The sequence below is a fragment of the Vibrio sp. SS-MA-C1-2 genome, assembly GCF_021513135.1.
Lineage (GTDB): Bacteria > Pseudomonadota > Gammaproteobacteria > Enterobacterales > Vibrionaceae.
This window is the reverse complement of the sequence record NZ_CP090981.1, coordinates 1,845,491-2,076,176: the sequence shown is the minus strand read 5'-3', so window position 1 is coordinate 2,076,176 and position 230,686 is coordinate 1,845,491. Positions and strand designations below refer to the sequence as shown.

Sequence of the window (230,686 nt, the reverse complement as noted above, 5' to 3'; positions counted from 1 at the left end):
GCTGGATTTATTCTTCTCATCGCTCTGGCTATTATGTTTCAACAAAAGCATTAAAAAGACATAACTCTGATGAAAATAGACCACTAAAAGAGTTTGATAATGACGATATTATTGTTAATATTTTACAAGCATCAAGAAATAAAAACATCACTTCATTAGGGTACTCTTACCCAGATCCTAGTTTATACCCAGTCCAACAATTAAATAAATCCCTAACCCACGCCATTAGATATATGCCTGCTAATAGTGATGCAGATAATTTACCTCCAGGTAACCTTGAATTAAGAAGGTTAATATCTCAACGTTATTCTGCTACTGGTTTAGATGTTTGCCCTAAAGATATTGTGATTACAACTGGTGCTTTAGAAGCATTAAAGTTAAGTTTACAAGCAGTGACGCAAGCTGAAGATTGGGTTATTTTAGAGAAACCAACCTATTACGGCGCATTACAAACGGTAAAAAGTTTGGGCTTGAAACCACTGTTCGTCAATGTCAGTAGTTTAACCGGACTTGATTTAGAAATGCTTAAAATGTATCTAAATCAATATCCAGTCAAAGCAGTTTGGCTTATGTCGAATATGCAAAATCCAACTGGCTTAACATTAAGTAATGACGTTAAGCAAGAGATTGCAAATTTACTCAACTTGCATCAAGTACCACTGATTGAGGATGATGTTTACTCTGAACTTTATTTTAATGATCAACCACCACTAACCATCAGCTATTTTTTAAATAATGAAAATCGATTGTTATGTTCATCATTTTCAAAAACCTTAGGTGCAGGCTACAGAATTGGCTGGGTTATAGCGGGAAAGCATAAATATAAAATTCAAAAATTAAAATTGTTAAGTAGTCTTACAACTAGTGTCCCCATTCAGTTGGCTTTAGCTCATTATTTACAGACCAAAGACTATGTGACTCATTTGCGCACACTCAGAAATACTTTAAATAATAGAAAGGCAATTTTATATTCTCTATTAAAAGAGTTAATGCCGAGCTCCATTCACATAAGTGATCATAAAGGTGGATATTTTATTTGGTTAACATTACCTCGTTCAGTCAGTTCTTTAGATCTCTATCATATGGCGTTTAAAAATAATATAACGATTGCACCTGACTGTATGTTTATCAATAATAGTTTTGAAGGTGGTAATGACGAGTTAAATAAAGATATAAATACCGCGATGAGTATTAGGATAAATAGTTCTTTTGCAATGACTCAAAGACAAAAAAATCCATTGAGTGGATAGCCCAATGGATAAAAAGTAGATTATGAATATATCTTATGATCTTTTTTATGTCACTTAATTGATTGATTGAAATTTATCTGCTTTTTTAACCTACGGGCAATATTTTTCTGAACGACAAAGTAATCAAATAAAGGTGCAAATAAATTAGCAAAAAGGATCGCAAGCATAATGCCTTCTGGATATGCTGGGTTCAATACTCGAATGAGTACACACATAAAACCGATCAGTAAGCCATATAGCCATTTACCATTATCAGTAAATGCTGCAGAAACCGGATCTGTGGCCATAAAAAACATTCCAAACGCAAATCCACCTAATGTTAAATGCCAATACCAAGGCATGCTAAACATTGCATTGCTGGTTGAACCTATCACATTAAAAATCAGACTAGTTATTACCATACCAATAAATACACCTAAAATAATTCTCCAAGATGCAATATTCATATAAACAATCATGGCTCCACCAATGAATATCGCAACTGTTGACACTTCACCAATTGAACCTGGTATATTTCCAAAAAAAGAATCTAGCCATGAAATATTTTTTTGAGATACATTATGCACCAGTTGACCTTCCCCACCTTGAGCCCATTGACTTAATGCTGTAGCACCGGAGTACCCATCGGCGGCGGTCCAAACTGAATCTCCTGATATTTGTGCAGGATAAGCGAAATACAAAAATGCTCGTCCTGCTAGTGCTGGGTTAAGGAAATTTCTACCCGTCCCACCAAATAGTTCTTTAGCAACAACAACACCAAAACTAATGCCCAAAGCTGCTTGCCACAGAGGAATTGTTGCTGGGAGTATGAGTGCAAAAAGGATGGAAGTAACAAAAAAACCTTCATTTATTTCATGTTTTCGAACAATACTAAAGAGTACTTCCCAAAATCCTCCGACAATAAAAACAGTCAGATAGATAGGTAAAAAATAACTGGCACCCAGTACTATTTTACTTAAAACACCAGAACTAGATTCAAGTGATAAACCTAAGGTCGATAACAACTCATAATGCCAATTACTAGAAACAATACGTTGTAATTCATTAGAGTCATAAGTGAAGTGTAACGCTTCAATGGATTGATGGCCAACATTATACATCCCCCAAAACATGGCAGGAAAGACTGCAAACCAAACCATGATCATGATTCGTTTAAGATCAATACTATCACGAACATGAGAACCTTTATTAGTTACTGTTCCTGGTGTATAAAGTAAAGTAGCGACAGCTTCATAGAGTGAAAACCATCTTTCATATTTTCCACCAGGTTCAAAGTTGTGCTCATGTTTTTCTAAATAATTTTTTAAGCTCATAATAGACCCCACTAAGTCGATAAAAGATTAATAACTATGTAAATTTAACTGAGTAAACGTAAAGCTTTATGGAGAAGATAAATTTGGTCGAAGAAAACTAACGAAGCAAATATCAAAATAAATCCAACAAAATTAGGCAATAATAAAATTCCAATGACTAGGAATGAAACTGCGGTCAACCAGCTCGTGGTAGTATCGTCAACATTGGTATTATTCTTAGAAATATTGCGCAATGCACGAGCAAAAAATATTTTATTACGTTCCTCACCGGCTACGGTGATTTCATCGTTTTCTTCTATTTCAGATTTGTCTTTTAGACTAACTTTGACTGTTGTATTTAATATTTTAAAAGTCGTGACAACAAAGCCATTTAAGTCTATTTGATGCGTTAATTTTTTTACTCTACCAGTTAAGCTTTTCATAATTTCCTCCGATAATATCTTATTATGAGGACATATCATTAGGAGTTAATAGTAAATGAGTGAAGATGAAAAACGAATATTGGATTACGTATGATGAATATATAAAAGTATTTTAATAAACTGATTAAAAAAAAACAGATACAGTTGATAACAAAAAACACATAACAGATTTATAAAAAAAGAGGTAAAAGAATTAGGACTTTTACCTCTTTTTTTAGTTTGTATAACGCTACGATTTAAAGTTCTTTTTTCTAATCTTTAATGCAAAAAGCAAGATGATAATTGCAAGCAAAGAACAGCCAGCAACCCAAAACTCTGTTTGATAGGTATGATAAAAGTTGATGATATGACCAATTTCACCGTAAAAATAAGCAGGTGCCCAACTAAAACAGAATAACCAAATTGAAACCGCCAATACATTTCCAATAAAAAAGTATCTGAATGGCATTTGTGCGACACCACAACCTAAACAAATAAACTGTTTAACACCTTCAATAAATCGGCTTAATATCAGAGCAAGTAAACCATATTTATCAATAAATGAATGAATTTTATTTAAAGTCTTTGGCTTTAACCATTTTTTACGAATAAAGAAGTGACCAAATTTTTTGCCTAAGAAATAACCACAGGTATTGCCAACGACACTACTTACCCCGCTCACTAACAAAACATTAGTTAATGACATTGTTCCTTGTGATGCTAAAAGGCTTGCAACAATTAATAAAGATTGTCCGGGTGCCGGTATCCCGATCCCTTCGATAGCAATAGCGAGTGCTAGAATGAAATATCCATATTGTTGTAGCAGTGGTGAAAGCTCATTGATTATATGTTGTATTGCTTCCATTAATTTTACCATTAAAGAGTTTTTTTTAATTATATATCAGTGTATACCTCTTTTCTAATGTAGCATTGTCAACCACCCTAGAAGTTATAGTGCATTAACTGAATTAAAAGAAGGCATAGTGTTGATAACTATGCCTTTATTAAGAATCTATTAAAATTAGATTTATTATTTAATTCGACGTCTAAAGCCAAATAAACCCATTAATGAGATCAAACCTAACCAACCCAATGAAGCACCAGAACGTTCAGTTGTCTGTGGTGATTTACCACGAGGTTCAATATCTCTGTTCCCTGAATCAGAAATAGGAATCAACTTAACTGCAACCACAGTTTCTGTTGTACTACAGGTTGAATCGCTATAAGTATCAGAGTAACCGCCTTCACACTTTAGTGCTGAAGCAGAAATGACACCGGCATCGTTGATATCCGTAGCTTGAGCAATTCGGAAATCATTTGCATCTGATTCAGCACCAGTACCATTGGTGAGATCATCTAACATATAGACTTTCTTATCACCGAATGCAGAACTATCACCATCATCAATATTATATAAGGAATCAGCTCTTAATATGTACCCTCGTTGACGACGTGACTTGCCATCAACTTCAGCATTGGTGTCAACATCAACCCAGCCCACTACTTGGTCACGATTATTTATCGCTTTTGCTACACTACTAGAACCATCAAAAAAGATCGAAGAATCTATATTATTAAAGTAAGTAACACTACTATCTTCTGCTTTATAAATATATGAAACCTCTGGAATCGCACGAGATTCTCTTAAATAATATTGTGCACTACCAACAATCACGTTATCTTCATTAATATCATTAGCGACAGAGAAGTTATATTTTAGATCACCATCAGATTCAACATCCATTGGAATTCGTGTTGAGCTCCAAGAGTCAGTACTTCCATCTCCAGAGTAAGTGTAATACGTTGCGAATGCACGGAAACGATCGCCATCGTCACCATCTAAGTCATCCCAGTCATAAGTGGAATAACCAACAAGATTTAAACTTGTATTTGCACCTAATATTGCAGCTTGTGGGGAAGCTTCATCTCTATTACCTGTAATAGAGCCATTCGTCCCCCAATTATCTGCAATAAAGAAAGGCGTTAAAGTATTAGATGAACCAGCAATTTTCCAACCCGCAGCTTGGTTCGCAAACCCTAAATATTGACAAGCTTGATAAGCATATACCGAACCAGTGGTTGCCCCTAAACAGTAAGATAAATTACTACCATCTTGGATATTTATACCTCGATCCGAATCATTACTATCTAACTTATCACCATCAGTAGTATCAAAAAGTGTAACTGATGCAGAGCCGAATACATAAGTGTCAGTACCATCATTTACGACTGTATTTGCGGTTGATTGACCAGTGATATTTGTTCCATCAGTTGCCGCTTGATCAGGTAACAATTCTGAAATAACAGCACCGTCAGAATCAGTCACAAAACCACGTTTAGCAAATGCTCTTGCATTAACGCTTCCAGAGTCAAAATAAGCCGAGCTACCTGTACCAACCGAATAGGTTCCATTTGTAGCATTCAAAATTGACTCATTAGAGTTAGTAATTGCTACACCAGTTGGATTATTGCCATCGACTGCACTACCATTTGCAAAAGGAGAAATTGATATATCACTATCTAATAAGGCATTACCAAGAGATTGGTACCCATTAACCCAAGCTTGATAATATTTAACATAACCACCAATGGTTGCTGTTCCATCATCAAAATCACCAGAGTCAGCTGCATTACCGTTATCTAAAACACCATAATATTTACGATTTGCCCAATCATCACAAAGGTCACTATCCCAATCATGTAAGGTATAACAAACGCTTCGGAAGTCAGATTCACTATTGATTGTGTAATCAAAATCATAAAGGAATGGGAAAGTATCTTGTAAATCCATTCCTGGGTCTGCGGATAGAGTTTGACCAACAACTGATGTATCATCAGCGTCGCCACAATTTGCACCATCGGCAAAACAGCTAGTAGAAATAGCAGAGGGACCAATTCCTTGACCATATGTATTGATACTCGTGTCACTCGAAGAAGGATTAACCTCCACAACTTTATAAAGTGCAGCCTGAGCAGGTAAAGCCCCAGCCACTAAAACTGTTAATGCAGAAAGTTTAAAAATATTTTTTTTCATCTGGCTTTTATCCATCCTTTTGCATCGCTTCTAGTTCTTCCCAACGTTCGAAGGCGATATCTAAATCATTTTCAGCCGTCGATAACTTTTGTAAAACATCTTCTGTTTCACTGCTTGGACGACCAAAGAAATCTGGGTCATTAATCTGTAGTTGTAACGTTTCGATTAACGTCTCTAACTCATCAATCGTTATAGGTAATGTTTCCAATTCACGTTGATGTTTATAGCTTAATTTTTTCTTAGTAACTGGCTTAGGATCTTTTTTAATCGGCTCTTCAATTTTGGGTTTAGTGTCTACTTTTGGTGCATAAGCCGCACGTGAAGCAATCACATTCGCGCGTTGATGTTGTGCATCATGATAACCACCCACGTATTTATCAATAACACCATTACCCTCAAAAATCCAACTGTTAGTCACTGTATTATCAACAAATTGACGGTCGTGACTCACCAATAGTAAAGTGCCCTTATAGTTGGCAAGTAATTCTTCCAAAAGTTCCAATGTCTCGATATCTAAATCATTGGTCGGTTCATCAAGAATTAATAAATTATTGGTTTTAAGAAAAAGTTTAGCTAAAAGTAGACGGTTTTTCTCACCACCTGACAATGCTTTTACTGGAACACGCGCACGCTTCGGGTGAAAAAGGAAATCTTGTAGGTACCCCATAACATGACGTTTTTTGCCCCCGACTTCAACCTCAGTTTTACCTTCCGCCAAGTTATCCATGACGGTTTTTTCTGGATCTAACTTTTCACGGTATTGGTCAAAATAAGCCACTTCCAGCTTGGTTCCACAATGGATGTTACCATCTTGTGGTTGTAATTGGTCAAGCATCAGTTTGAGCAATGTACTTTTGCCACACCCATTAGGGCCGATAAGTGCAATCCGATCACCACGCATGATAGTAAAATCAAAATTACTGATCAATTTTTTGTCTTCGATGTGATAAGTCACATTTTCAGCATCAAAGACAATTTTTCCTGAACGCGCGCCATCATCGACTTGCATATTAGCTTTACCGACAACATTTTGACGCTCAGAACGTTCAACTCGCAGTTTCTTCAGTGCGCGAACTCGCCCTTCATTACGCGTTCGACGAGCTTTTATTCCTTCGCGAATCCACGCTTCTTCTTGAGCTAGACGCTTATCAAACAGTGCGTTCTGCTCATCTTCAACACGTAAGGCTTCTTCTTTGCCTTCAAGATAAGCGGTATAAATACCTGGCCAAGATGTCAAGTTACCACGGTCAAGATCAATAATGCGTGTTGCCATCGATTGAATAAACGCACGGTCATGAGAAATAAAGACGATAGAACCAGAAAAATCGAGTAAGAATTTTTCTAACCATTCAATCGCAGCAACATCCAAGTGGTTGGTTGGCTCATCAAGTAATAAAATATCAGGGTTACAAGCAAGCGCACGAGCAAGAGCCGCTTTACGTTGCCAACCACCTGATAGTTCGGTTAGCTTTGTATCACCATCTAATTGAAGGCTACCTAAAACCTGTTCAATTCTCGTTTCAAGTTGCCAACCATCCGAGTGATCAAGCTTATCTTGTACTCGAGCTAAACGATTAAAGTTTTTGTCTGAAGGATCATTGGTAATTAACTCTAATAAATGGTGATACTCTTTTAGCGTTTCACCGACTTCTTGCAAACCTTGAGCGACAAAATCAAAAACAGTCCCTTCAGCATTTTTGGGTGGATCTTGTTCTAAACGAGAAACTTTAATATCTTGCTGGAATTGAATCGTTCCATCATCAAGTGTGACATCGCCAGAAATAACCTTCATTAAGGTTGATTTTCCAGCGCCATTTCGTCCAACTAAACAGACTCTTTCACCTGGCTGAAGGATAAATTCAGCTTTATCAAGTAAAGGATGGTCACCATACGCGAGTTGCGCGTTACTAATTGTTAATAATGCCATGAGAATTTAACCATTGTATAAGTTGCGGATAGTCAAAAGGCCACCCAAGTTCATTTTGTGAGTGAGTAAAAGATGTTTGCTGTTGATTATCAGGGAAGTAAGCCACCACAGGAATTGTGACGCCGTAACGAGAAAACAGTTCATCATCAAAAGCAATATCAATAACCTCAACGAGCGAAGCAATTCCTGCCTGCTCGATGAGTGAATATGCTTGCTCACAAAGGTGACAGCCATCCGTGCTGTATAAAGCAAGTTTCAAATTACATATCTCTATTTTTTATGAGTAATAATCCAACAGTTATGGATTTGTTTATTACGAGCAAAATCTTGTGGTAAGGTTTTAGCTGAAATATTCACAGCATGTAAACCTAATTCTTCAATCGCCTCTAAATCCATTTTAAAACCACGCTTATTATTCGAGAAAACGATAGTGCCATTTTCACGAAGAAGACGTTTTAGATTCTTCATTAAGTACTGGTGGTCGCGTTGGATATCAAAAGTCCCTTCCATTCTCTTTGAGTTAGAGAATGTCGGCGGATCGATAAATATTAAGTCGTATTGTTGTTTCGCTTCTTTTAGCCATTTCAAACAATCTGCTTGGATATACTGATGCTGACGCCCTACTTTCCCATTGAGCTTCATGTTTCTTTCAGCCCAAGATAGATACGTTTTTGACATATCAACCGTTGTTGTCGTTCGTGCGCCACCCACCGCAGCATGCACTGTTGCAGAACCGGTATAAGCAAATAAATTCAAGAAATCACGACTTGCCGCTAACTCGCCTATTTTTTTACGTGTTAAGCGGTGATCAAGAAATAAACCCGTATCAAGATAATCAAAAAGATTCACTTCTAGGTTAACGCCATATTCGCTAACTTCCATGTATCTTTCTGCATCACTCAGTTTGTTATACTGATTCGTGCCTTTTTGTTTTTCACGTACCTTCATAACAACATGGTTGCTATCAACACCGGTAACTTGCATCGTTGCACGCATCAGATCCATTAAACGACGACGCGCTTTATCTTCAGGCACAGACTTAGGTGCAGCATATTCTTGAATAATAATATAATCTTTGTAACGATCAACCGCCGCATTATAATTTGGTAAATCTGCATCATAAATACGGTAACAATCGATACCTTGCTGTTTTGCCCACTTATCTAACTTAGTTATGTTCTTTTTAAGGCGGTTTGCAAAATCAGGAGCAACATTTGCATCACCGGCTTCTGTTTTCTCTGCCGCGCCAGCACCTGTAATTTGGTAGTTCTTTAGCGTACAAGCTAAGGCACCATTATTAATTTTGTACTGTTTTTCTGCACGCATGCGTAAACAGCTTAATAATTCATCTGAACCTGAATAGATTGAAGCTTGGCAACCACTGAATTCAGTTTTAAGTCGATGACCAAACTCACTGTAAAGAGCAATAAGCGAAGGGGTTGTACCTAAGCGTTCACCGTAGGGCGGGTTTGATAAAATAACGCCGGCATCAAAGCCTTCAGGACGAGAAATACGCGCAGCATCTCCAACAGCAAAAGTAATTAAACTCTCAACACCAGCACGTTTGGCATTATCTTTAGCGGTTCTTAGAACACGGCTATCTGAATCAAAGCCCCAAAAACGCGTTTCACAACGAGCAATACCTTTACGAGCTTTAACTTTGGCGGCAGAAACGATTTCTAACCACTGCTCATTATCAAAGCCTTTGATTGCTTCAAAACCCCAACGGTGACGTTTCAAACCAGGTGCAACATCCGCCGCCATAAGCGCAGCTTCAATCAATAAGGTTCCTGAACCACACATTGGATCTAACATAGATTGAGGCTCTTTCCACCCACTACGCATAACCAGTGCTGCTGCTAAGTTTTCACGTAAAGGAGCAAGACCAGCATCAGTTCGGTAGCTACGTTGATGTAGACCACTGCCGACCATGTCTAAACCTAAAATACCTTTTTCACCAAATAAACGCATGTGAATACGAAGATCCGGAGAGTCTTTATCAATGTTTGGACGTTCTAAACCCGCTTTATTGAAACGATCAACAATGGCATCTTTTACTTTTAATGCGCCATATTGACTGTTACGGATTTCTTTATTGGTACCATTAAAATCAACCACGATTTTAGTGTCTGAATCAAAATAGTTAAACCAAGAGATCGCTGTTGCACCTAAATAAAGATCAAGGTCATCACGAACAGCAAATTCACCTAAAATATGGATAAAGCGAGAAGCCGTTCGACTCCAGAGACAACAACGCATTGCTGTTGCAGCATCAGCGGAGAATTTAACCCCAGCATGCATTAATTTTGGAGACTCAACACCAAGTTGAGTAAGTTCTTCGGCTAGAAGGTTTTCAAGACCGCGAGCACAGATAGCTAAATAATGATTCATGGCATTCTTTTTAAATGAAAATTGCCTCAATTATAACGCAAAAAGAGACGCATTCCTTTAATAAGAAGATAAAAATCTAAACTTTATCGAAACATTAAGAAAAGTACAATAATTACAGTAAGTTAACAAATACAACTAAGGCGGGGAATACTATTTTTGAAGGGGGTTAACCAACTAATGCGTAGTTATTGGCATGAGACTGTTGCTGATATTGAGACATACGATCATTCATTACTTTGATTGTCTCACAAAAATGTAATGTCTTACTTTCACTGAGCTCAAAAGAAGCTTCAATACAGATACATAAACTTGCTGCACCGCTGTTTTCTAAAATAAGAAAACGACCACAATTAAGATCATTACACATAGTAACAACTTCTCCCTGTTGAGGAGAAAAATCAACACCAGAGTCAGTGAAAAACCAACTTTTTGGCATTAAGGGCTTGTGGTATCGAACCGCTGCGATAGCATTTAACAAAACTTCGGGGCCACGATTATCTACAATATCTAGATCTTTTAAACTTTCATTAAATATTTGAAACGTCGCCGCATCATTGACAGAAAATGAGCTAGACTCTTTAGCAGTCGGCACCAAGTTTTTCATCGGGATCGAGACACGAAACACATACTCATTACCTAGATCTAGCAGTAATGAATTGCACTCTGACTCATAATACCATTCCCAATCATTATTTGGTTTTAACATTACCCACCCAATTAATATTAAATTTATTTTCAACTCTATATTAACTTTAGTACAAAAATTGAAATTATAAAATAAAAGAGCGAACCCGCTCCTCTATTTTTTTTAAATAATTGAAGTGAAGATTTTTAAAGTCTTTTACATTCAATAAATTAACCATAAACATCGTTTTAAAATAATAATCTATTTTAAATATTATTAACGATATTCTTAACTAACTTAGGTCCTTGATAGATAAAGCCAGAATAGACTTGTACCAACGATGCACCTGCTAACATTTTCTCTTTCGCTGAAACATAACTATCAATTCCGCCAACACCAATGATTGGAATCTCACCTTTCAGCTGTTCATGGAGTTTGCGAATAATAACGGTTGAACGGTTAACAAGTGGGTTTCCACTTAACCCACCAGCTTCAGTACCATATTGAAGTTGGTCAACCAAAGAACGATCTAGCGTGGTATTGGTCGCAATCACACCATCAATCTTATGGCGTAATAAGCTTTCAGCAATCTGACTTAACTCATTATCATCGAGATCAGGTGCAATTTTAAGTGCTAATGGCACGTATTTATTATGTTTTTCTGCTAGTTTTTCTTGACGTTCTTTTAGTGCTGATAATAACTCATCTAACGCTTCACCATATTGTAAAGAACGTAGTCCAGGTGTGTTTGGTGATGAGATATTTGCTGCGATATAACCGGCATAAGGATACACTTTATCCATACAAATAAGGTAATCGTCTTTACCTTGTTCAACGGGTGTGTCTTTATTTTTGCCGATATTAATGCCAAGAATGCCTTTATACTGACTCTTCTTCACATTTTCAACCAGGTTATCTACCCCTTTATTATTAAATCCCATTCGATTAATAATACCTTCCGCTTCAAGCACGCGAAATAGACGAGGTTTATCATTACCACTTTGTGGTTTAGGTGTGACGGTTCCAACTTCTACAAAACCAAACCCCATCGCTCCAAATGCATCAATACATTCAGCATCTTTATCCAATCCTGCCGCTAACCCCACCGGATTATCAAAATTCAATCCCATCACCGTAACAGGTTTAGAGGGTAAATTTTGACGATAAAACAGATCTAGGGGTGTCCCCGTAAATTTCGATAAGCTTTTGATAGTTAAATCATGTGCTTTTTCTGGATCTAATTGAAAAATCGCTTCTCTTGCAATACGGTAAAGCATTGAACCTCCTATAAAAAAACCCCGCATAAACGGGGCTGTATTATTCATGGAAACGTTTAAAACATCAACCGATTAATCGAACTATTAACCTGATAATTAAACATTTAATGCTTTATTGACTTTTTCAAACAGATCAGCAGCGAGATCCTGCATATTAGCTAATTTTTCAAGTTCATTACGCATCAATTGCTGACGGGCTTGATCATATCGACGATACTTCAATAGTGGATCAAGTAAACGTGACGCCAATTGTGGATTACTTTTATTCAAGATCTCCATAATTTCCACTAAGAATTGATAACCTGAGCCATCTTTAGCATGAAAATACACTGGATTATTAGAACAGAAGCTAGCCACCAAGTTACGTGTTCTATTTGGATTGGTAATATCAAATGCCGGATGAGACATCTGTTGACGAACGTTGGCTAAACTATCTGATGCAGGGTTTGTACCTTGTAAGATAAACCACTTATCCATCACCAAACCATCATGTTGCCACTTATCACTAAATTGGGTCATTAACGATTCACGACAAACTAAAGATGCACTATTTGCCGCAGACATTGCCGCCATCGTATCGGTCATATTAGTCGCTTGATTAAAATGCGCTTCAACAAGTTTGTTACCATTATCGGTTAATGATAGATAACTTAATGCTAAATTACGTAACGAACGGCTTGCCATCGCAGCATGATCAATATCATAACGTTCTTGAGCAAGACTGCGATAAAGTGCAGCAAACTCATCTGCCATTTCTGTTGCAAAGACTTGACGAATATAACCACGAGCAGTAGAAATCGCATCAACATCAACAGTATCAAACCAACCAGCAATCTCATTCTCACTTGGCAGAGAAAGGACTTCTGCAATTAATGCAGGATCTAAATCTTTATTTAATAGAACACCACGGAAAGCATCAACAACTGAATCTGGAAGTTGGCAGTCACTCCCTGCTTGAATTGCTGCAACATTTTGTTTGATATATTTAGCCAATAGCATTTGACCTGCATCCCAACGAGCAAACTCATTAGAAGCATGAACCATTAAGAAACTTAACTCCTCATCGCTATAAGGGTAATCGAAAGTCACTGGTGCAGAGAACTCTCTAAATAGAGAAATAACAGGTTTTGTCTCAACATTATCAAATACAAATGTTTGAGACTCTTCTGTTAAGTTCAAGACATGATGAACCGCTTCACCCTCAGACATCAGTTCAACAATCGAACCATCTTGATAATAAAGTTCAATATCTAGTGGAATATGTAAAGAATGCTTTTCAGCTTGATCCGCTGTAGCGGCTGTTTTTTGAGTTGCGGTTAAACTAAATTGCTTAGTCTCTGCATGATAATCACTGGTTAAAGAGACATTTGGTGTACCCGATTGACTATACCAACCACGGAATTTAGTTAAATCAATTCCTGACGCATCTTCCATTGCAGCAACAAAGTCATCGCAGGTTGCTGCTGTACCGTCATGACGCTCAAAGTATAACTTCATTCCTTTTTGGAAGTTCGTCTCTCCCAGAAGGGTATGCATCATACGAATCACTTCACTGCCTTTCTCATAGACCGTTAATGTGTAGAAATTATTCATCTGGATGACTTTTTCAGGACGAATAGGATGAGACATAGGACTCGCATCTTCGGCAAACTGCGCACCACGAACAATACGAACATTATTGATTCGATTAACGGCACGAGAACCTAAGTCTGAAGAGAACTCTTGATCACGGAAAACCGTTAAACCTTCTTTCAAACTCAATTGGAACCAATCACGACAAGTGACACGATTACCCGTCCAGTTATGGAAGTATTCATGACCGATTACCGCTTCAATCCCTAAATAATCGGTGTCTGTCGCCGTTTGAGAATTCGCTAACACATACTTAGAGTTAAAGACATTCAACCCTTTATTCTCCATCGCTCCCATATTAAAGAAATCTACCGCGACGATCATATAAATATCGAGATCGTACTCTAAGCCAAATCGCTCTTCATCCCACTTCATGGAGTTTTTCAGCGAGGTCATCGCATGTTCAGCACGATCTAAGTTTCCTTTGTCGACAAAGATTTCAAGTGCAACTTCACGCCCACTGACCGTTGTAAAACTATCTTTAAGTAGATCAAAATCGCCTGCAACTAGTGCAAATAGGTAGCTTGGCTTTGGATATGGGTCTTGCCATTGAACAAAGTGACGCCCACCAGCAACATCACCTTTTGCAATCGGGTTGCCATTACTTAATAAAAATGGATAAGCCGTTTTATCTGCCGTCACTTTAGTGGTAAATTTTGCGAGCACATCAGGTCTGTCTAAATAGAAAGTAATACGACGGAAGCCTTCTGCCTCACATTGAGTACAAAATGCATCACCCGATTTATATAAACCATCTAATGAGGTGTTATTTTTTGGATCAATAATTGTCTCTATTTTCAGCTCAAATTGAACAGGAACGGCATTAATCGTTAATTCATTACCCGCATAATGGTAATCTGTCCAAACTTGACCATCCACTTCCACTTTAACAATCTGTTGATCTTCACCAATCAAGACCAATGGCTTGCTATTATCACCCAAGCATTGAACTTTAGAAGTTGCAATCACCCTTGTGTCGTTATCGTAAAGATCAAAATCCAAATCGATATCGCTAATGGTATATACAGGTGGGAGGTAATCTTTACGGTATTTAGCTTGTGGAGCTGCAGTCGTTACGTCTGTCATTCTAAAGTCCTTCTTTACAATAGAGAGGTTCGATTAATCGCATTAATAGAATATTAATAAAGTCTTAATTCGCTTAATACTAAGCTTTTTTGATATTAAGTAAAGTGTATCTAACTTTTGATAAATAACATAATATCAAGTTATTTTAATCAAATCTGCAACTCTAGTTTTTACTTTTTATTCGATAATTTAATGCAAAATCTAACACCAAATGAATTTTTAAGGTAAAATAGATCAAATAAATAGACTTTTAAGAATCAAAACATATTCGTGAATAAGCAAATCTCTATAATCACCTCTCTACTTGATACCGATGCATACAAACTACATATGCAGCAAGCCGTGTTTCATCTTTATCCAAACACACAAGTAAAAGCCGAGTTTAAATCTCGAGGTACACAAAATTTAACTCACTTATATCATCAGCTGATCGAACAGATCGAATTTATGGCACATATACAGCTATCTGACGATGAGTTTAATTATTTATCGCAGTTAGACTACTTTAAAGCCGATTATCTTCTCTATCTCTCCACTTTTCGCTTTAATCCAGAACTTGTCAATGTATCAGTGCAAGGCCATCAGCTCTTTATTACCATCGAAGGGAGTTGGTTAGATGTTATTTTGTGGGAAGTCCCATTATTGGCCATTATCTCAGAATTATTTCATCAAACTGAAAACGATCATCTTGATAGTGCAAAACAACAACTGCAATCGAAGTTGACTCATCAACAAGAACAACACCTTAATTTGATTGAGTTTGGTACACGACGTCGTTATTCGAAAGCGGTGCAAAATACTATCGTAGAAGAGTTAGTCTCCCACTATCCAGGATTCTTAGGCACCTCGAATTACGCATTGGCAATGAAGCATCATTTGAAACCTTTTGGTACTCAAGCTCACGAGTGGTTCCAAGCGCACCAGCAGATATCAGAAAAACTGGTCGATTTTCAAGTTGAAGCATTAGAAGCATGGCTAAAAGAATACCCTGATTCTCTATTGGTCGCGCTGACTGACTGCATCAATATGGATAGTTTCTTACAGGATTTTTCAAAACCATTAGCGGAGAAATTTACCGGTTTACGTCATGACTCAGGCGATCCCTTTCAGTGGGGTGATAAAGCGTTAAGACATTATCAAACCTTAGGTATTGAGGCAAAAGATAAGATGCTGATGTTTTCTGATGGTTTAACACTAGCAAAAGCAGAAAAGCTTAATACCTACTTCACAGGAAAGATTCAAACTGCATTTGGTATAGGGACTCATCTTACTTGCGATATACCTGGGGTTTCACCATTAAATATTGTATTGAAGTTAACTGAGTGCGATGGTCAATCTGTTGCTAAAATTTCAGACGAGCCCGGTAAAATTCACTGTACAGATGCTCATTACATTAAACAGTTAAAGCAGGCTTTTGGTTTGCAGAGCTAGATAGTCAATAAAAGCTTTATCGATAAAAAAGAGAAAACAACTGATAATTGTTTTCTCTTTTATTGTTTTAAAGAAGCATTAATATTGATTTTATTGCTGACGTGTCATCACCACAGAGATATCTTTACTTAAGTTCGAAATATTTAGCTGATTATTTTCAATCGTAAAATGGTGTAATTGTTGTCCACCTTTATAGAGCATCACTAGCTGCTCATCCTCATAAAAATAGACACCTTCATGCATTACCTTTTTGCCATTTTCTCCAATAACTTCAACTGAAAATATAAAGTTATTGCCTAAATTTAGATTTATCTGCTCGTATTCTTGCTCTTCACTTTTAATTGTCGCCGAATACCATTGGCCACTGAGCTCTTTAGGTACCACTTTGGTGAATACTGCTTTGCCAAGTTGGATCTTGTTATGATTGATACGATATTGATATTGCTGTTTGTTATCTGATCCTTGGCGAATAAAGGTAATCATGTCATCATCAATACGATAAATACCCTGCCAACGCTCAACGATATTATTTGAAGTTAGTAATCGACCATAATAGTGATAGTCAGAATTAAACTTTAAACTTATCGCTTTATAATCTGTACCTTTATGATTGATGGATTTATCTTGAGGAGCAAACCAATACCAATCACCAATTAAGAAAGGGTAATCAAACTGAGTCAGATCGGGTTGTTTCTTGGTTTCCGATAAGAAAACCTCATGACTCACCGACTTACGTGTTTGATTAGTTTTCATCTCATTAGCTTGTATTAATGTTGAAAGCAATAATGCGACAACAACTAAGATTAACTTCACCGGTGTAAAGGTTAACCTTGAAAGACGTGAATTATCTAACTTTTTCATATCGACTACCTAATCTAATTTTCATACCGTCATATAATTAAATTTAGTCGACATTTAATAAAAAAATAGACATTGATCACACAAACAGGTTAAAAAATATCCTTATTACTCATTTAATCGGCAAATAAAAAAGCAATCAACATCACATTGATTGCTTTTGATAGGTTGTCACTCTGTGATTAACCTTAAATCAATCACCAAGACTATTTACAAAAAGAGATTACTCTTTATCTGCATCTACTAAATCTAAAGTTAACGCAGCAGCCTCATCCAATACAGGATCCGGTCCTTCATAGTCTTTAGGTACATCATCTAAAGAGGCAAAAGGTTTTTTTCCTTCCGCTTTTTGACGTTGATTAAGACGAGATAGTCGAAGCTCTTGCTCTTCTTCCTGCTCTTTTAATCTTGCATCTTCATTTAATGAAATAGCATTAATGTCTTTCTGTTCTTGGTAATGCTTGATATCTTCAAAGATAAAGCCATATTCCATATTTTTTGCTATGCGTTCTTGATGAGCAACAGTTAAAGGCTTAATCAATACACTAAAATCATCAAGCTTATTGTATTTCGCTGGGTTAATGCTATCCCAAGGCAGAGCATTATCTTCCACACTCTCCCCTGTTTCTGCAGGATCAACCGCAGAAGGGAAAGCAATATCAGGGACAACACCTAGGTTCTGCGTACTACCACCATTGATACGGTAAAACTTTTGAATTGTATATTGAATGTATCCTAAAGGCTCATCATAAAGATCATAGATGTGATTTAAAGAGCGATGCTGTTGAACCGTCCCTTTACCAAAGGATTGTTCACCAATAATGACACCACGACCATAATCTTGAATAGCTGCAGCATAAATTTCTGAAGCAGAAGCACTATAACGATTGATGAGAACCGTTAATGGTCCGTTGTAATAACTCAAGTTGTCATTATCGCCATTTACACGAACACGGTCATAACCATCACGAACCTGAACAACAGGGCCACTATCAATAAATAGTCCTGTTAACGCTGTCGCTTCTGTTAATGCACCGCCTCCGTTATTACGAAGATCGACAACAATGCCTTTCACGTCTTGCTTCTCTAGTTCAGCAATCTGCTTTTTGGTATCTTCTGAAAGACCAACATAAAAACTAGGTACTTCTAATACACCAATTTTTTCGCCCTTAACATCGATAACTTTCGACTTAACAGCACGATCTTCTAAACGAATTTTGTCGCGAATAAGAGTGACTGTATAGACTTTTGCATTTTTAGCTTCAGGAAGAATTTGAAGACGAACTTCACTCCCTTTAGGGCCTTTAATTAATTCAACGATATCATCTAAACGCCAACCGACAACGTCAACCATCTCGCCATCTTTTTGTGCAACGGCGACAATTTTATCCCCTTTTGCTAGTTGCTTAGATTTAGCCGCAGGGCCACCAGCAACCAAAGAACGAATCACCGTGTAGTCATCTTCAAGCTGTAAAACTGCACCAATCCCCTCTAAAGAGAGATTCATCTCAGTTTGAAATTGTTCAGCGTTACGAGGAGAAAGATAGCTAGTATGTGGGTCAACTTGACGAGCAAAGGCATTCATATAGACTTGAAATGCATCTTCATTCTTACTTTGTGTCAGGCGTTTAATTGCATTGTTGTAACGTTTGCCTAACGTCTCTTTAATTTCAGGCCAAGTTTTATCGGCTAACTTTAAGTTAAGTGCATCGTACTTCACTCTGCCATACCAAATTGCATCTAAAGCTGCAGTATCTTTAGGCCAAGGAAGTTCACTACGATCAAGAACAAACTCATCATCGCCATCAAACGTCATTGGGGTATCGAGAAGAGATAGCGCATAAGCATAACGCTCATATCGACGTTTCATCGTATAATTGAACATATCATAAGCAGCACTGGTTTCACCAGACACTAATTGATCATCAATTTTGTCGCGCCATTTATCTAATTTTTCGACATCAGAGATAGTTAACACACTGCGATTAAAATCAAGTGACTTTAGATAACGATCGAAGATCTGCTCTGAAAAGGCATCATCAAGTTGAAAATGCTTATAATGAGAACGGGTAAACTGAGATGTAACTCGTTTACTTGCGGTAGCATGTTGCTTATCTGATGTAAGAGTTGGGATATCACTCTCACTGTATTTGGCCTCTAGCGCAAACGCTGAAGATGCTACTAGCGCTAAGCTAGCAGCAATCATTGAGACGCGGAATTTGGATTTCATGCGTCAGGGTATCTCCTTTACAGACGCAGGTGCTCCTGTTTAACTAACATCACTAATCCATTAGCTAAACGTACACGCACCCCATCTTTCTGAATTTCGACAATCGTAGCTGGCATATCGCCTTTACCCATATTGACTTTAACTTCACGATCAAGAATCACTTCTTCTTTTTTAATCTCGCGAGTAACAATAGGAGCTGGCTTACTTGTTAGTTTAGCTGTCTTTTCTTTGATCTGCTTAGCTTTTTTTGCTTTAGCTTTAGCAGCATCAGATTTTTCTTTACGTACAGCACGTTCTGCAGCCGCTTTTTCCTTACGACGCTCTTGAACTTTAGCTTTGCTTTCTGCAAGGGCTTTTTGTGCATGCTCGATATGTTCAGCTTCTAGTTCACCACAATCATTGCCATCAAGGTCAATACGTTGTGCACCAGGCTTTACACCGTGAAGGTAGCGCCAAGAAGAAGTGTATTGGCGTAAAGCTGCTCGAAGCTGAGTTTTGCTTACTTTTTCATCATCTGCAAGACGTGTTGCAAGATCTTGAAAAATACCAATTTTCAATGGTTTTGCTTCACCTTCCATAATAAAACATTTAGGGAAGATCGTTGCGACATATGTGATTACAGCTTTGCTGTTAGTAAGCTTTTCAGTGTTTTCCATGAAATTTCCTGACTTGCTGTGGATTTTTCTCCACAAGAAGTGACAATTAATTAGTAATAAGTGATGCTATTATAGTTGTCTTAGAGTGAAAAACCACTGCTTAGTCCAACTTAAATGTATTTTCTACAATTTTTGTGAGATTTTCTAGCCCTTTTTGGTCTTCGATCTCAAATCTATTCAAAATTGGCGAATCTATATCCAATACTGCGATACATTGGTTACCATGATACACAGGAATAACGATTTCAGAATTACTTGCGGCATCACAGGCAATGTGGCCGGCAAACTGATGAACATCATCGACTCTTTGTGTTGTTTCAGTCGCAAACGCCGTACCACAAACCCCTTTACCTGGCTTGATACGAACACATGCTGGATTTCCTTGGAATGGGCCTAAAATTAGTTCATCTTCATTTTTGTCAAAAATATAGAATCCAACCCAGTTAATTTGTTCCATTTCCATGAATAGCAGCGCACTGGTATTTGCCATGTTGGCGATCATATTGCTTTCACCATCCAGCAAGCCTTCAAGTTGAATAGCTAAACGCGAATAGAGTTTCGTTTTATCCATTTTGTTGGTTAGTCCTTTAAATATCGAATAAAAACCGATGGAATAGACCATTAAGGTCATAAGTGGGACAGATTGTAGGTGATATAGATGTTGTAATGCAAGACAGAATATCAATCAGTTAATACCCTAGCATTATTGTTTTTCTAAATAATCCCATAATAATCGCAATTTATATCAAATAATTTTATCTCTAATTATTAAAATGTTAGATTAATCGACCATCTGTAAAAATAAAAGATCAGGTTGTATACTAACCTGTTAACGATAGGTCTTACTTTATGATCCATTTATACTCAGTGGAAAATTGATGTTAAATCATTTAATCAACAAATCGGTCCAATGCCATGGATGTGATCTTTTCATCTCGATTCAAGGAAAGATACGTCCGGGAAATAGTGGCTATTGTCCACGGTGTGACACCCGTCTTGCAAAAGGGACGACACTCACTTCATCGGGCGAATTGGCCGTAATTATTACCTGCTTATTACTTTATTTTCCAGCACAACTCTATCCAGTCATTAAAATTAACCTTCTGGGGGTCAATATATCTGCCTCCGTAAGTTCTGGTTCATTGATCCTGTTTGATTCTGGCTTTTACTTTTTATCAACATTGATCCTTGTTGCCAGTGTTATCGCTCCTTTGTTTGTTTTATTGGCACTTCTCTCTGCACATCTTTCTCTCTTTTATGGTTACTTTAAACCGTTTAAGTATGCACTTAAGCTGATAAAGCATGGGCAAGAGTGGGTGATGTTTGATGTATTTCTCGTCGGATTAGGTATTTCTTGGTTCAAGATTCAAGACTATGCAGATATTGAAGTCGGCATTGGTCTCTACCCTTTTGTGGTCTCCCAGATATTAATCTCTTTCTTATTAGTTAGAATTAGTGCAAATAAGTTTTGGCGTAAATGGCAAGAAAAATACCAACACCTCAATCATGATGCTCCTAGTGCCAATGCTTGTGATATCTACCATAAGTACCCCGAAGCTAACTTGCAAAACTCGATTGTCTGTTTAAATTGTCATTACCACCAAAAGCGTTCACCTGAAGGTCAAGTGACTATTTGTCGCCGTTGTGATTCAAAAATTGATAAACGTAAATCACAAAGCCTCCAAAAAACGTGGGCATTTGTTATTTCAGCCGCCGTCCTTTTTATACCTGCAAATGTCTATTCTATTTCAATATTGATTACTAATGGCCAGCTGCTGAAAGATACTATCTTTTCAGGTGTCGCATCTTTGATCAATGCCGATATGTGGGGCATTGCCATTATCATTTTTACGGCCAGTATTATAGTTCCATTAATGAAGATACTGGGTTTAATTTATATACTGATAACCATTCAACTTAAGAGTCGATCTCATTATCTATTTAGAATGAAAATTTATCGAACAATTCAAATAATCGGTAAATGGTCAATGATTGATCTCTTTGTTATCTCCTTGATGATGAAATTAATCGATAGAGGCCAAATTTTAGATTTCACACCGGGTATTGGAGCAGTGGCTTTTGGGTTAGTTGTTCTTTTCACTATGTTAGCAACAGAAAGTTTAGATTCTCGTTTAATTTGGGATAATTATGAGCAAAAAAATCAACAAAATAGCGATTCAGAGTCAACATCGGCACAAGAGCAGCCATTTGCTCAAGTGACTGTGAAACGTGACCGTGGCTTCTCACCTCTTTGGTTACTCCCTCTACTTGCCCTTTCACTTGCAGGTTGGTTACTTTACCAGTCCATGAGCGAAGCAGGGCAACGGATAAAAATTAACTTCACTTCAGCTGATGGTATTACTGCAGGTAGAACCACGATTCGTTATCAAGGTCTTGAAGTTGGAATGGTGAAGGATATCGTGCTCAGTAAAGATTTAAAGAGTATTTACGTTATTGCGGATATCTATCCTCAAGCAACCAGTATTTTGAAGAAAAATACAAAATTTTGGTTAACTAAGCCACAAGCCTCAATTACAGGTATATCAGGCTTAGATGCACTCGTTTCCGGGAACTATATCGGTATGGCACCCGGTAGTGGTGAAGCCGAAACCGAATTTACGGCATTAAGAGAACCTCTCCTCTCTCTCCCTAAAAATGAAGGATTAAATATACAGTTAACTGCTCCCGACCTTGGTTCATTAACGGTTGGCTCTCAAATATTTTATAAAAAAATTCCCGTCGGCAAAGTCTATGCTTACCGTTTAGCGGATAATATTAAAAGTGTGGTTATCGATGTTAATATCAAAGAGGATTACGCTCACCTAATCACCGAACAGAGTCGTTTTTGGAATGTTAGTGGTTTCCGTGCTGACATCGGGTTTAATGGGGTTGATATTCAATTTGCAGGTATTGCTGCATTAATTGGTGGTGCGATTGCTTTTGACTCTCCAGGCGCTGGGGAAAGTATAAAGAGCTACCACCGTTATCAACTCTACCCAGATCTCAACACCGCGGGTCGTGGTTTACCCATCACCATTGAGTTACCAGCAGGCAATAATATTTCGCCAAATGGTGCGCCAATCATGTACAAAGGGTTAGAGATTGGACAGATAAATCGTTTAGAGTTGAATAAGGAACGCTCAAAAGTTATTGCTCATGCCGCGATAGCCCCAAGCTTCAGTGACTACCTAAATAGTGGAAGTCGTTTTGTTTTAGAGGAACCTCAACTCTCCTTAACTGGAGTGAAAAACGTTAAAAACCTTATCGCAGGTAATTTCATATCACTTTATCCTGGCCAAGGAAACAAGCAACATCAATTTGTCGCAATTAGCCAACATGCACTCAGTGCGGAACAACCTGGTGCGTTGGAAGTGACATTAATGGCAAGCCAAAGTTATGGGCTTAACCAAGGTAATCCAATTACGCATAAGGGGATCACCGTTGGTAAAATCGGCAGTGTCAAACTAAAAGCTAATCTCATTGAGATTAAAGCATTGATTGATCCTGAGTATGCCAATTTAGTTAAAAGCCAAAGTAAGTTTTACATTAATAGTGGATTACACAGTAATATAAGTGCAAATGGCATTGATTTCACTCTACCCTCTATGGACCAGCTATTAAGAGGCGAAGTCAGCTTTACCTCTGAAGGCCGAAATGAAATCAAAGCGCTCTACCCGCTTTTTGCAAATCAGGATTTAGCGTCATTAGCCACCAGCAACGAACAAGGATTCAGTACCTTAAAATTGATCACCTCATCACTACCTTCAGTCAGTAAAGGCAGTCCATTACTATTTAAGAACCTGCCTGTGGGAGAAGTCTTAAGTTACAAGCTGCTTAAAGATGAAAATGATGATCATCAATTCGAAATTCTGGTTAAGGTTAACAGTAAATATCGTCATTTAGTGAATGACAGCACCGTTTTTTGGTTGCAATCAGGTATTGAGATTGATGCTAGTCTATCTGGGATAAAAGTGAGAACAGGTCCTTTAGCAACGTTAATTGAAGGCGGTATTGCATTTGATACGATTGATTATGTTGATAACAAGAAAGAGAATCATTGGATCCTTTACGACAACATGAATCAAGCACAGAATTTTGGTAAAGCGATAACTTTTATAGCGAATAAAAATCAGGGGCTCTCTGTTGGAAGTAAAATAAAATACCGTGGTATTAATGTGGGTGAAGTGACTCAATTAACACCACTTTTTAAACAGCAAAAAGTACAAATTAAAGCACAACTGTACGCTAAATCCAGTGATTTGCTGATACGCACTGATAGTCAATATTGGGTAGTGACGCCCCATATCTCGATCAAAGGAGCATCAAATTTAGATGCATTAATTAGCCGTTATATTGAGGTTGAGCCAGGGACGCAAAAAAGTCTGAAGCGTAACTTTGAATTACAAACCAATAAGATTGAACATGACCAAGGATTAACGCTTGTGCTAGAAACCGTTGATCGTGGAAGCTTATCAGTAGGAAGTCCTCTCTATTTTCGTGATATAGAAGTGGGCAAAGTTATCGACATTGAACTAGGAGAGTTAAGCGATCGCGTTTTACTGACTATCAATATTAAACAACAGTATCAACATTTAGCTCGCGCCAATTCAGTATTTTGGAATATTTCAGGGATTGATGTTTCTGTCGGTTTAACCAGTGTTGAACTCAAAACACCAACGATTGACCATTTAGTTCGCGGTGGTATTGCATTCGCGACACCAGATATTCAACCACTATTGCCGATTGCTAAAACAAATACCCACTTTATTCTCAATGAAGAACCTAAAATTGAATGGTTAAAGTGGAGAACTGCCATCCCTAAAGAGTGAATGATAACAACGTTTTCATAGCTACATCATTCAAAAACGATAATAGAAATAGGACAACTGAGTTCGCTCATTGTCCTTTTTTTATGTTTCACCTCCGACTCACTTTTATTCTTCATCATTATTTATTAAAATATTTTATTAACGCTATACAGCGGCTTTTGTTAAACTACCCCGCATCAAATGCATGACAAAAGAGCCCGCTAGTGCACAAAAATATCGAACTTCCAGCCAAATTTATCCAACAGATCAAAGAAATTATTCCCGAACATCTATCAATAGCTGAATTTGAAGCGGCCTGTAAACGACCATTGCGCACCAGCATCCGAGTCAATACCCTTAAGATAACGGTTGATGACTTTAAAACTAAGATGGAAGCACAACAGTGGCAATTAGAGCCAGTACCTTGGTGTGACACTGGGTTTTGGTTAACACGCCCTGAAACAGACGAAACACCATTAGGAAATACCTCTGAACATTTAGCCGGACTTTTCTATATTCAAGAAGCCAGTTCGATGATGCCTGTTTCTGCACTATTCAGTGACCCTGAACACAAATTTTCGACGATTCTCGATGTTGCTTCAGCGCCCGGTTCAAAAACGACGCAAATTGCTGCATTAATGGATAATAAAGGTGCACTCGTTGCTAATGAATATTCAGCAAGTCGAATCAAAGTGCTACATGCCAATATTTTACGTTGTGGAGTGAAAAATACAGCCCTAACTCACTTTGATGGTCGTGTTTTTGGTGGTTGGGCACCAGAGTCTTTCGATGCTATTTTATTAGATGCTCCGTGTTCTGGTGAAGGGATAGTTAGAAAAGATCCCCTTGCGATGCGTAACTGGAGTCTTGAAAGTGTGGATGAGATTGCAGAAACCCAACGAGAGTTAATTATCAGCGCTTTTCAATCATTAAAGCCTGGTGGAACCATGGTCTACTCGACTTGTACCCTTAACCTAACAGAAAATCATCAAGTACTAGAATATTTACAATCCACTTTTGGTGATGCGGTCACGTTTGAACCCCTCAATACCCTTTTTGATGGCGCTGAAAAAGCCATTACTGAACAAGGCTTCTTGCATATTTTCCCTCAAATATTTGATTGCGAAGGGTTCTTTGTAGCTAAAATCCAAAAAAATGGCTCCGTAGAAACACCGAAGGTCAAAAAACGCTTGCGTAAGTTTCCTTTCTCACCAGCGAAAACGAGAGAAGGTAGAGAAATTGCCGATGCATTAAGAGCAAGCTTACAGATTGAAATTCCCGTTGAGTCTGAAATTTGGTTACGCGATAGCGAGGTTTGGTTATTCCCTTCTGCCCTCGTTCCATTACTGAGTGAAATCAAGTTTGACCGTATTGGCGTTAAGTTAGCAGAAACCCACAAGAAAGGGTTTAAATGGCAACATGAAGCGGTTATCGCTTTAAGTAATCACCGCCAAGAAGAGATGGTAGAACTGACAACAGAACAAGCAATTGAATGGTATATGGGACGAGATGTTCGCCCAGAGTTAGTTGGCAAAGGGGAAGTGATTGTTAGCTACCAAAATTACCCAATTGGTTTAGGTAAATGGGTCGGTAATCGAGTTAAAAATGGTTATCCGAGAGATTTAGTTAGGGACAAAAATCTGTTTAAGGACAATAAGCCTCTTTAGGATAAAACCTAGATAAGAATAGTAACTTAAAGCATTCTCGTGTTTTAATTGGTTAGCAAAGAAGCGCGCCATATTTTAAATCGGCGCCCTTACTTTTTTGATGAGCTAAACCAAGTTTATTAAGTATATACCCAAAGCAATGGGAGTTACTAGTAGGCGGCAAGTGAATCAGACCCCATGAGTATAGGTTTTCTATATGATTGGGGCGAATGAGCGACGCCAACAACCGAGCACTTCAAGTATTAAAGGTATAAATATTATAGATTTAACATTCAATAAATAGATATTCTGTATTGAAACTAATATAATCATCATAATTCGCAATTAATTTTTTTGATGTAGGTATTTTAATTGTATTTATTCCGATACATCTTGCACCACTACGAATTCCAGCCTCCAAACCACTAAAAGAATCTTCAAAGATAATACACTTCTCAATCGGCACTTTAAGTCTTTTTGAACAAAGTTGAAAACCTTCAGGATCCGGTTTGCCTTTTTTCACATCTTCTCGGCTAATCACGCATTCAAAATAACCATGTAGATTATGATAATCGAAAATAAAATTAATTCGTTCTGGCCAACTTGCTGTAACTAATCCAACTTTAACATCATGCCTCTTTAAAAAATCCAATGTATGCTTTACTCCTGGAATTAATGTTACCGGACTATTTTCTTCTATTAAATCAACCTCTTTTTTCACCTTCCTCTGTTCAGCTTGGGTGAATTTGCCAAAAAAATAAGATAATGTATATTGACCATTTCGTCCGTGAACATGTTGTTCTAATTGATCTGAACTAATATTTAAACCATACCTGGTAGCGACTGTAGTCCACGCCAATTCAATCACAGGTTTAGAATCAATCAATGTCCCATCCATATCAAATAATACAGCATCACAATTATTTAACATGTAATGACTCCTTTGAAGTAATAACCATTAAGGAATCTAAATTTCCTACAATCTTATCTTTATATATATTTAAAGCCTGAGAACTATTCTCTGCTGAACATGTGATAGGAATAATCATTGCTTTTTGATCTAACATTTCCTATTCAATATAATGAATTAATTTCATATTTTGATGAGGTTCTGGAATGGATATAGACCAAATAAAAGCTTTTTGTAAACTAGCAGAGAAAGAGCATTATGGATTAGCCTCACAAGCATTATTTATGTCCCAATCAGCTCTTACTAAGAAAATTCAACGTTTAGAAGATAATATCGGATGCAAACTATTTGAAAGAGGCAGGAATGGCGCTAAATTGACAACAGCGGGAAAAACATTACTACCTGCTGCAAGACAATTAGATCTAAACTTTTCTTCTTTTGAAACTCTAAGTAAAAGTATTTCAAAAGGAAAATCTGGAGTATTAAAAATAGGTTATGGGATATCTTCTCATCAACTAGCACCAAAGTGTATCGCTAAATTTAAAAAACATTACCCAAAAGTGCATGTCAGTCTTGATGATATACCGTCTTGTAAACAAAATGAGATGCTGTTAGAGGGTGAACTTCAAGTCAGTTTTAATCGAGTGCCTGTCTCTTTTCCGTTAACTTCTATACCTATTGGAATTGATAGATTAGCGATAGCGATGCACCAATCAGTAAGCGTCAATGAAGATAATTTATTAGAGACAATTGATAAACTGGATTACATGAGGCTTACTCCACAAAGAGGCCCAGGGCTTACAACACAAATCGAACAATACTCATACGAAGTTAATTTGAACTTACCAATAGCACGAGAAGCAAAAGATATACTAACCTTACTTTCAATGGTTTCTGCTAACCTTGGCTATACCATTATACCTGTTAGTGCTAAGCAATTGGCATATGAACAAATCCAATATTTTGAGCTTCAACATGCTAAAGCAGAATGGAATATAGGCGTGGTATGGAATCAGTCTATAAATGATCCTATCAGGGATAATTTCATTAGATATATTAAACAATATTCTGTTGAGCTTTTTGAAAATGATTCAACTACCCCCTAAATAACACATGAAAAGTCGCTTCTTTATTGCTTGTTTATGCCCATCCTAAATAATTTCCGTTTAGTAAAAATTCCAGATTAACTTTCAACAACTTATAGGCATTTTTTGTTTCATTTTTAAAAAAATCTTACTTAAGTTAGATTTTTTACATTCTTGGTCTATTCTTAATTTATGAAGTTCATGTGTTACTCCATATTTATGCACTGGTTCTCCTGAACCTTTTTTAAACCTAGAACAGGATTAGTTCTAGGTTTTTTTTTGCTTTGGCGAAGACATTTAGCTCACTTAACGACTGATATCTTATTAGTTGATAAACCATAGGTATAAAAAAAGCCAACCTTTTCGCTTGTGATCATAACAAACAAAAGATTGACTCATTTCAATAACAGACTAGGTTTAGTGACTATTTAACTAACGTAATCCCATCTTTAGCAATAGTAATCTTACCCTGCTTATAAAGGCCACCAATCGTACGCTTAAAGGTCGCTTTACTGGTTCGGAACTCACTAAAGATAGCGTCAGGTGAACTCTTATCACTCAATGGTAAGAAGCCATCACAACGTGCTAAGGCATCTAAAATCTTAACACTTAAATCATCCACTTTGCCTTGACCTGGGCGTTGTAGAGTAATATCTAGCTTACCATCTGGACGGATATTTTTGATGTATCCTTTTAAACGTTTACCCGGGCTTAAATTACCAATGATTTCAGTTTTAAAAATCAAACCAAGGTGTTCATTATTGACGATCACTTTCATACCCATATCGGTACGTTCAGCTGCGATCAATTGAACTTCTTCACCTGCTTTATAATTTGCTGGGGTCTTATCTAAGAATTTATTGATCTTAGTACTGCCCACTAAACGGCCAGTGACTTTATCAATATAGATACGAGTAAGGTAAGTATTCCCTTCCTCTAAACGACCACGATGCTCGTTAAAAGGAATCAGAAGATCTTTCACTAATCCCATGTCAGCAAAAGCACCAACACCACAGATACCAACCACTTTTAGCATCGCGAAATCACCCACATAGGCAATCGGCTTTTCTGTCGTCGCTATCAGATCATCTTCAGTATCGAAATAGACAATAACTTCAACTTCATCACCCAGTTTCGCACCTTCAGGAAGATAACGTTTAGGTAATAATACATTACCGAATTCGCCTGCATCTAAAAAGACACCAAAAGGAACTTCTTTGATAATAGGAAGGGTATTAAGTTGGCCGATTTTGATCATGAAATTTCTCTGTTGCAATAGTAAAGGCGCTATTGTACGCGATGTTGCGTACTAATGCGCCTTTTTATTTAACTTAAAATATCGCCGTTATGACTGATAAAAATCAACGATAGTTAACTTATATCGTTGAAAGTGAAATGGTATCGATATTGTCATCTTCCAATTGATCAAACAGTTTACTTTCAGCCGTTAAATTTAATCCCATCAAAACAGAGGGTTTATTGGCTGATTTTGCTGCTTGAAGTGTTTTTTCAATAATATCAATGACCGCTTTATTGGCTGGATCGAATTGTGAAGAAAGCTCCGCAGAGGATAGATCAATCGCTAAGGTGAATTGAGTTAATAATGACGTATCAATAACGACACCATCAAAATATTTTAATAGCGCTGATGAAAGTAGAGCGGCACTTGGTGTTGCACAATGATAAGAAACCTTTAATCCATTAACGCCTCGATACAGACCGTTCTCTGCCAGTTTATCAATTATTTGAGCTGATTCAGTCGCAGTACGAACAAAAGGGACGACTAATTCAATATTAGTTAGACCGAGCTCATTACGGGTATACGCAATGGCTTTACATTCTAATTTAAATGCTTGTTGGTAGGTATCAGAAAGTAAATGTGACACACCACGGATCCCTAACCCACTATCGCTATTATTTAATGGTTGTCCACCTTCTAGATTAGCAATTTTGTTTGTCGTTAAATCAGGAAGAGAAATACGGACAGGCTTCTCTTTATCGACCGAAGCGATCAACTCTAATGCATCAACAATATAATCCATATAGCCTTGCGCTAAGTCATCTTCATTACCCAGGCGCTGTTTCGCCAATTCAACAATCTCTTCATGCCCCTCTTTATTTGACAGAAAAGTAGCAGGGTATAAATTTAGCTGCTGAATCAAACTATTGAGAGAAAAAATACCCACTCCTTGTTCAGGTAATTGTTGAATATCTAAAAGTTGGTCGCTGTTATCTACCGTAATTGCATATTGGTGAGAGTGTAGAGCCACGTTCATATCAATCCTTTTTTATTATCCGTCATCATTGACTTTATACTTATAAAAACACTAACAATAGTGTAAATGATAACATCTGTTATACCAAATGTTTACACTACTAAATTTATCTCCGACTCTCAAGCATAAAAATTCACTTTCATGAAATATATCCCCGAGGATTTTCCCAAAAAAGCGATTTATAATTCAATAAAGCAACATATTAATTCAATCCAAATCGAGATTATGATGTTACAAATGATCTGTTATTAAGCTGTTTTTTTTAATATTAAAAACTATTTTTAGGTTAAATTAATATCATGGTTTATTCCCACTCGAATTTCCGTTATCTTTACTATAATAATTAACAATACTCAAAGTAGTTGAAGTGACTAGTCGACTGGAAATGAATGAGATCCCATGAATATCAATGGGGACGAATCAGCACAGTCAACATCCTAGCAACCTCAAGTAGAAGAGTATTCATTTACGCTGAAAAAGAGTTCTTATGACCATTAAAACAGATGAATTACGTACCACTCCCCTTGGAGTAATGCCAACTCCAGCAGAACTCGAAGCGGCGTATCCAATCACGGAAGAGATTGCTAAGCACATTGCATCAGCAAGACTACAAATCGAGAAGATTTTATCAGGAGATGATAACCGTCTACTTGTTGTTGTCGGTCCCTGTTCGATCCATGATACCGATGCGGCTTTAGATTACGCAGCGGAGTTAATTAAATTACAAGAAAAGTATAAAGATCAATTACTGATTGTGATGCGTACTTATTTTGAAAAACCACGAACCGTTGTTGGCTGGAAAGGTCTGATTTCAGATCCAAACTTAGATAACAGTTGTGATCTAAGTAAAGGGCTTCATAAAGCAAGAGAATTATTGGTTAATGTCAATAAACTTGGCATGCCGACAGCAACTGAGTTCCTTGATATGATCATCGGACAATACATTGCTGATCTTATTAGTTGGGGCGCAATTGGTGCTCGTACCACTGAATCACAAATTCACCGCGAAATGGCCTCCGCCCTTTCTTGTCCTGTCGGTTTCAAAAATGGTACTGATGGGAACACCAAAATTGCTATTGATGCGATTCGTGCCACCAAAGAACCGCATATCTTCTTGTCACCAAATAAAAATGGGGAGATGACGATTTATAAAACGTCAGGCAACCCATACGGTCACATTATTTTGCGTGGTGGTAAAACACCAAACTACCGACGTGAAGATATTTGTGAAGCCGCTCATCAACTGGGTGACTTTGACCTTTCAAAACGTTTAGTGATCGATTTCTCTCACGGAAATTGTCAAAAACAACACCGTAAGCAATTAGATGTTGCAAAAGATATCTGTCAACAAATTACCGACGGTGACCAATTTATCGCAGGTATTATGGCAGAGAGCTTTATTGTCGAAGGTAATCAAAAAATTGATAACCCAGAATTAACTTACGGCCAATCTATTACCGATCCTTGTATTAATATTGAAGATACCAAAGTGATGCTGGAGATGTTAGCAACGGCAATAATAGAACGTAATCAATAATTTTAATCTAACATGATGATTCAATGAAAATTTGGTACAACATCTAAATGACCGTCATCAAAGCATCATGAACCAATAACAATTAACGATTAAATTTAATCTAAAAAGGGTTTTACCAGAACAACATCAAAAAATGATGTTTGTAGAGGTAAAACCCTTAATTTTATGCCTTTAGGCTGGTAAACTAACCACAATATTTACTCAAGTAAAAAAGGATTATAACCATGCCTTCATTTGATATTATTTCTGAAGTTGATAACGTAGAAGTACGCAATGCTATTGATAACTCTCGCCGTGAAGTCGATACTCGTTTTGATTTCCGTGGCGTTGTCGCTGAACTTGAATATAAAAATGATATCGTAAAACTGACTGCTGAATCTGATTTTCAACTTAACCAGTTAATGACAATTTTACGTGGTAACTTAGCCAAACGTAATGTTGATCCTAAATCATTAGACGTTAAGACCCTGACTCGCACTGGTAAAATGTTCCACCAAGATGTAGCATTTAAACAAGGCGTTGAAATGACAACGGCCAAAAAAGTGGTTAAAGAGATCAAAGAAGCGAAGCTAAAAGTTCAAGCATCAATTCAAGGTGATAAAGTTCGAGTAACGGGTAAAAAGCGTGATGATTTACAAGGTGCTATGGCACTATTGCGTGCTGGTGAATTTGATCAACCGTTTCAATTTGAAAACTTCCGCGATTAATTGCCTTATTTCTGAATAGAAATACAGTAGATAAAAATTGAACAATAACAATAAAAAGCCACAGAGATAATCAATATCTCTGTGGCTTTTTTATTTGCTAAGTATTAATAAATAAAAGAGTGTATTTAAAAGTTAGTCAGCTTTAATCGTCTCGACACGAGCTTTCAACTTCTGACCAGGTCTAAAAGTTACGACTCGACGTGCTGTAATTGGAATATCTTCACCAGTTTTAGGGTTACGACCTGGACGAGGGTTTTTATCTCTTAGATCAAAATTACCAAAACCAGAAAGTTTTACCTGCTCGCCATTTTCTAACGCCTGACGAATTTCTTCAAAAAATACTTCCACCAAGTCTTTGGCATCCCGTTTGCTAACTCCAAGTTGTTCAAACAGGTTCTCTGCCAATTCGGCTTTTGTGAGCGCCATAGAAAATCCTCTCAAGACAATGTTTAATTAAATATCACCATTAAACTCGCTAATTTCTGTTTAAAGGCAATTGTGTTATAAATGTTAAGTTACTTATATTCTTGACAATCTTTGAATGCCCTGCGTTACTTAACTTACATAAAGTTTAAGCCAACTTATTGATATTCTCTATTTTTTAAGCTGTTTTTTTCAAAAAAATATAAAAAAGTTTCTTACTTTTTATTCATTACCACTATTTATAGCAAATTTAAGACCTTAAATCAGCAACTTAAACAAAAAACATGGATAAAAGTTATTTATTGACCAGTATGCTCCAAATATCATAAAAATTGAGCGCATAATCTGTAAAAAGTATAAATTTAGCTTTTATATTCAAAATAATTGAGTTGTCAATCGGTGGTAAGAAGGGTTAGAAAACCATTAATGAAAGAAAATAAAAAAGCAGCCCAAAGACTGCTTTTTTATCTCAAAAGATTAACAAAAACTAGCTAGTATCACTAATTTCTGATCAATTAGTCACGAAGATGTGCGTTATGTTCAGCGGCTAACGTTGAAACAACCTGTTCAATAACTGCTGTCATATCTGCATCTTCTAATGTACGATCCGCTGCCTGTAAAGTTAATGCGATAGCTAGGCTCTTCTTGCCCTCTTCTACCCCTTTACCTTGGTAAACATCAAACAGTTTTGCCGCAGTCACTAACTCGCCACCAGCATCACAACATGCACGAACGATAACATCAGATTGAACAGACTCATCAACAATCATCGCTAAGTCACGGCGGTTTGCAGGGAATTTAGACAGTGCTACCGCTTCTGGGATCACTTTAGTATTAATTGCAGACCATTCGATCTCAAATACCACCGTGCGACCATTTAAGCCAAACTTGCGCTCTAGCTCAGGGTGAACCGTACCGATAACACCCACTTCGCGTTCTGTATCAAGACCCGCATCAACAACGATTGCTGCTGATTGTCCAGGGTGAAGCGCAGGGTTTTGAGCACGAACTTCAGCTGAAAGTGCAGCGAAAGAGTAATTCGCTTCATTTGCTGATAACTCAAGAACCGCTTCTAAATCACCTTTCAGATCAAAGAAGTCAACCGTATTAGTTTCGATGTCCCAATGTTCTTCGCTACGAGTACCCGCGATAACACCCGCAAGCATTGGCTCTTGACGCATGCCATTTTCAGCTGCATCACAAGGGATAAAGCGTAAACCATATTCAAATAAACGAACACGTGGTTGCTGACGCTTTTGATTATGAACAACGGTATTTAATAGACCTTGAACTAGACCTAAACGCATCGCTGACATATCCGCAGAGATTGGGTTCGGTAACACTAATGGCTCAAGATGTGGAACAACCAATTTCTGCTGTTCTGGTTCAACAAAGCTATAAGTAATCGCTTCTTGGAAACCACGGTCAACAAGCAGGTTTCGTACACGTTTAAGAGGAAGATCTGCCTCTACATGGTCGTTCATCTTCAGTGCAGCAACCGGATACTGATTAGGAATGTTGTTGTAACCGTAGATACGACCCACTTCTTCAATCAGATCTTGCTCAATTGCGATATCAAAACGCCAAGTTGGAGCAATCGCCGTCCAGCCTTCAGTTGTTGTTTCAACCGTTAGACCTAGACGCTCTAAAATCTCAACAACATCTGCATCTTCAATATGATGACCCAGTAAGTTATCAAGCTTAGTTCGACGTAGCGCAACAGAATTTGCTTTTGGTAGATCAGCTTCAGATTCAACCGCAACGACAGGTGCAACGTCACCATCACAAATTTCAACTAATAGCTGAGTTGCACGTTCCATTGCATTTGCTTGAAGTGCAAAATCCACACCACGCTCAAAACGCATTGAAGAGTCAGTATGTAGACCATAGTTACGTGCACGACCACGAATATGGTCAGGCGCGAAGAAGGCACACTCTAGCATCACATCTTTTGTTTCAGAGGTGACACCCGAACCTTCACCACCAAAGATACCGGCAATAGCTAGTGCTTGGTTATGATCCGCAACAACCAATGTATCTGAATTTAGTTCAGCTTCGTTGCCATCAAGAAGAGTCAGCTTTTCACCCTGCTCTGCCATGCGAACAACAATCCCACCTTCAATCTTAGCCAGATCAAATGCGTGCATTGGTTGGCCTTGCTCAAGAAGGACGTAGTTTGTGATATCAACAACAGGGTCGATTGAACGAATACCACAGCGACGCAATTTCTCTTGCATCCAAAGCGGTGTTGTCGCTTGAACATTAACGTTTTTGATCACACGACCAAGGTAACGTGGACACGCTTCTGTTGCTTTAACTTCGATAGAAACGGTATCTTCGATTGACGTTGCTGCCGCTTCAATAGAGGGCTCAGTCACATCGGCACGATTTAAAACACCCACTTCACGCGCTAAACCACGAATGCTGAAACAATCAGCACGGTTTGCCGTTAAGTCAACATCAACCGTCACGTCATTAAGACCTAAGAACTCACGGAAGTCAGTACCTAAAACCGCATCATCCGCTAATTCCATGATACCGTCAGACTCAACATCAATACCTAGTTCAGTGAATGAACAAAGCATGCCGTGAGAAGGTTGACCGCGTAATTTTGCTTTCTTGATCTTAAAGTTACCCGGTAACACAGCACCAACCGTTGCCACAGCAACTTTGATACCAAGACGACAGTTAGAAGCACCACAAACAATATCAAGTAGCGCTTCTGCACCCACATCCACTTTTGTTACACGTAATTTGTCAGCGTCTGGGTGTTGACCACACTCAACCACTTGACCCACTTTAACACCAGTAAACTCACCCCCGACAGGTAGAACATCATCTACCTCTAAGCCAGCCATTGTAATTTGGTGCGTCAACTCATCAGTCGTTACTGAAGGGTTCACCCACTCACGAAGCCATGATTCGCTAAATTTCATTGTGATTAATCCTCAGAATTACTTGAATTGTTTTAGGAAACGAAGATCGTTCTCGAAGAACGCACGTAGATCGTTTACGCCGTAACGAAGCATGGTTAGACGTTCAACGCCCATACCAAATGCAAAGCCAGAGTATTTCTCAGGATCGATACCCACACTGCGTAGAACATTAGGGTGAACCATGCCACAGCCTAATACTTCTAACCACTTGCCATTTTTCCCTTTAACATCCACTTCTGCTGAAGGCTCAGTGAATGGGAAGTAAGAAGGACGGAAACGAACTTCAACCTCTTCTTCAAAGAAGTTACAAAGGAACTCATGAAGAATACCTTTTAACTGGGCAAAGTTGACGTTTTCATCCACTAACATCCCTTCCACTTGGTGGAACATTGGCGTGTGAGTTTGGTCATAATCGTTACGATATACACGACCCGGTGCGATGAAGCGGAAAGGAGGTTTACCATTTTCCATCGTACGGATCTGAACACCAGAAGTGTGAGTACGTAGCATAAGATCAGGATTAAAGAAGAACGTATCGTGATCAGTACGCGCTGGGTGATCAGCGGCAATGTTTAACGCATCAAAGTTGTGGAATGCATCTTCGATTTCAGGGCCCGCTTCTGTATTGAAACCAAGCTCACCAAAAAATTGCTCAATACGCTCAACCGTGCGTGTCACTGGGTGTAAACCACCATTTTCAATACGGCGTCCCGGCAGTGTCACATCAATAGTTTCAGCGGCTAATTTAGCTTCAAGCTCGGCACGTTGTAGTGCATCTTTGCGAGCTGCAATTGTCTGTTGGACAACACCTTTTGCTTTATTGATCTCTTGACCAGCACTACGGCGCTCTTCTGGTGGTAATTTACCTAAGCTTTGTAACTGAGCCGTTAGCTCGCCTTTTTTACCTAGGTACTGAACGCGTACATCGTCCAGTGCTACGAGAGAGTCAGCACTCTCAATCGCAGTCGTTGCATTCGCAATGATTTGTTCTAAATGTTGCATCGATTCCTCATCCACCTATCAGTGGCCCTGTTGGGAAGAGTGATTACCTGCCGAACTTTCAACGATTATTCGAAATCTTCGACAGATAGGTAAACGTAACCAACATAGTAATAAAACTAAGGTTAAATGCCAACGCCTTGAGAGAGGAAATTAAACTAAATAGAGAAAAAAGCCAAATCCCAGATTAATTCGTCGCTTATTTCAGCAATAAGTAAATGAGTTGTAAATAAAAGTACAGCAAACAACATTGAATTCATTGATGATAACAGTGTGATGTGTTACTAATTGAAGCAATAAGGATCATAATAAAATAGCGTTAAAGGATTAAGTATGTCATCTAAAAATATCGAAACCCAACTTGTCAGTGCCGGACGTGGCAAAAAATTCACCGCAGGTTCTGTTAACCCTGTTATTCAACGCGCTTCATCTATCGTTTTTGATTCGGTTAAAACCAAAAAAGAAGCTGCAAAAAATCGTGCCCATGGTGAACTTTTTTATGGCCGCCGCGGAACGTTAACTCACTTTGCTCTCCAAGAAGCGATGACAGAACTTGAAGGTGGCGCGGGTTGTGCTCTATATCCTTGTGGTGCTGCGGCCATCTCCAATGCCATTCTCTCTTTCGTCAAAACCGGTGACCATCTATTAATGACTGGTGGCGCGTACGAACCTACCCAAGAGTTTTGTAATATCATCCTTAACGATATGGGTGTTTCCACCACCTATTATGATCCATTAATCGGTACTGAAATTGCCAATCTGGTACAGCCGAATACCAAGGTACTATTTTTAGAATCGCCAAGCTCAATCACCATGGAGATTCAAGATATTCCGTCGATAGTTAAGGCCGTCCGTGCCGTTGCGCCTGAAATTATCATTATGTTAGACAGCACATGGACAGCGGGCATTTTATTCCCAACCTTTGAACATGATATCGATATCTCTATTCAAGCAGGGACAAAATACATTATTGGCCACTCTGATGCGATGTTAGGCACTGCAGTTTCCAATGATCGTTGTTGGGATCAACTCCGTGAACGCTCTTACTTAATGGGTCAAATGTGTGATGCCGACACCGCATATGTTGCCTCTCGTGGTTTACGTACCATGGGCGTTCGTTTAAAACAGCATCAAGAATCGAGTATTAACATTGCCAACTGGTTATCTGCTCGCCCTGAAGTTGAACGCGTCAATCACCCTGCTCTTCCAGAATCGAAAGGGCATGAGTTTTATCAGCGTGACTTTAAAGGCTGTAACGGTCTATTCTCCTTTATATTAAAAGAGAAATTAACCGCTCAACAATTAGAGGATTTCTTAGATAATTTTGAACACTTTAGTATGGCTTACTCTTGGGGTGGATTTGAATCGTTAATCTTAGCCAGCCAACCTGAAGAGGTAAAAAGTATGCGGCCTGCTGGTGGCGTTGACTTTACAGGAACTTTAATCCGCATTCATGTTGGTTTAGAAAACTGTGACGACTTAATTGAAGATTTGGCTGCCGGATTTGAGCGCATCAGTCACTAATCCACTCAATTGATATTAATGGGTAAATAGAAAAAACGACGCGACGCTTTCTTATTGAAAACATCACGTCGTTTTTTAAGTTTTAAGTTATTTTATTGATAAGAAAAGCGCGATACGTCGCCAGCTCCCAACCTTTTTAGTCTGTTCACTGTATTCATTTTTCATCACTTGAACGATATTTTCAGGCGATTTCACTTTATCATTTAAACGTAACCCTTTCCTTTTGGCGACTTTTTGATAACAGCTATTTAACCACATTCTTGATGAGCCAAATAATAAAGTATATTGGGTATTCACCAATGATTTAATTATATGATAAAAATAACCGCGAACCTTATATACAACAGAGATAATAGCTAACAATAATAGTCCATAAGCAAGGTAGAGATAGTTAATTCCCCCGCGTTAAGTTCAACTTTTTTCGCCTGCCAAGTATGCTTTTCTTTGATAACCGGATTCCACCAGCTCACAGTTTCTCCACCTAAATGATAACGGCCACTCTTCTCAATACTATAGGTTATCCTCTGAGTGATTGAAGCGTAATGATTCCCTCGATGATAATGAGAACTCACAACGGGTTCGCTTAAAATAACCGCAATGCCTTTTTGAGATTTCGGTGTAAAATCAGGTAAAGTTAGAATAGACGTATTATCAGCAGTAATCGTAATATCTCGAGTAATCAGCTCACCTTGATGGTACTTTTTATTAAGTAATACTCTATTCTGGTTTAACCCTGCTTTTTGTCCTAAATCTAAATTTACGTTGGCATTCGAATTGCCGTTATTAGAATGACCTTGTGTACTCTGGCTTTTTTGTACTTTTTTACTGTCCTCTTGCCATTGATCGCTAATATTCACCCGCTGAGAAGTAATAAAATCTTTATTGCCTATCATTGCTTTAGGTGTCTTAACCAGCAGTGCCAATGGTTTAGTTGTCAGCGCCACTTTAACGCTCTTACCTGCTTTCCCAGCAATCGTTAGAGTGACCGGAATCTCAGGTAAGGTATAAATGCCATCTTGTGATGGATAAATTTGAGTTTTCCATCGTTGAACAGTAAATTTCTTTCCTTCTATAATCTTAAAACCTGAATGGGTTTGAGGATCCTCTTGCTTAACCAATGCGTGATTAATCATTGGCATATGAACTCTCGGGCTATCAACAAAATAGCTGTCGGTATACGCCTCAAAAGAGAGCGTTATCTGTTCATTGGGTGCAAAATCTCTCTGCTCAACTGTTAAATCAAGCCCATTGCGAGCAAAAACAGTGGATGAAAAGATCAGACACAATAAGGTGACCTTTATATTTAACTTAAACGTTAATCTGAAAGAAGAAAACAGTTTCATGATTCGTTATTCTCCCGATTATATTCAGCCAAAAACTTTTTACGAACAAACTCTTTAGGATCTTTACTAATATCACGTAACCATTTATTGGTTGCTTTATCACTGCTTAATATTTGGTTAGCACTCAGCTTCGATTTTGGCAGTAGACCGAATGACTTTCTCTTTGCGCCTTTAGAGATATCATTAACATCATCCGGCGGCGGTGGTGCATCTTGTGACGGTGGATGTTGATCATGCTGATTTTCGCTTAACTGCTTCATCTCTAATAAAATAGGTGCTAGGGCTTTTAAATTTGCCTTTGCTTGCGCGATCGCTTGTTTATCATCAGTCTCTAACGTCAAATAGGCTTGATAGAGATCTTTGGCTTTTTGATAACGGCCATTTTGTGCATACGCCGTTGCCATGTTAAAAAGCCCCTCTTTGGTCCCCAACTTTTTATACGCTTTAATGGCACATGTGTAGTTCTCATCATAGTAACAAGCCAACCCTTTCCACTCTGGCGAGGTATACAACTCACTGGCCTTTTTATAATTCCCTTGGGTCATATAATACGTCGCTTGTTGATTCGCCGTAACAAACCAATCCAATGGGCTAGCTTGTGCCTGTTGGCCTAAAGGTAAAAATAACAGAATTGAGAAAACCCACTGTAACGTGAATCCTTTACGGAACCACAAAGCAACAATCAGAGTTAACACAATGATCATGAAATGAGACTCATCTTGCCAACTGCCCGTTTCAGAACCATTGCCAAGTGCCATATAGTAACGAATGAGTGAATTATCATTGACGCTCATTGAGTTGGCATTAAATCCTGAAACATTGAGTTCAGTGGCTAAACTTTTACCCAATGCATTTAGGTATAACACATTGAGATCCATATGATGTTTTTTTGCAAAATAGCTTAACTGCTTTTGCCCTGAACTCATTCCATCCGTCACTAACAAGATCGCGGCATTATCGACAACAGCGCCATCAGTCAATTTAAATCGCTTCACTAAACGCGCTAGATCGCCGCCATCCTCGGGCATAACATCCGGAGATAGATAACTTAAATATAATGAAAGTAATGCCTCATCTTTTGTTGGAGGGATCAGTACATGAGATGAACCCGCCGTCGCAATAATTGAGATTGGTCGATTAATTCCAGCATTAATTAAGGTATTGATTAGCAATTTACTTTTTGTCGTTCGATCGGGTGCAACATCTCTCTTTTTCATCGACTGCGATTGATCTAACACAATATAAAGCGGTGAATGACTGCTCTGTTTATTATCAGCAATTCGCCACACGGGTTTTGCAATAATCAGCACTAAAAGAAACAACAAAATGGTGACAAAAATCAGCGGCTGCAATCCTTTACTTCTTTTCGGCTTTTTTATTAAATAACGTAATAAGTGGGGTGCAATTGCCCCCTTTAACATAGGAGACTGTTTCTCTCGGATTAATAATTGCCAAACAAGGAGCGCAATAATTGGGATTAATAACCAAAATAACGAGATATCTAAAAAATGAAAATGACTCATTACGCGCGCCTTCTTTTGTATTGAAGCGTAATTAACCCAACCCACATCAATAAGTAATAGAGTAATAGTGCCAATAGAATGTGTGGGTACAAAAATTGATAAGGTTGATGAGAAATCGAACTAAAGTTACTTGGTTCAATCTTATCTATCTGTTTAAAAACATCTGCAAGTGAATTTCTATCCAAGGCTAGATAACTTTTACCCCCCGTCATTTGAGCGACCTTCTTTAATGCCGTGACATCTACTTTTGTATTTGGATCTTCAGTTTTTGGATCACCAATCGCAATGGTATAAATTTTTATTCCTTTCGATTTAGCCACTTTTGCCGCTTCTACAGGAGGAAGACGGCTCATAGTATCATTACCATCTGTCACCAATATCAACATCTTATCTTTGGAGTTTGAACCATCAAAGGCTTTAATACTCAAACCGATAGCATCACCAATCGTCGTTGCTGGCCCTGCTACACCTGTTGATAAGTTCTTCACGATTTGTACCCAAGTTGAGGTCGAGTTAATAAAAGGGGCTTGAAGATAGGCGCCACTTCCAAAAACGATTAAGCCTAAACGATCACCTTTACGCTTCTCACCAAAGGATTGCACAATATTTTGTAATGCATGCCAGCGAGAGATTTTGCGATGATTCGGTGCCGTAAAATCGACTTTATCCATAGATTGTGACAAATCTAACGCCACCATTAAGTCTCTTGCCTGACTTTTTTCAACAATAGGTTTCCCTAATATCACGGGTTGTGCGGTACAAATCACTAATAATAGCCAAGTCATAATTAGGGACCAGGTTTGAATTTTTTGACGTTTTGGCACCGTACTCTGCTCAGACGCTTCTTTACTGGTTTCATCGACCACTTTATTAAAAAATGGCGCAAACACAGACACTTCCTGACGCTTATAAGAAGGAGCAAAAAAATAGATTAATGGCGCTAAAAAGATCAGTAGTAACCACCAAGGCGATAAAAATGTCATTATCTTTCTTCCTTATGCTGTTTCAACCAATTCACAGCGGCTGCTATCGCCAAATGATTCAAATTCGAATTGAAATGTTCATTAGGTCGATAATCAACTTTAATTAAATAATCACGGATCTGTTCACTAAACAGAGGTTGATCCACTTTACTGTCGAGAAAATCAAACCATTGATGGTGATATAAACCATTTGGAAAATCATAAGGGTAAACAAGAATTGCTGCTTTTTTTAATATTCGCATTAATGACTTAATGGCCAGATTCTCATCGACAGTTAATATTGCTTTTACTGCTTCTCTTCGATAAGCATTCTTTTTCCAACGTTTTATTTTTTTACTCCCCAGACAACAAGCAGTAAAAGAATACAGGCCATCAATAACTTCGTCGTTAAAGTGAGAGAGTAAATAGGCAAAGAGTTTGGCTGAAAAACCTGTTGGTTATTTTTTAGCAGATAGTTACCAAAACCCGCAGGAATATCAAAAATAGATTGACCAAAATGATTAAGCATATGCACCGCCCAACAGTTTAGATAACTGCAAATATGACGATTCTGTTGTATTAAATTCAATCACAGGAAATGCACTAAAATTTAGCTCTTTTTTAATATCAGCGAGACGCTTATCAATCGCTTGACGATATAAAATCAAATCATCTCTATTTTCATCAAGCATCACCTGTTTTTGACCATCAGTAATCGCCAGACCAACCGCTTGTTGATAATCAAGCTCTAAGGGATCATTAATCAAAAAGAGAATAATATTATGACGATGCGCATTCTGTTTTAATTTCGCTAACAACTCATCACTCAGATTTAAGCCATCCGTCACAAAAACAAACGTACCACTCATTCCTAACGTTTGAATGGCATCATCGATTAACTTAAGATGATCCTTTGTGCGACTTCCCGTTTTTTTGTCAACACCGAGAGCACTACTTGATAAGCTTTGATTTGATTTAACGAGTTCAGATAACCAAGCGTTAAAGCTACTTGAAGCGCGAGTTGATGGAAAAAAGGCATTTGAATCCGTTGCAAGGACACCGCCACCCACACGATCACCCTGCGCTTTAAAAAGATACCCCATCATGATCGCTAACTCAGCTGCAATCACCGACTTCATATATTGCTCACTACCAAAAAAAAGCTCAACTCGTTGATCACAAAGGATGATTGCAGGACGATCTGTCTCTTGGGTATAGACTTTGGAGATTAATTTTTGACTTCGTTGAGAACATTTCCAATCGATATTCTTTACCGAATCCCCTTGTTGATAAGGTTTTAACTCTTCAAAGCTTAATCCCGTCCCTCGTAAAAGAGAGCGATGTTGGCCTGAAAATAACCCACTAGGACGAAACTTGACATTCAGAGACAGAAAGCGTGAACACTGTTCTAAATAAGATAAACGAGAATAGTCGAGACAAACTCTGTGATCACTCATAACTGACACCTTAACCTAATAAGACTTTTTGGTTAATTTCATCAATAATATCTTTAACCGTAAGTCCTCGAGATAAAGCATCAAAACTTAATTTTATGCGATGACCTAACACTTGATGAAGTACCGCCTTAACATCTTCTGGGCTGACAAAATCACGACCTTCAATATAAGCATGAGCACGTGCAGCTTTATCTAACGCTAAGGTTGCACGTGGGCTTGCACCAAATGAGATAGATTTTGATAGGTTTTGGTGGTCATCAATAACCAGTGCTGGGGTTCGTGTCGCGATAATTAGATCAACAATATACTGCTCTATAGATTCTGAGGTATAAAGAGTTTTCACCTCTTCACGGGCATTTTTAATAAATTCAGGGGAGACCTTTTCTAGAATCTTTTTAGTGATCTGCTCGCCTTTTACTAACCGTAAAACTTTTAACTCTTGGTCACGATCTGGATAATCAACAGACACTTTCATTAAAAAGCGATCTAACTGAGCTTCAGGTAAAGGATAAGTGCCTTCTTGCTCAACCGGGTTCTGAGTAGCAAGCACCATAAAGATATCGGGCAAAGGGTACATTTTACCGCTCACCGTGACTTGGCGTTCTTCCATCGCTTCTAATAATGCAGATTGCACTTTTGGTGGCGCACGGTTAATTTCATCGGCAAGAAGAATATTGGTGAAAACAGGGCCTTGAACAAATGAAAGTGTCGAGCCTTCAGAAATAGACTCATAGCCAATCACATCGGTGGGCATCAAATCTGGGGTAAACTGAACACGATTAAGTTCAACATCTATGCTGCTTGCTAATGAACGAACAGAGCGTGTTTTAGCCGTACCAGGAAGGCCTTCTAATAAAATATGAGTGTCAGCAAGTAGCGCAATAAGCAGTGCATTAACAACATGCTCCTGACCTATCACTTCGCCTTCTAAACTATTTTTTAAAGATTGTAATGCAGTATGATTACCAATATCGTTCAACATAAATCACCTATGAAATTTTTCAATCATAGTAATTTAAATGTATAAAAGATAAAGATACGGTAACTTAAACGTCAATTAAACTGTATTTAATTAAAAAGAATAACTTTTGATTATATAGAGATAACAATCATCACTGTCTAAAAACATCGAGCATATTAACGATATTTCTCAGTTAGTTGACTTATCATCTCTCGACACCACTTATTCCCTTCTTCATCCGTTTGACTTTGATGCCACACTGCATAGATAGAAATCTTACTTGCTGCAAAAGGCAGAGGAATCACCTGAAGATTCAATGCATCAGCATACTCTTTAGCTAATATTTCTGGAACAACTGAGAATAAATCAGTAGAACTCACCATCATTAAACTACTTAAGCTGCTATCGCTACGATAAACAAAATTAGGCGCCTCAGGATGTTGTTCAATAATAGAGCTGAATAAAACCTTTTGAAATTCATCCGTCGACCATTGGATCTGTTTTTCTGAAAAAAACTGTGAAATCGTAATATTACCATTGATTCTTGGATGATCTTTTCTAGCGATAATACAACACCGTTGATTCATAATCATTTGACTAGAGAAGCTAGGCTCAGTCGGTCGTAACGTTGAAATGATTAAATCGACTTTTCTTAAACGTAAATCCTGCAATCTTGCGGTAACATCTAACTCAACAGGAACCGCACGTAACATAACATGAGGAAGGTTATCTTTTTTATATTCAAAGAAATCACGCATAATAAAGTAATCAATATCGGAATGACTTGAGATACGAAATACTCTGGTCGATGTTTGAGGATCGAAGCTCTCAAATTCATTTGCACTATCGAGGAGCGTTAAAAGAGAGGTTTCAATTTGTGCATGAAGCGTGACTGAAAAACTAGTAGGAATAATCCCCTTTCCTTTTCGAATGAAAAGAGGATCTTTATACTGTTCACGTAATCTATTCAAAGCATAACTTACCGCTGGTGCGGTTATATCAAGAATTTTAGCTGTTTCACTAATGCTCTTGGTTTTCATCACAAGATCGAAGGTTTTAAATAAATTAAGATCCATAATTAGCCAACATAGTTTTAAATATGTTTTTAGTATGGCTTATAATTCTTTAAAAACTAATCAATTTTTTCAAATAACATGAAAAAAATCATCGTCTACAGCTAGCTATAACATTAATAAATCAACGATATAAAAATATTAAAACTTAAACAGAATAAATATGGATATCATTTAGTGAATTTTTTGCATCATACAAGTCGGTAAATCCGTTTTTGTCTCCATACAGAATTTAAACCAACGAGTTGGCCAAAATATACGAGTGGATGTACCTAGTTGAACACACGTCATATCTAGGTTATTAACTTGATGACGCTTACCTAATACGACGGATTCAGTTTTAGACAGGTAGCACTCTTGCTTAAGTTGTCCTTTTCTTGATAAATCCATCACCCAATTGGCATCACCTTGTTGACTCAACGCATTATAGTACGCCGAATTAGCTTGATTAACCGCAGTTAACTCTGCCTCAGTTGCATGAATTTGTGGGACTTCTGGTTGTAATCCCTCTTGAAGCGGTGCTGCAATCACTTGAGTTGAACTTACAACCAATATTGAAAAAATGATGGTCGATAAAATTTTTGAAAGTCGGCTAAGACAAGATTTAAAATACAATCGATTAAAAGAAAACATTCTTATACCTTAAAAAAAAGCTTCTGATAGTGCTTAGTAAATCAGAAGCTAAAAAATGAATCCGTTTCCAGATATTATTTAATACCAACTTGCTTTAAAAGCGCATCACTGTGTTTACCATGTGCGACAGGTTTACCCAGACGTCTTAATATAAAAGCGAAACCAGCATCGGCGTGTTGATAAAATTTATTCCAACCCGCACAAAGATAGTTAAGCCCCTCTTCACCGTCTTTAGTTTTAATAAATCGATTTTTGGGACACTCACCAAAACAAGCGAATTTATAATCACATTTTTGACATTGAGTTGGCAGCGTTTTAGATTTAGCTAAACCAAACTTTTGTTGGGACACTGAATATGCCATCTCACTTAAATTACTGTCTTGAATATTACCGACTTTATATTCAGAGTAAACATAGTGGTCACAGGTATAAACATCACCATTTGGTTCCATTGCCAACCCTTTACCGCACATCTCCCCAAGCGTGCAAAGTGGGTTTTGATTCCCCATCCATGCTTCCAAAAAAGCTTCAAAGTATTGAACAAAGACGTTACCTAAATCGTTACAGATCCACTCATTAAAGATGGCAATCAGGAAGTTACCCCAAGCCTGATCTGAAACACAAAATGATTCAACAACAGAATCTTTTGAACTAGGTAATAATCGTTTATCCCCTTGAGTTAAGCGTTCATCAACAGACCAAGTATTAGGTGCTGTTTCACGAAAACTTTTAGTTTCAACGATTGGAATGAACTGCATTTGAGGTGATCTTACTTCGTCGCGTAAAAAGCGATACACTTCCAAAGGATTACGACTCGTTAAGTTATTGACACAAGTTAAGGTAGCAAAAGGGATTTCATATTGATGTAGAAGTTCAATCGATGCCATTACTTGTTTAAATGTACCTTTGCCTGAACGAGTTGTTCTGTAGGCATCATGCATCATTTGAGGGCCATCAATACTAATACCCACTAAGAAATTATTCTTTTTTAAGAACTCACACCATTTATCATTTAAAAGCATGCCATTAGTTTGTAAATCATTAGAAATCTTAATACCAGATGGCTTATATTTTTTCTGTAATTCAACAATTTTTTCAAAGAATGAAACACCTAACATGGTTGCTTCACCACCTTGCCAAGAGAAGATGATTTCAGGTGTATTTTGTCCTTCAATATACATACGAATATAGGTTTCTAAGTTTTCTTCACTTAGCGTTGGCGTACAGCCTTTTTTATATTCGAGAAGATCCTGCTTACTAAGGTAATAACAGTAATCACAATCTAAATTACAAGCAGCGCCAATCGGCTTAGCCATCAAATGCATGCGCTTAGACGCTTTTCCGTTAAATTGTGGCGCAGCTTGAAGAACAAAATCGTTATTTTTCATAATAAAATCACCTGGACAGTTAGTGATAAGCAATATAACCCAAAACTATAATGCGTCCATGCAACCTCATTTATGCAGTAATTAAGTCATACTTAATCCACAAAAATAAGATATTAAAATCAATGTGATATAGCTTTAATTAAATTGATTTTTTGGCTTTCAGTTAACTGCGTATTTTGAATAAGCAATAAAATAGATTGATAAGCACCATCGTTACTTGTTGAAGCATGATTAGTCACGCTGGCCGTAGTTGAAGTTGACTGTAAAGTTGGCTCTTGAACTTGATGAGAATAACGTTGTTCTGATGGCTGACTAACCGGATGTTGTTGAGCCTGTTTTAATGCCGCTTGTTGTTGAGTATTTGCTGAGGGCTTTTCAGTCTGATACGCATTCTCTTCTGCTGTTTTTGGCATATTGAATTTACCCGCTGAAATATCTTGGGCGGTATTATCATACTGTGCCATTCTTTGCATATTCTGATATAACGCACTGTTAGCGTCACCATTATCTAACGTGGCATTTGTACCTGCATTTGAATAAAAAGGTAAAAGTGCAACTAATAACAATAATTTTTTCATAATATAAACTCACAAAATAAAAAAAGGGTGAATAGAATCCACCCTTACTTACTCATTAAATCATTGAAGATTAACGATGATTAACAACTAATTATTTAGCGTCAACTTTAGAACCACCAGGGCCCATACCGAAGTTCTTATAAACCATTTCACTTGCGCCACTCATAGTGAATGAGCCAGGACGCTGTGAAGGTGGGTACTCTTTATAAGTCATTAGGTGTTCTTTAACTAATTCGTTCGCTTTATAGAAAACAAATACGTTATCAAGTTCCCAGCTCCAATAGTTATTAGAGTTATGGTCTGCTCTTTCGAACGGGTCAGTTCTTAAGTTAAAGATCTTAGGTAGACGTAACCATGTGAACGGTTCAGCCCAAAGTGCCATTGTTTTAGCACGTTGTTCACCATAAACCACTTTCCAATCTGTTGTACCTTTACCGCCACCAACGTAGTTATCTTGAGAGTAACGAACTGCGACGATTTGTGCATCGGCGTTATATTCGAACACTGATTTACGAGGTGTCTTATCTACACGGCCAGCAAAGTAATCGTTCATGTTATAACCATCTAAATGGATCTTGAACTCTTTGTTATTTGCTTTATATCCGCCTTTTAACAGCTCTTGCTTGATGTTTGGATCACCCGCAGCAGCAACTAAAGTAGGTAGGAAATCAAGACCAGAAACCATGCCATTTAGAACACGACCACCACTCCAGTGACCAGCAGGCCATCTTACGAATGCAGGTACACGGTATGCGCCTTCCCAGTTTGTCTCTTTCTCTGAACGGAATGGTGTTGTTGCACCATCAGGCCATGCATTGAAATGAGGACCGTTATCCGTCCCGTACATTACGATAGTGTTATCAGCAATACCTTTATCATCTAAATAATTAAGAAGCGTACCAACATCTCTATCATGAGCGACCATTGCATCATTATAGAACCCTTGACCAGAGATGCCTCTGTCTTTTGGATCGATGTGAGTTTTAAAGTGCATCTTAGATGAGTTCCACCACACGAAGAATGGTTTCTTAGCAGCAATTGCCTTATCCATAAACTTCATTGTGCGAGCAGTAATATCTGCATCAATAGTTTCCATGCGCTTGATAGTTAATGGTCCAGTATCTTTGATCTCACCATCAGCTGTTGCATGAATAACACCGCGCGGTCCATACTTCTCAAGGAACTTAGGATCTTTTGGATACCAATCATGCTCAGGCTCTTCCATCGCATTTAAGTGGTATAGGAATCCGTAAAATTCATCAAACCCGTGGTTCGTTGGTAGATCTTTATCTTTATCACCAAGGTGGTTTTTGCCAAATTGGCCTGTCATGTAACCCATCTTGTGTAAAGCTTCTGCGATTGTTAAATCATCATCAGCAATACCTGCTGGAGCACCTGGCAGACCAACTTTAGTCATACCTGTACGAAGACCATCCTGTCCAGTAATGAATGCACTACGACCTGCAGTACAAGATTGCTCACCGTAATAATCGGTAAATGCTACACCTTGGTTAGCGATTTTATCGATATTAGGTGTTTTATAACCCATTAGACCACGGTTCCAGAAACTAATGTTCCAAGTACCGATATCATCACCCCACATTACAAGAATGTTTGGCTTAGCCGTTGGCGCTTCAGTTGCTGCGTGAGCACCAACAGAAGCCACTGTCGCCGTTGCTAATAAAGCAGACGTTAACAGTTTTTTCTTAAATGTTTTTTTACTGAATAAGTTCATCAAATTTACCATTCATTGTTAAAAAAAGATGCTTGACTCCGAGCGACTCGGCTCAAGTGGGTATATTTTTATTGATTTCAAGGAGATTGAGAAGATGATGAGCTTTAAAGGTCAATTAAATATTATTTAATCCACAAGCTTAAATAAAGATAAACACTTAAATATCAGGCAGTTGAATGGAGTAATACGAATGACACATTTACTTACAATATTTATCTTTTTATTTATACATTTCAAGCACTTGTGTTTAAAAATAACATGAATGGAATTAATTTATAACAAAGTGGTTTTTTATGTGAATAAAAAAATCCACAGCCTTTCTTTAATCAATTTAAAAGAAAAACTATGGATTTTGTAGGTAATATTGAACTAATTAACGCTTCAGCGTTGCACCATTCGAACTAATCACATCTTGATACCAAAAGAAACTCTTCTTGCGACTTCTTTCAAGGGTACCTGAACCGTCATTATGGCGATCAACATAGATGTAGCCATAACGCTTACTCATTTCAGCCGTTGAATTCGCCACTAAATCAATCGGTCCCCAACTGGTAAAGCCCATCAACTCCACCCCATCTAAAATCGCTTCTTCAGCTTGAACTAAATGGTCATTTAAATAAGAGATGCGGTAATCATCAATAATTTCACCACTTTCCGTCACCGTATCTTTTGCGCCTAATCCATTTTCAACGATAAAAAGCGGCTTTTGATAACGATCGTAAAGTAGGTTCAATAAGTAACGTAACCCTTTCGGATCAATTAACCATCCCCACTCACTCTTTTCTAAATGAGGATTTGGAACGCTTGCAAGAATATTTCCGGTCTCTTTATGTTTAGGATCAGCACTTGCACAACCACTGGCGTAGTAGCTAAACGAAATAAAATCAACACTTGCGGCGGCAAGATCGGTAATATCTTGTTCAGTCATTTGAACATTAATATTGTTATCACGGAAATAACGCAACATGTAACCTGGGTACTTACCACGCGTCTGTACATCACCAAAGAACAGCCATTGGTTATTTTCATGCATTGCCGCTAGTACATCATTGGGATGACAAGTGTAAGGGTAATTAACCGCCCCTAATAACATATTACCAATTTTCGCATCAGGAATAATTTTATGGCATAACTCCACCGCTTGAGCACTTGCCACCAGCTGATAATGAATCGCTTGGAAAATTTCTTGCTCTGAGGCTTGTTCATCTAAACCAACACCGGTAAATGGCGCATGAAGTGACATATTGATTTCATTAAACGTCAACCACAGTTTTACTTTCTCTTTATAACGTTCAAAAACGGCGGTAGCGTAGTTAATAAAGAATTGAATGAGTTTTCGATTTCCCCACCCACCATAACTTTCAACTAGCCCAAAAGGCATCTCGTAATGTGACAGCGTCACGAATGGCGTAATATTATGCTTAGCTAATTCATCAAATATTTTATCGTAATAAGCGAGTCCTGCTTCATTGGGTTCGGATTCATCGCCATTGGGAAAAATTCGCGTCCAAGCAATAGAAAGACGAAGACAGTTAAAACCCATTTCGTTAAATAGTTCGATATCTTCCGGGTATCGATGATAAAAGTCGATAGCGAGATCTTTAATTCCTTCCGATTTACTCTCTTTGGGTTGGTGGTCACTTAAAATACCTTGAGGCAACAGATCTGACGTTGATAACCCTTTACCATCGGTTAAATATTCACCTTCAGTTTGGTTAGCGGCAATTGCCCCACCCCAATAAAATCCTTCCGGAAAACTACTCTTGATTGTCATAACATTGAGTCCTTATATAGCAGTGGATGATAGCTTTACTTATTAATAGATTATCCCGAAAATGAAGATAAGTTGGTACTATTTAATGATAAATCTCATTCAAATTAGTTTAGTATATTGCTATTATAAATTATCTAAAATTTCGAAAGTAACTAAAATGAGAATTACAATACAAGGTGGCAGCTTTGAATTGGCTGTGGAAGTTCCTTATAGCATTGAATTAATTGAAGAAGCTCAATCAATTTATAAAGAAACAAAACTATTAACTAAGAGCAGTGATGGTGCAATTACCCGATTCTTACAGATAATTATCGAGCACCAAGACACCACCCAAGAAGATGATGATGCATGTGGATACGCTATTTTTGGTTTATTAGGTTGGTATCACATTCAAATTGAAGCGGTAACTTCAGATGAAGATGTGACGATAGATCTTCCAAATATCATGCCGCATATTATCAATCCATACGGGGATCAAGCACCAACAATCCATTAAAGTTCCGATTGTAAGCATGACATTTATACCTTAAGTCAATGGAGTTGCTAGTAAGTTGCACGTGAATGAACGTCGTCAACAATCTAGCACCTTCAAGTAATAAGGGGATAGACAGAGAGTAAATAAGCGTCGTTTACTAATCTATCCTCTTTTTACATGAACGATTTACAGCCAGATATTAACGTAAAAGTATTAAATTAAAATCAAATCAGCATTTATCTCTTCGCTCATTTCATGAGTATTACAATGAAGAATATAACTCCGATGACAACCTTTCTCAGCAATAATTAATGGTACTTCATATTGATGAACTAATTGATTTAATTCATCATAAAGTGAACCTAGCATTAAATGAACATTCGAAGCTGCAAACTGGAAAGTTTCTAATATAAAACGACTGTCATTAAATGCCGCTTTGCCTTTATCATTCATCTCTTTATGACTATTTTCTTCAATAAATAGTCTCAACTGTGGCCATTGAATCAATGCTTTTTTATCAATATATTTATCTGGTGGAAAATACGCTAAATGCAATTCAGCATTCAATTCTTGAGCTATTTCAATGGATTTAGAGATAACGTCAAAACTATTCACATTTTGAATATCTACAACTGAAATAATTGCTCTGTCCTTATACCTAAACGTCGTCATAACAACACTATCCAATAAAATTTAGTTAGCATCTTTATACATCATCTATTTGGTCGATAAAATTTAAATTCCTTGAATCATCTATTCATAAAACTTGAATCTTTAACCAATGAATTTAAATTATCGGGAATGCTTTTTATCGAGACTAACGTTGATCCCGCAGCACAACCATTAGCCAATTGAGAGCTTCTTCTATCTGCAGTCAATGTATTGACTGCCCCCGCTAGACAAATATTATTATAGTTTAATGTTAACCAAGCACCTTGATAAATGGCTACGGTTTTTAGACGAACTTTGTTTGTCTTTTTAACTACGGCAACAATTGCGCCTCGCAGATTACTAATAAGCACTTTATCCCCCTCATTCACACTGAGATAGTTAGCATCTTCAGGGTGGATATAAACAAATTCACTATACATAGTTTTATCCGCTAATTGACTATGCAACTGATTAGATTTATGGGGTGTAACGAGATGGAAACCGTTCTCTTTATTTTCTAAAGCCCACTCTTCAGGCTCCATCCATTGTGGAAATGGCGGGCAATCTCGATAATTAAAATCGGCAATAGTTTGACTATATATTTCAATCTTGCCACTGGCTGTTTTCAGCGGAAATCGATCTGGATCAGCTCTAAAACTATGATATTTAATTAAAACCTTGCTGTCAGAAATATATGATATTGGATAAACCTCGCCTTGCTCCCAAAATTGATTAAACGACGGCAAGCTTTCTTTTAAATTCAACGGCTGATCTTCAAGTGAACTGTAGAATGCGTTTAACCACTCAAACTCATTTTTCCCTTCGGTAAATTGATCCTCTTTTCCTAATAAATGACTTAACTCCCTAAAAACTTGAAAATCAGTTTTAGCTTGATATTGCGGTTCAATTAACGCTTTCATTGGGACGATTCGATGATGACTTTCACTTCCCATTAAGACTAAATCATCACGCTCATAAGTCGTCGCAATAGGTAAAACAATATCAGCATATTGAGCAGTGGCCGTCCAATAGGGATCAGAAACGATAATTAACTCAGGCTTTTTCCAAGCTTTAATTAATCGTTGGGTATCTTGATGATGAGAAAAAGGATTTCCACCCGCCCACCAAATCATCTTAATATCTGGATAAGTATATTGTTTACCATTATGGTTAAATTCTTTATTCGGTGTTTCTAAGGCTTGAACAATACTGGCAACAGGAATAGTAAATAACGGTTTAGTATTATCAGTTAAAGGATTACCTATTTTTAATTTATTATCTGCTGTTAACGACGTTTTATTAAATCGATACGCTAAACCAAAACCCCCACCAGGTAAACCTATCTGCCCCATTAATGTCGCTAAGGTAACCAACATCCAATGCTTCTGCTCACCAAATTGTTGACGTTGCATACTCCAACCAGAGATAATAAACGTACGATGAGAGGAGAATTTCTCGGCTAAACCTTCGATCTCATCGACAGAAACATCACAAATATTTGCCGCCCAACTGCTTGTTTTCTCAATACCATCTTCGTCCCCATTAAGATAACGATTTAAATGGTCAAAACCGACACTGTACGTTTGAATAAACTCACAATCATGTTGACCATTTTTAATCAAGGTATGTGCAATACCTAACATTAAAGCGGTATCACTGTTGGGTTTAGGGGCAATCCATTGACAGTGCTGATTCTCTTGAGTGTTTGAAGTCGATAAATATTCTGCTGTTTCAGAGAATCGGGGATCAATGACAATCACTTTTTTGCCACTCGCTTTCAATTCAGCGAGAAACGTCTGCCCTTCCTCATCAGCCACTGTCCAAGCGACATTTAACGTCACTTTTGGGTTTGCAGCCCAAAAAACCACTAATTCACTATTATCGATAATGTCAGGGTAATTGGTTTGTTGGTCATAAACCTCATTGTTCCCCGTCACATAAGGCATGATAAGTTGTGATGCACCAGTAGAATAATCACCTGTTGAGCCGACATAGCCACCAGCAAGATTCATATAACGACGAAGTAAAGTTTGAGGTTGATGAAGTGTTGACGTTGATGCCCAACCATAGGAACCAGCATAAATTGCTGGTGAACCAAACTTATTTCGAATTTTTAAATGCTGTTGATGAATAAATTCATAGATTTGTGACCAACTCATGGCAACAAAGTCATCTTTACCACGTAATGATTGATGGTTTGGCCAATGTTCTAAACAGGATCGGCGAATCATTGGCTGCTTTATTCTACGATTAGAATAAATCTGATTAGCCACTTGAGACTGCATTCCATTCGGAAATTGGCAACGATTGTCAGCTTTAGATGAAATAACCCTGCCATCTTCAACTTTCGCAGAGATTAATCCCCAATGTGCCGCTGTTAGATGGTTTTTTGTCATTTCAAAATCCTACCAATAAGAAGAGCAATTACAATTAATATCCAAAATAACCTGAAGTTTACAATATAAATAGTCACTTCGATAATCTGATTAAACTCAAGCTAACTGACTGAAGTAATTAAAGTATAAACTCTAAATAATTAACCATGAATTAAAGCTTCTGCTATCAATCATCATAATATTGCTTTATTTCTATCAAAATTACATTAAAATAGCGCCTCTTTAAATCAAGACGGTGTAAAATGATAGACTTAGCCATATTACCAGTGTATTTCACTGCCATTATCGCCCTTTTACTGATTCCAGGCCCCGATATGTTATTAATTGCCAGTTCAAGTTTAAGTTATGGCAAAAAAGTAGGCTTATTCGCCACATTAGGTAACTGCACATCTGGACTAATATTAACGTTACTTGCCGCCCTTGGTGTTTCGACCTTAATCAGTATCTATCCTGTTTCTTTACAGTTTTTACGTATTGCTGGTGCACTTTATTTACTAAAAATGGGTTGGGACAGCTTTACTGCCGATAATAGTCAAGCACCTGAAATCAAAGAGAACAATAATTTAGCAAAATTACTCTATCGACGCGCCGTATTTAGTAACTTATTAAATCCAAAAGCATTGATCTTTTTCATTCTGTTCCTACCTCAATTTGTCTCAAATCATATTGCTGCAAGTTCAGGCATTCAGATGTTAACGTTAGGCTTAATCTTGAATGTGATGGGTCTGTTGTTTAATCTCATATTAGTACTCCTAGTTGGAAGCCTTGGAAAAGTATTATTAACCAATCCGAAGGTTCAGCATTATCAACATAAAGTGATGGGACTGGTTTTCTTTGCTTTAGCCATTTGGTTAATCTTTACCCAGCTTCCAACAGTGCACGCAATATAACTCTACGAACTGATTACACCTCATCTATTTTAAGTTGCAGTTTCCCCACTGCAACTTCAATAACTAAGCCTAAAATCAACCTATCGTAAAAAAGAAAGTCTGCTTTTTACTTATTGTTACCGTTTCTTTTTTGAATTCGATAAAATACATCAATTATTTATTACGAGTCACAAAATTAATAACATTTAGTTTAATTCTCTCTGTATATCATTAAGATAGAGATTATTATTTATCATTTAATTAACAATATGAACTCAAAAAAAATATCGAGCTTAGAGCTAGGTCGTTTAATTGCCATGCTGGCGATTATTGCTATTCATAGTCAGCTTTTTATGAAAGCGCCACTGATTAATGATCAACCGATTATTGGCGAATTGATTAACCAAGGTGCTCGTTTTGCGGTGCCACTGTTCTTTTTGATCTCTGGTTACTTAATTGCGCCCAAACTACTTAATTCCCCATTTAGTACATTCAAACAATACTCCATACCTCTATTCAAAATTTGGATTGTATGGAGCCTTATTTCACTCGCGACTCCCTTTAATATGGGAAAAGTAATGGAGCATGGTTATATCGCTGAACGTACTGGATATTTTAATTATCTGATGATGAAGCCTTTAAACAGTGTTATGGAAGGTGGATTAGTTCATCTGTGGTTTTTGCCTGCCTTAATTATTGCAGTTGGGATTATTGCGGTATTAGTGCACTTCAAGCAACTTAAACTGTTACTGCCGCTTAGTATTTTACTCTATCTCTATGGTGTGCTTGCTGGCAGCTATCAACCTTTAACTGAACTGAGTTCTCCATTTTTTACTCGTAATGGCCCCTTCTTCAGTACATTAATGGTCACTCTTGGGTTTATCATTCGAAAGCACAATATTAAAATCAGTTTTAGTAAGGGGTTAGTCATCATGTTAGTCGGTATGGGGTTACACTTTTATGAAGCGTTAAGCTTAGTTCAAGATAATATCGCCTTCGTTATTCATGACTTTCTATTCGGTACTCTACTTTGGGGGCTAGGGCTATTTATAATGCTATTAGCAAAACCAAACTGGGGTAATAGAACATGGGTGTATCAATTATCAGCTAATATTTTGGGTGTTTATGTTATTCATCTCATTATTATTATCTTAATGAAAAATGTAGTTGGTATTTTGCAGTTCAGTCCAATTATTGCTGATATTACCGTTTTTACTTTTACCATTATTCTTTCGTGGTTTATTGTTAATCTAATAAACAACAGTCAATTAAGACGGTGGCTTTTACGCTAGCTCTTTTTTTATAAATACCTCATTATTTATCCAGCTGATAAGTATCTTCTTATCAGCTGTTTTAAACTCTTTTCTTAAAGATTATTCTCACCGTTCATTATTAAAGAACAGAAGCGCTCGACAATCAAACAACTTTTGAACAATAAAAACACGCCCTTCAAATAAGCTTAAAATAGAGGCACAACCCCTCCCTCTCACAAGGGGTAGTCCTTTATAGGTGTGCAATAGAAACCCTCCAACCTCTTATAGGTATTCGCTAAATAAATCAATGATTGAGATCACATTTTCAAAGCGAAATTTAAATTCCAAAATTGAAAGTTAAACTTGCAACTCTTAATGCTCCCTATTCATTTATCGATTTTTTTATACTTATTTATTCGTTTTTAGTGAATATTAAACTTGTATTCAACTTGTATTCAACTTGTTTCTATCGCGAATAGGTGAGCAAGTACATTTTTGAAATCTTAAGTTACTTTGAATGTTAGAAACCTTTTAACGTATGATTCAGTTGTCGTTAAACAGGTTGCGAGGCAATGATTAACGACAAATTTAATCAGACAAATTTAATCAGACAAAATATTTAAATAGGAAAGCATCATGAAAATAGTTGTAGAATTCGATAAAACTGGTATCCATCAAGAAGCTCCATGGAGTCAAGCTCTTCACTTCCATAAAGGTTTCACATGTGCAGTAACACCTTTAATTGCATCTCAATTGATCAAACGTTCTATTGCACATTTAAAACTAGATTTAAATGGTCAGCCAGTCAATGTTGAAGAGCATTTTGCTGCTTAATTACATACCGTAACAGAGAGTCTTTTATTCATTTCAAAGTGCAGCTCATTTATCTGTATTGTATTTTGAGATGAATAACTTCTTTGGTTTATTAATCCTATATATACCCACTTTATATTATTTTTTGAATTTCAGGATAGTTATTATGAACCGAATTGTTATTGTTGGCGGTGGCGCTGGTGGCTTAGAACTTGCTACAAAATTAGGTAAAAGTGTTGGGCGCAATGAGAAAGCGCAAATCACACTCATTGACAGAAACAAAACTCACCTTTGGAAGCCTTTACTTCATGAAGTCGCAACGGGGGCACTTGATTCAGATATTGATGGTGTCAGTTACCTAGCACATGGTCATCATAACGGTTTTACTTTTAAACGCGGTAACCTTTCCGCAGTAGATCGTGAGAATAAAACCGTTACGATCGACCCAATAAAAGATGATGCCGGTAATTTAGTCATTACCCAACGTACCATCAATTATGATATTTTGGTCCTTGCGATTGGTTCAAAAGCCAATGACTTTAATACCTCAGGTGTTGCTGAACACTGTTTATTTTTGGATAGTTCAGAACAGGCCTTACACCTTCGTGAAATCATCAATAATGAATTCACCCGAATCAATGCAGCCAATAGCTCATCGAATTCAGATGAGACGCTTGATGTTGCAATTGTTGGCGGTGGTGCGACAGGTGTCGAACTTTCAGCAGAACTTCATAATGCCGTTATAGAATTAAACAACTATGGTATGTCCGGACTGAATTCTCAAAAATTGAATATTAATCTGATTGAATCACACACTCGTTTACTTGCAGCATTACCAGAAAAAATCGCAACCAAAGCGCAAGAAGGTTTAGAAGCGATTGGGGTTAATGTCCGTTGTAATACGCGTGTCACTCAAGCTGAAGCCGATGGTTTTATTACTGGTGACGGTGAAAAAATCAATGCTAAAATCATGGTTTGGGCCGCAGGTGTCAAAGCCCCTGAATTTTTGAAAAATATTGATGGTTTAGAAACTAATCGTATCAATCAATTGGTTATTAACGGCACCCTGCAAACCACGATGGATCAAGATATTTTTGCTATCGGAGATTGTGCAAGCTTTGTGCAAGCAGATAACACAACTGTGCCACCTACAGGTCAAGCTGCACACCAAATGGCGATGCATTGTTATAAAAACATTTGTAAAAAATTAAATTATCAACGTTTAGATAATTTTAGTTACACAAATAAAGGGACGCTTGTTTCATTAAGTCGCTTTAATACAGTTGGGTGTGTAACCAAGAAGTCAGTCGTAGTTAAAGGACAACTTGCACATACTATGTATGGTTCAATTTATCGTATGCACCAATTAGCGCTTCACGGTTATATGCGTACAGGTTTTATTATGTTGGCAAGTCGATTAAACAAAAAGATTAGACCAAGCTTAAAATTAGATTAAATCACGATACCCTTCTTACTTGAAGTAATTAGGGTGTTGATTGATGTTCTTACGCCGCAATCATTTAAACTCAACAGAGGTAATAATAATTGCGGCTTTTTAATATACATCTAATCTCTTTCATCCTTTCCGCATCATTCTATACCATCGTTTTCTATTTTTTACTTTCTACTTTCTACTTTCTACTTTCTACTTTCTACTTTCTACTTTCTACTTTCTACTTTCTACTTTCTACTTTCTACAGTATAAATTAATGATAAATATGTTTATCAATCAAATCATTTTAGATAATTATAATTATCACTTTTAATTATAAGCATCACAAAACTACATCCCGGCTGCTCAACACCCCAGTTAAAATGATTTAAATCAAACATTTAAATCACTTTAACCGTAATATGAATTCAAATATAAAAATAAATATGACTTCACAGGGATAGATAATGAATAAGACAATCATCACGACGGCTATTACGCTTGCATTAGCATCGGCAACCATAACAACAGCTCATGCAAGTAACAAAACTCTTAACAGTGTTAAGATTGATCAAGAAATCATGATCGACGGTAGTGCAGAAGGGATCTGGGACAGTGCTGAAAGCCTAAAAGTAAAACTGAATAAACTGCCCTATAAACCTGAAAATGGTTATGACGGAATCAAAAGAACAGATGTCTTTGTTAAATCATTATATGACAATGAGAATGTTTACTTTTTATATACTTATAAAGACCCAACAAAGAGCTTAAATCGCTTCCCATGGGTTAAGCAAGAAGACGGTACTTGGAAGCAGTTAATCAATAAAGATGAAACTGGCCACGAAAATACCTATTATGAAGATAAATTTGCCGTATATTGGGATATCAATACAGAAGGTTTTGCTAAAAAAGGGTGTAATGAAGCTTGTCACCGTGCTAAAGATGGCAAAATAAATGGAATTGAAGATAAAAACCCGGCTAGAAAATATACTGATGCTGGCGAATATATCGATATGTGGCACTGGAAAGGTGTTCGTCGTAATGAGTTTTCTCAGTTAGATGATCAATATGTTGATAGCAATACAGATCCAAAGAAAAATAAAGGATGGGGACGTAAAGGCGATGATAAAACGGGCGGTGTTTACGTTAATAATAAGAAAGATGGCCAACCAGCCTATGTGATGTCTGACTTGACGGATGAGTCTGTAATTATCGATGATAATAAGAAAGTCGCATTCACGGCAGATTATGATCAAACTTCTCGCATCCCTGGTGTTATCACTTCTGCATACACCGGCTCAAGAGGTGACGTTGTCACTAAGGGTGTTTGGGCCGAGGGTGTATGGACAATAGAAATCAAACGTAAGCTAATTACGACGCATACAAACTCTAAAACTCAAGATGTACAATTTGATGATCTAACGAAACAGTACCCATTTGGTCTTGCTGTATTTGATAACTCACAGATCAACCACCTTTACCACCGTGGTGCATATAACTTGAAGTTTAAGTAAGCTATAAAAATACATACCTAAAATAATTGAAGTTGCTAGTAGGCGAATGAATACAGCCAACAACCTAGCAGCTTCAAGTATGAGGGGTATATAGGTTTTATAATAACCTAGACTCAATATCTATCCCCTGCCGAGTAAGAAAATAATTTTTATCCTCATCCTGACTCACTAAATCACTTTTAATTAATTGGCGCAAATGAAAGTTAAATTTAGAATGATCTTCAAGATTAAGAAGTCTGCACAGATCCATAAATTTTAATAGTCGATACTGTTTTAGAATATTAATGGCTTGTCGTCTAATTGGGTTTGCTAAGGCTGAAAATACTTTATCTTCATCTTGGGATGCAGATTGATTTAATTGCTTTTTAGTCATCACCTTACGTACGGTTGTATTAAGCTCTTTTAGACTAAAGGGTTTAACTAAAAATTCATCCGCTCCTTTTTTCATTGCATCTACAGCAATATCTATGGTGCCGAAGGCGGTAATAAGAATAATCGCCGTTTTGGGTGCTTGATGCTTTATCACAGGAACGGCATCAATTCCTGTCATCCCTGCCATGATATAATCTAAAATAACAACATCAAAATAGTCTCGATTTATATAATTAATCGCTTGTTCTGCACTTTCACAGCTTGTGATAGTAAAATTATCCAACAGTAACGCTTCAACTATGGCTTCCCGTAACTCTTGGTTATCCTCGGCAATTAATATTTTTTTCATCATTATTCCTTTAATTATTTATATTGTATACTCAAGATAATTGGAGTGACTCGTCGGTGGGATATCTATCATATTGAATCAATCGGTAATCTTATGGTGCTCTTTAGGCCTTTGCTACTATTAACAAATTGCAAAAAGCCATTGTTATACTCCAAAATTTTAATCGTAAGAGGAATACCTAAACCTGTACCACTTTTTTTATCCTTAGTGGAAAAAAAGGGTTGTTTAACTTTATCGATATGATGGATAGCAATACCACCACTATAATCTAGAATAACAATCTCAACAGAAAGGTCGGTTAAAGTCGCAGAAATATCGATACGCTTTTCTTCTTTAGCGGCATCGATAGAATTATTGATAATATTAATTAACACTTCTTCTAGCTGATTTTTATTACCATATACACAAAGGTGATTAGGAATGGATACATTAATATTAAATAATTCTAGTTTATGCTGTAATAAAGCGATTGAATCTTGAACTAGGCTAATAACATGACATTGTGAATATTCAACATCCCCACGATGAGAAAATTGTAATAGCTCTTGGCTAATTTGAGCGGCACTCAAAACACCACATCTAATATGGGATAATTGTTTATTAATACGGGTAAAACTTTGCTCATTGAGTTCAACATTATTTTGATGGATTTGAGAGAGTTGTTGTTCTAATAAATCACACCGCATTAGACTGCTACTTAACGGTGTTTTAATTTCATGAGTAATACAGGCTGTTAACTCCCCAATATCTTGAAGTTTTTTATTATGGAATGCAGCTTCTAACCTAGATTCAATTTTATGTACTCGTTCATTATCAAAAATAGTTAAGGTTTTAATCAAATAGATTAAAATAAAGAAAGCACAAACCAAGCGAGTAATCGGACCTAAAATCACATTATCTATATATAAAAAACCAGAAAACAGACCATAAGCAATGATTGATAAACCGAGAAGGCGAAGTGAGCCCACCATTTTTTTCCATCATTTGCCAATTTATATGAGTAATCAATTAAACTCCCTCCAGCAATAATTCCAGCCGCTGAGCCAAAAATATATCGAGTTTGTAACATCAATAAATCAGCATGTTGTGGCATTGATCCTTGAATATGATAAATGAACGCATAAATTAGAAATAAAAACACCGCAACTTTTAAACTTAAGCTTAAGAGCTTTTTTAAGCGCCAGCGAGTCATCATTAACATTTTTAGAGCGAAATAAACCAAAGCAATATAAGAAACAAAAAGTTTAATCGCTTTAAGCATAATTACCGTTGATTGCATTTCAAGTTGAGGTTGATAAATATTGAGATATAAATTAGCCCACTCATGAGCACCATGAATAAAACCAAAAAGAGCTAATGCTGGTAATGCGCGAGCCAAAGCTAAATTACTCAGCTTAAAGTTATGAAAGTAAATTGAAAAGCCAATAGCAAAAAATATCAGCCCATAAATTAAGTAAAGGGTAAAATGAAAAAATGGATACACTGAGATACAACTTCTGGATTAAGTAATTATCGCGAACCTTACACTACCACTTAAGTAGTATCAATAGTCAAGGTATCAGTTAGTGACTTAAATCAGCAATTGGTATGTAAAAGGAGTTAATTAGTTTTTAACTTTGTATCATGTCGATACTTAACCACTTTTTGCACGATCATGCCGAAGATAATTAACCAAATAGAATAAAGTTGTAAAGATACAGCCGCTGGACCATGAAGTTGACTTGCAACAATTAAACAAAGTGCCGTATTTCTCATAAACAAAAGACTCACTGCTTCTGTTGTCACTTTATTTTTTCTGGCAAATAAATAAGCAAACAATACATGAATCAATGTCGCGAATAGACAGTACTCAAATAGATGCTCAGGCAATGTTATTGATGTGTGGTGATAAAACTTTATTCCAGCAAAGATAACGATAAGTAAAATAAGTAAATTGCAGATCTTGCCTGCCCACTTCCTAACTACCTCAACCAACTCAGGGAAATAAGCAGCAAAAGCCATACCTAAAATAATAGGAATCAGCAATTGTTTTAAAATCATTGAAGCGACAAACAACGGTGATAGTTTAAATGATAATGGCGTAACAAAACTAGCTAAAGTCATAACAATCGGTGTGCTAACTAAACTTACTATTAAGGCGATAAGTGTCGCTAAAACAGAAAATAGGACGATAGAGCTGTTTTCACAATTTTTTTGCACAGATTGAATCGCAATCGGGCTACCAATAAACAAATAACAGAGAAAAATTCCCTCTAAAACAGGTTTTCCTGGTTGTGGTGAAAAATAGATAAAAATTAATGCTAAAAGTGGCAATGCCAAACAGAATAGGATCGTCTTCCCTATATATGGATAGAGTGATTTACTGGTTTTTAACATTGATAAGGTAATCAATGTCCCAGTTGAAAACATCGAAATTGCTAACCAAAAAGAGAGGAGCAGATGCGTATTCATAGTCATGTACTTTCAATATTAAGTGAAACCACATCATAACACTGTAGAATAAAATTTCAGTAGCACAAACGCTCTGATTCCATTTAATCGTGCTTTAAATACCATTGAAACTGACAGAAATAAGATTCCATTATTAAGAAATTATGTAAATAAAAGTAAGATATTTTGAAAGGAAATAGCTAAAAAACTCTCTTATTCATCACCATTCAAAAAGAACAGAAAAATAAGAGAGTGATGATCGCCAAAATTACATTAAAGTACTTTTGATAAGAACTGCTTTAATCTTGGATTAGTCGGGTTGGTGAAAAAGTTTTCAGGATTATCTGAAACCACTAACTCCCCATCTTCCATAAATAACACCCGATCAGCCACCTCTTTGGCAAAACCCATTTCGTGAGTCACAATCACCATGGTCATCCCCTCTTTAGCAAGATCTTTCATGACATCCAGAACCTCGCCAACCATTTCAGGATCAAGTGCAGAAGTCGGTTCATCAAACAACATAATATTAGGTTTCATTGCTAATGCGCGGGCAATCGCAACCCTTTGTTGTTGACCACCAGATAAATGGTTTGGATAATTGGTCATTCGGTCAGAAAGTCCCACTTTATAAAGCAAGTCTTTACTGTGCTCTTCTACCTCTTTTTTATCACGGTTTGCCACTTTTAATGGTGCAAGCATCACATTTTCTAGGGCTGTTTTGTGAGGAAAGAGATTAAAGTTTTGGAACACCATTCCCACATCAGCACGAAGTTCGTTAATGTTCGTCGATTTAGCATACATATCCATACCATCAATCGTAATGTCACCAGAGCTGATCACTTCTAATTGATTTAATGTACGTAAAAAAGTCGACTTACCTGAACCTGAAGGGCCAACAATAACAATCACTTCACCAGGTTTAATTGAGGCTGAGACATTTTTTAATGCATGACAGCCATTAGGATAAATTTTATTAACATCATTGGCGATAATAATATCTGAAATTGAATTAGTCACTGCTTGATAACCTCTTCTCTAATACTTGGATTGCCCACGACAGACTGCTAGTTAATAGTAAATAGAGGGCTGCAACAGTAAACCAAACTTCAAATGGGGCAAAACTACTGCTCACCACTTCACGTCCCGCTTTTGTTAAATCAGTAATTGAAATAACAGAAACCAAAGAGGAATCTTTAATTAGGTTAATTAACTGCCCCGCTAATGGCGGTAATGTTTTCTTAAACGCTTGAGGTAGAATGACATAAATCATCGCTTTAGGATAATTCATCCCCAATGATCTTGCCGCTTCCATCTGACCTTTAGGAATAGCTTGAATACCAGAGCGGATGATCTCTGCAACATAAGCGGCCGTAAATACTGATAGCGCAATCACACCTGCGGTAAAACGTTCTAGATCGAGAACCGTACCAATAAAGAAATAGACAAGGAATATCTGAACCAATAATGGTGTTCCGCGAATAATCTCTACATAGGTTATGGCCAATTTCTTTAATGCAATATTTGAGGATATCCGCATTAAACCAATAATCAGGCCGATAATTAAAGAGAATAATAACGACCAAAGTGAAAGGTCGATGGTAACGAGAATACCTTCAGTAATCGCACCCAACTTCCACTCTTTCATGGCTGCGATCTCATCGCCTTCAAAGACTAGATCACCCTCATAAACGGTTGCTTCAGTATATTGGCTTAGATTCATCACTATTTCACCAGTGAATGATTCTAATACTAACTCTCCTTGGTCATTAGTTATAATATTACCATCTTCAGGAGCAGCGATTGGCGTGGCGGCATTGTTTGCAATATAAGGAACAACACGTTCCCAATTCCAGTGATAATCAATTTTCTGAGCTGAGAAATAGATCAGAGACCCGATAATCGCAAGAATAAAAACAAAGACACCATTCCAAAATAAATTCTTGGACTTACTTTCCATAAAAAACTCTTAAATAAAGAAAAAGCCCCACACCTTGTGGAGCTTAAAAAGTAGACTTACTGTACTTGGCTTAACCACTTAGTTTGTTTAAACCATTTTGTATATAAACGGTCATACGTACCGTCGCCTTTAATTTGACGAAGATAGTTATTTAAGAAGTTTAAGAAATCAGGATCACCTTGAGGAATCGCCCAACCAAGAGGTTCATGAGTAAATGGCGTATCTAGGTGAACAAATTGTCCTTCATGCTTAGAAGCATAAGTCGCATTGAACGGAAGATCGTAAACAAATGCGTCAGCTTTACCATTCACTACGTCTAAAACCGCTTCAGTTTTATTCTCAAACGCATTGAGTTCTGCTTTTGGAATATAACGTTTAATTGCAATTTCACCTGTGGTTCCCAGCTGAGTTGCCACTGTGAAATCCGCACTGTTTAAATCTTTATAGTTGGTGATCTTACCTTCAAGCTTAGGGTTAATTAAGATTGATTGACCGATAACGATATACGGGTCAGCAAAATTAACTTGCATATTACGCTCAGCGGTAATTGTCATACCACCCATAATAACGTTACATTTACCCGTTAGTAGTGCAGGAATAATACCATCCCATGCAGTATTAACAGGAATAAATTTCACACCCATCGCACGAGCCATGCCTTTAGCAAGATCGATATCAAAACCGATGAAATTTCCGTTTTTTGCAGTCATTTCAAAAGGCATATATCCTGCTTCAAAACAGACTTTAAGTTCTTTATCTTTTGCAATTTGTTGTAGTGCCGCTGGTGACTGCTGAGCATTTGCTCCAGTCGAAAAAAGAGCAAATACAGCAAGTGCTGCCAGAGTTTTCTTCATCATATCATCCCTAAAGTAATTGAAGTTTTATGTAACCTATTATAATTAAATACTAATTATAAATTACAAAATCTTAACAGTTATACTTTACTTATAACAAGAAAACCCAGCATAATGCAATGTTTATTTTAGAAAGAAAAATATATATAAATAACATTTCTATATAATCAGTGTGTTAGAGAATACACCCTAAACTCGATTGATTGATTTTTGCTCTTTGACTGTTTTTATTTCTTGATGCTTTTTTGATTAAGTAGAGAAATATCCTCCTCAAGGTGAGAATAATAAGCAATAAACTCTATTTTCCGCTCAGCAGGTATCTCTTCACTGTCTTTTATTCTGGCTTTAACCCAACGCCATGAAGCTCCAATAGATAAAAACCAAAAAAGAGAAAAACCAAGATAGCGAAATAAAGAGTGTTGGCTTTTATAGATCAACCAACTTTTTGCAATCAAAGAGGAAGAAAGCACGGTCGCGGTTAGCGCTAAATAGCAAAGTATGAGCAATTGCCAACTAAAATAGTTAAAAAGCCCAACAATAGAAAGTGCAAAACAGACCATAGAGAGGTGTTGATAAATTTTGGAAGACAAAATACATCCTTATAAGATGATAATCATCTGAAATATCATCGATTATCAATAAAAATAAAAGCTAAGAGTAACAAAGTTAACAGTCAACGCAAATGGTTAGTTAATGCGAATTAAAAACAAAAATATATAAGTAATTTACAATTTATTAGATAGAATGAAAGAATAGGTACTAGGAATAATGGATTAAAATACAAGAAGCTATGACGCTATTTAAAATAAAAGTAAAGGCAACTAAACAAGCCATTTCATCAAACAGAGTACTTTTCGCTTTATTATTAGTGGTAAATTCCTCGACGTTGTTTGCAGCAGAAACCGCTTCGTATGAACAGATAATAGAACAGAATATTAACGATTCAGAGGTAATCACCCTAAAACAGCGCATTCAAGCTAGAACTGAGAAAATCATTTCATTCCACTACCCGATTAATATAGATGAAAATTATGACATCAACTATAAATTCCCTACCGCATTAAATACATTAATCTGTCAATCTCCCAAAATTAAAATGCCTAAAGAGATGATTGGTAAGAATCGTTGGCAAGTGAGCTGTATAACTCCAGAATGGAATGTAAAATATATTGTTAATGCACGCTTTACGACCAAAGTGGTTACCGCAAAGTTGCCAATAAAAAAAGGAGAATTATTAAATAATGAAAATACACAGCTAGTTGAAACCAAGATTTATAATAGTCAGCAACAGTTCTACCGTAATTTAAAGCCAGTAATGAATCGCAAAGTTCGTCGTTCATTACGAGTCGGCACCATGATTCAACCCCGTTACCTTTATATCGATTACGACATAACTAAAGGTGAAATCATTAATATCAAACTTCAAAGGCGTAATATAACGATAGTGACTGAAGGAGTTTCACTGCAAAATGGGCTACTGGGTGATGAAATAAAAGTTAAAAATAGCCAATCAGGTGAAGTGGTACATGGAAGGGTAATCGATAGCCAAACAATCTTAATCAATTAAATTTAATTTAAAAATTTGAAAGGGTAAAATTAAAAGAGAGAGATTGAAAGAGAAAAATTGAAAGGAAAAACCTAAGCAATAATCAACAGAATTAAGATAAGAATGGACAGTATCACTTCTAATAAGATAGGAAAAAGGAGGTACCCTTCGCCATTTAAAGAGAATTGCTGTTTAGGTATTCGAGTAACAAATGAAACCATAATTACATTTAATAAAATAATCAAAGCACACGCCGAAAACACACCTAATTTAGAGAACGCAGAGTGAAAGACAACGATGAGAAAAAGTGCTAAATAAGAGAGCGTAATTAACCAAGCCACCTGTTTTTTAGGTCTATCTAGCACTAATTCATTTTCCATTAACGTACCTTTAAGTCTTAAATTGCGATCATGATAAAAAATGATATAAATAGGAACACTTCAATACTAGATTTTAACCCACTATTCAGTGATTGCATCAAATATTGTGACCGGTTGATTAAACGCAGCTTGTTGAAATGCAATCGCTTTCTGTTGATTAATGATATCTAAACTCTGTTGATCAGATCTATCCACTTGCTGAGCAACTTGAATATTTTGATTTGCCTCTGACTGCTGGTAAACCAACTGTAGTGACGCTTCTGCGGCTGCAGTTAAAATATAAAGCTCTATTCTACGATTAACCTCACTATATGGGTCATTCATATCAAGAGGAGATCGATCTCCCATCCCTGAAACCTGAAAGATGTGTGAAGCTTCCATCCCACCTTGCTCTAAGGTATTACGCGCGATATTGGCACGCTCTGTAGACAATTCCCAATTAGTTCGTTTGGCACCAGCATAACGGCTGGCATCCGTGTGACCCAAAACAATCATTCGATTTTTAACGGTGGTAAATATTGGGGCAAGGTTCAGTAGTAGATCCTCATAAAATGGATTGATTGCCGTACCACCTCGGTAAAACATTGGCCCTTCACCCGCATCAACTAAAGTAATTCTTAAGCCTTGTGGTGTCACTTCAATTCGAATAGAGTCAGAAGCCCCTAAAGCATAAACCTTTTCATCTATCAAATCAGCCAGTGATTCAAGTTGCTGCTGGCTGTTATACTCACCTTCAATTAACGCAGTATCTCGGACTCGATGTAGCTCAGCTTGTTGATAGCTAGTTGCTAATTCAGGCAGATTTAGTTCACTGATTGAATTTTTTCCTTGTAACGCGCCGATTTCTTCACCTAATTCAAAATGTCCTTGGGTGAAATACCCTTTCAATTTCTTCTTATCTTCACTGGTCATGGTTTGAATCAACCAAAGTACGAGAAATAGACACATCATAGAGATCATTAAGTCGGCCATAGCCACTTTCCAGCCACCATGAGATAACTCTTTTTTGTTATTTCTACGGCTTTTCTTAACGATTACCGTTGCTGGGGGTACTCTACCCATAATAATGCCCTCTTATCGTAAAGATATTATTAATCTGCAGCCCGACGCTCTTGCTGAGATGTCGTGGCTAAATTTTCTATCACACCTTCTAACTCAGTAAACGTCGGTTTATAAGTTACTTCGATATGTCTACGCCCTGCATTGACACAAGAGTTCGCCGTTTTACCCATCGCATAAGCAATCACCATCGATTTAACGCACTGCAAAGGGGCAACTTGGCTCTCAGCAACATCTCTTAAACTTGCTGATAACGGGCCAAACATACAGTAACATCCGAAAATGCCCGTAAATGTTCCGACCAAGGCTGCTGCAATATTGCGTCCAATGACGGTAATTTCCGCGTCTAATCCTTGCATGGTTAAAATAATCCCCATTACCGCCGCAAGTATCCCAATTCCCGGCATAGATTCTGCCATTGCATGCATTTTTTCTGACGGTTTAACTAATTCAGCTTCGAGAACTTCAATCTCTTCTTCAAGTTCAGCTTCAAGTTGGTGATGATTTTGTTGCTGGCTAATACACTCTCGCAGAGTATCAATAATAAAGTTAAACGTGGTGCCATCTTTTACAATTTTTGGGTATTTATTAAAAATTGCACTGTCATTTGGATTTTCAACATGATTATCCAACACCTTAACATTCTGGCGTCGAGCCACATTGATCAACTCATACATTAAACAGAGAAGGTCGCGATAATAAGCTGCATCATAATAAGTCGAGCCAATAGATAACCTAATTTGACTCATCATGAGCTTGAGCGTATTCATGGATGATGATATGACCAATCCCCCAATCGCTGCACCGAAAATAATCATTAATTCGAGGGGTTTAAAAATAACACCAAAAGAACCACCCGCAGCAAAGAAACCACCAAAGACCACGGCGACAATAACGATAAATCCGACAATCTTCTGCATTAGTCTCTCCTTCCTAACTCAGCAATTAGTAATTTAACTGCCTTCTCTTTAATTCGTTGAATTTTGCCAATACTGAGATCTAAAGCGATGGAAACCTCTTCAAATCCTAACCCGACCTCGAACATCAGATACATGACCTTTTGTGCTTCTAATGGCATGGCTTCTAACTGCTGTTGAATTTCATCAACCAGTAATTCTCTGTCGACATCATCTAACTTCTCAACCACTAACTGATCAAGGTCTGTATCATCTTGTATCGATGAATAATTTAAAGCATTATGAAATTGTTGAGTTTCAATACCTAAATAAGCACAAATCTCACTATGTTCGGGGACTCTTTTTAACTTTTGACTTAACGTCATCTCTGCTTTGTTAATTTCTCTAATTAACTTACGTTTATTACGTTCAACAAAGTCTTGTCGTCTTAATTCATTAATTAATTCAAATCGAATTTTAACTTTTACTGACTTTTGGAAATCATCATTATCAATATGATTAAATTTTCTAAACTCTAAAATCAACGTCATCATCGCCGTTTGATAGAGATCTTCTAATGCCCCACTATCAAGCACTGCGCTATATTGTCTTAAGACGCTCTTCACAAAACCAATATGAGACTCTATCGCTGCCGTTTCTAACTGCATCAGTTCGGCAGAAGATTTAAGCTCCGTCTGTTGATAACTCTGCTTTAATAACATTATTGATAGATTGCTTTAGTTAATATAATTCGATTAATACGTGATTTCGTTGGCTGTTCTATTAGAATTTTGTCTAATTCCACTTCAACATTAGCGATAAAATCACGATTATAAAAATAACTTGGATCTTTGGTGGTCATCGATTTAATAATCACATTCTTAATTAAAGGCACATTGTCATTAATACCTTCTTTATCTTCTGGTGACATATATAAGGTTAAATCTAATAATAATAAACTTTGACGCTTGCCATTATTAATCGGAATAATTAAATTCTCGATAGAAAGAGGGACATCATGAATATCTACGCGACCTGGTAATTGCTCATCTAACATAGAAGCAAACTTCTGGCCTATCACACCATCCTTACCTTGGATGAAAAACATACCGCCAATGGTGCATGCAATCGAAACAATAATTATTAGAATAATCTTCATGTTGTTATACCCGTACTAAAAAATCCGTATTCTCATCAAGTTGGTTGTTAACTTGGGAGTTATTATCAGATATTATTGTTTCATCATCATGTGACTGTTGTGAAAAACTTGATGATTCCCGACTTCCCGATTCTTGATTAACGCTAACATCAACATTTAAAAAATTTTGATTGACCAATTCATTCCGTAAGCGTTCTGATGTTTGCTGAATCGCTTCTCGAACTGCACTGTTATTTGACGTGATTTGTATTGATAACTTATCACCATCTAGTTTTACCATTAAATCCAGCTTACCTAATTCGGGTGGATCTAATCTAATCGTTGCAACTGGTGTTTTGCTTTGTACTTGAAACGTCAGTTTATCCGCTAAGATAGAATGCAATTTGTTGGCAATGTCACCAGACGTACTATTTGAACTCACACCGACTTTAGCAACAAATTCCGCAGATGTTTGCCCTAGACTTGGCAGTAATAAACCATTCGGATCATTGTTCGAACTACGCGATAACCCGGCAGTATTAATATTTGAACTGTTTAAACTTGCTAAATTTAAACCTGATCCATTTTGACTAAGATGACCTTTTGCTGCCTTCATTTGTGAGATAAAGCTCGCCAATTGCGTTTTATTTACATCAACGTGTTGCTGATTTCCTTTGTCAACATTTAGTGAGCTATTTGCGTTAATATGACCAGTTACATTATTGATTGAAATAGGGCTTTGCTGTCTTTGCAAATACTGTTTAAAGTTACTCACTAACTGTTGGGTATTTAAATAGTCTTGGCTTCTTGATACTTCATTGGCATTAACGTCATTAACAGTAAACGGATTAATCACAGTCGATATAAGTTGATTAATGGTAATATTCTCACCAGAGCCGATATTATCCAAAACTTGTTGATTAACCATTAACGCTAATTGATTCAATTGGCTATTCGGATTACTTTCATCACTACTGTTTTCTGATAGATATTGGGATAGAAAACTAACAAGTTCTTCAGTCAGGTCTTTTAACTGATCATCTGATAAACCAGACAATGCTGTATCTAGATCGACAAGAGCTAGGTCTAAAGAAGCTAGATCGACTGAAACTAGGTCAACAGGAGCAGAGTCAAGACTTAAACTTTCTGTCAGTTTCTCGCTTTCTGTATCGCTAATTGCAGAAAAAAGAGATTTAAAATTAGTCTCGGCACCATTTGTAATTAAACTATCTTGTTCTCTGACGGCCCAACCTGTTGTGGACTGCTCTGTTATAGACCCTTCGCTAGAAGCTAACTTATTCGAAAACTGGGAAGAGTGATTGATATTCAATGATAAGCTCATATCTCCTCCCTGCCCATTTGAGTTTTAGCGTACGCTTTTTCGCGTATTTTGAGTTGAGAATTGTTCATCATACTTCCTTTTAACTCATGCAACTGCTGATCAATAAGTTTAGCACAGCGTAGATGAACTGCTTTTAATTCCACTAATACCGGTCTCAAGTCCGAATCATGTTGATCGACTTGAGATAATACTTTTGATAAGTAGAGACTCGATTTCTCTATCGCATCAATATCTTGTTTCGATTCTGCAACTTGGTAATGACGTAATAACTTAATTAACGTCTGTTTAGACATCGAGCACCGCCATTGCGCCTTCCCAACCCTCTTTTAACTCTTGCATTAACGCTTTAAGTTCAGGTAATCCTGAGGTATCTAAATCTTTAGAGGCGGCAAAAATAGAGGCAATACCGTGTTCGTACAGTTTATGAATATTAGTAATCAACTCATTGGGATTATCTAAATCCAGTGACGCATCTAACGCCGCTAAGATATCAATCGCTTTTTGCGCAGATTGAGATTTAGCTTCATAATCTTTATTGTCGATATGAAAACTTAAAGAATCAATCTCGACAATTAAGCGGTCATGCAACATACAGATAAGTTCAAAACTTGATGATACTGACGCATTGGCTTCCACTTGAACTTGAGCATAATTGGCTTGTTGGCGATTTCCTAATAACATATGGTTCCCTTCTTTTTTATCTATTTAAGCAATTATTTTTGATTAATTTTTTCTTTATTAATCATAGTTCAAGTTATTATTGATTTCCTATTATATTTCAAGCTATTAGTATCATTAGAATAAAAACTGCGACATCGTTTGATCCATCTGAGCTTGAATCATATTCAACTGAGTATATTGAGCCAAATATCGGTTGTAATTGGCTTCATACTTCATATCAAGTTTTTCTAATGAATCATTAATTCTGTCACGTTGTAAATCTAGCGTATCGGTTTTGTTTTTTAGTGAACCATCAGTAAAGTCGGTATAAGTATCTATCTTGTCTGACATCACATTGAACAGGCCAGCTTCACCAGTAAAGATCTCTTCAATGTTATAAAGGCTACTCGCCTCTTCAAACTTATCTTCATCCAACTCTAATTTGCCATCACGATCAATTTCCAAACCCAATGAAGAAAGGGAAACATCTTGGCTACCATCATTAAAGGTATCTCGCAGATAACTTTGTAACTGAGTTTTAATTGAACGAACAGAACTATCTGATGCAAGAATTCCGCGAGATTCATCTTCAGAGCCAGTCGTAGTTAAACTATTAATCTCATCGAGGAGGGTATTATATTCATCAACAAACTCTTTCATGCTTGCCATGGTGGTTGCTATATCACCACCTACGGTAAAGTTGGTTGCTACATCACCGGTTTCATGGGCTTTTTTAATCGTAACACTAGAACCTTCAATTAAATCTTCAAAAGTATTCGAACCATTGGTGAGTACTACAGATGAATTTTCTGAACCCAAATGAATCTCTGCATCTTGGCCTGCCACCAATTCAACTTGACCGTCAAACATATCGATGACATTTTGCCAATTCTTGCCTTCAAGGGTAAAGTTGTTATCCGCACCTTCTTCTGTCGAAGAAAAGACCATGGTAATTTCACCACCACTTTTAACCAAAGAAGCTTCAACTTGATCGCCCATCACCTCATTAAAATAACTGACAAATTCGATATAACTCGTTTCGCCATTACCATCACTGTCACCATCAAGAATAGAGAGCGTTGTCACTGAACCACCCACGGTAATATCTAATTTACCGCCACCACTCATTTTATCATTCACATCGGCCACACCTGCTGATACAGCAACTTGATGATTAGTGGCTAACTGCTTGACAAAGATATCTAGATTAGCAGAAGAAGCAGTACCCGAAGAAGCAACATCAAAATAACTGTCATCTTCGATTTTGACTTCACTTTGCTGGAGAGAAGAACCCGTTTTAGTAAAGTCATACATCTTATTTTCTAACGTGCTCAATGCAGACTTCAATTTTGAAATCGCACTGGTTTGTTGGCTAATTTGTGACAATTGTCGTGTATAACGTTGTTCAAAAGGGGCAATATCGTATTGGGCAAATTGTTGGGCAATACTTGCAGCATCGATATTCATAATGAACTCCTTCTCTACTTTTCTATTTCTTTATTTTGTGAAGTAATACGGGTTACTCTATTAATATAAATACTTTTTTATTCAATATTCATATTAATAGAGTAGTTGATAGTTTAACTACTCTATTATTTTTAATGGTCAACGTTGTAAATATCACCAACCATTAACGGTTCAATTATCCTAGCATTGACATTGCTAACTGTGGAACCATCTTAGTTGCACCCAGCATAGAAGCGCCAGACTGCATTAACATTTGTGATTTAGACATTGCACCAGATTCTGCGGCAAAATCTGTATCCATGATACGACCTTTCGCACCTTGAATATTCTCACTCATATTACCTAAATTAGTAATAGTATGTTCTAGACGATTAATTGTTGCACCAAATTGGGAACGAGTTGAACTTAAATCATTAACGAATGTTGACATTGAGTCAATAGCGTTTTGAGCACCAGCTTGTGAACCAATCCCCATTTCTTCAATTTGTGTAACTGTTGCTGTACTGGTAGTACCATCAGATGTTAATGTGAAACCAGCAGCTGCTGTATCGACTAAGCCAGAAATTATAGCATCATCACCAGCAGTCGCGGTACCAGCATCAACTTGAGCTAGAAAATCAGCATAATCAGTATATGTTCCAGTTACACCAGCACCTCCTGACGCTGCAGTATCTCTTGCTGCCAATAAATCAGATTGTAAGTCTGCAGCATCCGTTAAACTATTAATCGTTGTTCCAACAACACCTAGGTTAGACGATACATCAACATTAAGTTGTTCAGTACTCTGAGCACCAATCTGAAAGGTTACACCAGAAGAAAAACTACCGGCATTTGGGTCTAATAGAGCTTGTCCACCAAAATTGGTATTAGACATAATACTACTTAATTCATTTCCAAGTTCAGTATACTCTGCATCCATAGCAGCACGATCTGCATCAGATGCAGTACCATTTGCAGCTTGTGTTGCTAGATCTTGCATACGGAAAGCGATATTGGTCATCTCATCCATCGCCCCTTCTGCCGTTTGCATCATTGAGATAGCATCTTGTGCATTTTTAGACGCAACACCCATACCACGAGCCTGAGATTCAAGACGGTTTGCAATTTGAAGCCCTGCAGCATCATCTGAAGCAGAGTTGATACGGAAACCAGTAGATAGACGTTCCATAGACTTAGACAAGTCCATATTCGTTCCCTGTAGCGTGTTTTGTGCGACAAGGTTTGCATAGTTTGTTTGTACTGAAATACCCATAATGACTCTCCTGAGTTCTATTGGCAGCTGAAACCACTATTGGTTTTTCAACTGAATCTATTTATTCACTAAGATTGTTTTGAGTCGGTGTAATGACGTTTGTTGTTAAGCCTGTTTTTAAATTAGGTTATTAACCCATCATCATCACCTTTCAATTAGGTATTACGGCAACCGCATTTTTTTTATCGCTTTATTTTTAAATTTTTTACATAAAAATCACATTCATTACCAACAAATAAGATAATCAATTGAAAAAAAGAGAATTGTATGATAAATTTAAATTAATATTTTTTATAAAAAGATCGATAAAATGTTAAAAAACCTCCATCACATTCGTTCCAGTATTGCTATCCCTTTCGTCTTGTTGATGATTTTGGCAATGGTTATCCTCCCTTTACCCCTTTTTTGTTGGATGCCTTATTCACATTTAACATCACCTTGGCCATATTGGTGCTGTTAGTGAGTAGCACCATCAAAAAGGTATTGGATTTTTCTGTCTTCCCTACCTTGCTGTTAATCGCAACTTTATTGCGATTAACCTTAAACGTGGCCTCGACTCGAATCGTATTATTAGATGGTCATGAAGGGGGCGATGCTGCGGGTAAAGTGATCCAATCCTTTGGTGAAGTGGTGATCGGCGGTTCGTATGTGGTCGGTATCGTGGTCTTCATCATCTTAATGATCATCAACTTTGTGGTCATTACCAAAGGTGGTGAACGTATATCCGAAGTTTCGGCACGATTTACCTTGGATGCCCTACCCGGTAAACAGATGGCGATTGATGCAGATTTAAATGCCGGTTTACTCGATCAAACTCAAGCCAAAGCGCGTCGTAAAGAAGTGGGTGAAGAAGCGGAATTTTATGGTGCGATGGATGGAGCCAGTAAATTTGTTCGCGGTGATGCCATCGCAGGCTTATTGATTCTGTTTATTAACTTAATCGGTGGTATCTTAATTGGTATCTTCGAGTATGACTTAACCGCAACAGAATCGTTTCAGACTTACGCCCTATTAACTATTGGTGATGGTCTGGTTGCACAAATTCCTTCTCTTTTATTAGCCACGTCAGCTGCCATTATCGTTACCCGTATTAGTGATAACGATAATGATGTCGCGCAAACCGTGAATAATCAGATTTTAGCTCGCCCTGCGGTTCTTTATATGACAGCGGGGGTGATGTTTATTATCGGTAGTGTGCCAAATATGCCACACCTTGCCTTTTATTCTTTTGCTATTATTATCGGTTTTGTCGGTTGGAGGCAGAGTCAAAATAATGATGAAGACCAATTAGAACAGGCAGAACAAGCATTAACGCCGTTAAAAAATAACCTCGAAGATAGTGAAACCTTGGATTGGAGTATTATTCCTCAAGTGGATGCCATCTCGTTATCTCTTGGATTTAAATTAGTTTCTTTAGCGACTAAAAAGAAAAAGAACTCATTGATTAAGAGTATTCGAGGCTGTCGTAAAACCTTGAGTGAACAGATCGGCTTTGTTATTCCAGAAGTGGTGATCCGCGATGATCTGTCACTGCGTCCAAATCAATACTCAATTTATGTTGATGGTGACGAAATAGATCAAGGTGAAGTGCATACCGACCGAATGATGGCGGTCGGTATGGTCAATCATCCAGATCTAGACGGTGTGATCGGTAACGACCCAGCTTATAAACTTCCTGCTCTTTGGATATCTCCAGATGACAAAACCAAAGCAATCAACTTAGGCTTTCAAGTTATCGATGTCCATGATGTGATTGCCACCCATGTCAGTAAAGTGTGTGGTGAGCATTTAGCAGGGATCTTCAATTATGATGATGTTAAAGCCGTCAATGGACGATTAGCCGCTTATCATCCTGAATTAGCAGAAAATCTCACCACATTAGTGACACCCAATTTGCAGATGCAGGTTATTCGTCATCTATTGGTGGAGCAAGTACCGATCACCAATGTCCGAACCATTGCCAATACCCTGATTGAAAGCATCGATAAAACCAAAGATCCAATCCTATTAGCGGCAGATATCCGTGTTGCACTTAAGCGAACCATTGCTAATTTAATTTCTCCGCAATCGAAAAATATCAATGTTTTCTCATTTGGTCAGCAGTTAGAACAAGATATTCGTACCGCGATCAATCTTTCACAACAGAATGATGCCGCAGCCCCCCTTGATGGCGTTAATTTAGATCCGACTATTTTGCAGAAGTTTCAAAATAAAATGCCATCAATCGTTCAAACGATGCAAACCCAAGGCATGGTTCCGGTGTTATTAGTGACACCTGTTGCCCGACCGATTACCGCCAAATTAGCCAGAGCTTTTTCCAAAGAGTTAATTGTTTTATCGTTTAATGAAATCCCTGATGATTACCAATTAAATATCGTAGGAGAAATTGCGTAGTGTTTCAGACATAAACACATTCATCACCATTTAGAATAAAAAAGGCTAACTCAAGTGAGTTAGCCTTTTTTTAGAGATTTATCCCCAAAGTAATTGGAGGTGCTAGTAGGCGGCAAGTGAATGAGGCCCCATGAGTCTAGGTTTTCTATATGATTGGGGCGAATGAATATAGCCAACAACCTAGCAACTTCAAGTAAGAAGGGTATAAATAATTTTAAGTTCGGATAAAAAGTAAAATAGATAACACGATTGATTAAGACAATTTTGATTGAGAATGACAACATCTTATTTACGTACTAATGCTTCCGCCACCTTCTTCATCTCAAATTTCATTTCTCCACTCTCTATTTGTGCTTTGATCTGATTAATTTTGTCCATATCAACATCAGGGGCTGCATCAAAGAGCTTTTTGCTGGCTTTTAAGAGTTCGGCTTCTTTACCACTGATTTCAAGTTGCTTGGTGCGTTTTTTCTCATCAATGGGTTTATTGATCGGTGCTGCTGATTGATTGACTTTATTGGTCTGTTGTATGTGGGATACACCATCCAAACGTATATTGCTCATAAAAATCTCTCCATAAGTCGTGTTACCTAATTGGTATAACGGCAGAATGAATTATTTTTATCACTTTTACGACAAATAAATTAAAAATAATTTGAAATCGAATAAAAATGGTATAGCGGTCACAATTTTTTGTTATTAAGAAGCTTTGTCACATTAGTGCGATTAGGGCCTTGATACTGGCGATAAACCGACATCAGCGATACTTGAGGATCAGTAATAAATTGATGACGAATCATTGCAGCATCGGCAATACTGGATTGAGAACAGAGGGCAATTAAATGCTCAGAGGCTTGATTTTGGGATTGGCTATTATTTAGAGTTAATTGATAATTAGCTTGTAAGCCCTTGATAATAAGATCTACCTTTTCAGGTAACGCTTTATCATTCATATCTAAGGTAGTGATATTTTCTACTGTGACTTGATTGGGTATCACCTCAATGGTCATCGGTGTACCCGAGGCAAAACGACCGCCTTGACCTGAGACATAAACCACCCCATTCCACTTTCTCCACAATTGATCGTTCATACCAATAATCAGCTCTTTTTCACTACCGAGTTGCAGTTGTAATTGACTATAACCAAACATTAAACTGAATTTAGTGAACAGGGTTTGTTTTGATTCTGTGCGGTCAAAGGCTAACGGCACCATCTTATTATTGATATAAAGTGTGACGAGTTCATCGGTTAATCGTTCTCGATTCAGATCTAAACCAGGGATGGTAAATTCAATAAAACTGCTACTATTGCCTACCGCATTAAAGCTTGAATCTAAAATATAGTGACCGAAAAGTTGAGTATTCACCGCGGCCATGATCTGTTTTTTATAGATATCAACACGGTTCATGGAATCTGGCGTATATTCACCAGACAGTGCGATCTTTTTAATTTGTAGTAAACCAGAGAGGATTTGTTTAATTAATTCACGTGCTAACGCTAAACTACTGTGAATTTTGTGATTATCCGATAACTCCGCGATCAGTTGTGGTCTTTCACTTAACTGTAATTTAGGAAAAAGAGGTGTTGAAGCCTGCACCGCTGTTGAAGAGGTAACCGCTGCCGTTGATTTGGCTTTTTTTATTCGGCTAGTTTGAGCATTAACAGCTCCGCCAACCGACGTTTTAATACCTTGTGTTTTCACGGGTTATTCCATCTTCCCTATTCGAGTTTCAGATTACAGTAAACGCTGCTCATTGGTGAAATCAATTTTGATTTGGCCATCCGCCTGCATATCTCTAACTATTTCTAAAATATCTTTGCGCGCTTCTTCAACAACGGACACCGTAACCGCACCTAACATATCAATCTGTTCCTTCAGTGCATTGGCTGTTCGTGTTGGATAGGTATTAAAAATAAAGTTACGACGAGTATCATCAATCCCTTTGAGTGCTAATGCCCACATTTCGATAGTGACCTCTTTATTAATTTCATTAAAGGTCTCTAAACCTTGATTAAAGAGAGAGTTGAAATCGAACATCGCTTCTTCGATGGCGCCAGCTGCACTTTCATCTTGCTCATGGATATAATCAAATAAGCTCGCTTTATCACCTGGATAACGGTTAATAAGATTTGCCACAATTTCAGAGCCGTGAAGACTAAATGTGGTACTTGCGCGATAAGAACTTTGACACTTAGCGATTAACTCTTTAACCGAATCCACTAAAGAAGCGGTTAGAATTTCGGTTTTAGAGATCAAATAAATCAGTTTATTACACTCTTCAGTGCTGTACTCTTTTAAAACTTTAGGGGCGTAATCTAAAGGAAGGTGGGCGATGACCAAAGCTTGCATCGTAATATGTTCTTTCTTTAGATTAGAAACTAATAAATCCGCAGGTATCCATGCCAGCTTTTCCGCTTCCGCGCGAATCTCATCACCATAAATTTCTGAAACTAAATCTTTGGCTAAGTTACCGTTTAATGTTTTTTCTAACATATTGGTAATGTAATTACGTGTCCCACCCAAAATACCTGAGTGTTTTCGGAAATCGTCAAAGAATCGAGTTAAAGAGAGATGTGCATCTGACGCTTTAATGTCTGTCATATCACTCATCGCATGAGTAATACGCTTGATCTCTTCATGGCTAAAGCCTTGCATCACTTTAGAACCAATATCTTCACCCATGGTTAATATCATTAACGCGACACCGTGGACATTTTGGTAACCTTTATTATCTTCGCTCATCTTATGCATTCATCCAAGTTCGTAAGATTTCCGTCACTCGCTGTGGATCTTCTGAAGCAATCAACTTAAGGTGTTGAATCTGAACTTCAATAGGGCTATCCGCAGGTGGCAAATCATCTTCTAGGGCTTTAATTCCTGAGGCATCAATACCCAAAGAGTCCATTTTAGATTTAAGGGCACTCTCTCTGGCTTGTTCTGCTCGTGTTTCTATATCCACTTCAAATGGAGCTTCAGCCAATAACTGTTCAGGGGTTTTATTATGTGGATTAATCAAGTATTTAACTAACGGTCTAAGAACCAATAGAATCATTAATACACTTAGAATCAAAGCTATGATGTATTTTATTGGCTGAATAAGGCTGCTATTTTCAAACCAAGGAAGAGGTGTTGCTTCTTGAAATGATGCGGAAATAAACGGGAAGCTTTGAATATTAATCGAGTCACCACGCGCTTGGTTAAATCCAATTGCTGGCATTACAATTGCCTGAATATTATTAAGCTGCTCCGGCGTCCATATGCCCTCTGTATTCGCAGTGTCATTAAGAACAATTGCTACAGAGAGACGATTAAGAACACCTTGTTGATGAGTAATATGGGTAATTTTGCCACCTACCGCATATTTTCTATCGGTAGAGCTTTTTGTTACCGTTGAGTTGGTATCAGGCGCTTGATCGTTGCCTGTAACAGGTGGAGTATTACTCAATGCGCCAGGGATACCAAGTGCAACGGATGAGTCATTGCTATCGGTGGTTATCGATTCACTCTGAATTTTAGGCTCATCAAAAGTTTCTAATGTCTCTTCTCGTTTGGAAAAATCAATATCCGTTGAAACTTGAACTCGGAAGTTTGAAGCACCCAGAATCGGCGTTAACATATCCGATGCTTGCTTAACCAGACGGTTTTCTAGATTGGTTTTAAAATCACGCTGCTTTGATGAGGCAACCGTATAATCACCAGAAGAAGCATCATCAGACAGTAAACGCCCATATTGATCGACCACTTGAACATTTTCAGCTTTTAATCCAATGACGGCCCCAGAAACTAAATTAATAATCGAGTCAATTTGAGCTGGCTTAATATCCATTCCTTCGATGATATTGACAATAACTGAAGCTCTTGGTTCTTCTGCATCAGTTCTAACAAATAAGGTTTCTTTTGGAATCGCTAAATGAACACGAGCGAGGTTAATTTGGTCCATGGTAGTAATACTACGTGCTAACTCCCCTTCTAGGGCATGTCGATAACGTGCGGTCTCCATAAATTGACTTTCACCAATATTAGCCCCTGAATCCAATGATTCAAAACCGCTCGGCAGCTGCTCTTTTAACCCCTTTGCCGCTAACATCATGCGAATCTTAGCGACATTTTTTTCTACGACGAGTATTTGACCGTCATCGGAACTGAGTTGATAAGGGATATTTGATTCATCAAGAAGTTGTAAAACTTGGCTGGTATCGTAATTCGACGAGGAGCTATAAAGAGGACGATAACGCTCAGTGGAAGACCAAAGCAAAAGGACGATAATGGCAGCGATAATGGAGGCAAAAATAGTAATAACAACTAAGTTTCGTTGTGAGCTAGCCCAAAAAACACGGAAGTTACCCCCTATTTGCGAGAGTTTACTCTTTCCTTCTCCAGCGACCTTATTGGGCGTTGGACTTGTTAATGCGGGTTTCACTTCAGTTGCCATCTATTAATACTCCATCATATAGGCATTTTTATAATGTCATTGAAATTTGACACCATTTTATTTCTTACTTGCATCAATGCGTTAAAGGTTAGGCTGGCTTTTTGATTAGCGATAGTCGCACCGATCAAGTCATCACTTAGTCCAAGTTCGACAGCTTGTACTTTTTGACTGGCACTCTGTTGCTGGTTATTCAGGTTATCTAAAATATTACCCATCGCAGAACCAAAATTTAACATTCCTACCTGCGGGGTATTTTGAATAGCAAAAGACTGATTATCAGCAATCATTTTATGCGATTGCATTTTTTCTAAGATTTGAGCTTCTGCCATTCCTATGGAAGATATGTTCATAATGTCCTTACCTTTCAGCTTTAACTTTAATTAAAAATGAAATATCAACAATTTAATTACCTAAATACAACATAATGTTAAATAACGTAAATATCTACTTTTTTTACCCAAAAATAATTAACTGATTAATTAACGAGCGTATTGGTAAAAAATCAAGCTTTAATGGTTAAATGAATGTTTTCAATCGCATTATTTAAAACTTCTTGTTGCTGCTGCAGAATCGTACTATTTAATGTTAACTTAGCCTGTCCCTCTTCTGCTTTTACTTTTAATGCTTCAATAACTGAGGATAACTGATCCTTGGTTTTACCCTGAGTCATTTCAATTAATTCGGAAAAGTAATCGATACCTTTACAGCCCAACTTTTCAGCCAGTAACCCTCTTCTATTTTGTTCTTTTTGTAACTGTTCTGTGAGTTGCAGAACTTTTTGATTACATACTTCTGTTTCTTCATGATTCAATTGAATCGTGGCTACTCTTAATTGGTCTAATAAACTATTCATTTGGTCAAACATTTTACTGCTGATAATAATAGAGGTATAAATTGCTTTTAGCGCATCTTGCTTACTCATTTGTTTCCTTAATATCTAACTCTTCAACTAAGTTGGTTGTGTTTGGATAATCCATCACTAAACGCATCTGTACTCGACGGTTATTAATTTTTTTGCCTTGGCTGTTTGTTAGAGGATATCGACTACCATGCCCTCGCACTTCAATCATATTTTTATTTACTCCGTTCTTAACCAAAATAATGGCCATTTTTGCGGCGCGCTCTTTTGATAACTGTAAATTTGCAACGGGATCGCCAGCACTGTCACTATGTCCATCAATTAATACTTTTTTAATGCGATTATCTCGTTTAATTAATTCGGTAATAATCAGTAATTTATCTTTTTCATGTTTCGTTACTGTCACAGAACCACTGGGATAAAAATAGGTAACATCACTCGCTTGATCAATAGATATTTGAGGTAACTGTCCACTACACAACCAAAACTTAGAGAGGTACTCACTGGCATTGGTTGTCGGTAAAATAATTTTATGTCCACGGCTATTTAATGAAAGCCAACTGCCTTGATTCATTAATTTTAATAACTGTTGTACATCTAAGGTTTGTTCTCTAACATTTTGAGCTTGATTCTTATTGTGACTAACACTTTCTAGTCGAATTAATAATGGCGTTTGTTGTGTTCTTGTCCATGGCGCACTTTCACTACTTAAGATAATTTGATTATGGCTTAGGTCAAAATGTCCATTATTGGTGGCAGTGAGTCTTATTTTTTCTCCTGCCACCTGCTTAATAGCAATATATAAATCCGCACTTTCATCACCCAAGGTAATTTGACAAAAATCAACCCCTTGACTGCTTTGCCATTTAACATTATCAAAGGGCTCTATTTGCTCAATTGCTAAAGCATTAGTAGCAAATAAACAAGGAAATAAAAGTGCAATTAGCCGATTTCTCATTCTTTACCAACTCCCGATTAAATCTCAATTAAAGTAGAGAGAAAAGATTAGCACCGCTGATTCTCATATAACTTTTTTGGGTGGCTTCTAACGCCAACATACCTTGGTTTAATCGAATACTGGCTTCGGCAAAATCAAGTTCAACCAGATCATTTTCCATGACTTGAGCAAATAAAATCGTATCTTGAGTTGTCTCGGAATAGCGTTCAAGGCCAGAAATTTCACTACCTATCTTTGTTATGGTCGATAAAACACGACCATGAAAATCCTGGTTAGCATTGATTGCATTATCAACGTTAGTATAATTTGGTGTCGCAGATGAGAACTCAGCGATAACTGTATCTAATTGTGTGAATATATTATTAGCTGGATCTGTCCCTAAAACCTCAACTGCGGTGATATTATTTTCTACCGACTTACCTTCACTAATTGATGTTAAACGTTTATCACTGTTATTGTAAAAAGTGTAACTTGTGGGCCCAGTTGCTACAGTGATAGGTTGCTGGTCAATCGCCGTTCCACCAAAGATAAAATTGCCCTGATCTTGTTTATTAAATATCTCGATTAACTCATCTTTATAAGACTCAAGTTCTATTACAATACCTTCACGACTATTTACATCTAAAGTTCCATTTTTACCTTGTAATAAAAGTTCGTTCACTGATTGAGAAATGCTCTCTGCAGTTGAGAGATAGGTCTCATATTGTTGCATTTTAGAGGTGACATTTTGAATATTACGTTCATATTGGTTACCTTTGGAAATGCTTTGAGAAAGTCCTTGAAGCTTAATTGATGCTATAGGATCATCCGACAGGTGGTTGATCTTTTTTCCCGTCGACAACTGCTCAAAAACTTTATTCAATGCCACATTATTTTTTTGCAGTGATGTATGCATAAGGTTGTTAAATTGACTATCCGTAACTCGCATACTGACTCCTTAAAATGCAGTTAAAACTGATTGGAACATTTGATTGGCTGCACTGACGACTTTCATGTTCGCTTGATAAGCATTCATATACATCATTAAATTAGCCGCTTCTTCATCACTATTGACCGCACTGACATTATCACGAGCCGCTTGAGCTTCATTCTGATTAATCTGCGCGGTAGTTAATGATTGTTGAGCTTGATTGGTATTGATACCTAACTCCCCTAACATCTGACTGTAGGTATCATATATGGTCTTATTACTAAAAGTAGTAGAAGTAAATGTAGTAGTAATAATACTCGTGATATCAGTTAACACTCCACCATCACCAATTTCACCACTGGTTGATAATGCTAATTGTTCCGCTGAAATATCTGTTATTTCTAAAGAAGCAGCAGGATCTAAAGCATTGAATTGAAACAAAGGTGAGCCATTGGTTCCATCAGCATTAATAGTGTTCACATTCCCTTCTAAATCAATACCTGTTGCTAAAGCATCATTAACAGCCGTAGCGAAAACTTCAGCAAGTTCATTCAACTTTTCAGTATTAGGCTCATATTCATCTTCTTTTAATTTAATTAAAGCACCTAATGTCCCACCCATTTCATTGACAGGCATACTTGCACCGGAGAAATTAAGAGTCAGTTCGGTACCATAGGGATCGGTATTAGAAAAAACACGTTCAATAGAGGCAACACTTTCACCAATGACTAATGGTTGACCGTCAGGCAAAGAAACTTCTGCAGTGCCATCCCCTTTACGAAGCACATTAACGCCCATATTTTCAGTCAAATCTCGCAGTGATAAATCTAACTGATCAGTCAACCCTGCTGTACTTTGTCCTTTCGCGTGAGCTTCTTTAATTGAGATATTAAGTTGTGAAATGTTCTCTAATTGAGCATTAGCTAAACTAACAGAGACCGAGAATTGATTATTCAGGTTCTGCATCTGTTCTTCTATTGCATTAACACTACGATTAAAGGTACTCGCTACCCCATTAGCGGCTGCTAGAATTTGTTCACGATAAGCGGGAGATTCAGGGGCAACCGTCGCTTCATCTACCGAAGCGAAAAAATCATTGAAACTATTCGTTAAATTTAAGCTCTCTGAACCTAATAGCTCTTCTAATCCAGACATGCCACTATAATAATGATTACTGTACGAGAGCTCAGCACTGCTGGTTTCTAAACGGGTAACAAGGGCTTGATCGGCTACACGTCGAATACTATCGACAGTCACACCTGAACCGATATTTAAATTGCTTAATCCACCGAGAATCAGTGCTGACTGAGTGACTTCTTGGCGAGAGTAACCCTCAGTATTCACATTTGCGGTATTCTGAGCGGTGGTGTTCATCGCAATTTGATTGGCTAAAACACCCGTTAACCCAATATTAATCATACTCATAAGTACACTCCTTATCCCTTCGATAGCTGTTGATAGATAAGATCAGCTATTCCTAGTGTTGATTTTTTCGCCATACTTAGCGCCATTTGGTTATCTGATAACTCTTGAAACATTGAACCAGACTGCGTTGACAATGGGTTATCTTTGTCTGACCAAACTTCAGAACTTGCTCGCATTCTCTTTAACATCATCTGGATAAAGACGGCTTCAAATTGTTCGGAAACCGCTCGGATCCCCTCATCACTATCACCTTGCAGTTTAATCGCTTGTAATGAGCTGTTATCAAGGTAAAAGTCATCACCTTTACCCGCAACGACCCCTTTCTGATTCAATTTAGTTAACTGTTCTTGAATAGAATCTAACCCTTTTAAATCTGATTTTTTCGCAATTAATTCGTCTACTTGAGTTAAAGCTTGGATATTTTGGGGGGTTTTAAGTGCTTCTGGTTCAATTGAAACACCGACTTCTACTTTAGTCTCAACGGGAGAAGCGACGATAACGTGTTGTTTCAGCGTCTCTCTTGTCTGTTCTAATAACGTATCAAAACGGTTGTTAGCCGCTTTGAACGGTTGCACAGGCGATGGATGATGATTATCTAGAATAGGTCTAACCTGCTGCTTCGAGTCAATATCACCATTAACTGCATGGCTTCCATTAAACTGAGGTAATCCAATTTGATTAAACATTAAATCACCATTAACTCGCCATTGAGTGCACCGGCTTCATCTAAGGCTTGTAGAATCTGCATCAGAGCGTCAGGCGTTGCTCCTACACTGTTCACTGCATCGACAATATCTTGCAAATTCGTTCCCTCTGGCCAGATCATCATGCCGCTTTCTTGTTCATTAATATTAACTTGAGATTGATCTGTCACGACGGTTTCTGCACCATCACCAAAATTGTAACTGTTCGGCTGTGAGACTTGTTGATTTTCAGTAATCGAAATCAATAATCCTCCTTGACTAACGGCGGCTTCTGACACGGTGACTTTTGCACTAATGACGACCGTCCCTGTTCTAGAATTAAAAATAACTCTAGGTAATTTCTGTCCGACTTCAACATTTAACTCTTCAATCATCGACAAAAACATCACCCGATCTTCACGGTCTTTCGGTGCTGAAACTTCAATTTGCCCCTTATTTATCGCTTTTGCTACTTTAGGGCCAAAGGTTTTATTAATAGACTTTGAGATATTGAGCGCCGTTTTATAATTGGGATCTTTTAATTGTAGACGTATAACTTGACTATTATCTTGATTATCAATACTTCTTTCGATAATCGCACCATTAGGGATTCGACCCGCTGTTGGGGTATTTTTAGTAACACTTGAGCCATCTAACCCTTGAGCACTAAAACCACCAACAACGACATTACCTTGAGCGACAGCATAAACTTCACCATCAATACCACGCAAAGGGGTTAAGAGTAAGGTGCCACCACGTAGACTTTTTGCATCACCAAGAGAAGAGATCGTAATATTTAATCGTTGTCCTGGCCCCATATTGGGTCTCAGCGTTGCAGTGACGGATACAGCTGCAACGTTCTTCAGTTTAGGATCTGTGCCACCTTCTAATTGCACACCAAACTGTTTAATCATGTTGACAACAGATTGCTGAGTAAATTTAACTTGTGATTTGTCGCCAGAACCATCTAAACCAACCACCAAGCCATAACCGATTAATTGGTTATCACGATCGCCATAGATATCAACCAATGTTTGTATCGGTTGAGCGAATGCAAGTTGACTAAGAAATAGGGATAAAGAGACAAGAATAGTGCTTAGCATCAATTTCAAGCTGTTTTTGATGGATACGTTTTTTGAGATTAATCTATTCATTAGAATGGCATCCATGGTGAGTTAAAGAATTGAGTCATCCAACCCGCTGTATTGGTATCGGTGAATGCACCGCGACCAGCATAAGTGATCCTTGCATCTGCGATACGTTGAGAAGAGAGGGTATTATCCGATTGAATATCATCCACTCGAACGTTTCCTGTTAGCCGTATAAATTCATCACCTTGGTTTAATTTTAACCATTTTTCACCACGGATTCGTAAAACACCGTTAGGCAAAACATCATAAACGGTAACCGTAATCGAACCTGTCAAACTATTACCTTGGCTACTCGCCGCTGAGCCATCAAAATCTCTTTCACCACTTGCTGATGCAGAAAAGTTATCTAACGTTGCATTGCCAAAGGTCGGCGCACCTACGTCAATAGAAGAACTTTTTCCATATTGAGTTGCGGCTGTTTTATCTGACTCCGTTCTCTCATTTAGGGTAACGGTAAGAATGTCTCCAACACGGTAAGCACGACGATCCTGAAACAGTGTTAATGCCGTTGCCCCCGTAAATAAACTCCCTGTACTAACTCGATTCACATCATAATTTAATTCAGGCGGTGCATAATCTGCATCATTGGGTTTAGGCGGGATAAAGTCATCTTTACGACCCGCACAACCCACTAACACGGTAACGGTTAGTACAGCGATGACGACGTATTTATATTGACCAAACATCCTGTTATCCCTCTGTTCTTATTGATTAAAATAAAGCTTAAAAACCATTAAGCTTGTTGTGCGATATATTGCAGCATCTCATCCGCTGCTGACACCATTTTGGCACTCATTTCATAGGCACGCTGAGTCGCAATCATATCAACCATCTCTTCAACAACTTGAACATTAGATCCTTCTAATGCCCCTTGCTTAATCATTCCCGCACCTTCTGTGCCTGCAACTAACTCGAAAGCTTCACCCGATGCTTCAGTTTCTGCGAATAGATTTCCACCTTTCGCTTCTAAGCCAGCAGGGTTCATAAATTTAATCAAAGTAATTTGACCGAGTTCTTCAGGCGCGACTTGACCGGGAATCGTAGCAGAGACATTACCATCAGAACTAATACTCACTAACGTAGCTTCTGCAGGAATAGTAATATCAGGAACCAATGGGTAACCTTGACTATTGACTAACTGCCCTTCCGCACTGGTTTTAAATTGACCATTACGTGAATAAAAGATTTCACCATCACCATTCTCAATCTGGAAGAAACCATCTCCCATGATGGCAAGATCAAATTGTTGATTGGTATTTTGAATTGAGCCTTGGGTATAGACTTTTTCTGTGCCGACAACTCGAACACCATTACCCAACTGTACACCGGTTGGATGATCATTAAGGTCGGCTGTTTCACTGCCTGCTTGTTTTTCTATGGAATAAAAAAGATCTTCAAATACCACGCGATCACGCTTATAGCCTACGGTATTAATATTCGCTAAATTGTTTGAAATCGCCGTCATTTTTGCATCTTGAGCAGCCATGCCGGTTTTAGATATTGATAGAGCGCTATGCATAATAGTTCCTTAACTTTGCAGTAACTTGTTGCCGATTTGAGCAATTTCATCCGCGGTTGCCATCACTTCGACTTGCATCTCATATTGTCGAGTTAGTGACATAATACTAATCAGTTCTTCTAAACTTGATACGTTACTTGCTTCTAAGTAACCAGAACGAACGGTCACTTCACCCGCAGGTAAAATTCCGCCTTCATTTGGGACAAAATGACCACTTCTATCCATGGTCATCTCTCGATATTCTGGACGAACAAGTTTTAGATTCCCCACTTCAATCGCACCACCGCCACCTGCTGGTGTCACTGAAACAGACCCCGTCTCCGATATATTGACGGCTTGAAACTCAGGTAAAATCAGTGGGCCTTCATCCGACATCACCTTACGCTGGCCAAGAAGTAACTGACCATCTGGTGATAAAGTGAAACTTCCCGCACGAGTATACAATTCTGCCGGCTCATCTTTTAAACCTTGAAGGGTAAAAAAACCTTTACCATCAATAGAGACATCAAGAGGTTGATCAGTACGAAGTTGTTCACCCTCTGTAAAATTATTGGTTGCGGAGTTTGTTCTTGCCGTCACCGAGGTTAAAAACCCTGAACCTTCAACTTTCATTGCCGTTGAACGCTCCATTAAGGATTTAAAACCGATGGTATCAGCTTGAGAGAGGTTATTTGCACGCACACTTTGCGCCAACATAACCCGCTCTGCTCCCTTTGCTGCACTAAAAAGTATCGGATTCATAGACTAACCTTACACCACATTAAACAGTGCTTGAGTTAGCTGATCAGACGTCGAGATTGATTTAGTATTAGCTTGATAGTTACGTTGAGCTGTCATCAAATTAACCAATTCAGAGGTTAAATCAACATTTGAACCTTCTAATGCACCACTGGTTAAGTCACCAAAAACTCCTGTTCCTGCAGTGCCTATAACCGGAACACCAGAACTAAAGCTTTGTAACCATGCTGTATCAGAGGTTTTAACTAACTCTTGTGGAGAGGTGAAATTGGCAAGCACCACTTGACCTTGTAATTGAGATTGTCCATTCGTATATGAAGCATAGATTGAACCATCATTCTCAACACGAAGACCTGCGTAATCACCAGCGCCATAACCATTTGGATTATTGGTTGATACTGAGAAATCACTACCAAACTGGGTCATGCCGGTTAATGCAATATTAATATTTACAGGATCAGCACCATTAGGAGGGGTAAAAGTAAAAGAGGTTAAAGAAGATGTATCTAAGGTACCATCACTATTAAAAGTAATCGTCTCAGGGCCTACCGAGGTATTGGTTGAGTTATCTTTTAAATGAACTTCCCACTCATTCGCAGTTGCTGTTTTAACAAAGTACTGGGTAACTGTGTGTTGGTTACCTAATGAATCATAGACAGGGGTTGTATATGAATGATTAAAAGTGGTTGAATCGGTGTCATCAAAGGCGTTAATTGGCGACGTTTCTCTTGCATCTAAATTAGCGATAAAATCAAGATTCGTTGTTTGCTCTGCTTGAAGGGATTGTGTATTAATAACCAGATCCCCGACAGTACCTTGTTGAAGGTTATTATTTCCATCAACAGGATAACCTTGTAGTGCTGCACCACTATTACTGACCAAAGTGCCATCAGAATCCATATTAATAATCCCTGAACGGGTATACATGGTTTGACCTTTTGCGTCTTCAGTCACAAAGAAACCTGAACCTGAAATCGCCATATCTAAGGCTCTTCCCGTTCCTGTAATACTCCCTGATTTATCAAAATTTTGGGATATACCTGTAACTTCAACACCACCGGCTTCTTGGCCGTTGTAAACGGATGCAAATTCAGCTCTTGCCCCTTTAAAGCCACTGGTTGTCACATTGGCAATGTTATTAGAAATATTATTTAATTCTGTATTCGAAGCGCTTAATCCGCTCAATGCTATGCTAAAACTCATGTCCGTATATCCTTGTTCACTTTTTATTGGTTAACTACTAATTCAATTGAATTACTCGATTAATTTCCGAAATTAGTAATGTCATAAAATGGAACCTCTCCAATACCTGCGATATTTAGCATTGAGGCTCCTCCTGATGAAGGAATTGAAACTTCATCTACATTGCCACTCATGACAATTTGAGGGTTATAATTTTGACCATCATCCAATACAACTTTAATTTGCTGTACCCCAGAAAGATCGTATTGATCACTGTCGATCGAAAATGGAATATCTCCTTTACTATGTGGGCCTAATGGAATCGTGGTGACTTTTCCATCTGCTCCAGTTAATTCTAACGTCACGGTATTTGAAGCATTGGTTAATTCAAAAGAACCGGTAAAAGTAGATTCGTTGTCAGCCACAAAACTATCTGTACGCACGGATACATCTTTACCGACTAACCCAGCCGTCGTTAACACTTGCATGTTATCTAACATCACCATCTGATTTTTCATCAAGGTAACTAACGATTCAGTACTATCGACTTGAGAGAATTGAGCAAGTTGAGAGACATACTCCGTACCATCAGCAGGGTTTAGAGGATCCTGATTTTGCACTTGAGCAACCATTAATGTTAAGAATTCATTTTTTAATGAGTCAGCACTATTGGCATTTTCCGTAGGTGGAGGCGTTGAAGAAGATTGAATACTGTTATTTGCATCCGTTCCTACCCTTGAGCTTATATCTTGTCCTATCTGCATTTTAAATCTCCCAGATTCTCAACAGTGATTGTTGCATCGACTTCACATTCCCTAACACCGATACATTCGCTTCAAAGCTTCGTGTGGCTGACATCATATCGGCCATTTCATTGACAACGTTAATACCAGAGTAATAAACGTAGCCCTCTTCATTAGCAATAGGGTTATCCGGTTCAAACTTGCCTTCCATTAAAGTATCAACTTCAATCACATCCGCAATACGCACAGGAACCACCCCTTGCTCTAGAGGCGTATTCATTGCATTAAATATGGAAGAAAAGATTGGCTTCAAGGGTTTGTAAACATCATTAGGGTTGCCGGATACTGAGTCAGCATTGGCTAAGTTACTTGAAATGGTATTCAAGCGAACCGTTTGTGCCGACATTGCAGATCCTGCTGTTTCGTAAATTCCAGAAAAACTCATTTCTTCACTCCGTCACCTTGTTTATATTTTTACTGTCCTTCAATCGCTTTATTTAGACCTGAAATTTTAGAACGTAAAAATTGCAAACTCTGTTGATATTCCATCGCATTTTGCGCAAAGCGAGCCTGTTCTGACTCTAACTCAACGGTATTACCATCTCTTGAACGTTGAATCGGGATACGGAATAACTGGTTAGTTTCAATTTGATAACTTCGTTCAGCTCCGACACCTTGTAATACAGAAGAAAATTGTAAGTCCTTCGCTTTATAATTTGGAGTATCAACATTGGCAATATTTGAGGTTAAAATTGCCGTTCTTGAAGTACGGTATTGAAGCATTTGTGGGTGTATGCCTAAGGCATCATCTAAATTAATCATTGTTTCAATACCCGATTCATAAACACATTATTAATACAAAGGTAGTACAGAATATTAACAACAGCAACAAATTGACTGAATCCGCCAAAAATACAAAGATGGTCAGACCAGATTTGGTAAATCAAGTAACAACTGATTGTTTTTTATGCAAATAAATGCCATTTTTGCTGGTAAAATGTACGCCTTAAAATTTAATACAAACAATAATCATTACAATAAAAAATATTCAACATTTTGTTTCACTCTTGTTACTTGTCTGCTATTTTTAACGCAATGAATAAATTTATTATCAATTTATAACATTGTATTTAACAATGAGTTAAAGAGCCTATATTGTGAAAAGTATCAAATTAACGGAACTCGGGAACGTAGAACCCGCTATCAGGAAAAAGCTGGTGAAAACAACCAAGGAACAAACTTTTCATATTGTTGAGTGTTTCAAGGATGTTTTTAATACTAGCTCAATATCATTAACATTGACTGAGGCAAGTCACTACCCAGAAGAAGCAATTCAAGCAATAGTTTCTGTCAATCAGTATGGCAAGATCTACAGTTTCACGACGCCAGAAACGATCATCTCACTGTTAGATCTTCATCTCTCTTGTAATAACTTAACCAATGAGACTGAAAACCCAGTGACACAAACTCATATTCGTTTATTACAGAAATTAACGCTTTTAGTCAGTAAACAACTCTTTGGTGAAGGGACAGAATTAATTACTGAACCCACAGAGGAAGATATCACTAATATTGGTATGGAAATCAAAATTATTATTGATAACCGTCCCCACTTTTTCTACCTCTTTGTTAATGATGTTTTGATGAAAAACATTCGTACCAGTTTTTCAAATGAAGAACCGGTATCAGAGAGTACTAGGATTCAAATGCTTGGCAAAATCCCCACAGATGTAGATTGCACATTAATGAAAGGCACAATGCCAATTAGCGATATGTTATCGATAACTAAAGGGAGCTTTATACCTTTAACTCAACAATCAAACATTGACATTAAAGTTAATAACAAAAAAATATTTAATGGTGAACTGCAATTAGTAAACCGCCAATATGGAGTAAAAATTCATGAGTGATTTTGATTTAGATGACAACTTCGATCTTGAGAGCGATCTTGATGGTCTAGATTTCACCCAAGATGATGAGAAAAAAGAGAAAGGGAATGTATCAACTAAAGACCATTTCCAATCAATCAATAACATCCCTGTTGAGATTACCGTTCAAGTCAGTAAGAAATCTGTTCTATTAAGTGAACTCGCCACTTTAAATACCGGTTCAGTTCTCATGTTAGATAAGCAAGAAGGTGAACCTGTTGATATCGTGGTTAATGGTGTCAAATTAGGCACTGGAGAAATTATCGAACAAGACGGCGTGCTTGGCGTTAAAGTATTAAGTGTTGATGGTAATGAAAAATAAGTTAACACTACCTCTGATTACCCTTTTACTGTTTTTTATCTCAACAGCGGTAAATGCTAATGATTTTACTGTACTTACAGTTCAAGATACTAACGGTGAGAGTGAGTATTCGGTAAAACTACAAATATTGATATTAATGACGCTGCTGAGCTTTGTGCCAGCTTTTGTCATCATGTGTACCAGTTTTACTCGCATCATTGTCGTCCTTGCAATTCTTCGTCAAGCGCTTGGTCTACAGCAATCGCCACCTAATCAGGTATTGGTCGGTTTAGCGCTTATTTTAACTATTTTAATTATGCGTCCTGTTTGGACTGAAATATACGATAAAGCTTATGTCCCTTATGAGCAAAATGAACAGACGTTAATGCAATCTTTAAAAGTGGCTGAGGTTCCACTTCGTCAATTTATGCTTAATCAAACTCAAAAAAGTGCTATTGAGCAAATGATGAAAATTGCGGATGAACCTTTAGCAACGCCTGTTGAAGAAACCCCTTTTTTAGTGCTGTTGCCTGCTTATGTTATTAGTGAGTTGAAAACGGCTTTTCAAATTGGGTTCATGTTATTCCTCCCCTTCCTGGTCATTGACCTTGTCGTTGCATCCGTTTTGATGTCGATGGGTATGATGATGTTATCCCCTCTTATCGTATCGCTACCATTTAAGCTTCTCGTGTTTGTCGTTGTCGATGGCTGGGAAATGTTAGTCGGCAGTCTTGCCACCAGTTTTGCTGTGGGGTAGCGTATGGAACCTGAATTAGCGGTTACATTAGTCTCAAAAGCCATTTGGTTAATTGTCATTATTGTTGGAGTATTAATTGTTCCAAGTCTACTTGTTGGCTTAGTTGTCGCTATCTTTCAAGCTGTTACTCAGGTCAATGAACAAACACTCTCCTTCTTACCACGATTGATTGTGACCTTATTAACGATTATTGTTACCAGTCATTGGCTATTGCAACAGATCACCGAGCTTTTTGATTTTATCTTCACCTCTATACCCACCAGCATTGGTTAGGTTGAGAACCAGAAGATGGAGATAACTTTTGCACAAATTACCCAATGGTTAGGCTACTTCTGGTGGCCTTTTGTCCGTTGTGCTGGCTTCTTTATTTTTAGCCCTATATATGGTGACGGTGCCGTTCCCAGCCGAGTAAAAATATTATTAGCAATGATCTTTGCTTTTCTCTTAATGCCAATCATTGAGTCTGCACCACCATTTAACCCATTTTCGTTTACTACCGTATTAATCACTTTTTATCAGCTGTTATTTGGTGCCATGATTGGGTTTTCGATTATGCTTTTTTTCACCATTTATACCATGGCTGGACAGGCTATTTCGATGCAAATGGGTTTAGCGATGGCGATTATGAATGACCCAAGCAATGGAATTAGTGTGGCGATTATTGGTCGTTTCTTTTTAATTCTTTGTACTTTGCTTTTTTTAAGTTTTGATGCTCATTTGGTGATTCTGGCAATATTTAAAGAGAGTTTTGAACTTTGGCCTTTAGATAATCCAATCCCTTATCAAAGTTTATTAGAGCTAGCCAAAATGTTTTCATGGGTTATTGCTTCTGCTTTAATGATGGCACTACCCGCTATTGTTATTATGTTAATGAGTAATATCGCCTTTGGTGTGATGAATAAAGCGGCACCGTCTTTAAACGTTTTTGCTTTAGGTTTCCCAATGACGATGGTTTTAGGCATGTTTGCCCTAGCAATATCATTAACCGGAGTTGGTGACAGCTATTTAAGTAAATTATTAGAGATGCAAGATTACATGCGTCATATTATGGGGTTGTAGATGTCAGATACCGCAGGTGATAAAAGTGAATCGGCCTCCAGTCAAAAGCTAGATAAAGCAAAAAAGAAAGGCCAACTCCCCAGAGCCAAAGAGTTTACGACTGCCGTTGCGCTTATCATAACCGTACTTTATCTTTATCAGTCTGCTGGGATGATGTGGCAGAGCATTAATGAGCTTTTTAGTCTCACTTACCAATTTGATCTAAAAACCATTGATAACCCTCTCTACCTGCAACATATTACGGGTAAAGCGCTATTTCTTATTATTCAACTTTTTGCCCCCCTTTTTCTTTATAAATTTATCTCCGTCATTATTAGTAGTGTCATTTTAGGTGGTTGGGTCTTTAATCTTTCGTTGTTACAACCCAAATTTGAAAAGATCAGTCCGATTGCTGGTGTAAAACGTATTTTTTCACTTAATTCTATTGTTGAACTTATTAAGAATGTGGTCAAAGTCTCGCTTATTTTTTATATTTTATATCACTCAGTCTCTTCAAATATTGGCGCAATATCCGTTCTTTCTAGGGCAAGTTTTACCGGAGCGATTGCCGTTATTTTGGATAGTTTTTTCTGGCATATTGTCGCATTATTTAGTGTCATCATCTTTTTTAGTTTACTTGATGTTCCTTACCAGATTTATGACTTTGGTAAGAAGATGAAAATGTCAAAACAGGAGCTAAAAGATGAACATAAAGAGTCAGAGGGTCGTCCAGAAATCAAAGCGCGGGTAAGACAAATTCAGATGCAAATGGCACAAGGCTCAATCAATAAAGCGGTGCCCACTGCCGATGTCGTGCTAATGAACCCCACCCATTTTGCAGTAGCGATTAAATATGACTTAGAGCGCGCCCAAGCTCCTTATTTAGTGGCGAAGGGAAAAGATGAAGTGGCGTTTTATATTCGAGAGATTGCGCAAAAAAGTGATGTTGAAGTTTTAGTCATTCCTGAGCTAGCCAGATCGATATTTCATTCAACCCAAAATGATCAAATGATCCCAAACCAGCTATTTGTCGCCGTTGCTCATGTTCTTACTTATGTCAATCAACTCCGACGTTGGCGACAAGGTGCTGGTCATTTAAAACCCACACCTCTTCCCCACTTTAATATTCCAGAATTTGATAAAACAGAAAACAACAATGAAGAAAGTAAAGAATAAAATAAAGAAGAAAACAGAAAAAATATCAATTAAGATCTATTAATGGCTTAACCGAGTTCATGTTGATAATAGCTTGTGGGTTATACAAGTTAATCAATTCCACCTGCTCTTTTTTACTCAATGCCTTTTGATGTTTATCCACTTCATCGTTAATTAATAAATTGGGTTTTGAGCTATCCGTTTCAATTTGCTCAATCATTACTCCGCTTTTCGACTTATTATTTAACCAAATATAATCCACATCAAGTCGCAATACTGCCTCATCAACCAACTGTTGTAGAGCAAAAAACTTATAGATATAACTTTGAGTTTCACCGGGTAACGTAATCTCTTTATGACTCATCGGGTTGGCCATTTGATGATTTATCATTTTTTTAATTGCACGACTTACTCGTCCCTCCCCACTATTATAAGCAGCAATAGTAAAGTAAAGATCTTGATCAAACTTATTATATAAAAATGAAAGATAATCTAAGGCAGCTTGGCTACTTTTTTCCACATCAAATCGTTGGTCATTGAAATTATTTATTTCCAACCCAAACCTTTTCGCGGTAGAAGGAATAAGTTGCCATAACCCCACCGCTTTTGCCGGTGAAATGACATCTGGGTTATAACTCGACTCAATCATTGGCAATAAGGCTAATTCAGGTGGTAAATCACGGCGTTTCAATTCAGCTAAAATAAATTGAACGGTAGGACGATAACGTAAGAATTGTTGATTAATCTGGTACCGATAAGGTAATTGTTGCTGCAAGCTTTTTTCTACTCCCAATCGAAACACTTCACTTCCTTGCAAACCGACAACGGCGCTAAAACAAGAAAATGAAGTGCTGAATAAAAGTATCATGAATCCAAAGGTTTTAAAAAAAGGGATCATAAAATTAGGCTATAAAACATTGGTCTTCTTTTCCAATATGGCGATCAAACTCTTTCATATTATTTAACGCAGGCTGAATTGAATCCACATCAATACCAGTAACCATTAAGCATAATAAATTGATTGTAACCATCCACATCTCCATAACAACTAATCCGTTATTTTAAAGATAGTGTGTTTTACAAGTTCTCGCTATATGTATTAAGGTGAATAATGAGGAATAATTTAAAGTGAGCTTAAAATACGGCTATACCCTTCACACTTGAAGTCGCTAGTTATTGGCGGTGTTCGCCCCAATCATATAGCGCACCTATACTAATAGGCCTAACTCACTGGTCGCCGATTAACAACGCCAATTACTTTGGGTCTAAACCCAAAAAAGCCAAGTATACTTTCTTATCATCTTCAAGAATCAAATCAGTAGTACTTGGCTTTATTTTGTTGGTCAAACTTGCAATTTAGACCAAACTCTAACTTAACGTTGGAATATCAGCTCAGGTTAAACACGCTTAATATTCTGTTTTTCAGGCGTCCATTCATGGTCATGCTTGTGTAATTCAGGGAATTTAGTTGCATCAAACTCTGGCACTTTACCGGCTTTAAGCTGTGACTCATAATCTTTAATTACATTAATCGCTAACTTAGATAATAGGACTAGTGCAACAATGTTGATTAATGCCATTAAGCCCATTGATGCATCTGCCATATTCCAAACGACTGGCAATGAAGCAACTGAACCAAACATCACCATGGCAAGAACGACTAAACGGAAGATCATTAACCCCTTTTTAGAGTTACCATTTAGGAACATGATGTTCGTTTCTGCATAACTGTAGTTTGCAATAATTGATGAGAAACAGAACAGAATAATTGCCGCAGCCATGAAGTAGGTTGTCCAACCACCTAGCTCACTGCTTAATGCTTGCTGTAGTAGACCGATACCTTGTGCCGCATTAGGCTCATTCATCACACCAGATAGCATAATCATTGCTGCTGAAGCGGTACAGATAACGATAGTATCAGCAAATACACCAATCATCTGAACAAAACCTTGCGAGGCTGGGTGATTTGGATTTGGTGTTGCACTCGCAGCAATATTCGCTGCAGAACCCATACCGGCTTCATTTGAAAATAGACCACGTGCAATACCACTTTGCATTGCCTGAGCAATCGTATAAGCAACACCACCAGCAGCCGCTTCTTGCCAGCCAAACGCACTCTTAACAATTAAAGAGATTGCAGCAGGAAGTTCAGTGATATTCATAATCACAACGATAATCGCAATCGCTAAATAACCGACAGCCATGACAGGGACGATTTTAGATGAAGCTTGGGCAATTTTAGTCAATCCGCCCATAATAAAGAAAGCTGATGCAATAACAATCACGATCCCCATTACAGTTTGATCGAAGCCAAATGAGTGATGTAACGCTTCTGAAATAGTATTTGCCTGAACTGCGTTAAAGACTAAACCGAATGCGATGATAAGGAAGATAGAAAAAAGGGTGCCCATCCAACGCATACCTAACCCTTTTTCCATATAATAGGCAGGGCCACCACGGTATTGACCATCCGAATCACGGACTTTGTATACTTGCGCTAAGGTTGATTCAATAAAGGCCGTTGCCATACCAAATATTGCGATTACCCACATCCAGAATATAGCACCAGGTCCACCTACTGTTAATGCAACTGCAACCCCTGCCATATTACCGGTACCCACGCGAGCAGCCATTGAAGTACAGAATACTTGATAAGAGCTAATTCCTTCACTGGTGTCTTTACCATTTTTTAAAACACTGATGCCGTGTTTAAACTGACGGATCTGGATAAAACTAAGACGTAATGTGAAATAAACGCCAACTGCAACTAATAAGTAGACAAGAACTTGTCCCCAAAGAAGACCATTTATTGCACCTATAATTGACATTAGCACGTCATTAAGTGCTGTTATCCAACTCTCATTTGCATTGTTCATAAGCTCTCCAATTGTATTTGTAATTCTTATTTCTATAACTTATTATTTTTTATTATGTTATAGACTTTTAGCTTCTAAAACGCATCACTAAAAGTAACTTGGTTAGATATCAGTTATAAGACATAAAAACATATAACTTTTCGATGGTTATAGAGGGTTATAATCATCTAATAAAAGAATTATATCCTTTATAAAATAATCAGCTGGCAGGAATATATAGTATATTCACTCTATATGTCAATTTCTTCTCTATTGTGCTTATTTATTATTCAAAAACTCACACTTTATTACATTACTTAATAACTGCAATAATAAATGATTAAAATATAGCAGACATTTGTGAAACTGCCTTCATACCCCCCTTATTACTTATAGATAGATAAAAAATAAAACAGATAATAAGCTCAATCAACCACGAATTAAAGGTGGATTTAACATGAAAATAAAAGCATGTTATAATCACACTAATAAGGCATAGTAATAGACAAGTTAAAGCTTAAAAAAACCATTAACAAACAATAATTTAAGGTGATAAAAATGAGCGAATTTTTAAAGTTGATTAAAGACCCAAAACTTCAAGGAAAACAAGAAGCTGATTTGCGTGTTGTTCGAGACGAAGGTAAGAATAGTTTTAGTATTAAAATTGGTAATTATAAATTAGATACTAAATATGGAAATAATTTTGACTTGGTCGATCCCAATACGTCTGATGAAGAAATTTTAGCTGCAGCAAAAGCTTCTTTTCCTAAGAACATTGAAAATTTGATTAAACGTGCAAATGCACCCAGAAAAAAATCTAAAAAATAATACCTATACCCAAATTAATTGGCGTTGCTAGTAGGCGGCAAGTGAGTGAGGCCTCATGAGTATAGATGTATTATATGATTGGGGCGAACGAACGTAGCCAATAACCTAGCAGATTCAAGTAAGAAGAGTATATAGCCCATTCTGTTAACGTAACGACGTCAAAGAATATAATAATCAAACCGTTACCATTTACCATCAATGACTTGCACAGCTATTATTCATATTATTAACGGTGCCTTTTCATTTTTAATTATCCCACCTCAATGATTATCTATTTTTACCTATCATTGTTAAATTACTTCACTAATATCGCACTTTTCCAAGCAAAGTTGTAAATATAATAATTTATTTTGCTGCATGTAATAAATAGCACTTTCATTTTAATTATTATTAACTATAGTCAATGTGTAGCATACCCAGTTTGGGGTAACCATAACTTGAAAGGAAAATAGATGTTCGGAGAAACGATTAAGAAGTGTAGCGACAATGCGACACGAATAGTTAACTTAGCGGATAAGAATCCAATTGGTTTTTGGATCAGTGGCGCGATGGCTGGCGCATATGTTGGATTAGGTATCATTTTAATTTTCACTTTTGGTAACGTCGTCGATCCTTCTATTCGTCCATTAGTAATGGGGACTACATTTGGTATCGCATTAACTCTTGTGATCATTGCGGGCTCTGAGCTTTTTACTGGTCACACCATGTTTTTAACTTTTGGTGCAAAAACTAAAGCTATCACATGGTTTGATAACCTACGCATCTTGCCGCAAACTTGGATTGCTAATCTTCTTGGTTCTATTGGTGTTGCTCTGCTCTTTTATTATGCAGGTGGTGGTAAAATTCTACCTGATACCAACAGTCTGGTACATAAAGTTGCTTTAGCTAAAGTATCTGCGCCAGCGCTAACACTTTTTGTTAAAGGGATTCTTTGTAACTGGTTAGTTTGTCTTGCGATTTGGATGTGTCAGCGTGTGGAAGGTACTGGGAAATTCATTGCAATTTGGTGGTGTCTATTAGCCTTTATTGGTTGTGGTTATGAACACTCCATTGCAAATATGACTATCTTTGCTCTTTCTTGGTTTGGTCATCACAGCGCTGATTTTACCTTAGGTGGTATTGGTTATAATCTATTGTGGGTTACTTTAGGTAATATCGTGTCTGGTGTGGTCTTTATGGGACTAGGATATTGGTACGTTACGCCAAAAGAACAACGTCCTGTTGTTATGAAGTAGTACTTAAATAATTATCTAGTTATTTAAAAACACTGAAATTTTTAACGATAAAAGTTTCAGTGTTTTATCCATCTACTGTTCGATGACGAATTCAAGTAATCCCCTATCCTCTAAGTAATTAACGACGTCCTTTGCTAACTGATCAACATTTTTATTTCCACTCTCTAATCTAATTTCTGGATTTTTAGGTGGCTGATAAGTTGAATCTATTCCAGTAAAAGCACTGACTTGCCCCTTTCTCGCCTTCTGATATAAACCTTTAGGATCTCGCTGCTCACAAATGTCTATCGGTGTATCGACAAAAATTTCAATAAACTGCCCTGCACTCAGTTTATTTCTCACTGCTAGACGATCAACGCGAAAAGGTGAGATAAACGCAGCCAGTACAATTAATCCCGCATCAACAAATAACTTACCGGTTTCTCCCACTCGACGAATATTTTCCGTTCTATGTTGATCCGAAAACCCTAAATCACTGTTTAAGCCATGTCTAACATTATCACCATCTAACAGATAAGTTCGTACACCTCGGCGATACAATTCAACTTCCACCGCATTAGCAATGGTTGATTTACCTGACCCACTGATACCCGTAAACCACAATAATGCAGATTGATGCTCATTGAGTTGAGTCCGATTTTTCTGAGAAATTGAACTTTGGTGCCACACCACATCAGGTGATTTTTTTTGTCTATCAGGGAATTGAGCTTTATCATCAGTTATTTGTAATTCAGTTAGCATTGATTAGACTTCCTTTATTATTAAGTAAGAGGGAGATAGAAATAGATAGTAGTAATTGCAGTGATGCTATAAACAATACTGACAGGCAACCCAACCTTAATAAAATCCCCTAAACTATATTCCCCCAGATTAAAAACCATTAAATTTGTTTGGTAACCATAAGGCGTAATAAAACTGGCGGAACCACCAAAGGCGATAGCCATAATAAAGGGCATTAAATTCAGTTGTAAAAGCTCAGATACAGCAAAAGCAATCGGAAACATCAATGCAGCTGCTGCATTATTCGTCACTAACTCTGTTAATATTAAAGTACAAAAAAATATCGTACAGAGTGCATAAAATGGCTCAATGGTATTGATTGTTTCTAAGTAATGTTGCGATAAAAAAGTGATAAAATGGTTATTTTGCAAGCCATAAGAGAGACCAATTGCCGAGGTGATAATTAACCATAAATTAATTGGCAGACGACGAATCAGCTCATTAATAGAAAAAAGTCCGAGTAACAACATCATACTGATATACACTATCAGCCCTTTAAACAGAGGAACAAGACCCAGTGCGGCTAAAAAGATTGAAAAGAAGAAACCGACAACGGTAAACAACTCTTTAAAGCCTGACAATTTAGTCTCTGTTGCTAGATCAGAGAGTAAAATAAAGTGTTGATTAAATTTAGGTTGTTGGTAAAACTCTCGCTGTTTCGTCGATGTCTCTCTCTTTTTCTTCTCTCCAGTTTTTGCCTTTTTTGTTGGCAACGTTTGCTTAGCTAATACTAGATAGTCTCCATCACATAATGTTTGATCGTGTAATTTTCCTGAGATTTGCTCACCATCTCGCTTTATTGCAACCACTGCCGCGTTGAATTTGTTTCTAAAATTTGAATTCTCTAACGTTTTACCAATTAAACTACTGCTCGGCCTAATGATCACTTCGATTAAATTATCGAGATCTAAACCTTCACTACCTGCAAAAAGTGAAATACCATCAAAATGGTCAAGTTGGTTCAATTTCGTCACATCGCCATTAAAAATTAGCTTATCATTAACCTGCAAAGCTTCACTCATATTCACAGGATAGATCGTCTGATTCTCTCTTGAGATTTCGACCAGAAAGAGAGACTCTAAATGCTTTAGCCCTTTTCTTTCTATGGTTTGTCCCACTAATGATGAATTCTGTTCAACTCTCGCCTCAATAACATAGTTCTGATGTGATAATACCTCTGGAGATAAAAGCGGTTGATCAATATCGGGCAGCCTATTTCTTAATAAATATAAAACGATGCCACAAGAAACAACAACGGCAAGACCAATAACGGTAAAGTCAAAAAACTTTAAAGAAGCTTCACCTTTCTCCTCCATTAAGCTATTAACGATTAAGTTGGTCGAGGTGCCAACTAACGTTAATGTTCCCCCTAAAATTGCGGCAAACGAGAGCGGTAGAAGTAGCCGACTCGCATTGTGGTACGGATTGTTTTTTAAGGGAATTAACAGTGTTGAAACGACCGCTGTATTACTAAAAAATGCCGAGCTTAATGCGGTTAAACCGAACATTCTTAGCCATGTCGATTCAAAGTTAGGCTTAATAATCACTTGAGCAATTAAGTTAAGGCAACGGGTTTTTTCTAAACCAATAGATGCAATTAGCAGTAAAATTAAAGTCAACACCCCTTGATTAGATGCACTTAAAATCAGCTGCTCGGTAGAGATTTGATTAGTCATATAGAGGGTGATTAAAGAGATGCCAAATACCGTCGCAGGTTGTTTTTGAAATCGGATCAGACAAATAATTGTCAGGATAAACAGGGTTAAGACAAACAATAAACTTAATGACATCGATGTTCTCCACTCCCAGTTGAATACTCATTTTATAAGTTAGATTAAGCTTAAGTTAGTTAATCAATTTAATGTTGAATTGCAGAAGTCTCCCTACAACTCAACATTCAGATGCATCATTTTATTTAAACTTGTTCTAATGTAACTGGATCTAATTTAAATTTTTGGCTTGCCAATGAGGAAAGTGCTGGCAAATTAACGCATTCAACTCCAACTCAAATACCGAATAATCAGTTGTTTGCGAGTGTTTAACGTCAGCACCATCAATGCCAGCTATTTCACCAATAACCATCGCAGCACCAACAGTGGCATTGGATAAACGATCGATAATAATAAACGAACCTGTTTGTCTATTTTGATGGTAGTTATCAATCTGTAGAGGCTCATTAAAGGTGAAGTGACAGCGTCCAATCTCATTAAGCCCTAACTGTGCCGCTTCATTTCGCTCCATAGTATTAACATCGGTGGTATCAACCACTTTAGTCACAACACCGATGGTCGAGTGACTTCCCGCTTTAATAATATACTCCCGATCTGGATGAAGTGGTTGCTCTCCCATCCAAACCACATCAGCAGCAATGTCAAAGGTTGAAATCGGAGTACGGCTCTGATGCGCTAACATATCTCCACGGCTAATATCAATTTCATCTTCTAACGTTAAAGTAATCGCCATACCAGCATGAGCTTGCTGTAAACGACCATCAAATGTGACAATATCTTTTACCTTACTGCTTTTCCCTGATGGCAGCACTGTAATGTTATCACCAACTTGAATTTCACCAGATAACACCGTGCCACAGAACCCTCTAAAATCCAGGTTTGGACGATTGACATATTGCACAGAGAAACGAAAATCTTGCTCTTTTGCCCCTTTTATCTGAATGGTATTCAAAAGCTTCATCAATGGAGAGCCTGGATACCAACTCATATTTTCACTGCTATTAACAACATTGTCGCCATGAAGTGCAGAGATTGGGACAAAACGAATATCTTCAATTTCTAACTGACTAGCAAACTGACGATATTGCTGTTTAATTTGTTGATAGACCTTCTGATCATAACCGACGGCATCCATTTTATTGACCGCTACAATCAGATGCTTAATTCCCAATAGTGAGCAGATATAAGAGTGACGGCGCGTCTGTACTTGCACTCCATGTCGAGCATCAATTAATATAATGGCTAGATCACATGTTGATGCACCTGTGACCATATTACGGGTATATTGTTCATGCCCCGGGGTATCTGCAATAATAAATTTTCGCTCTTCCGTAGAGAAATAACGATAGGCAACATCAATGGTAATCCCTTGTTCACGCTCTGATTGCAAACCATCAACCAATAACGCTAAATCAAAATCAAGATCCGTGGTATTAAACTTTTTTGACTCATTTTCAATGGCGGCCATCTGGTCATCAAAGATCATTTTGCTGTCGAATAATAGACGACCGATTAGGGTCGATTTACCGTCATCAACGCTGCCACAAGTAATAAAACGGACAAGCTCTTTTTGCTCATGACGTTGTAGGTAGTGCTCAATATCTTGTGCGATTAATTCTGAACTGTGTGACATATTAAAAGTATCCTTCCATCTTTTTCTTTTCCATTGAACCTGACGCATCGCTATCGATGACTCGTCCTTGTCGTTCTGAAGTCGTTGTCAGTAGCATCTCTTGAATAATATCGGTTAAACTTGTTGCTTGTGACTCAATCGCCCCTGTTAATGGGTAACAGCCTAAGGTCCTAAAGCGCACCATTTTCTGTTCGATTTTCTCACCCTCTTCAATCGGCATCCGTTCATCATCAACCATAATCAATGTACCATCACGCTCTACCACCGGCCGTTTATCCGCAAAATAGAGTGGCACCATCTCAATTTGTTCTTGGTAGATATATTGCCAGATATCTAATTCAGTCCAGTTAGATAGCGGAAATACACGAATGCTTTCACCTTTGTCTATTTTTGAGTTATAGATATTCCATAATTCTGGACGTTGATCTTTCGGATTCCAGCGATGTTTTGAATCTCGAAATGAGTAAACCCGTTCTTTAGCGCGTGATTTCTCTTCATCACGGCGAGCACCGCCAAATGCCGCATCAAAACCGTGTTGATTCAATGCCTGTTTTAATCCTTCTGTTTTCATAATATCGGTATGCTTTGCGCTACCGTGATCAAAAGGGTTGATATTCATCTCCATGCCACGAGGGTTCTTATGGACCAATAAATCAAAATCGTATTTTTTAGCTAAGCGATCTCGAAACTCAATCATCTCTTTAAATTTCCAATTCGTATCAATATGCAACAATGGAAATGGGATCTTGGCGGGATAAAATGCCTTACGCGCTAAATGGAGAAGAACTGAAGAGTCTTTACCTATAGAGTAAAGCATCACAGGATTATCAAACTCAGCAACCACTTCACGCATGATCGCAATAGATTCGGCTTCTAATGCTTTTAAGTGAGTCCATGTTTTCGTTTTCTCTATTTTGGAATTGTCCATTTTAACGTTATCGGCTCTCGACTCATCCGTTAATGACAAATCAACGGCTGTTGAACTTTCGATTGGTTCTATCTGTGTCATTGATTGTTGTTCCATGTCCATCACCTTTTTCCTATTTGAAATGACGCTTTAATATTCGTTATTTACTATTAATCGCATTGATTACCATAAATAGAATATTTAAATTTTTAATGCAGAAATCCTTATGAATTAAAATAACCTTAATTCATCCATTAGTTTTATTTCAACTTCATATATTTAATCTAGATACACTTAAACTTTATATATTCAAACCCTATATATTTAATAATGAGAATAATAAAATCTTTAATTAACTAATTCAGCTTCAACTTCATGCTTTAATTCTCTATCGGTATTAAACCAATTTAAATCATCGGATAATTTAACCACATCTCCGATAATCACAATCGCGGGTGAGTTAACTTGTTCCGCAAGAGCTGATAACTGATTTAATTGACCTTTAACCACCCTTTGGCTCTTTAATGTCCCATTCTCAATCAGTGCAATGGAAGTATTGGATTTTAAACCATGCTTGATTAATGCCTGTTCGATTTTTACTGCATTGGGTTTTGCCATATAAACAACCAACGTCTGTTTACTATTCGCAAGACGTTGCCAATCAGCCTCTATTCCTCCTTCTTTTGCATAACCTGTCACAAAAGCAACTGATTGTGCATAATCTCTATGGGTTAATGGTATTCCTGCATAAGTCGTACAACCTGATGCTGCCGTAATACCAGGCACCACTTGAAAAGAAATCCCTGCTTTAACGAGATCTTGTAACTCTTCCCCACCACGGCCAAAAATAAAGTTATCACCACCTTTAAGACGAACGACCTTTAATTTTTGTTGAGCCAGTTCGATTAAAGTTTGATTTATTTTATCTTGAGGCAAAGAGTGAAAGCTTGCTCTTTTGCCCACATGTATTAAACGGGTATTGATTGGAATTAAATCTAACACTTGTTGAGAAACTAAGCGGTCATGTACTACCACATCCGCTTGTTGCAAAAGTGCCAGTGCATGAAGTGTTAATAATCCAGCATCACCAGGGCCAGATCCAATCAAAACAACTTCGCCCGATTTTATATTACGACCATTCACCGCTTGATTAATTAAATCTTGTTTTGATGATGCATTATTAATAAAAATAGGAAATTTTATTTCACCAATATAGTGACGAAACATTGCCCATAAAGAGATGGGCTCAGCCACTCCTTGCTTACTTATTAAGTTATTTTTCTGGCTCTTATTTCTATTTACCTTTTGATTAAAAGCCTGACTAAAATAAGTGATACTGTTTTTCATCGAATGATTCCTTATTCTGTGAAATGAGGTATATACCTTTTTTACATGAAATATAGACCCTTCATACTTGAAGTAAAATTAAATCCCACTACCACTCTGTTCATCATGTAAGCCACACTCTCTCTTCAAACCAAAAAACCGCGTATCTTCTTCACTTTCACCTAATTGCAAAGGACGAGAGGTATGAGTATCACCCACTGAAACATAGCCCTTTTCCCATAATGGGTGAACAGGAAGATCATATTGTGCTAGATAATCAAAAACTTGCTTATTACTCCAATCCACAATCGGTAATAACTTAAACCGTCCTTTTTGTAGTGAAAGAACAGGTAAAGTTCCACGACTTGATGACTGTTGTCGACGTAAACCAGAAAACCATGTTTGACCATTTAATTCCTGAAATGCACGCTCCATTGGTTCGACTTTATTTCGATTATTATACTCCGAAAGCCCTTCAACGCCTTGTTGCCAAAGCTGTCCATAACGAGCCTCTTGCCAAGCAGGAGATAGCTCACTTTTATAGATATGAAGATTCAAACTTAATTTATCGGTTAATTGATCAATGAGTTGATAAGTCTCAGCAAATAAGTAGCCCGTATCTACCACGATGATTGGCATTGTCGCGTTAACCTTAGTCACTAAATGCAGCATTACCGCTGATTGAATGCCAAAACTAGAACTCAAAACTTGATGATTTGGCAAGTATTTCACTCCCCACTCAACTCGCTCTTGAGCGGTCATTTTTTCCAGCGTTTGGTTAATTTCATCGAGTTTCTGTTCTGATATATCAACAGACAACAGTTCATACCCAGCATCAGACTGTTGAGCTTGAGAAATAAAAACATCATTATTTAAGGCTGAATTATGCATGGAAATCCCTCTTTGCTATTACCACTTCACTCACTACTTTTTCACGAATAACAAAGTCACCAAAACATTCACCTTTATTGCCATTTGCGCTCCACTGTTCGACTAACTGATCAAGATAATCGAGGATCTGTTGTTCGCTTTGATTTTCTTTTACCAATTTGGGTATTCGTGTCCCAATTAAATTGCCACCAAGATGTAAATTGTATTTACCTGGCCCTTTACCGACTAAACCCACCTCAGCCAACATCGCGCGTCCACAACCATTCGGGCAACCTGTTACTCTGGTGATAATCGGCATCACTGCTTGATGTTTTTCGAGTATTTCTTCAATTTTGGTAACAAACTTAGGCAGCATTCTTTCCGCTTCTGCCATTGCTAATGGACATGTTGGCAGTGAAACACACGCCATTGATGATTCACGTTGTGAACTGACTTCGGAATCTAATAGACCATGTTTAACCGCTAACGCCTCAATTTGTGGACGTTGATCTTCACTAACACCTGCGATAATTAAGTTTTGATTCGCCGTTAAACGAAAATCCCCTTGATGTATTTTTGCAATCTCTCTCATTCCTGTTTTTAAAGGACGACCGTCATAATCTAGCAAGCGTCCATTTTCGATAAACAGTGTCAGATGATGTTTACCATCAATACCTGCACTCCAACCAAATTGATCACCTCGAGTGGTAAACTTATACGGTTTTATTGGCGCAAATTGAATATTGGCTCGATGCTCAACTTCTTGTTTAAAGGCATCGACACCCACACGATCTAAGGTATATTTGGTTTTAGCATTCTTACGATTGGTACGGTTACCCCAATCTCGTTGAGTACTGACTACCGCACCAGCAACGTCTAATACCGACGCCAATGGAATAAAGCCAAACTCATCAGCACAACGAGGATACGTTGCTGTATCACCGTGAGTCATCGCTAAACCACCACCAACAAGTACATTAAAACCGACTAACTTTCCTTTCTTGGCAATCGCCACAAAGTTAAGATCATTGGCGTGTAGATCAACATCGTTATTTGGCGGAATAACGACGGTGGTTTTAAATTTTCTTGGTAGATAACTTTGACCTAAAATTGGCTCTTGATCGGTCGTTTCAACCTTTTCCCCATCTAACCAAATTTCGGCATAAGCACGAGTTTTAGGCAATAGGTGCTCACTAATCTTTGCTGCCCATTGATAAGCTTGTTGATGCAATTCCGACTCAATTGGGTTTGAGGTGCAAAGGACATTTCGATTGACATCCCCCGCCGTTGCGATTGAGTCAATGCCAATACGGTTTAATGTTTGATGCATCAATTTAATATTTCGCTTTAACACACCATGAAATTGGAATGTCTGGCGAGTGGTTAATCGAATAGAGCCGTAAATGCTGTTTTTTTCAGCAAATTCATCAATCGCCAACCACTGTTTAGGCTGAATAATACCGCCAGGCAGACGAGCGCGTAGCATAACGTTCTGTAACGGTTCCAACTTTTGATCGATACGCTCTTGACGAATATCGCGATCATCTTGCTGATACATACCATGAAAGCGAATTAATTGAGAGTTATCACCTAAAAAACCGCCGGTCATTTGCACGTCTAAATCTTCTTTTATCGTCCCTCGTAAATAGTTACTTTCAGATTTAAAACGTTCATTGTCAGCTAACTTTCCATCTAGTGGCCATTGATAGATCACCTGTTCTTTCTGCTTTTCCATTAGTACACATCCTTTTGATATCGACCATTTACTCTCAATTCATCTAACCACTCTTCTGCTTGTTCAGACGTTAGATCCCCTTTAGTTTGTGCAATATTTATCAATTGTTGGTCGACACTTTTGCCCAAAGTCTGTGCATCACCACAGAGGTAGATATAAGCGCCAGATTGAAGCCATTGATATAGCTTTTCGGCTTGCTCTGCTAATTTGTCTTGAACATAGATTTTCTGTTGCTGATCTCGAGAAAAAGCCAAGTCAACATCGGTTAGCAAACCTTGATTAAAATATTGTTGCCATTCCGTTTGATATAAAAAATCTTGCGTGTAGGTTTGATTGCCAAAGATTAACCAATTTTTACCCGTTGCTTGTTCTGCATCCCGCTGCTGCAAGAAGCCACGATAAGGAGCAATACCGGTTCCTGCCCCGATCATAATGATATTCTTATCCGATTCAGGGAGGCGGAAGTAAGGGTTCGGTTCGACAAAGACGTCAACTTGATCATCTTCAACCAATTGATGACAGAGGTAGCTCGATGCGCCACCGAGACGGGTCTCTTGTTGATCTTGCCCCTGATGACTGTTTTCCAATAACCCCACCGTTAAATGAACTTCATCTTCTACCTCACTCTGACTTGAGGCGATCGAGTAAAGTCGTGGCTTTAGAGGAATTAACGCATTGGCAAGTTGCTGAGCATTGAGATGAATTGGATACTCAAGTGCTAAATCAATAACTTGATGGTGATTGAGATACGCTTTTAAACTGGCTTTATCGGCAATTAACTCGGTTAATTTTTCACTCTGCCCTTGAGCTAGCCACCACTTTAATAGCGGGATTGAAATACGAGTAATATCGAGCTTAGTGCTTAATGCATCTCTTAACGTGGTCTTGGTGACCTCGTCTGAATCAGGATCGGTTAACTCAACATTTTCATCAAGTTCTAATCCTAATAACTCAGTTAAACGCCCAATTAATTGCAGATCATTTTTATACCAAACCCCCAAAGCATCACCCGGTTGATATGTGAGCCCAGAGTCTGCTAAATCAAGTTCAATATGACGCGTATTTCGTAAGGAGTCTCGACCGGTGATTTTTTGATTAGCGATAACAGTTGCAGTAACGGTTCCATTAACAGTTGATGCAGTATTTGCTTCGACTGTTTCTTCATCAAGTGAGCCTGCTACACTGTTTTCAACGGAATTATCCCCTGTTTGCTGCGTTTGTCGTAAAGCGTCAACTTGAATACTCTCTTCAAGTTGTTTTAGATATGTCGCTACCCAAGGCTTGGTACTCGTCACATAATCGAGATCAGCATCAATTTTTGGCTTTCCTTCTGTCGCGCCTAAAGCTAAAAAACGTTCAGAAAAATCGCTGGCGGCCTTACAAAAATAATCATAACTAGAATCCCCTAAACCAATCACTGAAAAGGTTAAATGGTCTAAATTAGGCGCTTTACGACTTTTTAATAATTTAAACAACGAGAGTGCGCTATCTGGTGGCTCACCTTCACCATGAGTACTGACAATTAAAAGAAGTTGAGAGATTTTTTTTAATGTTTTTGCTTTCAAATCAGCAATATTGATCAACTCACCATTCAGCCCTTTTTGCTCCACTTGAGAGAGTATTTGAGTGGCTAATCCTTTTGCATTGCCGGTTTGAGAAGCATAAACAATGGTTAACGGCTCAGATCTCAACGGTTGATTACTGGCAAACGCGGCTTGAGCCACTGAATGAGATACCGTAGATTGTTGAGTGCTTATCTTACTAGAGAGATCTTGAGTTATCCCAGCCAAATAACCGCTCACCCAACTTAGTTCAATGGTTGAAGAGTGATTAATTAGTTGTTGGAGGTTATCAACTTGCAATGTTGATAGTGGTGTAATCGCTGCATTTAATTCCGTCTTATTCATGTTGATTATCCGTGTCAAACTGATGGATAAAATATAAACAGAGTCAGTTATAACAACAAATAATTAAAATGGCATTTTTATTCCAAAATGTTATATGAAAGTAAGCTCGCCGTTAACAACTGGATGGAAATAGTCAATATTGATTAATTGCACTGAGCAGAAATAAATCAATATTAGCTTATTTTTCAACATATTAAACGAAAGTAAAGTTTGATTAATTAATACTCTCAATTTTTAATGCCCAAAAAAAACCATCAACAAAAAGATAAAAAATATCTATTGAGTTGATGGTTTTTTTTTACACAATTCAAATTAGATTAGAATTGGTCATATTTTTTATTATAGGGTGTCTTGCCATTATTAGGTCGCGTCTTAAGGAACTTTAAAATCCACATATATTGCTCAGGTTGTTCACCAATATATTTTTCAATCGTTTCATTCATCATTCTGGCATCTTGTTCTTCACTATCCGTAGGGAAAGGAAGTGCTGGATAAAAATCCATCGCAAAACGGCCCGTATAAGGGTCTATTTTAGCAAAAAGTGGCACAATCTCAGCGCGACTCACTTTTGAAATTCGTCCTAAACCCGACATCGTCGCCTTAGTTGTTGCAAAAAAGTCGACAAAAACACTGTGTTCAGCACCTAAATCTTCATCCGGCAAATAGTAACCTAAATAACCATCACGGATTGATTTTATGAAGGGTTTCACACCACCAGAACGCTCATAAACACGACCGCCATATTGCACACGCTGTTTATGCATCATCCAGTCAACCAACTCATTCTTTTGTTTCTTTGCCATTGCAGAAACAGGTAATCCTTTTGATGCTAATAACACGGCTGGAATGTCAATAGCCCAAGTATGTGGAACCAATAAGATCACACTTTTATTCTGTTCACGTAAGGATTTTACATGTTCAATTCCATGAATATCCGTATTTTTAGCAAGCCACTCTTTACTTTTTACCGTTAAGAGAGGGAAAGACATCAAAAAGAAACCCGCCGTCACTAAGGTTTCAAAAACAATTTCTTCACGTTGTTGATGACTCTTTTCTGGGAAGCATAACAGTAAGTTGATACGAATTTTTCGTGCAACCCCCTTCTTAAACTTCATCAAACGTTTTGCTAACCAACGGGAAAGCGATAAACGAGCCTTAAACGGCAGTAATGATAAGACCATTATCACCAAAATGCCTAACCAAGTACCCCAATACTTAATCCTTAAATAGTGCCATGAAAAACGGGGATGGTAGGCTTTTTTATCAAAATTATCGACCATGAATATCAACTCTTTGATTATAAATAAAATACTCTAATGAAAACATACTATAGGCTTATTCACTTGGTCATGTTTCACCAGTAATAAGAAAATGTAATATTTTAATCTTCTTTATTCTGAATCGCATTAATAATTTCAGTGGTCGAACAACCATTCTCAAAATTTAACACTTTTACTTCACCACCATTTTCAACAACTTCAATACCACCAGCAATCTCATCAGGTTTATAGTCACCACCTTTAACAAGAATATTTGGCAGAATATTGGCGATTAAACGTTGAGGGGTATCTTCTGCAAAAGGTACCACCCAATCGACTGCTCCTAAGCTAGCAAGCACCGTCATACGGCGATCAACCGGATTAATGGGACGAGATGCACCTTTCAATCGTTTCACTGACGCATCATCATTGACTGCAATGATTAAGCGGTCGCCCAATTTCGCCGCTTGATTCAAATAAGAGACATGACCCGCATGCAGTATATCAAAACAGCCATTGGTCATTACAACCCGCTCACCTTTAGCTTGCGCAGCTTGAACGAGTTTAATTAAAGAGGCTTCAGGAACCACGCCCAATTCAGTATCCGGTGCACCATGAATAGCCTCGGCCAGTTCAATAGCTGAAACCGTTGAGGTTCCTAATTTACCCACCACAACTCCCGCCGCAGCATTAGCTAACGCACACGCCTCTTCAAGAGACTTACCGGCAGCAACAGAAGACGCTAAAACAGAAATGACCGTATCGCCAGCACCGGTAACATCAAAAACTTCTTGCGCTTGCGTTGCCAAATGAAACGGCTCTTGGCCACGACGAAGCAGCGTCATACCATGTTCACTTCGGGTAACAAGCAACGCTTCAAGATCATATTGATTAATCAGTGATTGGCCTTTAGCAACAAGATCTTCTTCATTTTTCACTCGACCTGCCACCAATTCAAACTCAGACATATTCGGCGTTAATAGTGTCGCTCCACGATAACGTTCAAAGTCATCACCCTTAGGATCAATAAAGATTGGAATATTAGCGGTTTTGGCTTTTTGAATCATCACTTGAACGTCTGACAATGCGCCTTTGTCATAATCGGAAAAGATAACAGCTTTAGCTTTAGGCAGAGACGCGTCCATTTTATCCAAGAACAACTGAGGTTCAACATTGGCAAACTTCTCTTCAAAATCGAGACGAATAAGCTGCTGTCCACGACTCAATACACGCAGTTTTGTGATAGTGGGTTGCTCATCAACAGCAATAAAATCACAATGAACATTTAATGAATTCAGCGAGTTTTCAAGCAGAGTTGCAGCCTCATCTTTACCCACTAAACTAATGGTTGTCGCTTCCCCCCCAACACCGCAATATTCATCGCGACATTCGCTGCACCACCAGGACGATCTTCGACTTCTGAAACCTTAACGACGGGAACTGGCGCTTCAGGAGAAATACGACTCGTTGGCCCAACCCAATAACGGTCAAGCATGACATCACCAATAATTAATACATTTGCATCTTCATAATTGGGTAAAATTGGCTTCATTTTTCTCTCCAAAGAGTGAGCTGTTATTGAGTAAGAGTAAGGCAACAGCTCACATTAATCATTTCGGTTGAAAGTATTCAATCGAGTATCTATTTATTATATATCTAACTTTTTATTTTTAGTTCAGTAGTCAGAAGTAAAGGGCGACAAACTCAAAGATTAAAAACGGGTTTGTTATTTAATTACGATATTTTGCTCTTTGACAATTCGTTCTATCATAGCAATAACAACAGGGGCTTTAATTCGATCCATTGCAGACTCATCTTGAACACGTGTACGCCACGGTAACATTTCAATCGGTTTATTGTGTTCTTCTGCAACAGCTTCTGCATAAACAGAAACGACGTAATCTAGATAGTGATAAGGGCCTGAACGCATTGGATTGTAGTGGGCATACAGACCGACAACAGGTGTATTCATCGCACTAGCCATATGAGTTGGCCCTGTATCTGGCGCAAGCACAAGATCCGCGTGATCAAGCAGAGCCAACATCTCTTTAATTGAGCTTTTTCCCACTAAATTGAAAACAGGCTGAGTTAATTTTTCTTCAATACTGGCCGCTAAGTCAATTTCAATAGGTGCAGGGCTGCCTGCAATGATGACATTAAACCCTTTATTTTGAGCGTCGATAATAACGTCGGCATAACCTTGAGCATTCCAATTTTTGTATGCTTTACTGGTGGCAGGCACAACAACTAAATTCGTTTTATCACTAGAAAGCTGTTGTTTTGCCCACTGCCCTGCTTGCTGAGAATAAGATAAATTCCAAGAGGCTTTTTCTTTCGGTAATTCCAAAGCTGAACCAAATGCCAACAGCGTATCGACCACATGCAAAGATGTTGGTGATTTGACTTTTAAGTTAGTAAATAGCATCTGCATATCTTGACTACGTTTATTATCAAACCCCAACTTATATTTAGCTTTAATTCCAAGAGTCGCAATGCTCGATCGAAGCGCATATTGCATATGAAGCAAGGCATCAAAACGTTGATCTTTTAATTGCGACCAAAGTTCAAGGTAACCTCTCCAGCCTTTTTTCTTATCAAAAATAACGACGTTTATATTAGGAAGGTCATTGATTAATTGCGCTTCTAATTTGCCACAAATCCATGTTATTGAGCAGTTTGGCCACTCTTTTTGAATTGCTTGCACAACAGGAATAGTATTACAAACATCTCCAATAGCAGAGAGACGTAATACACAGATCGAGGTTGGTGGGGATTGAAAAATAGTCATAATAATCATTATAGTAAAAAGCTACTGGATATTATGCATTTGAATAGAGTTAATGTAAAACTTATCTCAGCCTCATCACTAAAATATAAGCAAAAATACTCGCCAATCAGATGACTATACCCAAAGTAATTGGCGTTACTAGTAGGCGGCAAGTGAATAAGCCCCTATGAGTATAGGTGTACGATATGATTGGGGCGAATGAGCACAGCCAACAACCTAGCAACTTCAAGTAAGAAGGGTATAAATAACAGAGAAAAGTTTATCTACTATTTAGTCAAATTGGCACATTAATTAAGCACTTTATAACCACGATTAATCATGCAATTGCGCATCACTTGGTCTACTTCATGAGAATAAGATACCTGACTTACGGCGCGAGATTGTCGGCTCCCAATGATTCCACGAACTAAACCGATCCCAGCACCGATTTTTGCACCTTCAGAACCTGAGCCGCCTGCAATCGCAACACCAGCTGCACCAACAGCGGCTCCTCTCGCGGCACCTACCGCTGCTCCCCCGACAGGAGCCACAGCCATTTGAGGTTGAACTTGGTAGCTCAACTGCTGACATTGATACATATCAGCACTGTATTGCGTTTGATCTAACCCTTGTGTATCGATAATTAAATTTGTAGCAGAGGCTAAATTTACTGTCAATAATGAACCTAAGAAACAGGTTGTGGCGATAATCAAAGTGGATTTTTTCATGCTTACTTTTTGAATCCGAGTTTTCAATGACGAAGAATAAGCAAGTTAGTGCAAGGCAAAAGAAGAATTGTCAGCGGGATGTCATTAAGTCTATATTTACATTGAATTTCAAATAGATGAAACAGATAGTTTACATAAAAACTGCACTATTTTTTCAATTACTCTAAAAAGATCATCTTGATTGATGATGAAAAATAGTCAGTACAATTTTAAAAACAGATAGCACTGACTTATTCAACAGCTTAGCCTCATCAAATAACAATATACCCTTCATCCTTGAAGTCGTTAGGTTGTTGGCTGCATTTGTTCGCCCTCATCATAGAGTACACTTATACTCATGGGGCCTCACTCACTTGCCGCCGACCAGCAACGCCAATTATTTTGGGTATACACATTAGATTTAAGGGCGTAATTTTAATACCGCATCAATATCTTCAGCACAATGGCGTTCAGCAACTTGTTCCCAAGGTTCACCAAAAGTACGGTTAACAATTTTTCCACGTTGAACGGCTTCACGAGCCAAAATCTCTTTAGCCCAACGCTGGACATGGGTATAACTTTCAACGTCTAAAAATTCAGCCGCATTATAAGCTTTACCTAAAACTAAATTCCCATACCAAGGCCACGTTGCGATATCCGCAATCGAATACTCATCTCCAGCTAAATAACGACTGTTCGCTAACCGTTTATCCAAAACATCTAACTGACGTTTTGCTTCCATCGTAAACCGATTTATTGGATATTCGAAATACTCAGGCGCGTAAGCATAAAAGTGACCAAAACCGCCACCAAGGTAAGGAGCTGAACCTTGGAGCCAAAATAACCAGTTCATCATTTCAGTACGAGTAGACAGATCTTGTGGAATAAAGTGACCAAATTTTTCAGCTAAATAGAGCAAAATAGAACCGGATTCAAACACATTGATTGGTTCAACCCCTGATCGATCGACTAGAGCAGGAATTTTTGAATTTGGGTTAACATCGACAAAGCCTGATGAGAATTGATCACTTTCACCAATTTTAATGATAAATGCATCATACTCTGCCCCTTCAATGCCCAAAGCTAACAACTCTTCTAGTAAAATTGTCACTTTTTGACCATTCGGCGTTCCCATAGAATAGAGTTGGATGGGGTGCTGACCTACGGGTAATTCTCGTTCAAAACGAGCCCCAGAGTCAGGGCGATTAATATTAGCCCACTCTCCGCCATTCTTTTCTTCCATGACCCATACTTTAGGTGGTGTGTATTTACTTTCCATTTTTAACTATTCCTTCTAATACAATTTAAAGCATACAAATCAAGTATATGCTGATTTCTTCATTTAGACAGTAGATAATGAAATATTATCCTCATTGAGACTAAATTAATGAGTATTATTAATTAGCAAGATATAAAAAAACCGTTAATATATCCCTTTAATCAAAGGGAAATTAACGGCTCATTTATTAGCAAAAATAGAAATTAAAATTAAAAAATATAATTCGCATCCATAAGATCACTGACTTCAACTTTACTGACTAATGGGTGATTAGAAAGCCATGTAGCCACTTTTTCTTTTTGCTCTTCGGTTGCAGATTCATAACGATGAATTGAACATAAGAATCCATCAAACAGCTCTAGACCGCCACCACCAAAACTTAATTCAATACTATCAATAAAATCAACAAATTCATCGACGAACTGGTCGTACTCTTTAAACTCTTTAATTGAAGTTGCACAACTAATTGCAAAACCTTGGATTGCAAACTCACCTAAATATAACTTTTTACGTAAACGGCGGTTTTTATTCTCGATTTTATCTAGTTTCATCTTGGTACCTTTTGGTTTGAAATTCTTTTGCTTTGTTGATGACTACCTTGGTCCCCATCAAATTGCTTAATAATATAAGCGCCTGCTATTATAGCCTTTACCACAACACTTGTCTGTGAATCTTTGATTCCTTTCAGTCAATTCAGCTTCATAGGTAGTCAAAAAAATCAGGAAATATAAGCTTAACGATTGAAAAGATTCGTCTATATTTAAATATACTCAGGTTGTCATGAGTCAAAATACAATAGGAAATTTATGAAACGAACCAATTTTGATGATTTTTACTTGTTCCAGCAAGTCGCTAAATTACAGTCTATCTCTTCAGCAGCTGAACATTTAAACCTATCAATTGCGACCATAAGTCGAAGATTGGTCACGTTAGAGGATGAATTGAATCTTAAACTCTTTAACAGAACAAGGCGGAGTTTAACGTTGACCAATGATGGCGAGCATTATTATCAGAAGCTATCTCCGTTATTAGAGCAACTGGGTGAAGAAATTGATCTATTGCGTTACGCCAATTCAAGTCCTGTTGGACATTTGAGAATTAGTTTACCTAATTTTTTATATGAACAATATTTAATGACCGTCATTGAGCAATTTCAAAAAGAATACCCTAAGATAAAAATCACATTATCTTCGACTTATGATAGAGAGGTAGACATTGCCGATGATATTGATATTACATTTAGAGTAAGAGAGCCAACATCACAAGATTTAATTTCCAAAACATTACTTAATCTTGACCAAATTTTCATATCGACACAACCACCTACTCGAAAATTTAAACTTGATACCTTTGAACTGGTTAAAACATGGTTAGATAGTAAAGATATCATCTATTATTTTGATTCGATTAATCTACCAATGCAGATAAAAGGTGATAGCCATTGGTATCACTACAGAGCGAATGAGCAAAAATTGATGTTAAAAACATTTTCCATGATTAAAACCAGTTTAAACATGGAAAATACATTGACTTTCGTTCCTAAAAGTATGGTTCAACAAGAGTTACAATCTGGTCAGTTTGTTGAAGTTCTCTCAAATTGGATTATCCCTAACCTTCCCGTTAATATGATTTATCGTTCAAGAAAACAGTTACCTAGTCACCAGCGATTATTTATCGATGCGATAACCGCATACTTCTCCAATTTGAATGATAATAATTCCCTTCTAACTTGATAATAACGTTAATTTAACGATGATACTGTTTTAAGATTATTTTGTTTAAAGCACTTTAGTTTAGTCATTAACCAATAAATGATATACATCACCAACGCTGTAATAATCATGTCATAAGCACGATGATAATAAGAACCAACCGCTAACTCATAAGGCTTAGTATAAAGTGACAATGGAACAAGAGTCGCTCTTAATATATTATTTTCATAGTTAACATCACTACAAATAGAGACTCTTAACTGAGGATTAGAAGCAAAATAAGTATAAAAGCTAGTCAATAGCAACAAGATGAGCCCTGCCCATAGCAAATTACCTATATCAATGGCGAGTAAATAGTTAATAAAAAGACCAATTAAACATCCACCTACTTGAATAGGTATAATCGCTTTAACATTGGAAATAAGCGTTTCTTTGGTTCGTGAAAAAGCAATGCCGCCTACGACTAAGGTACAAAAGATGGAGGTTATTAAATTGACTATTTGAAAAACAAGTAATACAACCACCATTAATACAAAAGCAAAATGTTTATTCTTTATCGGTATCTCAACGGCTTGTGCCTCATTTCCTTTTTTCCTTACTTTATGATTGGGAAATAGTGCAAAAAGCAGCCAAGCTATAGGCACTTGCATTAAAACACACTCAATTAAACTATAAACACTATGTTCAAGAGTATGATCATAACTCATATTAACAACAGCATATAGATAATAAAAAATCATTGTTGGAAGGATTAATGTTTGATGCCAATACTTAAAGCGATAAATAATCGTCGCAAGAAACAACATCGACAAAGCAAATACCATAAATGGGGAAGCAGAAAATAGCTCCGCAATGAGAGTACCCGTAACAATATAACCGGTTTGTATCCCATATCTTTTCGCTAAAACTTTTAAGGAAAATCTATCTAGTGCTGTAATAGGTAAAGCAATGAGCACACCAAATACTGGGCTACTAATATCGGTTCCCCATGCTAACAACAAGCCACAAGTCGTGATTAATGCACGTCGAATAACCGCATTATTATCAAATTGAAAAGGTTTAATAAACATAACGCAAATACGACATTGTTGTCATGACAAAACCAGAGAAAGCGTGCCAAAATGGATGCGTATTTTCAGCAGCCATGACCGTTGCTTTTGAGCCTGCGATTAGTGCATTAGGAGGGCTTTGTAATTCAATACGGATCGGGAATTGCTCAGACTTTCTGATCCAACGATCACTCGCGTCCATTGTCGAAAGCTTACCGGTTTGACTAACGCCACTTTGTATCGCTTTATCAGAGCTTAATACAGTGCCAGGAAAAATTTTTCCAGGGTATGCGTCAAAAATAATAGCAACAGAACTTCCCTTAGTTAAGGTATTTAAGCCTTTTTCATTAAAGTTGGCCGCTAAATATTGCTGCTGATCATCAACAATCACCATGGTATTTGTCGAAGCACTCACATAATCACCTAAATCGATCTGTAAGTTAGAAATAATGCCACTGCCACCCGCATAAACGGTGGTTCTTTCGAGGTTTAATTCAGCTGTCGCTAACGTGGACTTCGCTTGTAGAATATCTGGATTTTGGTTAGGTAGACCGATTAAGCTTTTTGTTTGGCTAATTTCTGCTTCTTTCTGCTTAACAAGGAAATAATTACTCTCTTTATCACTTTGTGCTTGATCGAATTCTTCTTCACTTATCTGCTTGGTTGCAAATAAGTCATTGTATCGATGAAAGTGCTTTAAGGCTTGACGATAAATTGCTTTCTGTTGAGCGAGTGCCGACTTATCAATATTAAGTTGCGCTTTCATTGATTCAAGATTAGTTTGCGCGGCGATTAATTTTGCTTTTGCATCGCGAACATTAATCAAATACTCTTTGTTATCGATGGAATAAATCGCGTCACCTTGTTGAATAGATTGTCCATTTTCAACATAAACAGCCGTTACATTACCAGAGACTTCCGGATGAATGTTAATTGTAGGCATTTGTACTTGAGACTGGGTAGTAAAAGGGGCATAGATATTAGAAAGTACAATAATAATTCCTGTTAAAACAATCAATGAAATAACAGTTCTAATTATCCACTTAGAAATTAATACCGCATCAATTTTCATTACATTCACCTCAATCTTGTTATGAGCGAGGATTATAAATGTAATGAAAGAGGTTAAAAATAGACAACAATAAAAGTAACATTCTTATAATTGCAAACTAAGCGTTATCGACAACGTAGTCATGATATTTTAATTTTCTTTCTTCACGACCATATTCAATATAAAAAGAACACCTATTGGTAACAAGGAGACCAGTAACATCCATGACCAGCCCTGAGTAAATAAAATCACCCCGGCCCCTAAAGACCCTGCTGCTTGAAAAGCAGTAATAAAGAAATCATTAATTGCTTGAATTTTAAAGCGCTCACTCGCTCGATACGTTCTTGGTAATAATGTGGTGCCACTAATATAGAGGAAGTTCCAACCTACGCCTAATAATACCAAAGCCCACCAAAAATGATGAACAGAGTGGCCAGAAAGTGCAATCGCAATACAACTCAACATCACCACGCAACCAACAGTAATTAACTTATAAATACCAATTCGTTTAATAATCAGTGGGGTGATCAATGAAGGGAGATACATTGCCATCACATGACTTTGAATTACCCACTTAGCATCGTGGATGCCGTGGCCATCTCCTGACATTGCCAATGGGGTTGCCGTCATCAAAAAAGCCATTACCCCGTAAGCGGTTAAGCCAGAGCCAATGGCTAACCAAAGCATCGGTTGTTTAAAAATCGTACTTAATTGACGAACTTCACCTGCTTTTTTATCGATTTCAGCAATATTTATTGGCTTCATTGCGATAAATAGAACTAAAGCCCCGATCAATTCCAGCACTCCCAGAAAACCATAAGCTTTAGCGTATTCAGAATCAAAAATGGGTAATATCTGGCCCAAATTGAGTAATTCAGGGCCAACCCAAGCAGCAGCGATTCCTCCAACCAAAACTAAACTTACTACCGTTGGATGTTGTGCTGCATTTTTACAACTCTCAATCGCAGCAAAACGATATTGACCAACATAAGCAAGCTGAGTACCTAATAAGAATGTACTAAAAGCAAAGCCCCAAAATGATTGCTGTTCAACCATCCAACCCGCTAAAAATGCAGCAAAACTACTAATAACCGCCGCAATAATAAAGGCATATTTACGACCAATTAGGTGTTGAATTTTTGCTGCAGGAAAAATATTTACAAAGACACCAATAATCAGTGTCGTTACAGGGAGTGTCGCTAATTCAGGAGAATCATGAAGTTGAGCACCAATGATCCCACCAAGGAAGACATTGAGAGAGCCCACACATAAGACAAATGGTTGGACTGAAGCAAGAAGCCATGCATTCCATGGTAAGTTTTTCATTTATATTATATCCATATAATTATTACTTAATAAACTCGACGAAGTTTAAATATCCATTATTAATTAAGTAGATAGTAATAATTAACATCAAATAAAGCAATGTGTTTAATGCGAGAAATAGAGAAGCCTCGACTCAAAAAATGAATAAAAGCTTCATTAATTATCAACAGAAAAGCATTATTTTTTAATTCCTAATGAGATAATCTCTTGTTCTGAATAATCACCAAAGTCGGCTTTGATCTGTTTGATGGTGTAGTAAAGCATATAGGAGGTTAACGCAACAATCGGTAAAATAAATAATAACACCGCACTTTGAATCGCTTTAACGGAAGCACCAGCAACCATAAAAGAGACTGGCACTAAGACAATGACCACACACCAAAATACTTTAAGCCACACGTTAGGGTTACCATCTTGATCTAATTGATTTTGGCTACTGCAAGCTAAAGTAAATGCACTTCCATCTAGCGTCGTAATTAACAATAAAAAAGTCGCAATCGCAAACAGTGTTAAGGCTAGACTAGAAAGTGGCAGTTGTTGAATGACTTGAGTAATCGCTAAAGCCCCTTGCCCACTGTTTAGCATCTCAATAACATTGACTAACTGCTCTCGCTCCGCGTTCATCATTAGTGACCCTGTCACAGAGAATAATCCTACTACGCCCGCTGTTCCGCCCCCTAAGGTACAGATCAACATATTGCGCAGCGTTCTCCCTTTAGACACTTTGGTGATAAAAATGCACATTAATGGAATATACACACCCCAATAGGCCCAGAAATAAACCGTCCAATTTTGCGGAAATCCATTGCTACCAATGCTATCAGTAAATGTACTCATTGATATCGCATTTTGCAGCCATAAACCAATACTCGAACTGGTATTATCTAAAATAAATTGGGTTGGACCAAACAGCAAAATATAAATAAGCAGTGCTGCTAATGAATAGGTTCCTAAATCACTTAGCCGACTCATCCCATTTTTTAATCCCAGAATCGTACTTAAAATGAGTAACATCACTACCGCAGCAATAATTTGTAATTGTAAACCTATGCCATCCGTTAAGTTAAACATCACCGAAATAGCACCGGACAAAACAGGAACACCTAATGCCAACACGGTAATCAACACCAGAGTTAACATGATGGGATAAAGGAATTGAGTCAATTTAGCAAGGGTTCTACCCACTTTTGGATTAGGTGAAATGGCTTCAACGATATCAGCCAATTTCAATGATCGGACGCCTTTAACATAGAAAAAATACATCACTGGAATCGCGGTAACCGCATAAATTGCCCAACCAATCACTCCCCAATGGTGCAAGGTATAAGTCACTGCCCATTCATAAGCTTGTTGAGAATGCGGTTCAACATTAAAAGGTGGTGTTGAAATATAGTACCCCCACTCTAAAAATGCCCAATAAACACTGCCAGAACCAAAACCAGCAAACGCCATAATAGAGATATAAGAGAGAGTTGAGTACTCAGGCTTCTCATTGCCCATTCGAATATGGCCGTATTTACTGAAAATAAAGTATCCAGCAATCACCACCAACCCTATCGCCCACCATAAAATCGGGGTTGCAAATTTAACCGAGACAAAGTTAAAAATCGCTTCTGCAATCGCAATTCCTTGTTCAGGAAAGTAACTCACATAAAGTGAAATTAAGCTCACCACCACCAGCGTTAAACCAATAGTCAAGTAGTTATACCGCGGTTGATTTTGAGCAACTTGATGATCTTTCTCAATGAGATTACGTTCAAGTTGTTGTGATAAATCTAGAGACATACCGCCTCCGATTTTTCTTGATTATTAATATTTAATGCCGATTGAGTGTGAGGTGTAAATCTATTGACTAACTCTGCAATATGTTCTGGATGAATTCCACAACAACCACCAATCAACGTCGCGCCAGCATCAATCCAAGTTTGTGCATAATCGGCATAAACCTCGGGTAGTAAGTTATCTCGCATAGCAGCACAACCGGAGTTCGCGAGATGATTTTCGGATAACGGGGCAAAGCCATTGGCATAAGCGCCTAATACGATCGAGTGTTTCTCTTTATTGTTATTATTAATCGCAAGATCTAACCCTTTTTTAGCCTCTTTTAACGCCCCTTCAATCACATCGACACAGCTGCAATTAAATAGGATACCTGCAATCGGTAGAGAAATAATATCTTCAATGATATCCCTAACTTTCTCACCTGAACGTAATTCTGGATTATCCGACACCTGATCTTTGACCGATAAAGAGAGCCAAATCGGTTTCACTTTATTATTGCTTTCTGCGGTATTTTGTTCAATCAACTCAACGATTAATTTCGCCTCATCTAAACTTGATATCGTTTCAAGTAACCAAAGATCGACATCTTGCTGTTGATTCTCAATCAATTTATTAATAATCGGCGTGGCTTTTTCTCCTTCAAAAAAGTCTGTACGATAAGAGCCTAATACAGGAGGGATACAGCCAGCAACAGTGGCAGAAAAAGGTCTGGCAGCTTGTTTCGCTAATCGAGTCGCTTGTTGAATTAACACTTCCCCTTGTTGTTCAAAACAGGCGTCACCGATATGAAAAGGGACTAAAGCATACGTATTAACAGTAATCACCGACGCTCCAGCATTTAAAAAATTATTATGCGCATCTGTGACATATTGGTCATCTTCCATTAATGCCAATGCCGACCATTCTGGTTGTTGGAAAGGCGCGCCGATACGTTTCAATTCACGACCCATGCCACCATCTAAAATTACGATATTGTCCATTTTATTTCTCCTTGCAACGTCACCAGAATGGTTCACTTTATTTAGATACATTTGTTATACATTTAAGTTACAATAAACAACTCATGAATAATAATGATAAAAATACATGATAAGATGAAAACTGCTCATGATTAATTGTAATAAGGAGTGCACAGCATGGTTGATAAATATCATCTCACAATCATAAAAATGGTCGATCAATACAAAACGCTGACAGAAGCGGCGAACCAAATGTACACCACACAATCTGCCTTAAGTCATGCGATAAAAAAGTTGGAAAATCAATTAGCTGTAAAAGTGTGGGTTAAAGAAGGTCGAGCACTCCACTTTACCTCTTCAGGTTTAATACTATTGGACTTAGCTAACCGTGTTTTGCCACAAATAGAGCATGCGGAATATCAAATTAAGCAGATAGCAAGTGGTCAACGCGGAAATTTACGAATCGGGATGGAATGTCACCCTTGTTATCAATGGTTTCTAGGGATTGTTGAGCCTTACCTGCAACATTGGCGAGATGTCGATTTAGATGTAAAACAACAATTTCAATTTAGTGGAATGGAAGCATTAGAAAACCATGATATTGATGCGCTTGTGACGCCAGATCCCGAAGATGTTGGTATTAACAAAAATAATCGCTTTGTATTTACTCCTGTTTTTAATTATGAGTTAGTCTTGGTTATGGCAAACGATCACCCTTTGGCTTCTCTAAAGTCTATTGAACCCCACCATCTACGAAACGAGACATTAATTACTTATCCTGTCGAGATTGAACGGTTAGATATCTTTAAACATTTTTTAATTCCTGCAAACTGTCGGCCAAATATCCATAAGCATATTGAAACAACCGATATCATGTTACAAATGGTCGCAAGTCATCGCGGAGTTACCGCACTTCCAGCTTGGTTGGCGCGAGATTATCAGCAGAAATTAAATATAACGTCGGTTTCTTTAGGAAAAAAAGGGATTGATAAGCAGATATTTATCGGGATAAGAAAGAGTGATAATGAGGTTGATTATATTCGCAGTTTTATTAATTTAGCCGAGTTTGGCGAATTAGAGTAAATTCAATCAAATATGGTTAATAAAAAGCCTTTATCTCTTTTTTTATTATAATAAGATAAAGGCTAAATAATTATAATTAGTTAAACGCTAACTTTTTCACAATATCAAACTTAAACATATTGTCAAAGTAGCAGTATTCAACTTCATTATGACGAACTGTACCAAACTCTTGTTGCAATCGTTCTGTAATACGCTGACAAGTATCGGCTAACTCTTGTTGTTCAACATCATCAAGATGAACAATCTTGTAACTTAGTGTTACATGGAAAAAATACTCATCATGAACAGCATGACGGATTCCTGTTGCTTCACTTATTTTCTCTCTGCATGCAGTAATTGCCTGAGTCGTTTCATTATTAGCGGGTTTAATACGTAATAAAGTCCCCCCATTTGCAGTATTGACCACGGCATCAAACACTAATTCAAAGTGACGAGGCGTCTTTATGTCACTGATCCACTCTTTAAAGATCTCTGTAGTTTCTTCAATCGATAACGTATTAGTTAATTTTGATGACCATAAATCAGCTTCGTCACGGACTTGATCACATAGGCCTTCAAATACCGTCATATGAAAGCTAGATGTCGGTAAAAAAGCATAGTTATCTGCACATTTCATTGCTTTAAGCTGCTCTTGAGCCCAAACAACGGTCTTATATGTTTCTGTTGTTTGATCAAGGTGGCAAAGAAAAGTATTACCTTTAAACGTTCTTACCGTTCCATCTTTGTGAAATTTAAAGTCAACAGCTGGGGCATAATTGATAGTCATGGTTCTATATTCTCAGTAAAGGTTCTGTACCTAGGATAGCCAAATAAGTTCACTTAGTTAACTTAATAAATGACAAAAACATGACAAAAATGAAAAATAAATAGATTTTGTGAGCTATGCAACACTATTCAACTGTAATTGTAGACCTTAATCCCACCCATGTTAAATTAACCAAGTTAAGTTAAGGAAGAGAAATCAATTTGAGTAATCGAGTAGCAAAATGCCTCCTTACTTACTATTATATGGTTAAGAAATAATCATACATACCATTTTATTAATGAGGAACCAGAAGTAATGTCGCGATTAGAAATAAAAAATATATGTAAAAACTTTGGCGATTTTGTTGCTTCAAAAGATATTAGCTTTGTGGCAGAAGAAGGTGAGATGGTTACCCTACTAGGACCTTCTGGCTGCGGCAAAACCACACTATTAAAGATGATCGGTGGCTTCCATACACCAGATTCAGGTGAAATAATTATCGGTAATGAGTGCGTCAACACCATGCCACCTGAAAAACGTAATACTTCAATGTGCTTCCAGTCTTATGCCCTATTTCCACATTTAAGTGTTGAACATAACATTGCATTCGGTTTAAAGCAGAAAAAAGTGCCAACCAATGAGCAATATGAACGTGTAACTGAAGTGGTTAAACAAGTTGATCTTGGTGAACATTCTCACAAGATGCCAAGTGAACTATCTGGTGGACAGCAACAACGTGTCGCACTTGCTCGAGCAATGGTAACAAGACCTGGCGTTATTTTATTTGATGAACCACTATCAAACCTTGATGCGAAACTGCGTGAATCGGTTCGTTTCGAAATTCGTGCGCTTCAGAAAAAATATAACTTAACCGCTATTTATGTAACCCATGATCAGGCAGAAGCATTAGCAATGTCCGATAAAATTGTGGTTTTAAATAAAGGTTCAATTGAGCAAATCGGCACACCGGATGAGATTTATTATCAACCTAAAAACCGTTTTGTTGCTGACTTTATTGGTTCTGCAAACATATTAAAGGCTTTTGTTGCCAAAACAGATGCTGAAAATATTTATACTGTTGAAACAGAATTGGGTAGCTTTACGGTTTACTCTGAAGAAACGCCTCAAGCAGATGAGATTTTTATTAGCTGGCGTCCAGAAGATGTAGAAACAGCAGTAGTCGGTCAAGAAAATAGTTTTTCAGTGAACGTTAAAAACATGGCATTTATGGGACATGTTACTGACCTAATTGTTGAAGGCGGTAATACCAATGACCTTGAAATGCGCATTCAATTACCAAAGAAACCTGCACTCAATGGCGATCTATTAACTTTATCACTACCAAAAACTAGCATCCGTTTCTTAGAGGCGGTGAAATAATGAAAACCTTGCTTAAACACTGGAAGAGTTATTTATTACTCATTCCCGGCATTGGTATGATTCTGATGCTAATGGGTTCAACTTTTTATATGGTTGTCTCACAAAGTTTTGGCTATCACAACATGATGGGTGAAAGTGGCTTTACATTAGATTATTGGAAAGAAGCATTTGTTGATGCAAAACTCCATAAATCGCTATTTTACTCAATCAAAGTGTCAGTTTTAGGGGCAATAGGTGCAACACTTATCGCCTACCCCCTTGTACTTTGGTTAAGAAAACCTTTTACAGGTTCAACGGCAATCACAGCAATACTTCGTGCGCCAATGTTCATTCCTGGTTTGGTTGCTGCATTTCTATTAGTGAATGTCATTTCTTATCACGGAATTATTAATCAGTTGTTGATGGGATTAGGAATAACTAGCAAACCCATTCGCATGCAAAATGATGACTTTGGTTTTGGTGTTATCTTCTTACAAATATGGAAACAGTTACCCTTTGCGATGATCCTATTATCGGGTGCGGTTAACTCTATTCGTAATGATGTTCTTGATGCTGCGAGCGATTTAGGGGCAAACGCATGGCGTCGATTTAAAAGTATTGTGTTTCCATTATCGATTCCTGCACTTCAAGTATCGCTAATTTTAATCTTCATCGGTGCATTAGGAGACTACTCCTTCTACTCAATAGCCGGCCCAAAAAATACATACTCTTTAGCGATGTTAATGCATATTACTTCGACTGAATTTTTTGAATGGAATAAAGGTGCTGTAATTGCTGTGGTTATTATGATCACTGCTATTGTTGCTTCATTATTGATTGCTTTAATCACCACGCCATTTGCACAGAAAAAAGGAAAATTAAAACCATGATCGGTATATTTTCAAAAAAGAACGGCGCAGCAGGTGCTAAAACAATCAACGGTAAATTGATCAATAAAATTGCGATTATCTTCTTCTTAGTTGTGAACTTCTTCTGGATTGTTCTTCCTATGCTGATGGCATTAGTTTGGTCATTGGTGGATCCAGAGCATCCTTGGAGTTACCCGGATAAGTTCCCTTCAGTCCTCTCTTTTGGGCGTTGGGCTGACATGTGGCAGAACTCAGGCTTAGTTGAAGCTCTGCAGAACAGCTACACGATAGCTCCCGCGGTAGCAATCTTAACCGTATTGCTTGCTCTACCTACTGCTTATGCATTAGGGAGAACTGAGTTTCCAGGTAAAAAAATTGCAGAAGCGAGTATCTTACTTCCACTTGTAATGCCTGGAATGATTATTGGCGTATTTTTCAGTGCCATGTTAATCAACCTAAACTTTTCTAATGCTTATATTGGCATTATCATTGGTCACACGGTTCTTGCTCTGCCATATGCTATCCGTATTTTGTCAGCAAGCTTTAAAAGTGTCCCACAGGATCTGATTGAAGCTAGCCGAGATTTAGGTGGTAACAACTGGACAACCTTTAAACATGCTTATTTGCCAATGTTAAAACCCGGTTTAATGGCATCGTTAATCTTCTGTCTGGTTGTGAGTATTGAAGAGTTTAATATTTCATTTGTACTAGGTTCACCTGATATTGTCACCGTACCAACTATTTTATATTCGTATCTTGGTTATTCGTTTATTCGACCAAATGCGGCTGTTGTTTCATTAATTTTAGTTATTCCAAATGTCATTTTAATGCTAGTGATTGAACGCCTACTTAAAGGTAATTACTTGGCACAATCGACCGGTAAAGCTTAATGATATCTTACTCGGCTAGTTCCATTTAATGGGCTAGCCAAGCATAAACAGACAAACACAAAAGTAGAGAATATAACAATGATGAAAAAAATCGCACTTGCAGCGACTCTGACTGCACTATCTAGCCAAGCTTTTGCTTACGATCTTAATAAAATGACTTGGGATGAGATTGTCACTCAAGCGAAAGAAGAAAAAATGGTGAGCGCTTATATCTGGTATTTACAGCCAGAATTCCGTAAGTTCTTCCGCCAATTTGAAGCAGAGTATGGAATTAAAGTTCGAGTTCCAGAAGGAAATGAGTCAGGTAACCGTAATAAACTGTTAGCTGAAGGAAAACGCGAAAAAGGCAACATTGATGTCATGGCACTTGATACCGTTAAGTTACCAATGATGGTGAATAGTGGTGTGGTTTATGGCCCATTAACTAACATTCTTCCGGGAAGCGATAAATTACGCACAAAACTTGTTGGTGTTGATACCAAAGGTTACGGTTACGCATTCTGGGGTAATCAGACAGGTTTTGCTTACGATCCAATGCGTGTTGATGAAGCAACATTACCACAGACTTTTGACCAACTAACAACTTGGGTTCAAACTCACCCTGAACAGTTTGGTGTTAATGATCCAAACAAAGGTGGTGCAGGTAACGCCTTCATTCAACGTGCTATTTATTACACATCAGGTAAGAACAACGTATTTTTTACCAATACCATGGATAAAACAGCAATTAAATCTTGGTCTAAAGCTTGGGATTGGTTTGATCAAAATGAAGACAACATCATCATCACATCATCAAATGCAGATAGTTTAACCCGTATTAATGATGGTGAAATCAGCATGGCACCCGCGTGGGAAGATCACTTAGCCGGTCTTCAAAAGAAAGGGGCTATCACTAAACGTATCAAATTCTATATTCCTGAGTTTGGTATGCCTGGTGGCGGTAACATCATCATGATCCCAAAAAATGCTAAAAATAAAGCGGCTGCAGCTCTATTTATTAACTGGATCACATCAGCAAAAGTGCAAACTGAGTTAAATGCAACCTTTGGAGCGGCTCCACAGCACCCAGACTCAGATGACTCGAATGCACTGGTTGATCAGGCACAACGTGGTTATAGTTCTGAATTTTTCACATCAGACTACGCAAAAGAAGCAAAAAAAGAGTTTGTTGAAAACGTATTAATGTAAAATAAACTGCCCTGCTCATGAATTTGAGTAGGGCCACTTTAGCTCAACAATAGGACATTTTGTGCACGATTTTAGTTCTCCCACACAACGAAGATTGCTTTCTTTAATCCAACGTAATGCACCAATAACTCGTGCAGAGCTGGCAGAACTCTCTGGTTTAACGCCAGCCGCAATTACAAAAATAACCAAAAAGATGTTATTGGATGGTTTATTAACGGAGTTAGGCAAACAGAAAAATAAACGCGGGCAACCGGGAATTGAAATTGGTATTCAACAAGATTATGCATATAGTTTGGGTATTAACATCGAATTAGAAAAAATCAGCATCGAACTTGTAGATTTTGCTGGTGAATCTATTAGCTCCCACTCAATCTCTGGAATTTTTTCTAGTCCTGAACTGGCAATACCTGAATTAACTGCATTGTTTGAAGTGATGAAAATCACCCATAGTGATGCATTAAGTAAATTGATTGGTGTTGGAATAACGACCAGTTGTAACTTTGAACACAATACTGGCGCATTAATTATGCCTCCCCATTTAAAAGCATGGGAAGATCCAACACTGACAGAACGAATCAGTCAGTACTTTCAAGTACCATGTTGGATTGATAATGACGCTAATGCCGCTTCTCTCGGGGAGTTTATCTGTTCAAAAAAACAGAATGATGCCAACTTTTTCTATCTGTATTTGGGTTACGGTATCGGTGGTGGTCATTTCCACTCAGGCAATGCTTATCGTGGAGCTCATAATAATGCGGGTAGAATCGGAAAACTTTTCCCCGATTTAACTAATCGTCCATCGTTAACTTGTTTATATGAAGAATTAGGTCTGCCAGAACCGAGCCCATTTAGAGAGCAGAGTTTAGATGGTTTATTAGATTCAAATAAAGAGCGTGTTGATCAATGGTTAGATAAAACCCATCTTCAGCTTATCTCTGCTCTTTATTATATCAATGCTATCTGTGATCCAGAAGAGATCATTATTGGTGGTTTACTCCCGAATAAACTGTTAAATCAGTTATGTAAAATGAGTAATCAGCATTTTGAGAAATTAAATAACCCTGAACAGCCAATGCCTATATTAACACCTGCCATGATTTCAGGAAATAAGGTCGCAGCTACAGGGGCTGCAATGATTCCTTTATATAAACTCGCCTACTAAATATTTTTAGGCCATTAAAAAATATTATACCTAAATAATTGGCGTTGCTAGTAGACGGCAAGTGAGTGAAGCCCATGAGTATAGCTGTACTATATGATTAGGACGAGCGACTGCAGCCAACAACCTAGCGACTTCAAATAAAGCCTATTAAAAGATTAATAGGCTTTATACTCTTCATACCAGCTTTAAAAAATCGAATAATAAAAACAGGATATTATAATTTATGTCATCATTTCAAAAGATAACAGCCAATGATTGGCAACCTATGGTAATTGACGCAGGTCGTTATTTTAATCCTGAAGCTCAAGTTGGATACGAATTAAAAGAAGGTAAAAAGGGAAACCCCCTGTTTGGGGATTCCACGACTGCTTTTGAAAATGAATTGAAACAACAGTTTGCCATATTAAAACAGCAACGACCTGAATTATCTTTAAAACGCATTCACGTTGCAATGCCAAAGGTAAATCCTCAACAACTTCCTAATCGTTTTGACTATCAAATTATTGAGCAACCAGAACCATTAACCAGTACTTCAATTTCTATTATTAAAGTCAACCAAAACTTAGTTGCAAGCAGCAAAGTGCGTTACCATTTTAATCAAGATCAACTAGTTAATCTAAATCAACGCCTTTTTGATGAACCACAATATCATGGGTTAATCTCTAATCTTGGATATTTTATGACCAAAGAGTTGAATTGTGGTAATCATCCTTGGTCTCATGCTAATCGTTATCAAAATCCTGATTTTCAGCTACCTGAATCTCTTTCTTATCTTGGCTTTTATGCGATAAATGATGATACAGGGCTCCGATCCGGATTTCCGAGTGCCCATCACAGTGCCGTTGCCATTGATAAAAAAGGGAACACATCTATTATCGCTAATTTACAGGTTGATCGTTTTAAGCTGACTATCAATAAAACTAGCTTTGATATTCAAGAGATAAATCCTGATTTCTCTCAACTTAAAGAGATTGATATTGCTCTTTTTGACAGTAATTTACATGTTGAACATTCAGGTGAGTCTATCGACTTTGCACCAATACTTCCGCTAAATAATAGAGTTAATCTTTTTATCGCTAATCAAGGTGACGGTGATACACCGCAAGAACAAGTAGTAAAAATCTGGCATGGTGAATGTCCTCTGCCTTCTTTTGGGGTGATCTTATCGATAACAAAAGAGCACTATCAGACACTCTTTGATACTGACCTAAAGATTGGTACCCACGTTGATGTGACTCCATTTAGCTCAACGATCGACTTTGAACAATATTCACATATCTACGGTGGGTTAGTTCCTTCTGTTATCAATGGCCAACCCATTGTTGTTACCGGTGAAAATCACTCAGCAAAAGATGCTGAAGCGTCATTACATCAAATTGCGAATATTAACTCTCCGATTGCGAAAACAGCAAAAGAGACCAACAATTTCGATCCAGAAATACGAGAACCTGCTGGGCTACTGTTCCAAACAGAAAAAAGCATCGGTTACCTATTATTTGATGGTCGCCACCAGATGAGCATCGGAGCAAATATTGTTGATGTCAGTAATCTAGTTTCCCTATTACAAAACGAACGTAATGACCTATTGGATGGAGAAAAGATAATCAATGCGATAGTTGTCGATGGCGGTTCAGCAATGAAAAGTTATGTTGTAGACACAATTGACATCAATAATCCCTCCATGACTCTACTTAATCGTGTTGCCGCTGGAAGCCGAAATGCAGCAGGTTCTGATCATCAAGGATTAAACCTTTATTCAACACTTACACTCTGTTTTATCTAGAGTATTCGTTCAAAAGATAAAGCGTATATACCAAAAATAATTGGCGTTGCTAGTAGGCGGTAAGTGAGTGAGGCCTCATGAGTATAGCTGTACTCTATGATTGGGGCGAATGAGCGACGCCAACAACCTAGCGACTTCAAGTATGAAGAGTATAATATTCTTCACAAAAAAAATTTAAAGCCAGAATCTAATTCAACATAATAAGATTCTGGCTTTTTTAGTCTTTAAAGGAAAAAGAAAAAACTTAGCGAATAATTTCAGATTTAAAAAATAGTGATTGATAAATGACAGCTATTTTTTCAGCTTGTTCATCACTATATTTATCAAACGCTTTTCTATAATAAAACTTAGCTTCTGTATTTCGACCTTTATATTGCAAAAGTTTACCAATTAAAACTAACGTAACCTGTAATCGATTTGGACTATAATCATTTAACAGGAGTTCAAGTGACTGATCATATTTACCATTGTAAAAAAGTGTCATCGCTTCTACCGCAGAGTAATAACGTTCATAGTAAGGGAATTTAACTTTTTCATTAAGCTTATTGGTAATCAAGCTGGTCAGTTCTTTTACCTCATCTACAGATACATCACCCAATGCATACATATGATTCACATTATTTAAATAGATGAACCAAAATAATGGGTGGTTAATATCTTCTTGCTTCATCTCCTCAACCGTCTGAATCAACCCTTTTTGGAAGGCATCCACTTCAGTCACACCGGTTAAATAATCAATAAAATAACTTTCACCATCTAGTAAATATTTTTGTATTACTGTTAGCTCTTCCCTATTTTTATGAATATAACGATCATAATCATTCTCTTTGGTCGGATTAAAGAAACGTAATAAATCAGCGACAGTATTATTAACAAGCAGAGTTGAATCACCATTTACATCATAGAAACGCTCTTCTTTTATCTCATCATTTGAATTATCAATGATTCTAAAATGAACATTTTCATCTTCTAACTTATACTCAACAGTATAAGCACCTAACACGTTTCGAGATTCATCCAACTTATAGCTCATAAATTGAGAAGAAAAATAGATACTTGAAGCAATAGCTAAGCCATTTCGTTGCTTAAATAATTTTTTGTCTATGATAAGATTTATTTTATAAGGATTAATGTCTTCATTTTTCGTATGTTCGCGATACAAGTGATAGCCACCGACGCTTATCACGACCGTGACTAGCGCAATAATGACAATCCATAACCATTTATTGGTGTTTTTAGCCGTCTCTTTTTGCTTAGGTAAACAGAATTGATAACCCAATTTACTTCTATTTAGAAGCAGATCATCGAGTTCGAATTCAGCAAGATCTTTTCTAAGTTTAGAGATCCCTTTACTTACACTGGCTGTAGTAACGACTTTTCCTGCCCAGACTTCATCTAAAATTTGCTGGTTAGAGTTAAACTCATTAGCATGCCGACACAAATAGAGTAATAAAGCCGATACGCGAGAATCCAGGTTCAAAACCTGCTCTAGTGAGGTGATTGTATGTTCTTTAGGATCAAAAATGACATCTTCAGATAGTGTGTATTTTTCTCGCAAACGTTGACCTTAATAACTGATATCTATTGAGTATGTACTCTTATTTACTGAAGTATAGTTCAAAATATAGGAGAAATAGCAGGAAATATAATATAGCGAAACTATTCAGATTCTACCGGTTAATGAGGGAGGCGTTAATTTTACAATCAATTTATTAATGGCGTTTTAAACAAAAAAAACCGCTCTACCCTGTCACGTTTAGATGACAAACTGTAGAGCGGTTACTCACTTCCATCGACCTATCATCGATGGTAAATCTTAATTCAACTTATTTCGTTTTTTTAATACTTGCGCCAAGGATTAAGTTTGAAATAATTGAAATAATTGCTAAAGCAACAAAGATCCAAAGTACGTTGTGGTAAGCAGAAGCACCTGAATTACCGATAACTTTAGACATAACCGGTGGGATAATAAAACCACCTAATGCACCAAGACCACCAACAAGACCAGCAACACCTGATACCGCATGAGGAGAAACCTCAGGAATAACTTTAAATACAGATGCGTTAGTAATACCCATGCCCGCAGCAATACCTAATGCACCGATTAACTGCATAGTAACAGGAGCAAACTCAGCCATAATAAATGCACCGATTGCTAGGATAACAAGACCAATCGTTGTGCCTTTAACACCACCAATCTTATCCGCTAGTTTACCACCTTGCGCACGAATAATAGATGAGATGATTGCAAATAGACCTGTTGTTACGCCAGCCATTTTACCGAAACCGTAACCGCCATGCCAGTAAGTTGGTAACCAAGCAGTCAGTGCTAAGAAACCACCGAATGTTGTGAAGTAAATAATGATGAATAACCAAGTACTTTTCTCAGAGATAGCAAGTTTAAGAGAATCAACCGCACCACCTTCAGGAAAGATTTCTTGTCCATCTTTCTTAGCTAGCTTCTTCGCTTCTTCAGATGTTTTACCGGCTGCTTTGTACTGGAAGAACCATGCGTTACAACCAATTTTGAAGTAGATAATCACACCAACAACAAGAATCACTAACCAGATAATATATGCACCACTTAAATCAAATGCAGCAATTGCAAATGGAATAAATAGAGAGAAAATACCCGGTGCAATGTTACCGTATCCACCGAAAGCACCTAATGCAGTACCTTGAGTTTTTTGTGGGTACCAATATGAGGTTTGACCGATACCTGGAGAGAAGGTAGCAATACCACAACCAGATAATAGAGCTAAAACAATCAATAACGGATAATAAGCTGCTGTAATTTGACTCTCAGGAACTAGATTAACAAAAAGAGCTAAACCCGCTAAACCAATTACTGATAAGCAAAGTAAGATACGAATTGGTTTAACACCACCGTTCGATTCAACCCATGCACCAAAAGGAATTCGAAGAAGAGAGCCAGATAGCATAGGCATAGCTACCAAGAAACCTGCTTCAATAGGAGTTAGTTGCATTAATGCTTTAAATTTAACGGCAGTTGGACCGAAAAGAGCAACAGCAGCAAAACCGACAAAGAATGCAATAGTTGCACCCAATAAGCCGTTTGAAGCTGAACCCTTAATCTTGATATTATTCATAAATAAATACTCAATATATGGATTTGTTAATTAAACTTAATATTTAACTCAGATAAACAATCACTACTTATGTTATAACTTTGTAGCTTTAAATATCTAAATTAATAAAATGTATCTGTTCGATGACGCGTATAAGAACACATTAACCTTAAATAATGTAGGTTCCATTTTAGAATATAAGATTTTACAAATGTTAACTTAAATACCAATTAAGGGGTAGTTTATTACTACCAATAAATAATTAAAGATATAATGTGAACTTACCTGATTGTTTATTAACATATTTACACCGCAGTCCTATTCATCAATAGATATCTAACTCATGAATTATTGACGCTGAATTCAAATTAATCAGAAATAATCACTACCACTTAATAAACAAATAACTTTATATACCCAAAGAGATTGGCGTTGCTAGTCAATGGTAATTAAGTAAGCCCCTTGAATATAAGTGTACTATTTAAGGGATTGAACGAAAATAACCGACCAGCTTCAAGTATGAGGGTGTAAATATATCAGGCTCATATTTAACTATTCTTTTTATCAATTTTAACTTTCAATTTAGATACACTATTTCTTAATTAGAGTAGATTATAATCGTAAAAATAATCTTGAAGATAAAGGTAAAGAGATGATTGTAATTGATGGTAACCAAGCGGTAGCAAATATTGCTTATAAAAATAGTGATATGATTGCGATGTACCCAATAACACCAAGTTCACCAATGGCTGAACACTCTGAGTTTTGGGCTGCCAAAGAGACACCAAACTTATTAGATGACATTCCTAATATTGTTGAGATGCAATCTGAAGCTGGCGCTATTGCAACCGTCCATGGTGCTGCAATGGCAGGCTCTCAAGCAACGACATTTACCTCCTCTCAGGGATTATTATTAATGATCCCGACTTTATATAAGCTGGCTGGAGAGTTAACCCCTTTCGTTCTTCATGTTGCTGCTCGAACGGTTGCGTCTCATGCGCTATCAATATTTTGTGACCACTCTGATATTATGGCGGTTCGTCAAACAGGTTGTGCCATTTTAAGTGCTGATTCTGTTCAACAAGCACAAGATTTTGCTTTTATCTCTCATTTGGCAACGTTTAAAAGTCGTCTTCCATTTATCCATTTTTTTGATGGCTTCCAAACCTCTCATGAATTACAAACCATTGAGTTATTACCTGATTCAACAATGAGTGAAATGCTCGATAACGAGGCAATGAATGCATTTAGAGAGCGTGCGTTAACACCTTCTGCACCGACTATTCGTGGAACCAGTGCCAATGCAGATACCTTCTTCCAGTCTCGCGAAGCGGCCAATATTTATTATGACAATTGTGCTGATATTGTTGAAGAGGTGATGAATGAGTTTGCAGAGAAAACTAACCGCTTCTATCAACCATTTAGCTATTTTGGTGCTGAAAATCCAGATTCGGTTATTATTGCGATGGGTTCAAGCTTAACCACCATTAAAGAAACCGTCGAGTATTTAACCGCTCAAGGTGAAAGTGTCGGCGTACTCTCTGTTCACCTTTATCGCCCATTTTCTGCAAAACATTTCCTATCAATTTTACCCAAAAGTGTTAAGAAAATCGCGGTACTTGATCGAACAAAAGAAGCGGGTGCTCATGCAGAGCCTCTCTATTTAGACGTGTTATCTGTGATTAGTGACGCTTATCAAAAAGGTGAATTTGAACAACTTCCCTCATCATCAATGGCCGATATGGTCTATCTTCAAAAGCTTTCACTCCAGGTTGTGTCACCGCTATTTTTGATGAATTAAAAAAACAACGACGTGAGATTAAACATCGTTTTACTAGCGGTATCATTGATGATATCACCCACTTAAGTTTGCCAATGGTTAATTTTGATATCCCAAGCCTGACTCACCAGTCAATTATCTCTGTCGGTCGCGGAAGCGATGGTTCAGTCGGTGCGGCAAAAAGTACCACTAAATTAATTGGTGAAACTACTGGCTTATTTGCACAAGCTAATTTTATTTACGATTCTAAGAAATCAGGGGGAATGACAACCTCTCACATTCGCATCAGTCAGTCACCCATTCAGTCAACCTACCCGATCACTCAGGCAGATTATCTCTCGATTAGTGATATTAATTTTATTGCCAACTTAAAATTAGAAACATTGTTACGACCAAGTTCGGTGATACTGATTAATACTCACCTATCAATCGAAGCATTATGGACGTTGATTCCGACGGTGGTACAAGAGGCTCTAATTAACAACAATAATCCCATGTATTTAATTGATGCTTCCGCAATTGCATACCAAAGTCACCTTGGTAATAAGGTGAATACCATACTGCAAATGTCACTATTAGCCGTTATGGATCAAGTCAATACCGATCAAGCTAAAAAAGCATTACTCGCTGCGATTAATAAAAGCTATGGTAAAAAAGGACAAGCGATTGTTGATAATAATATTGCGGCAGTCAATGCAACATTAGATCAATTAATGCACGTTTCTTTAAAAAACCTAACCGTAATTAATCAACCTGTTACACCATTAATTCCAACAAACGCACCCGACTTTGTCCAAAAAGTCACAGCTAAATTACTTGAAGGAGAAGGTGATTCGTTACCTGTTTCAATGTTCCCCGTTGATGGAAGTTGGCCTACGGATACCGCAAAGTGGGAAAAACGTGATATCGCTTCACACCTTCCAATTTGGGATCAAGACCTCTGTACACAATGTGGTTACTGTACCGTTGTCTGCCCTCATTCTGCGATTCGTGCCAAATATATCGAACCAGAAACCATTGTTGATTGTGAAGATCTATTGACGGTTGATGCAAAAGGTCGAGATAACGCTGGCTTACTCTACTCTTTACAAGTTTCTGTTGATGATTGCACTGGGTGTGAAGTGTGTGTTCAGGCGTGTCCAGCAAAAGATCGTAAAGCGCCTGACCATAAAGCACTGAATATGGTGGCTAAGCCAGATGTTTATGAGACTGAAAAACGTCGTTATCAAGAATTTGAGCCATTACAAGATAGTGATATTGAATCACTACGTCGTATCGATGTGAAGTCAATTCAAACCGTTGATCCCATGTTTGAATTCTCTGGCGCATGCTCGGGTTGTGGTGAAACGGGTTATATCAAACTATTAACTCAAATGTTTGGCGACCACCTGTATATCGCCAATTCCACAGGTTGTTCTTCTATTTATGGCGGCAACCTACCGACAACACCTTATACCAAGAATGAGTTTGGACAAGGACCCGCTTGGGCGAACTCACTGTTTGAAGATAATGCAGAATTTGGTCTCGGATTTAGACTCGCGGCCGATCAAAATCGACGTCGCGCTCTTCGTTTATTAGACAGCCTTGAAAACCAAGAATTAAAACAACAGTTAACTGATATTTATCTTGATGGCGAATACAGCAATGCTGAACAACAACACAAGCTCAGCGAGTTGGCATCGAACTTTAGTGAATATTCATCATTAAAAGAAGAATTTGATCACTTAAGAGAGAAAGCAGTTTGGATTGTCGGTGGTGATGGCTGGGCTTATGATATCGGTTTTGGTGGTGTCGACCACGTATTAAATCAACAAGATAACATCAATATCTTGGTAATGGATACCCAGTGTTACTCGAATACAGGAGGGCAGCACTCAAAAGCATCATTAATGGGAACGTCTTCAAAGTTAGCAACCAATACCAAAATACACCAACAAAAACAGTTAGTTGAAATGTATGTCAATAATCCTGCGGTGTATGTGGCTCAAATTTCCTTGGGTGCCAACATGAATCAAACGATTAAAGCATTAAAAGAAGCTGCTGACTGGAATGGTCCATCCATTGTGGTTGCTTATAGCCCGTGTATTGAGCATGGCTATGAATTATCAAACAGCTTAACACACTCAAAACTGGCCACTGAATCGGGAATTTGGCCGTTATTCAGAACATTGGAAAATGGCTCAATACGTTTAGACAGTAAACAGCCTAAACAACAATCTCTTGAAGAATTAGTGAGAGCAGAACGTCGATTCACGCTATCCAAACAAGATCAAGACCTGTTTCAAAAACAAGTTAATGTATTGTATCAAGCGTGTGAAGAGAACTTCAATCGTTTAACGTTGTCTGTTAATAAGTAATCGCTATCAAGAAAAATGGGGAAATTACCATTTACATTCACTTTTTCAAAAAATCTATTTTGAGACAGTGAATGTGGATGGCGAGCTTCAAATCTATACCCCTCATACTTGAAATCGTTAGGTTGTTGGCTGTCTTCGTTCCCCCAATCATAGAGTACACCTATACTCATGGAGCCTCACTTGCTTACCGCCGACTAGCAACTCCAAATATTTTAGGGCTATCTTTTTTATCTTCTGAAAATTTATCATCTAAGCGTGTCATTAAACCTGATCACTCAACTCTATATCTCATTAATCTCATATCCCTATCCTCATTAAAATAAAGTCTTATCAAATTAAAAGGATAAGGCTCTCATCACATTGAAAGCCAAATAAACCCACGCAAACATTGCAAATGATAATCATTCGCATTATAGTTAAGTTGTATTTAATCTTTAATGGACGACGACGATGATAACGCCAATGAGAAAAACAATTTATTTTGCTCTTTTACACTTTTCTATCGCTACCACTGTTTTATATCTATTAACTGGCGATTTTTTATTAGGCAGTTTAATCGCATTGATTGAGCCAATGATCAACACAGTGGCATTTTATTTTCACGAAAAAGCGTGGATAAGAATTCAAAATCGGTTCCGTTTCTATCAGACAATTAAGACATTAAGTTTCGCTACAGTACACTTCTCGGTTGCTTTCACTGTCGTTTTTTTGTTAACAGGAGATTGGGTAGCCAGCAGCTTAATGGCATTAATAGAGCCGACACTCAATACATTCGCTTACTCGGTTTTAAATTATTATTTAGTGAAGCGTTCAATTACGATCAACTCATCATTTCCTGTTTGTCTACCCGAAAAATGAGTTAAGTCGCCCATATTTACCTATTTTCATTATTTATAATTATTGTTATTTGTTATGATACTGGCTCAATATAATTAGAATTAATTATTAAATTAAACACATAAGTAAATTGGGATTTGAAATGAAAAAAGGACTTGCTGTTATCATCAGTACGCTGCTATTAGGCGGCTGCTCTACCCTTTCAACAAATTATAATGCTGACTTAGTCATAAAAAATGGTCAGATACTTACCATCAACAATGATAAAGAGACCTTTAAAAACGGGGTTGTTGTTATCAAGGACGATAAAATTATTGCGGTTGGTGATCAAGCTCTTCTCAAACAGTATCAAGCTAAAGATGTTATCGACGCAGAAGAAGGCATTGTCATGCCCGGTATGATCAATACTCATAATCATTTACCTATGATTGCATTTCGAGGCCTTGGTGAAGAAGGTATCTCTAACCGTCTTTTTGCCTATTTTTTCCCTTTAGAGAGTGAAAAACTGAGCCGAGAATTGATCTATAACGCGACTCAGCTTGGCGTGGTTGACCTAGCTCAAAGTGGTGTCACTACCTACACCGACATGTATTATCACATGGACGAAATGGCCAAAGCGACAACAGAAATTGGCTTACGTGCCGTATTAGGTGAAACAGTGATTAAATACCCCGTCGTCGATGCAAAAACACCTTACGGCGGGATCGAGTATGCTCAATCATTTATCGAGGAATATAAAGATAGCGATCTAATCACTCCAGCTTATGCGCCACATGCAGTCTACACCGTCAGCAAAGAAAAATTACAAGAGATAAATAAGTTATCAAAGCAGCAAGATGTGCCTGTTCTTATTCATGTTGCAGAATTCCCTCATGAAGAAGAACGTATCAAAGATGAAAACAATGCTAAATCTCCCGTTGATTACTTACACAAAATTGGCGTCCTTGATGAGCGTATGGTATTAGCTCATGGCATTCACCTTTCAGAAGCTGATCAAACGTTAATTAAAAATGCAGATGCCAGCGTCGCTCATAACCCAATGGCAAATGCGAAAGGTGCTACAGGCATTGCACCAGCTTGGAATATGTATCGTGATGATGTCCGTTTAGGTTTAGGCACGGATGGACCAATGAGTTCAAATCAAGTTGATCTTTGGCGCACGCTTTCTTATACCGCAAATATGCAACGACTCAAACATGATGATCGTACAATTATGATCCCTGAACAAGTCATTGAACTGGCAACCATGGGAGGTGCTCGAACGCTACATATGGAAGATCAAATTGGCTCGATTGAAGTCGGTAAAAAAGCGGATATTATCATCGTTGAAACCCAATCGCCAAACATGATGCCAAACTACAACCCATACGCAACTCTTGTCTATCAAGCAAACCCAGGGAATGTAGATACGACTATTGTTAATGGCAAAGTGATTATGCGAGACCGCCAAATGCAAACGATTGACGTAGAAACTGTTCGTGTATCTGCCAAAGCATTTGAACAAGATATTGCCGCTTTTGCTAATGAATTGTCTAAAAAAGCGATCAAATCTAAAAGTTTAATGGATTAAATAAAATACACACTGTCATATTGAGTGGATTATTTCAATTCACTCAATATTTATTAAGTCACATTTAACCTCAACTTTTATTCCTACTTGGCTGTTTTTTAATAATAAATACGTATCTGTACCGAAAACAATTGAAGTGAATAGTCGACGGCAAGCAAATGAGACCCCATGAGTATAGGTGTACGATATGATTAGTGCGAACGAGTACAGCCAACAATCTAGCGAATTCAAGTATGAAGGGTATACTTCTTATATTCATGAAGTTGTAGCTGAGCTACTGGGTTACAACTTCATTTATTATTGAATACCTGCCCACTAAATATACATTTTTTGACACATTCTAAAACGACAATATCAGTATTAACTTTTAGATTTTATTCAATCAGTTAATTTGTTATTTACTCACCTACAAAAAGCAAAATGAACAAATAACAACAAAAAAAATTTATCAATATGACTAAACCCACAAATAGATGTCCATTTTTGTGTGTTTATGTAAGAAATGATACATAGGTAACAGAATTGATATCGTCTTGGTGATAAATTCTTTCTCAATAAATAATAAGAAGGAAGTTACTCATGAAGTGGATCAATACCAAATCTCATAACGCTTGGCTAGATGTTGAAACAGACCGTATTTTTGAATTTGGCCGTAATTCTGTTGTTCCTAATGGTTTCGGTTGGATTGGCAACAATGGCAATGTACGTGAAGAGATGGGAACTCGTCTTTGGATCACGGCACGTATGCTGCATTGTTACTCTTTAGCCGCATTAATGGGACGCCCTGGTGCTTATGATCTTGTAGAGCATGGTATTGCTGCATTAGAAGGTCCACTAAAAGATAATAAACATGGTGGTTGGTACGCGACTATCGATAATGAAGGCGAAGGTATTATCGATGCTTCTAAGCAAGGTTACCAACATTGTTTTGCACTTCTTGGTGCGGCAAGTGCGGTCACGACGGGTCACCCACGTGCTCAAGCTTTATTAGATGAAGCAATCAATGTTTATGAGAATCACTTCTGGGATGCAGAAAAGCAGATGTGTTACGAGTCTTGGGATGAAACATTCTCAGAAACAGAAGACTACCGTGGCGGCAACGCAGCCATGCACTCAGTTGAAGCATTCCTTATCGTTTATGATGTGACGAAAGATAAAAAATGGTTAGATCGTGCGTTGCATATCACTGACTTCATGATCCATAAAACAGCAAAAGGTCTTAACTACCGCGTTAATGAACACTTTGATGCAGATTGGAATACATTACCCGATTATAATAAAGAGACACCAGCGAGCCATTTCCGTGCATACGGCGGTACACCTGGTCACTGGATCGAGTGGGCGCGTCTGATCTGTCACCTACGTGAAACACTAACGTCAATTGGTGCAGAAACGCCAGCATGGTTACTTGAAGATGCGATTGGTCTATTTGATGCAACGGTACGTGATGCATGGTCTGTTGATGGCGCACCTGGTTTTGTTTACTCTGTCGATTGGGATGGTCAGCCTGTTGTACGTGAGCGTATTCGTTGGGCACCAGTAGAAGCGATTGGTACTGCTTATGCGTTATTTACGGTTACCGGTGATAAGAAGTATGAAGAGTATTACCGTACTTGGTGGGATTACTGCCGTACTTACTTAATTGACTATGAAGGTTGTTCTTGGTGGCAAGAGCTTGATGCAAATAACCAAGCGGGAACAAGCAAGGTATGGGATGGTAAGCAGGATATCTACCACCTCATGCACTGTTTAGTTATTCCTCGTTTACCGCTAACTCCTGGACTTGCACCTGCGTTGGCTGAAGGTCAATTAGATAACTTTGTTAAATAACTAAGTAGCTTTAATTAAAAATTAAAAATTAAAAAAGATGATAAATTTGGATTAGCATTCAAATTATCATCTTTTTCAATCCTGATAATCCTATACCAGATAAATACAGAGCCCTGAAGCTCATCTAAATTTTGCAATATATTTACACTCATCACCATCAAGTCGTTCAGAAAATGTCTTAATTAAAACTTACCTATTTCATTCTGAACAAATAATAAACCTCAGAGACTAACGATCACTAGCTGCCAACATTCATGTAGCGTTATACCCTTCATACTTGAAGTCACTAGGCTGTTGGCGGTACTCGTTCGCCCCAATCATATAGCACATTTATACTCATGAGGCCTTACACACTTGCCGCCGACTAGCAACGCCAATTATCTTAAGTATATAACAAAGTATCTCTAAAAATATAATGAATGAAGATACTAAAAATCATTAATCTATTACAAAATATTAAGCCAAATTGAGTTATCAATTAATAACCAACCTGAAACTAGAATTAAGCAACTGCCATAAAAAATATTTAAACCTTTCTGATATGAACTATTTTGGGAAAGTTTAGCAAGTAAAATCCCAACGTGTATCCAGCCTACATGAGCGGAAATATTGAGTAAAAATAGCCATAAAATCAAAACATAAACACCTTGTTCTCCAAATATTTGATTTGCTTCAACACTAAACAAAGTAAACATCATCAGAACAAGTAACCAACCTTTACTATTAAGTAACTGAACAATCACTCCATCACGAAAGCTTAAAGACTCAACCTCACCAATATTAGACGATGGTCTTCTCATCATTTTTATTGCTAAATAAATTAGATAAATTGCACCCAGTAATTGCATCATATTCATAATTTGAGGTTGTGTTTTGACAACTTCACCTAAACCAAAACCAATCACAATCGATTTTATAAAAAAAGTAGCATCAATACCTATCAGTAAGGGCAACGACCGCTTCAAACCGACTTTCGCCCCAGAAGACGCAAAGACGATATTTGCTGGCCCAGGACTAAATACAAGAGGAAACATTGCACTTATCCAGATTAAAAATAAATTCATTCCATTCCTTAATAAAGAAAAAGAGAGAAAAGCTAAATCAATAACTTTTCTCTCTTAAATATAATTATACGTGCATCATTCATAGCTTCGAATGAGCGACAATTTAATGCTGACTCATCGCAACTTCAAAACTGTCCAACCCTCTTCGCCATACTGCAGGAAGTTCTTTATCCTGACAGAATGCCATTAAATGAGGTAACAAGGCTGAAGCAAACTCTTCACTTGATTCTTTAGGTAACAGTGTCGGTAAATGATCAATCGCTTGAACATGAACCGGATAATGTTCACTTCCTTTTGCGGTAACAAAAGGCGAATCCATTTTTGTAATTGCATCATAAACAGCAATAGGATTATTCGTGCTATTTGGATCACAACTGACATCACTAATCACTTTCAAGCGCTGATTTTGTTGCAATAAATCAATATCTATCATGGGTGGAATATTATCTTTAAGATAAACACTGTTGATAAACAGATCATGCTCGAGAATTTCAACAATTGGCTTATTCGCTTGTTGGTACTCTTCACGATCCCAAGCCGTAATATTCGTAATACCCACCGCTTTTAATAGATCATTAGCACCTCGACCACAGCGGCCTAAGGCCCCCATAATCATTACATTCGTTTTGTGCTCAACAGCAGATAATTTTTGTTGGATATCCGTCACAAAAGCCTGTTGATCTAAATAAGGCATCACTTTTGGATAAACAGTGTCCACTCCATTAGCGTCAGCTTGACGATAATGCGCATACCCCAACAACCCTAAGCCAGCCCCCACAAAACCAGCCCAGTAACCAAATGCTGCAATTCGAGCTTGATTTTCATCCACTAAGAATTCAATATCAAAAATTTTGCCACCACCACGTTGGAAACGTGACAGGATTTGTGGCGCTTCATCTTGACCTTTAAAGGCATGGGCAAAATAGATGTGATGATGAGTAATCGCATCATCAGTAACCGGTAACTCTTTTAGGCCAAGAATGACCGTTTCTTTGCCCATCTCAGTCCAAGGACGTTGTGTGACGGTTGCGCCAGCTTGCTGATACAGATCATCATTAAATGCACGTGTTGCAGACGCTTCAACCCAAACCGAAATACCGGCATCAACAAGTTGTTTTGTTCCTAATGGTGTCAATGGAGTACGACACTCGCCTTTTTTAGTTTCAGCTCGCAGATATAGCGTTTTCATGAGTAATACCTCGATTTTTAATTTTAGAATAGAAGAAGTAGAAACTACCAAGTAAAACCGCCATGATGGCCACTGTCATTGTTGAATTGGTTAAAGAGGCAACAATAAAGCCGATAAAACTGAAAAATGCGGTTGTTAACGCATAGGGCATTTGCGTCTCTACATGACTAATATGTGAAACACCCGATGACATTGATGATAAGACGGTTGTATCTGAAATAGGTGAACAGTGATCACCAAACAGTCCTCCACTTAACGCGGCACCAAAACAGATAATAATACTGGCATCAATATGATAAGCAATCGGCGCAACAATTGGGATCAAGATAGCAAACGTTCCCCACGATGAGCCTGTCGCTATTGACAAAAATGCACCAATAATAAAGATTGTACTCGCTAATAACCACGGTGGAAATTGCAGCGCTTTAAGCATCGTAGCAATTACCGCGCCTGTGTCTAACTCTTTTAGAATATCACTTAATGTCCATGCCAAAATTAAGATACAGATAATTGTAATGATATTCCCCATTCCTTTGAAAAACTTTTCAGAAGAGTGAGCCATCGATTGAATCTTGAAATAAGATAGTGTTGCAATCGTAATTAAAGAAGCCAGTGAATATGAGATAGCAAGTGAAGTACGAATTTCAGAACCAACCAATCTTGCTTCACTTGAACCCGGTTCACCTTGGGTAAAGTAGATAAACATCACCAACATAGAGACGAACAACGAGCCAAGGGCAATTGCAATGGTTTTTGCACCAGAATGTGCGACTGCCGAGTAGTTAATTGCAGGATCTTTCTCTGCAACTTTATTGCCACTTTTCGCATTCATCACTTTATCTAAATCTAATTCACCACTATCAGTAACTTTTTGTGCATCTCGCATTTTCCCAAGGTTCACACCAAAAAGAATAATGAAGAAAATGCCGACTAGAGTTAATAGAGGATAGAACTGGAATAGCCACACTTCTTTAAAGAGGGTTAAACCATCTTTTTCTAACCCAACGCTGCTATACGCCTTTTCCATTAATCCCATCGAGTAAACACCCCAACTAATAATCGGGATCAAAACACAAACAGGAGATGATGTAGAATCAATAATTAATGCCAACTTTTCACGACAGATTTTCATTTTGTCATAAATTGGACGATAAATCGGCCCTAGAATGAGCGAGTTTCCTGAATCGGTAAAGAAGATAGCAAGACCAGAAAAGAAAGTGCCAAACTTTAATTTAGCTGGGGTACTGACATATTTAGTAATTACAGAAGAGAACGCAGTCATCGATTTTGAAGATTCTAAAAGATAGACAAAACCAGAAATAATCGTAATCACGATCACGATTTGAGCATTACTGCCATTCAGTTGATTAAAGATCCCCTCTTTATAAACCCCAACCACAGAAGGAACAGGGTCAAAGCCGTGTACAATCAAAGAACCTAATAATACAGCACTAAACAAGGATAATATCACTCGCCTAGTAGTAAACGCTAAAAATAACGCCAGTAGAGAAGGCGCCAAAGGTAAAAAGTAATCCATAACTTCAAATTCCATTTAAACATGTTGTTTTCCAATTGATTAAAATTGCTAACTAAATGAGATCGGTCATCAGATCTATTTCGATTAACTATTCATAATAATTGAATTTATTTTTAATAATTACTTTTACCACATCATTTTTACAATAACAACAAAATAGCATATAAATAACAAAACAAGGTCAATATCGCTGATTAATTAGACGACATGCTATATAATTAACCATAATTCAATCGTTATATCAGCAATTAGTTATATATACCCTTCAAACTTGAAGTCGCTAGGTTGTTGGCTGTATTCGTTCGCCCCAATCATAGAGTACACCTATACTCATGGGGCCTCACTCACTTGCCGCCTACTAGCAACTCCAATTACTTTAGGTATAGTGTATTTGCCTTAAATAACGTTTATTTTCATCCATTACATATACACACTAATTCAAAAAGAAAATTATCAATAATTATTCACTTCAAAAAATAAAGATGTCATTTAAATCTGACAAAAAAATATAAACCCACAACTTATGACTAACTTAAGATCAATAAGCAATGGGTTTATCTAAATCCAAATCTAAAAGCAGTGAATAACACCGCTTAATTTAAGTTGATTATTGACTACACTCGTCAAGAAGATAGGCGATATGGCGATAAGAGATGCCTGAGTGATGAGTTAACCCTAATTCACACATACGGTTAGCGTAGTATCCCTCTTTCACCTCTTTAGGTAACTGCGCTTTGAGTGTCCGAAGAGCATTTGCGTTGATTTCAGGTTGATAAAATCCCTTCTCTCCAGCAAAGCCACAACAAGAAATCCCTTTCGGTCTAAAGATAGAATCCGTACAACGATTCGCAATTTCCATGAGTTTACTCTCCAGATTTAAATGTTGAGCAGAACAACCAATATGCATGGAAATAGCCGTGTTTCTCGGTGTTATCATTAACTTATCTAACAAGTGATCGTGTAAGAATTCAACGGCATCTAATACCACAAGATTTTCACGATGTTTTTTTAACGCACTATGAGTACAAGATGCTGCATCAATCACCACCGGGTAGCGCCCACTTTCCGTTTGGCGTTCAAATTGATCCATTAACTCATCGCGCTTCAAGTCAGCATTAGTAAAGTCACCTTTTGATTCCCAAATCTGGCCACAGCATAGTTTACGTGCATTATCGATCACACGAACCTCATAACCTGCACGTTCCATTAAATTAACCATCACTTCGGGCAGAGCGCGATTATCTTTATCTTTTTTAGTCGCCCCAAAAGTGCGAGTACCACAAGATGGGAAATAAACAACAACCGGTTTATTCTCTCCTGTTACTGATGATTTTGGTACAACGCTTCCTGTTGGGAAGTCAGCGGTCCACGCGGGAACACCACTAGAAACAGAGCGAGCTAATTTCATCAACTGATCGGTTGCATTATCACCTAATACAGAGTGCACTCCTCTGATCGCTTTAAAGCCAACATTGGTTGCTGTATTGACTAAGTTATAATGCTTAGCTTGAAGATCCAACGACTTCTGTTGTACAGGTTTGTTCTCTAATTCAACCTGTTTTAATGTACGAACAAGTTGTCCCGTATTGTTATCGACGGGACAGTGGGTAAAACAAAGCTGGCAACCAACGCAAGTATCAACAACATCATAGTGTGATTCACTGGCGAGTGCCTCTGCTTCACTGTGCAGCCCCTCTTGTTTAAGACGGTTGATTTCACGTAACGTGGTAATACGTTGGCGAGGCGTCATGGTAAATGCGCGCGTTGGACAATTTGATTCACAAAATCCACACTCAATACATTTATCCACCAGCTCATCAACAATTCCTGTTAATTTCATATTTTTCACATGCAATTTAGGATCATTATTTAAAATAACACCCGGATTTAAAATACCCTTAGGATCAAAGATATTTTTAATTTTCTGCATGATTTGATAAGCTTTTTCTCCCCACTCTTGCTCCACAAAAGGGGCTACTGCACGACCTGTTCCATGTTCAGCTTTCATTGAACCATCATATTTATCAATAACGATCGTTGCCACTTCTTGCATAAATTGGTCAAAATTTTCTTGATCGGCTTTTGTATTAAAGCTTGGTGTAATAATAAAATGGAAGTTACCCGCTAGCGCATGTCCATACATACAACCACCGTGGTAGCCATACTTCTCAAACAGTTCAGCAAGATCTTTTGCTGCAGCTGCAAGATGCTCAACTTGGAAAGCAATATCTTCAATAATCACTGAACTACCAAGTGGACGTTCAGCACCGACGATTGGAAAAATACCTGAACGCATAGCCCAGTACGGTGTGTAAACATCAGGATCATCACTAAACTCAGTCGGACGTAATACTGGAATTTGATCGATAGATGCTAGAATCTCTTTCGTTTGTTGTTTAATTTCGACGAGTGCATTACCTCGGGTTTCAATTAATAGTACCGTTGAACCTTCTGGTAATGTATCTAACCAATCGGGCATTCCATCTTTGCCCATCACACCCACAATAGATGGCCAATCCAGTAGTTCTACTGCTGCAACAGGTGTTTTCTTTAAGAATGGTACTGCACTACATGCTAATTCCATTGAATCAAAAACTGCTAGTGCTGTTGCTTTATAAGGCGCGTCTTCAACGGTGTTATAGGTTGCTTCTTCGACAAATGCTAATGTCCCTTCTGAACCGATAATTAAATGGTTTAAGATATCAAAAGGATCGGTAAAGTCGATTAATGCATTAATACTATAACCGGTGGTATTTTTGATTGAGAATTTTTTCGCAATACGAGCCGTAAGTTCAGGATCTGATTTAACGTTTTTAGCTAACGTGACTAATTGAGTCAGTAATTGAGGATGACGTTGTGCAAAATGCAGTTTTGAACGCTCATTTCCGGTATCTAAACGCGATCCATCGGCAAAAATTAATTTTAATGATGCGATGGTTTGATAACTGTTTTGGTGAGTCCCACAACACATACCAGACGCATTGTTAGAGACAATACCCCCGATCATACACGCTTTTAATGTCGCTGGATCTGGGCCAATTTTTTTACCAAATGGTGCAAGTGCTATATTTGCTTCATTGCCAATCACTGCAGGGCCTAATGAAACCATCGATGCATCGTCATTCATCTCAATCTTGCGGAAGCCATCGTAACCTAAACGAGCTAAAATACCTTCACCAATCGCTTGACCAGAAAGACTGGTCCCCGCAGCTCGGAATGTTACCCCTTTTTCAAAACGGTTAGCAACGCGTAACAGCTTTAAAATATCTTCTGGGGAATTCGCTGTAACCACAACTTCAGGCACAATTCGAAAATAACTGGCATCCGTAGACCATGCATAACGGCGAGAGTAGCTGTCTTCTACAGAATTAGCTGGCAAGACACTTTTTAACGTGTTGGCAAGAATTGAATTTGTCATCAAAGCCTCAAATATAAAATATATAGAAATTAAAGATCATATAAGTAGACTTTAAATATGAATAGCAATCTACCTTTCAAACTGTCTGTTTTACCACCGCTATATTAATATATTTTGTTATAAACTCGCACTACTCTTTATAGGTAACCTTACTTTTAATACCGTTATTTCGTTCGAAAATTAACCTAAATTGACTTATTTTCCCCTCGTATAAATAATAACTAAGTTTTCACTCTTATTATCGAGTTTTTATCTTTTAGTCTAAAAAGATAAAAATCATAATTTTAACATTGCAACACCCTTATTCACACACGACAACAAGAAATCAAAACAGAAAATATCGAATTAGTTTTTCTAATACTTAAAATCAGTTCAGCTAGGGCTATTGTGTGACTTAAGCAGCGCTTTTCTTTTAAATTTAATCACTGAACATTTCATGTGACTAAGATCCCATTTTTATACGCAATTAAGTGCAAAAATCCGCACCTGTTAAGTAATCAACCTCAAACGAGAATCAATTTATGAATTCTACAACTTCAACTATTAACTCAACGGCAAAGTCGAGCAAATGGAACTATCAAGATATCACTTGGTGTCTATCATTATTTGGTACCGCTGTCGGTGCTGGTGTTCTTTTCTTACCAATTAAAGCGGGCGCAGGTGGTTTTTGGCCATTAGTTATTCTTGCTCTAATCGCAGCTCCGATGACATGGTTCTCTCATAAATCATTGGCTCGTTTCGTTTTATCCGCTAAAGATAAAAATGCAGATATCACGGATACTGTTGAAGAACATTTTGGAAAAACTGGCGCAAACATTATTACTTTCGCATACTTTTTTGCCATTTATCCAATTGTTTTAATTTACGGTGTAGGTATCACTAACACAGTTGATTCTTTTTTAGTTAACCAGTTCGGTATGGAATCAATTCCTCGTTGGTTATTATCTGGTGGTTTAATTGCACTAATGACAATGGGTGTTCTATTCGGTAAAGAACTGATGCTGAAAGCAACGTCAGCAATGGTATATCCACTTGTCTTTATCCTTTTAGCACTTTCTGTATTCTTAATTCCAGATTGGAACACCTCAATGATGGAAGTTGCACCAGACTGGTCAACAATGCCAAGCGTTATTTGGTTATCAATTCCAATCATTGTGTTCTCATTTAACCACAGCCCAATCATCAGCCAGTTCGCAAAAGAACAACGCCTAAAATATGGTGAGCAAGCAGCAGAAAAAACAGACCGTATTACTGGCGGTGCTGCACTTATGCTGATGGTTTTCGTGATGTTCTTTGTATTCTCTGTTGTATTGTCTTTAAACCCAGCTCAACTTGCTGAAGCAAAAGCTCAAAACATTAGTATTCTTTCTTACTTAGCTAACGTTCATGATTCTGGCGTTATCTCTTACTTGGGTCCTATCGTTGCACTTGCTGCGATTACTTCAAGCTACTTTGGTCATTTCCTTGGTGCTCATGAAGGTCTAACGGGGCTAATTAAATCTCGCTCAGCAATGCCAGTAAGTAAAATTCAGAAAGGTTCATTAATCTTCATCGTTCTTACAACTTGGATTGTTGCTATCATCAACCCAAGCATCCTAGGTATGATTGAGACAATGGGCGCACCAATGATTGCGGCAATCTTGTTCTTACTGCCTATATTTGCAATGAATAAAGTCCCTGCAATGGCGAAACTCAAGACATCTAAACCTGTACAAATCTTTACGGTTCTATGTGGTATCGGCGCAATCACTTCGGTTATTTACGGCGCGCTATAATGACATATTAGTCAGTCAGCTAGTTAAATAAATAAAATAAGAATATTATCCAGCCTCTTAGCTTTCAAAGATGAGTTAAGAGGCTTTATTGATTAGGTAATAAAATGATAAGCGTATTTGATATATATAAAATTGGTGTCGGCCCTTCAAGTTCACACACTGTCGGACCTATGAAAGCAGGCAAACAGTTTATTGATGATCTGCATCATCAAGGACGTTTAACTCAAATAACTAAAATTACTTCAGATATTTATGGTTCACTTTCTCTCACGGGTAAAGGTCACCATACGGATATTGCAACAATTCTTGGTTTAGCTGGAAATACCCCTGAATCTGTTGTGATTGATGAGATCCCCTCAATCATCAAGCGTGTTGAGCAACAACAGAAGCTAGAGATTACTTGCTATCAACACAGTGTTGAGTTTCCCATAGAAGAGGGAGTGAAGTTCCACAACTCTAATCTTTCACTTCATGAAAATGGCATGCAGATCCACGCTTGGATCGATGACCAAGTTGTCTACTCTAAGACTTACTACTCAATCGGTGGTGGTTTTATTGTAGATGAAGAGAATTTTGGTAAAAGTACAACAACTAATGGCGATATCCCCTACCCATTCACCACTGCTGACGAACTTCTAGCTCAATGTCATGAAAGTGGGTTATCAATTAGTACTCTTGTGATGAAAAATGAAGAGTCTGTTAATTGTGGAAAAGAATTAAAACAACGTTTTGCCGCCATTTGGCAGACGATGAATGAATGTTTAGAACGTGGTTTAACCACAGAAGGCGTATTGCCGGGGCCATTAAGAGTCCCTCGTCGCGCACCGACGTTATTCCAACAATTAAAAGCGACCGAACATCAAACCACCGATCCAATGGCAGTTATTGATTGGGTTAATATGTATGCTTTTGCAATCAATGAAGAAAATGCAGCAGGCGGACGTGTTGTTACCGCACCAACTAATGGTGCTTGTGGGATTATTCCTGCGGTATTAGCTTATTACAACAAGTTTATTCACCCTGTTACAGAGCAAGAATATATCCGTTATTTTGCAGCATCAGGCGCCATTGGAACCTTATACAAACGTAATGCTTCCATCTCAGGTGCAGAAGTCGGCTGTCAGGGTGAAGTTGGAGTTGCTTGTTCAATGGCAGCTGCAGGTTTAGCTGAATTAATGGGAGGAAGCCCTGAGCAAGTCTGTATTGCTGCTGAAATCGGGATGGAGCATAACTTAGGCTTAACCTGTGATCCCGTAGCAGGACAAGTGCAAGTTCCATGTATTGAGCGAAATGGTATTGCAGCAGTGAAGGCAATTAACTCATCACGGATGGCGTTACGTCGTACCTCTAGCCCTCGAGTCTCTTTAGATAAAGTGATTGAGACTATGTTAGAGACAGGTAAAGATATGAATGCAAAATACCGTGAAACCTCTCAAGGTGGGTTAGCAATCAAGGTTATCTGCTAACGCTGATAAACTCCTTTAAACGATAATATATTTTTAATACCACTCTCAGTTCTTATTCATTAAGAAAAGCGAGCGGTATTTTTTTATATATCCAAAGCCTTTGGAGTATATACCTTTTATCAAGATCTCCTGTTATAGTTTATTTAGACTTAAAAATAGTTATATTATTGATTTAACAACAGTCAGTTAATAAACGTCGTTAATAAAAGATGGAGATTTGAAATGGATAAACAACTTTATATCGGTATTATGTCTGGAACTAGCATGGATGGTGTTGATTGTGTTTTAACTGAGATCAGTGACCAAAAGCCTGATAAAGAGGTAGAAAAGAACTCAGCTCAAATTACTGACTCTGTCGAAAATGAACAAATAAGACTTATTGCTAATCTAGATTACCCTATGCCAGATGCCCTAAAAGAGCAACTTCTTGCTATTTGTACTGGTCAACCGACAGACTTACCGACAATTGGAAAAATTGACCATTTACTGGGTCAACTTTATGCTGATGCGATTCATGCTTTATTAAAACATTCAGGTTATCAAGCTGCTGATATTACTGCTATAGGTAATCACGGACAGACTGTTTTTCATCAACCGACGGGGCAAACACCATTCACGATTCAACTTGGTGATGCTAACATTATTGCAGCCCAAACAGGCATTACTACCGTAGCCGATTTCAGACGTAAAGATATGGCATTAGGTGGTCAAGGTGCGCCTCTCGTACCTGCATTTCATCAAACACTATTTCAATCTATCGATTCATCTATCGTTGTACTTAATATCGGTGGTATTGCAAATATCTCAGTCCTTCGTCCAAATGAACCCGTCATTGGTTATGACACCGGTGTCGGTAACATGTTATTAGATAGCTGGTGCCAAAAAATCACAGGAAATAGTTTCGATAAAAGCGCGACATTAGCAAAACAAGGTAAGGTTAATCAACAACTTCTAGATTCTTTATTATCTGAATCTTATTTATCACTTCAACCACCCAAAAGTACAGGAAGAGAACTGTTTAATCCAGAATGGTTAGAGACACATTTAAAAACTGGCCATTACTCAGCGCCAGATATTCAAAGAACATTAACAGAATATACTGCTTTGACTATTGCTAATGATGTCAAAAAATATACGTTTGGCGATAAACCTGAATTATTAGTTTGTGGTGGCGGAGCTCATAACCCATTAATTATGCAACGCCTTATTGAACTGTTACCCAATTGGAACGTATTAACAACAGAGGATAAAGGTGTCGATATTGATAATATGGAAGCAATGGCATTTGCTTGGTTAGCTCATCGAAGAATTAATCACCTATCAAGTAACCTTCCTGAGGTGACAGGCGCCAAGAAACTTGCATCATTAGGTGTTATCTACCCTAACGATTAAAAAATAAGCACATCTACAGAGTAGTCATTACATAAATATAGTAAGGATGATGACTACTTAATTAATTTATCTCTATTTTTTAATTTATCATAGATAATAACAGTAAGTGTTATTGTAAAGATGGACAGCAATAAAATAGATTGCATTTCAAACAGTAATGAAAATTTAATACCTAAATAAAGTTCATAGAAATATTTAAGCATTAATACACCACCTAAAACAATAGAAGCGACCAATGATTCAAATATCAGTAGAAGAGATAAACCACTGATAATAACTAGTATTTCAACAACAGCCAAATTCTTTGATAACGGTTGATCACCAAAGTTTGTGATAAATATCATTACAACAATGATAATAGAAGTCAGTAACACTTCCCTTTTTACTATTTTATTACTCATCCTTGTAATACCTATAGATAATATTTAAAATTTCCTTTTTATTATGCACGGTACTAAGCAATTTGTATATTCAATTATTTATAAACAATCAAAAGTGCGACATTTTAAACATCTAACCAAACATTTACTAACAACTCCGCCACATTAAAAGCGCTGGTTTTAGGGGTTGAATTAAATTAATGACATTAAGCCACTTAATAACATAAGCGGCTTAATTATTTCACTTATTATCTTGATCACTTTTTATAAACAGTTATACCTTCTTTTATTGTTTCAAGGACTTTTATATCTTTTATTGATTTTTTATTTACAGTCAAAGGGTTGTTATCTAAAATAACTAAGTCAGCTAATTTTCCAACTTCTAAAGTTCCTTTACTCTCTTCCTCAAAATACTGCCATGCAGCCCAATCAGTTATCGATTTAAGGGCAATATAAGGTGAAACTCGTTGATCTTCGCCTAACACATCTCCTGATCGGGTTGTTCGATTAACGGTTGTGTCTAAAATCATGATCGCATTTGGCGGCAAAACAGGGGCATCATGATGTTCAGTAAATCTCATACCACGTTTTAATGCTGAACCTGTTGGTGAAATTCGCTCTGCTCGTTTTGATCCTAAAACCTCATCTCTATGCCAATCTCCCCAATAGAACGTATGAAGGGAATAAAAAGAAGGAATAATCTCAAGCTCTTTCATTTGATCTAACTGGTCTTCTCTTAACATTTGAGCATGTATCATCACTGAACGACGATCATCACTGCCAAACTTTTCTCCCGCCTTTTTTACCCCTTCAATAATCGCATCTTGAGCCGCATCGCCATTCCCATGAATTAACATTTGCCAATTATTATCAAAAGCAATATCGAAATATTTTTGACGTTCTTCAGGATCTTCAATAGCGGGGTAACCTTTATAATCATCTGGCATACCTTCAGGCACTTTATAATACGGTTCAGTTAACCAAGCTGTTTTTCCTTGAGGTGAACCATCTAGGCTTAACTTTACACCCGCAATTCTGAAATGATTATCATACTCTTTTTGAACACCACTTTCTTTCATGTAATCAAACGCAGCTTGGATATCTGGATAAACAGCGACATCGATAGGAAGCTTGTTATCTTTAGCCAGTTTGCGCCATGTTTCACTATTTTCTGCACTTGCTCTGCCTTCTTGAGCCGTTGTATAACCAAATTGTACATAATTATCGATACCGGCAAGGGCTAGCTGTTCATTCACTTCAACGGGAAACTTCGCCATATAAGGAATAAGTACATTAAAGAGTGCCATCTCTTCCATGACACCATTAGGCGTTACATTGTCATTCTTTCGACGAATTACACCGCCAAGTGGATCTTTAATATTTTTATCATAATTAAACAGGGTCATCGCTTTACTGTTCATTGAACCTAAATGACCAGACTGATGAATGATAATAACAGGTAATTCTGTTGATACTTTGTCGAGATCTTTAGCTGTAGGGTGTCTTTTTTCAGCTAATTGGGAGTCATCATAACCATAGCCAATAATCATCCCAAATTCTTCAACTGTTTTAGGATTATCTATTGTCCATTGCTTTAAAATAGAGATAACCTCAGAGATACTCTTCCCTTCACCATCTGGTGGCGCAAATAAATTAGCAGAAGTGCTTTGGAAACCAGAGTTGAATGCATGACCATGCGCATCAATAAATCCCGGTAATAAGGTTTTGCCTTCTAAATCGATCTGTTCTGTTTTATCATCTACCAAATCAGAAAGTTGCTCCTCCTCGCCGGCAAAGATAATTTTTCCATCTTTAATCGCGATTGTATCTACATAATTTGGGGTATCACCGACCATAGTTAAAATAGTGCCTCCAGAATAAACTTTATCGGCAAAATCTTTTGAATGAGTGTCACAACCTGCAAGCAATACTGAGATACTTATTGCTACAAACGTTAATTTACTTTTATACATCACAACCTCGTTAAATTAATAATTATTAAACTATCAATGAGTTACTAGTTACGAAGTCACTTTAAAACAATGCTAGCAGACACTCTAGTAAACAAGAATAATTTTAAAGTTAAATAATCTTTATAGACAAGATGTAAACTGAAGATTCAAGTTCTCTAGGTATCCCCTCGATAATTGAAGTAGCTAGGATATTAACTACACGCCTTCGCCCTAATCATACTGATGAGACATCACTCGCTTCGAGTCGACTACCACTTCAATTATTTTAGGTATATGTTGCGGAAAGAAAGTTAATTTTAATTATTTTTGATCTTTTATTTGTGGATAGAAAAATCCTGACTATACTGAAATTATAGTGGTTAGCAGTGCTGTCTATCGTTGACGTCATGCGCTATTAAATTTTAACTTATCTCCCCGATAGGTTAAACAACACTAATTTGGCCATCGAGGATCGATGGCTTTTTTTTGTCTAAAATCCAGCCTAAATGGTTGATATTACAATCTAAATAAGCTCCCATCTTTAATAAAGCACAGTAAATACTTAAAACAATGGAAGTTAGTAGGCTAACTACATGATTGGTAAAAATAAGCGATACCAGCAACCCTTCATTTTTAAGCATAAAGCGTATAAACACATAAAGATTAACCTTAATTATGACTTCGCTTTAAAATGGTATTTTAATGAAATGATTAAGCAGAGTAAGAAAAATAGACCTGATGGTGTGCTTATTAATAGACTCCAATCAAACTGTTTAGTTTTTGGGCTATCCCAGAGATTAAAAAATAGTGAGAATAGCGCAATAATTGAACTAATTATGCCCCATAAATAAGCTTGTTTTCTCATTCTATATACCCTTATTTTATATGTTGATTTAAGTTCTAATTAAATTATACCTTAGAGCTTCAGCTATTAAGTCTATTTATTTTGTAACATTTGTAATCAAAATGGATAATAAGTAAAATATCAGTCTCAAAAACAGACATTAATTCAAACTTAAGTCACACTTTTATACAAATCTATTCTTTATCTTCTCATTTCTCCACTAGGATAAGAGAGGTAACCATATGTAAGACAAATAATATAATTGATAAAATAGAGAATCGAATTGATGAAGAATAAGATTGTTAAAGGAATGATAGCAGCTTCAACATTAATGGCTGCAAACGCAATGGCAGAAGAAATTACCGTTTGGGCGTGGGATCCTAACTTTAATATCGCTATTATGGAAAAAGCCGCTGAATCATATAAACAAACTCATCCTGATACCACATTTAAAATTATTGATTTTGCAAAAGCAGATGTTGAACAAAAACTACACACAATGCTAGCGTCTGGCGTAACCAGTTCTCTTCCTGATATTGTATTAATTGAAGATTATAATTCACAAAAGTACCTTCAATCATATCCTGGCTCATTTGCACCAATGACAGGTAAAGTAGATTACAATAACTTTGCCCCTTATAAAGTTAACTTAATGACCATTGATAAAGAGGTTTATGGCCTACCTTTTGATACGGGTGTTACCGGTTTCTATTACCGTACTGATATTCTAGCGCAAGCCGGTTTTGAAGCAAAAGACTTAGAAAATATCACGTGGAAACGTTTTATCGAAATCGGTCAGCAAGTGAAAGAGAAAACTGGCATTGAGATGCTGGGTAATGATCCATCAGATATGGGTCTGTTACGTATTATGATTCAAAGTGCCGGTTCTTGGTATTTTGATGAAAGTGGCAAATTGGACATTAAAGATAACAAAGCGCTAGCACTCGGTATTGAACGCTTTGCTCAACTTCATAGCACTAAAATTGCTCGCCCGACTGTAGGTTGGTCTGAGTGGGTTGGCGTATTAACAAAAGGTAATGTTGCAAGTATTACAGCTGGTGTTTGGATTACACCATCGGTAGAAGCTGCTCCAGATCAATCTGGCAAGTGGGCTATTGCACCTACGCCACGCCTTGATCTTCCTGGTGCTAAAAATAGTTCAAATTTAGGTGGCTCTAGCTGGTATGTGTTAAACAGCTCAGAAGAAAAAGATCAAGCGATCGATTTCCTAGCAAAAACGTTTGGTTCAGATACTGAGTTTTACGGTGAAATTCTTAAAGAACGCGGTGCGGTAGGTTCATATATTCCAGCAGGTACGACTGAAGCTTATCAATTCGAAAGCCCATTCTTTAATGGTCAAAAAATCTATGCCGACTTTAACAAGTGGGTTTCAGAGATCCCGAATGTAAACTACGGCATGTACACATATGAAGTAGATTCAGCCATTGCAGCTCAAATGCCAGGAGTAATCCAAGGTATGCCAGTAGAGAAAGCACTTCAAAATATCGAAGCTCAACTCAAATATCAAATTCGATAAATATTAATGACTTCATCTATACCTAAAGTAATTCAATTGGCTAGTAGATGGCAAATATGAAAGGTATATAACGAAAGAATTGATTATCAGCAGCGCAATAACTCTTCTCTGTTAACAGAGATTTGCTTATTGCGCTATTTCTCTCCTCCTAAAAACATTTATCCCCTTCTTATTTGAAGCCACTAGGTTGTTTTCTGTACTCGTTCACCCAACCATATAGAAAACCTAGACTCATGAGCCTCACTCATTTGTCGCCGACTAGCAACTCCAATTACTTTAGGTTATAGAACATTGATACTCATGTAAGTCTCCCTCATTTTCCGCCGACGAGCCATTCCAATGATTTTCTATATATCAAATTTAAATTTTATAGTTTCTAGGCTAGCTTTTTTGTTATAGAAAATAGCCTTACTACCATTAATTTTGTGATACATATCATACTACATTTCCATTATTGATAAGATAAGGAAAAATTTCCGCTTTTTCATTTATCAACAATGGTATCGTTTGCGTAACATTTTAAAGCCCTTTTTTGGAGTATTTCATGTCATTTGTCATGAGTTGTGTTGGAATATCAGTGTTATTGTTCATTGGATTTTTGCTGTCCGAGAATAAGAAATCTATTAATGTAAAAACGATTATTATCGCCCTGATTGCTCAAATTTCTTTTGGTGCATTTGTCATGTATGTACCACTCGGTCAAGCAATTCTACAAATGATGAGTGACGGTGTTAATCACATTATCAATTTTTCAAATGAAGGACTAACTTTTGTATTCGGAGATCTTGCTAATTATAAAGTCGGCTTCGTTTTTGTCATTAATGTTCTTTGTGTCGTTATCTTTATCTCTGCATTAATCTCTGTTCTTTACTACCTCAAAATTATGCAGTTTGTCATTAATCTTATTGGCGGCGTACTTTCTAAGTTATTAGGGACCAGTAAAGCGGAATCAATGTCTGCGACAGCCAATATATTTGTTGGTCCGATTGAAGCACCTTCGATGGTTCGACCATTAATTAAAAAGATGACTCGTTCAGAACTATTTGCCGTGATGACCGGAGGATTAGCCAGTGTTGCTGGCGGTACAATGATTGGTTACATTAATTTAGGTATCGATCCAAAATATATTTTAACAGCCTGTTTCATGACAGCTCCAGCTGGACTTCTGTTCGCTAAATTACTTTGCCCACAAACAGAACAAGAAAAAGTGACCAGTGAAATAGAAATTGATGAAGAAACCAGCCCTAAATCATTATTAGATGCGATCACAGATGGCTCGATTATGGGGATGAATCAAGTTGCAACAGTCACTGCTTTACTTATCTCTTTTGTTGCTTTAATTGCACTAGTAAATAGTTTAGTGGGTGGGATTGGCGACTTAATATCTATTGATGGTCTCAGTTTAGAACTCATTATCGGATATTTATTATCTCCTCTCGCTTTTTTAATGGGAGTTCCATGGAGTGAAGCTGTAACTGCAGCATCATTAATTGGTCAAAAAATAGCAATTAACGAATTCGTGGCTTACATCAATTTTATCGAGATAGCAGAAACATTATCACCAAAGACTCAAGCGATTGTTGTATTTAGTCTATGTGGCTTTGCCAACATCGGTTCTTTAGCCATGGTTATTGGTGGTCTTGGTGCAATGTGTCCGAATAAACGCCATATTCTTTCTGAAATTGGGCCCCGAGTCTTAGTGGCTGCAATTCTTGCAAACTTAATGTCAGGTACCATCGCTGGTGCACTTCTTTCATTCTCTTAAATATTCATATTAATAAGGATTAACTATGACAACTCCACATATTAATGCACCGCTTGACGCATTTGCTGATACCATTTTAATGCCAGGTGATCCACTTAGAGCTAAGTTAATCGCAGAAACATACCTCGACAATGTTGTTCAGATTACAGATGTCCGTGGTATGTTAGGTTTTACTGGGGAATTTAAGGGTCGAAAAATTTCTGTGATGGGACACGGGATGGGGGCACCATCTGCTTCTATCTACTTCCATGAGTTGATGACGACCTATAAAGTTAAAAACTTTATTCGAATCGGTAGTTGTGGTGCAATTCACGATGATGTGAAATTGAAAGATCTTATTGTTGCCATTGGTGCTTCAACAGACTCTAAAATGAATCGTATCCGTTTTAAAGACCATGATTTTGCTGCCACTGCAAATTATAATATGTTAAATGAGTGTGTTAATACATTAAAGACAACAGACATCAACTACCTCGTAGGAAATGTTTTTTCATCTGATCTATTCTACCGTCCAGATGAAGAGTATTACGATTTGATGGCTCGTTATGGCATTTTAGGTGTGGAGATGGAAGTTAACGCACTCTATACCGCAGCGGCAGAAAATAAATGTAATGCCGTTGCCTTATGTACTGTCACTGATCATATTAAAAACCACCAGCATTTAACTGCGGATGAGCGTCGAACTGAGCTTCATGAAATGATTAATGTGGCATTGAATGTAGCATTAAAACTACCCACTGAATAAAGACTAATTTGAGGCCAATTTTTATTGGTCTCTTTCTCATTTATAGAGGCAAGTGATGAATATAAAAAAAGGCATCGTCGGTAAGATCTTTCATTGTCCGATCAAAGGCGAGTTCAAATACTATGAAAATGGGTTAATTACTATTGATCAGCACGGTAAAATTTCTGACATTCTTCAACCTTCAGACCCTAATTATTCAAATACACTTTCTCTTTTGAAAAAAAATGACTGTTTGCAACAATTAACGGCCAAGCAATATTTATTGCCCGGGATGGTTGACCTACATATTCATGCTCCGCAATGGCCTCAAGCTGGTAAAGGATTAGACCTTCCTCTCAATGAATGGCTTGACCATTACACTTTTCCTCTAGAACATAAATTTAGTGATAGAACATTTGCGGAACAATACTACCCTCACCTTGTTAAAACTTATTTAGCGAATGGCACAACAACTGCAGCTTATTTTGCGACCATCGATACGCCATCATCTCTTTACTTAGCCGAAACGTGTATTCAACTTGGTCAACGTGCATTAGTCGGTAAAGTCTCCATGGATGACCAAGAGATGTGCCCTGATTATTATGTTGAAGAGAGTGCAGCACACTCAATTCAACAAGCTGAGAACTTTATCCAAGCTTTAGCGCAACTTCCGAATAACAATCACCTTGTCGAGCCAATCATTACACCTAGATTTATCCCAACCTGCACATTAGAAGCATTAAAAGGTTTAGGGGATTTAGCGAAAAAATATCAATGTGCCGTTCAAACTCATGCATCTGAAAGTGATTGGGCACGAGATTTCAGTAAAGAAAAGTATGGTAAAACAGACATCGAAATCTATGATCAAGCGGGTCTGCTTGGTGAGAGAACTATCTTGGCTCATTCTATATTTTTAACCGATTCTGATCTTGAAACCATCAAGAAAAAAGGTGCCGGTATTGCACATTGTCCAAGATCAAACATCTACTTTGCAAATGCAGCGCTTCCACTACGTGAATATTTAGATCAAAACATTCATTTAGGCTTAGGCTCAGATATTGCAGGAGGCCCACTACCTTCTCTGTTTATGGCTTGTTCAGATGCAGTACTTCATTCTAGAGCAAGGGAATGTGGAACAAATACAAAATTACCTCCTGAAATTAGAGGTGAGGCAGAGAGCCGTGTCTCATTACTTGAAGCTTATTGGATGGCAACTACCGGTGGTGGAGAACTCTTAAAGTTGCCCGTCGGTCAATTTAAAGCAGGTTATTGTTTTGATGCTTTGGTCATTGATACTGATGTGGAAGACTCTAACTTATTAATCTGTCCAGAGTTAGACTCACCACAGGATACACTAGAAAAAATCATCACTCATACCACGAGAAGTAATATTCGTCATATTTGGGTTGATGGTGATAAAGTAAACTAAACTGACTTATCATTCAATACGTTCAATCTAGCAAGTAATCAAATAGGTTTTTATCCCCTTCTTATTTGAAGCTGCTAGGTTGTTGACGGCATTCATTCGCCCCAATCATATAGAACATCTATACTCATGGGGTCTCTTTCACTTATCGCCTACTAGCAACGCCAATTACTTTGGGTATATTAGATTGCTTGCTCTTTTTATTATCGCTTTTTTTTATAAAACCATTACCATATAACTACCTAAAATAATGTAGTGATGAAAATGGATCTGTTTAGAAAATTAATTTTAGAGCTTAATTTACCTAAAATCTCTTATGTAAAAAATGAGCTTCTTTTACAGCAATCTTCGCCAATTAATTCCTTACTATTCTGTCAAGATGCCGATTTAACCATTTACCATATCAATGAGCACGGTAAAGAGTTCATTTTAGGCATTGATACTCATTATGTTGGTCCTTTAGGTGAAATGGAGTTCTTTCAGCAGAACCCATGTTCCACATTAAATGTTAAAGCCAATAAAGCTGGATATCTTTACAAAATACCAAAATTAAAGTTACAGGAATTATTAAGACAGAATCCCGATTTAGCTATTCTACTGCTAGAAACTATTTCTACAAGATATAATAAAAATGTGACTAAGTTAATGAATAACATTACGTTATCGGCAAGAATTAATGTCATTGAGCAAATTTTAGAATTACATCAATATGCTAATAACGATTTATTTAAGATCCCAGTCACTTTAAAAGCGAAACAATTAGGCGTAACAACACGGTGTTATCGTCAAATATTACAAATTTTAGAAAAAGAAAATAAACTCATCAAAGAAGGAAATGAGTTTAAATTAATCAATGAAAAAGCACTAAAAGAAGAAGTGTTGTATACGGAGAATATCTAAATAGAGGCAAACAGCCTCGTCACATTAAGTGTCACGAGGCTTATTATTAAATATATATACCTAAAATAATTGGCGTTGCTAGTAGGCGGCAAGTGAGTGAGGCCAAATGAGTATATCTTAGTTCTATGTTTAGGGTGCTAACAACCTAGTAACTTCAAGATATCCAATTCATTATAACTCTTCAGCTAGACTCTTTATATGTTTAGGTGTAATGCCACAACATCCCCCAATAATCGTTGCACCAGCCGCTTGCCATTGTTTAGCAAAATCTAAATAGCGCTGAGGCGTTAAATCGGCTCTTAACTCTGACAATCCTTCATTTGCGGAAATATCGTCAGCTTGATCTAAAAAGCTATTGGCATAAACACCGATTTCAATCTCTTCATTTTGATAGTAAGTCGACGCCTCAACAATCGCATTTTCCATGACTTCAGCACAACTACAATTAAAGAGTAACGCTGAAATAGATTGACTTGGAAGGAGCTTCAACGCATCACTAAGTAGCTCACCAGAACGGAGTTTTGTTGTCGTTTGATTTTCTAAAACGTTATTGACTGCCAGTGGAGAGAGATCATCATCAATAGAAAATGAGAGCCAAATAGGTTTATCTATATTTTTTAGCTCATTGATAGCAAATAAAGCTTCTTCAATAGAAGAAACCGTCTCAATGATAAAAAGATCCACATACTCTTTTTGATTTTCAATTAATGTTGCCAGAATCTCTTTAGCAACCAACTTATCAAAAAGCGCTGGTGAATATGAGCCAAACAGAGGTGGAATAGAAGCTGCAACGCTAATGTTTTCACCTTTATCAGCAGATTTCCGTGCCAATTTAGCCGCTAATTGACACAACGCGGCACCTTTTTCTTCAAATCTTTCTTGACCAATATGAAAAGGGACAACGGCATAAGCATTAGTGGTTATTACCTTTGCACCCGATTCCACAAATTCATCGTGAGCTTTTTCCACGTAATGTGGCGCTTCCATTAATGCTAAAGCTGACCACTCTGGCTGAGCAAACGGTGCTCCCATACGTTGAAGTTCTCGTCCAAGACCACCATCTAAAATTGTTACATTAGCCATTCTAACGTCCTTTGTTATTATTGTTTTCTATAAAAAATCGTCTAAATCTATTGAATATCTTTTTTATCATACAATTTTCTAAATTAACATATGAATATACCTAAAATAATTGGCGTCGATACTAGGCGGCAAGTGAGTGAGATCCCATGAGTATCGATGTTCTATATGATTGGGGCGAATGAATGACGTCAACAACCTAGCAGCTTCTAGTATGAAGGGGATATAAGATTTGCCGTATACAGAAAAGCCACTAAGAAACTAGTAATAACATAGGCTTCTTAATGGCTTTTTTTAAACGAATTAACAATCAATTATAATTATTTTTCAGTTAGCTAATTTTATCAATTAACTTTCTAAAGGTAATAGTCCTTCCCAAACCACTTTACGATAACGATCCGCATTAGTATCGCCTTCAGTATTAAAAATTAATATCGTAGAGTCACTATTTAAACCAATCGACTTAGCAATCTCTTTTCCTTTCTCTGTTGTCGCTAAAAGATAGAGTAATCCCATATTAATCGCACCGGACTCACCACTAATAATCGCTGGGTCACCTTTTAAAGGATTACCTAAAATACGCATTCCCGTTGCTGAAACCTGATCAGTTACAGACGCAAATAATGAAGAACAATCACGAAGTATTGGCCAAGTTATAGGGTTAGGTTCACCACAAGCTAAACCAGCCATTATCGAATTCAGATCCCCCTCAACACTAGTCATTATCCCCTGCTCACTGCTACCAGAACGCAAAATACAGTTTGCAGCTTCAGGCTCAGAAATAACCGCTTTAAAGGTAGATGGGCCTAATGTATCAGAAAAATATCCTAAAATACCGCCCGCCATTGCACCAACACCAGCTTGCAGCATAATATGGCTCGGAGAGTTAAAATCGCCTTCTGAGATTTGCTCAATAGCTTCATCTGCCATCGTCATATAACCTTGAGAAATCCAAGTAGGGATCTCTTCATAACCTTCCCAAGCAGTATCTTGTACTAAGGTCCAGTTATTCTCATCCGCTGTTTTACTTGCTAAACGAACCGTATCATCATAATTAACATCTGTAACAATACATTCAGCACCTAAGCCACGAATTCGCTCAACACTCACTTGTGAAGAGCCTTTTGGCATATAAACAACCGCTTTTTGTCCCATTTCTCTCGCAGCCCAAGCAACACCTGTACCGTGATTACCTGCAGTTGCAGTGGTGAAAACTAACGGTTTGTCTAATTTAGCGGCAACTGTTTTTAAATCAATTTCAGAGATATCAACATCTAAAAAGTTCGCTAATAAACGACCTAAAGCGTATGAACCACCAAGAACCTTGAATGCATTTAAACCAAAACGATGAGATTCATCTTTTATTAAAATCTCTTTTACACCTAACTGTTTTGCTAAATTTGGCAACGAGACTAATGGTGTTGCTTGATAAGCCTCAATTTGCTGATGAAAAGATCGTGCTTTTTTTGCTAATTTATTATTAAAAATAGGTGAAATTTCGCCAGTATAAAAACTATTCAACTCTGCATTAAGCATAATACGTCCCTTTAAAAATGGTTATATACCCTTCTTACTTGAAGTTGCTAGGTTGTTGGCTGTATTCGTTCGCCCCAATCATAGAGTACACCTATACTCATGGGGCCTCACTCACTTGCCGCCTACTAGCAAGTCCAATTACTTTAGGTATAGATGGTTCAATCTCTTTATTTACTTGATATAAGCAATCGCTTCAATTTCAACAAGTGCGTCTTTAGGTAAACGTGCAGCCTCGACACAAGATCGTGCTGGTGCTACATCTTCACCAAAGATTTCAGTATAAACCTCATTAAATGCAACAAAGTTTTCCATATCGGATAAGAAACACGTCGTTTTTAAAACTGAATCTAAACCCGCTCCACTCTCTTCCAATACGGCTTTTAAGTTTGCTAACGATTGATATGCTTGCTCTTTAATGCCACCTTCAACAAATGCCATCGTTTTGGGATCTAATGGTAATTGGCCAGAAGTGAATACCATATCTTTAAAAATCAACCCTTGAGAATATGGACCAATTGCCGCAGGTGCTTGCTCTGTATGTATTAGCTTTTTCATTTCAATTCCTTATGTTATTAATTCAGATTTAAATTCACGAATATATTTATAAATAGCATGGCGTGTGATCCCTAAATGAGCAGAAACCATCGCCGTTGACTCTTTCAATTCAAAAATACCATTTTGAAATAGGATCTGAGTAATTGTCTTCTTTCTACCCTTAATTGTGACCGTTGGATCGTTATCAACTTCTTCAACGGCTTGTTCTAAAGCGTGTTTTATAATCTCTGTCGTTGATGAACTAAAGTTCTCATTAATGGTGACAGTGGTAGTAGAGCTATCAGGCATTAATGTTTTCATTATTTCTGGAAATGGGTGAGATAAATTAATATTGACACAAAACAGGCCAATTGGCTTACCTGCAACATCAGTCAACATACAGGTCGTTGACTTTAATAAGCGACCATCTTTTGTATGAGTAAAGTAGCTATTTAAAGACATTTCACCTGTAGACTCAATTTGACTTAACATTTTTAAGCCAACATCTGTAATCGGTGATCCTACCTTACGACCGGTATGGTGCCCATTAACAATCTTAACCACTGAACGTTCTAAACTCTCAAATGAATGAATAACGATCTCACAATGAGGACCAATTAATTCAGCCATGGTTTCAGCCACTCTAAAATGAGTAGCTAATGACAATTTATCCTGCTCTGTAAATGTTCCATTAAATACGCTAAATTTCGTCTCTTTCATTTCAGTGCAATATAGTGAACTTTTGGTGTACCCATTGTAACTGATGAATATAAAAAAACAATTAAAAATAGAAGTAAAAATAAAAAATGTTAACTATAAGAAGGGTGTTAAAATATAAACAACATAAGAATAACCATTGGATCACATGAAAAACAATAAGTTAAAAGCAAAAACGACCAACAAGATAGCAGTTAACTCAATGGCATCCAAACCAACCAATAGTAAACAATATGTAACCATGAGACTCAGGTCACATTATTTAACTATACTTATAGTTATTATACTGACAACAAAATTTAATAATAATTAAACATAAATAATTCAAATAGGTTGACGACAGACCTTTTATTAAAAAGTATAAAACAAGGATGTTATGATGACGACTGATTGCCTAGCTCCTTCAATGATTAATAATATTGAAGACTTTAAAAAATTTGAGTACCCATTAGCACATAAACAAGAAGAGCGAATAAATCGCGTACATATTGGTTTAGTTCAACTTAGTACTGATCACTCTTTAGAAATGGATTGGGCTAAACTACTTGGTACTCAAGCCGGCATGTTCAGTTCTCGTGTTTATTATAGTAGTGAGATGACCCCAGAAGCCTTAGATAGAATAGCGACGGGGATTAGTGACGCTTCAGATCTTATTGCAACAGGCCTTCCTATGGACGTGATGGCGTTCGGTTGTACATCGGCTTCGATAGTGATTGGTGAAGGAAAAGTCGCCAGCTTGTTAACAAAAAATCGTGGGAATATTCCAGCGACAAACCCATGGACAGCCGCACAGTCAGCATTTAAACACCTAAATGCTAAGAAAATAGCGATTTTCTCTCCTTACCCTACCGATGTTAATTTCCCGTTATATCAACAATTGACTCATGCAGGTTTTGACGTGGTTGTATTAGGTTCATTAGGAATAGAGAAAGATACTGACATTACAACAGTATCTAAAACATCAATGTTGACCGCTCTTGGTGAAATTCTGCCTAACTCTGGAGCCGATCTCGTCTTTATGTCTTGTACCAACTTAAGAGTGCTTGATCATATAGAAGAAATTGAACAAAAATTTAACCTCCCTGTTGTTTGCAGTAATTCTGCTATGTTTTGGCATGCAATGCATTTAGCTGGTAAAAAAGCCCATTGTCCGGGATATGGAACCTTACTAACAGACACATCAAAAATAAAATAAAGAGAACAAATCATTCAATCATACCTAAAGTAATGGGAGTGACTAGTAGACGGCAACTGCGCGAAGCCTCATGAGTATAGATATACTATCTGATTGAAGAAGCAAATAACGCCAACAACCTAGCAACTTCTAGTAATAAAGGTATCAATAAAATAATAAAAGGAATTACCATGGATAACACAAAAAAAGGTTGGGCTGCGGCTATATTTATTGGTTTACTTTGGGGTATACCATGGATTGTTGGTACGCCCATTCTTGAAGTCATGGATGCAAAAGTACTTGTTTGGTTACGCTATACAGTCGCATTTATTACATTAGGCCTAGTCTTTAATATTGGCTTATCGACTGGAAAAATGAAAAAGAAGACTGACTTTAAGATCAATTGGCAAAATCGTTCTGACGTATTCTGGACGGCTGCTTGTGGTATTATTGGACAAGGTGCTTTTAGCTTCTTATCATTTTTATCACTTGATTATATTACCGCATCTGAAAATGGCGTAATACAGGGATTAATTCCAATTCTAATTTTAACTGTTGGCTTCTTTCGTCATAATGCACGATTTACTCTATTACAAATTGGTGCTGCCGTTGGTGCATTTATCGGTGTTGCTATTCTTGTTATGGACCCAAACTCAGAAACAAATGGATTTAATATTGGTCACTTAATTTGTTTAGGAAGTGCCGCTAGTTTCTCATGTACTGCTTATGCTCGTGCTAAATTAGCAGAGAAATATGGTTCTGTTGCAACCATGTTCCATCAGTTTATTTTTGCTTCATTAGGGTTTGGTATCTACCTACTCTTCTCTGGTGCAGACTTCTCATCAGCACTAAATGTATTTAGTTCTCCATTACGCATTTTATGTATCGTGATCCTTGGTGTGGGTATTTCTGGTACAAGTTACTTAATTTATATCTTTGCGATGGAACGTGTTGGTGTAGATGGTACTGGTATGGCACTTAACTTAATGCCTTTATCATCATTTGTTCTTGCTATATTTGCCTTAGGTGAAGCGGTAACACCAATGCGGTTACTTGCTATTGTTGTTGTTATTGGGTCGATGGTGCTATTTATGAAGTTTGGTAAACCTGCTGAAAAAGCGTCAAAACCAAAACTTGCTACAGAGATATAATGAGATTATACCTAAAATAATTGGCGTTGCTATTAGGCGGCAAGTGAGTGAGGCCCCATGAGTATAGGTGAATTATATGATTGGGGCGAACGAATGCAGCCAACAACCGAGCAACTTCAAGTATGAAGGATATAAAGCGAATAAAGATCGTTCCTCTTTATTTGCTTGCGTTTATTAAATAGAGAATAGAGAAACTAACATGGACATTACACAAGAAGTTATTAATTGGCGTCACCATATTCACAAAAACCCAGAATTTGGATTTGAAGAGGTTTTAACTTCTGAGCTAGTTGCAGATAAACTTGAAAGCTTCGGAATAGAGGTTCATCGTAATATCGGAAAAACAGGTGTGCTTGGCATATTGAAATGTGGTGATAGTCGTCGCTCTATTGGATTAAGAGCTGATATGGATGCGTTACATATCGAAGAGCAAAATTGTTTTAGCCACGCCTCAGTTAACAAAGGTGTTATGCATGCTTGCGGACATGATGGTCACACAGCGATGTTACTTGGTGCAGCTTATCAACTTTCACAAACTCTAAACTTCGATGGTACTGTTTACTTTATTTTCCAACCATGTGAAGAGCATGGGCTTGGTGCTAAAGCCATGATCGAAGATGGTTTATTTACTAAATGGCAGATTGATGAAATTTATGCAATGCATAATTTACCTGGTATCCCAGCCGGTCAATTTGCCACTCGTCCCCACTCTCTGATGGCAAGTGAAAGTAGTTTTGAAATAGATGTCATTGCTACAGGTGGTCACGCAGCTATGCCTCATATGGGTACAGATCCAATTGTTGTCGGTGCTCAAATTGTCACTGCAATGCAAACGATAGTATCAAGAAATTTAAGTGCCATAGATGAAACAGCCGTTATCTCTGTCACGGAGTTTGCAACAAATGGTACTGTCAATGTCATTCCATCACAGGTTAAGATAAAAGGTGATACTCGAAGCTTCACCGATCAAGCACTTCATAAAATTGAAAAAGCCATTGAACGTGTTGTCGCGGGTCAATGTATGTCTGCTGGTGTTGATTATAAGTATCAATTTACAAACACCTTCCTATCCACGATTAACACACCAGAAGAGACAGCAAACGCAGTGAAAGCCGCTGAAAAAGTCGCTGGCAAAGAGAATGTTAATGGCGCGTGCCAACCGTTTACTATTAGTGAAGATTTCTCTTTTATGTTAAGGGAAGTTAAAGGTTGCTATATCTTAGTTGGAAATGGCCAAGGAGAGTGTGGTGGCACGGCTCTGCATAACCCTAAATATGACTTTAATGATAATATTTTAATGCCCGGTGTGAACTATTGGCAAACACTCGTAGAGCAACAACTAAACTAATAAATAAAAAATAGTTAACCGCAGAGGTGTTCATGCATCTCTGCGGTTTTTTATTTCACCATTAAAATTATTTAACTTGGTGACAAACATGAACAGTACAGATAGTCAACTAAAGTTAACCAAAAATGGCTAATGTAGAAATTAATACTAAAATTAAAAATAGTTAACTTATCAGACCACTTACACCCCGCAGAAAATAGAAGAATAAATCTAAAAAACAGCAGATTAGAGATTACAGCCTCACTTTAAGAGTAATCACCCACACCAAAAGTAAACTAAAGTTAACCGTGAGATGAAGGTCACATTATTTAACTAAGAAATGAATTAGTATAATTTCCATCAGATAATAATTATTAATAACCACTTTTTATATAACTTAAATCATAACGACAAGGATGATTAACATGATAAATGATTACCTACAACGTGGCTTTGAGATTTCTGAATTTGAAAATAGAACAGCTCGAGCTCAAAAAGTCATGCACGATAAAAATCTCGATGCGATGATATTTACTACTGAGCCTAACGTTCGTTATTTTACCGGCTTCCATACTCAATTTTGGCATAGCCCTACTCGTCCTTGGTTTGTGATCATCCCTGCTGAAGGTAAACCTATTGCCATCATTCCTGAGATTGGTGCAAGCGGTATGGCATCAACATGGGTAGATAATATTATCACATGGCCATCACCACGCCCTGAAGATGATGGCATTAGTTTAGTCGCCAGTGCATTAAACTCATTACCTTGTCGTCATGGTCGTGTCGGTGCAACTCTCGGTATAGAGTCACACTTACGTATGCCAATTAATAATTATCTCGCCTTAACAACCATGGTTAAAAAAGAGTTTGTTGATGTTTCTTTAGAAATGCATGGTCTTCGTCAAATCAAATCTCAAGCAGAAATCGAAAAAACGCGTGAAATCTGTCGTATCACTAATATCGGTTTTAATAAAATCCCTGAATATGCAAAAGCTGGTATGACTGAGCGTGAAATTTGTAAACAATTCCGCGTTGATATGTTATTAGCAGGTGCTGATGAGTGCCCATATATCATCGCAGGTTCAGGTCCTGATGGTTATGACAGTATTATTATGGGTCCAACAGACCGTATTATTGAAGACGGTGATGTCTTAATTATCGATACTGGTGCTGTTCGTGATGGTTACTTCTCAGATTTTGATCGTAATTGGGCTTTTGGTCATGCCAGTGAGCAGACTAAAGCTGCTTATCGAGCAACGTATGAAGCAACAACCAAAGGCTTTGAAGCAGCAAAACCCGGCGCAACAACAACTGATATTTATAACGCTATGTGGGGTGTGTTAGAAGCAAATGGCGCTTTAGGTAATGATGTCGGTCGTCTTGGTCATGGTTTAGGTATGGAGTTAACAGAACGTCCATCAAACACAGCAACTGATAACACACTACTGGAACCCGGAATGGTATTAACATTAGAGCCTGGAATGGTTTATGCTCCGGGCAAATCGATGGTTCATGAAGAAAATATTGTTATTACAGAAAATGGTGCTGAATGGCTATCTGAGCGTGCCGAGCCTGAACTAATCATTCTTTAATCAATAAATTTCCAAAAATCATAGCTGTTTATTATAGAAAATGAATAAACAGCTAAAAATCATAATAAAAATATAAGGATATGTATGAACACAAGTAATAAGAATGTATTTTTGGGTTGGGTTGCAGCGATTGCCGTTGCCGTTATTTGGGGTGTAACCGGTGTTGTATCCAAGCCTTTATCAATGGCTGTCGACCCAATGACTTTAGTCTTTTTTAGATATGTCACTGCGGTTATTGGTCTTTCCATTATTTTCTTCTTTACATCGAAAAGTGAAAGTCTAAGTAAGGATTTAGGGGGTAAACTAAAAATTGAAAAGCAAGATTATTTGAAAATAGCTTTCTGTGGCATTGTTGGACAAGGTGTCTTTTCTCTATTCAATTTTTTATCATTGTCCCATATTGGTGCAACAGAGAATGGCGTCATTCAAGGGATGCAGCCTTTTGCAACTGTCTTCTTTGGCATGATGTTCATGAATTTCAAAATGAATAAAGTTCAATGGGGTGCATTTATTGCTTCTGCGGTGTGTATCTACGCAATGAGTGTTGGACCAACAACTCAAATTGAAGGTGGTACTCCAATCCTTGGTTATGTTTATGTAACTTGCTCTATGCTTGCTCTTGCTTGGACAGCTCATTTACGTGCCAGTCTTGCAGATAAGTATGGTTCTGTTGTTTCAATGTTATTCCAGTACATCTCTGTAGCGGCATTGGGTATCATCGTTGTATTTGCCATGGATTTGGATCTTTCCCAAATCAATATTATCTTATCAAGTCCTTTATTAATTGGTTTACTTATCTTCTTAGGTACAGGTATCTCAGGGGGTAGTTACTTAGTTCAACTCTATTCATTCAAACAAATTGGTGTAGAGAAAGCCACAATGGCACTAAATTTAATGCCATTAGTTGGTTATGTTGTCGCTGTTGCTACACTAGGTGAAGAACTACACTTTGGTAAAACCATTATTGTTTCTCTGATTGTAGTCGCATTGTATGTATTCACTAAATATGAATCGAAAACAGAGACAAAAGAAGAGAAAAAAGCATTAGAAACCAGTAACGCTTAATTATCTTTATTTAATTAATCTTCCCAGCACAATAATCAGTCGCCTTCTACTTCTATACCTAAAATAATTGGCGTTGTTAGTAGGCGGCAAGTGAGTGAGCCCCATGAGTATCGATGTTCTATATAGTTGGGGCGAACGAATACAGCCAACAACTAGCAGCTTAAAGTAGAAGGTGATAAATAGTCATTGTTTTTACAACAAAAAATATTAGAAACGAAGAATGTTTTACTGTTATTCATTCTTCGTTTATACCCAAAGTAATTGGAGTTGTTAGTAGGCGACAAGTGAATGAGATCCCATGAGTATCGATGTTCTATATGATTAGGCGAATGAATGCCGTCAACAACCTAGCAGCGTCAAGTAAGAAGGGTATATTTATCAAACAATTGTTATCAATATGGTTTATTATCAATAAAGGAGTCAATTTTAATAAAGGATGTTTATGAAATATTTTTTCGCCGTGTTACTCACCTTACTTTCATTTCAGAGCTTTGCCGCTCAAAAGTCAGAATTATGGGCTTTTTGGGACCACTCAGATCCAACCAATGCCACGATAATTTCACATCAATCTTACCAAGATCTGCTCGATACTTATTTACACCAACAAGGTGAATATACATTATTTGATTATCATGCCGTAACCAAAACAGATAACAAAAAATTAAATAACTATTTAAAAAGCTTACAAGAACAAGATCCTCGTCAACTCAATAGACAAGAACAATATGCTTATTGGGTCAATTTATACAATGCCACGACAGTTAAAGTTATTCTTGATAATTATCCAGTTAAATCTATAACAAAAATTGGTGGCTTCTTTAGCTTTGGACCTTGGGATGAGGAGCAACTAACCGTAGAAGGAAAAAAGTTAACATTAAATGATATTGAACATCGAATTCTGAGGCCTATATGGCAAGATCCAAGAACGCATTACGCCGTGAATTGTGCCAGCTTAGGTTGCCCAAATTTACAAAATAAAGTATTTACGGCTAATAATAGTGAAGCTTTATTAGACAAGGCTGCGGCTGAATTTATTAATAGTAAAAAAGGTGTTTTAGAAAAAGAAGATGAAATTCAATTATCATCAATTTATGAATGGTTTAGTGTTGACTTTGGCTCTCAACAGCAACTTTTTAAACACTTAAAACAATATAAACCAACGATAAAACCTTTCCCTAAAAATATCGAATATGAATATGATTGGAATCTCAACGACATAAAATAAAAATACCCACTTAGACCTTACACTTCTAGACGTTTAATAAAGATCTAAGTGGGCTTTTAGTTTATTGCGTTTCTAATGCAGCTTTCCGTCTGCGGTATGCCTTCCATAACAGAAATAACTTAACTGAATTGCTACATATCATCCAGATCAATATTTTACTCCCAATTACATATCACACACTTTAGTGTAGACCACCTTATTCAGTCTGGGGGATATTTCAGTTACCTCAAATAAGATTCGGCAGCAACTGTTTAACCACTTAATTTATGAATAAGAAAAGCCAACATTTAATCTTTTATAATCAAAATGCTAGCTTTTTTAGCCGTGCGTTTACTTATCTATTCTGTAAACGATTATAATCTAATAGGCCAGAACTAATTGGGTGGTTCTTTTTATACTGCTCATTATATTGATCACTAAACGACCAGAAATCGGGATTAGTTCTACGAATGCCGAACTCATCCAATAACTCTGAGTATTGTGTTTCATTTGTCACGGATAATACTTTTTGTGTTAATTTTGGCAAATCAGATTCATCTATCAACCAAAAGGCTTCCGGATAACTGCCTAAAACACCGCGAACTAACGTCACTGTATCTCTGTTGTACAATCTATTTTTCTTTTCATCAAAGAGGCTAGAAATATTTTTATGAGCACTATTTCTTAGCAGTGTAAAAAGCTGAGGTTCAACATTTTTATCCGTCGGCATCACCATAATTGAGGTGATTTCAGGAAATATCGAAGCTGATTTACCCTTAAGTTGATTAAGTTTATTTAACTCTTCAATTGCGTTTTCACTTAATTCTGTTTCATTTAGATCATAACGATTCATATGTACAGGAGCGACTCGCGCTTTAAGTAAATGGAATAATTCCTCTTTTGGATTATCCGTTGAATATTCAATATTAGGTGGCTGCTTAATCGGAGCAATATTACGACCAATAAATTTTGTTAAGGTCAAATCTGCATCTTGATACCAATCCGTTAACTCTTTTGTTCGCTCTTCTGGCGGTAACAGAACTAAAAAGTTAGATTCACCTTCCATACGTAAAAAATCCATATACATACGGGTCACTAATTGATGGCCATAGTTACCATAAACATCAAACCCAGCGACCAATAAATAATGAATACGCTCAATTAATGAATAATCAATAATCCAAGCCGTTTTTGGTGAATCACCCACTAAACCTTTAGTCACAGTAGCACTATCAAAATGACGAAAAACAGTTAATGCAGCATTACTATTATTACCATCTCCATCCCAAATTAAATAAGGCGTTAAGTAGTTCCCCTCTTTAAACTGCTGATCAAGAAATGTATTTTTAGCTTCAATATATTCAGCGACTTCTTTTGCATATCCAGTCCAAGTCGTGATAGGAAGGACTATAGACTGCTTTTCAGCGGGTAAACGGAGATTCTTTTCTTGAGACGTGAAAAACTTATTAACGGTAGACATATTAGAATTAGCGGGGTCAATAAAGAAAACCCAAAAGCGATCATTAATGACATTTAACGCTAACTGCCCACGACAAACTGGCCCTTTAATATATGCCATAATAGTATTTTGTGCTTCATCCAGCATAAAACGATAACGGGCTTCAATAGGCAATTCAGTGAATGCAGTAAGTGGATTAGCGGCAACTTTACTCTCATAGCTCGGTAACTTAGTCACTTCATATTTTGTCTCGAAGAATAGCTCATTAATACGAGATAGTTTTTCATTACTGAAACGATAAGGCATGTGCGTTTTATCGACAATCGTGCTTAATACTGGAATTAATCGATAATAGACACGCTCAACCCCCGGATCATTATAAGGTCGACGTGTAGCAATAATGTCCACAGCCTGACCAGGTGGTGTTGTTGAACGAACTAATTTAAAGAAATTAGGTTGTTTTTTATTTCCTTCTGGGATTAAATCGCTGAAGTAAATATTAGAAACATACAGATGTTCAAAGATATATCGACTTGTAACTTGTTGTTTTAAAGAATCACCATTTAAGAAACTCTCCCATTTTTCTATCTCAATTTTTTCAAGATTCGTGACAACGACGGAATCAGCCATAATACCGCCTGCCGCAACCCAGTTCATTAGCACTTCATTTTCATGGTCATCGACTTGCGGCAATCCATATGGCATGCCCCACAATAGCTTTTCTTGCTCATACTTTGCCATTTCATCCATCGTTGGACATTGTTGATTACGGTCTAATGAAAAGTCCCATTCATCTTGTTTTAAGATTTTCTCTTCAGGTAATGGATTATTTTGCTTCAACGTTAACATTCTGGCTAATACTGCAGCTTGTGTGTTCGCCTCTTCAACTTGTAAACGTTCATTCAATACAGGAGAAAAACCTTTATTACGCCATTCTTCTGTTGATTGTGCATCAATAAAAAGTCGAGTTAATTCAGCTTCGGTTAAACGAGTACCATGGTAAATCTTATTCTTATCAGAGCCACGATCAATACCTTCCGGAGAAGATAACTTCAATTGACATGGAGCATCATAACAGGCATGACAAACTACACATCGTTTATCAATAATCGGTTTAACTTCCGTTAAATAATGTTCTGCAGCGCTATTATTTAACTCAACAATTCGGGGTTGGGGTTTAGCTTTACCGTACAAAGAGTCATAGTTAACTCCAGCATAAATGGCACAACCTGATAAGATCAGAATAAAGGTTGCGGTGATTAAATGTCGATAACGCTTAAAAGGTCTTTCCATCAGTTATTGTTAACCTGTTAATTAATTGTCAATTATTTACTAAATATAGCAAAGTTATAAGAAACATCTAATTAAAACAAAGATAACAAGCAATAAAAAAGCTCTATTGCTACAATCAGAGACTGAACAAATAGAGCTTATCTACTTTCTGCATCAAACAGAAAGGAATTTATTGTATTACAATAAGATAGTTTCGTTTAGCGATAAACAACCCAAGAGCCGCCACGGTGGATATAAGGCACGCCGACTGGTGATACACGTAAAACGATACGACGACCATCAATCCAAACAACACGACGCCCCCAAGCAGCCGTCGGTACAATAACGACAGGTCTAGGTGCAACAACGACAGGTCTAGGTGCAACAACAACCGGAGCGGGTCTAACAACAACTGGAGCAGGCTTAACCACAACGGTACGTGCAGGTCTTACAACGACTGCATTATTATGATGGTTATTAACAACAACAGCGGCTTGAGAAGCGGTAGCAGTCACAAGGGAAGCAACAGCAATTGCAGCTAAAACAAATTTATTCGACATCTGGGTTTTCCTACTTTTTAATAATCGACTTTATTGTATTTAAACAGTCAAAAACCAATGACAGCTAACTGTTAAATTTGCAAATTATGGTGAAAAATATCTCTCAACATTAAAATATTAACATTTAATAAACAACGAACTAATAACTAATAACTAATAACTAATAACTAATAACTAATAACTAATAACTAGATTTTGAATAGTAAAATATTAGGATAATTATAAATACCCCGCCAATAAACCGCTAGTATCGTTTATGGAACTTGATATTCTATATATAGGATCACTCTATGTTTTAATTTTATATACCTAAAATAATTGGAGTCGCTACTCGGCAAACGAGTACAGCCAACAACTTAGCAACTTAAAGCATGAAGGGTATATACGGTAAAGATATCACTAACATGTAACTTAAATCACTTTAAAAATAAGCCTAAACTTAAATACCAATCCAGTTGCACAAAAACTATTAAGTGTATATTATTCAGCTCGTTACATTTTAATTAGGGCATTATAATGACAGGTAAAGGTCATATTTTATCAGCAATGGCAATGGCTCCCGGTTTGGGTTACATGACTTATCAATTTGACCATTCTATTCCTATGGCTATGCTCAGCACTATATTTTGTTTGTTGGGTTCAACGGCTCCAGATTGGTTAGAAATACCGATTAAACAAAAAAAAGGTAAAAAGGTGATTATTCGCCGAGTGATAAAACATCGAACCATTACACATGTCGCTTCACTATGGCTAATGTTACTCTATTTCTCTTATTGTCAACTTGCCGATACCCCCCTACTTCCTTGGCAATTTCAATATGAGAGAATATACGATTATATGTTATTCGGCTTTGCTGTTGGTGGTTGTTTACACCTTTTAGGGGATATTCAAAACAAACAGCCCATCCCCATTTTCACCTTAAAGGATGGCTTTGCACTTAATTTATTTAAGAGTGGTAAAGGGGAGTTTATTACCATCATTATTGCATCGGGGATATCAACCGCTCTTTTACTAAAACATTAATCATCTAACTTTTAATCGTTATATTATCGAAATTGGCTCTATTTAAACAAAAACAGTTAAATTGACCAGAAAGAGATTCAACTTCAATGTATGGTTTAATGCTATAATCGCGGCAATGACTTTACCGGTCAAATTAATCGACATTGATTTTGGCCTTTACTAAAAAATCTATAGGTACCGCCCTTGAGTAGTTTTCAAATCATCTTTAATAACGCTAATCAATTCAATGAAGAAATCCCTTCTCCCTTATCTATTGATATTTCGGATATGACTTCGAAGGATTTTTTTGATACTTGTGATTATTTTTATCAACAATATTTAATTCAATACCCTGAACGTACGTGTAAACAGTGCTTCATAAAAAAACTGACCGAGCAGATTGCAGAATGCATTGAAGATGATAATGAATTATGCGCTCGCGTGATGATGATTATTGGTACTTTAAAAGCAGCTGGTATTGCGATGATTATTCAAAAGAGCAAATTAACTATCGATTTTGAGATGATTCAAAAAGTGGTTAAATGTGAATGTCCAATAACGGATCACGCAGAGTAATATCCCCTTCTTACTTGAAGTTGCTAGGTTGTTGGCGATATTCATTCGCCCCAATCATATAGAAAACCTATACTCATGGGGCTTCATTCAGTTGTCGCCGACTAGCAACTCCAATTACTTTGGGTATAAATATCAGTTACCACGGTCACTAAAGTAATGGTGACTTAATAATAGCAAAGTCACTGTCATGAATTTAGTTCTATAACTTAATGTTTAAGCAACTATTTTATCTAAAATAACTATCTTATCTAAAGTAACTATTCACTCTCTTTTAGAATCAATAGGATCTGTTGTTTAGTGGCAGCATCTTGAGCCGTTAATAGATCACTGGCCATCAATTCTTCTTTATCTTGATACTGGCTAAATACTTTATTCCAATCAACTTCTAGTCCAGATTCTTGTGTTTTTTTCATTAAACGAGCAAGCTTATCTTCTTCTTGCTCCTTCTTGATTTTAAGGGTTGCTAACTGCTCTTCACTAACGTTTTTTACTTCGACGGGTTTTGCAGGGTAAGTATTAAATCGCCCTTGCTCATAATCTGGTTTACTTATCGTCTTACCACCTAATGCAAAATCTTGATGATAGTCAAAGTCTGACATCGCAAATTTCTCTTTAGTTCGCACAGTGATGCGCTCAAAACCATTACTTGCATGCTGTGCTTTTACATTATAATACGCAGTTACCGCATTGGTCACCTGCTCTTTATACCCATGTTCAAGTGGCTCATTAATCGCATCTACCCTCTGTTGTTCTGCGCTATTTTCTTTATCAATTTTTGCCACTTGCGTTTGATAATCAGTCATCTCTTTTTGATATTCCTGATACGCATGCTCACTATTCTCAGCTTTGTTATACTTCTCGTCTATCTTGTTAACCTGTTGCTTAACCGTCATAACTGACTGAAAATACTCTATTGAGAGGTCAGGATTTTTTTCAACAAAGCTTTCTCCACAACCCAATAAAAAGAGTGGGAGCAGTAATAGTGCAATTTTTTTCATTTTAAATTCCAATAAAAAGAGAGGTATTATCTTAGTTTGTCATTAAGCGATGACAAGGTAGTCTTATATTTAGGATTATAACTTATAATCACCAACTTAATGTCAAATTATACCCATTTCTTAATCTTAAACTTCTTCCTTGGGATTTTGATTTTTACACTGACTCCAGGTTTTTATTAAAAATATAATTGGAGTTATACGATGCCCACTGAGTACATGCCTGTTACTGTGATTGCTATTTTCACGATATTAATTCTTTTCGTACTTTTTTCTTCGATAAAAACAGGATCGTGATGCAGAAGAAAACGAAACTCTAAACCTAAAAAACAACAGTTAATCCCTCAATCATTGATATTAAAATACAATAGTCATCAAGGAAAAAATAGAATTCAAGTCAATGATACCTCATGGCTCGCCTACTCAGAGCAGGCAATCCAATCAGGTACAGTAATCGAGATAGTCAAAGTCGAAGGTATTATGTTGTATATCCAAGCAAAAAGTGAAACTCGGACTACTCCAAAAGCGAATAGACTCAATCTAAGCAGAGATTGATCGTTGCTACTTTATCGCTTACAAGAACTTTCTCGTATCAACAACTTATAATCGGTAAACACGACTAGTTTAGAAAAATAACGGTCAATCACTATCATATTTTCACCTGACGAGGTCGTCTTAATTTTGGCTTAATTGAAATCTAGTTAAGATAATACTTCAATAATTTATTTATAATACATGAACCTTGACTATAAATCTGAATACCCTCAGCAAGTTGGGTAGGAAAAATACGACTGGTGAACACTTCTTCACCATGATTAACAAAACATTCAATTGATGACCGATCAATAAATATCTGTAGTGATAAATTCGCTCCACTGTTTAACTGGCAAGCTCTTATTCCTGTTTGATTTTCAGTATTATTGCGATCAAATGTTAAACGTTGAGTCTCAGGGCAATATGAAATATCAATATAGTAATCATCATACTGACAAAGACGAATTCCGCACAACCCATTAATGTCCGTTAGATTAAGAATAATTTCACAACAATTTCCAGAAATATCGTTAAAGCTATCTCCCTTTGCTACTGGCACATCATTATAAGTGACAACGTCACTACGAAGTTGTTTTAATTCTTCAACAGGGTATTGATAAAGCTTACTATTTTTATATTTCAGTTCTCTGGTTAATGTTAAACCGTGGAGCCAACCGTAATTAACCGTTGGTTGATCTTCTTCTTCAGGCATGCCCATCCATGCGGTCATTAATCGTCTGCCTTTATTATCAATGGTTGTTTGTGGAGCATAAAACTCAAATCCACGGTCGAGTTCTTTAAAGTCGCCATGCTGATAATTTTTTGTTTGATAATCAAACTTTCCAATAAAATAACCCGCCTGATAGCGATTATGATACTTATCACCTTGAGGCTCTAATCCTTGTGGTGAACAGAGGAGAATATCTTGGTCATCTAACTCAAAAAAATCTGGGCATTCCCACATAAAGCCAAAATCATCGAGTCCATGACGTTGACTTCCTGCAAGCTCGCCTAAAAAATCCCAATCTTTCAATTCAAGTGAGCAATAAAGTAACACGCAACCTTGTAAAGAGCTTCTCTGACCGCCGACAACGGCATACCAAACGCCTTGATATTGCCAAATTTTAGGGTCACGAAAATGAGATGTATAGCCTTCAGGCTGTTCTGAAATAGCAGGACCTAATTTAATAAAGCTGTCATTTTCAGGGGTATACTCGGCTAAACATTGAGTTGAGAATCGTTGATTATCTTGGTCTTTTACATTTCCGGTATAAAATAGCATCAATTTACCATCAACAATAAATCCGCTTCCAGAATAACAACCTTGTTTATCATAAGATGCATCGGGTGCTAAAGCCGTATTATGTTGTTGCCAATTGACTAAATTATCACTACTTAAATGCGCCCAAAATTTATTGCTGTGATCACAGGAAAAAGGATTCCACTGATAGAATAGATGATAGCGTCCTTGATGGAAGACAAAGCCATTAGGATCATTAAGTAAGCCTTGTGGTGGTGTTATATGAAAACATTGACGAAATGGGTCATCTAATTTTTGATTCGGTTTAAAATTTTTAATGACCTGATCTGCATCTGAAAGTAGTGTTTGACTCATCATTTTGCCTTTACTTCTTGTAATGTTGGAATCGTATCCATTGCTCATCATTGAGTAAAAACAACGTTCCAACAAGATTGGCAAAATCAACCACTTCCTGCCACTCAATTAATTCTTCTTGTATTACTATGGTTAAGTAACATGAAAATTCTTTCATACTCACTTTTTCAAGACAATAGAAATATTTATCAGATTTTAATTTTAATTAAAAAGCTTGATAGAGATCTCAATAATCTCTTTTTTAGTTCTACTGGATCAAGACCCATTTATCTCTCCTTCGAGATTGCCTGATAATTGCACGCTAACCGATCGATTGGCTCAATGTATATTGATTAATAATGACATTAACAAGGAAATATTAACTCAAATCGTTAAAGCTTCTGCTATCGCTTATTAATAGCTAAATAACTTTGATAACCAGCATTTTTTCGGGGGTATTCATGTTTAGCTTTAAATTTCAATCCTATCTTGTCGCTATATCCTGTTCTTTAATGGTTTTTTATCTATGCCTGTGTTACATATTTTATTTGATGTAGCCATGAATGATTGGAATATGTTATTGAGCTTTATTCTTTACAATATTATTTTTGTCATCATAGAGTTTAAACGCTTACATTTTATATTCACTCTCTTCTTGATACCAAAAACTTTCTATGCGGCAATCATCTGTTTATCTAATGATTCTGAATATAGGCTCACTTGCTTTATTTTTATCATATCGATTTCTTTATTTGTGATCACATTGACCATTCATAGTAAATATTTATCTAATAAATAATCATCATTTTAAATAAGATACAACATGTAACAGAATCGTGACACAGCGTACTTCAAAGGTTACAATCAAAAAAATCATGATAAATAAAGCCGATAAAAGGAAAATTAATGGCACAAGCTAACCTCTCTACCTCAACTCCAAATACTGAGACATCACTCACCTTAAAAATAGCCATTATATGTACTGCATTTATCAGCTTGCTAGCTATTGTTCAGCCAAGTGTATTGCCAGTCAATTCAGTTATACTATCAATCGCATTAATGATTGCTATGTGTTTGATTCGCATGCCTGTTGCCGTTGCCCTTATTGCCGCTGCCATGGTTGGTGCAATTCATAGCGGAATGACGGCACATCAAGCAATTGGAGCCGTTAATGAGAACTTAGCTTCTGGTGCTCAAGTTGGAATGACATATATTATGATTGGGGCATTTGCCGTCGCTTTAGCACGCAGTGGTTTGTTAGATCTTTTAGCGAAGAAATGCACAAATACCGTCAATAATAATCAATCCATAAAATCAATAAAGTGGTTACTATTTACTCTTTTTATTATTGCATCTGTGATGTCTCAAAACATTATTCCCGTGCATATCGCATTTATTCCGGTGATGATCCCACCGTTATTGGTTATATTTAACAAATTACACATAGATCGTCGTGCTGTTGCTTGTATTATTGCCTGCTCGATTAGTGTCAGTTATCTGTTATTACCTACAGGCTTCGGTGCAATTTATCTATTTGAAATTCTTCTTCCTAATGTCAATGCGACGGCTGCGGAGTTCAATGTTTCAATCACGACAGATCAAGTTCCTCAAGCCATGTTTTTACCTGTAATGGGAATTGTTGCTGGGATGTTTGTTGCTGTCTTTTTTAGTTACCGAAAGCCTCGTCAATACGACACGCAAAAGACCGAACAGTTAGTGGTAAATAATCATGAAGCAAAGTTGAATTTTAAAGAGCTTTTCTTTGTATTGGCAGCCATTGCTGTTGCATTAATTTTTCAGGTTAAATTTGATTCTTTATTACTCGGCTCGATGGTCGGTTTTATCTTACTGACACTCTCAGGCGTTTTTAATTGGAAACAGCAAGATGATGTTTTCACTGAAGGGATGCGAATGATGGTACAAATCGCAGTCATCATTACGATTGCAGCTGGATTTGCTGGTGTATTAACTGCAACAGGCTCAATTCCATCTTTAGTCGAAAGTACAGCGGAATTAATTGGTCACAACAAAGCAATTGCGGCTTTGTTAATGCTTTTAGTCGGCCTATTTATCACCATTGGATTTGGAGATTCATTTGCTAGTGTTCCTATTCTAGCACCTATCTATGTCCCTTTAGCTCTCTCTTTAGGCTTCTCACCCGCAGCAACTATAGCACTTTTAGGTGCCTCAGCTGCGCTAGGTGACGCTGGTTCACCTGCTTCAACGATCTCTCTTGGTGTTACATCTGGTTTAAATGCGGATGGACAACATGACCATATTAGAGATTCAGTTATTCCAACCTTTACCCATGCGAACTTTGGTATGGTTATCTTTGCATGGGCGGCGGCATTGATTTTATAGTCTCCCTCATTTCTGATCCTGCAAAGTTCTCGATTATTAGAGAGTCCCATTAAAAAAACAGCCAATGACTTGCATCATTAAGTCATTGGCTGTTTTACCTTAGTGGCCTATTTACTTATATTACCGGAATCAATTAAATAGTAACTAGATTATTTTTCTTGCGCTGCATCACCATAAAGACAACACTCACTGCCAGAGCAACTAGCTCTAAGTAATCAATCCCTAAAACTAATGCCAGTGCAATAAAGAAAAATCCAATACGTGTCGCTTTATTAATTCGACCGAATAACCAGCCTTGTAAGCTACCGATGAGAATATAGATACCAACCAGACCTAAGGCAAAACTATAACCAATTGAAACCATATCTCCTTGCATCAATACAGCTGGATTAAAATAAGCCATAAACGGAACAATAAATGCCGTTAAACCAACTTTAAAGGAGTGAATCGAGGTTGCCATTGGGTTAGATCCAGCAATACCTGCAGCAGCATAGCTTGCTAGTGCTACAGGTGGAGTAATGGCTGATACAACCGCAAAATAGAACACAAAGAAGTGTGCTGTTAGCGGAGTAATACCGATATCAATCAAACCTGGCGCAACCACAGATGCAGCAATGGCATAAGCCGCGGTCGTTGGCATTCCCATTCCCAAAATAATGGAAATAACCATCGCAAAAAACAAAGCTAAAATTTGAGAATTCTCAGCAATTGTCAGTAACATTGAAGAGAAGCGTGCCCCAACACCAGTTAAAGCAATACTTCCCACAATCATCCCTGCGGCTGCACAAACGATAATAATCTGAACTGCCATCACCGATGCAGAGTTAAGCGCATGGATAATCTTATTTAAGCCAACTTTATGAGGCGTCAGCCAACTTACAACAATTGCTGCAACGATTGCTAATGTTCCTGAGCGAATCACTGAATAACCAAAGAATAACGATAATATTAAAATCAAAATAGGTATAAATAGATAAATTTGACTAAATACCTTAGCAAAAGTCGGTAACTGATCTTTGGGTATACCATGCATATTCTCTCTTGCCGCTTCCATATCAACCATAAAGTAGATAGAGAAGAAGTAAAAAATCGCAGGAATTAATGCGGCAATCACAATCTCTGTATAAGGGATCCCAGTGATCTCAGCCATAATGAAAGCGCCGGCACCCATAATCGGTGGCATAATTTGTCCGCCAGTTGATGCCGCAGCTTCGATACTTGCTGCCATCTTTGGACGATAGCCCACTTTTTTCATCAATGGAATAGTTAACGAGCCTGTTGCAACCACATTCCCGGCACTCGTTCCATTAATCATCCCCATTAAACCCGATGAAAAAACAGCGACTTTTGCTGGGCCACCACGTGCTTTACCTGCAAGTGCAAATGAGAAATTAACAAAATACTCCCCAACTTTTGATACCTGTAAGAAAGCGGCAAAAATAATAAACAAAATAATATAGGTCGAAGAGACCGCCGTTGTCGTTCCTAAAATACCTTTATCGGTGTAAAGGTAAGTAATGAATCGATTAAACTGAAAACCATTATGACTTAAAAAGCTCGGTAAATAAGGACCACAGAATCCATAAGCGATAAAACCAAGAATAATAACAACGAGTGCATTCCCTGTTAAACGACGAGTTAACTCTAATAACAGTAGCATCCCTGTTAAGGCTGCATAAACATTACCGATTGTCACAAAATTAGTTCCAGCGCGCATTCGTAATGCTGTTGTATCTAAATTAACCAATAAATAGCTGGAACTAGCAACCACAGCAAAAATTAATGCTATGTCAGCCATATTAATACTGTTACGTTTAGCGTTATCTAACCAGCTACTAATAACCCCTAATATTGTCCCAACAACAAGCGGAATACCATAATAATAAAGTTCATAATCAGGTTTGGGGTATATTTTATCTTGTAATGATAAGTAAATATTTAAGACATTAAATAGAGACAATGCGGTACATGCCACTGCAACAATAGCCAAAAATTTAGCAACTTTATTGGTCGTAGTTAACTGATGATGGCTTTGAGTATTTGTCTCAGTTTTTGAGTTAAAACTTTTGGCATTATAAATTGCATAACCTAAAATTAAAGCTCCCATGACATGCAAAATACGATAAGTCCAACTCTCAATTGGATAAAGGTTTAAAACAACAATATGAAATAGTGCATAAAAAATAGCACCAATAAAAACTAATTTTTTTGACCAGTTGGACAACAAACGTTGATTATCAATAATAATGTCAGAATCAACATTCTCTTCAAACCACTGTACCGCACCGAGGTGCCACTTGATCGCAGTGTTATGTACATAGTTCTCAGGAATAGTAGATTTTGCTGCTTTATGAATTCTCATCATATCGTCATGGTCCCCCATAACTGTTTTCACGACGTCATAAACAAAATCTTTGTTCATATTTGCCCAACCAGAACCATAGGTAAAGTAAGTCCCACCTTGGCTAGCTGTTCCTACTGTAAAGCTAGTTGGCATTTCATTTGCCATTACCGAAGCGCTTAACATCGAAGCAGCGATAATTCCCCCATAAGTAAACTGTTTTATTGCTTTCATTGTTACATCTACTTTTAACAATCAGCGAAAATACAACACACAGTATGCGATGATATTTGACAAAAATGCAAAATAGTGATGTTGATAACAATTATATGAATGATTAAATTCAATGGCTTATTTGTTTGTCACCTTACGATCTCACCCGATGCCAACTCTTTAAGCAACAAATGTAAACTTATTTTAAAAATTTGATCATCGGTTAAGGCGATTGTTTGATGGTAGATTAGCTAACAGTAAAACAAATAATCTACTGCCTTTAAGAGAGCACTTTATGTCAACTTCAAAATATAATAATAAAATCGTTGCTGCGATAAATGTCTTTGAGTTCAATAGCGTGAATATTATCGAACAAGCTGTCGCTTTAGCTAAAAATTTCTCAGCTGAACTACACCTTGTTTACTCTATCCCAGAAAAAAGTGGTTACTTATGTGCAGTAGCTTACGACTCATGGCCTCAGCTTCAAAGTTTAGTCAATATCGAGTTAGAAGGCAGTGTCAGTAAAGAAGAGAGTGATAAAGCGATAAAACAGATGATTCTTGACCATATCGATTTTGATATTGAACACATACATGTTTTACATGGTGATATAGCTCAATCTATTATCGAGTTTTCCAATTCGATTGAAGCCTCATTAATTATTTTGGGACAATCTGAGCATCACTTCCATATTCACCACAGTGTCGCTAAACAGATACTAAATGATTCAAATAAAGATATTCTGTATATTTCTCAAAATAATTAACCTGTTGACCTTTCTATAATAGGATAAAAAGCCAACCTTATTAATATTGGCTTTTTATCACTTTAATTATTTTAATACTTCAATAAGCTCTTTCTTCCCTTCTGATTCAGGTATCACTTCATCAGTTAATATGACGGAGTTACTTCTATTCGGAAATAGGTAACTAAATGAGAAATAACCAACCACACTAAGTAACAAGCCTAAGAATATCCCATCTAACCCGAAAAAATTAATCCACTCATACTGAACGGCTAAGATTCCTAACGTCCCTAGTAATAAAGAAGCCCAAGTTCCTTGACGACTACCTTTGGGATAAAAATGGCCAAACAAATAAGGTATTAATGTTCCTCCAGCCCTTAAACTAAATGAGAACATCAATATAGAAATAATCGCACTGGTATTTAGTACTGCAACACCAATAGCAAAGAGACCAATAACAACAATTGTAATCCTTGCGACGAGTAATAATTTGGTTTGATCTGCTTCAGGGTTGATATATATCTTATATAGATCATTAGCAAAAATAGAACCGGCTCCTAGTAGATCTGAAGAAGCAGATGACATAGTCGCAGACGATATACCTGCAAATAAAATACCAACTAAGACCGGTGGCATGACTTGAGATGCTAAGGTTGGTAAAGCATACCTTGCACCATTCTCAATAATAGCCGTCCCATCAATAATCCCTGTATCTACCATTACTCGAGTAATAATGCCCAATAATGCCGGAATCATTGCAAATGCAAAGAAAACAACGGCGGTTAATAAGCTACCAATAAGAGCTGTTTTTCCAGATTTAGCCGCATAAAGTCGTTGTGTCACTTCTTGTCCACAAATAAATGATGCCGTATAAATAAACACTAAACTAAAAATAGTTGGCCAACCTATTCCCTTAGTCATCGATAGCTTTTCTGTTGGAGTGTTTGCAATGACTACATCTAAACCACCTACTGTATTAAGTGAGAATGGCACTACCGCTAACATACCGAAGACTATCATCAACATTTGGGCAAAATCTGTCAGTGATACAGACCACAATCCACCTAACATTGAATAAATAATAACAACACTAGAGATTATAATAACAGAGGTTGTATAATCCCAGCCCATAATCACTGAAAGAATAACACCTGATGCGATAAACTGAACCGCAGTTAAACCAATAAGTGGCATGATCATAATAATCGACGTAAATAGCGCAGATGGTTTGTCGTAACGTCGTCTAAAAAACTCAGGAATCGTTTTAACCATTGCCCCTCTCAACATCGGGGCGACGATAGCAATGATAGTAAATGTTATTCCCATTGTTGCAACATACCACAACGATGAAATCCCCCAATCACCGTAAGCTTTTTCAACCACTCCGAGTGAGGAGCCACCACCAATTTCAGTGGCCGCTAATGTACCAGCAATTAAAAAAGGACCTAGACGTCGTCCTGCAACTAAGAAGTCTTCTGAATCACCAATTTTCTTTGAAGAGTAAATCCCAACACTCACTAAAAAGAGTAAATATCCAACAACAATCGTAATAACAATTAAATTATTCTCCATTTTTTTTATCCTTCTTATTAAAAGTAGGAAATAAAATGCAATTGTTATTCCATATTACTAAAATCATTCTTATTACTATTTAATCTGTATACGATATTAAAGTTTCATGAGTAACAATGTACACTTAACTGGTTGTTCATATTTGGTGCTTCACACTTTATTTGATGACAAATACACTAAATACTATCAAAATGAGGCTATTATCAAAATGAAATAACTATGTTAATGTCATTCAAATCACTAGCAGGAGGCAGGCAAATAGAAGATATCTACCAATTTAAAAGTAACGTTTAATTTTAACCTCAAAATTATCGCGATTATTTAAAAAGTCTCTATGATGGACAAATCAGTAAATGAGACACTGGTTAGGTCAATTGGCACAGAATGGATAACGTCAATAACAGGAGCAAAGGATGATTGCCGAAAATAGTAAAGCGTACTACCAAATTGTAATATCTCTTGCCTTCGGGTCTTTTCTGGTTTTTTGTAATCTTTATAGCATGCAACCGATGCTTCCTTTATTAAGCAATATTCTTCAAGTATCTGAAACTCAAGTTAATTGGCTTTTTGTTGCCTCCACATTTGCTATTGCCATCAGTTTAGTTCCTTGGGCTGTCACCTCTGAATCAATGGGACGTAAAAAAGTCATGTTGATAGGGTTAATTTCGCTGCCATTTTTAACCCTATTATTGACTCAAACTCAATCTCTTTTTTTATGATTTTCATTCGAATCTTATTAGGGATAGGCATTGCTGCTTTTATTTCTGTTGCTGTCGCATACATGGCAGAAGAGTTATCCAAAGAGGCATTCCATACGGCAATTGGAATATATATAGCCGCGAATTCATTAGGGGGGATTATTGGGCGATTATTCGGTGGTTGGTTAACAGAATTCTATGACTGGCAAACGACGTTTTATATTCTCTCTTTTTTGACGTTATTTGGCGCGTTACTTGTCGCTTATTACTTACCCAATCAGCTTAATTTCACGCAAAAACGTAGCCGACTTAGCCACCATAATCGTGAAGCAATGACTCACTTTTCTACTCCTATTATTTGGGTTGCGATGCTTATCGGTGGTGTTAACTTTGCCATTTTTATCAATACTTATTCTGTGATGGGGTTTCGTCTCTCTTTAGAACCGTTTAATTTACCCATTGGTTTGCTTTCTATGATATTTCTTTGCTATTTAGCTGGAACCGTTAGTTCAACTTTAAGTGGTAAATGGTGCCGCTATTTCACGCCAATATCAGGCATGAATGTCGGAATAAGTTTTTCTCTTTTAGGTTTCGCGATTACCGCTTATGAGCACCTTGCTATCATTTTTATTGGTTTATTATTAATGAGCTTAGGGACGTTTTTTGTCCATGCGCTCGCCTACTCTTGGGTAGGTCGTCATGCAACAAAAGGAAAAGCGACAGCTACTGCACTTTATCTAGTCCACTATTATATGGGAGGAAGTGTTGGGGGATTTATTCTGTTATTTAGCTGGCAGCATTTCAATTGGGCTGGCGTTTTCTCTGTTGGTGTGGTTTTTTATTTCATCTTGTATTTATTGATATTTAAATTACATAAAACAATTCAATATCGATCATCTTTAGCTCAAAATAGTTAATAATCGTTTAGTTGATTTTTAAGTTAATGGCTTGAAGTTACAACCACCATAATTGCAACTTCAAGCCAATTTAGTCATTAAAAATCAATTTAATGTTCTACTTTATCCAATGATTTAGATACGCGTAATTCTTTGATAATAAATAACACGATAACAACAAGTCCTAAATATCCAAAATCAAAAGGACTCAATAATATCCAAGGTACCGCAGCAAAAACAACCAACCTTGTAATAATTGGAATTTTACGAGTAAAAAAGCCCTCGACAGAAATCGCGACCGCAATAATAACGACCAAGGTTTCTGCAATTGCCATCACGAAAGAAAGTAACGGTGCATTAAAATCAACCAAATCTGTGTAAGCCATCATAATTGGAATAATAAACAACCCACCCGCTAATTTAAACGCTTCAATGGATGATTTAACAGGGTTTGCATTGGCAACACCTGCACCTGCAAAGGCCGCAAGTGCTATTGGTGGAGTCACATTAGAGGTTTGAGATAACCAAAATACAATTAAGTGAGCAGTTAGTACCGGTAAACCAAAATCACCCAACATAGGAACAACCATGATAGCTAAAACAATATAGGCTGCGGTTACAGGCAAACCCATACCTAAAACTAATGCCACTAAACTGATTAATAGCAATGCGATAAACATCGAACCGCCAGAAAAATCCATTACAAACTGGGTAAATTGTAAACCAATTCCAGTTTGTCCCACCACGCCAACAATAATCCCAGCAGCCCCACAAGCGGCAGAGATTGGAAGCGCCATTAATGCCCCACTTTTTAATGCCTCAAAGAACTGTTGAATATTAATTCGGCTCTCTTTACGCAAAAAGCTAGTAATAATAATAGCTGCACAACCAATAATCCCAACCATTAATGGCGAATAACCGATCATTAATAGTAAAGTGATAATAACCAGCGGGATAAGATGATGAGCGCCTTCTTTCATTACTTCCCATGTCGCTTGTGTTCGGCTGACCGTTTTAAGATTCAGCTTACACGCCATAAGGTGGACGTAAAAAATAGTACAAAAGAAGTATAAAATGGCCGGCGCAATAGAAGCCAACATAATTTGGCTATAGGGCAACCCTGTAAATTGAGCCATCACAAACGCCCCGGCTCCCATTATTGGTGGCATAATTTGCCCACCTGTAGAAGCAGCAGCTTCAATTCCAGCCGCTTGCTCTGGTTTATATCCGAGCTTTTTCATCATTGGGATAGTAATCGACCCCGTTGTGACGGTATTGGCTATGGCTGATCCAGAAATCGAACCTAAACCCGCTGATGCTAAGACCGCCGCTTTTGCAGGACCTCCTCGATATTTTCCAGCGATTGCAAAAGAGAGATCAATAAAGAACTTACCAGCACCAGTTACTTCTAGAAATGCACCAAATAGAACAAAAATAAACACCGTTGTCGCGGCAATACCTAACGCAGAACCAAAAACACCATTGGAAGAAAATATCTGAAATTGAATTAACTCTTCAAATGAGTAAGCTTTAATCGCTATTCCACTTGGTAATAAATCACCAAATGCGCTGTAACTTAAAAATAGCAAAGAAATAAAAACCATGATCCAGCCAACGGTACGACGACATGCTTCCATAAGTAGAATAACTAATGCTGTTCCTGCATACAGATCTTCAGGCTTTAAACCGTAAAATAGATAATCTATATCATTATAATCAAAATGATACATCCGATAAGCACAGAACAGTGCAACTAATGAAAGAAATATATCGAATAGTCGTGCAGGAATAAATAATCTATGCTCACAATTCTTTATTAATGGCGTATGCAAGAAGATAAGGATCAGTACCCAACTTAAATGTATAGGTCTAAAATACGTAGCAGAAATACTAGAATGTAACCCCTGCCAGATTTGAAATATGGATAAACAGATAGCAACAAAAGCGATGAAATGACCAAATAGTGAAATGTTCTTATCAACTTTTTTATTATTATTCTTAGTAACTGAGGTATTAGAATCAGAAATTTGAGGCATAGAGTTCACCTAAAAAGAAAGGTGACTAAATTAGCCACCTATAATCATTATTATTTTATTTAATTGAATCGAAGTATTTTTTTGCTCCAGGGTGTAAAGGTACACCTTGTAATCTTGTCGCATTCTCCGGCGTTGTCATATTTGCCATTTTAACCACTTTTTGAATGTTGCCGATATTTTCAAATGCAGCTTTGGTTAAATTAAACGCCATGTCTTCGGTCATCTTTTGATTAACAACCAAGACATTCCAGATACTAATCGTATTAACTGGGCTAACACCATTATAAATATCAGCAGGGATAGTATAAGTACTGTACGCAGGATACTGCTTAATGAACTTCGCGCTCTCTTCTGCGGTAACAGGAAGAATACGAATATCATGAGTTAGTGCAACTTGTGAAACAGCGCCAACACCTTGACCACCAACAATAAAGCCAGCATCAATTTGACCATTGGCTAATGCATTAGTTGTTTCAGAATAATTTAAGTAAACAGCGTCAATATCATTTTTAACATCGATTCCCATTGATTCAAGAAGCGCAGCAGATGTCACTGCTGTACCACTTGCTGGGGCACCTAAAGAAATGCGCTTACCTTTTAGCTGGTTTAACGATGTAATTCCTGAATCCTTTAGGGTTAGCGCATGCACTAAGTTAGGATAAAGGGCAAAAAGTGTGTTCACTGGCATCGGCTTTGGAAATTTACCTTTACCTTCATAGGCATCAAGCACGACATTGCCCATTGCAATTCCAGCAATCATATCCCCACGAACAACTTTAATGGTATTTTCGACAGAGGCCGCAGTGACTTCAGCTTTCACATTAACGTCAGGAATATTATCACTCCAAACTTTAGCTAATGCGCCACCAAAGGGATAATAGATCCCACTTTGTCCACCCGTACCAATTGAGTAATTATTAGCAAAACTTAATGATGGCAATAAAAGACATGCCAATATTAATAACTTACGTTTAATCATGATATCATCCTTTGAAATCAACTAGATTTATTAACAGCGGAATAATATAGAAGTCACGAGGAAATATCAATTAACACAAGTTATTACTTTGAACTGATTAACAATAAAAATTATATATTTTAAATCAATAAACTACAGATCATTTATCAATACTAAATGTTAAAGAAGTAATCTGTGACTATTTATCCAACGTTGAAAATGAATTAAAAAAAGAGAATAGTGTCTCTAATTCATCAAAATTACTCTCTTTTCCTATCTTAATTTGTATTAAGTCGAGTAACAACTCTATAAATAAAAAGCCGGCCATTCGGCTATGGAAAACACTCTGAGTATGGCTTGGCATTATATATTGCAACTGACAATATTTACCATAAGGATGTGAGTAAGTGTTAGTGATTACCGCTACATTTGCTTTTTTACTATGAAAATATTCAGTTATTTTTAATGCAGTAGAACTAAATCGATAATAAGAAAATACAACCAGTAATGAATCATGAGAAACATTCAGTAGCGCTTTTGGCAGTTCACCATAATCTAATGGTAACAATTGGATGTTGGCATTGTAGTACTTAAGTAACGTCGTAAAGTGTAACGCTAATGCACCTGATGATGCTGGGCCAACAACATACACTTTTCTCTTAGGATCTGCGATCAGTTCAACTAATCGATCAATATCTTGAATATTTAAGCTATTCGAAAACTGTTCAAATAATTTAGTGATTTTTTGAATATATCTATTCACCTGTTCTGTTGAATCAGTTTTTCTTTGACTAGAGCTAACACTTTTTTTAGAAATAGTCGCAGGAATAGGCATTGAAATAGAGTTGTGTTTCTGTTTGATCGCGGATTTAAAAGCTAAGAATCCAGTAAACCCTATCTTTTGTAGATATCGACCAACCGTTGCTTTACTAATATTGGTGCGCTCTGCAATATCGATAATGCCATAAAATGAAAGTTGCTCAAAATTATCACAAATGAATTGATGAAGCTTCAATTCGGAATCCGTTTTCTTTTTTACTAATTCTGAGAGTTCCATATAGTAATGGAGATCCAACTTATTATTCATCTTAATACTCATTTTATAGTTTAAATTCTTATATTAATCAGACTTAGAACATCGCTAGATCAAAAGAAACAATACCTAAGTTTAAATATTTTATATTAGTTACCCATTGGTATCCAATATAGAAATCATCGAGCCATTTCAACTCAAGGGAATTCTTTTTTCTCAACAATGCTTTTTTAATCAAGATAGACTGTCAGTTCCTGCCTAAATCTGTTTAGGTATTGATCGAAAAATCCATACAGAAAGATATCTCCCCCTATCTAAAAAGGAGTATATCGATAATTATCAACTCTCTCGCTTTTTAAATACCAAATTTTTACGGTAATCACACTTTTGAGTGAGAAAAAGGTTTTCCCATAGCCTTTGAGCTTGTTCAATTGAACAATAGCGTTAATTCAAACATTTAAGGACAAAATAATGTTCGCTTTACTCGCACTTCCTATTGTAGTCATTGCTGGTGCTTTGATTATCAAAAAATATAACACTCAGGCGGTACTTTTTGGTGCCGGACTATTGATGATCTTTATTGGTGTGGTTGTCGGTGATCCTTCATTTCTACCAAAAGGCGTAAACTCTTCAGGCTCGACGGCTGTTGACCTGTTCCTTGTGATTAAATCAATCAGTTCATCAACATTAGCAAAACTAGGTTTAATCATCATGGCTGTGGGTGGTTTCTCTAAATATATGGGACACATCGGTGCTGCAAATGCACTTGTGCAAGTGGCCACTAAACCTTTATCGGTGATCAAAAACCCGTACCTCATTCTTGCCTTTACCTATATTTTGGGACAAACACTAAATATATTCATCCCAAGTGCTGTAGGTTTAGCGATGCTACTATTGGTTGCACTCTACCCTATCCTTGTCGGGATCGGTTGTAATCCAGCAGCAGTCGCTGCAGTACTTGCAACCACTGCATGTTTGGATTTAGGTCCAGCATCTGGGGCATCAAATAAAGCAGCAGAAATCATTGGTATTGATGCAGCCTCTTATTTTGTTGAACATCAGTTATTTGTGGGTATTTGTGCCGCAATTGTCATCGCTATATTGCACTTTGTTTGTCAAAAGTGGTTCGATAAGCGAGATGAAGAAAATGGCGTTAACTATGAATTAAACACCAAAACAGTTGAAGCACCTAAAGTACCCGCTTGGTTTGCATTCTTACCTGTTTTACCGCTATTTTTACTCTTAACGTTCAGTAAGTTTGTTGTCACTTCAATTAAAATTGATGTTGTCACTGCGATGTTCATCAGTTTAGCTGTCGCAATGCTATGTGATTACATCTATTCTAAAGATGGCAAGAAAGTAGCGGCATCATTAAAAGTGTACCTTCAAGGTATGGGTGATGTCTTCGCTGGTGTTGTATCATTAATCATTGCTGCACAAACCTTTGTTGTTGGCTTAAAAGCGATTGGTTTTATCTCTGGTCTTCTGGGTCTAGCGACTCACTTAGGCTTCGGTTATACCCTGATGGTCGTTATGTTAGTGGCAATTATCGGTGCGACAGCATTAATGTCAGGTTCGGGTAATGCGGCATTCTTTAGCTTTTCAAACCTTGCTCCCGATGTAGCAACTCACGTGGGCGTTTCAACCGCGGCGCTGGCACTACCTATGCAGTTATCTGCGGGTATCTTCCGTTCGTTCTCACCAGTTGCTGGTGTAGTTATCGCGTGTGCAGGTGTAGCAAATATTCCACCAATGGCATTAGTAAAACGTACTGCTATTCCAATGTTAGGTGGTTTATTAACCGTGTTAGTTGTTACTTTCATCGGTGCCTAACTGTTTAGTTAATCAATAATGTTATAAATAGGTGCTTACTATACCCAAAGTAATTGACGTTGCTAATAGGCGGCAAGCAAGTGAGGCCCATGAGTATAGGTGCGCTATATGATTGGGGCGAACGAGCATTGCCAACAACCTCGCAACTTCAAGTAAGAAGGGTATAAATGCACCTATTTTTTGGTAAGGAGAGATTGATGTCCAAATTAACCGTGTCCGTGTTTGATTCCGTACTATATTCACCGCTGTTCACTCAAAAAGAGATGAAGCAGATCTGGTCTGATGAAAACCTAATTAATTGCTGGCTAACGTTTGAGAAATCAATTGCTGAAGTCCAAGCTGATCTAGGCTTAATCCCCTCAGATGCTATCGATGCGATCCATGCCGTTTGTCAGCCTGAAAATATTGATTGGACTCGCTTGTCGCAAGAGACACAAACTGTCGGGATGGCGATTAAGCCTTTGATTGATCAATTAAGCGATCAAGGCAATGCGGAGGTGAAAAAATATATTCATTGGGGCTGTACCACCCAAGACCTGCTTGATACCAGTTTAGCGATGCGTTTAAAAAGTAGCTTACAACTGTTACGCAAACAATTGGTTGAATTAGCTGATGAGCTAGTCAAGATGGTCGAGACTCACCGAAATACCGTGATGGTTGCTCGAACCAATTCAATGGATGCGCTACCCACCACTTGGGGATTACAAGTCAGCTCTTACCTGCAAGAAGTCACCCGTCATCTGGTTCGTTTAGATCAACTCTACCCAAGAGCAATAACTGGCCTCTATGGTGGTGCGGTGGGTAATTTTTCTTCGTTAGGTAAGCAAGGTTTGCAAGTTCGTTCAGCGCTTTTCAAAAAATTAGCCCTGACTGAACCTAAAGGATTAGGGAATGCGAGTCTTGATCATATTGCAGAAACGGTTCAATTTTTTGCCCTCATTCATGGTTCAATGTGTCGAATCGCTAATGATGTTGAAACCATGGGTCGTGCATCAACAGCTGAAGTTCGCGAAGGTGAAGGCGGTGGTGGTTCAAGTACCATGCCACATAAAGCTAATCCACGTGCATCCAATATGATTCAAACCTTATCTCGAATGGGCTGGATGTACGCCAGTGGTGCGCCGAATTTAATGGATCAGCAAGATGTGCGTTCAGCATCAATGCGAGTATTGAACTGGACAGTGGTGCCTGAAGCCTCGCTTGCTATCTCAACATCATTAGATCGCGCAACCCGTTTAATGGCTAATTTAATCGTTAATAAAGAACAAATGCGTGAAAATTTCGCTCACTCTCGACATTTCATTATGTCAGAAGCGGTCATGATGAAAGCCGCAGAAAAAGTCGGTCGTGGTGAAGGGTATGCCGCGATTAAACAAGCATTGGCAAATACTGCTCATTCAGCAAACTTAAAAGAGATTTTATTAACATCAGAAGCTGTATTAGCGATCTTATCTCCAGATGAAATTACTCAAGCTTGTAATCCTGACCATTACTTAGGCTGTAATGATCAGCTTATTGATGAAACGCTAGCGGGCTATCTAAGCGTTAGAACTTAAGTCATAAAGTAATAATTTAATCCAATCTTTCCTTAAATATCCAATATTTCAATAACCTATGAAAAATCTTTGATATTTAAGGGAGCTCAACACATATCAGGAATTCTATTAACCAACACCATATTATTCTTTATCTTAAACTCCCCTCCTCTTCCTCCGCATCACCACTTTCACCGCCTCATTTTAAACAAAAAAATAAACCCAACATCTTGAAAATTCACCTCTACATCCCTATATATAAGTTTGTAATGAATTAAGTCGAATCAGTGGACTGTTATCTAGACCCTTTATACTTGAAGTCGCTAGGTTGTTGGCTATACTCGTTCGCCCCAGCCATTTAGTACATCTGTACTCATGAAGCATCACTCACTTGCCGTCTTCTAGCAACGCCAATTATTTTATCTATAGCACTTATGTTAACAATTTATCATTTCCATAAAAATCAAATTACTTTAAATAATCTATTGACAGTTTAACTCCGGAAGCATATATTAATTACACGAACTGCCTTATGGAGTTCATATTGATAATCCTCTTCGCCTATTAAAGGGAAGATATGGAATATCAAAACCAGATATTTATAAAAAGTAGATATCTTAAATACTGGACATAATGAATACTGATTCACAGTCCAATTTTTTAAATAGAAGGATATGTCCGTATGGAATATCACTTCATTCTTAGTTTACCTAAGAACTATTGCTTATCAAAAAGGATAGTATTATGCGAAATGTAGATCTTTCTCCCCTATATCGCCATGCAATTGGCTTTGATCGCCTGTTTAATTTAGCAGAAACTAATGCTAAAAAATCGACATCAGGTGGATATCCTCCCTATAACATCGAACAAAAAGATGAAAATAACTACAGAATAACCATGGCTGTAGCCGGTTTCTCTAAAAGTGATTTAAACCTTACTCAAAATGAAAATATGTTGATCGTATCAGGTGAATTAACCCCTGATAAAACTAAGCGAAATTATGTCTATCAAGGCATTGCTGAACGCAACTTTGAGCGAAAATTTCAACTTGCTGACTATGTAAGAGTCTCTAGCGCAAGTATGGAAAATGGACTATTACACATTGATCTAGTCCGTGAAGTGCCAGAAGCGATGAAGCCTCGACAGATCACGATTAACAAATAGTTACCCTTGTTATCTAAGGATACAACTTCGTTTTTATTATTATCAGAGTGTGTTTCTCAAACATATCACTCACACTCTCTGACATCATTAAGTTCATTAGAAAAAATAATGAATAAAATAAGGTTTATATTATGAGTAAGATTATTGGTATCGATTTAGGAACAACAAATTCATGTGTCTCTGTATTAGATGGAGACACTCCTAGAGTTATTGAAAATGCAGAAGGCGAACGTACCACTGCATCAGTCATTGCTTATACCGATGGTGAAACCCTTGTCGGTCAACCAGCAAAACGTCAGGCTGTCACAAACCCTGAAAATACGTTATTTGCAATTAAGCGTTTAATTGGTCGTCGTTTCGAAGATAAAGAAGTTCAGCGTGATATTGAGATTATGCCATTCAATATTATCAAAGCGGATAACGGTGATGCTTGGGTTGAAGCTAAAGGTCAAAAAATGGCAGCACCTCAAGTTTCAGCTGAAATCTTAAAGAAAATGAAGAAGACAGCAGAAGAGTTTCTTGGCGAAAGCGTGTCTGAAGCCGTCATTACTGTTCCTGCTTACTTCAATGATGCACAACGCCAAGCAACCAAAGATGCAGGACGAATTGCAGGTTTAGAAGTTAAACGTATTATTAATGAACCTACAGCAGCAGCACTTGCCTATGGTTTAGATAAACAAGATGGCGAACGTACCATTGCTGTTTATGATTTAGGTGGTGGAACATTTGATATCTCGATCATCGAGATCGATCAAGTTGAAGGTGATAAAACATTCGAGGTATTGTCGACAAATGGTGATACTCACCTTGGCGGTGAAGATTTCGATAATCGATTAATTAATTTCCTTATTGATACTTTTAAAGCAGAGCAAGGCATTGATCTGAAGCAAGATCCACTCGCGATGCAACGCGTTAAAGAAGCGGCTGAAAAAGCTAAAATTGAGCTCTCTTCTGCGATGCAAACGGATGTCAATTTACCTTATGTGACGGCAGATGCGACTGGACCTAAACACCTGAACATTAAAGTTACTCGGGCAAAATTAGAGTCTTTAGTTGAGGATTTAATTGATCGCTCTTTAGAACCATTGAAAATTGCACTTGCCGATGCTGATCTTCAAATCTCTGATATTACTGATGTTATTCTTGTCGGTGGTCAGACTCGAATGCCGATGGTTCAAGAAAAAATGTCTGCATTCTTTGGTCAAGAGCCACGTAAAGATGTTAACCCAGATGAAGCTGTTGCTATGGGTGCCGCCGTTCAAGGGGCTGTTCTTGCTGGTGATGTAAAAGATGTATTATTGTTAGATGTCACGCCACTCTCCTTTGGTATCGAAACCATGGGGGGAGTAATGACTAAGCTGATTGAGAAGAATACGACGATTCCAACCAAGGCTGAGCAGGTTTTCTCAACGGCTGAAGATAACCAAAGTGCCGTGACTATTCATGTGTTACAAGGTGAACGCAAACAAGCGACCTACAACAAGTCACTTGGGCAATTTAACCTTGAAGGTATACAAGCAGCACCGCGTGGAACGGCGCAAATTGAAGTTTCATTTGATCTAGATGCTGATGGTATCTTAAATGTAACCGCAAAAGATAAGACCACAGGCAAAGAGCAGAAGATTACCATTCAAGCTTCAGGGGGCTTAACTGAATCTGAAATTGAACAAATGGTACAAGAAGCGGAAGCGAACAAAGAAACGGATAAGTTATTTGAAGAGTTAGTGACAATACGAAACCAAGCTGATCACTTAATTCACTCTACGACGAAGCAGATTGAAGAAACTGGAGATACATTGTCTTCGACAGATAAAGCAGAGATCGAGAATGCAATTAAAGCACTTGAAGCGGTTAAAACCAGTGAAAACAAAGCTGATATTGAAGCAAAAGTTGAATTATTGGCTAAGGCTGCTCAAAAGTTAGCTCAAACACAACCAAATCAAAACACTCAAAGTGACAGTACAGGATCAAATAATGGCGCTAAGTCAGATGAAGATGTGATTGATGCTGAGTTTGAAGAGATGAAGTAAAACCCTTATCTCATTTAGATATACCCAGAGGCGCCATGAGTATAGGTTTCTATATGATTGGAGCGAACGAGTGAAGCCAACAACCTAGCGACTTCAAGTATGAAGGGGATAGGCGAACGCGTACAGCCAAGAAGCTAGCTGCTTCAAGTAAGACGGGTATAAGTGGATAAGCTTTAATATTAAATAAAGCCTGAGTATGCTTTTAACTAGAAATAGTTATTTATACTCAGGCTTTGTTATTATCAAAATATCAACAGAATCCAATTTAAAAAACTATTCTTAGCCCTCGGTTAACTCTTCGTTCACCCAATATTTAGAACCTGTAATATTAGCATCAACTAACAGTCCTTTGGTGTTGATCTGATAGACTGCAATACCATTATTAAATACCGCCGCTAACTCCTCCCCTTCTGTCCCTGCGACAAGAGAGGCTTCACTTGATGCTTCCCAACCTTCTGTGACAAAGGTATCGAAATCTTTCTTATTTTCAAAAAAGACAATTTGCTGATAGAACTTTCCACCTAAACCAAGAGAAGCACCTGCACCAAACATTCCCATATAGGTTCTCTTCTTTGTTGTTTTATCCACCGCAACACCAGAACCTGAATTAGTGGTTAAAAGAAGTGAGAATTTACGAGAATCAAAGACTGCATAGCCATAGGCTTTATCATATAATTGCTTAGTGTCTGCTTTATCATTAAATAACTTCATTAAAGCAGTATCTGCCATTAAATCGATGGCTTCTCGTGCTTCTTCAGGTGTGTCACCTTTCATTAACTCATCCATCTTTTTATCAGCACTGTCGATCCACTCTTTACTTTTTTTACACTGGCATCGGTCCACTCGCCAGTGGTATTGATCGCGCTATCAGCCCAATCCGTAAAACTTTGCCATGTCTCAGTTGAAAACTCTTTCGTGCTTTTCCAAGCCCCTTTTGCTCCTTCGGAGACTGAGTCACCAAAATCTGAAATTGAACCTGAAAGATCTTTCCATTCTGCATAGACAGGAGAAGTGGACGAGGCTAATAGAATAGCGGCGGCAAGTAATTTTTTTTTCATTATGAGTCCTCAACTAGCTTTATACTTATATACTACCAGCGTTATAACCTTGTGTTTAATGAATTTATAAATTTCACTATAAAATCAGACTGAACCGCTAAGCAACTCGTTATCTTGATCAAAAAAACGCAGAACAGAAACTTTACTCAATATCAGTAAAGTCTCCATTTTGCGTCTATTTTTTAATCTATTAATGATAAAAAATACTTTTTATTAACGACTTAATGTATTAACTAAAATCTCAGTTGGTCTAGCGATAGCGACAACCACTTCATCGTACACCGCCGCACTCTTTGCTAAAACATCACGGGTTACATCAATTTGGGTAGATGACACTGAGCCAGTCTCTAATAATTGTTCGAGAAGTTGTTTTGCAGCATAGGCTACATCCACATGCTTTTGTGCTATCTCTTGGCTATCGACAGATGCGATATTATCAGCAAAGATCATTTTACTTAATTTTGCACTATCTAACACTTGATTATAATGTGCTAATAAATTTGTCATTGCAGCACGATCGGTAGTTTGCGTTGCTAATTTCTCCATATCTAGCACTTTAAAGCTTTCAACGGGTAGCGCATCAGCAAAACGATTTAAACGTTCGCTTTGGCTATATAACTCACCTTTTGGTTCCGTTTGATTGAATTTAATCCAGTTGCGCGCATAATATTGTGCAGGTTCAGCGTAGTTAGCAAGTTGACGCAAAGGAGCAACATCATGACCATTTGCCAATCTTAACAATTGCTTTTCAATGCTGGTTTTTTGTTGCAAACCAACAGAAATGGTAGACCAACGATCCATTGTCTGTAATCGCTGATACATACTTGCTTCATCTGTTAATTCTTCACTGGACCATAAACGCTCTGCAACCACATAACTACGCGGCCAAATACGATTATCTAAGGTTGAATCATCATAGTTTTCAGCCCAGATTGCTGCTTCACCACCAAGAATTAACTTTTGTTCTTTCTTGGTTAAACTAACTGGATACCCGCCATTTGGCGTCGGAATTTCACTTCCTTTTATCGACGTTGCAGCCACTAATTCACCCGTTGCTGGCCAACGGACATTTCCCACAAGCTGATAACTTTCCTGAGCTAATTTTAGATCATTAAAGGGAAATTTTAACAAGATACAAGAACTTAGAAGATGAAAAGTTTAAAGATATTTTCACGCATAAAAAAACCTTGCTCTTATTCTTACTATCTAAATAATCGATAATGGAATAAAAACAAGGCATATTTAGTTATATATCTTTCATACTTGAAGATGCTAGGTTGTTGACTACGTTTGTTCGCCCCAATCATATAATACATCTATATTCATGGGGCCTCACTTGCTTGCCGCCAACTAGCAACTTTAATTATCTTAGATAGAATTAATTAATGTTAAGAGAACATTGTCTCTTATAGTCATTGATTATTTAGCATCAGCCGTGACTTGAGACTTTTGGCTAGAGTTTAAGAAAACACGAACAAAGTAACCAATGATAGCCGCAGCAACGATAAATACTGACACTTTAGCAAACAGGGTTAAATTATCAGGTTGATCAGCAAACTCATTAATTCCCCATAAGAAGACTAGCGAGAATACAAACATCACAAGAAGTCCGTAGCTTGCTTTATCAATCTTACCCGGAATTAAGTACCAGCCATTTTCCATTGTTGGCTTCTTAAGACGAGCATACTCAGCTTGCTGCCCTTTTACTGTATATTGATGCATTTCTGTCTGTTTACCAGTGATAAGTAAACTTGCAACATAAGCAACGGAAGCATTCACAACAACACCAATAACACAATACCAAGGCCATGATACATCTGTCTGCATTGCGGTATACATAATGGCTAAGAAACTTGCTGCAACACCAATTAATAACCCTTTCTCTGTTATGTGCTTAGAGTAGAATCCAAGGACAAACATACAGAAGTTAGCTCCAACAAAGTAAGAACCGGCTTTACTTAGTACTTCAAGTATCGAACCAGTACTTGTTGCAAACATCAATGCAGGAACGATAACAAACACAGCCCAAATAAGTGTAAAGACACGAGAGGCTTTGAGGTAGTGCTCTTCACTCTCATTTTTCTTATAGAAACGTTTGTAGAAATCTTCTACAGAAACGGTTGCCATCGAGTTAAACGCAGAATCAAGACTTGACATACTTGCCGCTAAAATTGCCGCTGCAATGATCCCCATTAAACCAGGTAACCCATACTCACTCGCATAATGAAGAATAATTGTATTGCCATTTTCGAATGGTTTGCCGTCGTAATAAGCATTAAACAAAATGCCTAATAGGATAAATACAAAATAAATAAAGAATGCAACATAACCCATCATTAACATCGATTTTTTTGCATCACCCATGCTTTTTGCTGCCATACAACGCTGAACCATCATCTGGTTACCGCCGTAAACTGTACTATGGAACATGGTCATCGCGATAACACCCGCCCATACTGTGGTGACTTCACTCAGATTCATGGTCGTTTTTAACCCATTAGTCATGCCATCCGCTTTAAGATCCGCCATCACTTGAGTCATTGGCTCTGGCATACCATTCCAAACAGCTTCAATGATAATAAATGCACCAATAAACAAAATTGCAGCTTGAATCACATCCGTCCAGATTACCGCAGCAATCCCGCCCATTAAGGTATAAACCAGTGCTATCGAAGTCACAATAACAATACAGTAAGCGACATCTATCCCTGTAATAAACTCTAAGATTAAGGCGGTTGCATACAAAACGGCGGCTGAACTGATAGATTGTTTTGTTAAAAAGATAAGAGAAAGAAGCAGACGTGATGTTTTACCAAAGCGGCGTTCTTGATATTCATAAATTGATGTCAAACCCGTGTTATAGAAAAAAGGCATAAAGACAGCAACGATAAATAAGATAACCAAAGGATAATTAAGATGAATTGCAATAACCGATAATCCTTCTTTATATGACCATGCTGGACCACCTAAAAATGACATCGCACTAACATAAGTACTAACAACGGATATACCAATCGCCCACCAAGGGATACTTTTATCACCCAATGCAAATTGACTTGCTGAAGTCACTTTACGACCAATGAATAGTCCTAAAACTAGGGTTAATGCAATATACCCCCCAAGAATAGTCCAGTTTAACGCTCCAAATTCATACATTATTTATGTTCCTTCATATATTGATATGCAATATTTGATAAATGGTCATCTTCACTTACCAAATATTAATACTTACGCTAGCCACCACTGACTACGTATCCATTTTAATATGATAGAAGTATCATACTTTTCTCGATACCCCTCCTTTATTCCATTAATTAATAATAATTACTTCTTATACAAACTAACTAATGTTAAATAAATGTCAACAGATTATTTCTGTCGATATGCTCAACTTCAAATATTTAATGATACAAAACACAATTTCTGTTAACCAAGGCTGTATTTTTAGGCATTAATCCTTGTTTTAAATCAATGTTAATCTAATGCATTGATAAAATAGTATTATTATTATCAAGTTTGTGCATTACTTCAACAAAACGAGTGTTACATCATCAACAAATAATCTTGAAGTTCATCACAATTACATATTTGAAAAGTCAAAAATGTTAATAAAAAGTTGCTTATTAAGTTGTAGTATTTAATATTGAATTCGTATGCAGAGCATTCGTCATGAAAATTAAAAACATCTAAAACAACGTAACCACCTAAATAACGATAAAATGAGGGATTAATATGGATATTAACAATAATCGCCCACTGCAAGGCGTATTAACTCAAGATAATGATTTGTCAAAAACTGACGAGACGATTTCAGTGATTGACTCGATGGTTGATGGACTCAATGATCATGATATCGACAATATGGGACGATTTTTTGCAGAATCTTTTCGTTGGATGGGAAATGGTGGTTGCGGCTTTAAAAAAGATTTAAAAGAATTTCAAGATAATTGGCAACGCCCTTTCCAAGCGGCTTTCTCTGATAAAGTTTGTATCGATGAAGCTCGTTTAACCCAAGGCGAATGGTGTGCAGCTTTCGGTCGCCAAGAAGCGACACACAGTGGAACATTTATGGGTTTAGCGCCAACAGGGAAAAAAGTGATTATCCGTTATATGGATTTTTGGAAGGTTGTTGACGGTAAAATCGTTCATAATTACGTGATGGTGGATTTCCCAGGCGTAATGATGCAATTAGGTTTAGATCCATTTAATGGGTTTGGTTGGGAACATAAAGATAGTCAAGAAAACCCGCTATATAAGCAAGATATGGCTGAAGCAAATGCTTAGTCTTAACTCAGCATCCAATAGCCAGCAACTCATTAATCAATTTAATGCATTAATGTATGACTTTGACAGCATTACACTTAAGAAGTTTATAGAAGAAAATATTTCTCAACAGGCACTCATTCAGATGGCATACCCATTTGAAACGCTTGAATCCAGAGAGAGTTTGCTCGAAGAGGTCTATTCTCCATTACTTCAAGCCATTCCTGATTTAGAAAAACGAACTTACATTTCAATGTCGGGAATAACCAATAACCGAGAGTGGGTTGGTTGCGCGGGATACTATACTGGTTCATTCATGGAACCTTGGTTGGATATACCTGCAACAGGTCATCAAGTTTTCATGCGTTTCCATGAATTCTATTGTATTGAAAATGGAAAAATTGTTGAGATTCAATCTTTATGGGATATCCCACAGGTTATGCACCAAGCAAACTGTTGGCCAATGTCTCCAAGCTTAGGTTTAGAAGTTAATCCACCAGGGCCTGCAACGTTAGATGGCATCACTCAAACACCATCTCCAGACCTTGCTGACAAAAGTTTAACAACCGTCATCGAGATGCTAACTGGTTTATCCCGATATGCCGAAGGGGGTCGAGATGCGATGGAGTTAGAGAAATATTGGCACCCTCATAGTAGCTGGTATGGTCCTTCAGGTATTGGGACTTGTCGTGGCGTTCAAGGGTTTCGTAACTGGCATCAAATTCCATTTTTAAACGCCCTGCCCGATCGCCGTTCTAACGAAGATCAAGGTTATCTATTTGCTGATAATAATTATGTCGCCTTTACCGCTTGGCCAGGAATGGAAATGACCGTATCAGGAGATGGTTGGTTAGGGATTGCACCTTCCAACCAAAGAATCACAATGCGCAGTTTAGATTTTTGGCGTTGTGAAGATGACAAAATTAGAGAGAATTGGGTTCTCGTTGACCTACTTGATGTTTATAACCAATTAGGTGTAAATGTCTTGGCTCGAATGAAAGAACTGAATAAAGCACGTTACCGCAACTTTGCTCATTAAATAGCTCTTATACTCATTTCCTTGTGTATATAAAGCTGCATTCATTAAATTAAGGATAATAAAATGTCGATGACTGGTTTTGACCCTAAATGGAAAGATTTCCCCGATTACATTATTGGTATTACTAAAGAAATTTGGGAAGATCGTGGCTTACATACATTACACCAATACTATGCCAAAGATATTGTAGTACGAACTCCTCAATCTATCTCTATCGGTAACCAAGGGGTTATCAATAATACCATGGAAGTATTAGCTAAATTCCCAGATCGTACCCTTTATGGTGAAGATGTTATTTGGTCAGGAAATCCAGAAGATGGAATGCTCTCTTCACATAGAATTATCTCTACAGCAACGGATGTCGAGACTGGGAAAAAGCTAAAATTCCGTATCATTGCAGATTGTCATGCAAAAAATAATCAAATTGATGATGAATGGTTAATTCGCGATCAAGGCGCAATTGCTCGTCAATTAGGTTATACACCAGCAGAATACAGCATGAAACTGATTGAAGATGAAGGTGGGATCGAAAAAAGTTCTCCGGTATTCTTACCCGCTCAAGATGTTGAAGGTCCCTACCCAGGAAAGGGTAATGATAATCAATTCGGCCAAAAATATGCCGAAATATTAGAATCCATCATGGCAGCTAACCTTACGATTATTCCAAAAGAGTATGACCGAGCTTGTATTGGTGAATATGCCGGTGGCCAGAGTGCGCTTTCATACAGTGAAGTTGACCAGTTTTGGGTAAACCTCCGTTCAGCCTTTCCAAATGCAGTCTTCAAAATTGAGCATCAAATTGGTTTAGAGGGCGATAATATGTCCCCTCGTGCAGCCATTCGTTGGAGCTTAGAAGGTAAACATGAAGGTTTTGGTGCTTTTGGCAAACCAACCGGTGCCAATGTATATATTATGGGCGCATGTCATGCCGAGTTTGGTCCTTGGGGTATCCGTCGAGAATTTGCTTTCTATGACGAAATCGCTATTTGGAAGCAGATTCAACAATTTGTCGCTAAAAAAAACTCAGTTACTGATAATAAAAACAATCAAAGCGAATCTCAAAAAGCCGCTTAATTTCATTCTATACCTAAAATAATTGGCATTGCTAGTAGGCAGTAAACGAATGAGACCCCATGAGCATAGGTTTTCTAGATGATTGGGGTGAATGAATGCAGCCAACAACCGAGCAACTTCAAGTAAGAAGGGTATAAAGCTAAAAAATAGAGCCATATTTGCTCCTAAATGGAGTAAGTATGGCTTTTTTATCGATGAATAACCCCAAAAAATAATCTCATATCGACAAATAAAACACTGGTATTCAACGCGGTTTCATACAATCATAAGTCAATAAAATCTAGTGTCAGCAACAAGTAGAGATAACGTCGTGAAAATCGGTAAGTTAAATGCAACAGACCTACAGCAGGTCATTTTTAGTAATATTCATCATCAACGTGAAGAAATTCTCACTAATCCACAAATTGGTGATGATTGTGCGGTAATCGATTTTGGTGATAAGGTCGCTTATCTCTCCAGTGATCCCATCACAGGAACTAGCCAAGGCATTGGTCAGTTAGCCATCAATATTAACTGTAATGATATTGCCACTGCGGGTGTTGCACCAGTCGCCATTCTGCTGACGATATTAGCCCCGGAAGGTACGACTCAAGAACAATTACATCAAGTAATGCAAGACGCTGAAGCTCAATGCCATCTCCTCAATGTCTCGATCATTGGCGGGCATACTGAGATCACCAAAGCAGTCAATCAATTAATCATTTCAGCAACCGCAATTGGCATTGGAAATAAACATGATTATCAAGCCAAAGATCCTGTGGTAGCAGAGGATATTTTACTCTTAACAAAAGGAGTTGGTATCGAAGGTACTGGGATTATTGCTTTTGAAAAAGAACAAGAGTTAAAATCATCCTTACCGCAAACGCTTATCGAACAAGCTAAATCCCTACTTAATCAAACCAGCGTGGTCGAAGAAGGAATCATCTCTTCCCCTTACGTTAAAGCAATGCACGATGTGACAGAAGGTGGGGTTTTAGGCGCTGTTTGGGAATTATCAGAACGCTACCATTTAGGTGCAGAGATCCAACAACAGCAACTGCATGTCTCCCAAGCTACGGCACAAATTTGTCTTCACTTTAACATCGATCCACTTAAGTTGATTTCAAGCGGTTCCATGTTGATGATCGTTGATAAAAATAGGGTTCAATTATTAGAAAGTCAGCTCAATCAAGCCGGTATACCATCGTTCCAGATAGGTCATCTCACTACCGATAAAAGACGCGTCTTAATCAATAAAGCGCAAGTCTCTATTATTGCAGAGCCTGAAAGTGATGAACTTTATAAAGTGATTTAATAAAGGTCAGTTTGCTATAAAAATAAAAAGAGTCAGAACTAGGAATGCTAATTCTGACTCTGTAATAACAAATCAATGTAAAGATAAATCCTAAAAGATAACCCACTAAATAAGTTAAACCTTCAGTATTAAACTTTATTTCATTAAACTTGATTGACTAAATCTACACTTAATCTCTCTTCAGCAACTACATTTCCAGCTAAACCTTTACTTGTTAACCAATGGCTAAGAATCGAACCAACTTGTTGAGGCTTTTCCATTGTTGAAAGGTGGCCACAACCATCAATGACATGAAGTTCAGATTCAGAAATAGTGTCATTAATTAAAGTATGATTAACCATTGGACAGAGAAGGTCATCACTTCCTGTCATCACGAGTGTCGGCACTGTGATTTTTGAAAGTAATGGACGGCTATCTGCACGTGTCCCAATCGCTTCAGCATGAGCAATAAAGTGTGTTAACCCAATGTCAGTCGCCATTGCGGTTACACGGTCAGTTAAATTAGTTTCAACTAGGCGAGAAGGGTGAATAAGGACGGGCATTAAAATATCAGGGGTAATGTTATCAAACTCCCCCGCTTTAGCTTGATTGACCAAAATATTACGTTTATCGGTTACAGCTTGTACTTCATCTGCTGAGTTCGTGTCCATCAGTACTAAGCCTAAAACACGTTCCGGCGCTTGACGATAAACTTCAAAAGCTAAAATTCCGCCCATTGATAAGCCGCCTAACAAGAATTGCTCAGGAGCTTTATCTAGCACCTCTTTGGCCATTTCTTGCATTGTATTCGCCGCTTTAAGCCTAACGCAATAAGGAGCCACCCCTTCAGGCAACTCCTTATAAATCGGCTCAAACAACGACTCATTACAGAGCAATCCCGGTAACAATAATAACGGAACTGGTTGTTTGATTGTTAAACTCATCCATTGACCTCAGGCGATGAAGGTTGATCACTACCCAGGATGCAATATGTTAAACTTGAACCTCGTAGATTTTTCAAACTAATTGCCGCACCTTCTGGAATATTAAGAACATCACCAGACGTTAACACTAATTTAGCAGATTGACCTTTATCTTCAACTGTCACTAACGTATCGCCAGAGTAATTAATTAGCACTTGCTTCTCTTGTCGAGTATGAAGAGGAACCGCTTGATTATTATCCATTTGATAAGCATGAATACTCACATCATCCACACTCTTCACTTGGAAGTCATAGTTTGCAGCAGGGTGACCTGTTAAGGCAAATTGTTGATAGTTAGCTTGTTCAAAATCTTTCTGAACCGGACGGTAGCTATCTTTTAAAACGACATAAGGCATCATATCTTCTGCGGTATAGTTATCAAACTTAGTCATCTCTTCTGCAGTTAATAGAGGCATTAACTCACTGATATCGGGTGCTTGATCGCCATCAATCGTATCAATTAGCGAACCATCCGCTTTCAAGTAAAGACCATGCCCTTGACTCTCTTTTATAACATTAGGATGCCAGACAACACCACCACCAGAATTATCGCCACCAAGTACAGAGAACATAAAACCATAGTCACGGCCAACCACTTCAAAACCACGAAACAGGTTAGTTGGAATAGAGATAATATCGCCAGCAGAAAGAATGGCTTCATTTTCCCCTTCATTACCCCAATAGAATCGGAACTGACCTTTATAAACCAAAAATAGTTCTGCAGTATGATGAGAATGTAATGAGTTTTTGATACCTGGAGGTTGGCCTGCCGCACCAATATTAAATCCTGATGTTTCTCGGATATGAACATGTTGACGAGAACTTTCTGCCACTCCAGCACCAATAATACAGAAGTTATCTTTTAGATCACTTCCCGGTGTTCTTGCATCAATAAATGCGCTTGTACCCGGGATAAGCTCCATATAACGAACAAGGTTACTGTTCATCGTCGATTGTAATGTCATTTTTCATCCTTAAAAATTGAGTTTAACGTTAAATCCAAATATTGAAATTAAATGCCTAACGGTCGTCCACCATCCACAGGAATCGTGCAACCTGTAGAGAACGTCATCACCTCTGCCGCAGCGTATACAGCCCCAGCAATCTCATCTTCATAAGCTAAACGGTTTAATGGGGTCGCACTTTGCTGTGCATTACGCCACGTTTCATCTAACCCTTTGACAAACTCGGTATCAACTAAACCTGGGGCTACCGCTAATACACGAATCTCTGGTGAAAGCGCTCTCGCTAAAGAACGAGTCATATTTTCAACCGCTGATTTACTCGCACAATAAGCAATATTGCTTCCCATCGCTGTTTGTGCAGCAATGGAGGTGATATTAACCACACACCCTTTCGCTGATTTTAATAATGGCTGAAAAGCACGAACCATCGCAAACGGAGAGCGAACATTCACCTGCATGATCTGATCAAAAAGCTTGTCATCTAACGACTCTAAATCGTTATGAGCAACAAATTTCGTCATTCCGGCACAGTTAACCAATAAGTCTAATGTTTGATTATCCTTAGCTAACTGTTGTGATAATTGAGAAATCGCAGCACTATTACTAACGTCTAATTGATAAGCACAATGACCATCACCTGATAATGAATTTAAGACAGTGTCAGCGGCGTTCTTATTCGAGTTGTAAGTAAAAACCACTCGATAACCTGAAGCCGCTAATTTACGACAAATGGCAGCCCCTAAGCCGCCACTTCCGCCCGTCACTAATGCGAGCTTTACCATTATTACGCCTCTACAGTCTGCTTTTTGTAACGACGAACACGGATGTCTGCTTGCTCTTTGTGTCCAGCGAACCCTTCAAGTGCACACAAGCGTGAACAATACTCACCCACTTTTAAAGATGCTTCTTCAGTAACACGCTGGTATGTACACGTTTTGATAAATTTACCAACCCACAGACCGCCTGTGTATTTTGCTGCTTTGTTGGTAGGTAAGGTGTGGTTTGTTCCGATACACTTATCACCATAAGAAACGTTCGTCTCGCGGCCTAAGAAAAGCGCACCAAAGTTTGTCATGTTCTCTAGGAAGTAGTTTGGATCTTCCGTCATCACCTGAACATGCTCAGAGGCTAAATCATCAGCGACTTTAACCATCTCTTCATAAGAGTCACAAACAATAACTTGGCCATAATCTTCCCAAGCTTTACCCGCAATTTCGGCTGTTGGTAAGATAGTTAATTGACGCTCAACTTCTTTAATTGTCTCTTTAGCGAAAGTTTCTGAATTAGTCAGAAGAACAGCTGGAGAGTTATAACCGTGCTCAGCTTGACCGAGTAAATCAGCTGCTGCTAACTCTGGATCACAACCAATTTCATCAGCAATCACTAATGTCTCAGTAGGTCCTGCAAATAAATCGATACCAACACGACCAAATAATTGACGTTTAGCTTCAGCAACAAATGCGTTACCAGGGCCAACAATCATATCAACCGGTGCAATAGTCTCTGTTCCTAAAGCCATCGCTCCAACAGCTTGAACACCGCCAAAGCAGTAAATTTCATCGGCACCCGCCATCGCCATTGCAGCAACAATCGCGACATTTGGTTGACCGTTAAAAGGTGGCGCACATGCGATAACGCGTTTAACACCAGCAACTTTTGCCGTCAAAACACTCATATGAGCAGAAGCAACAAGAGGGTATTTACCACCTGGGATATAACAACCCACACTGTTTACTGGAACATTTTTATGTCCTAAAACGACACCAGGCATTGTTTCAACTTCAACATCATGCATAGAGTCACGCTGAATTTGAGCGAAGTTACGTACTTGAGTTTGTGCAAATTCAATATCATGGCGGGTAGATTCATCTAAGGCTTCTACACACGCTTGAATTTGCTGATCCGTTAATCGAAATTGCTCTGGAGACCAGTTATCAAATTGCTCTGATAATTCGCGAACTGCTGCATCACCTTTAGATTCAATGTTAGCTAGAATAGTTTCTACTGTATTACGTACTTTTGTATTGTTTGAAGCAGAAAGTTCAGGGGTAATACCATTTTTAAGAAAGCGAGCCATGTATAAATCCTCTTTTTACATGTTAAAAATTATTTGAGCGATAATGCACTTTATTTTAGATAACCATCAGTTCTTTAATTAACGTTTGGATACGAATGCAAAACTAGGTTAAACAATTTAATAACAATTGACAAGCTTTTACCAACAAATATGCCACATAAAATAAATACCTATCAAGTCATTGATATATAATGATAAGCATACAAATAGAATGGATTTAAGATGAAAATGATAATAAATAGGTTTCAATTATGTTAACCAAATCACACTTATAATGACGATTTAAACCTCCTCATGTGTTAGATTTTGCATACTAATGCAAAGGAGATGTAAATGTTTAAGGAACAATTAACAAAACAGAATCAAATTGGGACTTTTGTTAAGACCCCTCACCCACATATCATTGAAGTATTGGCGCTTTCAGATCTAGATTTCATTATTTTAGATGCTGAGCATGCCCCTTTTGATCGAGGGTCTTTAGATCTTACTATTATGGCTGCTCGCTTATCCGGCTTACCAACCTTAGTCAGAATTCAAGATGCTCAACCGTCAACCATTTTAAATGCATTAGATTGTGGAGCAAGCGGCGTTCAAGTTCCTCATGTTTGTAATGCAGAACAAGCCAAATCAATCGCTAAAAGCGCACAATATGGTGAAGGTGGTCGAGGCTATGCGGGTTCATCTCGTGCTGCACAATATGCAACCAAACCAATGAAAAATCATTTAGCAGACAGCCTAATAAATACCACGGTTGTCGCTCAGATTGAAGATCCTGAAGGTGTTGTGAACGTTGAAAGCATTGCCGCGGTTGATGGAATCGATGCTCTTTTCATCGGTCAAGTAGATTTAGCGGTTGCTTATGGTGCAGAATCTGTAAATGATGATATTGTATATCAAGCAAGTGTCACAATCATTAATGCGGCCAAAAAGGAAGGTAAACCCGTTGGAATATTTGTTGCCGATGCGTCTGCAATTCCAAAGTGGCGTAAACTCGGTGTTACTTTCTTTGGTTTGGCCTCTGAGCATAAAATGATTATTGATGGTTTCAAAAACCAAAGAAAACTTGCCATAGATTAAGATACATATACCTAAAATAATTGAAGTTGCTAATAGGCGGCAAATGAGTGAGGCCCCATGAGTATAGGTGTACTCTATGATTGGGGCGAAAGAATATAGCCAACAACCTAGCGACTTCAAGTATGAAGAGTATAAACATATTTGAGAGCCGTTTATACCTAAAATAATTGAAGTTGCTAGTCGGCGGCAAATGAGTGAGGCCCAATGAGTATAGGTGTACTCTATGATTGGGGCGAAAGAATATAGCCAACAACCTAGCCGCTTCAAGTATGAAAGGTATATTCCGCTCTCTTATGACTAAGACAATAAGGATTATATTATCAAAGCTAAAGTTACCTCTAAGGACGTAGCAAAAATGCTAGGGGTATCTCAATCGACGGTATCAAGAGCATTTAGCTCCACGGCCAGCATCAGTGAAAAAAAGCGCCAGATGGTAAAAGATGCAGCTGCCAAGTTAGGCTATTCTCCTAATGCAATTGCGCGTAGTTTGATTTCTAACCGTACCGGTTTGATCGCTATCGCTCTCGATTACGAGTCAAACCCAATGTATGACCTTCAAGTTCGAGCGCTCTCTAAAGAGATCCAGAACCGAAACGGTCAGGTTATTTTAAGTCCAATACAAGAAAATGATCTTGATAGCGCCATAAATCGTGCAATTGAATACCAAGTTGATGGACTGATTATTGCCACCAGCCGCTTAACTAGCCATGCCTTTGCACAGTGTGAAAAATTTGGAATCCACCTCTGCTTAATTAATCGATATGTAGAAGGTATCAACGCTAATAGTGTCGGAGTGGATAACCTTTTAGCAGGACAAAATGCAGCTAATTTCTTGCTAAGTAAAGGCTATAAAAATATGGTTTACATCAGCGGAGAGCCCGGTGCAATGACCAGCGATCTTCGTTGGAAAGGGTTTTCAGAGCAGTTAGCAAAACAAGCTGTTTCTCCACCTGTTTATATCAACGCTAAATATAATTTCCAATCAGGGTTTGACGCAGCAAAGCAGGTTTTACAACTTCCACATGTTGATGCCATCTTCTGTGCCAATGATATTTTAGCAATGGGTGTAATGGATGGGGTTAGAGAAAGTGGCGCTAGCATCCCTCAAGATTATGGCATCATTGCCGTGGATGATATACCCATGTCTTCTTGGCCTAGCTATAATCTTACAACGATCAAACAGCCCGTCGAGTTAATATCAAAACGTGCAGTTGATGACTTAATGGATAGAATCAATCATGATGCCGATGCAGAAGGTAAGTATATTCTGGAGCAAGGCGAGTTGATTATTCGAGGCAGTACACGTTAACTTTACCGATGGTTTAAATCTAGTTTATCCCCTTCATACTTGAAGCGACTAGGTTGTTGACTGCCTGCGTTCACCCCATCATACAATAGGTCTATACTCATAGGCCTCATTTACTTGCCGCCTACTAGCAACTGCAATTACTTTGGGTATAGTATCAATAACAAAAAGCCCCAATTAACATTATCACTTGTTAATTGGGGCTTTTTTATGAGTAAGATAAAATAGATTAATAATCTCTGTAATCACAAAATAGACAAATTACAAATTAGGTAGCGTCATCGAGATTGCGGGAATAAACGTAATTAACAATAAAGCAATTAGCATTGCCCCAATCCAACCCATAATAGACTTTGACAGTTTCTCAATCGGAATATTACCAATTTGACTCGCCATAAATAAGTTAGCCCCTAATGGTGGAGTAACAAATCCAATTGCTAAATTCACAATCATAACGATACCAAAATGAATCGGATCCATTCCTAACGCGGTTGTAATTGGCAGCAAAATCGGCGTTAAAATAACGATTGCAGCCAATGTTTCCATGAAGGTACCAACTATTAATAAAAGAATATTAATACAAAGTAAAATAAGTATCTTATTCTCAGTTAACGTAAGGATAAACTGGGCTATTTCTGTCGGCACACGCTCAAGGGTTAATATTCGACCAAAGGTAACAGATGCTCCAACAATCACTAATACAGCACCAACCAATAAAGATGATTCTAAGACGATTTTAACAACTTTTTTAAGATCTAATTCTTTATAGACGACAACACCAAAAAATAGACCATACAAGACACCAACAACCGCGGATTCAGTTGGGGTAAATAAACCTGAGTAGATACCACCAAGAATGATGACAGGAAGCATCAAAGACCAAAATGCCTCTTTAAGTGCTAAGAAACGTTCGTTCCATGATGCTTTTTTCTCATTCCCTTTATAACCTCGAAAATGTGAAACAACAACACAATACCCAATCAATACGAAGCCAACAACCAGACCAGGCAGAATACCCGCCATAAACATCTTCGTGACAGAGACTTCAGCTGTTATTGCATAAACAATCATGACAACAGAAGGCGGAATAATAACCCCAATTCCTCCAGATGAAGCAATTAATGCGCCGGAGAAACTACGGTCATAGCCTCTTTTAACCATACTTGGTATCATGGTTAGACCGATAGCAGCTACCGTTGCAGACCCTGTTCCAGAAATAGAGGCAAAGAACATACAGGCAACAATAGCAACAATTCCCAACCCACCAGTGAAATGACCAAAGAAAACCTCAGCCACTTTTAGTAATCGATCGGAAATGCCACCTTGACTCATTAAGTTCCCTGCTAGTGTGAAAAGCACCACAGCTAATAACGGGAATGAGTCTAAACCTGTCACTAAACCTTGAACTAAAAATTCAATATTTAAGAATGGTAAACTAAAAATCGCGACCATACTTGCGCCAGCCAAAGCAATACCTACTGGTACGCCAATGACTAGCAATAATGCAAAACTGCCAAATAAAAGTGATGTTGTCATAACTACTGCTCTATTAATTGTTGTTTTGATTGAGAACTAGAATTATCTTGTTTTTTATTAAATTCATTTTTTATGACATGAACTCTTTTATAAATATTAATTAGTAAACGAATCACACTAATAGCCGCACAGATAACAACGGAGCAATATAATACAGCAACAGGGATCTCTAATGCAGGCGCAATCTGCCCTAACTTTAAGCTTCTCGCAATCACGTGATACCCATACCAAGTCACAACTGAAGAAAATGCCAGATAGAATAAATCTGCAATTACTAGCATTAACTGATTATATTTTAACGGTAATTTGTCTATAAAAATTCTAATTCGAATATGTCTATCATCACGAATACAATAACTAATACTAAGGTACATAGCCCAAACAAAAAGATACCGCGCTAGCTCTTCAGCCCAAGCAATATTTAAGTCAAATGGACGTAATAAGACTTGGATACCAAGAATAAGCGTCATCAAGCTGATTGTAATAACAATCAAAGTAGGTTCAAAATACTTATCTAACCAACGAAGAATATTCATTTCGCTCTCCCATAATGGAAGAGAGTAACTTTCGCTACTCTCTTTGATAATTAATTAAAGGTTATCAATTTCAACCATTATCGAATCAAACAGTTGAGGGCCTGTTCGCTCTCTTAAGGTGCTATATATGGAATCATTCATTTTTACTTTCATCGCTTGTCTAACATCAACAGGTACCGTATTTACCTTCATCCCTTTCTCTTTTAATTGAGTAATCACACTTTCATTTTGTTCTTTAGCTAATATACGTTGCATTGCAATCGTTTCAGCTGTCACCGTATCAAGTAAACTCTGTTGCTCTTCTGGTAACTCTGTCCAAAAATCTTTATTCATAAACAATACATAGTTACTATAAATATGTTCTGTTAATGACAGATACTCTTGCGCCTCATAGAATCGCTCGGCATAAACTGAATAGAGCGAACTTTCTTGCGCATTAATTAAACCCTGTTGCAAGGAAGTAAATATCTCTCCCCATGAAAGCGGTGTTGGAATGGTTTCGACCGATTTCCAAGCAGAAATTTGAGTTGGATTTGAAGCAGAACGTATTTTTAAACCATCTAAATCAGCTAATGAATCAATTGGGGCTTTATTATTGGTAATACTTCTAAAGCCAAGTTCCATAAATCCTAAACCATGAAAACCTTTTGAATCCATTGCATTAAGAAGAGGTTGACCAATTTTGTCACTGTCCAATGCTTTATGTGCCTGATCTAAATCATCAAATAGATAAAATGTATCGAGTAAATTAAACTCTGGAACATAAGGAGAGAGTAAAACTGAAGCCCCAAAAGTCATTTGCAGATTGCCCTGCTGAACAAGTTCGGTCGTCTCTCGTACTCCACCTAATTGACGTGCCGGATAGATCTCTACTTCAATCTCACCATTAGAGCGTTGCTCTAGTTCTTTTTCAAAAAATAACATCGCTTTATGAGCCGGTGATGTTTCTTGGCTATCATGCCCAATACGAATCACAGTTTCAGCATTCGTATTCACACTTAAAAAGCCCAATCCAAGAGCTAACAATGTTATCTTTTTAAAATTCATATAAAATCCCTTTATAATAAGTATCTTGATCGTATTTAGGAAACTAAAGACCCAAATTATTGGTTAATAATTTGTTAATAATTTATTGCATACGAAGTCAATTTACATTATTCGCACAACAGATCAACCTTTAGAGACAGTATTGTTACAGAGATCACTAAAGCCAACTCTTTTTTACATTTATTGCAGCTAAAAATATTGATATATAAATCCAAAGAATTTGCTTGAAGGGTGTTTTTGAAGAATGACGATAATAAAGAGGTAGTAAATAAAAGTAGCTGAGTGACTGTTCAAATTAAGAGATGGCAACAACTTAAGTAATCTCAGTTGCTGCCTTTGTCTGAACTGTGGTATTGGATGCTTAAAGGTTACTTTTCGTTAAGTGAGAATCAAAATAGCTTGCTGCACCTAACAAACACGCATCATGACCACCTTGTGCAGAAATTGTTTTGACTTGAAAGATATGAGGTTGTTTAGTTATCTCTTTTTGTACCAACTGTAAATAACCGTTAGCGAGTCCGATACCTCCACCGATGACAATAAGATCAAGATCCAAACTGGCTTTTAAATTACAACAGAGCGTTGCAATCGCCTTAGCGCTATTTTGGATAATATCGAATGCTTTTTGGTCGCTTTCTAACATCTCAAATAACTGAATATTACTTATCTGCTCACCAAAAACTTGTTGAGCTTGTTTATGGATGGCGGTTCCAGAAGCAATGACTTCGACACAACCTTGACGACCACAACCACAACGTTCACCTTGCTGTTCAATCACCATGTGTCCAATATGACCTGCTAATCCACCAGCTCCTTTTTGGAGTTGATGGTCAATAATCAATCCGCCCCCCACCCCGGTTGAAACGGTAACATAAGCCATATTTTTAGCTTTAATGGTCAGTTGCTGATATTCAAACCAAGTAGCCGCTTGGGCATCATTCAATATAAAAACAGGAATTTTAGTCGTTTCTTTAAGTTTTTTAGCCAAGGGAAAAGGGGCAGGAAATGGTAACGTGACTGGATTTATCGCACTAATTCCTTCAGATGTGACTAAGCCAGTCGTCGAAATCCTGATTTCACTGCATAAATCAATTTCATGTTTACAGTTTTCAATAATAAGTTGATTAAAACTCTCTATTGTCACGGTTTTAGGTGTGGCAAATTGTTCTCTTGAAAGCAATTGACCATTTTCAATAATGCCATACGCGACTTTAGTTCCACCGATATCAATCGCTAAAATTTTCATAGCAAATCTTCCGTTTTTGAGTTTAATTCTTTCGTTTGATTTTCAATATGATTAGCTTCTATCTGACTATTGGCACTTTGTGTTGCAGAATTAAACCAATTCGTCACCACTTCTAAACGGGTAATCGCTGATCCAACGGTGACGGCAACAGCCCCATGTTCTATCGCTTCTGCCGCTAACTCTGGGGTGTTATAGCGTCCTTCTGCCATCGTAAAAAAGCCAGCTTGTGAGAATTGTCTTAATAACTCAAAATCAGGCTCTTCAGGAATGAGATCGCCAGTATATCCCGATAGCGTGGTACCAATAATTTCAACACCATGCTGATTAGCCCAAACACCATCTTGATAATTGGAACAATCTGCCATCGCAAAGCATCCCGCATCATGAATCGCTTTAGTGAGTACTTCACGGCTTTCTGGTCTGACTCGATCCGTCGCATCAATCGCAATAATGGTTGCACCGGCATTGGCTAAACCAATAACGTCCGCAACAAAAGGTGTGATCCTAACTGGGCTATCATCGAAATCACGCTTTACTATCCCAATCACTGGAATTTTTACCGCTTGAGTGACGGCCTGAATATTAGCAATACCTTGTATTCTCAATGCTTTTGCGCCAGCTTGCTCCGCAGCCAGTGCCATTGCCACAATAATAGCCACCTTATCAAGAGGTCCATTATCAACGGGTTGAATAGACACCACGGTTTGACCTTGTAACGACACTCTCAACTGCTCTAATTTATTCAAGTTAGTCAATTTATTGATCTTCATTATCATACTCCCTGTACCACCTACGTCATCAATTAAGCATTTCGCCTTAATCAAATATCAACAAAAATGGTTAAAAATAGATCACTTATCACATTTTTCAAAACTTTAATTTGAAAATTAAATTCATCACAATCATAATTTATGAAGATTATTTTTTCCAGAAAAAGTTTCATTCGGATTTGGAAAAAGTGATTTGGCTCATTAATGACAAGGAATGAATGATGAATAAATTAAATAAAGTAGCTCTTTCTCTCGCACTGGCAGGTTGTGCTTTTGCGTCTCAAGCTGAAACTACCTTAAAGATGGGATTACAAGCATCCGTTGGCTCTGTCGAATATAACTCAGCTAAATCTTTTGCGGATAAAATAG

At 37.5% G+C, this 230,686-nt stretch carries 192 protein-coding genes and 5 pseudogenes (2 of these 197 cut by a window edge); 68 read left to right on the top strand and 129 right to left on the bottom strand.

Annotation, left to right across the window (positions count from 1 at the left end):
- Window positions 1-1,250 carry the 3' portion of a PLP-dependent aminotransferase family protein gene (locus L0B53_RS13840; RefSeq protein WP_235060192.1) on the top strand. The gene continues 160 nt to the left of window position 1, outside the view, so the window shows 1,250 of its 1,410 coding nt (coding positions 161-1,410); its start codon lies beyond the left edge, outside the window; its stop codon occupies window positions 1,248-1,250.
- A gap of 50 nt (window positions 1,251-1,300) precedes the next feature.
- On the opposite strand, the gene L0B53_RS13835 is transcribed toward L0B53_RS13840, so the two are convergent.
- The 10 genes from L0B53_RS13835 to pepN form a co-directional block, all read right to left on the bottom strand.
- A complete protein-coding gene (locus L0B53_RS13835; protein ID WP_235060191.1) occupies window positions 1,301-2,563 on the bottom strand; it encodes an NADH:ubiquinone reductase (Na(+)-transporting) subunit B in 1,263 nt (420 codons plus the stop codon).
- A gap of 44 nt (window positions 2,564-2,607) precedes the next feature.
- Window positions 2,608-2,985 (bottom strand): hypothetical protein, encoded by a 378-nt coding sequence (locus L0B53_RS13830; protein ID WP_235060190.1) that lies wholly within the window; start codon window positions 2,983-2,985, stop codon window positions 2,608-2,610.
- A 229-nt stretch (window positions 2,986-3,214) separates the two neighbouring features.
- Window positions 3,215-3,829 (bottom strand): DedA family protein, encoded by a 615-nt coding sequence (locus tag L0B53_RS13825; RefSeq protein ID WP_235060189.1) that lies wholly within the window; start codon window positions 3,827-3,829, stop codon window positions 3,215-3,217.
- A 165-nt stretch (window positions 3,830-3,994) separates the two neighbouring features.
- Complete coding sequence (locus tag L0B53_RS13820; RefSeq protein ID WP_235060188.1) at window positions 3,995-5,998, bottom strand: DUF3466 family protein; 2,004 nt, start codon at window positions 5,996-5,998, stop codon at window positions 3,995-3,997.
- 7 nt (window positions 5,999-6,005) lie between these two features.
- Window positions 6,006-7,925, bottom strand: coding sequence for an ABC transporter ATP-binding protein (locus L0B53_RS13815; protein ID WP_235060187.1), 1,920 nt, complete (start codon window positions 7,923-7,925; stop codon window positions 6,006-6,008).
- The gene (locus L0B53_RS13810; RefSeq protein ID WP_235060186.1) at window positions 7,906-8,184 is read right to left on the bottom strand and encodes a glutaredoxin family protein; all 279 of its coding nucleotides are present in this window, start codon (window positions 8,182-8,184) and stop codon (window positions 7,906-7,908) included. Before L0B53_RS13810 ends, L0B53_RS13815 begins: the two co-directional genes overlap by 20 nt.
- Window positions 8,185-8,195: 11 nt before the next feature.
- On the bottom strand, window positions 8,196-10,316 hold the full coding sequence (gene rlmKL, locus L0B53_RS13805; RefSeq protein WP_235060185.1) for a bifunctional 23S rRNA (guanine(2069)-N(7))-methyltransferase RlmK/23S rRNA (guanine(2445)-N(2))-methyltransferase RlmL: 2,121 nt from the start codon (window positions 10,314-10,316) through the stop codon (window positions 8,196-8,198).
- Between the two features lie 166 nt (window positions 10,317-10,482).
- Complete coding sequence (locus L0B53_RS13800) at window positions 10,483-11,022, bottom strand: cell division protein ZapC (RefSeq protein WP_235060184.1); 540 nt, start codon at window positions 11,020-11,022, stop codon at window positions 10,483-10,485.
- Between the two features lie 185 nt (window positions 11,023-11,207).
- The gene (pyrD, locus tag L0B53_RS13795) at window positions 11,208-12,218 is read right to left on the bottom strand and encodes a quinone-dependent dihydroorotate dehydrogenase (protein WP_235060183.1); all 1,011 of its coding nucleotides are present in this window, start codon (window positions 12,216-12,218) and stop codon (window positions 11,208-11,210) included.
- 96 nt (window positions 12,219-12,314) lie between these two features.
- A complete protein-coding gene (gene pepN / locus L0B53_RS13790) occupies window positions 12,315-14,936 on the bottom strand; it encodes an aminopeptidase N (protein ID WP_235060182.1) in 2,622 nt (873 codons plus the stop codon).
- A gap of 270 nt (window positions 14,937-15,206) precedes the next feature.
- Here pepN and pncB point away from each other — a divergent pair, with 270 nt between their 5' ends.
- Entirely contained in the window at window positions 15,207-16,367 is a 1,161-nt protein-coding gene (gene pncB / locus L0B53_RS13785) for a nicotinate phosphoribosyltransferase (RefSeq protein ID WP_409202810.1), read from the top strand.
- A 90-nt stretch (window positions 16,368-16,457) separates the two neighbouring features.
- Here pncB and L0B53_RS13780 read toward each other — a convergent pair whose 3' ends face one another.
- The 4 genes from L0B53_RS13780 to L0B53_RS13765 form a co-directional block, all read right to left on the bottom strand.
- On the bottom strand, window positions 16,458-17,228 hold the full coding sequence (locus L0B53_RS13780; RefSeq protein WP_235060181.1) for a hypothetical protein: 771 nt from the start codon (window positions 17,226-17,228) through the stop codon (window positions 16,458-16,460).
- A 220-nt stretch (window positions 17,229-17,448) separates the two neighbouring features.
- Complete coding sequence (gene prc / locus L0B53_RS13775; protein ID WP_235060180.1) at window positions 17,449-19,455, bottom strand: carboxy terminal-processing peptidase; 2,007 nt, start codon at window positions 19,453-19,455, stop codon at window positions 17,449-17,451.
- A gap of 17 nt (window positions 19,456-19,472) precedes the next feature.
- The gene (gene proQ / locus L0B53_RS13770; protein ID WP_235060179.1) at window positions 19,473-20,111 is read right to left on the bottom strand and encodes an RNA chaperone ProQ; all 639 of its coding nucleotides are present in this window, start codon (window positions 20,109-20,111) and stop codon (window positions 19,473-19,475) included.
- 100 nt (window positions 20,112-20,211) lie between these two features.
- Window positions 20,212-20,682 (bottom strand): GAF domain-containing protein, encoded by a 471-nt coding sequence (locus tag L0B53_RS13765; RefSeq protein ID WP_235060178.1) that lies wholly within the window; start codon window positions 20,680-20,682, stop codon window positions 20,212-20,214.
- Between the two features lie 307 nt (window positions 20,683-20,989).
- Here L0B53_RS13765 and L0B53_RS19600 point away from each other — a divergent pair, with 307 nt between their 5' ends.
- Window positions 20,990-24,940: a PqiA/YebS family transporter subunit gene (locus tag L0B53_RS19600; protein ID WP_409202809.1), complete on the top strand. Its 3,951-nt coding sequence runs from the start codon at window positions 20,990-20,992 to the stop codon at window positions 24,938-24,940.
- Between the two features lie 203 nt (window positions 24,941-25,143).
- A complete protein-coding gene (rsmF, locus tag L0B53_RS13750; RefSeq protein ID WP_235060177.1) occupies window positions 25,144-26,586 on the top strand; it encodes a 16S rRNA (cytosine(1407)-C(5))-methyltransferase RsmF in 1,443 nt (480 codons plus the stop codon).
- 265 nt (window positions 26,587-26,851) lie between these two features.
- Here rsmF and L0B53_RS13745 read toward each other — a convergent pair whose 3' ends face one another.
- Window positions 26,852-27,496, bottom strand: a complete 645-nt coding sequence (locus L0B53_RS13745) for an HAD family phosphatase (RefSeq protein ID WP_235060176.1) — start codon at window positions 27,494-27,496, stop codon at window positions 26,852-26,854.
- 185 nt (window positions 27,497-27,681) lie between these two features.
- Here L0B53_RS13745 and L0B53_RS13740 point away from each other — a divergent pair, with 185 nt between their 5' ends.
- Entirely contained in the window at window positions 27,682-28,581 is a 900-nt protein-coding gene (locus L0B53_RS13740; RefSeq protein ID WP_235060175.1) for a LysR family transcriptional regulator, read from the top strand.
- A gap of 403 nt (window positions 28,582-28,984) precedes the next feature.
- Here the strand turns inward: L0B53_RS13740 and L0B53_RS13735 are convergent, their stop codons facing one another.
- On the bottom strand, window positions 28,985-29,818 hold the full coding sequence (locus L0B53_RS13735; RefSeq protein ID WP_235060174.1) for a S1 RNA-binding domain-containing protein: 834 nt from the start codon (window positions 29,816-29,818) through the stop codon (window positions 28,985-28,987).
- Between the two features lie 118 nt (window positions 29,819-29,936).
- The gene (locus tag L0B53_RS13730) at window positions 29,937-30,836 is read right to left on the bottom strand and encodes a putative PEP-binding protein (RefSeq protein ID WP_235060173.1); all 900 of its coding nucleotides are present in this window, start codon (window positions 30,834-30,836) and stop codon (window positions 29,937-29,939) included.
- Between the two features lie 487 nt (window positions 30,837-31,323).
- On the opposite strand from L0B53_RS13730, the gene L0B53_RS13725 reads away from it, so the two are divergent.
- Together L0B53_RS13725 and L0B53_RS13720 are read left to right on the top strand one after the other, a co-directional pair.
- Window positions 31,324-32,373: a 3-deoxy-7-phosphoheptulonate synthase gene (locus tag L0B53_RS13725; RefSeq protein WP_235060172.1), complete on the top strand. Its 1,050-nt coding sequence runs from the start codon at window positions 31,324-31,326 to the stop codon at window positions 32,371-32,373.
- A 224-nt stretch (window positions 32,374-32,597) separates the two neighbouring features.
- Window positions 32,598-33,080, top strand: a complete 483-nt coding sequence (locus tag L0B53_RS13720; RefSeq protein WP_235060171.1) for a YajQ family cyclic di-GMP-binding protein — start codon at window positions 32,598-32,600, stop codon at window positions 33,078-33,080.
- A gap of 132 nt (window positions 33,081-33,212) precedes the next feature.
- Here the strand turns inward: L0B53_RS13720 and ihfA are convergent, their stop codons facing one another.
- The 3 genes from ihfA to pheS all read right to left on the bottom strand — a co-directional run bounded on the left by ihfA (window position 33,213) and on the right by pheS (window position 37,441).
- On the bottom strand, window positions 33,213-33,506 hold the full coding sequence (gene ihfA, locus L0B53_RS13715; protein ID WP_235060170.1) for an integration host factor subunit alpha: 294 nt from the start codon (window positions 33,504-33,506) through the stop codon (window positions 33,213-33,215).
- A 512-nt stretch (window positions 33,507-34,018) separates the two neighbouring features.
- Window positions 34,019-36,439 (bottom strand): phenylalanine--tRNA ligase subunit beta, encoded by a 2,421-nt coding sequence (pheT, locus tag L0B53_RS13710; protein WP_235060169.1) that lies wholly within the window; start codon window positions 36,437-36,439, stop codon window positions 34,019-34,021.
- An 18-nt stretch (window positions 36,440-36,457) separates the two neighbouring features.
- Window positions 36,458-37,441 (bottom strand): phenylalanine--tRNA ligase subunit alpha, encoded by a 984-nt coding sequence (pheS, locus tag L0B53_RS13705; RefSeq protein WP_235060168.1) that lies wholly within the window; start codon window positions 37,439-37,441, stop codon window positions 36,458-36,460.
- A 330-nt stretch (window positions 37,442-37,771) separates the two neighbouring features.
- Between pheS and metC the strand changes: the two genes are divergently transcribed.
- The gene (gene metC / locus L0B53_RS13700) at window positions 37,772-38,962 is read left to right on the top strand and encodes a cystathionine beta-lyase (protein ID WP_235060167.1); all 1,191 of its coding nucleotides are present in this window, start codon (window positions 37,772-37,774) and stop codon (window positions 38,960-38,962) included.
- An 87-nt stretch (window positions 38,963-39,049) separates the two neighbouring features.
- On the opposite strand, the gene L0B53_RS13695 is transcribed toward metC, so the two are convergent.
- The 14 genes from L0B53_RS13695 to L0B53_RS13630 all read right to left on the bottom strand — a co-directional run bounded on the left by L0B53_RS13695 (window position 39,050) and on the right by L0B53_RS13630 (window position 52,389).
- Window positions 39,050-39,325: a hypothetical protein gene (locus L0B53_RS13695; RefSeq protein ID WP_235060166.1), complete on the bottom strand. Its 276-nt coding sequence runs from the start codon at window positions 39,323-39,325 to the stop codon at window positions 39,050-39,052.
- The gene (locus L0B53_RS13690; protein WP_235060165.1) at window positions 39,319-40,305 is read right to left on the bottom strand and encodes a BatD family protein; all 987 of its coding nucleotides are present in this window, start codon (window positions 40,303-40,305) and stop codon (window positions 39,319-39,321) included. Before L0B53_RS13690 ends, L0B53_RS13695 begins: the two co-directional genes overlap by 7 nt.
- Window positions 40,302-41,828, bottom strand: coding sequence for a VWA domain-containing protein (locus L0B53_RS13685; RefSeq protein ID WP_235060164.1), 1,527 nt, complete (start codon window positions 41,826-41,828; stop codon window positions 40,302-40,304). The genes L0B53_RS13690 and L0B53_RS13685 overlap by 4 nt, the downstream gene beginning before the upstream one ends.
- A complete protein-coding gene (locus L0B53_RS13680; protein ID WP_235060163.1) occupies window positions 41,828-42,811 on the bottom strand; it encodes a VWA domain-containing protein in 984 nt (327 codons plus the stop codon). Before L0B53_RS13680 ends, L0B53_RS13685 begins: the two co-directional genes overlap by 1 nt.
- Window positions 42,811-43,092, bottom strand: a complete 282-nt coding sequence (locus tag L0B53_RS13675; protein WP_235062258.1) for a DUF4381 domain-containing protein — start codon at window positions 43,090-43,092, stop codon at window positions 42,811-42,813. The genes L0B53_RS13680 and L0B53_RS13675 overlap by 1 nt, the downstream gene beginning before the upstream one ends.
- A gap of 44 nt (window positions 43,093-43,136) precedes the next feature.
- Entirely contained in the window at window positions 43,137-43,319 is a 183-nt protein-coding gene (locus L0B53_RS13670) for a hypothetical protein (protein ID WP_235060162.1), read from the bottom strand.
- A complete protein-coding gene (locus L0B53_RS13665) occupies window positions 43,312-44,247 on the bottom strand; it encodes a DUF58 domain-containing protein (protein ID WP_235060161.1) in 936 nt (311 codons plus the stop codon). Before L0B53_RS13665 ends, L0B53_RS13670 begins: the two co-directional genes overlap by 8 nt.
- Before the next feature lie 10 nt (window positions 44,248-44,257).
- Window positions 44,258-45,229, bottom strand: coding sequence for a MoxR family ATPase (locus L0B53_RS13660; protein WP_235060160.1), 972 nt, complete (start codon window positions 45,227-45,229; stop codon window positions 44,258-44,260).
- Window positions 45,230-45,384: 155 nt separating this feature from the next.
- Window positions 45,385-46,284: a LysR family transcriptional regulator gene (locus tag L0B53_RS13655; protein ID WP_235060159.1), complete on the bottom strand. Its 900-nt coding sequence runs from the start codon at window positions 46,282-46,284 to the stop codon at window positions 45,385-45,387.
- 171 nt (window positions 46,285-46,455) lie between these two features.
- Complete coding sequence (locus L0B53_RS13650) at window positions 46,456-46,914, bottom strand: hypothetical protein (protein ID WP_235060158.1); 459 nt, start codon at window positions 46,912-46,914, stop codon at window positions 46,456-46,458.
- A gap of 74 nt (window positions 46,915-46,988) precedes the next feature.
- Window positions 46,989-48,302, bottom strand: coding sequence for an anaerobic sulfatase maturase (locus L0B53_RS13645; RefSeq protein WP_235060157.1), 1,314 nt, complete (start codon window positions 48,300-48,302; stop codon window positions 46,989-46,991).
- Window positions 48,303-48,421: 119 nt separating this feature from the next.
- Window positions 48,422-48,880: a hypothetical protein gene (locus L0B53_RS13640; RefSeq protein ID WP_235060156.1), complete on the bottom strand. Its 459-nt coding sequence runs from the start codon at window positions 48,878-48,880 to the stop codon at window positions 48,422-48,424.
- A gap of 91 nt (window positions 48,881-48,971) precedes the next feature.
- A complete protein-coding gene (locus L0B53_RS13635; RefSeq protein WP_235060155.1) occupies window positions 48,972-50,615 on the bottom strand; it encodes an arylsulfatase in 1,644 nt (547 codons plus the stop codon).
- A gap of 373 nt (window positions 50,616-50,988) precedes the next feature.
- Window positions 50,989-52,389 (bottom strand): family 1 glycosylhydrolase, encoded by a 1,401-nt coding sequence (locus L0B53_RS13630; protein WP_235060154.1) that lies wholly within the window; start codon window positions 52,387-52,389, stop codon window positions 50,989-50,991.
- A 157-nt stretch (window positions 52,390-52,546) separates the two neighbouring features.
- On the opposite strand from L0B53_RS13630, the gene L0B53_RS13625 reads away from it, so the two are divergent.
- Window positions 52,547-52,885: a hypothetical protein gene (locus L0B53_RS13625; RefSeq protein WP_235060153.1), complete on the top strand. Its 339-nt coding sequence runs from the start codon at window positions 52,547-52,549 to the stop codon at window positions 52,883-52,885.
- A gap of 192 nt (window positions 52,886-53,077) precedes the next feature.
- On the opposite strand, the gene L0B53_RS13620 is transcribed toward L0B53_RS13625, so the two are convergent.
- Window positions 53,078-53,536 carry a hypothetical protein gene (locus L0B53_RS13620; RefSeq protein WP_235060152.1) on the bottom strand — a complete coding sequence of 153 codons (459 nt, stop codon included), beginning with the start codon at window positions 53,534-53,536 and terminating at the stop codon, window positions 53,078-53,080.
- Between the two features lie 77 nt (window positions 53,537-53,613).
- Window positions 53,614-55,911 carry a molybdopterin-dependent oxidoreductase gene (locus tag L0B53_RS13615; protein WP_235060151.1) on the bottom strand — a complete coding sequence of 766 codons (2,298 nt, stop codon included), beginning with the start codon at window positions 55,909-55,911 and terminating at the stop codon, window positions 53,614-53,616.
- Between the two features lie 242 nt (window positions 55,912-56,153).
- Between L0B53_RS13615 and L0B53_RS13610 the strand changes: the two genes are divergently transcribed.
- From L0B53_RS13610 to L0B53_RS13590, 5 genes are all read left to right on the top strand, one after another.
- Window positions 56,154-56,801, top strand: a complete 648-nt coding sequence (locus L0B53_RS13610; protein WP_235060150.1) for a LysE family translocator — start codon at window positions 56,154-56,156, stop codon at window positions 56,799-56,801.
- Between the two features lie 248 nt (window positions 56,802-57,049).
- Complete coding sequence (locus L0B53_RS13605) at window positions 57,050-58,072, top strand: acyltransferase (RefSeq protein ID WP_235060149.1); 1,023 nt, start codon at window positions 57,050-57,052, stop codon at window positions 58,070-58,072.
- Between the two features lie 597 nt (window positions 58,073-58,669).
- Window positions 58,670-58,867, top strand: coding sequence for a hypothetical protein (locus tag L0B53_RS13600; protein ID WP_235060148.1), 198 nt, complete (start codon window positions 58,670-58,672; stop codon window positions 58,865-58,867).
- 145 nt (window positions 58,868-59,012) lie between these two features.
- Window positions 59,013-60,302: an NAD(P)/FAD-dependent oxidoreductase gene (locus L0B53_RS13595; protein WP_235060147.1), complete on the top strand. Its 1,290-nt coding sequence runs from the start codon at window positions 59,013-59,015 to the stop codon at window positions 60,300-60,302.
- Window positions 60,303-60,745: 443 nt separating this feature from the next.
- Complete coding sequence (locus tag L0B53_RS13590; RefSeq protein WP_235060146.1) at window positions 60,746-61,792, top strand: ethylbenzene dehydrogenase-related protein; 1,047 nt, start codon at window positions 60,746-60,748, stop codon at window positions 61,790-61,792.
- Between the two features lie 97 nt (window positions 61,793-61,889).
- Here the strand turns inward: L0B53_RS13590 and L0B53_RS13585 are convergent, their stop codons facing one another.
- The 8 genes from L0B53_RS13585 to L0B53_RS13550 all read right to left on the bottom strand — a co-directional run bounded on the left by L0B53_RS13585 (window position 61,890) and on the right by L0B53_RS13550 (window position 68,347).
- Window positions 61,890-62,513: a response regulator gene (locus L0B53_RS13585; RefSeq protein ID WP_235060145.1), complete on the bottom strand. Its 624-nt coding sequence runs from the start codon at window positions 62,511-62,513 to the stop codon at window positions 61,890-61,892.
- 68 nt (window positions 62,514-62,581) lie between these two features.
- Window positions 62,582-63,484, bottom strand: a complete 903-nt coding sequence (locus L0B53_RS13580; protein ID WP_235060144.1) for a sensor histidine kinase — start codon at window positions 63,482-63,484, stop codon at window positions 62,582-62,584.
- Window positions 63,412-63,891 carry a hypothetical protein gene (locus tag L0B53_RS13575; RefSeq protein ID WP_235060143.1) on the bottom strand — a complete coding sequence of 160 codons (480 nt, stop codon included), beginning with the start codon at window positions 63,889-63,891 and terminating at the stop codon, window positions 63,412-63,414. Before L0B53_RS13575 ends, L0B53_RS13580 begins: the two co-directional genes overlap by 73 nt.
- Before the next feature lie 221 nt (window positions 63,892-64,112).
- Complete coding sequence (locus L0B53_RS13570; protein WP_235060142.1) at window positions 64,113-64,964, bottom strand: hypothetical protein; 852 nt, start codon at window positions 64,962-64,964, stop codon at window positions 64,113-64,115.
- A gap of 252 nt (window positions 64,965-65,216) precedes the next feature.
- Window positions 65,217-65,942, bottom strand: a complete 726-nt coding sequence (locus L0B53_RS13565) for an amino acid ABC transporter ATP-binding protein (RefSeq protein ID WP_260115587.1) — start codon at window positions 65,940-65,942, stop codon at window positions 65,217-65,219.
- A 13-nt stretch (window positions 65,943-65,955) separates the two neighbouring features.
- A complete protein-coding gene (locus L0B53_RS13560) occupies window positions 65,956-66,903 on the bottom strand; it encodes an amino acid ABC transporter permease (protein WP_235060141.1) in 948 nt (315 codons plus the stop codon).
- A 56-nt stretch (window positions 66,904-66,959) separates the two neighbouring features.
- Window positions 66,960-67,757 (bottom strand): transporter substrate-binding domain-containing protein, encoded by a 798-nt coding sequence (locus L0B53_RS13555; RefSeq protein ID WP_235062256.1) that lies wholly within the window; start codon window positions 67,755-67,757, stop codon window positions 66,960-66,962.
- A gap of 227 nt (window positions 67,758-67,984) precedes the next feature.
- Window positions 67,985-68,347 (bottom strand): hypothetical protein, encoded by a 363-nt coding sequence (locus L0B53_RS13550; RefSeq protein WP_235060140.1) that lies wholly within the window; start codon window positions 68,345-68,347, stop codon window positions 67,985-67,987.
- Between the two features lie 200 nt (window positions 68,348-68,547).
- On the opposite strand from L0B53_RS13550, the gene flgA reads away from it, so the two are divergent.
- A complete protein-coding gene (flgA, locus tag L0B53_RS13545) occupies window positions 68,548-69,324 on the top strand; it encodes a flagellar basal body P-ring formation chaperone FlgA (RefSeq protein WP_235060139.1) in 777 nt (258 codons plus the stop codon).
- Window positions 69,325-69,395: 71 nt separating this feature from the next.
- On the opposite strand, the gene L0B53_RS13540 is transcribed toward flgA, so the two are convergent.
- The 10 genes from L0B53_RS13540 to L0B53_RS13495 all read right to left on the bottom strand — a co-directional run bounded on the left by L0B53_RS13540 (window position 69,396) and on the right by L0B53_RS13495 (window position 77,497).
- Window positions 69,396-69,683, bottom strand: coding sequence for a hypothetical protein (locus tag L0B53_RS13540; protein WP_235060138.1), 288 nt, complete (start codon window positions 69,681-69,683; stop codon window positions 69,396-69,398).
- 81 nt (window positions 69,684-69,764) lie between these two features.
- Window positions 69,765-70,745, bottom strand: coding sequence for a flagellar motor protein MotB (locus L0B53_RS13535; protein WP_235060137.1), 981 nt, complete (start codon window positions 70,743-70,745; stop codon window positions 69,765-69,767).
- 29 nt (window positions 70,746-70,774) lie between these two features.
- Window positions 70,775-71,662: a flagellar motor stator protein MotA gene (gene motA, locus L0B53_RS13530; protein ID WP_235060136.1), complete on the bottom strand. Its 888-nt coding sequence runs from the start codon at window positions 71,660-71,662 to the stop codon at window positions 70,775-70,777.
- The gene (locus tag L0B53_RS13525) at window positions 71,662-72,360 is read right to left on the bottom strand and encodes a sigma-70 family RNA polymerase sigma factor (RefSeq protein WP_235060135.1); all 699 of its coding nucleotides are present in this window, start codon (window positions 72,358-72,360) and stop codon (window positions 71,662-71,664) included. Before L0B53_RS13525 ends, motA begins: the two co-directional genes overlap by 1 nt.
- Entirely contained in the window at window positions 72,360-72,797 is a 438-nt protein-coding gene (locus L0B53_RS13520) for a hypothetical protein (protein WP_235060134.1), read from the bottom strand. The genes L0B53_RS13525 and L0B53_RS13520 overlap by 1 nt, the downstream gene beginning before the upstream one ends.
- A gap of 4 nt (window positions 72,798-72,801) precedes the next feature.
- Entirely contained in the window at window positions 72,802-74,118 is a 1,317-nt protein-coding gene (locus tag L0B53_RS13515; RefSeq protein ID WP_235060133.1) for a flagellar hook-length control protein FliK, read from the bottom strand.
- Window positions 74,115-74,411, bottom strand: a complete 297-nt coding sequence (locus L0B53_RS13510; protein WP_235060132.1) for a hypothetical protein — start codon at window positions 74,409-74,411, stop codon at window positions 74,115-74,117. Before L0B53_RS13510 ends, L0B53_RS13515 begins: the two co-directional genes overlap by 4 nt.
- Window positions 74,404-74,799: a flagellar export chaperone FliS gene (fliS, locus tag L0B53_RS13505; protein ID WP_235060131.1), complete on the bottom strand. Its 396-nt coding sequence runs from the start codon at window positions 74,797-74,799 to the stop codon at window positions 74,404-74,406. The genes L0B53_RS13510 and fliS overlap by 8 nt, the downstream gene beginning before the upstream one ends.
- A gap of 114 nt (window positions 74,800-74,913) precedes the next feature.
- Complete coding sequence (gene fliD / locus L0B53_RS13500) at window positions 74,914-76,245, bottom strand: flagellar filament capping protein FliD (RefSeq protein ID WP_235060130.1); 1,332 nt, start codon at window positions 76,243-76,245, stop codon at window positions 74,914-74,916.
- Between the two features lie 175 nt (window positions 76,246-76,420).
- A complete protein-coding gene (locus L0B53_RS13495; RefSeq protein WP_235060129.1) occupies window positions 76,421-77,497 on the bottom strand; it encodes a flagellin in 1,077 nt (358 codons plus the stop codon).
- Window positions 77,498-77,807: 310 nt separating this feature from the next.
- Here L0B53_RS13495 and L0B53_RS13490 point away from each other — a divergent pair.
- A pseudogene (locus tag L0B53_RS13490) lies at window positions 77,808-79,891 on the top strand (flagellar biosynthesis protein FlhA).
- Window positions 79,892-80,176: 285 nt separating this feature from the next.
- Here L0B53_RS13490 and flgM read toward each other — a convergent pair.
- From flgM to L0B53_RS13400, 18 genes are all read right to left on the bottom strand, one after another.
- Window positions 80,177-80,455: a flagellar biosynthesis anti-sigma factor FlgM gene (gene flgM, locus L0B53_RS13485; protein ID WP_235060128.1), complete on the bottom strand. Its 279-nt coding sequence runs from the start codon at window positions 80,453-80,455 to the stop codon at window positions 80,177-80,179.
- Between the two features lie 119 nt (window positions 80,456-80,574).
- The gene (locus L0B53_RS13480; RefSeq protein ID WP_235060127.1) at window positions 80,575-81,594 is read right to left on the bottom strand and encodes a hypothetical protein; all 1,020 of its coding nucleotides are present in this window, start codon (window positions 81,592-81,594) and stop codon (window positions 80,575-80,577) included.
- Window positions 81,595-81,627: 33 nt separating this feature from the next.
- A complete protein-coding gene (locus L0B53_RS13475) occupies window positions 81,628-82,635 on the bottom strand; it encodes a FliG C-terminal domain-containing protein (protein ID WP_235060126.1) in 1,008 nt (335 codons plus the stop codon).
- 1 nt (window position 82,636) lies between these two features.
- Window positions 82,637-84,325 carry a flagellar basal-body MS-ring/collar protein FliF gene (gene fliF / locus L0B53_RS13470; protein ID WP_235060125.1) on the bottom strand — a complete coding sequence of 563 codons (1,689 nt, stop codon included), beginning with the start codon at window positions 84,323-84,325 and terminating at the stop codon, window positions 82,637-82,639.
- A 14-nt stretch (window positions 84,326-84,339) separates the two neighbouring features.
- On the bottom strand, window positions 84,340-84,612 hold the full coding sequence (locus L0B53_RS13465; protein WP_235062255.1) for a flagellar hook-basal body complex protein FliE: 273 nt from the start codon (window positions 84,610-84,612) through the stop codon (window positions 84,340-84,342).
- 215 nt (window positions 84,613-84,827) lie between these two features.
- Window positions 84,828-85,247 (bottom strand): hypothetical protein, encoded by a 420-nt coding sequence (locus L0B53_RS13460; RefSeq protein WP_235060124.1) that lies wholly within the window; start codon window positions 85,245-85,247, stop codon window positions 84,828-84,830.
- Window positions 85,240-86,142, bottom strand: a complete 903-nt coding sequence (locus tag L0B53_RS13455) for an OmpA family protein (protein ID WP_235060123.1) — start codon at window positions 86,140-86,142, stop codon at window positions 85,240-85,242. Before L0B53_RS13455 ends, L0B53_RS13460 begins: the two co-directional genes overlap by 8 nt.
- Before the next feature lie 28 nt (window positions 86,143-86,170).
- On the bottom strand, window positions 86,171-87,070 hold the full coding sequence (gene flgL, locus L0B53_RS13450) for a flagellar hook-associated protein FlgL (RefSeq protein ID WP_235060122.1): 900 nt from the start codon (window positions 87,068-87,070) through the stop codon (window positions 86,171-86,173).
- Between the two features lie 9 nt (window positions 87,071-87,079).
- On the bottom strand, window positions 87,080-88,477 hold the full coding sequence (flgK, locus tag L0B53_RS13445) for a flagellar hook-associated protein FlgK (RefSeq protein WP_235060121.1): 1,398 nt from the start codon (window positions 88,475-88,477) through the stop codon (window positions 87,080-87,082).
- 11 nt (window positions 88,478-88,488) lie between these two features.
- Complete coding sequence (locus L0B53_RS13440) at window positions 88,489-89,163, bottom strand: rod-binding protein (protein ID WP_235060120.1); 675 nt, start codon at window positions 89,161-89,163, stop codon at window positions 88,489-88,491.
- Window positions 89,163-90,314 carry a flagellar basal body P-ring protein FlgI gene (locus tag L0B53_RS13435; RefSeq protein WP_409202808.1) on the bottom strand — a complete coding sequence of 384 codons (1,152 nt, stop codon included), beginning with the start codon at window positions 90,312-90,314 and terminating at the stop codon, window positions 89,163-89,165. Before L0B53_RS13435 ends, L0B53_RS13440 begins: the two co-directional genes overlap by 1 nt.
- Complete coding sequence (gene flgH / locus L0B53_RS13430) at window positions 90,314-90,997, bottom strand: flagellar basal body L-ring protein FlgH (protein WP_235060119.1); 684 nt, start codon at window positions 90,995-90,997, stop codon at window positions 90,314-90,316. The genes L0B53_RS13435 and flgH overlap by 1 nt, the downstream gene beginning before the upstream one ends.
- A gap of 47 nt (window positions 90,998-91,044) precedes the next feature.
- On the bottom strand, window positions 91,045-91,830 hold the full coding sequence (gene flgG, locus L0B53_RS13425) for a flagellar basal-body rod protein FlgG (RefSeq protein ID WP_235060118.1): 786 nt from the start codon (window positions 91,828-91,830) through the stop codon (window positions 91,045-91,047).
- 9 nt (window positions 91,831-91,839) lie between these two features.
- On the bottom strand, window positions 91,840-92,571 hold the full coding sequence (locus L0B53_RS13420) for a flagellar basal body rod protein FlgF (protein ID WP_235060117.1): 732 nt from the start codon (window positions 92,569-92,571) through the stop codon (window positions 91,840-91,842).
- 9 nt (window positions 92,572-92,580) lie between these two features.
- Window positions 92,581-93,771 carry a flagellar hook protein FlgE gene (gene flgE / locus L0B53_RS13415; protein ID WP_235060116.1) on the bottom strand — a complete coding sequence of 397 codons (1,191 nt, stop codon included), beginning with the start codon at window positions 93,769-93,771 and terminating at the stop codon, window positions 92,581-92,583.
- A 59-nt stretch (window positions 93,772-93,830) separates the two neighbouring features.
- On the bottom strand, window positions 93,831-94,514 hold the full coding sequence (locus L0B53_RS13410) for a flagellar hook capping FlgD N-terminal domain-containing protein (protein ID WP_235060115.1): 684 nt from the start codon (window positions 94,512-94,514) through the stop codon (window positions 93,831-93,833).
- A gap of 1 nt (window position 94,515) precedes the next feature.
- Window positions 94,516-94,938 (bottom strand): flagellar basal body rod protein FlgC, encoded by a 423-nt coding sequence (flgC, locus tag L0B53_RS13405; protein WP_235060114.1) that lies wholly within the window; start codon window positions 94,936-94,938, stop codon window positions 94,516-94,518.
- A gap of 29 nt (window positions 94,939-94,967) precedes the next feature.
- Complete coding sequence (locus L0B53_RS13400) at window positions 94,968-95,315, bottom strand: flagellar basal body protein (RefSeq protein ID WP_235060113.1); 348 nt, start codon at window positions 95,313-95,315, stop codon at window positions 94,968-94,970.
- Between the two features lie 335 nt (window positions 95,316-95,650).
- Here L0B53_RS13400 and L0B53_RS13395 point away from each other — a divergent pair, with 335 nt between their 5' ends.
- Genes L0B53_RS13395 through flhB form a run of 6 tightly spaced genes read left to right on the top strand, consistent with a single transcriptional unit; the run spans window position 95,651 to window position 99,693 of the window.
- Window positions 95,651-96,403, top strand: a complete 753-nt coding sequence (locus tag L0B53_RS13395; protein WP_235060112.1) for a FliM/FliN family flagellar motor switch protein — start codon at window positions 95,651-95,653, stop codon at window positions 96,401-96,403.
- Window positions 96,396-96,743 carry a FliM/FliN family flagellar motor switch protein gene (locus L0B53_RS13390; RefSeq protein WP_235060111.1) on the top strand — a complete coding sequence of 116 codons (348 nt, stop codon included), beginning with the start codon at window positions 96,396-96,398 and terminating at the stop codon, window positions 96,741-96,743. Before L0B53_RS13395 ends, L0B53_RS13390 begins: the two co-directional genes overlap by 8 nt.
- Entirely contained in the window at window positions 96,733-97,479 is a 747-nt protein-coding gene (gene fliP, locus L0B53_RS13385) for a flagellar type III secretion system pore protein FliP (protein ID WP_235060110.1), read from the top strand. Before L0B53_RS13390 ends, fliP begins: the two co-directional genes overlap by 11 nt.
- Before the next feature lie 3 nt (window positions 97,480-97,482).
- Window positions 97,483-97,752: a flagellar biosynthesis protein FliQ gene (gene fliQ / locus L0B53_RS13380; RefSeq protein WP_235060109.1), complete on the top strand. Its 270-nt coding sequence runs from the start codon at window positions 97,483-97,485 to the stop codon at window positions 97,750-97,752.
- A gap of 15 nt (window positions 97,753-97,767) precedes the next feature.
- Window positions 97,768-98,538 carry a flagellar biosynthetic protein FliR gene (fliR, locus tag L0B53_RS13375; RefSeq protein ID WP_235060108.1) on the top strand — a complete coding sequence of 257 codons (771 nt, stop codon included), beginning with the start codon at window positions 97,768-97,770 and terminating at the stop codon, window positions 98,536-98,538.
- Window positions 98,539-99,693, top strand: a complete 1,155-nt coding sequence (flhB, locus tag L0B53_RS13370) for a flagellar biosynthesis protein FlhB (RefSeq protein ID WP_235060107.1) — start codon at window positions 98,539-98,541, stop codon at window positions 99,691-99,693.
- 25 nt (window positions 99,694-99,718) lie between these two features.
- On the opposite strand, the gene L0B53_RS13365 is transcribed toward flhB, so the two are convergent.
- The 3 genes from L0B53_RS13365 to L0B53_RS13360 form a co-directional block, all read right to left on the bottom strand.
- Window positions 99,719-100,474, bottom strand: coding sequence for a lytic transglycosylase domain-containing protein (locus tag L0B53_RS13365; RefSeq protein ID WP_235060106.1), 756 nt, complete (start codon window positions 100,472-100,474; stop codon window positions 99,719-99,721).
- Window positions 100,475-100,574: 100 nt separating this feature from the next.
- Window positions 100,575-100,703: a hypothetical protein gene (locus L0B53_RS19415; protein WP_260115550.1), complete on the bottom strand. Its 129-nt coding sequence runs from the start codon at window positions 100,701-100,703 to the stop codon at window positions 100,575-100,577.
- Window positions 100,704-101,069: 366 nt separating this feature from the next.
- Window positions 101,070-102,548 carry a sodium:alanine symporter family protein gene (locus tag L0B53_RS13360; RefSeq protein ID WP_235060105.1) on the bottom strand — a complete coding sequence of 493 codons (1,479 nt, stop codon included), beginning with the start codon at window positions 102,546-102,548 and terminating at the stop codon, window positions 101,070-101,072.
- Window positions 102,549-103,085: 537 nt separating this feature from the next.
- Between L0B53_RS13360 and L0B53_RS13355 the strand changes: the two genes are divergently transcribed.
- On the top strand, window positions 103,086-103,355 hold the full coding sequence (locus tag L0B53_RS13355; RefSeq protein WP_235060104.1) for a hypothetical protein: 270 nt from the start codon (window positions 103,086-103,088) through the stop codon (window positions 103,353-103,355).
- A gap of 452 nt (window positions 103,356-103,807) precedes the next feature.
- On the top strand, window positions 103,808-104,590 hold the full coding sequence (gene nirC, locus L0B53_RS13350) for a nitrite transporter NirC (RefSeq protein ID WP_235060103.1): 783 nt from the start codon (window positions 103,808-103,810) through the stop codon (window positions 104,588-104,590).
- Window positions 104,591-104,662: 72 nt separating this feature from the next.
- Here nirC and cysC read toward each other — a convergent pair whose 3' ends face one another.
- The 14 genes and pseudogenes from cysC to L0B53_RS13280 form a co-directional block, all read right to left on the bottom strand.
- On the bottom strand, window positions 104,663-105,331 hold the full coding sequence (gene cysC / locus L0B53_RS13345; protein WP_235060102.1) for an adenylyl-sulfate kinase: 669 nt from the start codon (window positions 105,329-105,331) through the stop codon (window positions 104,663-104,665).
- A 20-nt stretch (window positions 105,332-105,351) separates the two neighbouring features.
- Window positions 105,352-107,160, bottom strand: coding sequence for an SLC13 family permease (locus L0B53_RS13340; protein ID WP_235060101.1), 1,809 nt, complete (start codon window positions 107,158-107,160; stop codon window positions 105,352-105,354).
- A 151-nt stretch (window positions 107,161-107,311) separates the two neighbouring features.
- Window positions 107,312-108,733: a sulfate adenylyltransferase subunit CysN gene (cysN, locus tag L0B53_RS13335; protein ID WP_235060100.1), complete on the bottom strand. Its 1,422-nt coding sequence runs from the start codon at window positions 108,731-108,733 to the stop codon at window positions 107,312-107,314.
- Window position 108,734: 1 nt separating this feature from the next.
- Window positions 108,735-109,661 (bottom strand): sulfate adenylyltransferase subunit CysD, encoded by a 927-nt coding sequence (gene cysD / locus L0B53_RS13330; RefSeq protein WP_235062253.1) that lies wholly within the window; start codon window positions 109,659-109,661, stop codon window positions 108,735-108,737.
- Window positions 109,662-109,988: 327 nt separating this feature from the next.
- Complete coding sequence (gene cobA / locus L0B53_RS13325; RefSeq protein WP_235060099.1) at window positions 109,989-110,987, bottom strand: uroporphyrinogen-III C-methyltransferase; 999 nt, start codon at window positions 110,985-110,987, stop codon at window positions 109,989-109,991.
- 78 nt (window positions 110,988-111,065) lie between these two features.
- Complete coding sequence (locus L0B53_RS13320) at window positions 111,066-111,857, bottom strand: phosphoadenylyl-sulfate reductase (protein ID WP_235060098.1); 792 nt, start codon at window positions 111,855-111,857, stop codon at window positions 111,066-111,068.
- Window positions 111,850-113,571 carry an assimilatory sulfite reductase (NADPH) hemoprotein subunit gene (gene cysI / locus L0B53_RS13315; RefSeq protein WP_235060097.1) on the bottom strand — a complete coding sequence of 574 codons (1,722 nt, stop codon included), beginning with the start codon at window positions 113,569-113,571 and terminating at the stop codon, window positions 111,850-111,852. The genes L0B53_RS13320 and cysI overlap by 8 nt, the downstream gene beginning before the upstream one ends.
- Entirely contained in the window at window positions 113,571-115,478 is a 1,908-nt protein-coding gene (locus tag L0B53_RS13310) for an assimilatory sulfite reductase (NADPH) flavoprotein subunit (RefSeq protein WP_235060096.1), read from the bottom strand. Before L0B53_RS13310 ends, cysI begins: the two co-directional genes overlap by 1 nt.
- Before the next feature lie 317 nt (window positions 115,479-115,795).
- A complete protein-coding gene (lpxM, locus tag L0B53_RS13305; protein WP_235060095.1) occupies window positions 115,796-116,758 on the bottom strand; it encodes a lauroyl-Kdo(2)-lipid IV(A) myristoyltransferase in 963 nt (320 codons plus the stop codon).
- A 101-nt stretch (window positions 116,759-116,859) separates the two neighbouring features.
- Window positions 116,860-118,289, bottom strand: a pseudogene (gene hldE, locus L0B53_RS13300) (bifunctional D-glycero-beta-D-manno-heptose-7-phosphate kinase/D-glycero-beta-D-manno-heptose 1-phosphate adenylyltransferase HldE).
- Window positions 118,290-118,463: 174 nt separating this feature from the next.
- The gene (locus tag L0B53_RS13295; protein ID WP_235060094.1) at window positions 118,464-119,525 is read right to left on the bottom strand and encodes a glycosyltransferase family 9 protein; all 1,062 of its coding nucleotides are present in this window, start codon (window positions 119,523-119,525) and stop codon (window positions 118,464-118,466) included.
- A 287-nt stretch (window positions 119,526-119,812) separates the two neighbouring features.
- On the bottom strand, window positions 119,813-120,232 hold the full coding sequence (locus L0B53_RS13290) for a glycine zipper family protein (protein WP_235060093.1): 420 nt from the start codon (window positions 120,230-120,232) through the stop codon (window positions 119,813-119,815).
- A gap of 400 nt (window positions 120,233-120,632) precedes the next feature.
- Window positions 120,633-121,490, bottom strand: a complete 858-nt coding sequence (yghU, locus tag L0B53_RS13285) for a glutathione-dependent disulfide-bond oxidoreductase (protein WP_235060092.1) — start codon at window positions 121,488-121,490, stop codon at window positions 120,633-120,635.
- A 209-nt stretch (window positions 121,491-121,699) separates the two neighbouring features.
- Entirely contained in the window at window positions 121,700-122,041 is a 342-nt protein-coding gene (locus L0B53_RS13280) for a YggL family protein (RefSeq protein WP_235060091.1), read from the bottom strand.
- A 255-nt stretch (window positions 122,042-122,296) separates the two neighbouring features.
- Here L0B53_RS13280 and L0B53_RS13275 point away from each other — a divergent pair, with 255 nt between their 5' ends.
- Window positions 122,297-123,223 carry a LysR family transcriptional regulator gene (locus L0B53_RS13275; protein WP_235060090.1) on the top strand — a complete coding sequence of 309 codons (927 nt, stop codon included), beginning with the start codon at window positions 122,297-122,299 and terminating at the stop codon, window positions 123,221-123,223.
- Window positions 123,224-123,231: 8 nt separating this feature from the next.
- Here L0B53_RS13275 and L0B53_RS13270 read toward each other — a convergent pair whose 3' ends face one another.
- The 5 genes from L0B53_RS13270 to L0B53_RS13250 form a co-directional block, all read right to left on the bottom strand.
- Window positions 123,232-124,272 carry a hypothetical protein gene (locus tag L0B53_RS13270; protein WP_235060089.1) on the bottom strand — a complete coding sequence of 347 codons (1,041 nt, stop codon included), beginning with the start codon at window positions 124,270-124,272 and terminating at the stop codon, window positions 123,232-123,234.
- The gene (locus tag L0B53_RS13265) at window positions 124,262-125,323 is read right to left on the bottom strand and encodes an HlyD family secretion protein (protein ID WP_235060088.1); all 1,062 of its coding nucleotides are present in this window, start codon (window positions 125,321-125,323) and stop codon (window positions 124,262-124,264) included. Before L0B53_RS13265 ends, L0B53_RS13270 begins: the two co-directional genes overlap by 11 nt.
- Window positions 125,324-125,452: 129 nt before the next feature.
- Window positions 125,453-126,628 carry an MFS transporter gene (locus L0B53_RS13260; RefSeq protein WP_235060087.1) on the bottom strand — a complete coding sequence of 392 codons (1,176 nt, stop codon included), beginning with the start codon at window positions 126,626-126,628 and terminating at the stop codon, window positions 125,453-125,455.
- Window positions 126,629-126,805: 177 nt separating this feature from the next.
- Window positions 126,806-128,413 carry a BCCT family transporter gene (locus L0B53_RS13255; protein ID WP_235060086.1) on the bottom strand — a complete coding sequence of 536 codons (1,608 nt, stop codon included), beginning with the start codon at window positions 128,411-128,413 and terminating at the stop codon, window positions 126,806-126,808.
- Window positions 128,404-129,390: a homocysteine S-methyltransferase family protein gene (locus L0B53_RS13250; RefSeq protein ID WP_235060085.1), complete on the bottom strand. Its 987-nt coding sequence runs from the start codon at window positions 129,388-129,390 to the stop codon at window positions 128,404-128,406. The genes L0B53_RS13255 and L0B53_RS13250 overlap by 10 nt, the downstream gene beginning before the upstream one ends.
- Before the next feature lie 156 nt (window positions 129,391-129,546).
- On the opposite strand from L0B53_RS13250, the gene L0B53_RS13245 reads away from it, so the two are divergent.
- Entirely contained in the window at window positions 129,547-130,452 is a 906-nt protein-coding gene (locus L0B53_RS13245; protein WP_235060084.1) for a LysR family transcriptional regulator, read from the top strand.
- Between the two features lie 76 nt (window positions 130,453-130,528).
- Here L0B53_RS13245 and L0B53_RS13240 read toward each other — a convergent pair whose 3' ends face one another.
- Complete coding sequence (locus tag L0B53_RS13240; protein ID WP_235060083.1) at window positions 130,529-131,218, bottom strand: DUF1868 domain-containing protein; 690 nt, start codon at window positions 131,216-131,218, stop codon at window positions 130,529-130,531.
- Between the two features lie 294 nt (window positions 131,219-131,512).
- Here L0B53_RS13240 and L0B53_RS13235 point away from each other — a divergent pair, with 294 nt between their 5' ends.
- The 6 genes from L0B53_RS13235 (at window position 131,513) to L0B53_RS13210 (ending at window position 138,448) form a co-directional block, all read left to right on the top strand.
- Window positions 131,513-132,577 (top strand): ABC transporter ATP-binding protein, encoded by a 1,065-nt coding sequence (locus L0B53_RS13235; RefSeq protein ID WP_235060082.1) that lies wholly within the window; start codon window positions 131,513-131,515, stop codon window positions 132,575-132,577.
- Complete coding sequence (locus tag L0B53_RS13230) at window positions 132,577-133,446, top strand: ABC transporter permease (RefSeq protein ID WP_235060081.1); 870 nt, start codon at window positions 132,577-132,579, stop codon at window positions 133,444-133,446. Before L0B53_RS13235 ends, L0B53_RS13230 begins: the two co-directional genes overlap by 1 nt.
- The gene (locus tag L0B53_RS13225; RefSeq protein WP_235060080.1) at window positions 133,443-134,315 is read left to right on the top strand and encodes an ABC transporter permease; all 873 of its coding nucleotides are present in this window, start codon (window positions 133,443-133,445) and stop codon (window positions 134,313-134,315) included. The genes L0B53_RS13230 and L0B53_RS13225 overlap by 4 nt, the downstream gene beginning before the upstream one ends.
- Before the next feature lie 78 nt (window positions 134,316-134,393).
- A complete protein-coding gene (locus L0B53_RS13220) occupies window positions 134,394-135,503 on the top strand; it encodes an extracellular solute-binding protein (RefSeq protein WP_235060079.1) in 1,110 nt (369 codons plus the stop codon).
- Between the two features lie 61 nt (window positions 135,504-135,564).
- Window positions 135,565-136,665, top strand: a complete 1,101-nt coding sequence (locus L0B53_RS13215; RefSeq protein WP_235060078.1) for an ROK family transcriptional regulator — start codon at window positions 135,565-135,567, stop codon at window positions 136,663-136,665.
- A gap of 223 nt (window positions 136,666-136,888) precedes the next feature.
- The gene (locus L0B53_RS13210; RefSeq protein WP_235060077.1) at window positions 136,889-138,448 is read left to right on the top strand and encodes a hypothetical protein; all 1,560 of its coding nucleotides are present in this window, start codon (window positions 136,889-136,891) and stop codon (window positions 138,446-138,448) included.
- Between the two features lie 244 nt (window positions 138,449-138,692).
- Here L0B53_RS13210 and L0B53_RS13205 read toward each other — a convergent pair whose 3' ends face one another.
- Window positions 138,693-140,006 carry a winged helix-turn-helix domain-containing protein gene (locus L0B53_RS13205; RefSeq protein ID WP_235060076.1) on the bottom strand — a complete coding sequence of 438 codons (1,314 nt, stop codon included), beginning with the start codon at window positions 140,004-140,006 and terminating at the stop codon, window positions 138,693-138,695.
- 268 nt (window positions 140,007-140,274) lie between these two features.
- The gene (locus tag L0B53_RS13200; protein ID WP_235060075.1) at window positions 140,275-141,558 is read right to left on the bottom strand and encodes a nitrate/nitrite transporter; all 1,284 of its coding nucleotides are present in this window, start codon (window positions 141,556-141,558) and stop codon (window positions 140,275-140,277) included.
- A 631-nt stretch (window positions 141,559-142,189) separates the two neighbouring features.
- On the opposite strand from L0B53_RS13200, the gene L0B53_RS13195 reads away from it, so the two are divergent.
- The 5 genes from L0B53_RS13195 to L0B53_RS13175 all read left to right on the top strand — a co-directional run bounded on the left by L0B53_RS13195 (window position 142,190) and on the right by L0B53_RS13175 (window position 149,911).
- The gene (locus L0B53_RS13195) at window positions 142,190-143,338 is read left to right on the top strand and encodes a hypothetical protein (protein WP_235060074.1); all 1,149 of its coding nucleotides are present in this window, start codon (window positions 142,190-142,192) and stop codon (window positions 143,336-143,338) included.
- A 74-nt stretch (window positions 143,339-143,412) separates the two neighbouring features.
- Window positions 143,413-145,674 (top strand): 2-oxoacid:acceptor oxidoreductase family protein, encoded by a 2,262-nt coding sequence (locus tag L0B53_RS13190; RefSeq protein WP_235060073.1) that lies wholly within the window; start codon window positions 143,413-143,415, stop codon window positions 145,672-145,674.
- Between the two features lie 462 nt (window positions 145,675-146,136).
- Window positions 146,137-146,532, top strand: coding sequence for a DUF2061 domain-containing protein (locus L0B53_RS13185; RefSeq protein ID WP_235060072.1), 396 nt, complete (start codon window positions 146,137-146,139; stop codon window positions 146,530-146,532).
- A gap of 121 nt (window positions 146,533-146,653) precedes the next feature.
- A complete protein-coding gene (locus L0B53_RS13180; RefSeq protein ID WP_235060071.1) occupies window positions 146,654-148,081 on the top strand; it encodes an amidohydrolase in 1,428 nt (475 codons plus the stop codon).
- Window positions 148,082-148,660: 579 nt separating this feature from the next.
- Window positions 148,661-149,911, top strand: coding sequence for an AGE family epimerase/isomerase (locus tag L0B53_RS13175; RefSeq protein ID WP_235060070.1), 1,251 nt, complete (start codon window positions 148,661-148,663; stop codon window positions 149,909-149,911).
- A 446-nt stretch (window positions 149,912-150,357) separates the two neighbouring features.
- Here L0B53_RS13175 and L0B53_RS13170 read toward each other — a convergent pair whose 3' ends face one another.
- From L0B53_RS13170 to L0B53_RS13155, 4 genes are all read right to left on the bottom strand, one after another.
- Window positions 150,358-150,975, bottom strand: a complete 618-nt coding sequence (locus L0B53_RS13170) for a LysE family translocator (RefSeq protein ID WP_235060069.1) — start codon at window positions 150,973-150,975, stop codon at window positions 150,358-150,360.
- 103 nt (window positions 150,976-151,078) lie between these two features.
- Window positions 151,079-152,164 carry a saccharopine dehydrogenase gene (locus L0B53_RS13165; protein WP_235060068.1) on the bottom strand — a complete coding sequence of 362 codons (1,086 nt, stop codon included), beginning with the start codon at window positions 152,162-152,164 and terminating at the stop codon, window positions 151,079-151,081.
- Window positions 152,139-153,701, bottom strand: coding sequence for a Na+/H+ antiporter NhaC family protein (locus L0B53_RS13160; protein ID WP_235060067.1), 1,563 nt, complete (start codon window positions 153,699-153,701; stop codon window positions 152,139-152,141). The genes L0B53_RS13165 and L0B53_RS13160 overlap by 26 nt, the downstream gene beginning before the upstream one ends.
- Window positions 153,702-154,308: 607 nt before the next feature.
- The gene (locus tag L0B53_RS13155; RefSeq protein WP_235060066.1) at window positions 154,309-157,119 is read right to left on the bottom strand and encodes an FAD-binding and (Fe-S)-binding domain-containing protein; all 2,811 of its coding nucleotides are present in this window, start codon (window positions 157,117-157,119) and stop codon (window positions 154,309-154,311) included.
- Between the two features lie 521 nt (window positions 157,120-157,640).
- On the opposite strand from L0B53_RS13155, the gene L0B53_RS13150 reads away from it, so the two are divergent.
- From L0B53_RS13150 to L0B53_RS13140, 3 genes are all read left to right on the top strand, one after another.
- A complete protein-coding gene (locus tag L0B53_RS13150; RefSeq protein ID WP_235060065.1) occupies window positions 157,641-158,894 on the top strand; it encodes an aromatic amino acid transport family protein in 1,254 nt (417 codons plus the stop codon).
- Window positions 158,895-158,998: 104 nt separating this feature from the next.
- Window positions 158,999-160,360 (top strand): L-serine ammonia-lyase, encoded by a 1,362-nt coding sequence (locus L0B53_RS13145; protein ID WP_235060064.1) that lies wholly within the window; start codon window positions 158,999-159,001, stop codon window positions 160,358-160,360.
- 222 nt (window positions 160,361-160,582) lie between these two features.
- The gene (locus L0B53_RS13140; RefSeq protein ID WP_235060063.1) at window positions 160,583-161,752 is read left to right on the top strand and encodes an anhydro-N-acetylmuramic acid kinase; all 1,170 of its coding nucleotides are present in this window, start codon (window positions 160,583-160,585) and stop codon (window positions 161,750-161,752) included.
- A gap of 53 nt (window positions 161,753-161,805) precedes the next feature.
- On the opposite strand, the gene L0B53_RS13135 is transcribed toward L0B53_RS13140, so the two are convergent.
- From L0B53_RS13135 to L0B53_RS13125, 3 genes are all read right to left on the bottom strand, one after another.
- Entirely contained in the window at window positions 161,806-162,153 is a 348-nt protein-coding gene (locus L0B53_RS13135) for a hypothetical protein (protein ID WP_235060062.1), read from the bottom strand.
- Window positions 162,154-162,389: 236 nt separating this feature from the next.
- Window positions 162,390-164,105: an amidohydrolase gene (locus L0B53_RS13130; RefSeq protein ID WP_235060061.1), complete on the bottom strand. Its 1,716-nt coding sequence runs from the start codon at window positions 164,103-164,105 to the stop codon at window positions 162,390-162,392.
- A 652-nt stretch (window positions 164,106-164,757) separates the two neighbouring features.
- Entirely contained in the window at window positions 164,758-164,949 is a 192-nt protein-coding gene (locus L0B53_RS13125) for a hypothetical protein (RefSeq protein ID WP_235060060.1), read from the bottom strand.
- A gap of 265 nt (window positions 164,950-165,214) precedes the next feature.
- On the opposite strand from L0B53_RS13125, the gene L0B53_RS13120 reads away from it, so the two are divergent.
- From L0B53_RS13120 to L0B53_RS13100, 5 genes are all read left to right on the top strand, one after another.
- Window positions 165,215-166,465: an ABC transporter substrate-binding protein gene (locus L0B53_RS13120; protein ID WP_235060059.1), complete on the top strand. Its 1,251-nt coding sequence runs from the start codon at window positions 165,215-165,217 to the stop codon at window positions 166,463-166,465.
- 544 nt (window positions 166,466-167,009) lie between these two features.
- Window positions 167,010-168,230, top strand: coding sequence for a NupC/NupG family nucleoside CNT transporter (locus L0B53_RS13115; protein ID WP_235060058.1), 1,221 nt, complete (start codon window positions 167,010-167,012; stop codon window positions 168,228-168,230).
- A 25-nt stretch (window positions 168,231-168,255) separates the two neighbouring features.
- A complete protein-coding gene (deoD, locus tag L0B53_RS13110) occupies window positions 168,256-168,975 on the top strand; it encodes a purine-nucleoside phosphorylase (RefSeq protein ID WP_235060057.1) in 720 nt (239 codons plus the stop codon).
- Between the two features lie 55 nt (window positions 168,976-169,030).
- Window positions 169,031-170,383, top strand: coding sequence for a guanine deaminase (gene guaD, locus L0B53_RS13105; RefSeq protein ID WP_235060056.1), 1,353 nt, complete (start codon window positions 169,031-169,033; stop codon window positions 170,381-170,383).
- 261 nt (window positions 170,384-170,644) lie between these two features.
- Window positions 170,645-171,280: a Crp/Fnr family transcriptional regulator gene (locus L0B53_RS13100; RefSeq protein WP_235060055.1), complete on the top strand. Its 636-nt coding sequence runs from the start codon at window positions 170,645-170,647 to the stop codon at window positions 171,278-171,280.
- 171 nt (window positions 171,281-171,451) lie between these two features.
- Here L0B53_RS13100 and L0B53_RS13095 read toward each other — a convergent pair whose 3' ends face one another.
- From L0B53_RS13095 to L0B53_RS13080, 4 genes are all read right to left on the bottom strand, one after another.
- Window positions 171,452-172,363 carry a homocysteine S-methyltransferase family protein gene (locus L0B53_RS13095; protein WP_235060054.1) on the bottom strand — a complete coding sequence of 304 codons (912 nt, stop codon included), beginning with the start codon at window positions 172,361-172,363 and terminating at the stop codon, window positions 171,452-171,454.
- Window positions 172,364-172,708: 345 nt separating this feature from the next.
- Window positions 172,709-173,896 (bottom strand): diaminopropionate ammonia-lyase, encoded by a 1,188-nt coding sequence (gene dpaL / locus L0B53_RS13090; RefSeq protein ID WP_235060053.1) that lies wholly within the window; start codon window positions 173,894-173,896, stop codon window positions 172,709-172,711.
- A gap of 171 nt (window positions 173,897-174,067) precedes the next feature.
- Window positions 174,068-174,451 (bottom strand): RidA family protein, encoded by a 384-nt coding sequence (locus tag L0B53_RS13085; RefSeq protein ID WP_235060052.1) that lies wholly within the window; start codon window positions 174,449-174,451, stop codon window positions 174,068-174,070.
- Between the two features lie 9 nt (window positions 174,452-174,460).
- Window positions 174,461-175,150: a transcriptional regulator gene (locus tag L0B53_RS13080; RefSeq protein WP_235060051.1), complete on the bottom strand. Its 690-nt coding sequence runs from the start codon at window positions 175,148-175,150 to the stop codon at window positions 174,461-174,463.
- 373 nt (window positions 175,151-175,523) lie between these two features.
- Between L0B53_RS13080 and L0B53_RS13075 the strand changes: the two genes are divergently transcribed.
- The 6 genes from L0B53_RS13075 (at window position 175,524) to L0B53_RS13050 (ending at window position 182,681) form a co-directional block, all read left to right on the top strand.
- Window positions 175,524-176,342, top strand: a complete 819-nt coding sequence (locus L0B53_RS13075; protein ID WP_235060050.1) for an Asp/Glu racemase — start codon at window positions 175,524-175,526, stop codon at window positions 176,340-176,342.
- A gap of 170 nt (window positions 176,343-176,512) precedes the next feature.
- Window positions 176,513-177,472, top strand: a complete 960-nt coding sequence (locus L0B53_RS13070) for a DMT family transporter (protein ID WP_235060049.1) — start codon at window positions 176,513-176,515, stop codon at window positions 177,470-177,472.
- 199 nt (window positions 177,473-177,671) lie between these two features.
- A complete protein-coding gene (locus L0B53_RS13065) occupies window positions 177,672-178,820 on the top strand; it encodes a M20 aminoacylase family protein (RefSeq protein WP_235060048.1) in 1,149 nt (382 codons plus the stop codon).
- 407 nt (window positions 178,821-179,227) lie between these two features.
- Window positions 179,228-180,391: a Xaa-Pro peptidase family protein gene (locus L0B53_RS13060; RefSeq protein WP_235062252.1), complete on the top strand. Its 1,164-nt coding sequence runs from the start codon at window positions 179,228-179,230 to the stop codon at window positions 180,389-180,391.
- Window positions 180,392-180,475: 84 nt separating this feature from the next.
- A complete protein-coding gene (locus tag L0B53_RS13055) occupies window positions 180,476-181,456 on the top strand; it encodes a DMT family transporter (protein WP_235060047.1) in 981 nt (326 codons plus the stop codon).
- 442 nt (window positions 181,457-181,898) lie between these two features.
- Window positions 181,899-182,681, top strand: a complete 783-nt coding sequence (locus L0B53_RS13050) for a DUF547 domain-containing protein (RefSeq protein WP_235060046.1) — start codon at window positions 181,899-181,901, stop codon at window positions 182,679-182,681.
- A 334-nt stretch (window positions 182,682-183,015) separates the two neighbouring features.
- Here L0B53_RS13050 and L0B53_RS13045 read toward each other — a convergent pair whose 3' ends face one another.
- Window positions 183,016-185,412 carry a fatty acid cis/trans isomerase gene (locus tag L0B53_RS13045; protein ID WP_235060045.1) on the bottom strand — a complete coding sequence of 799 codons (2,397 nt, stop codon included), beginning with the start codon at window positions 185,410-185,412 and terminating at the stop codon, window positions 183,016-183,018.
- A 197-nt stretch (window positions 185,413-185,609) separates the two neighbouring features.
- Window positions 185,610-185,951 carry a hypothetical protein gene (locus tag L0B53_RS13040; protein ID WP_235060044.1) on the bottom strand — a complete coding sequence of 114 codons (342 nt, stop codon included), beginning with the start codon at window positions 185,949-185,951 and terminating at the stop codon, window positions 185,610-185,612.
- Window positions 185,952-186,467: 516 nt separating this feature from the next.
- On the opposite strand from L0B53_RS13040, the gene L0B53_RS13035 reads away from it, so the two are divergent.
- Together L0B53_RS13035 and L0B53_RS13030 are read left to right on the top strand one after the other, a co-directional pair.
- Window positions 186,468-186,974, top strand: a complete 507-nt coding sequence (locus L0B53_RS13035) for a metal-dependent hydrolase (RefSeq protein ID WP_235060043.1) — start codon at window positions 186,468-186,470, stop codon at window positions 186,972-186,974.
- Between the two features lie 183 nt (window positions 186,975-187,157).
- Window positions 187,158-187,529, top strand: coding sequence for a hypothetical protein (locus L0B53_RS13030; protein WP_235060042.1), 372 nt, complete (start codon window positions 187,158-187,160; stop codon window positions 187,527-187,529).
- A gap of 257 nt (window positions 187,530-187,786) precedes the next feature.
- Here L0B53_RS13030 and L0B53_RS13025 read toward each other — a convergent pair whose 3' ends face one another.
- Window positions 187,787-188,527, bottom strand: coding sequence for a hypothetical protein (locus tag L0B53_RS13025; protein WP_235060041.1), 741 nt, complete (start codon window positions 188,525-188,527; stop codon window positions 187,787-187,789).
- Between the two features lie 324 nt (window positions 188,528-188,851).
- Between L0B53_RS13025 and L0B53_RS19595 the strand changes: the two are divergent.
- Window positions 188,852-189,079 (top strand): annotated as a pseudogene (locus L0B53_RS19595) (NfeD family protein); the annotation flags it as partial.
- 142 nt (window positions 189,080-189,221) lie between these two features.
- Here L0B53_RS19595 and L0B53_RS13020 read toward each other — a convergent pair.
- Window positions 189,222-190,676, bottom strand: a complete 1,455-nt coding sequence (locus tag L0B53_RS13020) for a sucrose-6-phosphate hydrolase (protein WP_235060040.1) — start codon at window positions 190,674-190,676, stop codon at window positions 189,222-189,224.
- 882 nt (window positions 190,677-191,558) lie between these two features.
- On the opposite strand from L0B53_RS13020, the gene L0B53_RS13015 reads away from it, so the two are divergent.
- Complete coding sequence (locus L0B53_RS13015) at window positions 191,559-193,013, top strand: Na+/H+ antiporter family protein (protein ID WP_235060039.1); 1,455 nt, start codon at window positions 191,559-191,561, stop codon at window positions 193,011-193,013.
- Between the two features lie 133 nt (window positions 193,014-193,146).
- Here L0B53_RS13015 and L0B53_RS13010 read toward each other — a convergent pair whose 3' ends face one another.
- Window positions 193,147-195,588: a TRAP transporter permease gene (locus tag L0B53_RS13010; RefSeq protein WP_235060038.1), complete on the bottom strand. Its 2,442-nt coding sequence runs from the start codon at window positions 195,586-195,588 to the stop codon at window positions 193,147-193,149.
- Between the two features lie 274 nt (window positions 195,589-195,862).
- Here L0B53_RS13010 and L0B53_RS13005 point away from each other — a divergent pair, with 274 nt between their 5' ends.
- Entirely contained in the window at window positions 195,863-196,333 is a 471-nt protein-coding gene (locus tag L0B53_RS13005; RefSeq protein WP_235060037.1) for a universal stress protein, read from the top strand.
- Window positions 196,334-196,399: 66 nt separating this feature from the next.
- Here L0B53_RS13005 and L0B53_RS13000 read toward each other — a convergent pair whose 3' ends face one another.
- On the bottom strand, window positions 196,400-197,884 hold the full coding sequence (locus L0B53_RS13000) for a sodium:solute symporter (RefSeq protein WP_235060036.1): 1,485 nt from the start codon (window positions 197,882-197,884) through the stop codon (window positions 196,400-196,402).
- Window positions 197,885-198,297: 413 nt separating this feature from the next.
- Here L0B53_RS13000 and L0B53_RS12995 point away from each other — a divergent pair.
- Window positions 198,298-199,499 (top strand): annotated as a pseudogene (locus L0B53_RS12995) (MFS transporter).
- 89 nt (window positions 199,500-199,588) lie between these two features.
- Here L0B53_RS12995 and L0B53_RS12990 read toward each other — a convergent pair.
- From L0B53_RS12990 to L0B53_RS12980, 3 genes are all read right to left on the bottom strand, one after another.
- The gene (locus L0B53_RS12990; RefSeq protein WP_235060035.1) at window positions 199,589-201,514 is read right to left on the bottom strand and encodes a TRAP transporter fused permease subunit; all 1,926 of its coding nucleotides are present in this window, start codon (window positions 201,512-201,514) and stop codon (window positions 199,589-199,591) included.
- Window positions 201,515-201,569: 55 nt separating this feature from the next.
- The gene (locus L0B53_RS12985; RefSeq protein WP_235060034.1) at window positions 201,570-202,493 is read right to left on the bottom strand and encodes a TAXI family TRAP transporter solute-binding subunit; all 924 of its coding nucleotides are present in this window, start codon (window positions 202,491-202,493) and stop codon (window positions 201,570-201,572) included.
- A gap of 178 nt (window positions 202,494-202,671) precedes the next feature.
- Entirely contained in the window at window positions 202,672-203,559 is an 888-nt protein-coding gene (locus L0B53_RS12980) for a MurR/RpiR family transcriptional regulator (RefSeq protein WP_235060033.1), read from the bottom strand.
- A 417-nt stretch (window positions 203,560-203,976) separates the two neighbouring features.
- Between L0B53_RS12980 and dcuC the strand changes: the two genes are divergently transcribed.
- From dcuC to dnaK, 4 genes are all read left to right on the top strand, one after another.
- Window positions 203,977-205,338 carry a C4-dicarboxylate transporter DcuC gene (gene dcuC, locus L0B53_RS12975; protein WP_235060032.1) on the top strand — a complete coding sequence of 454 codons (1,362 nt, stop codon included), beginning with the start codon at window positions 203,977-203,979 and terminating at the stop codon, window positions 205,336-205,338.
- 197 nt (window positions 205,339-205,535) lie between these two features.
- Entirely contained in the window at window positions 205,536-206,894 is a 1,359-nt protein-coding gene (locus tag L0B53_RS12970) for an adenylosuccinate lyase family protein (protein ID WP_235060031.1), read from the top strand.
- A 723-nt stretch (window positions 206,895-207,617) separates the two neighbouring features.
- Window positions 207,618-208,037 (top strand): Hsp20 family protein, encoded by a 420-nt coding sequence (locus L0B53_RS12965; RefSeq protein WP_235060030.1) that lies wholly within the window; start codon window positions 207,618-207,620, stop codon window positions 208,035-208,037.
- Window positions 208,038-208,168: 131 nt separating this feature from the next.
- Window positions 208,169-210,067, top strand: a complete 1,899-nt coding sequence (gene dnaK / locus L0B53_RS12960; RefSeq protein WP_235060029.1) for a molecular chaperone DnaK — start codon at window positions 208,169-208,171, stop codon at window positions 210,065-210,067.
- Between the two features lie 279 nt (window positions 210,068-210,346).
- On the opposite strand, the pseudogene L0B53_RS12955 reads toward dnaK, so the two are convergent.
- From L0B53_RS12955 to L0B53_RS12945, 3 genes and pseudogenes are all read right to left on the bottom strand, one after another.
- Window positions 210,347-211,125, bottom strand: a pseudogene (locus tag L0B53_RS12955) (hypothetical protein).
- Between the two features lie 213 nt (window positions 211,126-211,338).
- Complete coding sequence (locus L0B53_RS12950; RefSeq protein ID WP_235060028.1) at window positions 211,339-212,256, bottom strand: family 20 glycosylhydrolase; 918 nt, start codon at window positions 212,254-212,256, stop codon at window positions 211,339-211,341.
- 288 nt (window positions 212,257-212,544) lie between these two features.
- On the bottom strand, window positions 212,545-214,281 hold the full coding sequence (locus tag L0B53_RS12945) for a sodium:solute symporter family transporter (RefSeq protein ID WP_235060027.1): 1,737 nt from the start codon (window positions 214,279-214,281) through the stop codon (window positions 212,545-212,547).
- A 576-nt stretch (window positions 214,282-214,857) separates the two neighbouring features.
- Between L0B53_RS12945 and L0B53_RS12940 the strand changes: the two genes are divergently transcribed.
- The 4 genes from L0B53_RS12940 (at window position 214,858) to L0B53_RS12925 (ending at window position 218,795) form a co-directional block, all read left to right on the top strand.
- Window positions 214,858-215,409, top strand: a complete 552-nt coding sequence (locus tag L0B53_RS12940) for an ester cyclase (protein WP_235060026.1) — start codon at window positions 214,858-214,860, stop codon at window positions 215,407-215,409.
- Window positions 215,402-216,427, top strand: a complete 1,026-nt coding sequence (locus L0B53_RS12935) for an ester cyclase (RefSeq protein WP_235060025.1) — start codon at window positions 215,402-215,404, stop codon at window positions 216,425-216,427. The genes L0B53_RS12940 and L0B53_RS12935 overlap by 8 nt, the downstream gene beginning before the upstream one ends.
- 63 nt (window positions 216,428-216,490) lie before the next feature.
- Complete coding sequence (locus L0B53_RS12930) at window positions 216,491-217,501, top strand: ester cyclase (protein WP_235060024.1); 1,011 nt, start codon at window positions 216,491-216,493, stop codon at window positions 217,499-217,501.
- A gap of 310 nt (window positions 217,502-217,811) precedes the next feature.
- Complete coding sequence (locus L0B53_RS12925; RefSeq protein ID WP_235060023.1) at window positions 217,812-218,795, top strand: AIR synthase family protein; 984 nt, start codon at window positions 217,812-217,814, stop codon at window positions 218,793-218,795.
- 143 nt (window positions 218,796-218,938) lie between these two features.
- On the opposite strand, the gene L0B53_RS12920 is transcribed toward L0B53_RS12925, so the two are convergent.
- From L0B53_RS12920 to hisD, 4 genes are read right to left on the bottom strand one after another with little or no spacing between them, the layout of a single operon-like run.
- Window positions 218,939-219,706, bottom strand: coding sequence for an alpha/beta fold hydrolase (locus L0B53_RS12920; RefSeq protein ID WP_409202839.1), 768 nt, complete (start codon window positions 219,704-219,706; stop codon window positions 218,939-218,941).
- Window positions 219,707-219,714: 8 nt separating this feature from the next.
- Entirely contained in the window at window positions 219,715-220,722 is a 1,008-nt protein-coding gene (locus L0B53_RS12915; protein ID WP_235060021.1) for a cupin domain-containing protein, read from the bottom strand.
- A 47-nt stretch (window positions 220,723-220,769) separates the two neighbouring features.
- The gene (locus L0B53_RS12910; RefSeq protein WP_235060020.1) at window positions 220,770-221,504 is read right to left on the bottom strand and encodes an SDR family NAD(P)-dependent oxidoreductase; all 735 of its coding nucleotides are present in this window, start codon (window positions 221,502-221,504) and stop codon (window positions 220,770-220,772) included.
- A 2-nt stretch (window positions 221,505-221,506) separates the two neighbouring features.
- Entirely contained in the window at window positions 221,507-222,799 is a 1,293-nt protein-coding gene (gene hisD / locus L0B53_RS12905; RefSeq protein WP_235060019.1) for a histidinol dehydrogenase, read from the bottom strand.
- Window positions 222,800-223,132: 333 nt separating this feature from the next.
- On the opposite strand from hisD, the gene L0B53_RS12900 reads away from it, so the two are divergent.
- Both L0B53_RS12900 and L0B53_RS12895 read left to right on the top strand, forming a co-directional pair.
- Window positions 223,133-223,876, top strand: coding sequence for an HpcH/HpaI aldolase/citrate lyase family protein (locus L0B53_RS12900; RefSeq protein WP_235060018.1), 744 nt, complete (start codon window positions 223,133-223,135; stop codon window positions 223,874-223,876).
- A 319-nt stretch (window positions 223,877-224,195) separates the two neighbouring features.
- Window positions 224,196-225,185, top strand: coding sequence for a LacI family DNA-binding transcriptional regulator (locus tag L0B53_RS12895; protein WP_260115586.1), 990 nt, complete (start codon window positions 224,196-224,198; stop codon window positions 225,183-225,185).
- A 258-nt stretch (window positions 225,186-225,443) separates the two neighbouring features.
- Here L0B53_RS12895 and L0B53_RS12890 read toward each other — a convergent pair whose 3' ends face one another.
- The 5 genes from L0B53_RS12890 to L0B53_RS12870 all read right to left on the bottom strand — a co-directional run bounded on the left by L0B53_RS12890 (window position 225,444) and on the right by L0B53_RS12870 (window position 230,317).
- Window positions 225,444-226,718 carry a TRAP transporter large permease gene (locus L0B53_RS12890; RefSeq protein ID WP_235060016.1) on the bottom strand — a complete coding sequence of 425 codons (1,275 nt, stop codon included), beginning with the start codon at window positions 226,716-226,718 and terminating at the stop codon, window positions 225,444-225,446.
- Between the two features lie 2 nt (window positions 226,719-226,720).
- Window positions 226,721-227,254: a TRAP transporter small permease gene (locus tag L0B53_RS12885; protein WP_235060015.1), complete on the bottom strand. Its 534-nt coding sequence runs from the start codon at window positions 227,252-227,254 to the stop codon at window positions 226,721-226,723.
- A gap of 54 nt (window positions 227,255-227,308) precedes the next feature.
- Window positions 227,309-228,301 carry a TRAP transporter substrate-binding protein gene (locus L0B53_RS12880; protein WP_235060014.1) on the bottom strand — a complete coding sequence of 331 codons (993 nt, stop codon included), beginning with the start codon at window positions 228,299-228,301 and terminating at the stop codon, window positions 227,309-227,311.
- A 361-nt stretch (window positions 228,302-228,662) separates the two neighbouring features.
- Window positions 228,663-229,547, bottom strand: coding sequence for an N-acetylmannosamine kinase (locus L0B53_RS12875; protein WP_235060013.1), 885 nt, complete (start codon window positions 229,545-229,547; stop codon window positions 228,663-228,665).
- Window positions 229,544-230,317 (bottom strand): N-acetylmannosamine-6-phosphate 2-epimerase, encoded by a 774-nt coding sequence (locus L0B53_RS12870; RefSeq protein WP_235060012.1) that lies wholly within the window; start codon window positions 230,315-230,317, stop codon window positions 229,544-229,546. Before L0B53_RS12870 ends, L0B53_RS12875 begins: the two co-directional genes overlap by 4 nt.
- A gap of 221 nt (window positions 230,318-230,538) precedes the next feature.
- Between L0B53_RS12870 and L0B53_RS12865 the strand changes: the two genes are divergently transcribed.
- Window positions 230,539-230,686, top strand: partial view of a sialic acid TRAP transporter substrate-binding protein SiaP gene (locus L0B53_RS12865; protein WP_235062251.1) — the beginning only. It continues 818 nt past the right edge of the window; 148 of the gene's 966 nt are visible here — the first part of the coding sequence; its start codon is at window positions 230,539-230,541; its stop codon lies beyond the right edge, outside the window.

What these genes read in the sequence shown, in the direction of transcription:
- L0B53_RS13835 (WP_235060191.1), bottom strand. Translation starts at nt 2,563, where the DNA reads ATGAGCTTAAAAAATTATTTAGAAAAACATGAGCACAACTTTGAACCT.
- L0B53_RS13830 (WP_235060190.1), bottom strand. Translation starts at nt 2,985, where the DNA reads ATGAAAAGCTTAACTGGTAGAGTAAAAAAATTAACGCATCAAATAGAC.
- L0B53_RS13825 (WP_235060189.1), bottom strand. Translation starts at nt 3,829, where the DNA reads ATGGAAGCAATACAACATATAATCAATGAGCTTTCACCACTGCTACAA.
- L0B53_RS13820 (WP_235060188.1), bottom strand. Translation starts at nt 5,998, where the DNA reads ATGAAAAAAAATATTTTTAAACTTTCTGCATTAACAGTTTTAGTGGCT.
- L0B53_RS13815 (WP_235060187.1), bottom strand. Translation starts at nt 7,925, where the DNA reads ATGGCATTATTAACAATTAGTAACGCGCAACTCGCGTATGGTGACCAT.
- rlmKL (WP_235060185.1), bottom strand. Translation starts at nt 10,316, where the DNA reads ATGAATCATTATTTAGCTATCTGTGCTCGCGGTCTTGAAAACCTTCTA.
- L0B53_RS13800 (WP_235060184.1), bottom strand. Translation starts at nt 11,022, where the DNA reads ATGTTAAAACCAAATAATGATTGGGAATGGTATTATGAGTCAGAGTGC.
- pyrD (WP_235060183.1), bottom strand. Translation starts at nt 12,218, where the DNA reads ATGCTTTACCGTATTGCAAGAGAAGCGATTTTTCAATTAGATCCAGAA.
- pepN (WP_235060182.1), bottom strand. Translation starts at nt 14,936, where the DNA reads ATGACAGACGTAACGACTGCAGCTCCACAAGCTAAATACCGTAAAGAT.
- L0B53_RS13780 (WP_235060181.1), bottom strand. Translation starts at nt 17,228, where the DNA reads ATGAAAAAGTTAGATAATTCACGTCTTTCAAGGTTAACCTTTACACCG.
- prc (WP_235060180.1), bottom strand. Translation starts at nt 19,455, where the DNA reads ATGAAATCCAAATTCCGCGTCTCAATGATTGCTGCTAGCTTAGCGCTA.
- proQ (WP_235060179.1), bottom strand. Translation starts at nt 20,111, where the DNA reads ATGGAAAACACTGAAAAGCTTACTAACAGCAAAGCTGTAATCACATAT.
- L0B53_RS13765 (WP_235060178.1), bottom strand. Translation starts at nt 20,682, where the DNA reads ATGGATAAAACGAAACTCTATTCGCGTTTAGCTATTCAACTTGAAGGC.
- L0B53_RS19600 (WP_409202809.1), top strand. Translation starts at nt 20,990, where the DNA reads ATGTTAAATCATTTAATCAACAAATCGGTCCAATGCCATGGATGTGAT.
- L0B53_RS13745 (WP_235060176.1), bottom strand. Translation starts at nt 27,496, where the DNA reads ATGTTAAATAATTGTGATGCTGTATTATTTGATATGGATGGGACATTG.
- L0B53_RS13740 (WP_235060175.1), top strand. Translation starts at nt 27,682, where the DNA reads ATGGATATAGACCAAATAAAAGCTTTTTGTAAACTAGCAGAGAAAGAG.
- L0B53_RS13735 (WP_235060174.1), bottom strand. Translation starts at nt 29,818, where the DNA reads ATGATCAAAATCGGCCAACTTAATACCCTTCCTATTATCAAAGAAGTT.
- L0B53_RS13730 (WP_235060173.1), bottom strand. Translation starts at nt 30,836, where the DNA reads ATGAACGTGGCTCTACACTCTCACCAATATGCAATTACGGTAGATAAC.
- L0B53_RS13725 (WP_235060172.1), top strand. Translation starts at nt 31,324, where the DNA reads ATGACCATTAAAACAGATGAATTACGTACCACTCCCCTTGGAGTAATG.
- L0B53_RS13720 (WP_235060171.1), top strand. Translation starts at nt 32,598, where the DNA reads ATGCCTTCATTTGATATTATTTCTGAAGTTGATAACGTAGAAGTACGC.
- ihfA (WP_235060170.1), bottom strand. Translation starts at nt 33,506, where the DNA reads ATGGCGCTCACAAAAGCCGAATTGGCAGAGAACCTGTTTGAACAACTT.
- pheT (WP_235060169.1), bottom strand. Translation starts at nt 36,439, where the DNA reads ATGAAATTTAGCGAATCATGGCTTCGTGAGTGGGTGAACCCTTCAGTA.
- pheS (WP_235060168.1), bottom strand. Translation starts at nt 37,441, where the DNA reads ATGCAACATTTAGAACAAATCATTGCGAATGCAACGACTGCGATTGAG.
- metC (WP_235060167.1), top strand. Translation starts at nt 37,772, where the DNA reads ATGTCATCTAAAAATATCGAAACCCAACTTGTCAGTGCCGGACGTGGC.
- L0B53_RS13690 (WP_235060165.1), bottom strand. Translation starts at nt 40,305, where the DNA reads ATGAAACTGTTTTCTTCTTTCAGATTAACGTTTAAGTTAAATATAAAG.
- L0B53_RS13685 (WP_235060164.1), bottom strand. Translation starts at nt 41,828, where the DNA reads ATGAGTCATTTTCATTTTTTAGATATCTCGTTATTTTGGTTATTAATC.
- L0B53_RS13680 (WP_235060163.1), bottom strand. Translation starts at nt 42,811, where the DNA reads ATGACATTTTTATCGCCTTGGTGGTTACTACTGATCTTTTTAGCGCCA.
- L0B53_RS13670 (WP_235060162.1), bottom strand. Translation starts at nt 43,319, where the DNA reads ATGCTTAATCATTTTGGTCAATCTATTTTTGATATTCCTGCGGGTTTT.
- L0B53_RS13665 (WP_235060161.1), bottom strand. Translation starts at nt 44,247, where the DNA reads ATGAGTGATCACAGAGTTTGTCTCGACTATTCTCGTTTATCTTATTTA.
- L0B53_RS13660 (WP_235060160.1), bottom strand. Translation starts at nt 45,229, where the DNA reads ATGTTGAACGATATTGGTAATCATACTGCATTACAATCTTTAAAAAAT.
- L0B53_RS13655 (WP_235060159.1), bottom strand. Translation starts at nt 46,284, where the DNA reads ATGGATCTTAATTTATTTAAAACCTTCGATCTTGTGATGAAAACCAAG.
- L0B53_RS13650 (WP_235060158.1), bottom strand. Translation starts at nt 46,914, where the DNA reads ATGTTTTCTTTTAATCGATTGTATTTTAAATCTTGTCTTAGCCGACTT.
- L0B53_RS13645 (WP_235060157.1), bottom strand. Translation starts at nt 48,302, where the DNA reads ATGAAAAATAACGATTTTGTTCTTCAAGCTGCGCCACAATTTAACGGA.
- L0B53_RS13640 (WP_235060156.1), bottom strand. Translation starts at nt 48,880, where the DNA reads ATGAAAAAATTATTGTTATTAGTTGCACTTTTACCTTTTTATTCAAAT.
- L0B53_RS13635 (WP_235060155.1), bottom strand. Translation starts at nt 50,615, where the DNA reads ATGAACTTATTCAGTAAAAAAACATTTAAGAAAAAACTGTTAACGTCT.
- L0B53_RS13630 (WP_235060154.1), bottom strand. Translation starts at nt 52,389, where the DNA reads ATGACAATCAAGAGTAGTTTTCCGGAAGGATTTTATTGGGGTGGGGCA.
- L0B53_RS13625 (WP_235060153.1), top strand. Translation starts at nt 52,547, where the DNA reads ATGAGAATTACAATACAAGGTGGCAGCTTTGAATTGGCTGTGGAAGTT.
- L0B53_RS13620 (WP_235060152.1), bottom strand. Translation starts at nt 53,536, where the DNA reads ATGACGACGTTTAGGTATAAGGACAGAGCAATTATTTCAGTTGTAGAT.
- L0B53_RS13615 (WP_235060151.1), bottom strand. Translation starts at nt 55,911, where the DNA reads ATGACAAAAAACCATCTAACAGCGGCACATTGGGGATTAATCTCTGCG.
- L0B53_RS13610 (WP_235060150.1), top strand. Translation starts at nt 56,154, where the DNA reads ATGATAGACTTAGCCATATTACCAGTGTATTTCACTGCCATTATCGCC.
- L0B53_RS13605 (WP_235060149.1), top strand. Translation starts at nt 57,050, where the DNA reads ATGAACTCAAAAAAAATATCGAGCTTAGAGCTAGGTCGTTTAATTGCC.
- L0B53_RS13600 (WP_235060148.1), top strand. Translation starts at nt 58,670, where the DNA reads ATGAAAATAGTTGTAGAATTCGATAAAACTGGTATCCATCAAGAAGCT.
- L0B53_RS13595 (WP_235060147.1), top strand. Translation starts at nt 59,013, where the DNA reads ATGAACCGAATTGTTATTGTTGGCGGTGGCGCTGGTGGCTTAGAACTT.
- L0B53_RS13590 (WP_235060146.1), top strand. Translation starts at nt 60,746, where the DNA reads ATGAATAAGACAATCATCACGACGGCTATTACGCTTGCATTAGCATCG.
- L0B53_RS13585 (WP_235060145.1), bottom strand. Translation starts at nt 62,513, where the DNA reads ATGAAAAAAATATTAATTGCCGAGGATAACCAAGAGTTACGGGAAGCC.
- L0B53_RS13580 (WP_235060144.1), bottom strand. Translation starts at nt 63,484, where the DNA reads ATGGTGGGCTCACTTCGCCTTCTCGGTTTATCAATCATTGCTTATGGT.
- L0B53_RS13570 (WP_235060142.1), bottom strand. Translation starts at nt 64,964, where the DNA reads ATGAATACGCATCTGCTCCTCTCTTTTTGGTTAGCAATTTCGATGTTT.
- L0B53_RS13560 (WP_235060141.1), bottom strand. Translation starts at nt 66,903, where the DNA reads ATGGAAAGTAAGTCCAAGAATTTATTTTGGAATGGTGTCTTTGTTTTT.
- L0B53_RS13555 (WP_235062256.1), bottom strand. Translation starts at nt 67,757, where the DNA reads ATGAAGAAAACTCTGGCAGCACTTGCTGTATTTGCTCTTTTTTCGACT.
- flgA (WP_235060139.1), top strand. Translation starts at nt 68,548, where the DNA reads ATGACGCTATTTAAAATAAAAGTAAAGGCAACTAAACAAGCCATTTCA.
- L0B53_RS13540 (WP_235060138.1), bottom strand. Translation starts at nt 69,683, where the DNA reads ATGGAAAATGAATTAGTGCTAGATAGACCTAAAAAACAGGTGGCTTGG.
- L0B53_RS13535 (WP_235060137.1), bottom strand. Translation starts at nt 70,745, where the DNA reads ATGGGTAGAGTACCCCCAGCAACGGTAATCGTTAAGAAAAGCCGTAGA.
- motA (WP_235060136.1), bottom strand. Translation starts at nt 71,662, where the DNA reads ATGCAGAAGATTGTCGGATTTATCGTTATTGTCGCCGTGGTCTTTGGT.
- L0B53_RS13525 (WP_235060135.1), bottom strand. Translation starts at nt 72,360, where the DNA reads ATGTTATTAAAGCAGAGTTATCAACAGACGGAGCTTAAATCTTCTGCC.
- L0B53_RS13520 (WP_235060134.1), bottom strand. Translation starts at nt 72,797, where the DNA reads ATGAAGATTATTCTAATAATTATTGTTTCGATTGCATGCACCATTGGC.
- L0B53_RS13515 (WP_235060133.1), bottom strand. Translation starts at nt 74,118, where the DNA reads ATGAGCTTATCATTGAATATCAATCACTCTTCCCAGTTTTCGAATAAG.
- L0B53_RS13510 (WP_235060132.1), bottom strand. Translation starts at nt 74,411, where the DNA reads ATGTCTAAACAGACGTTAATTAAGTTATTACGTCATTACCAAGTTGCA.
- fliS (WP_235060131.1), bottom strand. Translation starts at nt 74,799, where the DNA reads ATGTTATTAGGAAATCGCCAACAAGCCAATTATGCTCAAGTTCAAGTG.
- fliD (WP_235060130.1), bottom strand. Translation starts at nt 76,245, where the DNA reads ATGAATATCGATGCTGCAAGTATTGCCCAACAATTTGCCCAATACGAT.
- L0B53_RS13495 (WP_235060129.1), bottom strand. Translation starts at nt 77,497, where the DNA reads ATGGGTATTTCAGTACAAACAAACTATGCAAACCTTGTCGCACAAAAC.
- flgM (WP_235060128.1), bottom strand. Translation starts at nt 80,455, where the DNA reads ATGAGCAATATACGTTTGGATGGTGTATCCCACATACAACAGACCAAT.
- L0B53_RS13475 (WP_235060126.1), bottom strand. Translation starts at nt 82,635, where the DNA reads ATGAGCGAAGATAATAAAGGTTACCAAAATGTCCACGGTGTCGCGTTA.
- fliF (WP_235060125.1), bottom strand. Translation starts at nt 84,325, where the DNA reads ATGGCAACTGAAGTGAAACCCGCATTAACAAGTCCAACGCCCAATAAG.
- L0B53_RS13465 (WP_235062255.1), bottom strand. Translation starts at nt 84,612, where the DNA reads ATGATTGCTGATAATCAGTCTTTTGCTATTCAAAATACCCCGCAGGTA.
- L0B53_RS13460 (WP_235060124.1), bottom strand. Translation starts at nt 85,247, where the DNA reads ATGAGTAAGCAAGATGCGCTAAAAGCAATTTATACCTCTATTATTATC.
- L0B53_RS13455 (WP_235060123.1), bottom strand. Translation starts at nt 86,142, where the DNA reads ATGAGAAATCGGCTAATTGCACTTTTATTTCCTTGTTTATTTGCTACT.
- flgL (WP_235060122.1), bottom strand. Translation starts at nt 87,070, where the DNA reads ATGCGAGTTACGGATAGTCAATTTAACAACCTTATGCATACATCACTG.
- flgK (WP_235060121.1), bottom strand. Translation starts at nt 88,477, where the DNA reads ATGAGTATGATTAATATTGGGTTAACGGGTGTTTTAGCCAATCAAATT.
- L0B53_RS13440 (WP_235060120.1), bottom strand. Translation starts at nt 89,163, where the DNA reads ATGTTTAATCAAATTGGATTACCTCAGTTTAATGGAAGCCATGCAGTT.
- L0B53_RS13435 (WP_409202808.1), bottom strand. Translation starts at nt 90,314, where the DNA reads ATGAATAGATTAATCTCAAAAAACGTATCCATCAAAAACAGCTTGAAA.
- flgH (WP_235060119.1), bottom strand. Translation starts at nt 90,997, where the DNA reads ATGTTTGGTCAATATAAATACGTCGTCATCGCTGTACTAACCGTTACC.
- flgG (WP_235060118.1), bottom strand. Translation starts at nt 91,830, where the DNA reads ATGCATAGCGCTCTATCAATATCTAAAACCGGCATGGCTGCTCAAGAT.
- L0B53_RS13420 (WP_235060117.1), bottom strand. Translation starts at nt 92,571, where the DNA reads ATGAATCCGATACTTTTTAGTGCAGCAAAGGGAGCAGAGCGGGTTATG.
- flgE (WP_235060116.1), bottom strand. Translation starts at nt 93,771, where the DNA reads ATGAGTTTTAGCATAGCATTGAGCGGATTAAGCGCTTCGAATACAGAA.
- L0B53_RS13410 (WP_235060115.1), bottom strand. Translation starts at nt 94,514, where the DNA reads ATGCAGATAGGACAAGATATAAGCTCAAGGGTAGGAACGGATGCAAAT.
- flgC (WP_235060114.1), bottom strand. Translation starts at nt 94,938, where the DNA reads ATGAGTTTTTCTGGAATTTACGAAACAGCAGGATCTGCAATGTCGGCA.
- L0B53_RS13400 (WP_235060113.1), bottom strand. Translation starts at nt 95,315, where the DNA reads ATGATTAATTTAGATGATGCCTTAGGCATACACCCACAAATGCTTCAA.
- L0B53_RS13390 (WP_235060111.1), top strand. Translation starts at nt 96,396, where the DNA reads ATGAGTGATTTTGATTTAGATGACAACTTCGATCTTGAGAGCGATCTT.
- fliP (WP_235060110.1), top strand. Translation starts at nt 96,733, where the DNA reads ATGAAAAATAAGTTAACACTACCTCTGATTACCCTTTTACTGTTTTTT.
- fliQ (WP_235060109.1), top strand. Translation starts at nt 97,483, where the DNA reads ATGGAACCTGAATTAGCGGTTACATTAGTCTCAAAAGCCATTTGGTTA.
- fliR (WP_235060108.1), top strand. Translation starts at nt 97,768, where the DNA reads ATGGAGATAACTTTTGCACAAATTACCCAATGGTTAGGCTACTTCTGG.
- flhB (WP_235060107.1), top strand. Translation starts at nt 98,539, where the DNA reads ATGTCAGATACCGCAGGTGATAAAAGTGAATCGGCCTCCAGTCAAAAG.
- L0B53_RS19415 (WP_260115550.1), bottom strand. Translation starts at nt 100,703, where the DNA reads ATGGTTACAATCAATTTATTATGCTTAATGGTTACTGGTATTGATGTG.
- L0B53_RS13360 (WP_235060105.1), bottom strand. Translation starts at nt 102,548, where the DNA reads ATGAACAATGCAAATGAGAGTTGGATAACAGCACTTAATGACGTGCTA.
- L0B53_RS13355 (WP_235060104.1), top strand. Translation starts at nt 103,086, where the DNA reads ATGAGCGAATTTTTAAAGTTGATTAAAGACCCAAAACTTCAAGGAAAA.
- nirC (WP_235060103.1), top strand. Translation starts at nt 103,808, where the DNA reads ATGTTCGGAGAAACGATTAAGAAGTGTAGCGACAATGCGACACGAATA.
- cysC (WP_235060102.1), bottom strand. Translation starts at nt 105,331, where the DNA reads ATGCTAACTGAATTACAAATAACTGATGATAAAGCTCAATTCCCTGAT.
- L0B53_RS13340 (WP_235060101.1), bottom strand. Translation starts at nt 107,160, where the DNA reads ATGTCATTAAGTTTATTGTTTGTCTTAACCCTGTTTATCCTGACAATT.
- cysN (WP_235060100.1), bottom strand. Translation starts at nt 108,733, where the DNA reads ATGTCACACAGTTCAGAATTAATCGCACAAGATATTGAGCACTACCTA.
- cysD (WP_235062253.1), bottom strand. Translation starts at nt 109,661, where the DNA reads ATGGACAATTCCAAAATAGAGAAAACGAAAACATGGACTCACTTAAAA.
- cobA (WP_235060099.1), bottom strand. Translation starts at nt 110,987, where the DNA reads ATGAAAAACAGTATCACTTATTTTAGTCAGGCTTTTAATCAAAAGGTA.
- L0B53_RS13320 (WP_235060098.1), bottom strand. Translation starts at nt 111,857, where the DNA reads ATGCATAATTCAGCCTTAAATAATGATGTTTTTATTTCTCAAGCTCAA.
- cysI (WP_235060097.1), bottom strand. Translation starts at nt 113,571, where the DNA reads ATGGAAAAGCAGAAAGAACAGGTGATCTATCAATGGCCACTAGATGGA.
- L0B53_RS13310 (WP_235060096.1), bottom strand. Translation starts at nt 115,478, where the DNA reads ATGAATAAGACGGAATTAAATGCAGCGATTACACCACTATCAACATTG.
- lpxM (WP_235060095.1), bottom strand. Translation starts at nt 116,758, where the DNA reads ATGGTCGATAATTTTGATAAAAAAGCCTACCATCCCCGTTTTTCATGG.
- L0B53_RS13295 (WP_235060094.1), bottom strand. Translation starts at nt 119,525, where the DNA reads ATGACTATTTTTCAATCCCCACCAACCTCGATCTGTGTATTACGTCTC.
- L0B53_RS13290 (WP_235060093.1), bottom strand. Translation starts at nt 120,232, where the DNA reads ATGAAAAAATCCACTTTGATTATCGCCACAACCTGTTTCTTAGGTTCA.
- yghU (WP_235060092.1), bottom strand. Translation starts at nt 121,490, where the DNA reads ATGGAAAGTAAATACACACCACCTAAAGTATGGGTCATGGAAGAAAAG.
- L0B53_RS13280 (WP_235060091.1), bottom strand. Translation starts at nt 122,041, where the DNA reads ATGAAACTAGATAAAATCGAGAATAAAAACCGCCGTTTACGTAAAAAG.
- L0B53_RS13275 (WP_235060090.1), top strand. Translation starts at nt 122,297, where the DNA reads ATGAAACGAACCAATTTTGATGATTTTTACTTGTTCCAGCAAGTCGCT.
- L0B53_RS13270 (WP_235060089.1), bottom strand. Translation starts at nt 124,272, where the DNA reads ATGTTTATTAAACCTTTTCAATTTGATAATAATGCGGTTATTCGACGT.
- L0B53_RS13265 (WP_235060088.1), bottom strand. Translation starts at nt 125,323, where the DNA reads ATGAAAATTGATGCGGTATTAATTTCTAAGTGGATAATTAGAACTGTT.
- L0B53_RS13260 (WP_235060087.1), bottom strand. Translation starts at nt 126,628, where the DNA reads ATGAAAAACTTACCATGGAATGCATGGCTTCTTGCTTCAGTCCAACCA.
- L0B53_RS13255 (WP_235060086.1), bottom strand. Translation starts at nt 128,413, where the DNA reads ATGTCTCTAGATTTATCACAACAACTTGAACGTAATCTCATTGAGAAA.
- L0B53_RS13250 (WP_235060085.1), bottom strand. Translation starts at nt 129,390, where the DNA reads ATGGACAATATCGTAATTTTAGATGGTGGCATGGGTCGTGAATTGAAA.
- L0B53_RS13245 (WP_235060084.1), top strand. Translation starts at nt 129,547, where the DNA reads ATGGTTGATAAATATCATCTCACAATCATAAAAATGGTCGATCAATAC.
- L0B53_RS13240 (WP_235060083.1), bottom strand. Translation starts at nt 131,218, where the DNA reads ATGACTATCAATTATGCCCCAGCTGTTGACTTTAAATTTCACAAAGAT.
- L0B53_RS13235 (WP_235060082.1), top strand. Translation starts at nt 131,513, where the DNA reads ATGTCGCGATTAGAAATAAAAAATATATGTAAAAACTTTGGCGATTTT.
- L0B53_RS13230 (WP_235060081.1), top strand. Translation starts at nt 132,577, where the DNA reads ATGAAAACCTTGCTTAAACACTGGAAGAGTTATTTATTACTCATTCCC.
- L0B53_RS13225 (WP_235060080.1), top strand. Translation starts at nt 133,443, where the DNA reads ATGATCGGTATATTTTCAAAAAAGAACGGCGCAGCAGGTGCTAAAACA.
- L0B53_RS13220 (WP_235060079.1), top strand. Translation starts at nt 134,394, where the DNA reads ATGATGAAAAAAATCGCACTTGCAGCGACTCTGACTGCACTATCTAGC.
- L0B53_RS13210 (WP_235060077.1), top strand. Translation starts at nt 136,889, where the DNA reads ATGTCATCATTTCAAAAGATAACAGCCAATGATTGGCAACCTATGGTA.
- L0B53_RS13200 (WP_235060075.1), bottom strand. Translation starts at nt 141,558, where the DNA reads ATGAATAATATCAAGATTAAGGGTTCAGCTTCAAACGGCTTATTGGGT.
- L0B53_RS13195 (WP_235060074.1), top strand. Translation starts at nt 142,190, where the DNA reads ATGATTGTAATTGATGGTAACCAAGCGGTAGCAAATATTGCTTATAAA.
- L0B53_RS13190 (WP_235060073.1), top strand. Translation starts at nt 143,413, where the DNA reads ATGGTTAATTTTGATATCCCAAGCCTGACTCACCAGTCAATTATCTCT.
- L0B53_RS13185 (WP_235060072.1), top strand. Translation starts at nt 146,137, where the DNA reads ATGAGAAAAACAATTTATTTTGCTCTTTTACACTTTTCTATCGCTACC.
- L0B53_RS13180 (WP_235060071.1), top strand. Translation starts at nt 146,654, where the DNA reads ATGAAAAAAGGACTTGCTGTTATCATCAGTACGCTGCTATTAGGCGGC.
- L0B53_RS13175 (WP_235060070.1), top strand. Translation starts at nt 148,661, where the DNA reads ATGAAGTGGATCAATACCAAATCTCATAACGCTTGGCTAGATGTTGAA.
- L0B53_RS13170 (WP_235060069.1), bottom strand. Translation starts at nt 150,975, where the DNA reads ATGAATTTATTTTTAATCTGGATAAGTGCAATGTTTCCTCTTGTATTT.
- L0B53_RS13165 (WP_235060068.1), bottom strand. Translation starts at nt 152,164, where the DNA reads ATGAAAACGCTATATCTGCGAGCTGAAACTAAAAAAGGCGAGTGTCGT.
- L0B53_RS13160 (WP_235060067.1), bottom strand. Translation starts at nt 153,701, where the DNA reads ATGGATTACTTTTTACCTTTGGCGCCTTCTCTACTGGCGTTATTTTTA.
- L0B53_RS13155 (WP_235060066.1), bottom strand. Translation starts at nt 157,119, where the DNA reads ATGACAAATTCAATTCTTGCCAACACGTTAAAAAGTGTCTTGCCAGCT.
- L0B53_RS13150 (WP_235060065.1), top strand. Translation starts at nt 157,641, where the DNA reads ATGAATTCTACAACTTCAACTATTAACTCAACGGCAAAGTCGAGCAAA.
- L0B53_RS13145 (WP_235060064.1), top strand. Translation starts at nt 158,999, where the DNA reads ATGATAAGCGTATTTGATATATATAAAATTGGTGTCGGCCCTTCAAGT.
- L0B53_RS13140 (WP_235060063.1), top strand. Translation starts at nt 160,583, where the DNA reads ATGGATAAACAACTTTATATCGGTATTATGTCTGGAACTAGCATGGAT.
- L0B53_RS13135 (WP_235060062.1), bottom strand. Translation starts at nt 162,153, where the DNA reads ATGAGTAATAAAATAGTAAAAAGGGAAGTGTTACTGACTTCTATTATC.
- L0B53_RS13130 (WP_235060061.1), bottom strand. Translation starts at nt 164,105, where the DNA reads ATGTATAAAAGTAAATTAACGTTTGTAGCAATAAGTATCTCAGTATTG.
- L0B53_RS13125 (WP_235060060.1), bottom strand. Translation starts at nt 164,949, where the DNA reads ATGAGAAAACAAGCTTATTTATGGGGCATAATTAGTTCAATTATTGCG.
- L0B53_RS13120 (WP_235060059.1), top strand. Translation starts at nt 165,215, where the DNA reads ATGAAGAATAAGATTGTTAAAGGAATGATAGCAGCTTCAACATTAATG.
- L0B53_RS13115 (WP_235060058.1), top strand. Translation starts at nt 167,010, where the DNA reads ATGTCATTTGTCATGAGTTGTGTTGGAATATCAGTGTTATTGTTCATT.
- deoD (WP_235060057.1), top strand. Translation starts at nt 168,256, where the DNA reads ATGACAACTCCACATATTAATGCACCGCTTGACGCATTTGCTGATACC.
- guaD (WP_235060056.1), top strand. Translation starts at nt 169,031, where the DNA reads ATGAATATAAAAAAAGGCATCGTCGGTAAGATCTTTCATTGTCCGATC.
- L0B53_RS13100 (WP_235060055.1), top strand. Translation starts at nt 170,645, where the DNA reads ATGGATCTGTTTAGAAAATTAATTTTAGAGCTTAATTTACCTAAAATC.
- L0B53_RS13095 (WP_235060054.1), bottom strand. Translation starts at nt 172,363, where the DNA reads ATGGCTAATGTAACAATTTTAGATGGTGGTCTTGGACGAGAACTTCAA.
- dpaL (WP_235060053.1), bottom strand. Translation starts at nt 173,896, where the DNA reads ATGCTTAATGCAGAGTTGAATAGTTTTTATACTGGCGAAATTTCACCT.
- L0B53_RS13085 (WP_235060052.1), bottom strand. Translation starts at nt 174,451, where the DNA reads ATGAAAAAGCTAATACATACAGAGCAAGCACCTGCGGCAATTGGTCCA.
- L0B53_RS13080 (WP_235060051.1), bottom strand. Translation starts at nt 175,150, where the DNA reads ATGAAAGAGACGAAATTTAGCGTATTTAATGGAACATTTACAGAGCAG.
- L0B53_RS13075 (WP_235060050.1), top strand. Translation starts at nt 175,524, where the DNA reads ATGATGACGACTGATTGCCTAGCTCCTTCAATGATTAATAATATTGAA.
- L0B53_RS13070 (WP_235060049.1), top strand. Translation starts at nt 176,513, where the DNA reads ATGGATAACACAAAAAAAGGTTGGGCTGCGGCTATATTTATTGGTTTA.
- L0B53_RS13065 (WP_235060048.1), top strand. Translation starts at nt 177,672, where the DNA reads ATGGACATTACACAAGAAGTTATTAATTGGCGTCACCATATTCACAAA.
- L0B53_RS13055 (WP_235060047.1), top strand. Translation starts at nt 180,476, where the DNA reads ATGAACACAAGTAATAAGAATGTATTTTTGGGTTGGGTTGCAGCGATT.
- L0B53_RS13050 (WP_235060046.1), top strand. Translation starts at nt 181,899, where the DNA reads ATGAAATATTTTTTCGCCGTGTTACTCACCTTACTTTCATTTCAGAGC.
- L0B53_RS13045 (WP_235060045.1), bottom strand. Translation starts at nt 185,412, where the DNA reads ATGGAAAGACCTTTTAAGCGTTATCGACATTTAATCACCGCAACCTTT.
- L0B53_RS13040 (WP_235060044.1), bottom strand. Translation starts at nt 185,951, where the DNA reads ATGTCGAATAAATTTGTTTTAGCTGCAATTGCTGTTGCTTCCCTTGTG.
- L0B53_RS13035 (WP_235060043.1), top strand. Translation starts at nt 186,468, where the DNA reads ATGACAGGTAAAGGTCATATTTTATCAGCAATGGCAATGGCTCCCGGT.
- L0B53_RS13025 (WP_235060041.1), bottom strand. Translation starts at nt 188,527, where the DNA reads ATGAAAAAAATTGCACTATTACTGCTCCCACTCTTTTTATTGGGTTGT.
- L0B53_RS13020 (WP_235060040.1), bottom strand. Translation starts at nt 190,676, where the DNA reads ATGATGAGTCAAACACTACTTTCAGATGCAGATCAGGTCATTAAAAAT.
- L0B53_RS13015 (WP_235060039.1), top strand. Translation starts at nt 191,559, where the DNA reads ATGGCACAAGCTAACCTCTCTACCTCAACTCCAAATACTGAGACATCA.
- L0B53_RS13010 (WP_235060038.1), bottom strand. Translation starts at nt 195,588, where the DNA reads ATGAAAGCAATAAAACAGTTTACTTATGGGGGAATTATCGCTGCTTCG.
- L0B53_RS13005 (WP_235060037.1), top strand. Translation starts at nt 195,863, where the DNA reads ATGTCAACTTCAAAATATAATAATAAAATCGTTGCTGCGATAAATGTC.
- L0B53_RS13000 (WP_235060036.1), bottom strand. Translation starts at nt 197,884, where the DNA reads ATGGAGAATAATTTAATTGTTATTACGATTGTTGTTGGATATTTACTC.
- L0B53_RS12990 (WP_235060035.1), bottom strand. Translation starts at nt 201,514, where the DNA reads ATGCCTCAAATTTCTGATTCTAATACCTCAGTTACTAAGAATAATAAT.
- L0B53_RS12985 (WP_235060034.1), bottom strand. Translation starts at nt 202,493, where the DNA reads ATGATTAAACGTAAGTTATTAATATTGGCATGTCTTTTATTGCCATCA.
- L0B53_RS12980 (WP_235060033.1), bottom strand. Translation starts at nt 203,559, where the DNA reads ATGAATAATAAGTTGGATCTCCATTACTATATGGAACTCTCAGAATTA.
- dcuC (WP_235060032.1), top strand. Translation starts at nt 203,977, where the DNA reads ATGTTCGCTTTACTCGCACTTCCTATTGTAGTCATTGCTGGTGCTTTG.
- L0B53_RS12970 (WP_235060031.1), top strand. Translation starts at nt 205,536, where the DNA reads ATGTCCAAATTAACCGTGTCCGTGTTTGATTCCGTACTATATTCACCG.
- L0B53_RS12965 (WP_235060030.1), top strand. Translation starts at nt 207,618, where the DNA reads ATGCGAAATGTAGATCTTTCTCCCCTATATCGCCATGCAATTGGCTTT.
- dnaK (WP_235060029.1), top strand. Translation starts at nt 208,169, where the DNA reads ATGAGTAAGATTATTGGTATCGATTTAGGAACAACAAATTCATGTGTC.
- L0B53_RS12945 (WP_235060027.1), bottom strand. Translation starts at nt 214,281, where the DNA reads ATGTATGAATTTGGAGCGTTAAACTGGACTATTCTTGGGGGGTATATT.
- L0B53_RS12940 (WP_235060026.1), top strand. Translation starts at nt 214,858, where the DNA reads ATGGATATTAACAATAATCGCCCACTGCAAGGCGTATTAACTCAAGAT.
- L0B53_RS12935 (WP_235060025.1), top strand. Translation starts at nt 215,402, where the DNA reads ATGCTTAGTCTTAACTCAGCATCCAATAGCCAGCAACTCATTAATCAA.
- L0B53_RS12930 (WP_235060024.1), top strand. Translation starts at nt 216,491, where the DNA reads ATGTCGATGACTGGTTTTGACCCTAAATGGAAAGATTTCCCCGATTAC.
- L0B53_RS12915 (WP_235060021.1), bottom strand. Translation starts at nt 220,722, where the DNA reads ATGACATTACAATCGACGATGAACAGTAACCTTGTTCGTTATATGGAG.
- L0B53_RS12910 (WP_235060020.1), bottom strand. Translation starts at nt 221,504, where the DNA reads ATGGTAAAGCTCGCATTAGTGACGGGCGGAAGTGGCGGCTTAGGGGCT.
- hisD (WP_235060019.1), bottom strand. Translation starts at nt 222,799, where the DNA reads ATGGCTCGCTTTCTTAAAAATGGTATTACCCCTGAACTTTCTGCTTCA.
- L0B53_RS12900 (WP_235060018.1), top strand. Translation starts at nt 223,133, where the DNA reads ATGTTTAAGGAACAATTAACAAAACAGAATCAAATTGGGACTTTTGTT.
- L0B53_RS12890 (WP_235060016.1), bottom strand. Translation starts at nt 226,718, where the DNA reads ATGACAACATCACTTTTATTTGGCAGTTTTGCATTATTGCTAGTCATT.
- L0B53_RS12885 (WP_235060015.1), bottom strand. Translation starts at nt 227,254, where the DNA reads ATGAATATTCTTCGTTGGTTAGATAAGTATTTTGAACCTACTTTGATT.
- L0B53_RS12880 (WP_235060014.1), bottom strand. Translation starts at nt 228,301, where the DNA reads ATGAATTTTAAAAAGATAACATTGTTAGCTCTTGGATTGGGCTTTTTA.
- L0B53_RS12875 (WP_235060013.1), bottom strand. Translation starts at nt 229,547, where the DNA reads ATGAAAATTTTAGCGATTGATATCGGTGGAACTAAAGTCGCGTATGGC.
- L0B53_RS12870 (WP_235060012.1), bottom strand. Translation starts at nt 230,317, where the DNA reads ATGAAGATCAATAAATTGACTAACTTGAATAAATTAGAGCAGTTGAGA.